This is a genomic window from Allobosea sp. (assembly GCF_051860145.1).
GTDB lineage: Bacteria > Pseudomonadota > Alphaproteobacteria > Rhizobiales > Beijerinckiaceae > Allobosea.
On record NZ_JBHYEM010000002.1, the window covers coordinates 285360 to 498819 of the forward strand.

217 protein-coding genes and 1 other RNA gene (1 of these 218 running past the window's edge) are annotated in these 213460 nt (G+C 67.3%); 92 read left to right on the forward strand and 126 right to left on the reverse strand.

Annotated elements, in window-relative coordinates:
- The 3 genes in view from ygfZ to ACTIF2_RS04575 are tightly spaced (at most 2 nt apart) and all read left to right on the forward strand, a layout consistent with a single transcriptional unit that may run on beyond the window.
- Window positions 1-727 carry the 3' portion of a CAF17-like 4Fe-4S cluster assembly/insertion protein YgfZ gene (ygfZ, locus tag ACTIF2_RS04565; protein ID WP_439495854.1) on the forward strand. The gene continues 158 nt to the left of window position 1, outside the view, so 727 of the gene's 885 nt are visible here — the last part of the coding sequence; the start codon falls outside the window, past its left edge; its stop codon occupies window positions 725-727.
- Entirely contained in the window at window positions 724-1347 is a 624-nt protein-coding gene (locus tag ACTIF2_RS04570) for a DNA-3-methyladenine glycosylase I (RefSeq protein ID WP_439495855.1), read from the forward strand. The genes ygfZ and ACTIF2_RS04570 overlap by 4 nt, the downstream gene beginning before the upstream one ends.
- 2 nt (window positions 1348-1349) lie before the next feature.
- Entirely contained in the window at window positions 1350-1949 is a 600-nt protein-coding gene (locus ACTIF2_RS04575; protein ID WP_439495856.1) for a YfbR-like 5'-deoxynucleotidase, read from the forward strand.
- Window positions 1950-2001: 52 nt separating this feature from the next.
- Here the strand turns inward: ACTIF2_RS04575 and ACTIF2_RS04580 are convergent, their stop codons facing one another.
- On the reverse strand, window positions 2002-2505 hold the full coding sequence (locus ACTIF2_RS04580) for a GNAT family N-acetyltransferase (protein ID WP_439495857.1): 504 nt from the start codon (window positions 2503-2505) through the stop codon (window positions 2002-2004).
- Between the two features lie 129 nt (window positions 2506-2634).
- On the opposite strand from ACTIF2_RS04580, the gene aceB reads away from it, so the two are divergent.
- Window positions 2635-4248, forward strand: a complete 1614-nt coding sequence (aceB, locus tag ACTIF2_RS04585; RefSeq protein WP_439495858.1) for a malate synthase A — start codon at window positions 2635-2637, stop codon at window positions 4246-4248.
- A 91-nt stretch (window positions 4249-4339) separates the two neighbouring features.
- On the opposite strand, the gene ACTIF2_RS04590 is transcribed toward aceB, so the two are convergent.
- Window positions 4340-4843 carry a DUF6678 family protein gene (locus tag ACTIF2_RS04590; RefSeq protein ID WP_439495859.1) on the reverse strand — a complete coding sequence of 168 codons (504 nt, stop codon included), beginning with the start codon at window positions 4841-4843 and terminating at the stop codon, window positions 4340-4342.
- Window positions 4844-5142: 299 nt separating this feature from the next.
- Between ACTIF2_RS04590 and ACTIF2_RS04595 the strand changes: the two genes are divergently transcribed.
- The gene (locus tag ACTIF2_RS04595) at window positions 5143-5706 is read left to right on the forward strand and encodes an NUDIX hydrolase (protein WP_439495860.1); all 564 of its coding nucleotides are present in this window, start codon (window positions 5143-5145) and stop codon (window positions 5704-5706) included.
- Window positions 5707-5873: 167 nt separating this feature from the next.
- The gene (locus tag ACTIF2_RS04600; protein ID WP_439495861.1) at window positions 5874-6773 is read left to right on the forward strand and encodes a hypothetical protein; all 900 of its coding nucleotides are present in this window, start codon (window positions 5874-5876) and stop codon (window positions 6771-6773) included.
- 118 nt (window positions 6774-6891) lie between these two features.
- On the opposite strand, the gene gpmI is transcribed toward ACTIF2_RS04600, so the two are convergent.
- Window positions 6892-8406, reverse strand: coding sequence for a 2,3-bisphosphoglycerate-independent phosphoglycerate mutase (gpmI, locus tag ACTIF2_RS04605; protein ID WP_439495862.1), 1515 nt, complete (start codon window positions 8404-8406; stop codon window positions 6892-6894).
- A 115-nt stretch (window positions 8407-8521) separates the two neighbouring features.
- Between gpmI and ACTIF2_RS04610 the strand changes: the two genes are divergently transcribed.
- Both ACTIF2_RS04610 and ACTIF2_RS04615 read left to right on the forward strand, forming a co-directional pair.
- Complete coding sequence (locus ACTIF2_RS04610; protein WP_439495863.1) at window positions 8522-9265, forward strand: haloacid dehalogenase type II; 744 nt, start codon at window positions 8522-8524, stop codon at window positions 9263-9265.
- 32 nt (window positions 9266-9297) lie between these two features.
- Window positions 9298-9984: a glutathione S-transferase family protein gene (locus ACTIF2_RS04615; RefSeq protein ID WP_439495864.1), complete on the forward strand. Its 687-nt coding sequence runs from the start codon at window positions 9298-9300 to the stop codon at window positions 9982-9984.
- Window positions 9985-10109: 125 nt separating this feature from the next.
- Here the strand turns inward: ACTIF2_RS04615 and ACTIF2_RS04620 are convergent, their stop codons facing one another.
- Window positions 10110-10709: a dioxygenase family protein gene (locus ACTIF2_RS04620; RefSeq protein WP_439495865.1), complete on the reverse strand. Its 600-nt coding sequence runs from the start codon at window positions 10707-10709 to the stop codon at window positions 10110-10112.
- Between the two features lie 176 nt (window positions 10710-10885).
- Here ACTIF2_RS04620 and ACTIF2_RS04625 point away from each other — a divergent pair, with 176 nt between their 5' ends.
- The gene (locus ACTIF2_RS04625; RefSeq protein WP_439495866.1) at window positions 10886-12559 is read left to right on the forward strand and encodes a formate--tetrahydrofolate ligase; all 1674 of its coding nucleotides are present in this window, start codon (window positions 10886-10888) and stop codon (window positions 12557-12559) included.
- A 195-nt stretch (window positions 12560-12754) separates the two neighbouring features.
- On the forward strand, window positions 12755-14473 hold the full coding sequence (locus tag ACTIF2_RS04630) for a sensor domain-containing diguanylate cyclase (RefSeq protein WP_439495867.1): 1719 nt from the start codon (window positions 12755-12757) through the stop codon (window positions 14471-14473).
- Here ACTIF2_RS04630 and ACTIF2_RS04635 read toward each other — a convergent pair whose 3' ends face one another.
- On the reverse strand, window positions 14474-15511 hold the full coding sequence (locus tag ACTIF2_RS04635; protein WP_439495868.1) for an L-idonate 5-dehydrogenase: 1038 nt from the start codon (window positions 15509-15511) through the stop codon (window positions 14474-14476).
- Between the two features lie 123 nt (window positions 15512-15634).
- Here ACTIF2_RS04635 and ACTIF2_RS04640 point away from each other — a divergent pair, with 123 nt between their 5' ends.
- A complete protein-coding gene (locus ACTIF2_RS04640; RefSeq protein WP_439495869.1) occupies window positions 15635-16402 on the forward strand; it encodes an SDR family oxidoreductase in 768 nt (255 codons plus the stop codon).
- A gap of 12 nt (window positions 16403-16414) precedes the next feature.
- Here ACTIF2_RS04640 and ACTIF2_RS04645 read toward each other — a convergent pair whose 3' ends face one another.
- The 18 genes from ACTIF2_RS04645 to ybgC all read right to left on the reverse strand — a co-directional run bounded on the left by ACTIF2_RS04645 (window position 16415) and on the right by ybgC (window position 34170).
- Window positions 16415-16822 carry a low affinity iron permease family protein gene (locus tag ACTIF2_RS04645; protein WP_439495870.1) on the reverse strand — a complete coding sequence of 136 codons (408 nt, stop codon included), beginning with the start codon at window positions 16820-16822 and terminating at the stop codon, window positions 16415-16417.
- A gap of 78 nt (window positions 16823-16900) precedes the next feature.
- Window positions 16901-17737 carry an S-formylglutathione hydrolase gene (gene fghA / locus ACTIF2_RS04650; protein WP_439495871.1) on the reverse strand — a complete coding sequence of 279 codons (837 nt, stop codon included), beginning with the start codon at window positions 17735-17737 and terminating at the stop codon, window positions 16901-16903.
- A 167-nt stretch (window positions 17738-17904) separates the two neighbouring features.
- Window positions 17905-19017 carry an S-(hydroxymethyl)glutathione dehydrogenase/class III alcohol dehydrogenase gene (locus tag ACTIF2_RS04655; protein WP_439495872.1) on the reverse strand — a complete coding sequence of 371 codons (1113 nt, stop codon included), beginning with the start codon at window positions 19015-19017 and terminating at the stop codon, window positions 17905-17907.
- 31 nt (window positions 19018-19048) lie between these two features.
- A complete protein-coding gene (locus ACTIF2_RS04660; RefSeq protein WP_439495873.1) occupies window positions 19049-19333 on the reverse strand; it encodes a metal/formaldehyde-sensitive transcriptional repressor in 285 nt (94 codons plus the stop codon).
- 84 nt (window positions 19334-19417) lie between these two features.
- Entirely contained in the window at window positions 19418-20314 is an 897-nt protein-coding gene (locus ACTIF2_RS04665; RefSeq protein ID WP_439495874.1) for a transporter, read from the reverse strand.
- Between the two features lie 328 nt (window positions 20315-20642).
- Window positions 20643-21527 carry an outer membrane protein gene (locus tag ACTIF2_RS04670; RefSeq protein ID WP_439495875.1) on the reverse strand — a complete coding sequence of 295 codons (885 nt, stop codon included), beginning with the start codon at window positions 21525-21527 and terminating at the stop codon, window positions 20643-20645.
- A gap of 222 nt (window positions 21528-21749) precedes the next feature.
- A complete protein-coding gene (gene glmM, locus ACTIF2_RS04675) occupies window positions 21750-23093 on the reverse strand; it encodes a phosphoglucosamine mutase (RefSeq protein ID WP_439495876.1) in 1344 nt (447 codons plus the stop codon).
- 344 nt (window positions 23094-23437) lie between these two features.
- Entirely contained in the window at window positions 23438-25363 is a 1926-nt protein-coding gene (gene ftsH / locus ACTIF2_RS04680; protein ID WP_439495877.1) for an ATP-dependent zinc metalloprotease FtsH, read from the reverse strand.
- Between the two features lie 110 nt (window positions 25364-25473).
- Window positions 25474-26529 (reverse strand): tRNA lysidine(34) synthetase TilS, encoded by a 1056-nt coding sequence (gene tilS / locus ACTIF2_RS04685; protein ID WP_439495878.1) that lies wholly within the window; start codon window positions 26527-26529, stop codon window positions 25474-25476.
- Window positions 26526-27458 carry a tol-pal system protein YbgF gene (gene ybgF / locus ACTIF2_RS04690; RefSeq protein WP_439495879.1) on the reverse strand — a complete coding sequence of 311 codons (933 nt, stop codon included), beginning with the start codon at window positions 27456-27458 and terminating at the stop codon, window positions 26526-26528. Before ybgF ends, tilS begins: the two co-directional genes overlap by 4 nt.
- A gap of 139 nt (window positions 27459-27597) precedes the next feature.
- A complete protein-coding gene (gene pal / locus ACTIF2_RS04695; RefSeq protein WP_439495880.1) occupies window positions 27598-28101 on the reverse strand; it encodes a peptidoglycan-associated lipoprotein Pal in 504 nt (167 codons plus the stop codon).
- Between the two features lie 182 nt (window positions 28102-28283).
- Window positions 28284-29594: a Tol-Pal system beta propeller repeat protein TolB gene (gene tolB, locus ACTIF2_RS04700; protein ID WP_439496069.1), complete on the reverse strand. Its 1311-nt coding sequence runs from the start codon at window positions 29592-29594 to the stop codon at window positions 28284-28286.
- A 53-nt stretch (window positions 29595-29647) separates the two neighbouring features.
- Window positions 29648-30796 carry a cell envelope integrity protein TolA gene (tolA, locus tag ACTIF2_RS04705; protein WP_439495881.1) on the reverse strand — a complete coding sequence of 383 codons (1149 nt, stop codon included), beginning with the start codon at window positions 30794-30796 and terminating at the stop codon, window positions 29648-29650.
- Between the two features lie 79 nt (window positions 30797-30875).
- Window positions 30876-31322, reverse strand: coding sequence for a protein TolR (gene tolR, locus ACTIF2_RS04710; RefSeq protein ID WP_439495882.1), 447 nt, complete (start codon window positions 31320-31322; stop codon window positions 30876-30878).
- Between the two features lie 11 nt (window positions 31323-31333).
- Window positions 31334-32044: a protein TolQ gene (gene tolQ / locus ACTIF2_RS04715; RefSeq protein ID WP_439495883.1), complete on the reverse strand. Its 711-nt coding sequence runs from the start codon at window positions 32042-32044 to the stop codon at window positions 31334-31336.
- 420 nt (window positions 32045-32464) lie between these two features.
- Window positions 32465-32938 carry a DUF2852 domain-containing protein gene (locus ACTIF2_RS04720; protein WP_439495884.1) on the reverse strand — a complete coding sequence of 158 codons (474 nt, stop codon included), beginning with the start codon at window positions 32936-32938 and terminating at the stop codon, window positions 32465-32467.
- A gap of 128 nt (window positions 32939-33066) precedes the next feature.
- Window positions 33067-33714, reverse strand: coding sequence for a TetR/AcrR family transcriptional regulator (locus ACTIF2_RS04725; RefSeq protein WP_439495885.1), 648 nt, complete (start codon window positions 33712-33714; stop codon window positions 33067-33069).
- 48 nt (window positions 33715-33762) lie between these two features.
- Window positions 33763-34170 carry a tol-pal system-associated acyl-CoA thioesterase gene (ybgC, locus tag ACTIF2_RS04730; protein ID WP_439495886.1) on the reverse strand — a complete coding sequence of 136 codons (408 nt, stop codon included), beginning with the start codon at window positions 34168-34170 and terminating at the stop codon, window positions 33763-33765.
- A 239-nt stretch (window positions 34171-34409) separates the two neighbouring features.
- Here ybgC and ACTIF2_RS04735 point away from each other — a divergent pair, with 239 nt between their 5' ends.
- Window positions 34410-34922 carry a hypothetical protein gene (locus ACTIF2_RS04735; RefSeq protein WP_439495887.1) on the forward strand — a complete coding sequence of 171 codons (513 nt, stop codon included), beginning with the start codon at window positions 34410-34412 and terminating at the stop codon, window positions 34920-34922.
- A gap of 3 nt (window positions 34923-34925) precedes the next feature.
- On the opposite strand, the gene ACTIF2_RS04740 is transcribed toward ACTIF2_RS04735, so the two are convergent.
- The 5 genes from ACTIF2_RS04740 to ruvC all read right to left on the reverse strand — a co-directional run bounded on the left by ACTIF2_RS04740 (window position 34926) and on the right by ruvC (window position 38297).
- Window positions 34926-35495 carry a DUF3828 domain-containing protein gene (locus ACTIF2_RS04740; RefSeq protein WP_439495888.1) on the reverse strand — a complete coding sequence of 190 codons (570 nt, stop codon included), beginning with the start codon at window positions 35493-35495 and terminating at the stop codon, window positions 34926-34928.
- Window positions 35496-35601: 106 nt separating this feature from the next.
- Entirely contained in the window at window positions 35602-36645 is a 1044-nt protein-coding gene (ruvB, locus tag ACTIF2_RS04745; protein WP_439495889.1) for a Holliday junction branch migration DNA helicase RuvB, read from the reverse strand.
- On the reverse strand, window positions 36642-37130 hold the full coding sequence (locus ACTIF2_RS04750; protein ID WP_439495890.1) for a GNAT family N-acetyltransferase: 489 nt from the start codon (window positions 37128-37130) through the stop codon (window positions 36642-36644). Before ACTIF2_RS04750 ends, ruvB begins: the two co-directional genes overlap by 4 nt.
- Window positions 37127-37744 carry a Holliday junction branch migration protein RuvA gene (gene ruvA, locus ACTIF2_RS04755; protein ID WP_439495891.1) on the reverse strand — a complete coding sequence of 206 codons (618 nt, stop codon included), beginning with the start codon at window positions 37742-37744 and terminating at the stop codon, window positions 37127-37129. Before ruvA ends, ACTIF2_RS04750 begins: the two co-directional genes overlap by 4 nt.
- A 37-nt stretch (window positions 37745-37781) precedes the next feature.
- Window positions 37782-38297, reverse strand: a complete 516-nt coding sequence (gene ruvC, locus ACTIF2_RS04760; protein ID WP_439495892.1) for a crossover junction endodeoxyribonuclease RuvC — start codon at window positions 38295-38297, stop codon at window positions 37782-37784.
- Window positions 38298-38441: 144 nt separating this feature from the next.
- Here ruvC and ACTIF2_RS04765 point away from each other — a divergent pair, with 144 nt between their 5' ends.
- On the forward strand, window positions 38442-39221 hold the full coding sequence (locus ACTIF2_RS04765) for a sulfite exporter TauE/SafE family protein (protein ID WP_439495893.1): 780 nt from the start codon (window positions 38442-38444) through the stop codon (window positions 39219-39221).
- A gap of 142 nt (window positions 39222-39363) precedes the next feature.
- Here the strand turns inward: ACTIF2_RS04765 and ACTIF2_RS04770 are convergent, their stop codons facing one another.
- On the reverse strand, window positions 39364-40110 hold the full coding sequence (locus ACTIF2_RS04770; RefSeq protein ID WP_439495894.1) for a YebC/PmpR family DNA-binding transcriptional regulator: 747 nt from the start codon (window positions 40108-40110) through the stop codon (window positions 39364-39366).
- A 225-nt stretch (window positions 40111-40335) separates the two neighbouring features.
- Between ACTIF2_RS04770 and ACTIF2_RS04775 the strand changes: the two genes are divergently transcribed.
- On the forward strand, window positions 40336-41700 hold the full coding sequence (locus ACTIF2_RS04775; RefSeq protein WP_439495895.1) for a methyl-accepting chemotaxis protein: 1365 nt from the start codon (window positions 40336-40338) through the stop codon (window positions 41698-41700).
- Window positions 41701-41712: 12 nt separating this feature from the next.
- On the opposite strand, the gene ACTIF2_RS04780 is transcribed toward ACTIF2_RS04775, so the two are convergent.
- The 7 genes from ACTIF2_RS04780 to ACTIF2_RS04810 form a co-directional block, all read right to left on the reverse strand.
- Entirely contained in the window at window positions 41713-42540 is an 828-nt protein-coding gene (locus tag ACTIF2_RS04780; protein ID WP_439495896.1) for a TIGR00282 family metallophosphoesterase, read from the reverse strand.
- Between the two features lie 58 nt (window positions 42541-42598).
- Complete coding sequence (locus ACTIF2_RS04785; protein ID WP_439495897.1) at window positions 42599-43177, reverse strand: 5-formyltetrahydrofolate cyclo-ligase; 579 nt, start codon at window positions 43175-43177, stop codon at window positions 42599-42601.
- Window positions 43178-43183: 6 nt separating this feature from the next.
- Window positions 43184-43338, reverse strand: a non-coding RNA gene (ssrS, locus tag ACTIF2_RS04790) — 6S RNA.
- Between the two features lie 145 nt (window positions 43339-43483).
- Window positions 43484-44554 (reverse strand): D-alanine--D-alanine ligase family protein, encoded by a 1071-nt coding sequence (locus ACTIF2_RS04795; RefSeq protein ID WP_439495898.1) that lies wholly within the window; start codon window positions 44552-44554, stop codon window positions 43484-43486.
- A 155-nt stretch (window positions 44555-44709) separates the two neighbouring features.
- The gene (locus ACTIF2_RS04800; protein ID WP_439495899.1) at window positions 44710-45288 is read right to left on the reverse strand and encodes a YcxB family protein; all 579 of its coding nucleotides are present in this window, start codon (window positions 45286-45288) and stop codon (window positions 44710-44712) included.
- A 1-nt stretch (window position 45289) separates the two neighbouring features.
- Window positions 45290-45658, reverse strand: coding sequence for a cell division protein ZapA (locus ACTIF2_RS04805; protein ID WP_439495900.1), 369 nt, complete (start codon window positions 45656-45658; stop codon window positions 45290-45292).
- 16 nt (window positions 45659-45674) lie between these two features.
- The gene (locus ACTIF2_RS04810) at window positions 45675-45947 is read right to left on the reverse strand and encodes a DUF4164 family protein (protein WP_439495901.1); all 273 of its coding nucleotides are present in this window, start codon (window positions 45945-45947) and stop codon (window positions 45675-45677) included.
- A gap of 298 nt (window positions 45948-46245) precedes the next feature.
- Between ACTIF2_RS04810 and tkt the strand changes: the two genes are divergently transcribed.
- The 7 genes from tkt to ACTIF2_RS04845 all read left to right on the forward strand — a co-directional run bounded on the left by tkt (window position 46246) and on the right by ACTIF2_RS04845 (window position 52920).
- Entirely contained in the window at window positions 46246-48243 is a 1998-nt protein-coding gene (gene tkt / locus ACTIF2_RS04815) for a transketolase (RefSeq protein WP_439495902.1), read from the forward strand.
- Between the two features lie 97 nt (window positions 48244-48340).
- Complete coding sequence (gap, locus tag ACTIF2_RS04820) at window positions 48341-49351, forward strand: type I glyceraldehyde-3-phosphate dehydrogenase (protein WP_439495903.1); 1011 nt, start codon at window positions 48341-48343, stop codon at window positions 49349-49351.
- Between the two features lie 64 nt (window positions 49352-49415).
- The gene (locus ACTIF2_RS04825; protein WP_439495904.1) at window positions 49416-49898 is read left to right on the forward strand and encodes a hypothetical protein; all 483 of its coding nucleotides are present in this window, start codon (window positions 49416-49418) and stop codon (window positions 49896-49898) included.
- The gene (locus ACTIF2_RS04830) at window positions 49895-51088 is read left to right on the forward strand and encodes a phosphoglycerate kinase (protein WP_439495905.1); all 1194 of its coding nucleotides are present in this window, start codon (window positions 49895-49897) and stop codon (window positions 51086-51088) included. Before ACTIF2_RS04825 ends, ACTIF2_RS04830 begins: the two co-directional genes overlap by 4 nt.
- 54 nt (window positions 51089-51142) lie before the next feature.
- The gene (locus tag ACTIF2_RS04835; protein ID WP_439495906.1) at window positions 51143-51367 is read left to right on the forward strand and encodes a hypothetical protein; all 225 of its coding nucleotides are present in this window, start codon (window positions 51143-51145) and stop codon (window positions 51365-51367) included.
- A 95-nt stretch (window positions 51368-51462) separates the two neighbouring features.
- A complete protein-coding gene (fba, locus tag ACTIF2_RS04840) occupies window positions 51463-52545 on the forward strand; it encodes a class II fructose-bisphosphate aldolase (RefSeq protein WP_439495907.1) in 1083 nt (360 codons plus the stop codon).
- A gap of 54 nt (window positions 52546-52599) precedes the next feature.
- Entirely contained in the window at window positions 52600-52920 is a 321-nt protein-coding gene (locus tag ACTIF2_RS04845) for a low molecular weight protein tyrosine phosphatase family protein (RefSeq protein WP_439495908.1), read from the forward strand.
- A gap of 157 nt (window positions 52921-53077) precedes the next feature.
- Here the strand turns inward: ACTIF2_RS04845 and ACTIF2_RS04850 are convergent, their stop codons facing one another.
- Window positions 53078-55087, reverse strand: a complete 2010-nt coding sequence (locus ACTIF2_RS04850; protein ID WP_439495909.1) for a PhoX family protein — start codon at window positions 55085-55087, stop codon at window positions 53078-53080.
- Between the two features lie 222 nt (window positions 55088-55309).
- Between ACTIF2_RS04850 and ACTIF2_RS04855 the strand changes: the two genes are divergently transcribed.
- The 7 genes from ACTIF2_RS04855 (at window position 55310) to ACTIF2_RS04885 (ending at window position 62309) form a co-directional block, all read left to right on the forward strand.
- Window positions 55310-56464, forward strand: coding sequence for a benzoate/H(+) symporter BenE family transporter (locus ACTIF2_RS04855; protein ID WP_439495910.1), 1155 nt, complete (start codon window positions 55310-55312; stop codon window positions 56462-56464).
- 2 nt (window positions 56465-56466) lie between these two features.
- Window positions 56467-57114: a thiamine phosphate synthase gene (locus tag ACTIF2_RS04860; protein ID WP_439495911.1), complete on the forward strand. Its 648-nt coding sequence runs from the start codon at window positions 56467-56469 to the stop codon at window positions 57112-57114.
- Complete coding sequence (locus tag ACTIF2_RS04865; RefSeq protein WP_439495912.1) at window positions 57111-58046, forward strand: tetratricopeptide repeat protein; 936 nt, start codon at window positions 57111-57113, stop codon at window positions 58044-58046. Before ACTIF2_RS04860 ends, ACTIF2_RS04865 begins: the two co-directional genes overlap by 4 nt.
- A gap of 78 nt (window positions 58047-58124) precedes the next feature.
- The gene (locus ACTIF2_RS04870; RefSeq protein ID WP_439495913.1) at window positions 58125-58913 is read left to right on the forward strand and encodes an inositol monophosphatase family protein; all 789 of its coding nucleotides are present in this window, start codon (window positions 58125-58127) and stop codon (window positions 58911-58913) included.
- A gap of 185 nt (window positions 58914-59098) precedes the next feature.
- Window positions 59099-60106 carry a flagellar motor protein MotA gene (locus ACTIF2_RS04875; protein ID WP_439495914.1) on the forward strand — a complete coding sequence of 336 codons (1008 nt, stop codon included), beginning with the start codon at window positions 59099-59101 and terminating at the stop codon, window positions 60104-60106.
- A 138-nt stretch (window positions 60107-60244) separates the two neighbouring features.
- Window positions 60245-61261, forward strand: coding sequence for a peptidoglycan -binding protein (locus ACTIF2_RS04880; RefSeq protein WP_439495915.1), 1017 nt, complete (start codon window positions 60245-60247; stop codon window positions 61259-61261).
- Between the two features lie 79 nt (window positions 61262-61340).
- Window positions 61341-62309 (forward strand): Ldh family oxidoreductase, encoded by a 969-nt coding sequence (locus tag ACTIF2_RS04885; protein WP_439495916.1) that lies wholly within the window; start codon window positions 61341-61343, stop codon window positions 62307-62309.
- Window positions 62310-62335: 26 nt separating this feature from the next.
- On the opposite strand, the gene ACTIF2_RS04890 is transcribed toward ACTIF2_RS04885, so the two are convergent.
- From ACTIF2_RS04890 to ACTIF2_RS04900, 3 genes are all read right to left on the reverse strand, one after another.
- Window positions 62336-63925, reverse strand: a complete 1590-nt coding sequence (locus ACTIF2_RS04890; RefSeq protein ID WP_439495917.1) for an EAL domain-containing protein — start codon at window positions 63923-63925, stop codon at window positions 62336-62338.
- A gap of 220 nt (window positions 63926-64145) precedes the next feature.
- Window positions 64146-64940 (reverse strand): bestrophin-like domain, encoded by a 795-nt coding sequence (locus tag ACTIF2_RS04895; RefSeq protein ID WP_439495918.1) that lies wholly within the window; start codon window positions 64938-64940, stop codon window positions 64146-64148.
- Window positions 64941-64959: 19 nt separating this feature from the next.
- Entirely contained in the window at window positions 64960-66756 is a 1797-nt protein-coding gene (locus tag ACTIF2_RS04900; protein ID WP_439495919.1) for an ABC transporter transmembrane domain-containing protein, read from the reverse strand.
- Between the two features lie 127 nt (window positions 66757-66883).
- Between ACTIF2_RS04900 and rpmE the strand changes: the two genes are divergently transcribed.
- On the forward strand, window positions 66884-67117 hold the full coding sequence (rpmE, locus tag ACTIF2_RS04905; RefSeq protein ID WP_439495920.1) for a 50S ribosomal protein L31: 234 nt from the start codon (window positions 66884-66886) through the stop codon (window positions 67115-67117).
- Between the two features lie 99 nt (window positions 67118-67216).
- Here rpmE and rcdA read toward each other — a convergent pair whose 3' ends face one another.
- Together rcdA and ACTIF2_RS04915 are read right to left on the reverse strand one after the other, a co-directional pair.
- On the reverse strand, window positions 67217-67747 hold the full coding sequence (gene rcdA / locus ACTIF2_RS04910; RefSeq protein ID WP_439495921.1) for a protease adaptor protein RcdA: 531 nt from the start codon (window positions 67745-67747) through the stop codon (window positions 67217-67219).
- Between the two features lie 373 nt (window positions 67748-68120).
- Window positions 68121-68321: a DUF1192 domain-containing protein gene (locus ACTIF2_RS04915; protein WP_439495922.1), complete on the reverse strand. Its 201-nt coding sequence runs from the start codon at window positions 68319-68321 to the stop codon at window positions 68121-68123.
- 138 nt (window positions 68322-68459) lie between these two features.
- Between ACTIF2_RS04915 and ACTIF2_RS04920 the strand changes: the two genes are divergently transcribed.
- The 3 genes from ACTIF2_RS04920 (at window position 68460) to ACTIF2_RS04930 (ending at window position 71291) form a co-directional block, all read left to right on the forward strand.
- A complete protein-coding gene (locus ACTIF2_RS04920) occupies window positions 68460-69458 on the forward strand; it encodes an NAD(P)H-quinone oxidoreductase (RefSeq protein WP_439495923.1) in 999 nt (332 codons plus the stop codon).
- Between the two features lie 198 nt (window positions 69459-69656).
- On the forward strand, window positions 69657-70367 hold the full coding sequence (locus ACTIF2_RS04925; RefSeq protein ID WP_439496070.1) for a DUF1013 domain-containing protein: 711 nt from the start codon (window positions 69657-69659) through the stop codon (window positions 70365-70367).
- A 39-nt stretch (window positions 70368-70406) separates the two neighbouring features.
- A complete protein-coding gene (locus tag ACTIF2_RS04930) occupies window positions 70407-71291 on the forward strand; it encodes an MBL fold metallo-hydrolase (RefSeq protein WP_439495924.1) in 885 nt (294 codons plus the stop codon).
- A 21-nt stretch (window positions 71292-71312) separates the two neighbouring features.
- On the opposite strand, the gene ACTIF2_RS04935 is transcribed toward ACTIF2_RS04930, so the two are convergent.
- The 3 genes from ACTIF2_RS04935 to ACTIF2_RS04945 form a co-directional block, all read right to left on the reverse strand.
- Complete coding sequence (locus ACTIF2_RS04935) at window positions 71313-73016, reverse strand: methyl-accepting chemotaxis protein (protein ID WP_439495925.1); 1704 nt, start codon at window positions 73014-73016, stop codon at window positions 71313-71315.
- Window positions 73017-73038: 22 nt separating this feature from the next.
- Window positions 73039-73338 carry a hypothetical protein gene (locus ACTIF2_RS04940; RefSeq protein ID WP_439495926.1) on the reverse strand — a complete coding sequence of 100 codons (300 nt, stop codon included), beginning with the start codon at window positions 73336-73338 and terminating at the stop codon, window positions 73039-73041.
- Between the two features lie 93 nt (window positions 73339-73431).
- Window positions 73432-75348: a propionyl-CoA synthetase gene (locus ACTIF2_RS04945; protein ID WP_439495927.1), complete on the reverse strand. Its 1917-nt coding sequence runs from the start codon at window positions 75346-75348 to the stop codon at window positions 73432-73434.
- Between the two features lie 183 nt (window positions 75349-75531).
- Here ACTIF2_RS04945 and ACTIF2_RS04950 point away from each other — a divergent pair, with 183 nt between their 5' ends.
- Complete coding sequence (locus ACTIF2_RS04950; RefSeq protein WP_439495928.1) at window positions 75532-76296, forward strand: sulfite exporter TauE/SafE family protein; 765 nt, start codon at window positions 75532-75534, stop codon at window positions 76294-76296.
- A gap of 142 nt (window positions 76297-76438) precedes the next feature.
- On the forward strand, window positions 76439-78067 hold the full coding sequence (locus tag ACTIF2_RS04955) for an acyl-CoA synthetase (protein ID WP_439495929.1): 1629 nt from the start codon (window positions 76439-76441) through the stop codon (window positions 78065-78067).
- A gap of 33 nt (window positions 78068-78100) precedes the next feature.
- On the opposite strand, the gene ACTIF2_RS04960 is transcribed toward ACTIF2_RS04955, so the two are convergent.
- Window positions 78101-78493 (reverse strand): VOC family protein, encoded by a 393-nt coding sequence (locus tag ACTIF2_RS04960; protein ID WP_439495930.1) that lies wholly within the window; start codon window positions 78491-78493, stop codon window positions 78101-78103.
- A gap of 148 nt (window positions 78494-78641) precedes the next feature.
- Window positions 78642-78830, reverse strand: a complete 189-nt coding sequence (locus ACTIF2_RS04965; protein ID WP_439495931.1) for a DUF465 domain-containing protein — start codon at window positions 78828-78830, stop codon at window positions 78642-78644.
- A gap of 230 nt (window positions 78831-79060) precedes the next feature.
- Between ACTIF2_RS04965 and ACTIF2_RS04970 the strand changes: the two genes are divergently transcribed.
- From ACTIF2_RS04970 to ACTIF2_RS04980, 3 genes are all read left to right on the forward strand, one after another.
- Entirely contained in the window at window positions 79061-79279 is a 219-nt protein-coding gene (locus ACTIF2_RS04970) for a YdcH family protein (RefSeq protein ID WP_439495932.1), read from the forward strand.
- 109 nt (window positions 79280-79388) lie between these two features.
- The gene (gene purE / locus ACTIF2_RS04975) at window positions 79389-79886 is read left to right on the forward strand and encodes a 5-(carboxyamino)imidazole ribonucleotide mutase (RefSeq protein ID WP_439495933.1); all 498 of its coding nucleotides are present in this window, start codon (window positions 79389-79391) and stop codon (window positions 79884-79886) included.
- Window positions 79883-80980, forward strand: coding sequence for a 5-(carboxyamino)imidazole ribonucleotide synthase (locus ACTIF2_RS04980; protein WP_439495934.1), 1098 nt, complete (start codon window positions 79883-79885; stop codon window positions 80978-80980). The genes purE and ACTIF2_RS04980 overlap by 4 nt, the downstream gene beginning before the upstream one ends.
- A gap of 12 nt (window positions 80981-80992) precedes the next feature.
- Here the strand turns inward: ACTIF2_RS04980 and ACTIF2_RS04985 are convergent, their stop codons facing one another.
- Window positions 80993-81424, reverse strand: coding sequence for a hypothetical protein (locus tag ACTIF2_RS04985; protein ID WP_439495935.1), 432 nt, complete (start codon window positions 81422-81424; stop codon window positions 80993-80995).
- 127 nt (window positions 81425-81551) lie between these two features.
- Between ACTIF2_RS04985 and rpsU the strand changes: the two genes are divergently transcribed.
- Window positions 81552-81785, forward strand: coding sequence for a 30S ribosomal protein S21 (rpsU, locus tag ACTIF2_RS04990; RefSeq protein ID WP_131853979.1), 234 nt, complete (start codon window positions 81552-81554; stop codon window positions 81783-81785).
- A 235-nt stretch (window positions 81786-82020) separates the two neighbouring features.
- Window positions 82021-82869, forward strand: a complete 849-nt coding sequence (locus ACTIF2_RS04995; protein WP_439495936.1) for a tetratricopeptide repeat protein — start codon at window positions 82021-82023, stop codon at window positions 82867-82869.
- Window positions 82870-82872: 3 nt separating this feature from the next.
- On the opposite strand, the gene ACTIF2_RS05000 is transcribed toward ACTIF2_RS04995, so the two are convergent.
- The 10 genes from ACTIF2_RS05000 to ACTIF2_RS05045 all read right to left on the reverse strand — a co-directional run bounded on the left by ACTIF2_RS05000 (window position 82873) and on the right by ACTIF2_RS05045 (window position 90802).
- Window positions 82873-83736 (reverse strand): alpha/beta hydrolase, encoded by an 864-nt coding sequence (locus ACTIF2_RS05000; RefSeq protein ID WP_439496071.1) that lies wholly within the window; start codon window positions 83734-83736, stop codon window positions 82873-82875.
- 91 nt (window positions 83737-83827) lie between these two features.
- Window positions 83828-85231 carry an NAD(P)(+) transhydrogenase (Re/Si-specific) subunit beta gene (locus ACTIF2_RS05005; protein WP_439495937.1) on the reverse strand — a complete coding sequence of 468 codons (1404 nt, stop codon included), beginning with the start codon at window positions 85229-85231 and terminating at the stop codon, window positions 83828-83830.
- Between the two features lie 4 nt (window positions 85232-85235).
- The gene (locus ACTIF2_RS05010) at window positions 85236-85670 is read right to left on the reverse strand and encodes an NAD(P) transhydrogenase subunit alpha part 2 (RefSeq protein WP_439495938.1); all 435 of its coding nucleotides are present in this window, start codon (window positions 85668-85670) and stop codon (window positions 85236-85238) included.
- Window positions 85663-86835, reverse strand: coding sequence for a Re/Si-specific NAD(P)(+) transhydrogenase subunit alpha (locus ACTIF2_RS05015; RefSeq protein WP_439495939.1), 1173 nt, complete (start codon window positions 86833-86835; stop codon window positions 85663-85665). The genes ACTIF2_RS05010 and ACTIF2_RS05015 overlap by 8 nt, the downstream gene beginning before the upstream one ends.
- Window positions 86836-86857: 22 nt before the next feature.
- A complete protein-coding gene (locus tag ACTIF2_RS05020) occupies window positions 86858-87145 on the reverse strand; it encodes an aa3-type cytochrome c oxidase subunit IV (protein ID WP_439495940.1) in 288 nt (95 codons plus the stop codon).
- A 168-nt stretch (window positions 87146-87313) separates the two neighbouring features.
- Window positions 87314-88681: an ABC1 kinase family protein gene (locus ACTIF2_RS05025; protein ID WP_439495941.1), complete on the reverse strand. Its 1368-nt coding sequence runs from the start codon at window positions 88679-88681 to the stop codon at window positions 87314-87316.
- Between the two features lie 97 nt (window positions 88682-88778).
- Complete coding sequence (locus ACTIF2_RS05030; RefSeq protein WP_439495942.1) at window positions 88779-89186, reverse strand: OsmC family protein; 408 nt, start codon at window positions 89184-89186, stop codon at window positions 88779-88781.
- A gap of 46 nt (window positions 89187-89232) precedes the next feature.
- A complete protein-coding gene (locus ACTIF2_RS05035; RefSeq protein ID WP_439495943.1) occupies window positions 89233-90126 on the reverse strand; it encodes a beta-keto acid cleavage family enzyme in 894 nt (297 codons plus the stop codon).
- A 17-nt stretch (window positions 90127-90143) separates the two neighbouring features.
- Entirely contained in the window at window positions 90144-90533 is a 390-nt protein-coding gene (locus tag ACTIF2_RS05040; RefSeq protein WP_439495944.1) for a type II toxin-antitoxin system death-on-curing family toxin, read from the reverse strand.
- A complete protein-coding gene (locus tag ACTIF2_RS05045) occupies window positions 90530-90802 on the reverse strand; it encodes an AbrB/MazE/SpoVT family DNA-binding domain-containing protein (RefSeq protein ID WP_439495945.1) in 273 nt (90 codons plus the stop codon). The genes ACTIF2_RS05040 and ACTIF2_RS05045 overlap by 4 nt, the downstream gene beginning before the upstream one ends.
- A 136-nt stretch (window positions 90803-90938) precedes the next feature.
- Here ACTIF2_RS05045 and ACTIF2_RS05050 point away from each other — a divergent pair, with 136 nt between their 5' ends.
- Both ACTIF2_RS05050 and ACTIF2_RS05055 read left to right on the forward strand, forming a co-directional pair.
- Complete coding sequence (locus ACTIF2_RS05050) at window positions 90939-91415, forward strand: MaoC/PaaZ C-terminal domain-containing protein (protein ID WP_439495946.1); 477 nt, start codon at window positions 90939-90941, stop codon at window positions 91413-91415.
- Window positions 91415-93046: an acyl-CoA synthetase gene (locus ACTIF2_RS05055; protein WP_439495947.1), complete on the forward strand. Its 1632-nt coding sequence runs from the start codon at window positions 91415-91417 to the stop codon at window positions 93044-93046. The genes ACTIF2_RS05050 and ACTIF2_RS05055 overlap by 1 nt, the downstream gene beginning before the upstream one ends.
- Window positions 93047-93061: 15 nt before the next feature.
- Here ACTIF2_RS05055 and ACTIF2_RS05060 read toward each other — a convergent pair whose 3' ends face one another.
- The 4 genes from ACTIF2_RS05060 to ACTIF2_RS05075 form a co-directional block, all read right to left on the reverse strand.
- Window positions 93062-94021: an alpha/beta fold hydrolase gene (locus tag ACTIF2_RS05060; RefSeq protein WP_439495948.1), complete on the reverse strand. Its 960-nt coding sequence runs from the start codon at window positions 94019-94021 to the stop codon at window positions 93062-93064.
- Window positions 94022-94129: 108 nt separating this feature from the next.
- Complete coding sequence (locus ACTIF2_RS05065; protein ID WP_439495949.1) at window positions 94130-94984, reverse strand: PCC domain-containing protein; 855 nt, start codon at window positions 94982-94984, stop codon at window positions 94130-94132.
- Window positions 94981-96624, reverse strand: a complete 1644-nt coding sequence (locus ACTIF2_RS05070; RefSeq protein WP_439495950.1) for an acyl-CoA synthetase — start codon at window positions 96622-96624, stop codon at window positions 94981-94983. The genes ACTIF2_RS05065 and ACTIF2_RS05070 overlap by 4 nt, the downstream gene beginning before the upstream one ends.
- Window positions 96621-97511 carry an IclR family transcriptional regulator gene (locus ACTIF2_RS05075; protein WP_439495951.1) on the reverse strand — a complete coding sequence of 297 codons (891 nt, stop codon included), beginning with the start codon at window positions 97509-97511 and terminating at the stop codon, window positions 96621-96623. The genes ACTIF2_RS05070 and ACTIF2_RS05075 overlap by 4 nt, the downstream gene beginning before the upstream one ends.
- A gap of 256 nt (window positions 97512-97767) precedes the next feature.
- Between ACTIF2_RS05075 and ACTIF2_RS05080 the strand changes: the two genes are divergently transcribed.
- The 3 genes from ACTIF2_RS05080 to ACTIF2_RS05090 all read left to right on the forward strand — a co-directional run bounded on the left by ACTIF2_RS05080 (window position 97768) and on the right by ACTIF2_RS05090 (window position 101688).
- On the forward strand, window positions 97768-99636 hold the full coding sequence (locus tag ACTIF2_RS05080) for a TRAP transporter large permease (RefSeq protein WP_439495952.1): 1869 nt from the start codon (window positions 97768-97770) through the stop codon (window positions 99634-99636).
- 99 nt (window positions 99637-99735) lie between these two features.
- Window positions 99736-100755, forward strand: coding sequence for a TRAP transporter substrate-binding protein (locus ACTIF2_RS05085; RefSeq protein ID WP_439495953.1), 1020 nt, complete (start codon window positions 99736-99738; stop codon window positions 100753-100755).
- Between the two features lie 129 nt (window positions 100756-100884).
- Window positions 100885-101688, forward strand: coding sequence for an SDR family NAD(P)-dependent oxidoreductase (locus ACTIF2_RS05090; protein ID WP_439495954.1), 804 nt, complete (start codon window positions 100885-100887; stop codon window positions 101686-101688).
- 3 nt (window positions 101689-101691) lie between these two features.
- Here the strand turns inward: ACTIF2_RS05090 and ACTIF2_RS05095 are convergent, their stop codons facing one another.
- From ACTIF2_RS05095 to ACTIF2_RS05130, 8 genes are all read right to left on the reverse strand, one after another.
- The gene (locus ACTIF2_RS05095) at window positions 101692-102978 is read right to left on the reverse strand and encodes a TRAP transporter large permease (protein ID WP_439495955.1); all 1287 of its coding nucleotides are present in this window, start codon (window positions 102976-102978) and stop codon (window positions 101692-101694) included.
- Entirely contained in the window at window positions 102975-103472 is a 498-nt protein-coding gene (locus ACTIF2_RS05100; protein WP_439495956.1) for a TRAP transporter small permease, read from the reverse strand. Before ACTIF2_RS05100 ends, ACTIF2_RS05095 begins: the two co-directional genes overlap by 4 nt.
- Before the next feature lie 160 nt (window positions 103473-103632).
- A complete protein-coding gene (locus ACTIF2_RS05105) occupies window positions 103633-104625 on the reverse strand; it encodes a sialic acid TRAP transporter substrate-binding protein SiaP (RefSeq protein ID WP_439495957.1) in 993 nt (330 codons plus the stop codon).
- A 226-nt stretch (window positions 104626-104851) separates the two neighbouring features.
- The gene (locus ACTIF2_RS05110) at window positions 104852-105529 is read right to left on the reverse strand and encodes a GntR family transcriptional regulator (RefSeq protein WP_439495958.1); all 678 of its coding nucleotides are present in this window, start codon (window positions 105527-105529) and stop codon (window positions 104852-104854) included.
- A 24-nt stretch (window positions 105530-105553) separates the two neighbouring features.
- Window positions 105554-106450: a dihydrodipicolinate synthase family protein gene (locus tag ACTIF2_RS05115; protein ID WP_439495959.1), complete on the reverse strand. Its 897-nt coding sequence runs from the start codon at window positions 106448-106450 to the stop codon at window positions 105554-105556.
- An 83-nt stretch (window positions 106451-106533) separates the two neighbouring features.
- A complete protein-coding gene (locus tag ACTIF2_RS05120; RefSeq protein ID WP_439495960.1) occupies window positions 106534-107352 on the reverse strand; it encodes a carbohydrate ABC transporter permease in 819 nt (272 codons plus the stop codon).
- Window positions 107352-108281, reverse strand: coding sequence for a carbohydrate ABC transporter permease (locus ACTIF2_RS05125; protein ID WP_439495961.1), 930 nt, complete (start codon window positions 108279-108281; stop codon window positions 107352-107354). Before ACTIF2_RS05125 ends, ACTIF2_RS05120 begins: the two co-directional genes overlap by 1 nt.
- A 137-nt stretch (window positions 108282-108418) precedes the next feature.
- Window positions 108419-109771, reverse strand: coding sequence for an ABC transporter substrate-binding protein (locus ACTIF2_RS05130; RefSeq protein ID WP_439495962.1), 1353 nt, complete (start codon window positions 109769-109771; stop codon window positions 108419-108421).
- Window positions 109772-109958: 187 nt separating this feature from the next.
- Here ACTIF2_RS05130 and ACTIF2_RS05135 point away from each other — a divergent pair, with 187 nt between their 5' ends.
- From ACTIF2_RS05135 to ACTIF2_RS05145, 3 genes are read left to right on the forward strand one after another with little or no spacing between them, the layout of a single operon-like run.
- Window positions 109959-110987 carry an aldo/keto reductase gene (locus tag ACTIF2_RS05135; protein WP_439495963.1) on the forward strand — a complete coding sequence of 343 codons (1029 nt, stop codon included), beginning with the start codon at window positions 109959-109961 and terminating at the stop codon, window positions 110985-110987.
- A 21-nt stretch (window positions 110988-111008) separates the two neighbouring features.
- Window positions 111009-111848, forward strand: a complete 840-nt coding sequence (locus ACTIF2_RS05140; RefSeq protein WP_439495964.1) for an amidohydrolase family protein — start codon at window positions 111009-111011, stop codon at window positions 111846-111848.
- Between the two features lies 1 nt (window position 111849).
- A complete protein-coding gene (locus tag ACTIF2_RS05145; RefSeq protein WP_439495965.1) occupies window positions 111850-112305 on the forward strand; it encodes an RbsD/FucU family protein in 456 nt (151 codons plus the stop codon).
- Window positions 112306-112313: 8 nt separating this feature from the next.
- On the opposite strand, the gene ACTIF2_RS05150 is transcribed toward ACTIF2_RS05145, so the two are convergent.
- Complete coding sequence (locus tag ACTIF2_RS05150; RefSeq protein WP_439495966.1) at window positions 112314-112760, reverse strand: PPC domain-containing DNA-binding protein; 447 nt, start codon at window positions 112758-112760, stop codon at window positions 112314-112316.
- 110 nt (window positions 112761-112870) lie between these two features.
- Between ACTIF2_RS05150 and ACTIF2_RS05155 the strand changes: the two genes are divergently transcribed.
- The gene (locus ACTIF2_RS05155; RefSeq protein WP_439495967.1) at window positions 112871-113269 is read left to right on the forward strand and encodes an OsmC family protein; all 399 of its coding nucleotides are present in this window, start codon (window positions 112871-112873) and stop codon (window positions 113267-113269) included.
- Here ACTIF2_RS05155 and ACTIF2_RS05160 read toward each other — a convergent pair whose 3' ends face one another.
- From ACTIF2_RS05160 to ACTIF2_RS05185, 6 genes are all read right to left on the reverse strand, one after another.
- Window positions 113270-114349, reverse strand: a complete 1080-nt coding sequence (locus ACTIF2_RS05160) for a hypothetical protein (protein ID WP_439495968.1) — start codon at window positions 114347-114349, stop codon at window positions 113270-113272.
- Between the two features lie 3 nt (window positions 114350-114352).
- On the reverse strand, window positions 114353-115882 hold the full coding sequence (locus ACTIF2_RS05165; RefSeq protein ID WP_439495969.1) for an AMP-binding protein: 1530 nt from the start codon (window positions 115880-115882) through the stop codon (window positions 114353-114355).
- A gap of 20 nt (window positions 115883-115902) precedes the next feature.
- Entirely contained in the window at window positions 115903-117657 is a 1755-nt protein-coding gene (locus ACTIF2_RS05170; RefSeq protein ID WP_439495970.1) for an ABC transporter permease subunit, read from the reverse strand.
- Window positions 117654-118724, reverse strand: coding sequence for an ABC transporter ATP-binding protein (locus tag ACTIF2_RS05175; RefSeq protein ID WP_439495971.1), 1071 nt, complete (start codon window positions 118722-118724; stop codon window positions 117654-117656). The genes ACTIF2_RS05170 and ACTIF2_RS05175 overlap by 4 nt, the downstream gene beginning before the upstream one ends.
- A 25-nt stretch (window positions 118725-118749) precedes the next feature.
- On the reverse strand, window positions 118750-119814 hold the full coding sequence (locus ACTIF2_RS05180; protein ID WP_439495972.1) for an ABC transporter substrate-binding protein: 1065 nt from the start codon (window positions 119812-119814) through the stop codon (window positions 118750-118752).
- 88 nt (window positions 119815-119902) lie between these two features.
- Window positions 119903-120676, reverse strand: coding sequence for an enoyl-CoA hydratase/isomerase family protein (locus ACTIF2_RS05185; RefSeq protein ID WP_439495973.1), 774 nt, complete (start codon window positions 120674-120676; stop codon window positions 119903-119905).
- Between the two features lie 123 nt (window positions 120677-120799).
- Here ACTIF2_RS05185 and ACTIF2_RS05190 point away from each other — a divergent pair, with 123 nt between their 5' ends.
- From ACTIF2_RS05190 to ACTIF2_RS05210, 5 genes are all read left to right on the forward strand, one after another.
- Complete coding sequence (locus tag ACTIF2_RS05190) at window positions 120800-121618, forward strand: IclR family transcriptional regulator (protein ID WP_439495974.1); 819 nt, start codon at window positions 120800-120802, stop codon at window positions 121616-121618.
- Window positions 121619-121704: 86 nt separating this feature from the next.
- Window positions 121705-122049, forward strand: a complete 345-nt coding sequence (locus ACTIF2_RS05195) for a (2Fe-2S)-binding protein (RefSeq protein ID WP_439495975.1) — start codon at window positions 121705-121707, stop codon at window positions 122047-122049.
- A 1-nt stretch (window position 122050) separates the two neighbouring features.
- Window positions 122051-123418, forward strand: coding sequence for an FAD/NAD(P)-dependent oxidoreductase (locus ACTIF2_RS05200; protein ID WP_439495976.1), 1368 nt, complete (start codon window positions 122051-122053; stop codon window positions 123416-123418).
- Entirely contained in the window at window positions 123415-124605 is a 1191-nt protein-coding gene (locus ACTIF2_RS05205) for an NAD(P)/FAD-dependent oxidoreductase (RefSeq protein WP_439495977.1), read from the forward strand. Before ACTIF2_RS05200 ends, ACTIF2_RS05205 begins: the two co-directional genes overlap by 4 nt.
- A 23-nt stretch (window positions 124606-124628) precedes the next feature.
- Window positions 124629-125597: an ornithine cyclodeaminase family protein gene (locus ACTIF2_RS05210; protein WP_439495978.1), complete on the forward strand. Its 969-nt coding sequence runs from the start codon at window positions 124629-124631 to the stop codon at window positions 125595-125597.
- 8 nt (window positions 125598-125605) lie between these two features.
- On the opposite strand, the gene ACTIF2_RS05215 is transcribed toward ACTIF2_RS05210, so the two are convergent.
- The 9 genes from ACTIF2_RS05215 to ACTIF2_RS05255 are packed head-to-tail and all read right to left on the reverse strand — an operon-like array spanning window position 125606 to window position 134566.
- Complete coding sequence (locus ACTIF2_RS05215) at window positions 125606-126022, reverse strand: Rieske (2Fe-2S) protein (protein ID WP_439495979.1); 417 nt, start codon at window positions 126020-126022, stop codon at window positions 125606-125608.
- Window positions 126022-127128, reverse strand: coding sequence for an amidohydrolase family protein (locus ACTIF2_RS05220; protein ID WP_439495980.1), 1107 nt, complete (start codon window positions 127126-127128; stop codon window positions 126022-126024). Before ACTIF2_RS05220 ends, ACTIF2_RS05215 begins: the two co-directional genes overlap by 1 nt.
- Window positions 127125-128195: an amidohydrolase family protein gene (locus ACTIF2_RS05225; protein ID WP_439495981.1), complete on the reverse strand. Its 1071-nt coding sequence runs from the start codon at window positions 128193-128195 to the stop codon at window positions 127125-127127. The genes ACTIF2_RS05220 and ACTIF2_RS05225 overlap by 4 nt, the downstream gene beginning before the upstream one ends.
- Entirely contained in the window at window positions 128192-129469 is a 1278-nt protein-coding gene (locus ACTIF2_RS05230) for an MGH1-like glycoside hydrolase domain-containing protein (protein ID WP_439495982.1), read from the reverse strand. The genes ACTIF2_RS05225 and ACTIF2_RS05230 overlap by 4 nt, the downstream gene beginning before the upstream one ends.
- Window positions 129466-130530: an ABC transporter ATP-binding protein gene (locus ACTIF2_RS05235; RefSeq protein ID WP_439495983.1), complete on the reverse strand. Its 1065-nt coding sequence runs from the start codon at window positions 130528-130530 to the stop codon at window positions 129466-129468. Before ACTIF2_RS05235 ends, ACTIF2_RS05230 begins: the two co-directional genes overlap by 4 nt.
- A gap of 7 nt (window positions 130531-130537) precedes the next feature.
- Window positions 130538-131356 carry a carbohydrate ABC transporter permease gene (locus tag ACTIF2_RS05240; protein ID WP_439495984.1) on the reverse strand — a complete coding sequence of 273 codons (819 nt, stop codon included), beginning with the start codon at window positions 131354-131356 and terminating at the stop codon, window positions 130538-130540.
- On the reverse strand, window positions 131353-132201 hold the full coding sequence (locus tag ACTIF2_RS05245; protein ID WP_439495985.1) for a carbohydrate ABC transporter permease: 849 nt from the start codon (window positions 132199-132201) through the stop codon (window positions 131353-131355). The genes ACTIF2_RS05240 and ACTIF2_RS05245 overlap by 4 nt, the downstream gene beginning before the upstream one ends.
- A gap of 18 nt (window positions 132202-132219) precedes the next feature.
- A complete protein-coding gene (locus ACTIF2_RS05250) occupies window positions 132220-133509 on the reverse strand; it encodes an ABC transporter substrate-binding protein (protein ID WP_439495986.1) in 1290 nt (429 codons plus the stop codon).
- A complete protein-coding gene (locus ACTIF2_RS05255; protein WP_439495987.1) occupies window positions 133487-134566 on the reverse strand; it encodes a substrate-binding domain-containing protein in 1080 nt (359 codons plus the stop codon). The genes ACTIF2_RS05250 and ACTIF2_RS05255 overlap by 23 nt, the downstream gene beginning before the upstream one ends.
- 175 nt (window positions 134567-134741) lie before the next feature.
- On the opposite strand from ACTIF2_RS05255, the gene ACTIF2_RS05260 reads away from it, so the two are divergent.
- The gene (locus tag ACTIF2_RS05260) at window positions 134742-135647 is read left to right on the forward strand and encodes an MBL fold metallo-hydrolase (protein WP_439495988.1); all 906 of its coding nucleotides are present in this window, start codon (window positions 134742-134744) and stop codon (window positions 135645-135647) included.
- Between the two features lie 12 nt (window positions 135648-135659).
- Here the strand turns inward: ACTIF2_RS05260 and ACTIF2_RS05265 are convergent, their stop codons facing one another.
- From ACTIF2_RS05265 to ACTIF2_RS05275, 3 genes are read right to left on the reverse strand one after another with little or no spacing between them, the layout of a single operon-like run.
- Complete coding sequence (locus ACTIF2_RS05265) at window positions 135660-136757, reverse strand: YeeE/YedE family protein (protein WP_439496072.1); 1098 nt, start codon at window positions 136755-136757, stop codon at window positions 135660-135662.
- A gap of 30 nt (window positions 136758-136787) precedes the next feature.
- Window positions 136788-137171 carry a metalloregulator ArsR/SmtB family transcription factor gene (locus ACTIF2_RS05270; RefSeq protein WP_439495989.1) on the reverse strand — a complete coding sequence of 128 codons (384 nt, stop codon included), beginning with the start codon at window positions 137169-137171 and terminating at the stop codon, window positions 136788-136790.
- Window positions 137168-137488, reverse strand: coding sequence for a hypothetical protein (locus tag ACTIF2_RS05275; RefSeq protein WP_439495990.1), 321 nt, complete (start codon window positions 137486-137488; stop codon window positions 137168-137170). The genes ACTIF2_RS05270 and ACTIF2_RS05275 overlap by 4 nt, the downstream gene beginning before the upstream one ends.
- 122 nt (window positions 137489-137610) lie before the next feature.
- On the opposite strand from ACTIF2_RS05275, the gene ACTIF2_RS05280 reads away from it, so the two are divergent.
- On the forward strand, window positions 137611-138378 hold the full coding sequence (locus ACTIF2_RS05280) for a cytochrome c biogenesis CcdA family protein (protein ID WP_439495991.1): 768 nt from the start codon (window positions 137611-137613) through the stop codon (window positions 138376-138378).
- A 12-nt stretch (window positions 138379-138390) separates the two neighbouring features.
- Window positions 138391-138954 (forward strand): thioredoxin family protein, encoded by a 564-nt coding sequence (locus ACTIF2_RS05285; protein WP_439495992.1) that lies wholly within the window; start codon window positions 138391-138393, stop codon window positions 138952-138954.
- 122 nt (window positions 138955-139076) lie between these two features.
- Here ACTIF2_RS05285 and soxX read toward each other — a convergent pair whose 3' ends face one another.
- Window positions 139077-139700, reverse strand: coding sequence for a sulfur oxidation c-type cytochrome SoxX (gene soxX / locus ACTIF2_RS05290; protein ID WP_439495993.1), 624 nt, complete (start codon window positions 139698-139700; stop codon window positions 139077-139079).
- 13 nt (window positions 139701-139713) lie between these two features.
- Entirely contained in the window at window positions 139714-140505 is a 792-nt protein-coding gene (gene soxA, locus ACTIF2_RS05295) for a sulfur oxidation c-type cytochrome SoxA (protein ID WP_439496073.1), read from the reverse strand.
- A gap of 216 nt (window positions 140506-140721) precedes the next feature.
- Between soxA and soxY the strand changes: the two genes are divergently transcribed.
- The 10 genes from soxY (at window position 140722) to ACTIF2_RS05345 (ending at window position 148659) form a co-directional block, all read left to right on the forward strand.
- Window positions 140722-141186, forward strand: a complete 465-nt coding sequence (gene soxY / locus ACTIF2_RS05300) for a thiosulfate oxidation carrier protein SoxY (RefSeq protein ID WP_439495994.1) — start codon at window positions 140722-140724, stop codon at window positions 141184-141186.
- A gap of 53 nt (window positions 141187-141239) precedes the next feature.
- A complete protein-coding gene (soxZ, locus tag ACTIF2_RS05305) occupies window positions 141240-141569 on the forward strand; it encodes a thiosulfate oxidation carrier complex protein SoxZ (protein WP_439495995.1) in 330 nt (109 codons plus the stop codon).
- Between the two features lie 101 nt (window positions 141570-141670).
- The gene (soxB, locus tag ACTIF2_RS05310; RefSeq protein ID WP_439495996.1) at window positions 141671-143368 is read left to right on the forward strand and encodes a thiosulfohydrolase SoxB; all 1698 of its coding nucleotides are present in this window, start codon (window positions 141671-141673) and stop codon (window positions 143366-143368) included.
- Between the two features lie 46 nt (window positions 143369-143414).
- Window positions 143415-144686, forward strand: a complete 1272-nt coding sequence (gene soxC, locus ACTIF2_RS05315) for a sulfite dehydrogenase (RefSeq protein ID WP_439495997.1) — start codon at window positions 143415-143417, stop codon at window positions 144684-144686.
- Window positions 144670-145494 (forward strand): c-type cytochrome, encoded by an 825-nt coding sequence (locus ACTIF2_RS05320; RefSeq protein ID WP_439495998.1) that lies wholly within the window; start codon window positions 144670-144672, stop codon window positions 145492-145494. Before soxC ends, ACTIF2_RS05320 begins: the two co-directional genes overlap by 17 nt.
- 44 nt (window positions 145495-145538) lie before the next feature.
- Window positions 145539-145841: a c-type cytochrome gene (locus ACTIF2_RS05325; protein ID WP_439495999.1), complete on the forward strand. Its 303-nt coding sequence runs from the start codon at window positions 145539-145541 to the stop codon at window positions 145839-145841.
- 35 nt (window positions 145842-145876) lie between these two features.
- The gene (locus ACTIF2_RS05330) at window positions 145877-146404 is read left to right on the forward strand and encodes a DsrE family protein (RefSeq protein ID WP_439496000.1); all 528 of its coding nucleotides are present in this window, start codon (window positions 145877-145879) and stop codon (window positions 146402-146404) included.
- Window positions 146405-146467: 63 nt separating this feature from the next.
- Window positions 146468-147745, forward strand: a complete 1278-nt coding sequence (locus tag ACTIF2_RS05335) for an NAD(P)/FAD-dependent oxidoreductase (RefSeq protein WP_439496001.1) — start codon at window positions 146468-146470, stop codon at window positions 147743-147745.
- Between the two features lie 98 nt (window positions 147746-147843).
- On the forward strand, window positions 147844-148233 hold the full coding sequence (locus tag ACTIF2_RS05340; protein ID WP_439496074.1) for a c-type cytochrome: 390 nt from the start codon (window positions 147844-147846) through the stop codon (window positions 148231-148233).
- A 132-nt stretch (window positions 148234-148365) separates the two neighbouring features.
- A complete protein-coding gene (locus ACTIF2_RS05345; RefSeq protein ID WP_439496002.1) occupies window positions 148366-148659 on the forward strand; it encodes an Rdx family protein in 294 nt (97 codons plus the stop codon).
- Between the two features lie 25 nt (window positions 148660-148684).
- Here ACTIF2_RS05345 and ACTIF2_RS05350 read toward each other — a convergent pair whose 3' ends face one another.
- The 6 genes from ACTIF2_RS05350 to ACTIF2_RS05375 are packed head-to-tail and all read right to left on the reverse strand — an operon-like array spanning window position 148685 to window position 153411.
- Window positions 148685-149413: a carboxymuconolactone decarboxylase family protein gene (locus ACTIF2_RS05350; RefSeq protein WP_439496003.1), complete on the reverse strand. Its 729-nt coding sequence runs from the start codon at window positions 149411-149413 to the stop codon at window positions 148685-148687.
- A gap of 24 nt (window positions 149414-149437) precedes the next feature.
- On the reverse strand, window positions 149438-150268 hold the full coding sequence (locus tag ACTIF2_RS05355; protein WP_439496004.1) for an ABC transporter permease: 831 nt from the start codon (window positions 150266-150268) through the stop codon (window positions 149438-149440).
- A 12-nt stretch (window positions 150269-150280) separates the two neighbouring features.
- A complete protein-coding gene (locus ACTIF2_RS05360; RefSeq protein ID WP_439496005.1) occupies window positions 150281-151066 on the reverse strand; it encodes an ABC transporter ATP-binding protein in 786 nt (261 codons plus the stop codon).
- Window positions 151066-152130 carry an ABC transporter substrate-binding protein gene (locus ACTIF2_RS05365; protein ID WP_439496006.1) on the reverse strand — a complete coding sequence of 355 codons (1065 nt, stop codon included), beginning with the start codon at window positions 152128-152130 and terminating at the stop codon, window positions 151066-151068. Before ACTIF2_RS05365 ends, ACTIF2_RS05360 begins: the two co-directional genes overlap by 1 nt.
- Window positions 152131-152182: 52 nt before the next feature.
- The gene (locus tag ACTIF2_RS05370; RefSeq protein ID WP_439496007.1) at window positions 152183-152653 is read right to left on the reverse strand and encodes a heme-binding protein; all 471 of its coding nucleotides are present in this window, start codon (window positions 152651-152653) and stop codon (window positions 152183-152185) included.
- Window positions 152654-152661: 8 nt separating this feature from the next.
- A complete protein-coding gene (locus tag ACTIF2_RS05375) occupies window positions 152662-153411 on the reverse strand; it encodes an SDR family NAD(P)-dependent oxidoreductase (protein ID WP_439496008.1) in 750 nt (249 codons plus the stop codon).
- 87 nt (window positions 153412-153498) lie between these two features.
- On the opposite strand from ACTIF2_RS05375, the gene ACTIF2_RS05380 reads away from it, so the two are divergent.
- Window positions 153499-155139 carry a GMC family oxidoreductase gene (locus tag ACTIF2_RS05380; protein WP_439496009.1) on the forward strand — a complete coding sequence of 547 codons (1641 nt, stop codon included), beginning with the start codon at window positions 153499-153501 and terminating at the stop codon, window positions 155137-155139.
- An 11-nt stretch (window positions 155140-155150) separates the two neighbouring features.
- On the opposite strand, the gene ACTIF2_RS05385 is transcribed toward ACTIF2_RS05380, so the two are convergent.
- Window positions 155151-155879, reverse strand: a complete 729-nt coding sequence (locus ACTIF2_RS05385) for a carboxymuconolactone decarboxylase family protein (RefSeq protein WP_439496010.1) — start codon at window positions 155877-155879, stop codon at window positions 155151-155153.
- A gap of 43 nt (window positions 155880-155922) precedes the next feature.
- On the opposite strand from ACTIF2_RS05385, the gene ACTIF2_RS05390 reads away from it, so the two are divergent.
- Both ACTIF2_RS05390 and ACTIF2_RS05395 read left to right on the forward strand, forming a co-directional pair.
- Window positions 155923-156681, forward strand: a complete 759-nt coding sequence (locus ACTIF2_RS05390) for an SDR family NAD(P)-dependent oxidoreductase (RefSeq protein WP_439496011.1) — start codon at window positions 155923-155925, stop codon at window positions 156679-156681.
- 120 nt (window positions 156682-156801) lie between these two features.
- The gene (locus ACTIF2_RS05395; RefSeq protein ID WP_439496012.1) at window positions 156802-157596 is read left to right on the forward strand and encodes a GntR family transcriptional regulator; all 795 of its coding nucleotides are present in this window, start codon (window positions 156802-156804) and stop codon (window positions 157594-157596) included.
- 15 nt (window positions 157597-157611) lie between these two features.
- On the opposite strand, the gene ACTIF2_RS05400 is transcribed toward ACTIF2_RS05395, so the two are convergent.
- The 12 genes from ACTIF2_RS05400 to ACTIF2_RS05455 form a co-directional block, all read right to left on the reverse strand.
- A complete protein-coding gene (locus tag ACTIF2_RS05400) occupies window positions 157612-159030 on the reverse strand; it encodes an FAD-binding oxidoreductase (RefSeq protein ID WP_439496013.1) in 1419 nt (472 codons plus the stop codon).
- 4 nt (window positions 159031-159034) lie between these two features.
- Window positions 159035-159799 (reverse strand): SDR family NAD(P)-dependent oxidoreductase, encoded by a 765-nt coding sequence (locus ACTIF2_RS05405; RefSeq protein ID WP_439496014.1) that lies wholly within the window; start codon window positions 159797-159799, stop codon window positions 159035-159037.
- Window positions 159796-161544, reverse strand: a complete 1749-nt coding sequence (locus tag ACTIF2_RS05410; protein WP_439496015.1) for an SMP-30/gluconolactonase/LRE family protein — start codon at window positions 161542-161544, stop codon at window positions 159796-159798. Before ACTIF2_RS05410 ends, ACTIF2_RS05405 begins: the two co-directional genes overlap by 4 nt.
- Complete coding sequence (locus ACTIF2_RS05415) at window positions 161484-162473, reverse strand: NAD-dependent epimerase/dehydratase family protein (RefSeq protein ID WP_439496016.1); 990 nt, start codon at window positions 162471-162473, stop codon at window positions 161484-161486. The genes ACTIF2_RS05410 and ACTIF2_RS05415 overlap by 61 nt, the downstream gene beginning before the upstream one ends.
- Window positions 162470-163588: an ABC transporter ATP-binding protein gene (locus ACTIF2_RS05420; protein WP_439496017.1), complete on the reverse strand. Its 1119-nt coding sequence runs from the start codon at window positions 163586-163588 to the stop codon at window positions 162470-162472. Before ACTIF2_RS05420 ends, ACTIF2_RS05415 begins: the two co-directional genes overlap by 4 nt.
- 16 nt (window positions 163589-163604) lie before the next feature.
- The gene (locus ACTIF2_RS05425) at window positions 163605-164435 is read right to left on the reverse strand and encodes a carbohydrate ABC transporter permease (protein WP_439496018.1); all 831 of its coding nucleotides are present in this window, start codon (window positions 164433-164435) and stop codon (window positions 163605-163607) included.
- 11 nt (window positions 164436-164446) lie between these two features.
- Window positions 164447-165355 carry a carbohydrate ABC transporter permease gene (locus ACTIF2_RS05430; protein ID WP_439496019.1) on the reverse strand — a complete coding sequence of 303 codons (909 nt, stop codon included), beginning with the start codon at window positions 165353-165355 and terminating at the stop codon, window positions 164447-164449.
- Window positions 165356-165544: 189 nt separating this feature from the next.
- Window positions 165545-166798, reverse strand: a complete 1254-nt coding sequence (locus ACTIF2_RS05435; protein WP_439496020.1) for an ABC transporter substrate-binding protein — start codon at window positions 166796-166798, stop codon at window positions 165545-165547.
- Window positions 166799-166859: 61 nt separating this feature from the next.
- Window positions 166860-168035, reverse strand: a complete 1176-nt coding sequence (locus ACTIF2_RS05440) for a mandelate racemase/muconate lactonizing enzyme family protein (RefSeq protein WP_439496021.1) — start codon at window positions 168033-168035, stop codon at window positions 166860-166862.
- Complete coding sequence (locus tag ACTIF2_RS05445; protein WP_439496022.1) at window positions 168032-168964, reverse strand: dihydrodipicolinate synthase family protein; 933 nt, start codon at window positions 168962-168964, stop codon at window positions 168032-168034. Before ACTIF2_RS05445 ends, ACTIF2_RS05440 begins: the two co-directional genes overlap by 4 nt.
- A gap of 187 nt (window positions 168965-169151) precedes the next feature.
- Window positions 169152-170849 (reverse strand): GMC family oxidoreductase, encoded by a 1698-nt coding sequence (locus tag ACTIF2_RS05450; protein WP_439496023.1) that lies wholly within the window; start codon window positions 170847-170849, stop codon window positions 169152-169154.
- A gap of 75 nt (window positions 170850-170924) precedes the next feature.
- Entirely contained in the window at window positions 170925-172127 is a 1203-nt protein-coding gene (locus ACTIF2_RS05455) for an enolase C-terminal domain-like protein (RefSeq protein WP_439496024.1), read from the reverse strand.
- An 86-nt stretch (window positions 172128-172213) separates the two neighbouring features.
- Between ACTIF2_RS05455 and ACTIF2_RS05460 the strand changes: the two genes are divergently transcribed.
- Genes ACTIF2_RS05460 through ACTIF2_RS05485 form a run of 6 tightly spaced genes read left to right on the forward strand, consistent with a single transcriptional unit; the run spans window position 172214 to window position 177586 of the window.
- On the forward strand, window positions 172214-172912 hold the full coding sequence (locus ACTIF2_RS05460; RefSeq protein ID WP_439496025.1) for a FadR/GntR family transcriptional regulator: 699 nt from the start codon (window positions 172214-172216) through the stop codon (window positions 172910-172912).
- Between the two features lie 52 nt (window positions 172913-172964).
- On the forward strand, window positions 172965-174266 hold the full coding sequence (locus tag ACTIF2_RS05465) for an ABC transporter substrate-binding protein (RefSeq protein WP_439496026.1): 1302 nt from the start codon (window positions 172965-172967) through the stop codon (window positions 174264-174266).
- A 16-nt stretch (window positions 174267-174282) separates the two neighbouring features.
- Window positions 174283-175212 (forward strand): carbohydrate ABC transporter permease, encoded by a 930-nt coding sequence (locus ACTIF2_RS05470; RefSeq protein ID WP_439496027.1) that lies wholly within the window; start codon window positions 174283-174285, stop codon window positions 175210-175212.
- Window positions 175209-176030: a carbohydrate ABC transporter permease gene (locus ACTIF2_RS05475; RefSeq protein ID WP_439496028.1), complete on the forward strand. Its 822-nt coding sequence runs from the start codon at window positions 175209-175211 to the stop codon at window positions 176028-176030. The genes ACTIF2_RS05470 and ACTIF2_RS05475 overlap by 4 nt, the downstream gene beginning before the upstream one ends.
- An 8-nt stretch (window positions 176031-176038) precedes the next feature.
- A complete protein-coding gene (locus ACTIF2_RS05480; RefSeq protein WP_439496029.1) occupies window positions 176039-177151 on the forward strand; it encodes an ABC transporter ATP-binding protein in 1113 nt (370 codons plus the stop codon).
- 3 nt (window positions 177152-177154) lie between these two features.
- Window positions 177155-177586 carry a GlcG/HbpS family heme-binding protein gene (locus tag ACTIF2_RS05485; RefSeq protein ID WP_439496030.1) on the forward strand — a complete coding sequence of 144 codons (432 nt, stop codon included), beginning with the start codon at window positions 177155-177157 and terminating at the stop codon, window positions 177584-177586.
- 11 nt (window positions 177587-177597) lie between these two features.
- Here the strand turns inward: ACTIF2_RS05485 and ACTIF2_RS05490 are convergent, their stop codons facing one another.
- From ACTIF2_RS05490 to ACTIF2_RS05520, 7 genes are all read right to left on the reverse strand, one after another.
- Complete coding sequence (locus ACTIF2_RS05490; RefSeq protein WP_439496031.1) at window positions 177598-179235, reverse strand: FAD-binding oxidoreductase; 1638 nt, start codon at window positions 179233-179235, stop codon at window positions 177598-177600.
- Between the two features lie 16 nt (window positions 179236-179251).
- The gene (locus ACTIF2_RS05495) at window positions 179252-180436 is read right to left on the reverse strand and encodes an SDR family oxidoreductase (protein WP_439496032.1); all 1185 of its coding nucleotides are present in this window, start codon (window positions 180434-180436) and stop codon (window positions 179252-179254) included.
- Between the two features lie 177 nt (window positions 180437-180613).
- Window positions 180614-181888, reverse strand: a complete 1275-nt coding sequence (locus ACTIF2_RS05500; RefSeq protein ID WP_439496033.1) for a glycosyltransferase family 4 protein — start codon at window positions 181886-181888, stop codon at window positions 180614-180616.
- Between the two features lie 19 nt (window positions 181889-181907).
- A complete protein-coding gene (locus tag ACTIF2_RS05505; protein ID WP_439496034.1) occupies window positions 181908-182399 on the reverse strand; it encodes a phosphatidylglycerophosphatase A family protein in 492 nt (163 codons plus the stop codon).
- On the reverse strand, window positions 182399-183490 hold the full coding sequence (locus tag ACTIF2_RS05510; RefSeq protein WP_439496035.1) for an inositol-3-phosphate synthase: 1092 nt from the start codon (window positions 183488-183490) through the stop codon (window positions 182399-182401). The genes ACTIF2_RS05505 and ACTIF2_RS05510 overlap by 1 nt, the downstream gene beginning before the upstream one ends.
- Window positions 183491-183571: 81 nt before the next feature.
- On the reverse strand, window positions 183572-184399 hold the full coding sequence (locus ACTIF2_RS05515; protein ID WP_439496036.1) for an ABC transporter permease: 828 nt from the start codon (window positions 184397-184399) through the stop codon (window positions 183572-183574).
- Window positions 184380-184583: a hypothetical protein gene (locus tag ACTIF2_RS05520; protein WP_439496037.1), complete on the reverse strand. Its 204-nt coding sequence runs from the start codon at window positions 184581-184583 to the stop codon at window positions 184380-184382. Before ACTIF2_RS05520 ends, ACTIF2_RS05515 begins: the two co-directional genes overlap by 20 nt.
- Window positions 184584-184865: 282 nt before the next feature.
- Here ACTIF2_RS05520 and cysD point away from each other — a divergent pair, with 282 nt between their 5' ends.
- Both cysD and cysN read left to right on the forward strand, forming a co-directional pair.
- Window positions 184866-185759, forward strand: a complete 894-nt coding sequence (gene cysD / locus ACTIF2_RS05525) for a sulfate adenylyltransferase subunit CysD (protein WP_439496038.1) — start codon at window positions 184866-184868, stop codon at window positions 185757-185759.
- Window positions 185759-187708, forward strand: a complete 1950-nt coding sequence (gene cysN, locus ACTIF2_RS05530; protein WP_439496039.1) for a sulfate adenylyltransferase subunit CysN — start codon at window positions 185759-185761, stop codon at window positions 187706-187708. Before cysD ends, cysN begins: the two co-directional genes overlap by 1 nt.
- A 9-nt stretch (window positions 187709-187717) precedes the next feature.
- Here the strand turns inward: cysN and ACTIF2_RS05535 are convergent, their stop codons facing one another.
- The gene (locus ACTIF2_RS05535; RefSeq protein ID WP_439496040.1) at window positions 187718-188536 is read right to left on the reverse strand and encodes an SDR family NAD(P)-dependent oxidoreductase; all 819 of its coding nucleotides are present in this window, start codon (window positions 188534-188536) and stop codon (window positions 187718-187720) included.
- The gene (locus tag ACTIF2_RS05540; protein ID WP_439496041.1) at window positions 188533-189228 is read right to left on the reverse strand and encodes a lysophospholipid acyltransferase family protein; all 696 of its coding nucleotides are present in this window, start codon (window positions 189226-189228) and stop codon (window positions 188533-188535) included. Before ACTIF2_RS05540 ends, ACTIF2_RS05535 begins: the two co-directional genes overlap by 4 nt.
- A gap of 309 nt (window positions 189229-189537) precedes the next feature.
- Here ACTIF2_RS05540 and ACTIF2_RS05545 point away from each other — a divergent pair, with 309 nt between their 5' ends.
- Both ACTIF2_RS05545 and ACTIF2_RS05550 read left to right on the forward strand, forming a co-directional pair.
- The gene (locus tag ACTIF2_RS05545; RefSeq protein ID WP_439496042.1) at window positions 189538-190254 is read left to right on the forward strand and encodes a CDP-alcohol phosphatidyltransferase family protein; all 717 of its coding nucleotides are present in this window, start codon (window positions 189538-189540) and stop codon (window positions 190252-190254) included.
- 150 nt (window positions 190255-190404) lie between these two features.
- The gene (locus tag ACTIF2_RS05550) at window positions 190405-192027 is read left to right on the forward strand and encodes an oleate hydratase (RefSeq protein WP_439496043.1); all 1623 of its coding nucleotides are present in this window, start codon (window positions 190405-190407) and stop codon (window positions 192025-192027) included.
- Here the strand turns inward: ACTIF2_RS05550 and ACTIF2_RS05555 are convergent.
- Window positions 192005-192811 carry a lysophospholipid acyltransferase family protein gene (locus ACTIF2_RS05555; protein ID WP_439496044.1) on the reverse strand — a complete coding sequence of 269 codons (807 nt, stop codon included), beginning with the start codon at window positions 192809-192811 and terminating at the stop codon, window positions 192005-192007. The genes ACTIF2_RS05550 and ACTIF2_RS05555 overlap by 23 nt on opposite strands.
- Window positions 192812-192949: 138 nt before the next feature.
- Between ACTIF2_RS05555 and ACTIF2_RS05560 the strand changes: the two genes are divergently transcribed.
- Genes ACTIF2_RS05560 through ACTIF2_RS05575 form a run of 4 tightly spaced genes read left to right on the forward strand, consistent with a single transcriptional unit; the run spans window position 192950 to window position 195322 of the window.
- Window positions 192950-193216 (forward strand): acyl carrier protein, encoded by a 267-nt coding sequence (locus tag ACTIF2_RS05560; protein WP_439496045.1) that lies wholly within the window; start codon window positions 192950-192952, stop codon window positions 193214-193216.
- The gene (locus tag ACTIF2_RS05565; protein ID WP_439496046.1) at window positions 193217-194431 is read left to right on the forward strand and encodes a beta-ketoacyl-[acyl-carrier-protein] synthase family protein; all 1215 of its coding nucleotides are present in this window, start codon (window positions 193217-193219) and stop codon (window positions 194429-194431) included. It abuts the gene before it with no gap.
- Between the two features lie 16 nt (window positions 194432-194447).
- Window positions 194448-194873: a hotdog family protein gene (locus tag ACTIF2_RS05570; RefSeq protein ID WP_439496047.1), complete on the forward strand. Its 426-nt coding sequence runs from the start codon at window positions 194448-194450 to the stop codon at window positions 194871-194873.
- Complete coding sequence (locus ACTIF2_RS05575) at window positions 194870-195322, forward strand: MaoC family dehydratase (protein WP_439496048.1); 453 nt, start codon at window positions 194870-194872, stop codon at window positions 195320-195322. Before ACTIF2_RS05570 ends, ACTIF2_RS05575 begins: the two co-directional genes overlap by 4 nt.
- Here ACTIF2_RS05575 and ACTIF2_RS05580 read toward each other — a convergent pair.
- Window positions 195285-195737 carry a hypothetical protein gene (locus tag ACTIF2_RS05580; RefSeq protein ID WP_439496049.1) on the reverse strand — a complete coding sequence of 151 codons (453 nt, stop codon included), beginning with the start codon at window positions 195735-195737 and terminating at the stop codon, window positions 195285-195287. The genes ACTIF2_RS05575 and ACTIF2_RS05580 overlap by 38 nt on opposite strands.
- Before the next feature lie 354 nt (window positions 195738-196091).
- On the opposite strand from ACTIF2_RS05580, the gene ACTIF2_RS05585 reads away from it, so the two are divergent.
- The 3 genes from ACTIF2_RS05585 to ACTIF2_RS05595 are packed head-to-tail and all read left to right on the forward strand — an operon-like array spanning window position 196092 to window position 198932.
- Window positions 196092-196859, forward strand: a complete 768-nt coding sequence (locus ACTIF2_RS05585) for a hypothetical protein (RefSeq protein ID WP_439496050.1) — start codon at window positions 196092-196094, stop codon at window positions 196857-196859.
- Window positions 196860-196874: 15 nt separating this feature from the next.
- Entirely contained in the window at window positions 196875-198290 is a 1416-nt protein-coding gene (locus tag ACTIF2_RS05590; protein WP_439496051.1) for a mannose-1-phosphate guanylyltransferase/mannose-6-phosphate isomerase, read from the forward strand.
- Between the two features lie 24 nt (window positions 198291-198314).
- On the forward strand, window positions 198315-198932 hold the full coding sequence (locus ACTIF2_RS05595) for a hypothetical protein (RefSeq protein ID WP_439496052.1): 618 nt from the start codon (window positions 198315-198317) through the stop codon (window positions 198930-198932).
- Here the strand turns inward: ACTIF2_RS05595 and ACTIF2_RS05600 are convergent.
- From ACTIF2_RS05600 to ACTIF2_RS05620, 5 genes are all read right to left on the reverse strand, one after another.
- On the reverse strand, window positions 198929-200551 hold the full coding sequence (locus ACTIF2_RS05600) for an ABC transporter ATP-binding protein (RefSeq protein WP_439496053.1): 1623 nt from the start codon (window positions 200549-200551) through the stop codon (window positions 198929-198931). The two genes, ACTIF2_RS05595 and ACTIF2_RS05600, sit on opposite strands and share 4 nt — an antisense overlap.
- Window positions 200548-201378 (reverse strand): ABC transporter permease, encoded by an 831-nt coding sequence (locus tag ACTIF2_RS05605; protein WP_439496054.1) that lies wholly within the window; start codon window positions 201376-201378, stop codon window positions 200548-200550. Before ACTIF2_RS05605 ends, ACTIF2_RS05600 begins: the two co-directional genes overlap by 4 nt.
- Before the next feature lie 2 nt (window positions 201379-201380).
- On the reverse strand, window positions 201381-202358 hold the full coding sequence (locus tag ACTIF2_RS05610) for an ABC transporter permease (RefSeq protein WP_439496055.1): 978 nt from the start codon (window positions 202356-202358) through the stop codon (window positions 201381-201383).
- A 40-nt stretch (window positions 202359-202398) separates the two neighbouring features.
- Window positions 202399-204003 carry an ABC transporter substrate-binding protein gene (locus ACTIF2_RS05615; protein ID WP_439496056.1) on the reverse strand — a complete coding sequence of 535 codons (1605 nt, stop codon included), beginning with the start codon at window positions 204001-204003 and terminating at the stop codon, window positions 202399-202401.
- Window positions 204004-204101: 98 nt separating this feature from the next.
- The gene (locus ACTIF2_RS05620) at window positions 204102-204953 is read right to left on the reverse strand and encodes a VOC family protein (protein ID WP_439496057.1); all 852 of its coding nucleotides are present in this window, start codon (window positions 204951-204953) and stop codon (window positions 204102-204104) included.
- A 316-nt stretch (window positions 204954-205269) separates the two neighbouring features.
- Between ACTIF2_RS05620 and ACTIF2_RS05625 the strand changes: the two genes are divergently transcribed.
- From ACTIF2_RS05625 to ACTIF2_RS05650, 6 genes are all read left to right on the forward strand, one after another.
- On the forward strand, window positions 205270-206598 hold the full coding sequence (locus ACTIF2_RS05625; RefSeq protein WP_439496058.1) for an NAD(P)/FAD-dependent oxidoreductase: 1329 nt from the start codon (window positions 205270-205272) through the stop codon (window positions 206596-206598).
- A 212-nt stretch (window positions 206599-206810) separates the two neighbouring features.
- Complete coding sequence (locus ACTIF2_RS05630; protein WP_439496059.1) at window positions 206811-208436, forward strand: amidohydrolase; 1626 nt, start codon at window positions 206811-206813, stop codon at window positions 208434-208436.
- Window positions 208437-208452: 16 nt separating this feature from the next.
- Window positions 208453-209397 carry an ABC transporter permease gene (locus tag ACTIF2_RS05635; protein ID WP_439496060.1) on the forward strand — a complete coding sequence of 315 codons (945 nt, stop codon included), beginning with the start codon at window positions 208453-208455 and terminating at the stop codon, window positions 209395-209397.
- Window positions 209390-210286, forward strand: coding sequence for an ABC transporter permease (locus ACTIF2_RS05640; RefSeq protein WP_439496061.1), 897 nt, complete (start codon window positions 209390-209392; stop codon window positions 210284-210286). The genes ACTIF2_RS05635 and ACTIF2_RS05640 overlap by 8 nt, the downstream gene beginning before the upstream one ends.
- A gap of 55 nt (window positions 210287-210341) precedes the next feature.
- Window positions 210342-211949 (forward strand): ABC transporter substrate-binding protein, encoded by a 1608-nt coding sequence (locus ACTIF2_RS05645; protein ID WP_439496062.1) that lies wholly within the window; start codon window positions 210342-210344, stop codon window positions 211947-211949.
- 201 nt (window positions 211950-212150) lie between these two features.
- The coding region (locus tag ACTIF2_RS05650) for an amidohydrolase family protein (protein ID WP_439496063.1) at window positions 212151-213460 on the forward strand (1310 nt) is incomplete at its 3' end.

Below are 213460 nucleotides of genomic sequence, written 5' to 3' on the forward strand. Positions count from 1 at the left end.
CGATTTTCTGGTAGCCGCCGTGCCGGAGGAGGAGCGTGGCGGCTTTCTCCTCGACGTGCCGCTCCTGCAGGTTCCCGATCTGATGAAACGGCTGAAGCTCTACAAGCTGCGCGCCAGGGTCGCGCTCGACGATCTCAGTGAGGTGGCCGCCGTCATCGCCTCATCCGGCGGTTTCTCGCTGCCGGACGAAGCCGGCCTCGTCTATGCCGACCCGCGCCTGCCGGCACTCGGCGAGCGCGCGGTCACCGACCGGGCCGATGTCGATTCCGTCGTGAGCGCCGAGCCCGACGCCTATCACGCCAGGCGCATCGCGCTCGGCATCCCCGATGGCGGCAAGGATTTCGCCTATGGCGACGCCTTCCCGCATGAGGCGCTGCTCGACCAGCTCGGCGGCGTCTCCTTCAAGAAGGGCTGCTATATCGGCCAGGAGGTCGTCTCGCGCATGCAGCATCGCGGCACCGCCCGCACCCGCGTCGTGCCCGTCGTCTTCAGCGAAGGCCTGATCCCCGAGATGGGCGTCGAGGCGACCGCCGGCGGCAAGGCGCTCGGCCGGATCGGCTCCTGCGCCAAGGGCCGCGGCCTCGCCTTGCTGCGGCTCGACCGCGTCGCCGATGCGCTGGCGGCCGGGCAGACGCTCGAAGGCGGCGGCCTCGCCTTCACCCTGGAGAAGCCGGGTTTTGTGCGCTTCCCCTTCCCCGGCGAGCCCGGTTTCGGAGCAGCCTCATGAGCGGGCGCGCCGCAGTCGAGGGACCGGACGGCAAGTTCCGCTGCGTCTGGCCGGGCACCGACCCGCTCTATCTCGCCTATCACGACACCGAATGGGGCGTGCCGGAATATGATTCGCGCGCGCTGTTCGAGAAGCTGCTGCTCGACGGCTTCCAGGCCGGGCTCTCCTGGATCACGATCCTGCGCAAGCGCGACGCCTTCCGCGCCGCCTTCGCCGGTTTCGAGCCGGAGAAGGTCGCCCGCTTCACCGAGGCCGATGTCGAGCGCCTGCTCGGCGACGCCGGCATCATCCGCCATCGCGGCAAGATCGAAGGCGCCATCAAGAGCGCGCAGGCCTATCTCGCGATCAGCGAGCGCGAGCCCTTCGCCGATTTTCTTTTCAAGCATTTCGACGGCCGCATCGTTCAGAACGCCTTCCGCACCCATGAGGAGGTGCCGACCGAAACCGCCGTCTCCAAGGCGATGTCGAAGGACCTGAAGGCGGCCGGCTTCACCTTTTGCGGCCCGACCATCGTCTACGCCTTCATGGAGGCCTGTGGGCTGGTCAACGATCACCTGACCGACTGCTTCCGCTGGCAGGAATGCGCCGCGCTGACGCGCGATCCGCGTCTCCCGGCCTGACCATGGCCAAGCCCCCCCTCGCCCCTCGCGCCTGGCAGCGCATGCTGTCCGGGCGCCGGCTCGATCTGCTCGATCCCTCGCCGCTCGACATCGAGATCGAGGACATCGCCCATGGCCTCGCCCGCGTCGCGCGCTGGAACGGCCAGACGCGAGGTGAGCATTCCTTCTCGGTGGCGCAGCACTGCCTGCTGGTCGAGGCGATCGCGGGCCATCTCAACCCGGACTGGTCGAAGCCGTGGCGGTTGATGGCGCTGCTGCACGACGCCCCGGAATACGTCATCGGCGACATGATCTCGCCCTTCAAGGTGGTGATGGGCGATGCCTACAAGAGCGTTGAGCTCAGGCTCCTCACCGCGATCCATCTGCGCTTCGGCCTGCCGGCAACGACGCCGGCCGTGCTCGCGCGCAAGACCAAGGAGGCCGACAAGGTCGCGGCCTTTTTCGAGGCGACCGAGCTCGCCGGCTTCGTCCGCGAGGAAGCGCTGATCTTCTTCGGGCGCCCGAAGCCGCTGCCGCGCGCGGTCATGGACTGGCTGAAGCCGCTCTCGACCGAAGCCGCGCAGGCGCGGTTCCTTGAGCGGTTCCAGGTGTTGGCGGCTTAGCGCGTCATTCTCGGGCGGAGCGAAGCGCAGACCCGAGCATGACGAGGCACCCTCAACCCGCCGCCCGCACCATGAAGCGCGCGTCGCCGCCATAGCTCGCAAGCTTCGCGTCCAGCCGCGGGTCGGCGACGACCGAAAAGCCCTGCCTGACCCAGAACCCGGTCGAGCCATTGACCGCGACCAGCGACAGGCTCGGCAGCCCGAGCCCCCGTGCGAGCCCGACAGCATCGGCGACCGCAAGCCTCGCCGCGCCGGTGCTCCGCGCCCGCGGCAGCAAGGCGAGATCGTGGATATAATAGGTCCCCGGCACCGCCGGCAGCGCACCGAGCGGCGCGTTCAGCGCCGGCGGCTCGTGCTCGCGCCAGGGATGGCTGACCAGATAGGCGCCGATCCCGCCAGCCATATCCAGCACCCGGCACCCCGCCCCGAAAAGCCGCAGCCGCTCGGCGAAGATTTCAGCCTCCTCCGGAAAATCCGGATGCACCGCGGCCGCGACCGCCATGACCGCGCCGAGATCGGCTCGCGTCATTCCCCGCCAATGCTGTGCGCCCGCCATGCTGCGCCTCCCATCTCGCCATTTATTCCAATCCGGCAAAAGTCATCAAGCATTCCTACGGCTACAGGCGAAAGCGATTTGCGCCGATACTCCCCGCCAGGTTTCACAGCGAATGCGAAGGAGAACGCCATGTCGCTTGCCGAGAGCCGCAGCACGCAGCTGCCCAAGGGCGTCGTCGTCAAGGGCGCGATGGGCGACCGTTTCGACGAGATCCTGAGCCATGACGCGCTCGCCTTCGTCGCCGACCTGCAGCGCCGCTTCAACGAGACGCGCAAGCGCCTGCTCGCCGTGCGCAAGGAGCGTCAGAAGCGCTTCGATGCCGGCGAGACCCCGGATTTCCTGGCCGAGACCAGGCATGTCCGCGAGGGCGACTGGACGGTGGCGCCGATCCCAGCCGACCTGCTCGATCGCCGCGTCGAAATCACCGGCCCGGTCGACCGCAAGATGATCATCAACGCGCTGAACTCCGGCGCCAAGGTCTTCATGGCCGATTTCGAGGACGCCTCCTCGCCGGTCTGGGCCAATATGGTCGAGGGCCAGATCAACCTGAAGGATCGCTGGGCGAACAGGATCGACTTCACCGAGCCGAGCACCGGCAAGGCCTACAAGCTCAAGGACAAGCCGGCCGTCCTGATCATCCGCCCGCGCGGCTGGCATCTGCCCGAGCGCCATATCGAGATCGACGGCGAGGTCGCCTCGGGCTCGCTGGTCGATTTCGGGCTCTATGTCTTCCACAACGCCAAACCGGCGCTGGCCCAGGGCTCGGGCCCCTATTTCTATTTGCCCAAGCTCGAGAGCCATCTCGAGGCGCGGCTCTGGAACGACGTCTTCGTCGCCGCCCAGAATGCGCTCGGCCTCAAGACCGGCACGATCAAGGCGACGGTGCTGATCGAGACCCTGCCGGCCGCCTTCGAGATGGACGAGATCCTGCACGAGCTGCGCGACCACATGGCCGGTCTGAACTGCGGCCGCTGGGACTACATCTTCTCCTTCATCAAGAAGCTCGCCCGCAACGAGGCCTATGTCCTGCCCGACCGTTCGCAGGTGGTGATGACCAAGGCCTTCCTGCGCGCCTATTCGCTGCTGCTGATCAAGACCTGCCACCGCCGCGGCGCCTTCGCCATGGGCGGCATGGCGGCGCAGATCCCGGTCAAGAACAACCCGGAGGCCAACGCCGCCGCCTTCGCCAAGGTCAAGGCCGACAAGGAGCGCGAGGCCGGCGACGGCCATGACGGCACCTGGGTCGCCCATCCTGACCTCGTCCCGGTGGCGATGGAGGTGTTCGACCGGCTGATGCCGCAGCAGAACCAGCTCGACAAGCTGCGCGAGGACGTCTCGGTCGGCCGCGAGCAGCTCCTGGAAGTCCATCAGGGTACCCGCACCGAGGAGGGTTTTCGCGAGAACATCCGCGTCGGCGTGCAATATCTCGAAGCCTGGCTGCGCGGCCGCGGCGCCGTGCCGATCTACAACATGATGGAGGACGCCGCGACCGCCGAGATCAGCCGCGCCCAGATCTGGCAATTCGTCCAATACGGCGTCGAGGTCGATGGCGGCACCAAGGTCGACGCCGACCTCTTCAAGCGCTGCCTCGCCGAGGAGATGGAGCGCGTGAAGGGCGAGGTCGGCCCCGAGAACTACGCCAAGGGCCGCTTCCCGGAAGCGATCGAGCTCTTCTCGAAACTCTCGCTCGCGCCGGAATTCGAGGAGTTCCTGACCGTACCGGCCTACGGCAAGCTCGCGTGAGGATCATGACCGGCGCCGGGAAACCGGCGCCGGTCGGCGAATGCTTTGAGGACCGACTGGAGAAGGGTCCGCTATGGGTGGGAAGCGGGCCTTACCGGCTATAGCCGATAACCCTTAGGCCACCGAGAAAGGCTACGAAATTGCAGTTGAGATGCAGGAGGACGGCTTCCGCTGCCGAGAGGTTCTGAGCAATCTCGCGAGCTGGGACATTGTTTGGCCGCGGGAAGCGAGCAACGGCGGGAATATCCAGCCACTCAATCGAGCGAAGCTCAATCGGGCCGAATTGGCTGTCTATCCAGGGTATAGGCGGCTGAAGGGAGCTAATCGAGGGGAAGACCATGACCTTCGGCTCGGACACATCGATAAACTTCACGATCATCTGCGCGAGACCGACACCGGCATCGTCCATAGCCGTGAAGAGCTTCCTCCACTTCGTGTCCGACATGTGAGCGTGAGAAAACTCACGCCGTGCCAATGACGATAGCCTGTCGAGATCAGCTCGGGAGTGCGTAGTCATACGCAACCGTGTCACGCTCAAGAAATGTCCGCAACGGGTCGGAAGCCGACACTTCGTGCCAGTCACCGCCGGGGACATCACTGGTGGGAAGCCGGCGCAACAGGAAATTGGCCGCTACAGCAGAGCGCTCAGCCCGCACCCCTCAAACCGCCCCGCACAGCCATCCCCAGAGCGCCGTCGCGGCCAGGGCGAATATCACGAAGGTCGCCTTGGCATCATGGGGCAGGTGTCGCATTCGGCCTCTCCTTTCTCGGAGGAGATGCATATCGGACGCCATGTAACAGGCGCATGACGAATGGCAGGCTAGAATATCAGCATGCCGGAATCGCAGAACGGGAAGCCCGCGGTCAATCCCTCCAAATCGGCTATGATAGGCCATGAGCAACTTTCTCGCCCGACTCGATGAAACCGTCTCGCGCTACCGCGCCGAAGTCGCGACCTCGCGCGAGCATCTCGCCCTGCTGCGCTGGCAAATCACTGAGCGCCACGCGCTCGACGACCGCGCGACCTTTCCCGGCCATGTCACGACCAGCGCCATCGTGCTCTCGCCCGATCACGCCCAGGTGCTGCTGATCGACCATGTCGTGATCGGCCGCTGGCTGCAGCCCGGCGGGCATTACGAGCCGGCCGAGTTCTTCCACCAGTCCGCGGCGCGGGAGGCGGTCGAGGAGACCGGCATCGCCGGGCTCGAGCTGCATCCCTGGCATCGCGGCGGCGATCTGCCCTTCGCCATCGACAGCCATGACGTCCCCGGCAAGCCGTCGCGCAACGAACCGGCCCATATCCACCACGACCTGCAATATCTCTTCCTCGCCGACCCGGCAGCGGCCCTGGTCGCGCAGGAGGATGAGGTTCATGCCGCCGCCTGGAAGCCGTTCTCGGCGCTGTTCGAGATCGCGCCGCTGGCCGCCGGGCGTCTCATTTCCGTTGTCTCGGTCTGAGCATTGTTGCCGCGGCGCAACATGTAACTTTATTACATTCTGAGCCACCCTTGCCCTCTCGCCTTCCCCAACGCGATGGCGGATCATTTCTGTCGACTCAGCACAAGATGCTATTGCAAACCATTTGCATCTAGGTGAGAGTGCATCGTCCAACCGGGAACCATTCGATGTCCTCCAAGCTCACCGCCGCCATCCTCGCCCTGAGCGCCGCTTCAGCGACCGCCTTCGCCGCCGACCTGCCCTCGCGCAAGGGCGCGCCGGCTGCGCCCGCGCCACTCTCCGCCTGCACCGAGAGCGAGGGCATCCCGACCGACGCCTTCGGCTTCACCACCGGCTCCGATGTCGGCGATCCTGGCTCCTTCGGTGCGAGCCTGACCTATGGCGGCGCCTTCGGCACGCGCGCCGGCCGGCTCAACAGCCATAGCGCTGTGCTGCAGGGCTCCTACGGCCTCGCCCCCTGCCTCGAGGTCGGCCCCTACCTGCTCGGCGGCTTCAGCAACGCCAGGATCGGCGGCGTCAGCGCCGACGAGCGCTCGCTCGGCGCCGGCGTCGAGATCAAGTACAAGCTGCTCGGCCGCGACCTGCACGGTATCGGCCTGACCGCCGTGATCGATCCGAGCTTCAACCGTGCCGATCCCGATGGAGCGGCGCGCTTCACCACCTATAATACGGGCCTGCGCCTCTTCGCCGACACGGCGCTCGCCCCCGGCAAGCTCTATGCCGCGCTCAATCTCTCGCAGGACCTGACCTGGACCGGGCCCGATCCCTATGGCCGTTCCTCGACCTTCTCGGTCGGCGGCGCGCTGGCCTGGCAGGTGCTGGAGGGCGTCTATCTCAGCGGCGAGGTCCGCCATATGCGCGCCTATGACACGCTCGGGTTCAGCAAGGAGGCTGGCCATGCCACCTTCGCCGGCCCCGGCATCTACTGGCAGGCGACCAAGGACCTGGCGATCTCGGCCGCCTACAACGTCCAGCTCGCCGGCAAGGCCAAGGGCGAGCCGGGCAATCTCGACCTGACCAATTTCAGCCAGCACCTGGTCAAGGTGAAGCTCGCCTACAGCTTCTGAGGCGAGCCTCTGCGCGTCATTCCCGGGCGAAGACCCGGGAATCTCAGGCCGGACGAAGCTCGCGTTTCCAAGATGCTCGGGTCTTCGCCCGAGCATGACGGCCGATGACAGCCGCGCCTCAGCGCAGCAACGACTGGCCGGTCATCTCCTCCGGCTGCTCCAGCCCCATCAGCGCCAGCAGCGTCGGCGCGACATCGGCGAGCCGGCCGTCGGCGAGCGCCTTCGCCTTGCCGCCGACCAGCATGACCGGCACCGGGAAGGTCGTATGCGCCGTATGCGGCTTGCCGGTCTGCGGATCGACCATCAGCTCGCTATTGCCGTGATCGGCGGTGACGAGGAGCGCGCCGCCCATTTGCTCGATCGCCTCGGCGATCCGCCCGAGCCCGGCATCGACGGTCTCGACCGCCTTGATCGCCGCCGCCTCGATGCCGGTATGGCCGACCATGTCGGGATTGGCGAAGTTGAGTATGACCAGGTCGTAGCGATCGGAGGTGACCGCCTCGACCGCCTTCTGCGTCAGCTCGGGTGCCGACATCTCGGGCTGCAGGTCGTAGGTCGCGACCTTGGGCGAGGGCACCATCACCCGGTCCTCGCCGGGATAGGGCCGCTCCTCGCCGCCATTGAAGAAATAGGTGACATGCGGGTATTTCTCGGTCTCGGCCATCCGCGCCTGCATCAGCCCGGCCTTGGCGACCATCTCGCCGAGGCCGTTGGCCAGGGTCTGCGGCGGGAACAGGGCCGGCATCAGCTTGTCGAGCTCGGCGCTGTAGGAGGTCATGCTGACGGCGCCGGCGAGCTTGGGCAGGCGCCGCCGCTCAAAACCCTTGAAATCCGGCTGCAGCACCGCCGACAGGATCTCTCGGATGCGGTCGGAGCGGAAATTGAAGCTGAGCAGCCCGTCGCCATCGACCATCCCGGCATAGCCGCCGATCACGGTGGGCACGATGAACTCGTCATTGACGCCCTCGGCATAGGCGGCCGCGATCGCCGCCTCGGCGGTCGCAAATCCCCGGCCCTGCCCCAGGACCATGGCGGCCCAGGCCTGCTCGACCCGTTCCCAGCGGTTGTCGCGGTCCATGGCGAAATAGCGGCCCGACAGGCTCGCGATCGCGGCCCCCTCGGGCAACGCCGCGGCGAACTCGCGAAGATAGCCGGCAGCCGATTGCGGCGGCGTGTCGCGTCCGTCGGTGAAGACATGGACGCGGACGGCGATGCCCTGCCCGGTCAGGATGCGGGCCAGAGCGAGCGCATGGTTCTGATGCGCATGCACGCCGCCCGGCGAGACCAGGCCGAGCAGATGGCAGGCGCCGCGGGTCTTCTTCAGCGCAGCGACCAGTCCGGTCGCCACCAGCGCGTCCGCGATCGAGCCGTCCGCGATGGCCTGGTTGATGCGCGGCAGGTCCTGCATCACCACGCGGCCGGCGCCGAGATTGAGATGGCCGACCTCGGAATTGCCCATCTGGCCCTCGGGCAGGCCGACATCGAGCCCGGAGGTCTTCAGGAAGGCATGCGGGCAGCTCGCCCAGAGCCTGTCGAAATGCGGCGTCTCGGCCAGGCGCACGGCGTTGTGCTTCGTGTCCTCGCGCCAGCCCCAGCCATCGAGGATCATCAGCATCACGGGGCGGTTCGACATGCGGCAACCTGTGGGCATCATGAAAAACAGCTTGTGCGGATATCACGCACCGCGCCCCGAATGCGAGTGCTAAGCTCAGCGCCACGCGGAAGCTGCGGCCAGCAAGGAGACGCTCATGGCGATCAAGGCCCTCGTGTTCGACGCCTATGGCACCCTGTTCGATGTCCAGTCGGTCGCCGGCGTCACGGATGCGGCCTTCCCCGGCCATGGCGAGGCGATCACCCAGATCTGGCGCCTGAAACAGCTCGAATATACCTGGCTCCGGGCGCTGATGGACCGTTACGAGGATTTCTGGACGGTGACCTGCGAGTCGCTGGACTTCACCCTGTCGACGCTCGGCCTCTCCGCCACGCCCGAGCTGATCGCCGAGATCGCCGCGGCCTATGACGCGCTCGCGCTCTATCCCGAGGCCCGGCAGGCGCTGGAAGAGCTCGCCCCGTTCCGTCTCGCCATCTTCTCCAATGGCAGCCCGGCGATGCTGAAGCGGCTCGTGGCTCATGCCCGGATCGACGAACTGCTCGAAACCGTGATCAGCGTCGACGAGATCGGCGTCTACAAGCCTGACCCGCGCGGCTATGGCCTGGTCGAGAAGCGGCTCGGCCTGTCGCGCGAGGAGATCCTCTTCGTCTCCTCGAATGGCTTCGACATCGCCGGCGCCAAGGCCTACGGCTTTCGCGTCGCGCGCATCGAGCGCGTACCGGCAAGGAGCCTGCGCATGGAGATCGACACCGCGGACCTGATCGGCCCCAGGACCATGTTCAAGGCCCTGCGCATGCAGCCCGAGCGGCTCGGGGAGACGGCTGACCTCACCGTCGCCGCCCTGACCGATCTCGCCGACTACGCCCTGGCCCATCGCTGAGGCGCGATCTCGCTTTCCACTGGAGACAATCGATGATCAAGCTCTACTACCATCCCTCGCCGAACCCGGCGAAGATCGCGCTCTTCCTCGAGGAGGCCGGCCTTTCCTACGAGATGGTGCCGGTCGACACCCGCCGCGGCGACCAGTTCAAGCCGGAATTCCTGGCGATCAACCCCAACGGCAAGACGCCGGCGCTCACCGATGGCGATGTCACAATCTTCGATTCCAGCGCGATCCTGCTCTATCTCGCCGAGAAGACCGGCCGGTTCCTGCCCGAGAACACGCCGAAGGCGCGCGGCGAGATGCTCTCCTGGCTGATGTTCGTCGCCACCGGCATCGGTCCCTATTGCGGACAAGCCGTGCATTTCACCCGTGCGGCGCCGGAGAAGCTGCCCTACGCGATCAACCGCTACACTTTCGAGGCCAAGCGCCACTGGGGCCTGATCGAAGCCCAGCTCGGCAAGCATCGCTACATGCTCGGCGACACCTATACGCTGATCGACATGGCGGTCTGGGGCTGGGCGACCCGCATCCCCTTCGCGCTCGGCGAGGAGGCCTTCGCGGCCATGCCCAACGTCAAGCGCCATCTCGACGAGATCTCCGCCCGTCCGGCGGCGCAGCGCGCCACGGCGCTGAAGGATAAATTCGCCTTCAAGACGGAAATGGACGAGGAGGCTCGCAAGATCCTGTTCCCGCAGAACGCCCATCTGGTGGCGTGACGTCTCGCGCGCCGGGCACCGAGTGCCGCTCCGTCATTGCGAGCGCAGCGAAGCAATCCAGGCTGGCACGCTCCCCTCTGGATTGCTTCGTCGCTGAGCTCCTCGCAATGACGATCGAGTCAGGCTCAGCCGGCAATCACGAAATCGAACCGGCCGAGACGTCCGCCTTCGGCGGCGCTGATCGCCATCAGCAGGGCGCGGTCGAAGATGCCGTCGCGCGTATTGCCCGGCTCGTCCGGAAAATAGAGCTGCGTCGTCAGCACCGGTCCGCGCCCGGCCCGAACCTTGACGTGGAAATGCCGGGTCCGGCCGGGATAGAGACCCGGCACGCGCGTCAGGAACTGGTAGCGCCCCTGCGCGTCGGTGAACTGATGGCCGCGGAAGCGGAAGCCTGAATTGTCATAGTCGCCGCCGACATTGGCATGCCAGAGATCGACCAGCGCGCCCGCGACCGGGCGGCATTGCGGCGTCAGGACGAAGCCGGAGAGCGCCAGCATCTCGCCCGCGCCATCGCCGCGCAGGTCGGGCTTCAGCGGCGAGGACGGCGTGAAATACGGCCCTTCGGTCTGGCGCCGCGTGACCGCGGCCTTGCCGTCGCAGGATGGTGTCAACGGCAGCGCGGCGCCCTGCCCCAGCGCTGGGACGGGCGGCGACAAGGCAGCGAAACCCGCAGCGGCAAGTCCGGCAGCGACGAGGTCACGACGGTTGAACTTGGTTTGCTGCATGTCGCACCTCATTGGCCAGGTACCGGAGATGGTCGGCCGCGCCAGTTGAAGGCCTGAGCCGCGTCAGAAATATGGACGCCGCGCGGCCGGGAGCATTGGCGAGCCCGGCGTTTCGCGGCACTGTGCGGCCGATTCCGCGCGCCGGCACCGGCCCCCGACGCGGCAAAGGAGACCGAATGCCGACCGATATCGAGATTGCCCGCGCGACCCGTCTCGCGCCGATCGCCGCCATCGCCGAGAAGGTCGGAATTCCGGAGGAAGCGCTCCATCCCTACGGCAAGTTCATCGCCAAGGTGGACAGTGTCGCCATCCCGGATTTCGAGGCGCGCCCGGATGGCCGCCTGATCCTCGTCACCGCGATCAGCCCGACCCCGGCCGGCGAAGGCAAGACCACGACCACGGTCGGCCTCGGCGACGGGCTCGCGCGTCTCGGCAAGCGCGCCATGATCGCCCTGCGCGAGCCCTCGCTCGGCCCCTGCTTCGGCATGAAGGGCGGCGCGGCCGGCGGCGGCTATGCCCAGGTCGTGCCGATGGAGCAGATCAACCTGCATTTCACCGGCGATTTCCACGCCATCACCAGCGCGCATAATCTGCTCGCCGCCCTGCTCGACAACCACATCCATTGGGGCAACACGCTCGATCTCGACGCGCGCAACATCGCGCTGCGCCGGGTCATGGACATGAACGACCGCGCCCTGCGGCAGCTCGTCTCTTCGCTCGGCGGCAACGGCAATGGCTATCCGCGCGAGGACGGGTTCGACATCACCGTCGCCTCGGAGGTGATGGCGATCTTCTGCCTCGCCAAGGACCATGCCGATCTCGAGGAACGGCTCGGCCGCATCGTCGTCGGCCGCAGCCGCGGCAAGCGCCCGGTCACCGCCGCCGAGCTGAAGGCGACGGGCGCGATGAGCGTCCTGCTCAAGGACGCGATCATGCCCAATCTGGTGCAATCGCTCGAGGGCACGCCGGCCTTCGTCCATGGTGGCCCCTTCGCCAATATCGCCCATGGCTGCAATTCGGTGATCGCGACCCGCGCTGCGCTCAAGCTCGCCGATTACGTCGTCACCGAAGCCGGCTTCGGCGCCGATCTCGGCGCGGAGAAGTTCTTCGACATCAAATGCCGCAAGGCCGGGCTGAAACCCGCCGTCGCGGTCGTCGTCGCCACCGTTCGTGCGCTGAAGATGCATGGTGGTGTGGCCAGGGACGCGCTCGGCCAGGAAGATCTGCACGCGCTTCAGGCCGGCCTCGCCAATCTCACCCGCCATGTCGAGAACATCCGCAAGTTCGGCGTGCCGCCGATCGTGGCGATCAACAACTTCACCAGCGACACCGCGGCCGAGCACGAGCTGATCCGCAATTTCTGCCGCAACCATCTCGGCGTCGAGGCGGTGATCTGCCGGCACTGGGCCGAGGGTGGCGCCGGCGCCGAGGAGCTGGCGCACAAGGTCGCCGAGCTCGCGGAAAGCGGCGAGGCCGATTTCGAGCCGCTCTATCCCGACGCCATGCCGCTGCGCGAGAAGCTCGAGACCATCGCCCGCGAGATCTACGGCGCCGTCGGCATCTCGCATGACGCCAGGGTGGCGGCACGCTTCGCCGAGCTGGAAGAGGCCGGGCACGGCCATCTGCCGGTCTGCGTGGCCAAGACGCAATATTCCTTCTCGGCCGACCCGACCAAGCGTGGCGCGCCCTCCGGCCATATCGTCCCGGTCCGCGAGCTGCGCCTGTCGGCCGGCGCCGGCTTCGTGGTCGCGATCTGCGGGGACATCATGACGATGCCGGGCCTGCCGCGGCAGCCGGCAGCCGAACGCATCCATATCGACGCACAAGGCCAGATCGAAGGCCTGTTCTGACAAAATAGAGGCAAGCTCAAAGCCCCGGAACGGATGATTTTCATCTTTGTCCGTGCAAGCATCACGACAGAATCAAGCTGAACCGGGATCGTCGCGCCATGGCATCCAGTTGCGTTCGGCGGACGGGTCGGGGTTCTGGTCGGGATGAAGGCAGTCACCGCTTGGCGGGTCTTTGCGTCAGGGCTGAGGGGCCGGGTGCTGCTGCTGACGCTCGCCGCGCTGCTGGCAGTCGCGATCCCCTCGACGGCCGCCTTCCTCTGGATCGTCAACGCGACCGTGGTGAAGCTCGGCACGCTCTTCGCCGAGAAGCAGATCCTGTTCGACCGCTATCGCGGCCTGGAATCGCTGATGCGCGAGGTCTCGCTGGCCGAGACCGTGGCGCGCTCGCCGGCGATCCTGGCCTGGGCGCAGGCTGAGGACGACCCGCAGAAAGCCGAGCGCGGTCTCGCCGAACTCGAGCACTATCGCCTTTCCTTCAAGGACAAGAGCTATTTCATCGTGCTCGACGGCTCGGGCAACTACTATTTCAACGACAAGGACAACACCTACGAGCACGCGCGCAAGCGCTATACGCTGTCGCCCGAGAACCCCCGCGACGGCTGGTATTACAAGACCGTCCCGCTCGGCTCAGGCTGCCACCTCAATGTCGACCATGACGACAACCTCGCGGTCACCAAGGTCTGGATCAACTGCATCATCACCTTCGATGGCAAGGTCCTGGGCGTCATTGGCACCGGCGTCGATCTCAGCCAGTTCATCCGCGAGGTCGTCGATATACCGCAGACCGGCGTCCAGAGCATCTTCGTCGACCGCAACGGCGCGGTGCAGGCCCATCGCGATCCGCGCCTGGTCGATTTCCACAGCCTGACCAAGGACCTCAAGGCCAAGAAGACGATCTTCAACCTCGTCGATGACGAGGCCGACCGGAGCGCGCTCGCCGCGATGATGACGCAGGTCGCCCGCAGCGAAGCTTTGGTGCAGTCGCGCTTCATGAGCGTCGACGGCCGCGAGACGCTCGTCGGCGTCGGCTATCTCGACAAGCTGGGCTGGTTCAACGTCACCCTGATGGATGTCGGCCAGATCATCGACCGGCGTCTCTTCGCGCCGATCGCGCTGCTGCTGGCAGGGATCCTGATCGCCGCCGCAGGCTTGATGACCTTCCTCTTCAAGCGCAGCGTGCTCGATCGCCTCGCGCGCATGGAAACCTCGGTCATGCGGGTCAGGGCCGGTTCGTTCGAGCCCTCCGACATCGACGCCAAAGCCGATGAGATCGGCCGGCTCTCGCGCGCGCTCGACGAGATGGCCCGGGCCGTCGGCGACAACACCAACCGCCTCGAGATCATGGTCCGGGAGCGCACTGAGACGCTGGAGCACCTCGCCCATCACGACCCGCTCACCTCGATCCTCAATCGCCGCGGCTTCGAGGAGGCCTTCACCCAGGAGCAGAACCGGGCCTTGCGGGCCGGGCGCCATTCCGCCCTGGCGCTGGTCGATCTCGACGACTTCAAGACGATCAATGACAGCCATGGCCACCAGGCCGGCGACCTCGTGATCGTGGAGGTGGTGCGCCGCATGTCGGAGGTGCTGCGCAACTACGACACCTGCGCCCGCTGGGGCGGCGACGAGTTCATCCTGCTCCTTGCGGAAACCGATCTCGCCGCGCTCTCTGCGATCGCGGCCAAGCTCGTCGCCGAGATCAGGTCAAAGCCGGTTCGCCTCGACGAGACGCGCGAGATCACTGTGACGGTCAGCATCGGCGCCTGTCTGGTCAATCCGCTGGAAAGCCTGTCCAGCGCCGCCGCGCATGCCGATGCAGCGCTCTATGCCGCCAAGCATGGCGGCCGCGACACCTTCGTGATCTACGACGCGGCGCGCCACGGCCAGGCCGGCCATCCGGCGCTGCGCCTCGGCTGATCAGCCGAAGGCGAGCTGCACCTTCATCGCCCGCGACTTGTCGCCGGCAAGCTCGAAGGCCTCGACCGCGCGCTCGACCGGGATCGAGGCGGTCAGCAGCGGCGAGAGATCGACGCTGCCGGAGCCGATCATCGCGACCGCCCAGTCGAACTCTTCATGGAAGCGGAACGAGCCGCGCAGGTCGAATTCCTTCGCGACCAGCACGTTCATCGGCAAGGTGAAATTCCCGCCGACGCCGATCTGCACGATGACGCCGCCGGGCCGCACGACATCGAAGGCGCCGGTCAGCGCATGCTGGTTGCCGGAGGCCTCGAACATCACGTCGAAGGCCCCCTTCTCGGCGCCGAACTCGGCCTTGAGCCGGTCGGGCTCCGCCATCACGTTGATCGCGGCCGTCGCGCCCATTTTCAGCGCCGTCGGCAACGGGCCGTCGACGACATCCGTCGCCACGATCTCTGCGGCGCCGGCCGCCTTCGCCGCGACGATGGTGAGCACGCCGATCGGCCCGGAGCCCGTCACCAGCACGCGCTTGCCGAGCAGCGGCCCGGCGCGCTTGACGGCATGCAGGCAGACCGAGAGCGGCTCGGCGAAGGCCGCCTGCGCGGCCGGCACATGCGAGGGCAGCTTGACGGCCTGTCGCTCCTCGACCACGAGCACCTCGCGGAACCCGCCCTGGACATGGGGGAAGCGCATGGCGCTGCCATAGAACAGCATGTCCGTGCAGTGCTGCTGCTGGCCCGCCTGGCAGTAGCGGCACTTGCCGCAGGCGCGGCTCGGATTGACGGCGACGCGGTCGCCCGCCTTCACCCGCGAGACCTCCGCGCCAACGGCATCGACCGTGCCGGCGATCTCATGGCCGAGGATCATCGGCTCGCGCACCCGGATCGTGCCGAAGCCGCCATGCTGGTAGTAATGCAGGTCGGAGCCGCAGATGCCACCGGCCTCGATGCGCACGCGCACATCGAGCGGGCCGAGCTCGGGAACCGCCCTCTCCTCGACCCTGAGGTCCTTGGCGGCATGGATGACGACGGCGCGCATGGCTGTTCTCCAGGAGCGGACCTTGCCGGATTCGGCCGATCTGCGATTGTCTAATCGATTGAAAGATGCTTACCCGCCCGATGCTGCCGGGCCAAATCGAATTTTGCGAACCGAGGATACGCCATGTCGCTGTCGCTGTTCAGCCTTGAAGGCAAGATCGCCCTCGTCACCGGCTCGGGCCAGGGCATCGGGCTGGCGATGGCCGAAGGCATGAGCGAAGCCGGCGCCCATGTCGTGCTCAACGGCCGCAACAAGGGCAAGCTCGAGGCGGCGCGCGCCGCGATCACCGGCGCCGGCCGCAAGGCCTCGGTCGCCGCCTTCGATGTCACCGACCAGGAGGCGGTCGAAGCCGGCATCGCCGCGATCGAGGCCGAGATCGGGCCGATCGACATCCTGATCAACAATGCCGGCACGCAGAAACGCGCGCCCTTCACCGAATTCCCGGTCGAGGACTGGCATTTCCTCGTCGCCACCAATCTCCATTCGGTGTTCTACGTCACCCAGGCGGTGACCAGGCGCATGGTCCCGCGCGGGCACGGCAAGGTCGTCAATATCGGCTCGGTGATGAGCGAGCTCGGCCGCCCGACCATCGTGCCCTATACGGCCACCAAGGGCGCGGTGAAGATGATGACGCGCGGTCTCGCCGCCGAGCTCGGCAAGCACAACATCCAGATCAACGCCATCGGCCCGGGCTATATCGTCACCGAGCTCAACCAGGTGCTGATCGCCGACGAGACCTTCTCGGGTTGGGTCAAGAGCCGCACGCCGGCCGGGCGCTGGGGCGAGACCAAGGAACTGGTCGGCGCCGCGATCTTCCTGTCCTCGGCCGCCTCGGATTTTGTGAACGGCCATCTGCTGATGGTCGATGGCGGCCTGACCTCCGTCGTCTGAACCCGGCGGGGCTCAGTCGCCATTCCCGTTCTTTTCGCGCGCGACCTTGGCGCGATCCTCGAACTCGGACCGCATCGCCTCGAGCTTCTCCTCGTCGAGCTCCTCGAGATCGAGCAGCTCCTCGCGCGCGCCTTCCAGACGCACGATCAGCTCGTCGAGCTTGATCTGCATCGCGGCGGTGTCGCGGTTCTGGCTGTTCTGGATGATGAAGACCATCAGGAAGGTGACGATGGTCGTGGAGGTGTTGATCACCAGCTGCCAGGTGTCGTTGAAGCCGAAGAACGGCCCCGACAGCGCCCAGACGACGATGATGGCCAGCGCGAAGAAGAAGGTCTGCGGCTTGCCGGCCCAATGCGCCGTGACCTGGGACAGGCGCGTGAAGAATGAGCGGCCCGGATTCGAACGGCCGATTGCAGACATGATGCGTCCCCCGGGGCTGAAGCTTCACGCTCAACAACCCTGGCTGGAACGTTCCGTTCCGTCCTCCAGGCGCCCCGCTCAACCCCTCAGCCGCTGCGCATGCCATGAGACATGCTGGGCCATGAAGGTCGAGACGAAGTTGTAGGAGTGGTCGTAGCCCTCGCGCATCGTCAGCTCGATCGGGATGCCCGCCTTCTCGCAGGCCGCCTGCAGCAGCCAGGGGCGCAGGCCTTCCTCCAGGAAGCTGTCGGCCGTGCCCTGGTCGACCAGGAGTTCCTTGAGCCGATGGCCGTCCTCGATCAGCGCCGTGCTGTCGTGGCTGCGCCAGGTGGCCTCGTCCGGCCCGAGATATTTTTCAAAAGCCGGGCGCGACCAGCCCGCCGTCGAGGGCTGGGTGATCGGCGCGAAGGCCGAGACCGAGCGGAAGCGCTCGGGGTTCTTCAGCGCCAGCGTGATCGCGCCATGCCCGCCCATCGAATGGCCGAAAATGCCCTGGCGGGTCATGTCGACCGGGAAGTTATGCGCGACGATCTCGGTGAGCTCATCGAGGATATAGCTCTCCATCCGGTAGTTGCGCGCGTAAGGCTCCTGGGTCGCGTCGAGATAGAAACCGGCGCCGGAGCCAAACTGCCAGTTGTCGGGCTCGTCCGGTATGCCCTCGCCGCGCGGCGAGGTATCCGGACAAACGATCGCGATGCCGTTGGCGGCGGCGGCGGCGCGATACTCACCCTTGTCCACCACGTTCTGATGCGTGCAGGTCAGCCCGGAAAGATACCAGAGCACCGGAACCGGCCCGTCCTCGATTTGCGGCGGCAGGAAGATCGCAAAACTCATCGGGCAGGAGCAAGCCGCGCTCTCATGCCGGAAGACCCGCTGCGAGCCGCCGAAGGCCTTCGAGTTGGAGAGGAGTTCCATTGGCTGCCTGCTTTCAGTTCCCGGATGCGACGTCATCCCGGGCGACCGAAGGGAAACCCGGGATCCATCGTGAACTACGGAGCATTACGATGGATCCCGGCGCTACGCTGCGCTTCGGCCGGGATGACGTGCAATCTGTGAGGCAAGTGGGGCCGGAAAACGGCCGATCAGTACACCACCACACTCCGGATCGACTTGCCTTCATGCATCAGGTCGAAGCCGTGGTTGATCTCGTCCAGGCTCAGCTTGTGCGTGATCAGGTCGTCGATGTTGATCTTCCCTTCCATGTACCAGTCAACGATCTTCGGCACGTCGGTGCGCCCGCGCGCCCCGCCGAAGGCCGTGCCCTTCCAGACCCGGCCGGTGACCAACTGGAACGGCCTTGTCGCGATCTCCTTGCCGGCCTCGGCGACGCCGATGATGATCGACTCGCCCCAGCCGCGATGGCAGCACTCCAGCGCCTGGCGCATCACATTGGTGTTGCCGGTGGCGTCGAAGGAGAAATCGGCACCGCCGCCGGTCAGATCGACGATCGCCTGCACCACCTTGTCGTTGCCGACCTCCTTCGGGTTGATGAAGTCGGTCATGCCGAACTTCTTCGCCATCTCCTGCTTGGCCGGATTGATGTCGACGCCGATGATCTTATCGGCGCCGACCATGCGGGCGCCCTGGATGACATTGAGGCCGATGCCGCCGAGCCCGAAGACCACGACGTTCGCGCCGGGCCAGACCTTGGCCGTGTAGATCACCGCGCCGATGCCGGTGGTTACGCCGCAGCCGATATAGCAGATCTTGTCGAAGGGCGCGTCCTCGCGGACCTTGGCGAGCGCGATCTCGGGCAGCACCGTGAAATTCGCGAAAGTCGAGCAGCCCATATAGTGGAAGACCTCGCCGCCGTCGCAGGAGAAGCGCGAGGTGCCGTCCGGCATCACGCCCTGCCCCTGCGTGGCGCGGATCGAGGTGCAGAGATTGGTCCGGCGCGACAGGCAGGACTTACAGCTGCGGCATTCCGGCGTGTAAAGCGGGATGACATGGTCGCCCGGCTTCAGCGTCGTCACTCCCGCGCCGACCTCGCGCACGATGCCGGCGCCCTCATGGCCGAGGATCGCCGGGAACTTGCCCTCGGAATCCAGGCCCGACAGCGTATAGGCGTCGGTATGGCAGATGCCGGTCGCCATCACCTCGACCAGCACCTCGCCGGCCTTCGGCCCGCCGATCTCGATCGTCTCGATGGTCAGCGGCTTGCCGGCCTCCCAGGCCACGGCGGCACGTGTCTTCATCGGGCGTTTCCTTCTGCTGGTATCGTGGGGATCATTTGAGATAGGTGCGGATCACGCGCATGATCCGCGCAATCTCGTCGGCATCATCCGGTTGCGGCGCGCCCGTCGGCGGGCCGGCCAGCATCGTCTCACGCAGGTGGCTTTCCAGCACTTCCGCCATCAGCCCGGTCGCGGCGCCACGCAGCGCCGAGAGCTGTTGCAGCAGTGCCCCACATTCCTCGCCGCGCTCCACCGCGAGGATCAGGGCATCGGCCTGGCCGCGAATGCGGCGCAGGCGCGTGACCGCGCGCTTCTTCTCTTCGGGAGTATGTGGCATCTGCCCCCTGATACTGGGGTGGAGTATTATTCTCCGATTTAGAGCGGCAAGGAGTCCGAAGTCAACATAACCGCTCGGAGGCGCCTAGAAACTCCAGCCGATATCGACTTGAACGAGATGGCGGCTGAAATTGGTCAGGTCGAGCGGGCCGCGGCGGCCACGCTCATGGCCTGTGACCTGGACATTGTAGGCGATGGACAGCGCCAGCCGCTCGGTCGCCTGCCAATAGAGGCCGGGCCCCACGAAGGTGGCGTGGCCGGCATGGTTGCCGAAGCCGAGTGAATTCTGCTGCCGCAGATGCCGGACCTCGCCACTGAGGTAGATGCCGTCGGCGAACTGCCAGGCCAGGGCCGCACCGACCGCGAAGGTCGAGGAGCGCGAGAAAGGCTCGGTCCCGTTCCAGATCATGTTGTGCGAGAGGTTGAGGGCAGCGTAGAGCGTCTCCGGAATCAGGACGCGGTCGGCGAGCACCTTGAAGCCGGTGTTGTAGCTGTCGAAGCGGCCGGTCTGCCTGTCGTCGTTGCGCTCGACACCGACATCCATGCCGAAAGTCAGGCCGAAACCGTGATGGCTGTGATTGAGCAGGCGGTAGCGCATTTCCAGGCCGGCGCCGTGGCTCCTGTCCTTGAGCCGCTCGCGGGCGATGACCGAGCGTGTCGTGCCGCCGAACAGCGAGGCGCCGATCTCGAGGCAAGGCAGGATTCCATAGGAACCGAGCAATGTGGCGCCGCGGTTGAGCGAGCGCCCCTCGCGAACACCAGCATTGCCACCCAGCGTCAGGCCAAGGCTGCCGCCGCCGAGATCGACGATGCCCGAGCTGTCGGTGAAGCCGAAGGCGTCAGTCGGCGCGTCATCTCCCCCATCACAGACCGAGGTGGCGCCAGGCCGCGGCACGGCCTCGGCCGCCGAGGCGGGAGCGCCCCAGCTCGGCGCGATCGCGGCGAGCACCAAGGCCGACCGGGCCAAGCGGCTAAGCATCATGCGGAAATCCCCCTTGCTGCCGTCAGCCAAGCAGGGAGCCGCTTAAGTGCCCATGAACAGATTGTGCTGTGCCGATCGATCTCTAACGGCGAACTTAACCTAAGGTAACTTAGGCCGGGCGCATTGAAGCGATCCGTTCGTTGCCGCGATTTCGAGCGGCAAGATTTCGAGCGGCAAGACGCGGCGCGGCGTCGCCGCGAAATAGTAGCGCTCGATGATCAGAGCGGGGCGCACCACCTTTGTGCTTACCCCTATACGGCACGGCTCAAACGAACGGCGCGGTCTTTCGACCGCGCCGTCAAAATCGTCGTCGAGGCTGGAAAACCGTTCAGTACTTGCGGATCACGTGCGGTGCCGGCGCATAGGCCACCGGCGCCCGCTCGACCGGGCCGCAGCAATCGGGATCGCCGAAGTTCCAGCGCATGCCGATCTTGAAATCGTGGCTCTCGATATCCTTGGCCTTGAGCGGCGCCTGGGCCTGGCCGGTGAAGGCGTTGACCAGGCGGCCGGACTGCGCATCGCCGAGATTGAGATAGCGATAGCCCGCCTCGAGCGTCAGGTTCTTGTTCACCTCGTAGCCAACGCCGGCCATGAGCGCCCAGGCGAGGCCCGTCTTGGAGCCGCTGCTGGCGGTACCCAGCGTCGACACCACCGGCCCGACCGGCTCGTTGACGAAGAGCACGCCCTGGTCGGTGACGCCGCTGATGCGGTTGCGCGCGACACCGATACCGGCGCCGAGATAAGGCGTCAGGCAGTTCCAGGTGCCGAGATCGACATAGGCGTTGAACAGCGCCACCATCGAGGACATGTTGCCCTTGTAGGTGTTGGTCTGGTTGCCGTTGATGAACGGATTGAAGACGATGTCGTTGACGCCGATCGAGGTGCTGCCGCGATATTCGCCGGTGACGTCGACACGGAACCAGTTGTTGAAGCGATAGCCGGCGCCGATGCCGCCGAAGAAGGCCTGTTCCTCGGTCTTGCCGAAGAACTTGCCGCCGAAGGCGGTGACGTCCGCCTGCTCGTATTTGTCGATGCTCTGCGAGCCGATGCCGACATCGCCGCGCAGATACCAGCCATGGCCGATCGTGCCCTTGAGGGCGATTGGCTCGGGAGGCGGCGGCGGCAGGCCCGGGCCGAGATCGGCGGCCGAGGCGATCGCGGGCATGCCGAAGGCCACGGCGCCCGCCAGCGCAAGAGTTTTCAGGCTGCCCATGGCAGTGTCCTTCGAGTTTGCACAGGGCGAAAACGCAGCCCGCGCGAGTTACCGACGGGAAGGACGGTGCCAGCAATTCCTTAAATGAGACTTAACCTTACCGCTTAACCACGAAATCCTGCGCAATCATGCGAATGCTCGCGCCGAATCGATCAGGCTGGCGATTGCGCGCCGGCTTTCGAGATGGTCCGTGTTCGGCAATGGCGGGTCGGGGGCCGCCGCTCAGGCCGCGGCCTTGGTCACGGCCTCGACAATGTCGTCGACCGCACGCATGACGAGATCGCGGTCGTCGCCCTCGGCCATGACCCGGATCACCGGCTCGGTGCCCGAGGGGCGGATCACCAGCCGTCCGCTTTCGCCCAGCATTTGCCTTGCCGCCTCGATCGCGTTCACGACCGGCTTCTCCTTGAGCGGCTGGCCCTGCTTGTAGCGCACGTTCTTGAGGATCTGCGGCAGCGGCTCGAAACAGTGGCAGACCTCCGAGACGGGCTTGTCCATGCGCTTCACCACGGCAAGCAGCTGCAACGCCGCGACCAGCCCGTCCCCGGTCGTCGCATAATCCGAGAGGATGATGTGGCCGGATTGCTCGCCGCCGAGATTGAAGCCGTTCGCCCGCATGTGCTCGAGCACGTAGCGGTCGCCCACGGCCGTGCGCGCCAGGCTCAGCCCGAGGCCGGCGAGATAGCGCTCCAACCCGAGATTGGACATTACGGTCGCCACGATGCCGGGCGCCGAAAGGCGGCCATCCTCCTGCCAGCTGCGCGCGATCACCGCCATGAGCTGGTCGCCATCGACGACCTGGCCCTGCTCGTCGACGATCAGGACCCGGTCGGCGTCGCCATCGAGCGCGATGCCGATATCGGCGCGCAGGTCGCGCACCTTCTGCGCGACCGCCTCGGGCCTGGTCGAGCCGACATCCTTGTTGATGTTGAAGCCGTCGGGCTCGACGCCGATCGTGATCACCTCGGCGCCGAGTTCCCAGAGCGCCTCCGGCGCGACCTTGTAGCCGGCGCCGTTGGCGCAATCGAGCACGATGCGCAGGCCTTCCAGGCTGATATTGCGCGGCAGGGTGCGCTTGGCGAACTCGATATAGCGGGCATGCGCGCTGTCGATGCGCTTGGCGCGCCCGAGCATCGGCGACGGCGAGAGATGCGCCGACAGGTTGGAATCGATCAGCTTCGAGATCGTCTCCTCGACCTCGTCGCTGAGCTTGTAGCCGTCCGGGCCGAACAGCTTGATGCCGTTGTCCTCGTAAGGGTTGTGCGAGGCCGAGATCATCACGCCGAGATCGGCGCGCATCGAGCGCGTCAGCATCGCGACAGCCGGCGTCGGCATCGGGCCGAGCTGCATCACGTCCATGCCGACCGAGGTGAAGCCGGCGATCAGCGCCGTCTCGATCATGTAGCCCGAGAGCCGGGTATCCTTGCCGATCACCACGCGGTGGCGATAATCGCCGCGGCGGAAGGCGATGCCGGTGGCCTGGCCGACCCGCAGCGCCAGATCGGGCGTGATCACGCCGTTGGCGCGGCCGCGGATGCCGTCGGTTCCGAAATGTTTGCGCGTCATGAGGTCAGATCCAGGAACGGGCAACTCACCCGCGAAAATCAAACGATTGAGAGCTTCTATAGCGGAAATGGGTTTCCGCCTTCTCACGTTTTGTGACGAATGCTTTCTTGATGGCGGCTGAAGGAAACTCGCCGCGCCCCTACTTCGATAAGAAAAAGGCGGCCGGTTGGCCGCCTTTTCAATTCGCTCCGAGCAGCGTCACTTGGAGACCGTTTGAGAATTCGCTGGCGTGAGTCGGCTGGCGTGATCGTCGAGAACCGGAGCGGAGTGGACTTGAGTCCGTGAGCACCGGAAGCGCAGACGGTCGCGTCAGGCGACCACGCCAGTAGAATTCGCGAGCGGTCTCAGGCCAGGGGCTGCGGCTCCAGGCCCGCATCCGGCTCGTCGCGCTTGCGGCCGCGGCCGGCGCTCGGCACGGCGGAGCCACGCGGCGCGGACGGCGTGTCGTCGAGGTCGCGCGACGGCCGCTTGCCGGCGATCAGGTCGCGGATCTCGTCGCCGGTCAGGGTCTCGAACTCGAGCAGCGCCTCGGCCACCTGGACGAACTCGTCATGATGGTCCTTGAGGATCTTCGTGGCGTCCAGATAGCCCTGATGGACCAGCTTGCGGACCTCGCTGTCGATTTTCTGGGCCGTCGCTTCCGAGACATTCTGCTGCCGGCCCATCGACATGCCGAGGAAGACCTCTTCCTGGTTGTCGCCATAGGCCACGAGGCCGAGCTCGTCGGAATAGCCCATCTGGGTGACCATGGCCTTGGCCATCTTGGTCGCCTGCTGGATGTCGCCGGTGGCGCCCGAGGTGATGTTCTCCTTGCCGAAGGTGATCTCCTCCGCGACGCGGCCGCCCATGGCGACGGCGAGCTGCGAGGTGAACTCCTTGAACTTCATCGAGTAGCGGTCGCCCTCCGGCAGGAACTTGACCATGCCGAGCGCACGGCCGCGCGGGATGATCGTCGCCTTGTGGACCGGGATGCCGGCGGGAACATAGAGCCCGACGATCGCATGACCGGCCTCGTGATAGGCGGTCAGCTTCTTCTCCTCCTCGGACATCGCCATGGATTTGCGCTCGGCGCCCATCATGACCTTGTCCTTGGCATCCTCGAACTCGGCATGGGTGACCATGCGCTTGCCGCGGCGGGCCGCGAGCAGGGCCGCCTCGTTGACGAGGTTCATCAGGTCGGCGCCGGAAAATCCTGGCGTGCCGCGGGCGAGAATCTTGAGATCGACATCCGGCGCCATCGGCACCTTGCGGACATGGACGCGCAGGATCTTCTCGCGGCCGGCGACGTCCGGATTGGGCACGACGATCTGGCGGTCGAAGCGGCCGGGACGCAGCAGCGCCGGATCGAGCACGTCGGGACGGTTCGTGGCGGCGATGATGATCACGCCCTCGTTGGCCTCGAACCCGTCCATCTCGACGAGGAGCTGGTTCAGGGTCTGCTCGCGCTCGTCATTGCCGCCGCCGAGGCCGGCGCCGCGATGGCGGCCGACAGCGTCGATCTCGTCGATGAAGATGATGCAGGGCGCATTCTTCTTGGCCTGCTCGAACATGTCGCGGACGCGGCTGGCGCCGACGCCGACGAACATCTCGACGAAGTCCGAACCCGAAATGGTGAAGAACGGCACGTTGGCCTCGCCGGCGACGGCGCGCGCCGTCAGCGTCTTGCCGGTGCCCGGAGGGCCGACCAGCAGCACGCCGCGCGGAATGCGGCCGCCGAGGCGCTGGAACTTCTGCGGATCGCGCAGGAACTCGACGATCTCCTGCAGGTCCTCCTTGGCCTCGTCGATGCCCGCGACATCCTCGAAGGTGACGCGGCCATGCGCCTCGGTCAGGAGCTTGGCCTTGGACTTGCCGAAGCCCATCGCCCGGCCCGCGCCGTTCTGCATCTGCCGGGACATGAAGATCCACAGGCCGATGAAGATGACGAAGGGCAGCGAATTGACGAGCAGCGCCATGAACCATGGCGTGCCTTCCGACGGAGCGCGGGCCGAAACCTGCACGCCCTTCTGCGCCAGCGTCTTCAGCAGCGCCGGATCGCCATAGGGCGCATAGGTCACGAAGGCGCGACCGTCCGAGAATGTGCCCGAAATCTCCTGGCCGGCGACCACGACGTTGGAAATCCGGCCGGCTTCCGACTCGTTGATGAGCTGGCTGTAGGGGATCTCGTTGGTGCTGGCGCGCTGGCTCGGGCTCTGGAACAGCGTGACGAGCGCCAGGACCAGCAGGAAGATCACCACCCAGAGGGCGAAATTGCGGAAATTCGGATTCATTCTCTGTCCGATCGGGCCGCCCGGTCCAACCGGAGAAGGCCAAGGGTTTCAGGCGTTAATCTAGGGGCGGCCAGGGCCGTTGCCAAGGGAACAGCGCAGGATAACCATGCTCATCGCGACGCAGGGTGAACGCCGCGCCTGCGCGCCGGCTCCGGCGCGAGCCTCAGGATGCCATCGACGCCGAGCGTCAGAACATATCCCGATAATGTCCGGGTCAAGGCCGCGCCACGGCGAACGGCCTCCAGCAAGGCGAAAACACAGGCCTCGAGTCGCTCGAGCCGCGGCAGGTCATCGCTCGCCGCGCCCGCGCGCTCCAGCGCCCGCGAGACGACGCGCAGGACGATCTCCTCGGGCTGCCCGGCGAGATCGCCGAAGCGCAGCCTGGTCGTGCCGGCACCCTCGCCGGCAAGCAGGATCGCAGGGAGCAGTTCGGCGGCCCTGTGCTCGATGGCCGCGTCAACGCGCGCCAGGCGCTCCGCCAGCGCGGCGAGGCGCTCGGCATCCAGCCCCTCCTCCGCCAGCGCCGGCATCAGCGCCCGCCAGCGCGCTCTGCCGAAACGCAGATCGGCATTGCTGGGATCGCTCGCGAAGGCCAGGCCGCGGGCCTTTGCCGTCGCGGTCAGCCGCGACTTCGGAACCGCGAGCAAGGGGCGCGCCAGCATGACGTCCCGCTTGCGCACCCGCGACCGCATCCCGGCAAGCCCGGTCGGACCGGAGCCACGCGCCATCCGCATCAGCATTGTCTCGGCCTGGTCGTCCAGCGTGTGCGCCGTCACCAATGTCGCGCCACCGAGTTTCAGCGCATGCGCCGCCAGGAGGTCATAGCGCGCCTCGCGCGCCTGCTTCTGGATGCCGGCGGCGGGCTTGGGGCCCAGCCAATGCAGGATCGCATGCGGGACGGCCAGGGCTGCGCAAAGCCGGGCGACGGCTTCGGCCTCGGCATGTGAGCCTTCCCGAAGGCCATGATCGACGATGGCGGCGTGCAGGGCAGGCCGGCCGGGCTGATGGGCCCAATCGGACAGCAAGGCCAGAAGCGCGATCGAATCCGGGCCGCCCGAGACGGCGACGAGGAGGCCCCGCTCCGCGGCCAGTCCGGCGAAGAGCGCATCTGCCTCGTCCGCCGAGACCGGCGCTGGCTCTGGAATGCTGACGGCTGGCGCGTTCAAGCGCAGCGGGCGCGGCGGCGCTCGCGCTCGACGCCCTGCCGGACGGCGTTCGAGGCCGAGGGGTAATCCTGGCCGAGCTTGGCGTAGGTGGCGCAGGCCTGATCGCGCGCGCCCAGGCCGTTCAGCGACATGCCGAGCTTGAGCATGCTGTCGGGCGCCTTGCCGGCGCGCGGGAAGTCGCGCGAGATCTTCAGGAACTGCTCGGCCGCCTCGCGATAGCGCTGGCGCTGGAAATAGCTCTCGCCCAGCCAGAAGGTCGCGTCGGCGGCGAGTCGGTCGCGCGGATAGCTTTGCAGGAACTGCCGGAAGCCCATTTCGGCCTGCTCGTATTCCTTGCGCAGGACATAGGCATAGGCGGTGTCATAGGCCTCGCGCGCGCTGGGTGCAGCGCCGGTCGCGGCGACGCTCGGCCCGCTGCGCGGACCGCCTGACGGCAAGGCGCCTTGCGGCACCTGCCGGCCGACGCCCTGAAGGTCGAGCGGCCCCTGGCCGCCGGAGAACTCGTCCTCGATGATGCCCTCGACGCCGCCGCCCAGGGAGCGTGGCGCGCCCGCGGCCCTGGGATCCGCGGAGGGGTCGAAGGCATCGCCTCGGCGCTGACGGCCGGGCTGCGTCTGAGGCTGGCCGCCACCCGCCGGCGGCAGGGCCGTCGTCCCGGGCGCGGCATTGCTAGGGCGCGGCGCGGTGCCGCCACCACCGCGTTCGTTCAGCCTGAAATCGACATCCTCCTGGAACTTGCGCAGCTGCTCGGTCAGCCTGCGGTTCTCGAACTGGAGCTGCTCGATCTGGCCGGACAGCTGCCGGACCTGATTCTCGAGGCGCCCCGTGCGAACGGTGAGCTCGGCCGCATCCTGCGCGGCCGCCGGCATCGCGGCGGTCGCGAGCAGGCCGACGGCGCAAGCCGCCAACAGCCACGAACGAAAAGACATAGTATAGCGAACCATCATTATAACCGACTTGCTCCCGGCATGAGGCGTTATCACACGCTGTCACCACGGCCAAAATATGAAAAGGCCGGCGCTTCCGTACGGAAAGCGCCGGCCTCGGCAGATTTCAGGAGCCGGAGCCTCAGACGCCGCCGGCGCCGTCGAGCACCGTCACGCCGCGGCGGTTCTGCGACCAGCACGAGATGTCGTTGCAGACCGCGACCGGGCGCTCCTTGCCATAGGAGACGACGCGCATGCGGTTGCCCTGGATGCCGCGCGAGGTCAGGTAGTCGCGCACGGTCTGGGCGCGCCGGGCGCTGAGCGAGAAATTGTACTCGCGGGTGCCGCGCTCGTCGGCATGGCCTTCGATCGTGAAGGTGTAGCGCGGATAGCGCGAGAGCCAGCCCGACTGCTTGTCGAGCGTCGCGACCGCGGTCTGGGTCAGATCGGTCGAATCCGTCTCGAAAAAGACGCGGTCGCCGACATTGACGACGAAATCCTGGGCGCTGCCTGGGGTCGCCGCGCCGCCGGCGCCGAAGCCGCCCTCGGCGGTCTGGTCCTTGGCGCAGGCGCCGAGCGCGAGCGTGGCTGCGATGGCGATGGCGAAACGCGCGGTGCGCGGGCTGGCGAGCGAAGCAAGCAGCATGTCTGTTCTCCGGGCGGGTCTAAAGGCGGGTCCGCAATCAGGAAGCGGTGAAACTCCGCCCCATCAATGATGTGTCAACCTAAACGAGACCTTGCCAAAACAAGGCGAAGTGGCGGCATTGCGGCGCATGGTTAACCAATTGCGACGAAAGGCAGCATTCCGGCCGGTGTTGCGCCGTTGCATCAGCGGCCGGTGGTCAGCAGGGGCGACCATGTCGGGTCCGAGGCGAAGGCCGGCGTCGGCACCGGCACCTCGACGCGCCCGGTGATGTCGACCATGTAAAGCTTGCCGCCCGATTGGCCGCCGGGATCCCGGAAGAACATGATGTACTGGCCGTTCGGCGCCCAGTTCGGCGCCTCGTTGTGGAATCCTTCGGTCAGGATGCGCTCGCCCGAGCCGTCCGGCCGCATCACGCCGATGGCGAAGCCGCCGCCGCCCTGCCGGGTGAAGGCAATCAGGTCGCCGCGCGGCGACCAGGACGGCTGCGAATAGGAGCCTTGCCCGAAGGAGATGCGCCTGCCTTCGCCGCCGCCCGCACCCATGACGTAGAGTTGCTGCGAGCCGCCCCGGTCACTCTCGAACGCCATCTGCGTCCCGTCGGGCGAAAAGGAGGGCGAGGTGTCGATCGCGGCCGTCGAGGTCAGCCGCGTCGTGGTGCGCGAGCCGATATCCATCGTGTAGAGATTGGCGTTGCCGCCCTGCTGCAGGCTGAGCGCGATCTTGGCGCCGTTCGGCGAGAAGCGCGGGCTCGAGGTCATGTCCGGGAAATTGCCGACGATCTGGCGCTGGCCGGTCTCGATGTTGAGCACATGGACGCGCGGCTGTTCGCCCGAGCGCTGCGCCATATAGGTGACTTCCTGCGCCACGGGAGAATAGCGCGGCGTCACCACCGAGACCTCGCCGCTGGTCAGGTAGCGCACATTGGCGCCGTCCTGGTCCATGATGGCGAGACGCTTGCGCCGATGCTCCTTCGGGCCGGATTCGTCGACGAAGACGACGCGGGTGTCGAAGAAGCCGCCGACGCCGGTGATCTTGGTATAGATCGCGTCCGAGATGATATGGCCGACGCGTCGGTTGTTGTTCGGGTCGGTGTAATATTGCTGGCCGTCGGTCTGCTCGCCGGTGACGACGTCCCAGAGACGGAACTCGGCCCGCAGTCGCCCGCCCTCGCGTGCGACGCGCCCGACCACCAGCCCCTGCACGCCGGCGGCCTTCCAGGCCTCGAATTGCGGGGCCGCGTCGAAAGGCGGGCTCCGGTCGGGAAACCGCGCCTTGTCGATCGGCAGGAAATAGCCCGAGCGCTTGAGATTGTTGGTGATGACGCCGGAGACCAGCACGCCGCCCTCGCCGGCAAAATCGGCGACCGCGATCGGCATCGGCTGGAACGTGCCCTTGCGCAGGTCGATCACCAGTTCGGCGCGCGCAGCGGCTGGAACCAGCAGCGGCAGGGCCAGTGCCGAACCGCCGAGTGTCAGGGCGCCGCGGCGCGTCAGGCCCGTACGGGCTCCAGCGGCGGCATCGATCTTGGGGGTGCGATGGATGAGGGTCACAATACGTCCCTTGCGTCGAAATTGACGACGACGTCGCGCCAGTCGTCATAATATGCGGCGAATTGCGCGGGAATGCGCAAAGGCGAGCAGCGTCGCGTCGCGGTGAGAGCCGAATCGGCCGCGACCCGGAAAAGCGGGTCGGACGAGGAGTTGATCACGCCGGGCTGGCCCGCCAGCGAACCGTCATTGTTCAGCTTCATGCGCACCGAGGGCACGACCGCGCCCTTCGCATTGGCGAGGCCGATCGGCACGTTCCAGCATTTCAGGAGCTGGTCCTGGATGATGCCGACGAGCTGGGCGCGCAGCGACGGGCTGAGCTTCTGGGCCGAGCCGCGCTCGGTGCCGAGCGAGGCGGTGCGGTTCACCTGAGGCGCGGACGCTCCCGAGGAGCGGGCGGGCTCCTTCGACTGCAGCAGCTTGGCGATGTCGTTGGCGTTGAAGTTCTTGGCGATCTCGGCCTCGCGCTTGGCCTTGGCCTCCGCTTCGGCCTTGGCCTTGGCGGCAGCGGCGACCTTGGCCTTGGCATCGGCTTCCGCCTTGGCCTTGGCGATGGCTTCGGCCTTTTCCTTCGCGGCCTGCTCTGCCTCGGCCTTGGCCTGCGCTTCCGCCTTGGCCTTGGCCTTCGCCGCGGCTTCGGCGCGCGCCTGCGCCTCGGCTTCGGACTTTTCCTTGGCCGCCGCCTTGGCCTCTTCCTCAGCCTGCTTCGCCTTGGAGGCGAGCTCGGCCTCCGCGGCCAGCCTGGCGAGCTCCTCGCGGCGCAGATCGGGCTTCGCCTCGGCCGGGGCCTGCGCGCTCTGCACGGGCTTGGCCGGCTCGGGCGGCTTCGGCTCGGGCGGCTGCAGCGCCGGCCGGGCCGGCGGCATCGGCGCCGAGGCGTTGTCGTCGGCCGTCTTCAACTCGGCGGGCCGCGTCGGCGGCGCCGGCGTGTCCTGCTTCTCCTCGCCCTCTTCCTTGCGCTCGACGACCTCGGACTGGCGCTCGGCCCGCTGGACCGGCTGCTCCTGCACCTTCTCGGCCTTGCGCTCGCCGCGCGTGACCTGGTTCAGGGCGCTCGGATCGACGATCTCGACGGCGATGGCCTCCTCGTTCTCCGGCAGGGGCGTAGGCGACGAAAACGCCAGCAGCCCCGCGACGAGAAACGTCACGTGGCCCAGCGCTGATACCGCCATTCCCGGTTCGGAGGTGGAAAGCTTCACGCCTCGATGCCCTTGCCTACCAATCGCTTCAGCGCGTGGCCGGCTCTGTCACGAGCGCGACACGCTTGAAGCCCGCCGAGGTGATGGTCGACATCACCGAGGCGACCCGGCCGTAATCGACCTGCCGGTCGCCACGCACATAGATGCGCTCGTCGAAGCCCTGCTTGGCGATATTGTGCAGTTTCGTCACCAGATCCGGCTCCAGCGTCGCCTGATCCTGCAGGAAGATCTGGCCCTTGCCGTCGATCGCGATCGTGATCGGCTTCTGGTCGACATTGATCGGCTTGGCGCCGGTCTGCGGCAGGTCGATCGGCACGCCGGTCGCGATCAGTGGCGCCGCGACCATGAAGATGATCAGCAACACCAGCATGACGTCGATGAACGGCGTCATGTTGATCTCGGCGATCGCGCCGTGACGGCGGCCGCGGCGACCCCGTCGTCCGCCGGATTTGCCGGCTGCTGCGGACATGCCCATGCCTCAGCTCCTCACGCCGCCAGCCGTTCGTCGATCTGCCGCGACAGGATCGCGGAGAACTCGTCGGCGAAGGCCTCGAGCCGGTTCTGCGCCCTGGCGACCTCGGCCTGCAGCTTGTTGTAGGCCATCAGCGCCGGAATCGCGGCGAACAGGCCGATCGCGGTGGCGAACAGTGCCTCGGCGATGCCGGGCGCAACCACGGCGAGCGAGGAATTCTTGGAGACCGCGATCGCGGTGAAGGAATGCATGATGCCCCAGACCGTGCCGAACAGGCCGATGAAGGGCGCGGCCGAGGCGATCGTCGAGAGCACCAGCAGCTTCGATTCGAGGCGCTCGGTCTCGCGCTGGATGGTGACGTCGAGCACCTTGTCGATGCGCTGCGACAGGCTGGCGACGGAGCGCCCGCCATTCTCGAAGGAGCGCTTCCACTCGCGCATCGCCGCGACGAAGACCGCGGCCATGTCGGCGACCGGCCGGCTCGCGAGGTCGCGATAGAGCTCCTCGAGCGAACGTCCCGACCAGAACACCTCCTCGAAGGCGTCCATGTCGCGCCGGGTGCGGCGGTAGAGCAAAGTCTTGTCGATGATGATCGCCCAGCACCAGATCGACGCGGCGATCAGGCCCATCATCACCAGTTTGACGACGATGTGCGCGTTCCAGAACAGCGTCCAGAACGACATATCGATCTGCGGCGCGACCTGCGCGACCTCGGCGGGGTTCATCCTGTCATCCTTCCGTCAGCCGGTCAGCGCGAACCTGGCGCTGCTGATCCATTCTCCCGCCGGCCAAACCGATGACCGCGGCCACGAATACCTCGCGCCACCATCGTTTTCGCGATCTGGGGAACATGCCGTTCCTGTCAATTGCTTTTGAATCCGGCGAAAGATGGGCGCATCCGGGGTTTTCTGCATCAACGACTCTTGCGCAATGAGTTAAGCACCCAGCAAGGTTAATGCGCGGTTGACGCTGTTTTACCGGCGGAATCGGGGCGATCGCTTCCAGGCCGCTTCAGTCTTATCGCTGCGTCCCGGACCCACCACGGCGCGCTTCGGCCGGCGGATGTGACCTTCCGGCAACATCCGCAAATGCAAACAGCCCGCCTCTTGCGAGGCGGGCTGCGATCGATTCGACTGATAGGATGGTCAGGCGCTGGGCGCGGGCTCCCCGCCATCCCGGCGCTGGGACATGAACTGGTCGAACTCGGCCTTGTCCTTGGCCATGCGCAGCTTGCCCAGGAAGTCCTGGAACTCGCGCTGCTCCTCTTCCAGCCGGCGCAGCGTCTCAGTGCGATACTCGTCGAAGGCGTGGTTGCCGCTCGACGGTCCACGGCCCCAGCCGCCACCGGAACCCCAGGGCTGGCCGCCGCCCATCCGCTCGCGCAGGCGTTCCATCTTGGACTGCAGCCGGGTCATCCGGTGCTCGTAGCGCTCATGTCCACAACCATGTCCCATACGTCCACTCCCGAACAGAAAGACCAGGGTCGCCAGACCCAGCGGCCACCAGACGATGAAGCCGAGCACCGCGAAGGCGAGCCAGGCCCCTTTTCCGTATTCATCAAGCTTGGCAACGATCGGCATCGATCCCTCTCGAAACTGAATGGCAATGACGACGATCATTGCCGGCCAACCCTCGGCCGGCTTATGCCGACCGTGTGAATGTAAATCACATTTACATATCTGGCCGTGCCTGCCAATCCTTTCAAGACGGCGGCCGCAAATTTTCTCCGCAAATTTCCGCCCAGGCCTCAGCCGGCCTTGTCGTGCGGCAGTCCCAGGCCCTTGAGATAGATCAGCATCCCGGCCTCGAGCAGATCCGCCGCCGACATCGGCAAGCTGCGCCGGCCGCCATCGGCCCGGCCGAACAGCGCCGCGACGCCATGCGACATCGCCCAGATATGCAGCGCCATCATCAGGGCCGGCGGGCGCTTCGATTGCGGCAGATCGGCGATCAGCGTCTCGGCGGCGTGGCGCAGCGACTGGAAAGAGCGGTCGGCAGCCGCGCGCAATTCCGGGCTCGCATCGAGCGGCACCCCGGCCTCGAACATCGCCGAATAGAAGGCGGGCTCGTCATGGGCGAAGGCGAGATAGGCCCGGCCCAGTCGATGGAACGCCGTCTCGGCATCCGGCTTGCCGCTGTCCCAGGCCTTGGCCAGCGCCGCCTCGAAGGCGGCGAAGCCGCGGGCCGCGACATCGGCCAGGAGCTCGTCGCGGTCGCGGTAATGCCGGTAGGGCGCGGCCGGGCTGACGCCGGCCATGCGGGCCGCCTCGGCGAAGGTGAAGCCGTTCGGCCCCTTCTCGCCGATCAGGCCGAGCGCGGCGCGCACCAGGGCTTCCTTGAGGTTGCCATGGTGGTAGCCGCGCGGCTGCCCGGGATTGTCGCGTTTCCAGCTCATGTTAAGGCCCCTAACATGGGCATGGATCAGCGTCGATGCCAGCGCGGTTCAGACGATCTCCAGCCCGAGTCGCCGACGCAGCGTGTCGGGGATGCGGCGCGCCCGGCCGCCGCCGACGCAGGCGACCATGACCGCCGCCGTGATCAGCACCTCCTCGCCGCGCAGCACGCGCTGGGCGATGTCCATGGTCGCGCCGCGCGCCGCGGTCGCCACGGTCTCGACCGTCAGCATGTCGTCCATCACCGCGGGCTTCAGGAAATCGATCGTCATGCGGCGCACCGCGAAGCCGAGCGCCGCATCACCGTCGAACAGCTCGCGCTGCTCGATGCCGAGCGCCCGAATCAATTCGGTGCGGCCGCGCTCCATGAAGCGCAGATAGGAGGCGTGATAGACCACGCCGGAAAAATCGGTGTCTTCGTAATAGACGCGGACGGGCAAATGATGGGCGGCGCTCATGACGCTCTTTCGCTGCGATCGTTCCGCGTCCTTTAGCCTTGTCCGGCCGGAGGGAACAACCGCAGCGTCGTGCCCGGGCCGGACTACACGCCGCCCATGCCGACCGCTTTTATCTCGACAATGGTCCCGCCCGGCTTTGCCGATGACCAAATGCCGCGCAGTCGCAAAGGCCGCGCAGGGGAACGAAGCCCGGCCCGGCCGGTTGCCCTTTCGACGTTCAACGCTGGAAGGAGATTCTCATGGCGCAATCGAACAAAGCCCTTGACCGGTTGCTCGACACCGCCGAGCGCGACCTCGTCGCCGCGACCCGGGGCGAGGCGCTGGGCAAGGCGAGCGACAGCGCGTTGCGCGACCTCGCCGCCAAGCTGCGCGAGCGGCGTGACCGGGCCCGCGGCATCGCCCGTCAGCAGAAGCGCGAGATGCGCGGCAAGGCGGCTCCGCAAGGCGCCAAGCCGGCCTCGGACAATCTCGGCACCAAGGCGAAGGGCGATGCGCTGACCGCCGCGCTGAAGCGGGTCGGTGCGGAGCGGACGCGCCGGGAGGAAAAGCAGCGCGCCCCAAGCCAGCGCTCGCTCGCGCGAAAGGCGCTGGCGCTGAAGCAGCGCGAGACGGCGCAAACGAAGCCGCCCAGGAGCCGGACCGCGAAGGAGGGCATGGCCAATGTGCCGACGGAGAGAGGCGGCAAGTCCGGCGCGCTCGACCATGCCGGCGCGCGGCCGGCGATGCAGCGCGCGAAATTCGCGCGTCGCTGAGGCTCAGCGCTGGCAGGGCTTCTTCATGAAGGAACCGCATTCATAGGGCTGCGACAGCGCCTCCCGGACCGCGTAGTCCTTGCCCTCGACACGGTTGACGATGTCGTCGATCCGCCAGCTTCCGCCCTCCTCGACCATGCGGAAGCGCACGCTCACCCGCTGCCTGAAGCTCAGGAAGCTGGCGGTCACCAGCGCCCGGCCCGCGGCCGGCGCCTCCGTCACCACGACGCGCAGGCTTTTCACCTCACCGTCCTGGCCACTGATGAACGGATCGGCGCCGAGATGGCCGATCTCGCCGCTCTCGTCCTGATAGAGGTCGTCGCGCGCGAACAGCGCGGCGAGGTCCTTGCTCATCAGCCTGTCGCGATGCGGCGGCTGCCAGGGCGGCGGCGCGGCCTTGGGGCCCGTGCTCGCGAGGCTGCGGATCGTGGCGGCATAGGCGGCCTTGACCGTCGCATCCGGGCCGGCTTCCGCCGCCTGCAACACGCCCGCTGAAAACACCAGCCATCCTGCCGCCGCCAACAGGGTCGGCGCATCCCGCCAGATCGATCGGGCCCAGATGGTGATTCGCATGCTCGCATCCCCGTCAGCGCGGAGAACCCGCTGCGGCATGAAAGACATGAACAGCTCTCGCCCGCATCCTCCGAATGCAGGAGGCCTCAGATCGGGTTTGCCCGCTTCACTCCTCGTCCTCGTCCGCGAACAGCCCGAACTGCGAGCTGTCCCGGCTCGGTTCCGGCATGCCGAGATGGCGGAAGGCGTGCGGCGTCAGCAGGCGGCCGCGCGGCGTGCGCTGGATGAAGCCCTGCTGCAGCAGGAAGGGCTCGATGATCTCCTCGATCGCATCGCGCGGTTCCGACAGCGAGGCGGCGATCGTCTCGATCCCGACCGGCCCGCCGCCGAAATTGATCGCCACCGTGGTGAGATAACGCCGGTCCATCTGGTCGAGGCCGATCGCGTCGACATCGAGCAGGCCGAGGGCCTTGTCGGCGACGGCACGCGTCACCTGCGGGTCGCCATCGACGATGGCGAAGTCGCGCACCCGCCGCAGCAGGCGCCCGGCGATGCGCGGCGTCCCCCGCGACCGGCGCGCGATCTCGTTGGCGCCGTCCTCGGACATGGCGACGCCGAGCACCCGCGCCCCGCGCGCGACGATGCCCTGCAGCTCCTCGACCGTGTAGAATTGCAGCCGGATCGGAATGCCGAACCGGTCGCGCAGCGGCGTGGTCAGCAGCCCGGCCCGCGTCGTCGCGCCGACCAGCGTGAACTTGGGCAGGTCGATCTTGACCGAGCGCGCCGCCGGCCCCTCGCCGATGATCAGGTCGAGCTGGTAATCCTCCATCGCCGGGTAGAGGATCTCCTCCACCGCCGGGTTGAGCCGGTGGATCTCGTCGATGAAGAGCACGTCGCGCTCCTCGAGATTGGTGAGCTGCGCCGCCAGGTCGCCGGCCTTGGCGATGACCGGCCCCGAGGTCGAGCGGAAATTGACGCCGAGCTCGCGCGCCACGATCTGCGCCAGCGTCGTCTTGCCCAAGCCCGGAGGCCCGACGAAGAGGACATGGTCGAGCGCATCGCCGCGGGTGCGGGCCGCATTGATGAAGACCTGCAGATTGGCGCGCGCCGCCGCCTGGCCGGTGAAATCGGCGAGCGAAAGCGGCCGCAGCGAGGTCTCGCTGTCGTCGTCGCGGCGTTCGCCGGTCACGAGACGGCGCGGCTCACTCACAATGCGATCTCCAGTTCGAGCGCGTCGCGCACGGGGATGTCCTGATAGCCCGTCTTGATGATGGTCGGGACCACGGAGCGATAGGCGTCGATGGCCTCGACATAAAGCCCCGAAAAGCGGAAGCCGCATTTCTGATAGAAGCCGAGCCCCGGCATGTTGTCGTTGGTCAGCATGGCCCGCAGCCTGACCGCGCCTTTCGCCCTGGCCGCCGACTTGACCGCTTCGAGCAGCTCTATGGCCGCGCCCTGGCCCGGCCTCAGCGCATGCAGCGCGCAGAGCAGCGCCGTGTCGCCGCGCATCGTCCAGCTCGCCAGCGCCACGGTCTCGCCGCTTGCCGTGTACAAGCCGAGCGCGTCGATCTCGGCGCAGTCATAGGTGTGGATTCCGATCATCATCCTGTGCGAGCCCCAGGCCCGCATCATCACCGCCAGCAGCTCGGATTTATCCTCGACCTCGCGCAGGATGAGTTCATCCACCACCTTCACTTCGCCAGCTCCTTCAGCCCCAGCTTGATGAGCTGCGCCGTGCCGGCCCCCTCTCCCGCCTCCCTCGCCGCTGCTGCCACGGCCGCCACGGCCTGCGCCTGGGGATAGCCGAGATTGCTCAGCGCCGAGACCGCGTCCGCCACCGGCTGCGGCAGCTTGCGGTCCTCCAGCGCGCCGGCGAGCTGCGCCACGCCGGGGTCGATATGGCCGAAGGCCGGCGCCTTGTCCTTGAGCTCGGCGCAGAGCCGCTGCGCCAGCTTGGGCCCGACGCCGGGCGCACGCGCTACCGCCGCCTTGTCGTTGGTCGCGATCGCGGTGGCCAGCGCGCCGGGCTCCAGCGTCGACAGGATGGCGAGCGCCACCTTGGCGCCGACGCCCTGCACCACCTGCATCAGCCGGAACCAGTCGCGCTCATTGTCGGAGAGGAAGCCGTAGAGCCGGATCGCATCCTCGCGGACATGGGTCTCGATCGCGAGCGCCGCCGCCTCGCCGGGCTTCGGCAGCCGCTGCAAGGTCCGCGCCGAGCATTGCACGACATAGCCGACGCCCTGCACGTCGAGGATGACATGATCCTCGCCATAGGAATCGATCAGCCCTTTGAGCTTGCCGATCATCGTCCTCGCCGCCCCGTCATGCCCAACCCGTAGCCGGTCACGAGACCGCCCGCATCTGCGCCGCCAGCGTCCTGATGCCGCGGTGCTGCGCGTGGCAGATCGCGACCGCCAGCGCATCTGCCGCGTCGGCACTCTTCGCCTCCGCCTTCGGCAGCAGCACCCGGATCATCGCCTGCACCTGCTTCTTGTCGGCATGGCCGACGCCGACCACCGTCTTCTTGACCAGGTTGGCGGCATATTCGCCGACGCTGAGGCCAGCGATCGCCGGCACCACCAGCGCGATGCCGCGCGCCTGGCCGAGCTTCAGCGCCGATTGCGGATCGCGGTTGACGAAGGTCTCCTCGACCGCCGCCTCGTCCGGCGCGAAGGACGCGATCACCCCGGCGATGCCCTCGTGCAACTGCATCAGCCGCTCGGCCAGCGGGCGCTTCTCGTCGCTCTCGATGCAGCCGCAGGCGACGAAGGAGAGCTTCGTGCCCTCGCTGACGACGATGCCCCAGCCGGTCTTCCTCAAACCGGGATCGAGACCGAGGATGCGAATCGGGATGGTCATGGTTTGTACCCTAACCTGTGGGCAGGATTTGTCCTCATCGCCCGACCGATGTCCCCCGCTCATCGATGCCATCACAACAACGGGGGTTGATCGCATTGCGTCTTTCCCGTTGGTGAGGAGATTATTCTCCGCCCGACTGGTTCGATGGCCGACATCCTCGCCCTGCTCTTCCCCGGCCTGACTGCATCAAGCATCGCCACGCTGCTCGGCGCCACCCTGCTCGGCGGGCTGGTGCGCGGCTTCACCGGCTTCGGCTTCGCCATGGTCTTCATGCCACTGGCGAGCCTGGTGCTCGGCCCGGTCGCGGCGCTCGGGCTGATCTGGGTGATCGACCTGCCCTTCGCGCTGCCGATCGCCGCCCGCTCGGCCAAGCGCGCCGAGTGGAGCGAAGTCATCCCCCTGCTGATTGCGGCCACAGTGACCCTGCCGCTCGGGCTCTGGCTGCTGACCTGGCTCGAACCGAGGACCATGCGCTGGATCGTCGCCCTGCTCGTCCTGGCCGCCGTCAGCCTGATGGCCTCGGGCTGGCGCTATCACGGCAAGCCCGGCCTGCCGCTCTCGCTCGGCGTCGGCGCGCTCTCGGGCCTGTTCAACGGGCTCTCCAGCATCGGCGGCATGCCGCTGGCGGTGTTCTGGCTCGGGGCCCAGCGCAACGATCGGCACAAGGCCCGCGCCAACCTGCAGACCTATTTCGGCTTGTCGACGGTCGTCAGCGGCACATTGCTCTGGCTGAAGAGCATCATCACCGCGGCCTCGCTCATGATGGCGCTGCCGCTTTTCGCGATCTACGGGGCTGGCCTCTGGGTCGGCACCCACGCCTTCCGGATCGCCTCCGAGCAGACCTTCCGCCGGATCGCCTATCTGGTGATTTTCCTCAGCGCCCTGATCAGCCTGCCGCTCTGGGATGGGTTGCTGGGGAGATAAGCCGTCATACCCGGGCGGAGCGCAGCGCAGGCCCGAGAATCTCGCAAACGCCAAGGCTCCCACCGTCCGGAGATGCTCGGGTCAAGCCCGAGCATGACGGCGGACACACCGCCACGCTCCGCCCGGGAATGACGCTTGAAACTCAGGCGCTCAGCTTCGCCATCACCTCGTCGGCGATCTCGAAATTGGCGAAGACGTTCTGCACGTCGTCGTCATTGTCGAGCGCCTCCATCAGCCGCATCATCGAGGCGGCCTTGTCCTCGTCGAGGGGCGCGGTCGTGGTCGGGCGCCAGACCGGCTTGGCCGAGGCCGGCGCGCCGAGCGCGGCCTCCAGCGCCTTCGAGACTTCGTTGAGCGAATCGAAGGCGCACAGGATGACATGGCCGTTCTCGTCGCTGATCACGTCGTCGGCGCCGGCCTCGATCGCCGCCTCCATCACCGTGTCGGCATCGCCGGCCTCCGGCGGATAGCTGACCTCGCCGACCCGGTTGAACATGAACGAGACCGAGTTGCTCTCGCCCATCGCGCCGCCGGACTTGGTGAAATAGGAGCGTACGGCAGACGCGGTGCGGTTGCGGTTGTCGGTCAGCGCCTCGACGATGACGGCGGCTCCGCCCGGGCCGTAGCCCTCGTAGCGAACCTCGTCATAATTCTCGCCCTCACCGCCGATCGCCTTCTTGATCGCCCGCTCGATATTGTCCTTCGGCATGTTTTCCGCGCGCGCCGCGAGCACCGCCATGCGCAGGCGCGGATTCATGTTCGGGTCGGGCATGCCCATCTTGGCGGCGACGGTGATTTCGCGGGCCAGTTTCGAGAACAGCTTGGAGCGCACCGCGTCCTGCTTGCCCTTGCGGTGCATGATGTTCTTGAACTGGGAATGCCCGGCCATGGGTTTCAGCCTCTATTGCCGCTGTCGACAGGTTTCCGGCGGGCTGGAACCATCCCGGCCGGTGAAGCGGCCTTATAGGCGCGCCCTTTGCCGGCAGGCAAGCCGCGGACAACCGCGCGCCGCCGTCCGCCTGTTAAGCCATTCTTTGCCGAAACGCTTCAGATTGTGCCGACCGAGACCGCGCTGATCGCCTGCCCTTCCGAATTCCGTTTCCCGTTGAGTTCCATGACGACCGTGTCCCCTATAGGCATCGCGCAGCAGGACGTGCGCTTTCGCGCGTTTCAGATTGGCCCCGCCGACCTTGCGCTGTTGCACCGGCTTTCGGACTTCGCCAGCACCCGGCTGCCGGCGCTGCTCGAGGAGCTGCATGGCGAGTTCGACGCCTGGCCCGAGACCGGCCGGGCCTTGCGCACCCCCGAGGTCCACGAATTGCGGCTGGCCCACTGGGTCAGGCTCGCCTCGGGACAGATCGATGACGGCTTCGTCGAATCCGCGCATCGCCTGGCCGCCGCCTTCTATCGCCATGGCGTCCCGGTCTATGCAGTCGCGATCTGCCACGCCATCGTCTCCAACCAGATCGGCAAGGAACTCGGGCTCGACCGCGCCGGCCTGCAGAAGCTCAACGGCTTCTGGCAGCGCAAGCGCTTCATGCGCAGCATCGCGATGCGCGCCGCCCTGAACAAGGCGGTCCAGTTCGACCTCGAGCTGCTGCTGGAAACCTATGCCGATGTACAGCGCCAGAACCGGGCGCGCCGGAGCAAGGAGCTCGAGGCCTTCGAGGTCACTGTGCGCGGTGTCGTCGAGACCGTGAGCACCGGCGCCGACAAGGTCGAGATCATGGCCCGCGCCGTGAGCGGCGTGGTCCAGGACACGGGCACCCAGGCGGTCGTCGCCGCCCAGGCATCGGACGAGGCTTCGCTCAACGTGCAGCATGTCGCCAGTGCCACCGAGGAGCTCTCGATCTCGCTCAACGACGTGTCCTCCGAGATTTCACGCGCGGCAAACATGGCCCATGACGCCAATGCCGCGGCGCTCAAGACCGACATCATCGTCAAGAGCCTGGCCCATTCGGCCGAGACGATCGGCTCCGTGGTCGAGATGATCAAGACGATCGCGGCGCAGACCAACATGCTCGCGCTCAACGCCACGATCGAGGCCGCGCGCGCCGGCGAGAGCGGGCGCGGCTTTGCCGTCGTCGCCAACGAGGTCAAACAGCTTTCGGCGCGGACCGCGCAAGCGACCGACGAGATCGCCGCCCAGGTCCCGGCGATGCAGGCGGCGACCCGCGAGGCGGTTTCGGCGATCGAGAGCATCGTCGCCTTCGTCACCCAGATGGACCGGACGACGGTGATGATCGCCGGCTCGATCGACGAGCAGCGCGCCGCGACGCAGGAGATCGCCCGCAGCGTCAATCTCGCCGCGCTCGGCACCCAGGAAGTCGCTCAGGCTGTCAGCGGCGTCAGCGACATGGCGCAGACGGCCGGCAGCAATGTCGCCGACGTCCTCAGCGTCGCGGAAGCGCTGGCGAAACAGGCCGCCTCGCTGACCACGGCCTTCGCCAGTCTGGCGAAGCAGAGCCGCGCCGCCTGACCCGCAGGCCGCTCAGCCGCGCTCCCAGGCCTCCGGCAGCGCCTCGCTGAGATGCGGCCCGACCCTGACCGCCCAGACCGCGCTGGCGAGCCCGGTCGCGTCGTCGATCTCGACCGCGACGCCCGACAGCGTGCCGGGCCCGGTCGCCGGCTCCAGCCGCGCGCCCGGCGTCTTCTGCAGGAAGCGCCGCACCGGCTCCTCGCGATGCATGCCGAGGATCGAATCGTAGTCGCCGCACATGCCGGCATCGGACTGATAGGCCGTGCCGCCGGGCAGGATGCGGGTGTCCGAGGTCGGCGCATGGGTATGGGTGCCGACGACGAGGCTGGCGCGGCCGTCGAGGAAATAGGCCATCGCCTGCTTCTCGCTCGTCGCCTCGGCATGGACGTCGACGATCACCGCATCGGCAACCTCGCCGAGCGGGCAGGCCGAAAGCTCGCGCTCGACCGCGCCGAAGGGATCGTCGAGCGGGTCCATGAAGAGCCGGCCCATGACGTTGACGACAAGCACCCGCGCCCCGTTACGCGCCTCGATCACGGCCGCGCCGCGGCCGGGCGTGCCGGTTGGATAATTGGCGGGCCGGATCATACGCGGCTGGCGTTCGATGAAGACCAGCGCCTCGCGCTGGTCCCAGGAATGGTTGCCGAGCGTGACGACATCGGCGCCGGCCGCGATCAGCTCGTCGCAGATCGTCTCGGTGATGCCGAAGCCGCCCGCCGAATTCTCGCCGTTGATCACGACGCAATCGAGCTTCCAACGCTCGCGCAGGCCCGGCAGCTTTTCCTGCACCGCGACACGCCCGGGGCGGCCGACGACATCGCCGAGAAAGAGGAAACGCATGGCAAGGACCTGATGGGCGGGCTGCAAACGCCTTCACTGGCCCGAACCCGGCGATGAATCAACCGCAGCGGATCGTCTCGCGCTCGGTCACGATCCAGTCGAGCCTGCGATCATGCGGCTCGTCGGGCACTTCGGCGATCTCCTGTGCGCCATAGCCGATGCCCACCGAGACCACCGGGCCGAGCTCGCTCAGCGCCCGGTCGTAATAGCCCTTGCCATAGCCGATGCGATAGCCGCGCCGGTCGAAGGCCGCGAGCGGCACGATCAGCAGCCTCGGCTTCACCCCGGGCTGCTGCAGCTCGGGAACCAGCGTGCCGAAGCCGCCGGGCACGATCGGCTCCCACGGCGCCCAGCGCCGGAACAGCATGGCGCCGCGGACGATCGCGGGCAGGCAGAGCGGGATGCCGCGAGCGTGCAGGGCCTCCAGGATCGGCCGCGGATCGGCCTCCGAGCGCATCGGCCAATAGGCCGAGACCGGGCCGGGACCGTCGAGCGCCGGCAGCGCCAGCGCGCGTGTGACGATCGCCTGGTCCCATTCCAGCCGCTCGTCGAGGTCGAGGCCGTCGCGGCGCTCCAGCGCCTGCGCTCGCAGCTCGCTCTTGATGCGGGAGGCGGCGGTCGAAAGATCAGGTTTCATGAAGAGTGCGGAGCCACCATGGCCGTGGAATTTTCGATCCCGGGACACCTACTGAGTAGGTGGGCGCCATATGTCCGGGTCCAGGGACCCGGTCAGGGACAGCTCCCGAGGAGATCGTATGGGCCCGGGAATACATATTCTCACGCACCGGGCAGCCCCGCCAGAGCTATGTAAGACGGGCGCCGACAAAGCGCCAGTGGGATTGCGACCACCCCGTCATTGCGAGGAGCGTAGCGACGAAGCAATCCAGGGGCCTCAAGCAATCCCTCTGGATTGCTTCGCTGCGCTCGCAATGACGGGGGCGACTCACACCCCCGTTCCCCGCGCCAGCCCGTGCCGGATCACCCTGTCGATCAGGTCGGGATAGGCGATCCCGCTCGCCGCCAGCGCCTTCGGATACATGCTGATATCGGTGAAGCCGGGGATCGTGTTGACCTCGTTCACCACCGCGCTCATGTCCGGGCGCAGGAAGAAATCGACGCGCGCCATGCCGTCGCAGCCCAGCGCCTGGAAGGCCTGTTTCGCCAGCGCCCTGATCCTGTCCGCCACCTCGTCCGGCAGATCGGCGGGCACGACGACCTCGGCGCCGGTTTCGTCGAGATATTTGGCCTCATAGGTATAGAAGCCGTGGCTCGCCGCCGTGACGATCTCGCCGGGGACGGAAACGATGGTCTCGCCATCGGCCTGTTCGAGCACACTGCACTCGATCTCGCGCCCGGCGATAAACTCCTCAACCAGCAGCTTGCGGTCGTATTTAAAGCCCTCGGTCAGTGCGGCGGCGAATTCCTCGGCCGTCGTCGCCTTGCTGACGCCGACCGAGGAACCCTGCCGGGCCGGCTTGACGAAAAGCGGCAGGCCGAGCGCCGCGCTAGCCGCCTCGAACGACGGGGCATCTCCATGCCGCACGGTGATCGAGCGCGCGACCAGGAGCCCGGCCTCGCGCAGGAGCCGCTTGGCGATGTCCTTGTCGATCGCCGTCGCCGAGCCGAGGATGCCGCAGCCCGCCAGCGGCACGCCCGCCACCTGAGCCAACCCCTGGATCGAACCGTCCTCGCCATTCAGCCCGTGCAGGACGGGGAACAGGACGTCGATCGCCTTCAGCTCTTCCGGCGCGCCGCCCTGCGTCAGGCTGAGCAGCCGGCCGCGGCCGCCTGGCAGGAGGCAGATCTCTGCGCCGGTCTCGGGGATCGGATCGGGCAGGACGCCGTTCTGCAGCTCGAGCAGGTGCCACTGCCCGCTCTTGCTGATCAGGATCGGCACGACATCGTATTTCGCCTTGTCGATCGCCTTCACCACATTGCCGGCGGAGAGGAGGGAGACCTCATGCTCGGCGGACTGCCCGCCGAGGAGAATGGCGACGCGGAGTCGGTCGGTCATCGCTGTGCTTTCTGTATGGGCCTGTTGCGGCAGGCCCCGCATTGGGGCGCATCTCCGCTAAGAAACGGTTTACCTTGCCGGGGTGCCATGCCCTACGGCAGAATCGGGTTGAGCCCAACTGAGAAGGGGAAGGCGAACCTGTCGCTTGTCCCCTTTCATCCCTTCACGCCGATGGCGCATTCGCGCAGATCAGCTACTTGCTCGGGCGACAGCACGCGCTTCGGCAGCATCTGGAACAGGCGCGGCGCTTGATAGAACAGCAGCGTCTCGTCGTTCTCCGCCCGCTTGAGATAATGGTCCCAGGGCGTCAGCCACTCGCCGGCCTCGCTCGTCACCTTGAGGCCCGCCTGGGACCAGGAAAACGTGAGGGGCTGCTGCAACGATTTCTGCTGCCGATAGGTCTTGCGCGCCGAGCGCGGCGCGAGCACGAAATATGACAGGAGAGGCAGCGCCAGCAGCCCGATCGCGGCTCCGTAGAAGACGGTGGCGAGCCACCGATACGACCCGTCGCCGGCATATTCGGAGCGAAAGAATAGCCCGTAAAGCAGCAGCATCCCGGCGACGGCGATGATCCCGACGCCGCCCTTGTAGGACTTCAGCACGTACAGCTTGTTCGCGGCCGCATAGTCCTCAGCCGTCAGGGTGAAGCTCACCGCGCGGTTCATTTCAGCCGGCATCCAAGCCCCCGACAGTCTCCGAGACGGCCGCGGCTGGAGCGCGGCCAGGCGCAGCATGTCACCCCGCCGGGCTCGGAATCAAACTGCGGGCCACGCTCTCGATCCGCTCGGCCGCGGCGACCAGCGCCTCCGCCGCCCGCTCCTCGACCTCGCCGAGGCGCTGGTCGGCCGAGCCGGCATCGCCCTTGATCGCTGCGAGCGTGGTCTCCAGCGTCGCGACCCGTTGCTTCAGCTCGGAGACCTCGTCGGCCACCATCAGCGCGGCCATGACATGCAATCGCATGTCGCCGATCTCGCCGAAGGCCTGGCGCATCTCGTCGATTTTGCCGTCATAGAGGCTGGCGAGACCTTCCAGATGGGCTTCCTCGCCCTCTCCGCATGCCATCCGATAGGCCTTGCCGGCGATCGTGACATTCACCTGCGGCATTGTACGCCCCTTGTCATCATGCCCGCGCCTGGGACCGGGCGATCACTTCGCCGACTGCGCCCATGGCCTTCTCGAGTCGGCTGTCGACATCGTTGGCAGCACTCTCCACCTGGCCGACGCGGGCGATCGCTCCGTCGAGCTCGGCAGCGAGCCGCGCCCTGTCATCCTGCATCAGCGTCAGCTCGGTTTCGAGATTGGCGTGTCCGCGCTCCGCCTCGATGCGCCGCCTCGCCGAAGCCTCCAGTTGCGCAAGTGCACCGTCGAGGCGCGCCAGCGCATTGTCCAGCATCAAGCTCGCCACCGTCGTCCTCCTCTTAACATCGAAGCCGGCTCTGCGATTCGCGAGCCTAGAGCATGTGCCGGAAAAGTGGGAACGGGTTTTCTGGCGAACGCGGCGGCTCCGCCATCCGGGGCCGCACGATCAGCCATCTGATCGGCCAAGTGAATTGACTCGGGGAGAGCGGGCATCCTATCGAGCACCGGCACGAAACGGTGCCCCGAAAAGCCCATCGGGCCGTCGTCGGCCTGCCGCACGGACAGGCTCGGCCACGGCCGCACATCTTCCGCACGCCGGAGCCCAGGACGCCATGACCACGATCGACCGCGCCCAGCACGACAAGCTCGCCAACGCCATTCGCGCCCTGGCGATGGACGGGGTCGAGCAGGCCAAGTCCGGCCATCCCGGCCTGCCGATGGGCGCTGCCGACGTCGCGACCGTGCTGTTCACGCGCATCATGACCTATGACGCGGCCGAACCGCGCTGGCCCGACCGCGACCGCTTCGTGCTCTCGGCCGGGCACGGCTCGATGCTGCTCTACGCCCTGCTCTATCTCACCGGCACGCCCGGCATGGCCCTCGACGACCTGAAGAAGTTCCGCCAGCTCGAATCGAAGACGCCCGGGCACCCTGAGAATTTCATGACGCTCGGCGTCGAGACCACGACGGGCCCGCTCGGCCAGGGCCTCGCAACCTCGGTCGGCATGGCGATGGCGGAGCGCATGCTCGCCGCCGAATTCGGCAAGAAGGTCGTCGATCACCACACCTATGTCCTCGCCTCCGACGGCGACCTGATGGAGGGCATCAGCCAGGAGGCGATCGCGCTCGCCGGCCATCAGAAGCTCAACAAGCTGATCGTGTTCTGGGACGATAACGGCATCTCGATCGACGGCCCGCTCTCGATCTCCGATTCGGTCGACCAGGTCGCGCGCTTCAAGGCCTGCGGCTGGCGCTCGGAGCGCGTCGACGGCCATGATCCCGACGCGATCGAGGCCGCGATCCGCCGCGCCCAGAAGTCGAGCAAGCCGACCATGATCGCCTGCAAGACGGTGATCGGTTTCGGCGCGCCGAAGAAGGCCGGCACCTCCAAGGCCCATGGCGAGCCGCTCGGCACTGAGGAGCTCGCCGCCGCCAAGAAGGCGCTCGGCATCACCGGCGGCGCCTTCGAGATCGCTCCCGACCTGCTCAAGGTTTGGCGCGGCTTCGGCGCCGCAGGCAGCGCCGCGCGCAAGGAGTGGCAGGGCCGCTATGATGCGCTCTCGTCGCGCAAGCGCGCCGAATTCGAGCGCCGCCTCGCCCACACCGTCCCGGCCAAGCTCGACAAGGCGATCGTCGCGCACAAGAAGGCGCTCGCCGCCAATCCGGTCACCGTCGCGACCCGCAAGGCCTCCGAGCTCGCGCTCGACGTCATCGTCCCGGTGATGCCCGAGCTGGTCTCGGGCTCCGCCGACCTGACGCCCTCGAACAACACCAAGGCCAAGGGCCTCGACGATTTCACGCCGAAGACGCCGAAGGGCCGCTATGTCCGCTACGGCATCCGCGAGCACGGCATGGCCGCCGCGATGAACGGCATCACCTTGCATGGCGGCTTCCGCACCGCCGGCGGCACCTTCCTGGTCTTCGCCGACTATGCTCGCCCCTCGATGCGGCTCGCCGCCCTGATGGGCCTGCCGGTGGTCTATGTCATGACCCATGACTCGATCGGTCTCGGCGAGGACGGCCCGACCCATCAGCCCGTCGAGCAGATCGCCAGCCTGCGCGCCATGCCGAACATGCGCGTGCTGCGCCCGGCCGACGCGATCGAAACGGCGGAAGCCTGGCAGATCGCGCTGGAGCGCACGGACGGCCCGACCGTGCTCGCGCTCTCGCGCCAGAATCTCGCGCCGCTGCGCACCGACGGCACCGCCACCAACCGTTCGGCCAAGGGCGCCTATGAATTGCTGCCGGCCGAAGGCGGCAAGGCCCAGGTCTCGCTCTTCGCCTCGGGCTCCGAGCTCGAGATCGCGGTCGCGGCCCGCAAGCAACTGGCCGAGAAGGGCGTGCGTGCTCGCGTCGTCTCCGTGCCCTCGCTCGAACTGCTGCTCGCCCAGGACGAGGCGACGCAGGACAAGATCATCGGCGACGCGCCGATCAGGATCGCCGTCGAGGCGGCGGTGCGCTTCGGCTGGGACGCGGTGATCGGCCATGACGGCCTCTTCGTCGGCATGGCCTCCTTCGGCGCCAGCGGCCCCTATAAGGACGTCTACAAGCATTTCGGCATTACGCCCGACGCAGTGGTCGAAGCCGCTATGAAGCGTCATAACGCCTGAGATTCACGCGGCGCACTTGCGTTCGGCCCTAGTTTGGTCGATTTGCCCGCGTGAAAGAGGGTAGCAACGCCGAAACCCGGCGAAGGAGAGGATTGAGATGACGGTCAAGGTGGCGATCAACGGCTTCGGCCGCATCGGGCGCAACGTCCTGCGTGCGATCATCGAGTCGAAGCGCAAGGATATCGAGGTCGTGGCGATCAACGATCTCGGCCCGGTCGAGACCAATGCCCATCTCTTCCGCTTCGACTCCGTCCATGGCCGCTTCCCCGGCACCGTGACGGTCTCCGGCGACACGATCGATGTCGGCCGCGGCCCGATCAAGGTCACCGCCGTGCGCGATCCCAAGGATCTGCCGCACAAGGCGCTCGGCGTCGACATCGCGCTGGAATGCACCGGCATCTTCACCACCCGCGAGAAGGCCGCGGCCCATCTCGCCGCCGGCGCCAAGCGCGTCCTCGTCTCGGCCCCCTGCGACGGCGCCGACCTGACGGTGGTGTTCGGCGTCAACGACGGCGCCCTGACCAAGGACCATCTCGTCGTCTCGAACGCCTCCTGCACCACGAACTGCCTCGCCCCGGTCGTCCGGGTGCTGCAGGACGCGGTCGGCATCGACAAGGGCTTCATGACCACGATCCATGCCTATACCGGCGACCAGCCGACGCTCGACACCATGCACAAGGATCTCTACCGGGGCCGCGCCGCGGCGCTCTCGATGATCCCGACCTCGACCGGCGCCGCCAAGGCGATCGGCCTCGTCATTCCCGAGCTCAAGGGCCGTCTCGACGGCACCTCGATCCGCGTGCCGACGCCCAACGTCTCGGTTGTTGATTTCAAGTTCATCTCGAAGCGCAAGACCACGGTCGAGAAGATCAACGAGGCGATCCTGAAGGCCAGCAAGCGCGGGCCGCTGAAGGGCATCCTCGCGGTCACCGACCAGCCCAACGTCTCGATGGACTTCAACCACGACCCGGCCTCCTCGACCTTCGCACTCGATCAGACCAAGGTCATGGACGACAAGTTCGTCCGCGTCCTGTCCTGGTACGACAACGAGTGGGGCTTCTCGAACCGCATGAGCGACACCGCTGTCGCCATGGCGAAGCTCATCTGACCTCTCAGCCCGAGGGGCTGCGCCGTCGCGCGGCCCCGATCCTCCTGGAATGAACGGAAAGCACATGAGCAAGATCGAGCCGACCGTCACCGCGCCCGCCAAGCCAGCCGAGCCGGCCGCCGTCGAGCCGGTGACGACGCAGTCGCCCCCGCCCGTGTTCAGCCAGGCCTCGCCGGTTCCGGTCTCGGTCCCCGTTTCGGCAAGCGAGGTTGCGCCGGTCACGGAGCCCCGCAAGCTCGACCAGCTCTCCCGCATCGAGGAGAAGGCCGCGCGGATCGAGGAGAAATTCGCCCGCTACGAGGCCATCCTGACCCGCGCCGAAGCCTCGCTCGAGCGCAGCGCCCAGAAGGTCGAGACCGCCACCGGCGCAATGGACTTCGCCGGCATCCGCCAGGAGGTCACGGCCCTGCGCTACCGCGTCGATTCGACGCCGCGCGCCGGCACGCTCTTCGTGACCGCGATCGTCACGGCGCTCCTGACCGTGCTGCTCACCGTCCTCGTCCTGAAATTCGGCGTCCCCGGCCTGGTCCCGAGCCTGCTGCCGTGACAGCCTTCCGGACGCTCGACGACGCCGATCTCGCCGGCAAGCGCGTGCTTGTCCGCGTCGATCTCAACGTGCCGATGGAAGACGGCAAGGTCACCGACACGACCCGGATCGACCGCATCCTGCCGACCATCCGCGAGATTGCGCAGAAGGGCGGCAAGGCCATCCTACTCGCGCATTTCGGACGGCCGAAGGGGCGCGACGCCAAGGACAGCCTGAAGCAGGTCGTCCCCGCGCTCGCCCACGCGCTCGGCCAGCCGGTGACCTTCGTCGAGGACTGCATCGGCGATGACGTCGCCAAGGCCGTCGCTGCCGCGAAGAACGGCGAGGTCCTGCTGCTCGAGAACACCCGCTTCCATGCTGGCGACGAGAAGAACGACGCGGCTTTCGTCCGGGCGCTCGCCGCCAATGGCGACCTTTTCGTCAACGACGCCTTCTCGGCCGCCCACCGCGCCCATGCCTCGACCGAAGGGCTGGCGCATGCCCTGCCCGCCTATGCCGGCCGCACCATGCAGGCCGAGCTCGAGGCGCTCTCTGCCGGTCTCGACAACCCCGCCCGGCCGGTGATGGCGATCGTCGGCGGCGCCAAGGTCTCGACCAAGCTCGAGCTGCTCGGCAATCTGGTGAGACAAGTCGATGTCCTCGTCATCGGCGGCGGCATGGCCAACACCTTCCTGGCGGCGCGCGGCATCGATGTCGGCAAGTCGCTTTGCGAGCATGATCTCGCCGCCACCGCCCGCGAGATCGAGGCGAAGGCGAAGGAAGCCGGCTGCGAGATCATGCTGCCGGTCGATGCGCTGGTGGCGCGCGAGTTCAGGGCCAATCCCGGCCACCGCGTCGTGCCGATCGGCGAGGTCGAGGCGGGCGAGATGATTCTCGACGCCGGCCCGCTCAGCGTCGCCGAGGTCGTGCTCAAGCTCGACACCGTCAGGACACTGGTCTGGAACGGCCCCTTCGGCGCCTTCGAGCTCAAGCCCTTCGACACCGCCACGGTGACGGTCGCCAAGGCGGCGGCCGAGCGCGTCAAGGCCGGCAGGCTGGTCGCGGTCGCCGGCGGCGGCGACACCGTCGCGGCGATGAACCATGCCGGCGTCGCCGATGACCTGACCTATGTCTCGACGGCGGGTGGCGCCTTCCTCGAATGGATGGAGGGCAAGCCGTTGCCGGGCGTCGAGGCGCTGCGGCAGGGCTGACGGACCAGCCTGGACTGCCCTTGCGGCAGCCCATGTTTATGCTATGTTCTCACCATGAGCGAGAACGCGCAGATAGCGATGTTCGAGATCCTGAAGAAGATTCAGGCGCAGCTTGCCGATCACGACAAGCGTTTCGACACGCTGGAGGACCTCGTCCGCAAGCAGCGCCGCGACACGGCCGGCCTCCTCGTCATGGCCAAGGCCGTGACCGGCGATTTCGCCGAGCAGGTCGCCGCGATCGAGGAGCGCGTGCGCGTGCTGGAAGCGCGCGGCCGCTGATCCGTTTTCACGCCGTCGGCCGCTTTCGCTTTGCGAAATCGCGCCCGTCGCACTAAATCCTTCCAGACACCTTGCAACGCACCGGGAGGACCGAAGTGGCCCGTATCACGCTCCGCCAATTGCTCGACCACGCCGCCGAGAACGACTATGGCGTGCCCGCCTTCAACATCAACAACATGGAGCAGGCGCTCGCGATCATGGAGGCGGCTGCGGCCACGGATTCCCCGGTCATCATCCAGGCCTCGCGCGGCGCGCGCAGCTACGCCAACGACGTCATGCTCAAGCACATGATGGACGCGGTGACCGAGATCCACCCGCAGATCCCGGTCTGCGTCCATCTCGACCACGGCAACGAGCCCGCGACCTGCATGACCGCGATCCAGGCCGGCTTCACCTCGGTGATGATGGACGGCTCGCTCAAGGCCGACGGCAAGACCCCGGGCGACTGGGACTACAATGTCGGCGTCACCAAGACCGTCACCGACATGGCCCATCTCGGCGGCATCTCGGTGGAGGGCGAGCTTGGCGTGCTCGGCTCGCTGGAGAGCGGCGAAGGCGAGAAGGAGGACGGTCACGGCTTCGAGGGCAAGCTCAGCCACGACCAGCTCCTGACCAATCCCGACGAGGCTGTGAAATTCGTCGCCGAGACCAAGGTCGATGCGCTCGCCATCGCCATGGGCACCTCGCACGGCGCCTACAAGTTCACCCGCAAGCCCGACGGCGCGATCCTCGCCATGCATGTCATCGAGGAGATCCACAAGAAGCTGCCGAACATGCATCTCGTCATGCACGGCTCCTCCTCGGTGCCGCAGGACCTGCAGGACATCATCAACCAGTATGGCGGCAAGATGCCCCAGACCTGGGGCGTGCCGGTCGAGGAGATCCAGCGCGGCATCAAGCACGGTGTGCGCAAGATCAATATCGACACCGACAACCGCATGGCGATGACCGGCCAGATCCGCAAGATCCTCTCCGAGAACCCCGGCGAGTTCGACCCGCGCAAATATCTGAAGCCGGCCATGGAAGCGATGACCAAGCTCTGCCGGCAGCGCCTGGAAGAGTTCAACACCGCCGGCCAAGCCTCGAAGATCAAGCGCGTGCTCACCACCGCCGAGATGGCCAAGCGCTATGCCAAGGGCGAGCTCGACCCGACCTTCGGCGCGAAGAAGGCGGCCTGAGCAGGACATGCCGTCCCGGTGCTTCGATCATTGCAACCGGGACGGCACCTACTCATGAAGCGGGTATTGTTCGTCTGCAGTCAAAATCGTTTGCGCAGCCCAACGGCTGAACAGATCTTCTCAGCGCGGCCTGATCTTGAAGTGATGTCGGCTGGAACCAATCATGATGCTGAAACGCCTCTGACTGCCGAGATCGTGGCCTGGGCCGACCTGATCTTCGTGATGGAGAAGGAACACCGCAACAAGCTGCAGCGTCGCTTCAAGCGGCAGCTGAAGGCCCGGCTGGTCTGCCTCGACATTCCGGACGATTACGAATTCATGGACCCAGTGCTCGTGCGGCTGCTCGAAAACAAGGTTGGCCGGTTTTTGCCTTGATGGCCAAGCGCTACGCAAAGGGCGAGCTCGACCCGAGCTTCGGCGCCAAGAAGGCGGCGTAAGGCGCCTTTCTTGTCCCGGTAAGCCGCGAGGGACCCCTCTCCTTACAGGAGAAGGTCCCCGCGCTCTGGCGTCCGACAATGAGGGTGAAAGAGCGTCACACCCCGATCTTCCCGCCACCCTTCTTCGTGATCGCCACCACGGACGGCCGTACCGGCATGTCCGGCTTGAAGTCCGGCCAGCGGGTCGAGAGGTCCTCGTAGTGGGAGCGGCGGCCGAATGCCGGCCAGTCCGGGCCGTCATCGCCGGGATGCTGGACGGCGACGAAGGCGGTGGTGTCGTCGGGCGTGAAGCAGGGGCCGCAGAGCTCGGCGCCATGCGGCACGCGGTAGAACAGCCTGGAGGTGCGGCGCGCCTCACCGTCCGTATCGACCGCCCAGAGCCCGTCGGTGCGGCCGGTTTCCTCGATATTGTTGCCGTCGGTCGCGACCCAGAGGCGGCCGGCGGAATCGACGACGGCGTTGTCGGGCATGCCGAACCAGCCGTTCTTCGTCGTGTCGGTCGAGAAGCTCGCGCCGACAGCGGCGACGGACGGATCGCCGCATTTCAGCAGGATCTCCCAGCGTCCCTTCGTCGCCGTGTGGTCGCCGCCATCCTCGATGATCTCGATGATATGGCCGAAGGCGTTCTTGGCCCGCGGATTGGCGGCATCAACCTGCTCGTCCTTGCGGCTCGTGTTGTTGGTCAGCATCACATAGACCTTGCCGGTCTGCGGGTTGGGCGTGATGTCCTCGGGGCGGTCCATCTTGGTCGCACCCAGCAGATCGCCGGCGCGGCGGGTCTCGATCAGCACGTCGGCCTGGCTCTCGAAGCCGTTGGCGGCGGTCAGCGGCCCCTGGCCGAAGACGAGCGGCAGCCATTCGACGCTGCCATCGGCCGAGAATTTCGCGACATGGAGCGTGCCGGAATCGAGCAGATCGAGGTTAGCAGCGCGATTGGCCGGGTCGAAGCGACCTTCGGTCACGAACTTGTAGACATAGTCGAAGCGCTCGTCGTCGCCGAGATAGGCGACGACGCGGCCGTCCCTGGCGACGATGTTGTCGGCGCCTTCATGCTTGCAGCGGCCGAGTGCGGTGCGCTTCTTCGGGACCGAGTTCGGATCGAGCGGATCGACCTCGACCACCCAGCCGAAGCGGTTGGCCTCGTTCGGCTCGCGGCCGAGGTCGAAGCGCTCCTCGAAGCGGCCCCAGGCATAAGGCGAGGACGGCACCGCCAGGCGCTTGTAATTCGCCTCCTCGCGGTGGCCCTCCGGCAGCTTGCCGGAGAAATAGCCGTGAAAATTCTCCTCGCCGGAGACGAAGGTGCCCCAGGGCGTCAGCGCGCCCGAGCAGTTGTTGAGCGTGCCGAGCACCTTGCGGCCGCTCGGGTCGACCTTGGTCTTGACGCGGTCATGGCCGGCGACCGGGCCGGAGAGCTGCATCTCGGTCGCGACCGTGATGCGCCGGTTGTACCTGGAATCCTTCACCAGCTCCCATTTGCCGTCGACGCGCCGTATCTCGGCGACGGTCGCGCCATGCGCCATGGCCTCGACGGCGTAGCGCTCGGGCGTGGCGTTCTTCATCACCGGCTTGCCGTCCTTCATCTCGACGACGCCGGGGAACATCAGGTGAGGATTGGTGTATTCGTGATTGACGAAGAGCAGGCCGTGGGCCGACGGATCGGCAGCGCCCGGCATCGGGGTGTAGCCGACGAAGTCGTTATTATAGCCGAACTGCTTCGCCTGGGCCTCCGGCGTCTGCCTGGCGGGGTCGAAGGCCGGCGCGTCAGTGGTGATCGGATCGCCCCAGCGCAGCAGCACCTGCGCATCGTAGCCCTCGGCGACATGATGATCGGCATCGACGCCGATCTCGACCTCCTTGAAGGCGAAGGCCGAGCCGTTGCCTTTGGCCTGCGCCCTGGCCTGCTCGGCGGTCGCCAGCGCCGCAGTGCCGACCGTCGCCGAGATCGCGGACACCGCGAGCGCGCCCTTGAGCAGGCCGCGGCGCGAGAAGCGCTGGCCGATCAACTCGCCCATGGTCGGGTTGTCGCTCGGGTTCTGCGGCGGCGCATCGCCCGCCTCGAGCATGCTCGCGCCGAAGGGTGTTTCGAAATCGTCGTCGGCGCTCATGCCCATCGTCCTCGCCAGTCTTGCTCGATCGCTTGCATGCAAGCTTCACATTCGACCAAGTCGAGAGATAGGCCCGCGGCTTGACAGGTCCGTGACAGGCGTCCTCGACATGCAGCGCCGTCGCTCCCGGCCTTTCGAGCCCTGGTCTTTTCTGGTTGAAGGAAAAGCTCATTTCGGCCGCGCTCCCCGGTGCGGCTTTCCGCCACCGCTGCAGAGCGCCCGATGTCGATCGTCTTTTCCGCGCTGGTCGCGGCCTTTGTGGGCTTTGCCGCCTCGGTCGCCGTCGTGCTCGCCGCCGCGCAGGCCATTGGCGCGACGCAAGGACAGACGGTGTCCTGGATCGTCGGGCTGGCGATCGCCAAGGGTCTGGCCAGCATCGTCCTGTCCTGGCGCCACCGCATGCCGATCATCTGCGCCTGGTCGACGCCGGGCGCCGCCCTGATCGCCGCGGCCAGCGGCTTCGACCTCGCGGCCGCGATCGGCGGCTTTCTCGCCGCTGCGGCGCTGATGATGCTGACCGCGACCTTCCGGCCGCTCGGCGCGCTGATCGAGCGCATTCCGATGGGCATCGCCTCCGCCATGCTCGCCGGCGTGATCTTCCGCTTCGTCGTGGCGGTCTTCGACGAGATGAAGCTGCAGCCCGTCCTCGTTTTGACCCTTCTCGCGGTCTTCCTCGTCGCGCGGCTGATCAACCCCTTCCTCGGCGTCATCGCCGCGCTCGTCGCCGGCCTGGCGCTCGCCTTCGGCACCGGGATGGCGAGCCTCCCTGCCGGAAACGTCGCGCTGACCGATCTCGTCCTGACCTGGCCGCGCTTCGACCTGACGGCGATCATCGGCATCGGCATTCCGCTCTACCTCGTCACCATGGCGGCGCAGAATCTGCCCGGCTTCGCCGTGCTGCGCGCCGCCGGCTACAATCCGCCGACGGCATCCTGCCTGTTCGTCACCGGGTTGACCTCCTTCCTCGCCGCTCCGCTCGGCGCGCATATGGTCAACATGGCGGCGATCAGCGCCTCGATCTGCACCGGGGCCGACACCCATCCCGACCCCAAGCAGCGCTGGAAGGCCGGCATCGTCTACGGCCTGTTCTGGCTCGCGATCGCCGCTACCGCGGGCCTCCTGCTCGCGCTCATCATCGCCATGCCCAAGGCGCTGATCGTCGCCGTCGCGGGCCTGGGCCTCGTCGGCTCGCTGACCGGCGCGCTGGGCCAGTCCATGGCCAAGGATTCCGAGCGCTTCGCCGCCGTCATCACCTTCGCGGTCGCGGCGTCCAGCCTCTCCCTCTTCGGCGTCGGCTCGGCCTTCTGGAGCCTGGTCGCCGGGCTTGCGGTCTTGACATTGGACGCTCTCGCAGGCCGTTTGCGCGCAAGATCATGACCATGACCGCTTCACAGACCCGCCTGATGCTCGTCACGCCGCCCGTGTCGGATGCCGAAGCCATCGCCTTCCGCCTGATGCAGGCCTTCGCCGGCGGTGACGTCGCCGCCGTGCTGCTGCGCCTCGCCGCGGGCGACGACCGCAGCCGGATCGAGCGCGTCAAGCGCCTCTGCGGGCCGGTGCAGTCCAACAGCGTCGCGCTGGTGGTCGAGGGATCGGCGCTGATCGCCTCGCGCGGCGGCGCCGACGGCGTGCATCTGACCGAAGGCCCCGTGGCGATCCGCGAGGCCCGTTCCAGCCTGCGCGACGAGCGCATCATCGGCGCCGGCGGCCTGCGCGCACGCCATGACGCCATGGATGTCGGCGAGGCCGGCGTCGACTATGTCATGTTCGGCGAGCCCCGGCCCGACGGCTCGATGCCACCCTTGCCGGCGGTGATCGAGCGCGCCGCCTGGTGGGCCGAGATCTTCGAGACGCCTTGCGTCGCCTATGCGCCGGACGCCGCCTCCCTGCCCGCCCTCGTCGAGACCGGCGCCGAATTCGTCGCGCTCGGCGAATGGGCTTTCGCCGAAGACCAGGACATCCGCGCCCTGGTCGAGGGCGCCAATGTCGCGATCGCCGCCTTCGCGGCGCGGAAGGCCGGGCGATGAAGCGCCTGCGGCGCGCCCTCATGCTCGCCGGGCTCGCCTCGAGCCTGGCCTGCGGCGTGCACGCGGCCGAGACGGACCAGGCCTATGGCGCCTATCAGGCCGGCCATTACCGCCGCGCGCAGGAAGAGGCGCTGAAGCGGGTCGAGGCGAACAGCAACGATGCGGCCGCCATGACCCTGCTCGGCGAGATCTATCGCCAGGGTCTCGGCGTCGCGCCCGATCAGAAGGCCGCGACCGAATGGTACGAGCGCGCGGCCGAGCGGGGCGACATCAACGCGGTCTATGCGCTCGCCATCGCGCTGCTCGACGACGGCAACCCGAAGCACGACGCGACCCGGGCCGGCGTCCTGCTCGAGCGCGCCGCGGCCGCCGGCCATCCCGCCGCGAACTACAATCTCGCGATCACGCTGCTGGCGACCGGGCGCAGCACCGATGCCCAGCGCGCCGTCGCCTGTATCGAGCTCGCCGCCAAGGCCGGCCTCGGCGATGCGCAATATGCGCTCGGCTCCCTGTACAAGCAGGGCCGCGGCGTCGACCAGGACAACGCCAAGGCGGCGGAATGGATGGCGAAGGCCGTCGAGAGCGGCACGATCGCCGCCGAGATCGAATACGCCATCATGCTGTTCAACGGCGACGGCGTCACCAAGGACGAGGTCGCCGCAGCCAGGCTCTTCCTGCGCGCCGCCAACAAGGGCAACGCCATCGCCCAGAACCGGCTGGCGCGGCTCTATCAGGCCGGGCGCGGCATCGCCCCGGACAAGGCCGAGGCGGCCGCCTGGCATCTCGCGGCCCGCGCGCAGGGGCTCGACGACCCGGTGCTCGACCGGCTGGTCGACGGCCTGACGCCGGAGCAGCTGAACCGCGCAGCGCGGCTCGCCGCCCAGCGGATCGAAGGCACGGCCTTGACTACGCCGAGCCAGCCGAGCAAGTGACGGCTTGAATTCCAGGGCCGGCGCGCTGACGTTGCCGGCCTTACCGGCCGCGCGGAAACCGCGCGCATGAGGTTTTGAATGATCCGCTCCCCCCTGATGACCGTGATGACCGACGCCGTGATGAAGGCGTCCCGCTCGCTCAAGCGCGATTTCGGCGAGATCGAGAACCTGCAGGTTCTGGCCAAAGGCCCGGGCGATTTCGTCTCGAAGGCCGATCACAAGGCCGAGGAGATCCTGCGCGCCGCGCTGGAGAAGGCCCGGCCCGGCTACGGCTTCATCATGGAGGAGAGCGGCGTCGTCCACGGCACCGACGAAAGCAACCGCTGGCATATCGACCCGCTCGACGGCACCCATAACTTCCTGCGCGGCATCCCGCACTGGAACATCTCGGTCGCGCTCGAACGCGACAACCAGTTCATTGCCGGCGTGATCTACGATGCGGCCAAGGATGAGATCTTCGTCGCCGAGAAGGGCAAGGGCGCCTATGTCAACAACCGCCGCATGCGGGTCTCGGGCCGGCGCGAGCCAGCCGAGATGCTGATCGGCATGGGCGTGCCGCATATCGGCAAGGGCGGCCACCCGCTCTTCCTGCGCGAGCTCGGCGCGGTGATGCCGCGCTTCGCCAATGTCCGGCGCATGGGCTCGGCCGCGCTCGACATCGCCTATGTCGCGGCCGGGCGCATGGACGCCTATTGGGAACGCGGCCTCCACACCTGGGATTTCGCTGCCGGCGCCGTGATGATCCGCGAGGCGGGCGGCACCTTCGGCACGCTCGACGGCAAGCAGCCGACCAGCGCCAGCGACGTCATTTGCGGCAACGAGGTAGGCGAGCAGGCGTTGCGCGCCGCGCTCAAGACGGCCGGCTAATCCTATATCGCTGATCTTTCACGCTTGATCATGGCGCAAGGGGAGGCGACAGTCCCTGCGCGGCGACAAGGATCGTGATCGCGAACGGCCACGCCGGCCTTTCGCCCGATCATGCTCCACTGTTGAAGAGGCGGCTGTCGGCCCGATCGGGGCCGGGCCGGCTCCAGGCGAACGGAAGACGGGGCATGACGACAGAGGACACCGCGACCGAAACGGTCGCGACGGCGCGGGACGGAACCCATTTTTCACGGCCGCTGCGTTACGCCATCCGCGCGATCCTGTTCCTGGCCCTGATCGGCTTCCTGGGCTTCATCCTCCAGCAGGGGCTGGTCACCGCCTTCATGACCAATCCGGGCCTGAACGGCCTGATCCTCGGCGCGCTGCTCGTCGGCATTCTGATCGCGCTGCGCGAGCTCTGGCGCGTCGACAGCGAGGCCCGCGCCGCGACCGAGCTTGCCAGCGCCCCCGCGCGCGCCAGCGTCGAGCGCGGCCAGGTCATCGCGCCGCTCGGCACCGTGCTGCCCGCGCTGGAGACCCGCACGCTGGCGCCGGCGCAGGCGGCCTCGGTGCTCGAATCGATCGCGGTCAGGCTCGATGACGGCCGAGAGGTGCTGCGCTATCTCGCCGGGCTCCTCGTCTTCCTCGGCCTGCTCGGCACCTTCTGGGGCCTGCTCGAAACCGTGAGCTCGGTCGGCAACGTCATCCGCTCGCTGCGCACCGGCGCGGAAGCGGGCGTGCTCTTCGACGAGCTCAAGGCCGGCCTCGCCGCACCGCTGGCCGGCATGGGCCTGTCCTTCTCGTCCTCGCTCTTCGGCATCGCCGGCTCGCTGATCCTCGGCTTCCTGGAATTGCAGGTCGGCCAGGCGCAGCGCCGCTTCCGCAACGAGCTCGAAAGCTGGCTCGGAACGCGCAGCGCCACGGTCGCGCTTTCTGGACCCGTCTCCGGCGTCGGTCTGGTCGACGGGCTCGGCGAGAAACTGGACACGCTCAGCGCCGCGCTCGCCGACGGCCCCAATAACCGCGCCGCCACCCAGGCGATCTCGAACCTCGCCGAGGGCGTGCAGGGGCTGGTCCAGCACATGCGCACCGAGCAGCAGCTGATCCGCGACTGGGTCGAGGCCCAGGCCGCCCGCGAGAAGGATCTGAAGCGTTTGATCGAGCGCCTGACCGCCAACAGCGTCGCCGAGCCATGATCGCGCCACGGAGCCCTGCTGATGTCGTATGAGCCACTGCAGAAAGTCGCGCCGTCATCCCGGGCGACCGCAGGGAGACCCGGGATCCATGCCGGAGCGCTCCCGTTGAAATTCGAGCACTGAGGAGCGCGGCGCGCCATGGCCCTGTCCCGCACCTACCGCCGCGAGCAGCTGAATTTCTGGCCCGGCTTCGTCGATGCGCTCTCGACGATGCTGATCGGCATCGTCTTCCTGCTCTCGGTCTTCGTGCTCGGCCAGTTCTTCCTGTCGCAGGAGCTGACCGGCAAGGACAGCGCGCTCGAACGCCTCAACCGCCAGATTTCCGAGCTGACCGACCTGCTGGCGCTGGAGCGCAGCTCGAACCGGCAGGCGCAGGAGAACCTGACCCTGCTGCAATCGACGCTGACGCGCGAGCAGAGCGAGCGCGGCCGCCTCCAGGGCGCGCTCGAGGCCCAGGCCGGCAACGGCCCGGCGCAGCTGACGGAGGCCCAGAAGGCGCTCGAGCAGGAGAAGCAGCTCTCCGCCCGCGCCCAGGCGACGGTCGATCAGGTCAACCAGCAGATCATGGCGATGCGCCGGCAGCTCGCCGCGCTCGAGGAGGCGCTGGCCGCCTCGGAGGCCAAGGACAAGGACTCGCAGACCCGCATCGCCGATCTCGGCTCGCGCCTCAACGTCGCGCTGGCCCAGCGCGTGCAGGAGCTGGCGCGCTATCGCTCCGACTTCTTCGGCCGTTTGCGGCAGGTGCTCGGCGCCAGGCCCGATATCAGGGTCGTCGGCGACCGCTTCGTCTTCCAGTCGGAGGTCTTCTTCGATGCCGGCCAGGCCGTGCTCAAGCCGGAAGGCCAGGGCGAGCTCGACAAGCTCGCCACCATCCTCGGCGATCTCGGCCGCGAGATGCCGCCGGACATCCCCTGGATCCTGCGCGTCGACGGCCATACCGACGCCCGCCCGATCAAGACGGCGCAGTTCCCCTCCAACTGGAACCTCTCGACGGCGCGCGCCGTGGCGGTGGTCGAGTATCTGGTCTCGCGCGGCCTGCCGGCCGACCGCATCGCCGCGACCGGCTTCGGCGAGTTCCAGCCGCTCGACGTCGCCACCAATGACGAGGCCTATCGCCGCAACCGCAGGATCGAGTTCAAGATCACCGAGCGGTGAGGGCCGGACTCACCTTGCGGATATCGCCGCCTGTTCTCGCCCGCACGGGCCGCAGCTTTTTCAACCGAGTGAGAGACCCGTGCGATTTGAGATAAGCGACGCGCGAGCGATGGCGCGACGGACATTGATCGCCGTTGGGGCCAATGATGCGGTCGCGACGTCCTTGGCGGACGCGACGATCGCTGCCGAATTGCATGGGCGTCATTCGGTCGGTTTCGCGCATCTTCTGGATTATCTGGCGAGCATCCGGGCTGGGCGGATACTGGGCTCGGCTGAGCCCGATATCAGCTTTCCGGCAGCCGCGGTCATCCGGATCGACGCCGGGGGTGGCATTGCCCAGCTCGGCTTCGATCGCGCATTCGGCGAGTTGCAAGCGCGCGCCGGCATCTACGGCATCGCGCTCTTGTCGCAGTCGAACAGCTACAGCGCCGGGGAGTTGGGCTACTACACGCGTCGCCTTGCCGAAGCCGGGTTGGTCGCGCTGGCCGCTACCAACGGATCCGCCCATGTAGCCGCCGGCGAAAGCCGCGATGCGGTCTACGGCACCAATCCGCTCTCCTTTGCCGCCCCCGTGGAAAACGGCCCGCCGCTGCTCATCGACCAGGCGTCGAGCGCGACCGCATTCGTCAATGTCAGGCGGGCGGCGGAAATGGGCGAGCCGCTTCCCGATGGCTGGGCGATCGATTTGGAAGGCCGGCCCACCACCGATCCACGCGAGGCGCTCAAGGGCGCGCTTCTGGCATTCGGCGGCGACCGCGGCGCCAATATCGCGCTGATGGTAGAAACTCTTGCGGCAGGGGTGACCGGCGCGAACTGGTCCGTCGATGCGCCGTCCTTCACGGAAGGCAATCGCTCGCCTGGCGCCGGCCTCTTGGTCATTGCCCTGAAGCCCGAGATCCTGGCTCCGGACTTTTCGGCCCGCTTGGCCTCGCATATGCAGCGCCTGTCGGCCAAGGGCGTCCATATTCCCGGAAGAAGGCCGCGCAGTGCTGAGATAGAGCTGCCTGGTTGGCTCGTGGAAGCGATCGAACGATACGATCAATCTTGAATTTCCGCGGATCGTCCTGACGCCGCTCAAGCCGCCGCCCGCTGGATCACGTCCGGCCCGGAGCCGTAGCGCTCCTTGCGCTGCCGATGGAAGACCGCGAATTCCGCGGCCGGCAGCGGCTTGGCGAAGAACCAGCCCTGCGCGAAATGAACACCGTGGGCGCGGAGATAATCGAGCTGTTCCCGCGTTTCGACGCCCTCCGCGACGATGAACAGGTTCAGGGTCTTCGCCATCTCGATGATATGCGAGGTCACCGAGCTGGTCGCGGTGTTGCGGCCGATCGTGTCGATGAAGGACTTGTCGATCTTGAGCGCGTCCAGCGGCAGGCCCTGGAGATATTGCAGGCTCGAATAGCCGGTCCCGAAATCGTCGATCGCGACCGAATGGCCCAGGCGGCGCGCCTTCGCGATCGTCTCCCGGGCGGGGTCGATATCGATGAAGCCGCGCTCGGTCGCTTCCAGCCAGATCTGCTGCGGACGGATGTCCGTAGGCGCGAGCGCGCCCTGGATGACATCCAGGATGCGGCCCGTCTTGATGTCCTCGGCGCAGAGATTGATCGCGATATGCAAGGAGCGGTCGGCGACCAAAAGAGCGCCGAGGTCGGCGATCACCGCGGCGACGACCTGGTCGGTGATCGGAATGATCAGTCCGCTCTCCTCCGCCAGCGGGATGAAGAGGTCCGGCCGGACCAGCGAGCCGTCGGGGCGGCGCCAGCGCACGAGCGCTTCCGCGCCGACGCAGATGCCGGTCTCGAGATCGATGATCGGCTGGTAATGGACGACGAACTCGCGCTTGCGCACCGCGATCGTCAGTTCGCCCAGCGGCGAGAGCCGCCTGCGCGACAGCCAGATCACGATGCCGACGATCAGCGCCGCGATGAAGGCGCCGACCGGCAGGAGCAGCATCCGCTGGCGCTGCAGGCTCGGCTGGATCTGGTCGCGCGGCTGGGTCGCGACCGCGATCCAGCCGTCCGCCCGCGCCGCCGCGAACAGATGCGTCGCGTCCATGCCGATGCGTGGACGGGCGAGCAGCGATCGCAGGAGCTCCGGGTCGGGGCCGTTCAGCGCACCGACCAGCACGCCCGTGTCGCTGGCGATCGCGAGCTGCATCCCGGAAGGCGCAAGCACATCGACCAGCTGCGCCGGATCGAGCAGGACATTGTGATCGCGGTATTGCAGCGCCAGCCGCGCATTGGCGCCGCTCACCCGCGGCCGCACGCCGACATCGACCATGATGCCGTCGCGCGTGACATAGTCGCCGGGGGTGAGCGCGATCCGTTCCTCGGTCCGTCCCCAGGAGGTGCAGGCCAGCTGCCCGCCGCTGAAATAGCCCATCTCGTCGATGGCACGGGTATTGACCGTCAGCTTCCGCATCAGGGCGACATGCTCGTCCGAGCAGGGCGTCGGCGTGGCGCTGGCGATGGCGTGCAGCGCCGCGCTCGCCTCGGCGAAGGCGCTGTTCGCGCGAGCGATCACCTGCCTGGCGACCTGTTCCAGCCGCGCCTGCTCGGTCTGCTCGGCGAGCGTCCGCGAGATCTGCAGCATCGCGGCGAGCGGAACCGCCGCGCCGATGATCGCCAGCAGCGATGCGATGATGATGACGTGGAGCCGCTTCACGCCTGTGCCTTCGCGAGTGGCAAGCGCATCGTCCGGTGGATGCGCATTGCTGGTCCTGGAGCCGTCCGCAGACGCTGCATCACAGGGCGGAACCAATTCCTTATCGAAACACGGCGATATCGGCGCGGCGCTTCACCGCAATGAGGAAAGCGTTTCGATCTTTCGACGAAATTGACGGATTCGGGCGAGCCCTGCCCGGGGAGCAATGCCGGAACTCACGCTACCGGCTCATCGTCGCCAGGGCGCTACGCATCGAGTCGCTGGGAATGCCGAACACGCCGCCATAGGGCCATTCCAGGTCGAAGATCACGAACATCACGCTCGAGATCGAGATGACGCCGATCGCCAGGACCACCGCCGCCAGGAGCTTGCGGGGCACCTGCAGCCCGAAGGAGACGAAGACCAGCATCAGCCAGAAGATCACGATGTTGAGGAAGAGCCGTGTCAGCGAACCATGCGCATCCTCGATCACGGCCCAGCGATGCTGCTGGAAGTCGGAGAAGACGGCGCGGCAATCGGCCGCCAGGTTGCGCCGCATGCTGTCCTGCGGATCGAGCCCGTTGATCTCGCGGCCGATCTCGCGGATCAGCGCGCTCAAGGTCGCGCTCTCGCCCTGGCGCGCCATGCCCGTCATGTCCGGATAGGAGACGCCGGCCGGCTTCTCTTCGTCGGGCCAGGTGCTGGCGATCACGGCGGCCGTGTAGCTGCGCAGTTTCTCGCGTGCCCGTTCCGCACCCTCGCCATATTCGCGCAGGCACTGGTCGAGCCGGGCGAGCTGCCCGGCATCGGCGTTGCGGTCGCGATAGGCCGTGTCGAACGCGGCCTTGCCGCTCGACAATTGCAGGCTGAGCACCAGGGCCGCGAAGGTGACGAGCAGGCTCGTGACCAGCCGCAGCGCCTCCATGTTGCGCTCGGTGAGGTGTTCCTCCGGCAGCCAGCCGCGCAGCAATACGCCGAACACGGCGCTGGCGCTGAGCAGCGCGCAGAAGACGAAGGCAGAGAGCAGCTCCGGCATCCGCGCCCCTCGTTATGCCTCAGGCCGCCTCCAGCCCGAACTGCAGCGCCGCCAATCGCGCATAGAGCCCACCGCGCGCCTTGAGCTCGGCATGGCTACCTTCCTCGACCACCCTGCCCTCGTCCAGCACCAGGATGCGGTCGGCCGAGAGGATGGTGGCGAGGCGGTGGGCGACGACCAGCGTCGTGCGGCCCAGCATCAGTCGGTCGAGCGCATCCTGCACGGCGCGCTCGCTCTCGGAATCGAGCGCCGAGGTCGCCTCGTCGAGCAGGAGGATCGGCGCGTCCTTCAGCACGGCGCGCGCGATCGCCAGGCGCTGGCGCTGGCCGCCGGAGAGCGTCACGCCGCGCTCGCCGACCACGGTGTCGTAGCCTTGCGGCAGGCTGCGGATGAAACCGTCGGCGGCGGCGAGCCGGGCCGCCTCCTCGACCTCGGCCAGGCTGGCGCCCGGCCGGCCATAGGCGATGTTGTCGCGGATCGAGACGCCGAACACGCTCGGCTCCTGCGGCACCAGCGCGAAGCGCCGGCGCCAGACCTCCGGATCGGCCTCGGTCCCGGCGACGCCGTCGACCGTGACCCGCCCGGAGGCCGGATCGTAAAAGCGCAGGGCGAGTTGCAGCACGGTGCTCTTGCCGGCGCCCGAAGGTCCGACCAGCGCGACACGCTCCCCCGGCCGGATGCTGAAGGAGAGGTCGTGCAGTGCCGAGGCGGTGCGCCCCGGATAGGCGAAGGAGACATGCGCGAAGGCGAGCTCGCCGAGCGAAGGTTCGGGCATCGCTTTCGGATGCGGCGGGGCGGCGATGGCCGGCTTCGTCGCCAGGATCTCGCCGAGGCGCCCGGCCGCGCCGGCTGCGGCCGAGATCTCGCCATAGACCTCGGAGAGCTGCCCGAGCGAGCTCGCCGCCAGCACCGCATAGAGCACGAACTGCGACAGCCGCCCGCCGGTCATCCGCCCGGCGAAGACTTCGGTCGCCCCGACCCAGAGCACGCAGACCACGCTGGCGCTGACCAGGAAGATCGCGACGCCCGAGAGCCAGGCGCGCGAGCCGCTCGCCGCGCGCGAGGCGGCATAGGCGTCGTTCGACGCGTCCTCGAAAGCCCGCGCCGTCTGCCGCTCGGCGCCGAAGGACTGCATCGTGCGGATCGCCCCCACGGCCTCCGAGGCATAGGCGGAGGCGTCCGCGAGCCGGTCCTGCGCCGCCCGCGCGCGCCGTCGCACCGACCGGCCCGACAGCACCAGCGGCAGCACGATCAGCGGGATCGCGGCGATGACGATGGCCGAGAGCTGCGGGCTGGTGACGACCATCAGCGCCAGCGCGCCGAGGAACATGATGCCGTTGCGCAACGCGATCGAGGCGGTCGAGCCGAAGGTCGATTTGATCTGCGTCGTGTCGGCGGTGAGCCGCGAGACCAGGTCTCCCGCCCGGCTCGAATCGAAGAAGGCCGGCTCCAGCCGCGTCAGATGCGTGAAGACGTCGCTGCGCAGGTCGGAGACGATGCGCTCGCCCACGGTCATGACCAGGTAGAATCGCGCCGAGCTCGCCAGCGCCAGCACCGCGACGACGCCGATCAGCAGGATGAAATAGCTGTTGGCGAGCTGCTGGTCGCCGCCCGAAAACCCGACATCGATGACGCGCCGGACCGCCAGCGGCAGCACCAGCGTCGCGGCCGACGCGACGATGAGCGCCAGGATGGCGAGCGAGATCCGCCCCTTCTGGGCCAGCGCATAGGGCCAGAACGAGGACAAGGAACGGAAATCGGGCCGCTGGTTTTTCTGGTTCTCGGTGTCGTCGGCCACGCTTACCTGCCCTGTCATGCTTGCGCTGTCGCCTCGCCTGCGATATGTGCACGCGACTTCACGACAGGCTCATACGAATTGTTCGACGGGCCGGCCAGCTATGCCTGGTTATCGACCGTGCCCGCTTACGATTGAGGATTTCGCCATGAAGACCGGCATCCATCCCGACTACCACACCATCAAGGTCGTCATGACCGATGGCACCGAATACTTCACGCGTTCGACGCTCGGCAAGGAGGGCGACACCCTCAATCTCGACATCGACCCGAAGACGCACCCGGCCTGGACCGGCGGCTCGCAGCAGCTGCTCGACCGTGGCGGCCGCGTCTCGCGCTTCAATTCGCGCTTTGGCGCGCTGAGCTCGCTCGGCAAGAAGTAATCGGGCGGCGATCCGCAGCGATCGCCGGATCCTTCACAGACAAAAAGCCCGGCCATCACGGCCGGGCTTTTTCGCGTTCGGGCGGCGATTGGTCGCGGATCAGCGCAGCAGGCCGAGCCGCGCCTGCAGGATCTCGATCTGGCTCTGGACCGGGTTGGCCGCCAGTTCCGGCGTGCGCTCGCCCGCCATCAGGCCCTCGAGATGACGGATGCGGTCCTGCAGGCGGATCGAATGGGCGACGAGATCCCGCAGCGCCTGCGGCAGGCGCTGGGCCTCCTCCTGCGCCGGAGACAGCAGCGGTTCGGCGATCTTGACCTTGTTCTTTTCGGTGCGAGCCTGCTCGGCCGTCATCTCGCCCTCGGCGACCGCGCGCTGCACCAGGAGCCAGGACGCGATCTGCATCAGCCGCGTCGTCAGCCGCATGCTCTCCGTCGCATAGGTCAGCGCGACCTCGCGCGGCAGCGCGGCGGATTCGGCGCGGCCGTCGCCGTCGAGATAGCTCGCCGTCTGCTCGACCAGCCCCATGCCTTCGCGGAACAGCAGCATGAACGCATCCGACTTGACGAAGCCGCGCGCGAAGGAGAGCGCCCCGTCGTCCTGTTCCGGCTTCAGCAGCGTCATATCGTTCATGGCGGCGTCTCCAATCGGCACAATGCGTGTGCGTTCGGGACGCGACACGGGTTCGATGCCGTCATGGCCGCAAGGATAGCGCCGTCGCCGCGGCGAGACTGTGGTAAGGTGTGATTAACCTTAACGGCCGCGACCAGACCAAAAAAGAGCCGCCTCGAAGGCGGCTCGAAGGTCAACAGGGAGGCGTCAAACAGAGTGGGCAGGAGCCACTCGACATCCAGACAAACTGGACGATCCGATTCATACTTTGGAATCGTTAAGGGGTCGTTAACGCGCGCCGTCTCGCTCGCGATTTTGCGCAAAAGATCGGCATTGGCCCGCAGATCGGCGGGCTCTTCGTGATGAACGGTCGAAGACGGCTGGCGGCTGCGCCTCAGCCGCTCTTGCGGAAGAAGGCGTCCGCCGCCGAGCGGGACGCGTCCTTGCGCGCCCGGATCTCCATGAGCCGCGCGATCTCGCTCTTGAGCGCCTCGACACGCTGGTCGATCTCCGCCAGCGACAGCATCGAGAGATCCTGACCGATCAGGTGAATCGGCTGCGGCGCGGGGCGGTCATCCTCTGGAAACACCGACATGGCTGCCTCATTTTCGAAACCCGACGACGGGAAGACTAGCCGTCTCACGGCCGCAAGGCCACTATCCCGGCCGGATGGGCGCCATGAAGCCCTGTCGCGCGCCGAGCGGCGCTCATCGAAAAAGGACCGCGAGCCACCATGCCAGCACTGCCAGAAACCATGACCGCGATCGGCTTCGAGGCTCCGGGCGGCCCCGACGTGCTGCAGGCGACGACCCGGCCGGTGCCGAAGCCCGGACCGGGTGAGATTCTGGTGGCCGTAGCGGCTGCCGGCATCAACCGGCCCGACGTCCTGCAGCGCCTCGGCGGCTACGCGCCGCCGCCTGGCGCCTCGGACATTCCCGGCCTCGAGATCGCGGGCACGGTCGTGGCGCTGGGCGACGGGGCACGGCGCTTTGCGCTCGGCGACCAAGTCTGCGGGCTCGTCGCCGGCGGCGGCTATGCCCAATATGCCGTCGTGCACGAGAGCAATGCCCTGCCGGTTCCCGCCGGGCTGTCGCTGCTCGAGGCCGCCGCGATCCCCGAGACCTATTTCACCGTCTGGACCAACGTCTTCCAGCGCGGCGCCCTGAAGTCCGGCGAGAGCTTCATGGTCCATGGCGGCACGTCCGGCATCGGCACCACGGCGATCCAGCTCGCCAGGGCCTTCGGCGCGATGGTGATCGCAACCGCCGGCTCGGCCGAGAAATGCGCCGCCTGCCGCGAGCTCGGCGCCGAGCATGCGATCAACTATCGCGAGCAGGATTTCGTCGCCGTGGCGAAGCAGGCGACCGGCGGGCGCGGCGTCGACCTGATCCTCGACATGGTCGGCGGCGACTATATCGGTCGCAACTACGAGGCCGCGGCCGAAAGCGGCCGCATCGTCCAGATCGCCTTCCTGAACGGCCCCAAGGCCGAGGTCGATTTCCGCCGGCTGATGATGAAGCGGCTGACCCATACCGGCTCGACCTTGCGCCCGCGCACCATCACTGAGAAGGCCGCGATCGCCGCCGAGCTGGAGGCCAGGGTCTGGCCGCTGCTGGCGCAGGGGCGCTGCAAGCCGGTGATCCACCAGACCTTTCCCCTCGCCCGGGCCGCCGAGGCCCATCGCCTGATGGAGAGCAACACCCATATCGGCAAGATCGTGCTGACGGTGTAGAAGGATTAGACGCTTTTCCTTGGACAGCCACCACGGCTTTGCCTATAACGCGCGCCATCCTGCTCATCGCTGATGATTTGGATGGCCGGCCGGGGAGGCCGGTCGGCGCATGAGAGCTATTGTCCGCGACGCTGTTCCGGCCTTGACGGCCGACCTTCGAGATCCAGGAGATATCCCGTGTCACAGTCCCCCCCGCTGATGCCGAAGGCCACCGCGGTCTGGCTGGTCGAGAACACGTCCCTGACCTTCGAGCAGATCGCCGAGTTCTGCAAACTCCACCCGCTCGAGGTGCGCGGCATCGCCGATGGCGAGGTCGCGGCCGGCATCAAGGGTCTTGACCCGATCACCTCCGGCCAGCTCACCCGCGAGGAGCTCGAGCGCGCCGCCAAGGACCCGAACCACCATCTCAGGCTCGCCGAACGCAAGGTGAAGGTGCCGGAGATCAAGCGCACCAAGGGCCCGCGCTACACCCCGGTCTCGAAGCGCCAGGACCGCCCGAACGCGATCCTCTGGCTGCTGCGCAACCATCCCGAGCTTAAGGACGCCCAGATCATCCGGCTGATCGGCACGACCAAGTCGACCATCGCCCAGATCCGCGACCGCACCCATTGGAACGCCCAGACCCTGACCCCGATCGACCCGGTCAGCCTCGGCCTGAGCTCGCAGATCGATCTCGATTTCGAGGTGGCGCGCGCCGCCAAGGACCGCCCGGCCGCCCTGGCCGAGGCCGGCTCGACCCTGCTTCCCGCCGAGGAGACGACGGCCCCCGAGGCAGCCCCGAGCGGCCAGCCCTTCGCCGACATGAGCAAGCCGAAGCGCGAGGAGGAAGCGGCGATCGACGTCGATTCGGTCTTCGCCAAGCTGAAGCAGCTCAAGCGTCCGGCCGACGAGGATGGCGACGAGGACTGAGCCGGCTCTGCCCGGCGCCATCCGAGCGGGAGCGCGGCCGTGACACCGGGTCTAGCCTTCACCTTCCTCGGGACCGGCGCCCCGCCGGTCAGCCTCCGCCGCGCCGGCCCGTCCCATCTCGTCGAGGCGGCCGGCCGCAAGGTCCTGATCGATTGCGGCTCGGGCGTCAGCCAGCGCCTCGTCGCGGCTGGACATCGCGGCGCCGATATCGACCTGCTCATCGTCACCCATGAGCATTCCGACCACCTGGTCGATTTCTACCAGCTCGTGGTCTCGTCCTGGCATCAGGGCCGCGCCCGCCCCTGGCGCGTCATGGCGCCGGCGCCGGCGCTCGCCAACATGCGGGCGCAATACGAGGCCTTCGCCCGCGAGCGCGCCTTGCGCATCGCCTTCGAGAAGCGCCCGGACGCGACCGGCCTCGACGTCCAGTTCGAGGAGCTGCGCGAGGGCGTCGTCGCCGGCCTCGGAGAGCTGGCGATCGACGCGTTCCTGGTCGACCACAAACCGGTCGAGCCGGCCTTCGGGCTCGCTATCGCGCTGGCGGGGAGCCGTATCGTCTTTTCGGGCGACACCCGGCTGACGCCCTCGCTCGAGCGGGCGGCGAAAGGCTGCGACCTGCTGGTCTGCGAGGTCTTCATCGACAGCCAGATGCCGATCGTCGCCGGTGTCCGCTCGGCGCAGACGGTCGCGGCGGTGCAGGCCTATCACATGACGCCCGCCGTGGTGGCGCAGCTCGCGGCCCGGACCGGCGCCAGGGCGCTGGCCCTGACCCATCTGGTGCCGCCGGCGGCCGATACCGCGGCGCTCGCCCGCGAGATCAGAGCGGCGGGCTATGCCGGCCCGCTCATCGTCGGCGAGGACCTGATGCGGCTGGACTGGCCCGAACGGCTGCTGAGCTGGAACGGCGCGACGCTGGCCTTCTGAAACCGCCCGCGCCGCCTCCGGTCAGGCCGCGCGGCGCACCGGCGCCTGCGCCGCTTCGCCGATCTCGCTGCCGATCCTGAACCGCGCCGTCAGCTGTTCCAGCGTCTTTGCGGTCTCGGCCATGCCGTCGCCGGCCGCCGCCGTGCGTGCCGCCGCCTGGGCGTTGTCCTGCGTCAGGGCGTCCATCTGCTGCAGCGCCCGCTCGACATCGCCGATGCCCTGCGACTGCTCGCGCGCCGCCTCGCTGATATCGGCGAAGACCTGCGCGACCGCGTCCGCATCGCCGGAGATCGCGTTCAGGCTGGCGCCTGCCTCGCGCACGAACTTCACGCCCTCGTCGACATGGAGCTTGGTGTCACCGATCAGCGCGCGCACGTCGCGGGCCGCATCGGCTGATTGCTGGGCCAGGCGCCGAACCTCGGTCGCGACGACGGCGAAACCGCGCCCGCCCTCGCCGGCTCTCGCAGCCTCGACCGAGGCGTTGAGCGCCAGCAGATTCGTCTGGAACGACAGCCCGTCCATGACGCCGACGATATCCGCGATCTTCTTCGCCTGCTCGTCGACGCGGTCGATCGCCTCGACGGCGCGGGCGGCAATCGCGACGCCGGCATCGGCATTTTCGGCGGTGGCGCGAGCCTTTTGGGCCGCGCCCGAGACCATCTCCGCGGTCTGGCGGACCGTGGCGGCGATCTCCTCGACCGTCGCCGAGGTTTCCTCCAGCGACGCGGCCTGGCTCTCGCTCCGGCCGGACAAATCCCGTGTCGCGGACAGGATGTCGTCCGCCGCCCGATGCGTGGCCGCCGCGCTTTGCGCCACGGCTGTGAGCGCCTGTCCCAGCGTCTCGGTCGAGCGGTTGAAATTGGCGGCGACGCCGGCCAGCCGACCCTCGAAGCCGGTCGCCATGCGGGCGGTCAGGTCGCCCTCGGCAAGGGCGGAAAGGGCTCGGTCGGTCTCATTCAGGAAGCCCTCGCAGGTGCTCGCGAGCTCGTCGATGCCCTGAACCAGCGAGGCCAGACGACCGAGTTCCAGGGCCTCCGGTGCGCGGACCGAGAAATCGCCGCGCCGGGCCGCCTCGACGACGGTCTCGACCGCAGCCAGCAGCTGATCCTCGACCAGGACGCGCCGCTCGTCGGATTGCGCGGCGTCGCGGCGGACCTCGCTTTCGCGGGCCTCGTTCGCCAGCGCCGCATCCGTCGCTGAATCCGCGATGCGCAGTGCCGATTCAAGGCGCAGCGCCAGCCAGACCAGCGCGCCCGCCTCGGCCAGCAAAATCAGCGCATGCACCACCACGCGCGAGAACTCGGCCCCATCCGGAAACACCGCGAGGGGATAGACCATGTTGAGGAGGAGATGGTGCACCGCCACGACCGCCGTCGCCGTCAGGATCGCGCGCCAGCAGCACCAGGCCGTGGTGATCGCCAGCCCGGCGAAGAACGCCATATGCATGTCGATCTGATAGCGGGTGCCTTCGCAGGCGAAGACCAGCAGTGCGACCTGGCCGCAAAGGACGACCGTCGACGTGATGCGAGTGGAAAGCCCGGTCCGGTCCCAGGACCAGGACAGCGCGCCGGCTCCGGCGAGCAGCGCCGATACGATGCCGATCGCTATCACCGCCGGATGGCCCGCGAACCAGGCCGTGATGGCGACCAGCGGCACCAGCGCCCATTGCCCGAGCATGAGCGGTGTCGTGAAGGCACTGCGGATCGCGTCAAGGCTGCGGCTCATCGGCTGGTCCTCGCACGGTGTTTCATGACGGCTGGGATTGCGGCAGGCAGCCGCCGCGGCCGGCGCCGTCGATGACGAGCATGGCGCCCGCGCCGTAGAGGCGCGCGGCGAAGCCGGGCTCATCCGAACGTGCAACGAGGCCGAATTCGCCGAACCGCGCCAGGATCGCGCCCTCGGCGAGCGTCACCGCTTCGGCCGCGCCTGCGCTGCTCGCGGCGAGCACGATGACGGAGGCCCGATCACGCGGCGCCAGGACCAGGACGACCGGCGCCAGCAGGGCGCCGAGCACGAGAGCGACCGATCTGCCGACAGGCCTGGCCATAGGGGGTTTCCATGACGCGCATATGCACTCATGGATCGTGACATTTATTGGTAAATTCAATGTAAAGTTGCGAATTCGGATGGCGCCCTGCCTTCAGGGTAGCCCCCTCGCCTTCAGCGCGACGCCGATCTCGTCGAGCACGGCCGGATCGTCGATCGTCGCCGGCATCGCATACTCCTCCCCGTCGGCGATCTTCTTCATTGTCGCGCGCAGGATCTTGCCGGACCGCGTCTTCGGCAGCCGCGCCACGGTCACGGCGAGCTTGAACGCCGCGACAGGGCCGATCTTCTCGCGCACCAGGGCGACCAGCTCCTTCTCGACCTCAGCCGGACCTTGCGTGACACCCGATTTGAGCACGACGAAGCCGCAGGGCTGCTCGCCCTTGAGCGCATCCTTGATGCCGACCACGGCGCATTCCGCCACGGCCGGATGCGAGGCCAGCACCTCCTCCATGCCGCCGGTCGAGAGCCGGTGGCCAGCGACATTGATGATGTCGTCGGTGCGACCCATGATGAAGACATAGCCGTCCGCGTCGATGAAGCCGGCATCCGAGGTGGTGTAGTAGCCGGGAAAGGCCGTGAGATAGGCCTCGCGGAAGCGCGCATCATCCTGCCACAGCGTCGGCAAGCAGCCCGGCGGCAGCGGCAGCTTGAGCACGATCGCGCCCATCGTCCCGGCCGGCACCGGCTTGCCGGCCTCGTCCAGGCATTGCACGTCATAGCCCGGCATCGGCACGGTCGGCGAGCCGTGCTTGACCGGCAGCAGGCCAAGCCCGACGGGATCGCCGACGATGCAGGAGCCCGTCTCGGTCTGCCACCAATGGTCGATGACCGGGACCTTCAGGACCGCCTCCGCCCATTTCAGCGTGTCGGGATCGGCCCGCTCGCCGGCGAGGAAGAGCGTGCGGAAATGCGAAAGGTCGTGGGCAGCCAGGTGCTTCGCCTGCGGATCCTCCTTGCGGATCGCGCGGAAGGCGGTCGGCGCGGTGAACATCGCCACCGCCTTGTGCTCGGCGATGACGCGCCAGAAGGCGCCGGGATCGGGCGTGCCGACCGGCTTGCCCTCGTAGAGCACCGAGGTCGCTCCATGCAGCAGCGGCCCGTAGACGATGTAGGAATGGCCGACGACCCAGCCGACATCCGAGGCGGTGAAGAAGACCTCGCCCGGCTTCACGCCATAGAGGTTCTCCATCGTCCATTTCAGCGCGACCATATGGCCGCCATTGTCGCGCACGACGCCCTTCGGCCGCCCCGTCGTGCCCGAGGTGTAGAGCACGTAGAGCGGGTCGGTCGCGGCGACCTCGGCGCAATCGGCCTTGCGGCCCGCAGCTTTTGCTGCCGCGACCAGCGCCCGCCAGTTCCGGTCGCGCGAGACCTGCATCGAGGCGTCGGCCTGCGGCCGCTGCAGCACGAGGCAGGTCTCCGGCTTGTGCGCGGCGAGCGCGATCGCCCCGTCGAGCAGCGGCTTGTACTCGACCACTCGCGCCGGCTCGATGCCGCAGGAGGCGGTCAGGATGACCTTTGGCTTGGCGTCGTCGATGCGCGTCGCCAGCTCCTTGGCCGCGAAGCCGCCGAACACCACCGAGTGCACCGCGCCGATCCGCGCGCAGGCGAGCATGGCGAAGGCCGCCTCCGGGATCATCGGCATGTAGATGATGACGCGGTCGCCCTTGCCGACGCCGAGATCATCGAGCACGGCGGCGAGCGTCGCGACCTCGTCCAGCACTTGCGCGTAGGTGAAGACCGACTTCGTGCTCGTGACCGGGCTGTCATGGATCAGCGCCGGCTGGTCGCCGCGCCCGTCGCGAACATGGCGGTCGAGCGCGTTGAAGCAGGTATTGCAGGAGGCGTCGGGGAACCAGCTTCCATAGGCGCCGGCCTGAGCGTCGAAGATAGTCTGCGGCGGCTTGATCCATTCGATCTCGCGCGCCGCCTCGGCCCAGAACGCGGCCGGGTCCGCCTGCCAGCGCGCATAGGTCTCGCGATAGCGGCTTGCATGCGGGGTATTCATCGGGCGCGTTCCTCTTGAGCGGATTCTGGCCTAGACCCGGCGGGCCGGGGTCGGCTGATTTTGCGCGGGATCGTGCGCACTCTCCCGCACTCGCGCAAGCACGACGCCGTCAGACTTTCGCTACTGCCCAAGATCTCCTCCGGATTCCCTCCCCGCTCTTCGGATCGCAAGCACGAACCGGCGATGACCTTCGACCCCGCCTATCTCACCGCGATGGTGTCGGCCGTCATCCTGATGGGGCTGTCCAAGGGCGGCTTCGCGGGGCTCGGCCTGCTCTCGCTGCCGCTGATGGCGCTCGTCGTCTCGCCGGTCCAGGCCGCGGCGATCATGCTGCCCATCCTGATCGTGCAGGATGTCGTCTCGGTCTGGGCCTATCGCCGCGAGTTCGACCGGCGCAACCTCGCCATGCTGCTGCCGGGCGCCGCTCTCGGCATCCTCGCCGGCTATCTCCTGGCCGCGTGGGTCTCCGATGCCGCGGTCGGGCTCGCCGTCGGCCTGATCTCGATCGGCTTCGCCGCGCGGCGCCTGCTCGGCACAGGCAAGGCGCCGCCGCCGGTCAAGCGCGCCGAATTCCTGCCGGGCACCTTCTGGGGCGCAATCTGCGGCTTTACCAGCATGGTCGCCCATGCCGGCGGCCCACCCTTCCAGATCTATGTGATGCCGCAGCGCCTGCCGCCGCAAATCTTCGTCGGCACCGGCGCGATCTTCTTCGCGATCCTCAACCTGGCCAAGGTCGCGCCCTATATCGCGCTCGGCCAGTTCACCACGCAGAATCTGAGCGCCTCGGCCGCGCTGTTTCCGGTCGCGATCCTCTCGACCATCGTCGGCGTCCGGCTCGTCCGCCGCGTTCCCGCCGAGCGCTTCTATACGATCATCTACTGGCTGCTGATCGCGGTCGGCCTCAAGCTCGTCGTCGAGGGGCTGGCCGCCTTGCGCCTGTTCGCCTGAGCGGTTGGCGCAGGGTGGCCACCTGCGCCATCCCGCGGCAAGCCTCGCCCTGCCGATTGCGCCGCCTCGGAAAAAGGGCTGGATTACCGTCAGGCCCGCGAGCCGCTAATCCAGCGGCGACGCGACGGCAGAAGGCGCCCCGATGAAGACCACGCCCTACGACACCGATCTCGACCGCAACCCGGCCAATTTCCAGCCGCTCACGCCGCTGACCTTCCTCGAGCGCGCCGCCGCCGTCTTCCCGGATCACACCGCGATCATCCACGGCCCCTTGCGCCGCAGCTATGCCGAATTCTACGCCCGTTCGCGCCGCCTCGCCTCGGCGCTGGCCAGGCACGGCGTCGGCAGGGGCGACACGGTCGCGGCGATGCTGCCCAACACGCCGGCCATGCTCGAATGCCATTACGGCGTGCCGATGACCGGCGGCGTGCTCAACACGCTGAACACGCGGCTCGACGCCGCCATCATCGCCTTCTCGCTCGACCATGGCGAAGCCAAGGTCCTGATCGCCGACCGCGAATTCTCGAAGACGGTCAAGGCAGCGCTCGAACTCTGCAAGGTCAAGCCGCTCGTCATCGACTATGACGACCCGGTCTATGACGGGCCGGGCGAGCGGCTAGGCAGCCTCGAATACGAGGATTTCCTGGTCACGGGCGACCAGGACTTCGCCTGGGCGATGCCGGACGACGAATGGGACGCGATCACGCTCAACTATACCTCCGGCACCACCGGCGACCCCAAGGGCGTCGTCTATCATCATCGCGGCGCCAGCCTGCTCGCGACCTCGAACGTCGTCACCTGCGGCATGGCCAAGCATCCGGTCTATCTCTGGACGCTGCCGATGTTCCACTGCAACGGCTGGTGCTTTCCCTGGTCTATCTCGATCCTGGCCGGCACCCATGTCTGCCTGCGCCAGGTCCGCGCCAAGGCGATGTATGACGCGCTCGCCGACCACGGCGTCACGCATCTCTGCGGCGCACCGATCGTGATGTCGACGCTGCTGAACGCTCCCCTGGAGGAGCGGCGCGACTTCAGCCAGAAGGTTTCGTTCTTCACCGCCGCCGCCCCGCCGCCCGAGGCCGTGCTCGGCGCGATGAAACAGGCCGGCTTCGAAGTGACGCATCTCTACGGCCTGACCGAGACCTACGGCCCCTCCGTCGTCAATGACTGGCAGCGCGACTGGGACGCCTTAGGCGGCCCGGAACAGGCGGCGCTGAAGGCCCGCCAGGGCGTGCGCTACCCGGCCCTGGAGGGGCTCGACGTGCTCGATCCCGAGACCATGGAGCCCGTGCCGCGCGACGGCACGAGCCTGGGCGAGGTGATGTTCCGCGGCAATGTCGTGATGAAGGGCTATCTCAAGAACCCGAAGGCGACCAAGGCGGCCTTCGCCGGCGGCTGGTTCCATTCCGGCGATCTCGGCGTGCGCTATGCCGACGGCTATATCCAGCTCAAGGACCGCTCCAAGGACATCATCATCTCCGGCGGCGAGAACATCTCCTCGATCGAGGTCGAGGACGCGCTCTACAAGCACCCCGCGGTGCAGGCCGCCGCCGTCGTCGCCAGGCCCGACGAGAAATGGGGCGAGAGCCCTTGCGCCTTCGTCGAGCTCAAGCCCGGCCAGAGCGCGACCGAGGCCGAGATCATCGCCTTCTGCCGGGGGCTCCTGGCCTCGTTCAAATGCCCCAAAACCGTGATCTTCGCCGAGATTCCAAAGACCTCGACCGGCAAGATCCAGAAATTCAAGCTGCGCGAGATGGCAAGAGGGCTGTGAGCGAACGGAGCCGGCGCCGCCGACCGGCGTGGCTCAGTATTCGGCGTAGATCTCGATGATGTTGCCCTCGGGATCGCGAAAGAACAGGGTCCTGTGGCGCCAGTCGGGCAGGTCGGTCGGGCCCCTGAGGATCGGCACGCCCCGAGCAAGCAATTCCGCATGACAGGCGTCGACCGCGGGCGGCGCGACCCGGAAGGCGAGCTGTACCGCCGCCGACCCGGGCACGGAGGCCCCATCGTCGCAGACGCTCCACCGCCCGCGGGGCCGCAGCGTCAGAAGCGCGGTGCCAATGCGAAAACTGACCCAGTTCTCGCGGTCGGTCTCGATCGGAAACCGCATGACGTCGCGGTAGAACGCGCGCGTCTCGTCCAGTTTGCTGCACAACAGGACCGTGTAGTCGAGATTGCTGATACCACCCAGGCTCACTGCAACGCTCCTCGATCCGTCCTGCGGCTGTCGCCGGCTGGTCCATTGTAGGAAAGCGCCGATGGGCGCGGCCAGAACAAAGGCCGGTCCCGCGAGGGACCGGCCTGGTCGCAATTCCAAACTGCGGGAGCAGCTCCCGCAACGCAACTCAATGCAGGGTCGGCTTCGGCATCGTCATTCTGACGCGCTCGATCTCTTCCTTCAGCAGCAGCTTCTTTCGCTTCAACTCGACGACGCTCAGTGTATCCGAGGAGGGGGCCGCCGCCGCTTGGGCGATGGCTTCCTCGAGCTGACGATGCTTGCGCTCGAGTTCGGCGAGATGGGTCTGCAGCGACATCTGGATTCTCCTGATGAGCAGTTGACAAGGAAAGTCTGACACAGAGCCGGCTTCAAGTCTCGGGGGCAGTCATGCACCGCACCATGAGATTCTGTGATCGTGACCGACTCCTTTCCCGAGCGGCGCGAATATGATGCACCGTCTCTGCGGTCACCGGCCTCGGCACACTTGCCGGGCCGCCTGCGCCTGAGCATAGTCGCCCCTGATCGCGGCGATGATGAGACGGCTTCATGGGATTCGAGCTGAGCCCTGAGGAGATCGAGGCCTTCACGGCCGAGCTCGCCCGCCTGCGTGAAGAGCACCGCGACCTCGACAGCGCGATCGACGCGCTGGAACGGATGGGCGCCGTCAACCAGATCCAGGTCCAGCGCCTGAAGAAGCGCAAGCTCTATCTCAAGGACCGCATCTCGCAGATCGAGGATGCGCTGACGCCCGATATCATCGCCTGAGGCGGGAAACATCGCAGGACACGGGGTTTTCCCTGATTCGGCGCTTGCCTGCCGCCCTCCCCGCGGTTTAAGTCGCGCGCTTCCTCCCCCGCATGGGAAGCGAGCTTTCATGGCCGAGACCAGCCCTCCCGTCGCCATCATCATGGGCAGCCAGTCCGACTGGGCGACAATGCGTCACGCCGCCGAGACGCTGGATGCGCTCGGCGTCGCCCACGAGGCCCGGATCGTCTCGGCCCACCGCACGCCGGAACGCATGGTCGTCTTTGCCAAGGAGGCCAAGGCGCATGGCTTCAAGGTCATCATCGCCGGCGCCGGCGGCGCCGCCCACCTTCCCGGCATGACCGCCTCGATGACGCCGCTGCCGGTCTTCGGCGTGCCGATCGAGTCGAAGGCGCTCTCCGGTCAGGACAGCCTGCTCTCGATCGTCCAGATGCCGGCCGGCATCCCCGTCGGCACGCTGGCGATCGGCAAGGCGGGCGCGATCAACGCCGCCCTCCTCGCCGCGGCGGTGCTCGCGCTGGAGGACGACGCGCTCGCCGAGCGGCTGGACGATTTCCGCCATCACCAGACCGAGGCGGTCGCCGAATATCCCAAGGACGAGGCATGAGCACGCCCGACCCGCGTGGCCTCGGACCCGGCGCCATGCTCGGCATCCTCGGCGGGGGCCAGCTCGCCCGCATGATGGCGCTCGCCGCCGCCGATCTCGGCATCCGCACCCATGTCTTCGCGCCGGATGCCGACAGCCCCGCCTTCGACATCGCCGCGCGGCACACGATCGGCGCCTATGAGGACGAGGCGGCGCTGGCGAGCTTCGCCGATGCGGTCGATCTCGTGACCTATGAATTCGAGAACGTGCCGCACGCGACGGCGGCCTTCCTCGCCGCCCGCACGCCGCTGCATCCGGGCGCGCGTGCGCTGGCGCTGACGCAGGACCGCTTGAGCGAAAAGAGCTTCGTCGCCGGGCTCGGCCTCGCCGTCGCGCCCTTTCGCGCCGTCGATTCGCTCGCCGATCTCGAGCGCGCAGTCGCCGAGCTCGGTCGCCCCAGCGTCCTGAAGACGCGGCGCTTCGGCTATGACGGCAAGGGCCAGGTCAAGATCGCGCCGGATACCGACCTGGCGGAGGCCTACGAGGCCATCGGCCATTTTCCCGCGATCCTGGAAGGCTTCGTCGCGTTCTCTCGCGAGGTCTCGGTCGTCGCGGCCCGCAATGCCGACAGCGCCTTCGCCGCCTTCGACGTCTGCGAGAACGAGCATCGCGACCATATCCTCGCCTTCACCCATGTCCCCGCCCGCCTTGGCGCGGCGACAGCCGCCGCAGCGATCGAGGCTGCCCGCAAGATCGGCGAGGCGCTCGGCTATATCGGCGTCTTCGCGGTCGAGATGTTCGTCGTCGGCGAGGGTGAGCGCGAAGAGGTGATCGTCAACGAGATTGCCCCGCGCGTCCATAATTCAGGGCACTGGACCAGCGAAGGCGCGGAGACCTCGCAGTTCCATCAGCATGTGCGCGCCGTCTGCGGCCTGCCGCTCGGCTCGACGACGCGCCGCGGCATCGTCGAGATGGAGAATCTCATTGGCGAGGCGGCCCTGCGCTGGCGCGAGATCCTCGCCGAGCCCGGCGCGCATCTTCACCTCTACGGCAAGCGCGACGCACGCCCCGGCCGCAAGATGGGCCATGTCACGCGGCTGAAGGCGGAGCGCTAACCCGGACCGTTCTCAGCGGACGCGATCGAGCTTCTCTCCACGTTCGCGCCAGAACGCCCTGAGAGGACCCGGCACGATGCCGAAGCGGTGGTAGAGCCAGAGCGCGAGGTCGCCGGGCCCGGCTTTGCCCGCCTCGCGATAGGGCGCGATCAGGCGCGTCAGCACGGTCTTGCGGTGCTTTTGCCTGGCCTGCGGCCGCAGCCCGGAATGAGGCGTCTGCATCACGAGCTGGACCAGCCGGTCGAGCACCGCTCCCTCCGCCTGCGCCGCAAGCCGCGTCAGCTCGATCTCGAGTTCCGCCTGCTTCGCCTCGGCCAGCATCGCGCCCCTGGAATAGGCCTGCTCGACCCGCTCCCAGACCGGCTGCGCGAGATCGCCCGCCGCGAGCATGATGCGGCGCTCGGTTTCGGAATCGAGCGGACCATCACCGGCGGCGTTTGGCATATGTTTTCCCCCGCTTGCGGCGTGGACAGCCGAAGCGATTTCTGTTATCGGCACAACCCTTCCGACGAGCTGTCAGAGTTCGCCGGACCCGACTTCTTAGACCAACCCGCTAAAGACGGACACTCACGTGCAGGTTCTCGTTCGCGACAATAACGTCGACCAGGCTCTTCGCGCCCTCAAGAAGAAAATGCAGCGCGAAGGCATCTTCCGCGAGATGAAGCTTCGCGGCCATTACGAGAAGCCTTCCGAGAAGAAGGCGCGCGAGAAGGCCGAGGCCGTCCGCCGCGCCCGCAAGCTGATCCGCAAGAAGCTCCAGCGCGAAGGCCTCCTGCCCGCGCCGGTCAAGCCCAAGCGCCCCTGAGAGCTTGCGTCATCGGGCCGGCGGCGGCCCGCGAGCAAGCATGGTGAACACCCGAACCGCGCCTGGAGCCCTCTCCGGGCGCTGTTGCTTTTTCGGCGGCGTTAACCAAAGCTTGGCAGGATTCAGGCGTTCTCCCAGCGAGAGCGCTGTCGGCGGGGGAGCGCAACCAGATCGTCGGGGTGCCGAAGGGCGCACTGGCAGACGAGGCACGAAACCGGGACCGATGAGGCAAAGCATGTATCGAGGCAAGAGCTGGCTGATCGCGGCCGGCATCGCCGTTGCGCTGGCAGGGTGCGACACCGTTTCCAATATGGGCGGCCAGCGCGGCGTGGCCGAAATGGACACCGAATCGGCGGCCAATGCGAGCGTGAACATCGGTTCGCTCAGCGAGGTCATCAAGCGCAATCCCAATGACCCGCAGGCCTACAACACCCGCGGTGCGGCCTATGCCCGCACCGGCCAGTTCTCGGACGCGATCTCGGATTTCACCAAGGCGATCCAGATCGACCCCAACCTGGCCTCGGCCTATACGAATCGCGCCCTCGCTCTGCGCCAGAGCGGCCGCAACGACGCCGCGCTCGCCGATTTCAACCGCGCCACGACGGCGAGCCCGAACTACTCGCCAGCCTATATCGGGCGCGCCAATCTGCTGCGCCAGCAGGGCAACAGCCAGCAGGCTCTGGCCGACCTCAACACCGCCATTCGCCTGAACCCCGAATCCGCCGAGGCCTTCCATGCGCGCGGCCTCGTCTATCAGCGGGAAGGCCAGCACCAGCACGCCGTGACCGATTTCGATTCGGTGATCGACCGCAATCCCTATACCGCGCCGCCCTATATCGCGCGGGGCCAGAGCCTGAATGCGCTCGGCCGCTATGATTCGGCGCTGGAGGATTTCACCGCCGCCCTGAATGTCGACAACCGCAATGCCGAGGCCTGGGCCGGCCGGGGCTTCGCCAACGAGAAGCTCGGCAAGCGGACCGAAGCCAACGAGAACTATCAGCGCGCGCTGAGCCTCGACCGCAACAACGAGACCGCCCGCTCCGGCCAGGCACGCCTCGGCGGCGGTGGCAGCGGGTTCTTCTGAGGATCAGGGACGGCCGACGCCCTGCCCGACGACGCGGCTCTCCGCTCCCGTGAGCGAGCCGCTCGCGACATCGGCCAGGAAGCGCCGGATCTCCGGCACCGAACCGAGCCTCGGCAGGTTCTCGTGGCCGCCGCCGGGAAAGCGGACGAAGCGCTTGGGCGGATTGGCGAGCTCATAGAGCGCCTGCCCTTGCGAGAACGGGATGACCGTGTCGCGTTCGCCATGCAGCACGAGCAGCGGCGTGCGCACCTGTCCGATCACCAGGTCCGAGCGGAACTGATCCTTCATCAGCAGCGCGATCGGCACGAACGGATAGACGAGCTGCGCCACCGACGCGGTCGAGAGATAGGGCGCCTCCAGGATCACGGCCTGCAGCGGGCGCGTGGTGGCCAGCTTGAGCGCGACACCGGTTCCCAGCGATTCCCCGTATCCGACGAGGCGCCCGGGCCCGAAACGCGCCGCGGCGGCAGCGTAGGCGGCCTCGGCATCCCGCGTCAGCCCCTCTTCCGAAGGCGACCCGGTCGAGCCGCCATAGCCGCGATAATTCACGGCGAAGAGCCCCGTGCCATCCTCAGTCAGGGCGCGGAAACGCGCCTGCCGGATCGGCCGCGCGAAGTTCCCCGCGTTGCCGTGGAAGAACAGCAGCACCGGCTTGCCCTCGCGCGGCGGCACCACCCAGGCGACCAGCCGCTCGCCATCGGCGGTGGTCAGCGTCGTCTCCTCGAGGCCGGGCAGGTTGGCACTGGTGATCTCGGCGCGGGCCGGATTGCGTGGATACATCAGGTCGCGCTGCATCACGTAGAGCAGCCCGAGCACGGCGAGATAGGCGCATAGGGCGCTGCCGATGACGATCTTCACGAACCGCATCACGGCGGCTGCTCCCTGGTGCGGCGCTCGATCGCCGAAACGAAAAGGGCCGGCATCAAGCCGGCCCTTCGCGACATCATGGTGACGAAGGTTAGTGCGCCATCGCCTTGACGATGTCGTCGGTGACCTTCTTGGCGTCGCCGAACAGCATCATCGTGTTGGGCATGAAGAACAGCTCGTTCTCGACGCCGGCATAGCCCGAGCCCATGCCGCGCTTGATGAAGAGCACGGTCTTGGCCTTCTCCACATCGAGGATCGGCATGCCGAAGATCGGCGATTGCGGATCGGTCTTGGCGGCCGGGTTGGTGACGTCATTGGCGCCGATGACGAAGGCGACATCGGCCTGGCCGAATTCCGAGTTGATGTCCTCGAGCTCGAAGACCTCGTCATAGGGCACATTGGCCTCGGCCAGCAGCACGTTCATGTGGCCCGGCATGCGGCCGGCGACCGGATGGATCGCGTATTTGACCTCGACGCCTTCCTTCTTGAGCATGTCGGCCATCTCGCGCAGCGCATGCTGCGCCTGGGCCACCGCCATGCCGTAGCCCGGCACGATGATGACCTTGCCGGCGTTCTTCATGATGTAGGCGGCATCGTCCGCCGAGCCCTGCTTGACCGGCCGCGCCTCGGCCGTGCCCGCGGCCGCACCCGCCGTCTCGCCGCCGAAGCCGCCGAGAATGACCGAGATGAAGCTCCGGTTCATGCCCTTGCACATGATGTAGGACAGGATCGCGCCGGACGAGCCGACCAACGCGCCGGTGATGATCAGCGCCATGTTGCCGAGCGTGAAGCCGATGCCCGCCGCCGCCCAGCCCGAATAGGAGTTGAGCATCGAGACCACGACCGGCATGTCGGCGCCGCCGATCGGCACGATCAGCAGCACGCCGAGCGCGAAGGAGACCAGCACGATCAGCCAGAAGACGACATGGCTCTCGCTCTTCAGGAAGATCAGCAGCAGCACGACGAGCGCGATGCCGAGCCCGATATTGATGCCGTGGCGCTGCGGCAGCATGATCGGCTTGCCGCTCATGCGCCCGTCGAGCTTGAGGAAGGCGATGATCGAGCCGGTGAAGGTGATCGCGCCGATGGCGCAGCCCAGCGCCATCTCGAACAGGCTCGCGCCCTTGATCGAGCCGACGCGGCCGAGGCCGAACGCTTCCGGCGCATAGAGCGCGGCGGCCGCGACCAGCACCGCCGCCAGGCCCACCAGCGAGTGGAAGAAGGCGACGAGCTGCGGCATCTGCGTCATCTGCACGCGCCTGGCCATGACGGCGCCGATGCCGCCGCCGACCGCGATGCCCGCGATCACCAGGAACCAGCCCGAGAAGCCCGCCGGCGGGAAGAAGACCACCGTCGTCAGGATGGCGATCGCCATGCCGATCATGCCGTAGCGGTTGCCCTGCCGCGACGTCGTCGGATGCGACAGGCCGCGCAGCGCCAGGATGAACAGGACGCCGGCGACCAGGTAGAGGATGGCTGAGAGATTGGCGGCCATGCGCTCAGCCCTTCTTCTTGTACATCGACAGCATCCGCTCGGTGACGAGGAAGCCGCCGAAAATGTTCACCGAGGCCAGCACCAATGCGATGAAGCCGAAGATCTTGGCCCAGAGCGGACCATCCCCCATCGCGGGCGCCGCCTGCACGCCGACGGCCAGAAGAGCGCCGACGACGATGACCGAGGAGATCGCGTTGGTGACCGACATCAGCGGCGTGTGCAGCGCCGGCGTCACCGACCAGACCACGTAATAGCCGACGAAGACGGCGAGCGCGAAGATCGCCAGCCGGTAGACGGTCGGGTCGACGCCGCCGGTCGCGACGCTGGCGGCGACCGCCGCCTGCTCGGCATAGCGCTCGGCGAGCTCGGCCGCCTGTTTCGCCAGCACTGCTGCCGAGCGCGCCTGCTCGAGGGCCTGTTCGGGTGTCGGATTAGCCATTCTGGACACTCCCCTCGGTGGCGGGCGCGGGCTTGGCCGCGAAATTCGGATGGATGACGGCGCCATCCCTGGTCAGGGCGGTCGCCTTGACCAGCTCGTCGTCCCAGTTCACCGCGAGCTTCTTCTCGGCCTTGTCGATCAAGGTCTCGACGAAGGCGAAGAGGTTCTTGGCGTAGAGCTGGGACGAGGTCGCAGGCAGCCGTCCCGGCACGTTGAGATGGCCGATGATCTTGACGCCGTTCGGCGTGACCGCGACCTCGCCCGGCTTGGCGAGCTCGCAATTGCCGCCGCGCTCGACCGCGAGATCGACGATCACCGAGCCGGGCTTCATGCTCTCGACCATCGCGGCCGAGATCAGCTTCGGCGCCGGGCGGCCCGGGATCAGGGCGGTCGTGATGACGATATCCTGCTTGGCGATATGGCCGGCGGTCAGCTCGGCCTGCTTCGCCTGGTATTCCTTCGACATTTCCTTGGCGTAACCGCCCGCGGTCTGCGCCTGCTTGAATTCCTCGTCCTCGACGGCGAGGAATTTTGCGCCGAGCGACTCGACCTGCTCCTTGGTGGCGGGCCGCACGTCGGTCGCGGTGACGATGGCGCCGAGACGGCGCGCGGTCGCGATCGCCTGCAGGCCGGCGACGCCGACGCCCATGATGAAGATGCGCGCCGCCGGAACCGTGCCCGCCGCGGTCATCATCATCGGCAGCGCCCGGCCATATTCGGCCGCGCCGTCGATCACCGCCCGGTAGCCGGCGAGATTGGCCTGCGAGGACAGCACGTCCATCACCTGCGCACGGGTGATGCGCGGCATGAACTCCATGGCGAAGGCGGCGACCTTGGCCTTGGCGAGGCCTTCGAGAGCGGCCTCGTTGCCATAGGGGTCCATGGTGCCGATCACGAGCGCGCCCGCAGGCAGGCTGGCGAGTTCGGCCTCGGCCGGACGGCGCACCTTCAGCACGATGGCGGCGCCCTTCAGCGCCTCCTTGGCGTTCTTCGCAATGCTCGCGCCGGCAGCCTCGTAATCGGCATCGGTGATGCCGGAGGCGAGCCCCGCGCCTTTCTCCACGACGATGTCGGCCCCGAGGCCAATGAACTTGCGGACGGTTTCCGGCGTCACGGCGACGCGGGTTTCCGCCCCTTGCGTTTCGGCTGGGACAGCAATGCGCATGGCAGGCGGGGCCTTTCCGGCTTTACATGAGGAGGAGCGCGAGCAGCATCAGCACCAGCGGCACCGCCGGGGCCTTCCAGGAGAGCGAGGGAGCCGCGATCCCGACCACCGACCCGACCAGCGTCAGGAGCGTCCCGACCAGCGCCGTGCCCCAGGCATGCTTGGTGCCGCCGACGGCGAGCGCCGCCACGATCGCGAGGCAGGCCACGGTGCCGACTTCAGCGAAATGGAGGAAGCCGCGATAGGTGCGCTCGTGCTCGGCATAATCCATGTCGGGAGTTTCGGCGGCGCTGTGTCCGTGGTCGGCCATGAAGAGGGCTCCGGCTTGAAAAGGTCCTGTTGCCCTGTAGCGCACCAGCGAAGGGTCTGGCAACGCGGCAACGCGCCACGAACGCCTGTTTCATGGGCAATCTCGGGCTTGACGATCCAGGCTTCCGGAAAGTTGCGAACGTAGCGGAAACCGCCATCGCGCTTCCGCTCAGCGAGCCGGGGCGAGTCCGGCCCGGTTCAGCGCATCCGCCTGGGATGAAGCGACCTGCTCGACCGCGAAATTCTCGATCTCGCGCTCGAAGAGCTGGTGGAAATTCAGCTCCGCGTCGAGATGCAGGAAGACGCCGCCGAGGCCGATGGCCGCGCGATCCATGAAGACGAATTCGCGCGGCACCGTCACCGGCCCGCGCTTCTTCAGCGCCTGATGGACCTGAAAGGCCTGCTTGCGGCCATATTCGGCCGGGCTGACGCCTTCGGCGATGCGCCGCGTTCGGTCCTCCAGCAGCGGCCCGTAGATGAAGCGGGCCCAGATGTTCAGCGTGTCGACGAGATCCTTGGTCAGCCCCTGGAAACCCCAGGTCTCATAGGCGTGGACGACGCGCGCCTGATCGTTCTCGAGCAGGCCGCGATAGAGATCGACGACACCGCCGACGAAGGAGGGCGGGAAGATGCGGATGCAGCCATAGTCGAGCAGGTTGATGCCGGCCGGCATGTCGCCCTCGGAGAACACGGTATAGTTCCCGAGATGCGGGTCGCCATGGATGACGCCGTGATGGCTGAAGGGCCGCCACCAGGCCTTGAACATCGCCGTCGAGATCCGGTCGCGGGCCTCCTGCCCGTCCTGCTTGTGGTCGAGGATCCTGTCGCCTTCGAGCCAGTGCATGGTCAGCAGGCGCCTGGTCGACAGCGAGGCTTCGAGCGCCGGCACGCGCACCTCCGGCGTCTGCGCCAGCATCTCCCGGTAGAGCGCGATATGCTTCGCCTCGCGAAGGTAATCGAGCTCCTCGCGCACCCGCGCGCCGATCTCCTTGGCGATCTCGGTCGTGTCGATCACCGGGTCCATGCGCCGGTGCAGTGCGAACAGGATGTCGAGCTGGGAAATATCGGCTTCGACCGCCGATTCCATGTCGGGATATTGCAGCTTGCAGGCGAGCTGCACGCCAGCCAGCGTCGTGGCGCGATGCACCTGTCCGAGCGAGGCCGCCGCCGCCGGCTTGAGGTCGAACTCGCCGAAGCGCTCGCGCCATTGCGGGCCGAGCTCCGCCATCATCCGGCGCTTGACGAAGGCCGCGCCCATCGGCGGCGCCTGCGACTGCAGCTTCTGCAGCTCGGCTGCATATTCCGGCGGCACGACATCGGGGATGGTGGCGACGAGCTGCGCCACCTTCATGATCGGCCCCTTCAGGCCGCCCAGCGCCTTGGCCAATGCCTCGGCATTGCTGGCATTGCGCCCGTCGAGCCCGAACAGGCGCGTTCCGGCGATCCGCGCGGCGACCCCGCCGACATTGGCCCCGACGCGGGCATAGCGCGCCGCGCGGGCGGAGAAACGATTGGCTTCGCTGTCGCGTTCGGACATGGGGCTCACGGGCTTGGCGGCTGGATCATGCTCAGCATGTAGGGTCCGATCGGGCCGAGCGCCAATGCGCGAAATGCCTCGCCCTGCACCCGCTCGTTCAGGAAGCCGCCGCGATCGTCACCGGAATGCCCTTGCGCAGCGAGTTGCTGACCATGCAGCTCGCCTTGGCCCGCTCGATCAGGGCCGCCGGGTCGGTACCGTCCTCGAGCTCGCAGGCGACGGCCATGGCCGCTTCCGTCGTCAGCAACGGCTGGCCGGCGAGCTCGACCGTGACCGAGACCGCGAGCGATCGGATGGCGACGCCCATCTCCTGCGCGACATAGCGCAGATCGTTGCAGAAGCAGCCGCCGAGCGCGAGCGCCAGCATTTGCGCGCCGTTGAAGCCGAGCCCCATGCCGCCCGCCTTGCCCTCCGGCCGGTCGACGATGATCGTGTGCCCGCCGGCCCAGCCCATGGCGGCCTGCGTGCCCTCGACATTGCGCAGCTCGACGGTGACCGATGCCATGGCGTGAACTCCTGCTGGACACTTGGGAAAACGACAGGCCTGGACGCTAGCGCCGGGCGGCCTCGATTGCGGCGAGCCCGGATCTTACCTCGGCCGCGCTTGCCGCCCGGCCGCCTGCCGCCTCGACGCGGGCGACCGCCTCCGTGATCAGTTCGGCATTGCCGCGGGTGTCACCGAAAGGCGCATCCTCCAACCCAGCGCGGACATGGATGCCGCGCGCGACCGCATGCGGGATCAACCCGCCGAGCTCGACGCCGAGACCGGCGATCATCACCGGAGCGCCGGGCGCATCCTCGGCGAGCAGGGAGAGATGTGCGTCGAGCGCATAGGGCTTCGGCGGAAAGCCCCAGGCGAAGGCGTCGGAGAACATCAGCCGATAGATCGGCGTCGGCATGCCGGGATAGGCCCTGGCGAGCGCCGCTCCGAGCCGCGTGAAGCCGGGCTCATAGATCGCATAGCTCGGATGCACCTTGTGGCGCTGCGCCACCGCCATGCCCTCGCGGATATGCTCACCCGGATTCTGGTAGATGAAGCCCGCCTCTCCGTCCGGAATGCCGGCGAAGGTCGTCCAGTTGCAGGAGCCGGGATCGAGCACGCCCCATTCGGCGAGGCCGCGCTTCGCCAGTTCCTCCAGATGCCAGTACCGGCCGGAGCCGACGATGTCGCCGGCATAGCCCGAGCCGACGATCGGGATGGTCGGATAGACGATAGCGTCGACCTTCGCCCGAATGCCCTCGATCGCCTGCGCATAAAGCTCCCAGTCGTCGCGCTGGCGGCCAGTCACAACGTCATAGACATGCAGATGCACGATCGCCGCACCCGCCTCGACCGCCGCGATGCCGTCGGCGACGATCTCGGGAATGCTGATCGGAATGCCGGGCTGGCGCTCCCGGCCCCATGGCCCATTGATCGCGGCTTCGATCCAGATCGGCGTTTTCACGGAACGTCATCCTCGGGTCAGGTGTCTTTGAGCCAGTTGTCGCGGATCCAGCGGGTGAGGCCTTCCTCCTCGATCTCGCCTGCGGCGAGAGCGAGGATGGCGGCTGTCGCCTGCGGTTCGGGCGGCGCGAACCAGATGTCGTTGAGCCGCAGAAAGGTGATCATCGCGAGGAACGCGACACGCTTGTTTCCATCGATAAAAGGATGGTTCTTAGCGATGCCGAAAGCATAGCAGGCCGCCAGAACCGCAAGATCCTCTTCGCCATAGGCAAAACGATTCAGCGGCCGAGCCAGGGCGGATTCGAGCAAACCCACATCTCGAATCCCGTCAGGGCCGCCAAACCGGGCCAATTGCTCCGAATGAATATCCTGGACGATCTCAAGGCTGAGCCAAAGCGGTTCAGTCACTTGGCCAGAGCCCGCATCGTGTTGGCATAATCACGCATGGCCTTGCGTGCGATATTCATCGCCTTCTCATGCAAGGCGTCGTGACGCGAAAGCTTGAGACCGCCTTCGGTCTGTTCGACGACATGCAGCGTGTCGCCTTCCTCCAGCCGTACCCGCGCCAGCAGCTCCTTCGGCAGGATGATGCCCACCGAATTGCCGATCTTGCGGATCTGCAGCACGGTCGAGGTGTCGACCGGCTCGCCCTTGGTCGTCTTGCTCGGCTTGTTCATCGGACATCTCCCGCGTTGTACAATCCGTATAACATGAATCACCCGCTACGTCAGCTGGGCGCCCATCGGCGCAACGCCGCCGTGAGCAAATCCTCTCTCCCGCGCGCTTGCCAGCCATCATCGTCGGCGCGCTAGTATGCGCGAAAGCCGGGAGGAGGCGATGGGGCTCTATTTCGAGGATTTCGACCTCTCCGGGAGCATCACGACCCGTGGCCGCACTGTCGGCGAGGGCGACATCACCCTGTTTGCCGGGCTGTCCGGCGACTTCAACCCGCTGCATGTCGATGCCGAATACTGCGCCGATACGTCCTTTGGCGAGCGCATCGCCCACGGCCCGCTGACGCTCGCCATGGCGATCGGCCTGATGTCGCAGCAGAACCTGATCGACAGCACGACCATGGGCCTGCTCGACCTGCATTGGAGTTTCACGGGACCCGTGAAGATCGGCGATACCGTCCATGCGGTCGTGACCCCGGTCGAGAAAGTGCCGAGCCGCAAGCCCGATCGCGGTGTCCTGACCCTGCGCCTCGACGTCCACAACCAGCGCGGCGAGCACATCCAGACCGGCCATCTCAAGCTGCTGATGAAGCGCCGCGCCGGGGAGCAGGGCTGATGCTCGAACGCCGCAGCACCTATCGCGACACCGTCGATCGCTTTCGCTGGCAGATCCCCGAGCGCTTCAATATCGGCGTCGCCACCTGCGACCGCCATGCCGACGGCTCCGGCAAGCCGGCCCTGATCTACGAGGAACAGGACGGCCGCGTCGCGACGACCAGCTTCGACCAGTTGAAGCGCCGCACCAACCAGCTCGCCAACATGCTGCGCGCCCATGGCATCAGGCTCGGCGAGCGCGTCGGCATCCTGCTGCCGCAGCGGCCCGAGACCGCGATGGCCCACCTCGCGATCTACAAGATGGGCGCGATCGCGCTACCGCTCTTCACCCAGTTCGGCCCCGACGCGCTTGAGCACCGATTGCAACATAGCGGCGCCAGCGCCCTGATCACGGACGGCGAGAACATCGCCAAGATCGAGGCGATCCGCGATCTCCTGCCCGAGTTGCGGCGCATCTTCCTGATCGATGGCACCGGCCATCTCGATTTCGCGGGCGAGCTCGAGAAGGCCAGCGACAGCTTCTCTCCCGTCGAGACCTTGGCCGACGACCCGGCGCTGATCATCTACACCTCCGGCACGACCGGAAAGCCGAAGGGCGCGCTGCATGCCCACCGCGTCCTGCTCGGCCATCTGCCGGGCGTGCAATTGCCGCAGGAGTTCTTCCCGCAGGCCGGCGACCTGTTCTGGACGCCGGCCGACTGGGCCTGGGCCGGCGGGCTGCTCGACGTGCTGCTGCCCAGCCTCTATTTCGGCATCCCCGTCCTGGCCTCCCGCGCGCGAAAATTCGATCCCGAGGCCGCCTTCGACCTGATGGCGCGACACAGGGTCCGCAACGCCTTCATCCCGCCAACGGCGCTCAAGCTGATGCGCCAGGTGCAGAACCCAGGGGCGCGCTTCGCCTATGCCATGCGCTCGATCGGCACCGGCGGCGAGACGCTCGGCGCCGACATGCTGGCCTGGAGCCGCGAGACCTTCGGCTTCGAGGTCAACGAGTTCTACGGCCAGACCGAGGCGAACCTGATCGTCTCGAACTGCGCCAGCCTGTTCCCGGTCAGGCCGGGCTCGATGGGCCGCACCGTGCCGGGCCACCGCGTCGCGGTGATCTCGCCCGGCGGCGAAGTGCTGCCGGCCGGCGAGCCGGGCCTGATCGCGGTCGCGCGGCCCGATCCGGTGATGATGCTGGAATATTGGCGCCAGCCCGAGGCGACGGCGGCCAAGTTCGTCGGCGACTGGCTCGTCACCGGCGATACCGGCGCCCGCGACGAGGATGGCTATTTCTGGTTCCACGGCCGCGACGACGACATCATATCGAGCGGCTCCTACCGGATCGGCCCCGGCGATATCGAGGACTGCATCATCCGCCACCCGGCCGTGCTGATGGTCGCGGTCGTAGGCAGCCCCGATCCGGTGCGGACCGAGGTGGTCAAGGCCTTCGTCCTGCCCAAGCCCGACAGGCAGCCCTCGGACGCGCTCGCTGCCGAGATCCAGGACTTCGTCAAGGCCAGGCTCGCTGCCTACCAATATCCGCGCGAGATCGAGTTCGTCACCGAGCTACCGATGACCGCGACCGGCAAGATCCGGCGCAAGGATCTGCGGGACGTGGAGATTGAGCGGAAGCGGGGCGGCCGGTAGCCAGCTTCCGGCGGATCAAAGCCACGCCTTCATCAGGAAGGCCGCCGCCGCCTCGAACAGCCCGGCGCGTGCATGCTCCAGATGCATCAGATGGGTGCCGGCGGGAATGACGACGTCGCGAACCTCCTCCGAGTCGAGCCGCTGCCGCAGCCAGTCCGCATCGGCGTCGGTGCAGAGGCTGTCCCAGGCGCCGCGAACGATCAGGGTCGGCGCGCTGACGTCGGCCGGCTCGTAGCCGAGCTCGCCCGACCATGCCGCCAGGATATCGGCACGCGGCCCGGCGGGAATCCTGACCGCCGCGGGCCGGCTGGCGGCGGCTCCCGGGTCGCTGGCAAGATAGGCCGGCCCCCAGCTGCTTAGCTCGGGCTCGATCAGCACCGGAGCATGGTCTTCCGGCACATCCTCGACGAAACGGGCGAGCTGTTCGGCGACCGTGACCAGGCGCCAGGCGCCGACGCTCTCCGGCGCGGCCAGGCCCGGCATCTGCCGCCGGCAGATCGGCCCGAACAGCACGAGCCGCTTGATCCGCTCGGGCCTCAGCGAGGCGTAACGTCCCGCGACGATGCTCCCCCAGGAATGCGCGATGAGCGAGACACGCCGTTGCCCCGTCGCGCGCAGCACATGCTCGATCACGCGCGCGAGCTGAGCGGTCGCCTCCGCAGCGCGACCGGACGGCGGGAAGCTGCTGGCCCCGCCAGTGAAGCTCGCCGGGCGATCCGAACCGCCATAGCCCGCGAAATCGAAGCTCCAAACGTCGAAGCCACGCTCCTGCAGATCGTCCATCCAGGAATGGCCCCCGAAGCGGTAAGCGACCGACAGCGCAGACGGAAAGGTCGCGCCATGCACGTAGATGACGCTCGGGCCCTGCCCCGCCGCGTGGCGGACGAGCAGGGCAGGCTCGCCCGGCCCACCGGTGAGCCGTGTCACCGCGCCCGCCGCAGCCGCGGGCACGCTCTCCATCACCGTCGCGTTCATCCTGGTCGTCCTCCTCACTGCGGAGGAGGGAGACTGCCTCGCCGAAGAGGCGCCATCACCCTGAAACGCTTCGGTCCCGGCCGAACGGTCCCCGGTATCCGGTTCGGCCTAGAAGGCTTCGAGCACCAGCTCGAAGGTCATCAGCACCGGGTTGTCGCCGCGCTGCAACCGGCCCTGTGCCATGGCGCCGGTGAAATCGACGAGCGCGACATCGATCTCGGCGGCAAGCTGCCCATCTGCAGGCTCGATCACGCCCGACTGGATCGCGACCTCGGTCGCGAAATTCTCGACGATCCGGCCGTCACCGAAACGCGCGCCGATCGTGCTGCCGACACCGCCATGGATGACCGCGCGCCTGATGCCGCGCTCGGCGCAGAACTCTTCGAGGGCAGTTGCGAAATCGACATTGGGCCGCACGCGCAGGGCGAAGTAGCGCCCCTCGCGCGAAGCACCGGAGAATGCCGCCGCGACGGGACCGAACAGCTTGAAATTGGTCTCGGGATCATGCGCCGCCGCGAAAGCCGCCCCGTCGAGCCCGAGCGCGGACACGCTGATCGGCTCGGCCAGGATGGTCTCGTCCGGCAGAATATGCCCGCCATTCACCCGGCCATCGGCTTCGGTCCAGAGCGCATGGCAGTGGAAGAAGGGCGCGCCGTCACGTGAGCCGAAGGTCATGGCCCCGGTCTCGATCCGGCTCACCCCGGCCGGACGAAAGATCTCGCTGTAGAACGCGGCATGGTCCGGCGTCTGCGACAGCGCCGGCATCACATAGGCGAAGGGGCCGAGCGCCAGTCCGTCCACCGTGACGACGCCGCTGCTGAAGCCCGCTTCCGCCAAACCGCGTCGCACGGCTTCCAGAAGCGGCAGCCCCGTCGCCAGCGCCATCTCGAAGCGCCGCCCATGCGCCTCCACCCACTGGATGCGCTCGGCCGGGCCGGAGCCGGGCTGCTCGATCCGCCTCATGAGGCGTTGCTCCGCAGCCAGTCGAGCTCGCCGCGCGCCTCCAGCTCATCCTTCACCAGCCGTTTCGGCACCTTGCCGTAACCGGATTTCGGCAGCGCCTCCCAGAAGAAGAAGCGTTTTGGCAGCTTGTAGCGCGCGATCTTCTCCGAAAGCATGGCCGCGAGCTCGGCCTCGCTCACGCTCTCGCCCGGCCTCGCGACGCAGACGGCGACGCCGATCTCGCCCCAGACCGGATCGGGCACGCCGACCACGGCGACCTCGGCTATGGCCGGATGCGTCAGGATCTTCTCCTCGATCTCGCGCGGATAGATGTTCGAGCCGCCGGAGATGTACATGTCGGAGGCGCGGCCGGTGATGTAGAGGAAGCCCTCGTCGTCCATATGGCCGAGATCGCCGGTGCGGAACCAGCCATCGCGGAAGGATTTCGCATTGGCCTCGGGGTTGTCGTAATAGCCCGCGAAGACGGCCGGGCCGATAACGCAGATCTCGCCCTGCTCGCCGGAGGCAAGCTCCCGGCCTTCGTCGTCCTGGATCTGGACCTGCATGCCGGTGCGCTCGAAGCCGCAGGTGCCGATCCGCGCATGTGGGCCGTCCTGCGGGTCATGCAGCGCAGGCGGCAGCACCGTGATGTTGCCGGTGACCTCGCCGAGCCCGAAATACTGCACGATCACCGGGCCGAGCTTGGCGAGCGCCGCCTTCTGGTCCTCGCGATACATCGGCGCCCCGGCATAGATGACATGGCGCAGCGAGGAGTGATCGTGGGCGTCGACCGCCGGATGCTCGACCAGCATCTTCAGGATCGTCGGCACGGTGAAGATGTTGGTGATCCGGTGCTTCGCGATCAGCCGGTAGGCCTCGTCGACATCGAAGCGCTCGGTCGGCAGCAGGATCGTCGGCGCGCCCCGCGCCGAAACCACGAGCTGATGCACGCCCGCGCCATGCGAGAGCGGCGCGACCACGAGCGAGGCGTCCTGTTCCGTCGTGCCCGGCAGCAGGTCGCAGAGATGGTTGGTGACGACGAAGCCCATCTGGCCATGGGTCAGCACGGCCGCCTTGGAACGCCCGGTCGTGCCCGAGGTGAAGAAGAACCAGCAGGGATCGTCATGCTCGACGGCGGCGTTGGCGACCTGCGCTCCGCCATGAGCGGCGATCGTCTCGTCGACCTCAGCCTCGCCGAAGGCGCCCGGCCCGATACGCCAGGTGAAGGCGGGAGCCGGGCTCGCGGCGGCGACGGCCGCGGCATGATCCGGAAAATCGCCATGGCAGAGGAAGGCCTTGGCGCCCGAGGCCGTCGCGAGATAGGCGACCTCGTCCGGCAGCAGCCGGAAATTGGTCGGCACCCAGACGGCTCCGAGCCGGAAGGCCGCGAACATCGAGACGAACATCGTCTCGCAATTCTTGGAATGAACCAGGATCCGGTCGCCCCGTCCGATGCCGCGCTCCGCCAGCGCGGCGGCAAGCGCCGAGACCTGCGCGTCGATCTCGGCCCAGCTCCATTGCCGCTCGCCCTGGATGAAGCCGGGCTTGCCGGCAAAGCGGCGGGCATTCTGGCTGACGATATGGGCGAGGTTCATCACGCGCCGGGTCATCGGCGCGACCCCGCCGCGCGGCGCGGCCTGGCTTGGGGCGGTTTCGATCACGTCAGGGCGCTCCTCGATGTTGTGACGGCGCGCGCCCGCTGCGGGGCCTCGCCGGAATGTGCTTTCGAAACGAACATCTCGCCGAGCAGGCGCTCCATGCGGGCAGCCTCGACCGAGAGATACCGCGCCAGCTCGAGCTGGCGCGCGGGCATCATCCGGCTGTCGATCGCAGCCAGGCTGAGCGCGCCGGCGACACGGCCGTCGGGATAGCGGAAGGCGACACCGACGCCCCAGGAACTGGCGACCAGCCGACCTGGATTGAGCGAGAAGCCGCGCTCGCGAGCGAGCGCCAGATCGGCGCGGACCCCGTCGGGCGGGAAGCCCGAATACTGCGCGAGCAGAGACTTCTCGTTGGCCGCCATGATGCGCTCGACCTCGTCGTCGGGCAGCGCCGCCAGCATGGCGAGCGAACCGGCACCGACGCCGAGCGGATGCTGCTGCCCGGCCTGGAGCGCATGAGTCCGAACCGGATAGGTCCCCTCCTCCCGGTGCAGGCAGACGGCGTAATTGTCCCGCCGGACCGAGAGGAAGCTCGTATCCATGGTGATCTCGGACAGCCGGCGCAAGCTCTCCATCGCAAGCTCGAGCAGGCCATGCCGGCGCGCCGCCAGGACACCCAGCACGAAAGCCTCCTGGCCCAGGCAATAATGCCGGGTGGTCGCCTCCTGCTCGACCAGCCCGGCCCGGATCAGGGCCAGAAGCAGGCGCCGCGCCGTCGGCTTGTTGAGCCCGCTTTCCACGACGATTTCGCTCAGGGGCAGGCCGCCCGCGGGCTCGCGGCCGATCAGGGCCAGCAAGCGCAGGGCCCGGTCGACGCTTTGCGAGCCGGAAAAATCGCCTGCCGATGCGATGCGCTGTTCCATCCCGTAGCCTCGGCGCAAGTCCATGATGTGGACCTGCTTATTATTTGCGGGAAGCCTAGTTCTCCGCTTCCGAGATTGCAACGTGGGGGCGCTTGTGTATTCTGGCGCCCGTCCGGATGAAGTTTCATCCATAGTATGGACCGCGCCCGGCCCTGAGAGCCAGATAACAGCGGCGCGCGGGAGGAGATCGATGATGCCACGAGTTTCCGGCTGGCCGGGCACGGCCCCTATGGCCGATACCGGTGTTCCGACGCCCGAACGGGCCTGAGAGCGGCCGGACATGTCCCAGCTCAGCGAGAGCCTCGTCCCCTCCGAGAACCCGGTCGATATCGAGCCTGCGCAGGCCGGCTCGGCCATCATGCGGCCGATCGAGATGGTCAGCGCCGCGCTGCTTCTCCTGATCGTCGCCCTGCTGCTGCTCGGCGTCACCTCGCGCTACGTCTTCTCGCTGCCGGTCGTCTGGATCGACGAGGCCGCCTCGATCTCCTTCCTCTGGCTCGCCATGCTCGGCTCGGCCATCGCGATCGACCGCAACGAGCATCTCAAGCTGACGCTCTTCGTCGGCATGATGCCGGCGCGCATGCGCGAATTCGTGCACGCCCTGGCGCTGGTCGTCGTCGCAGCCTTCCTCGTGGCGATGATCTATCCCGCCATCGACTACACGATCGAGGAATCCTACGTCACCTCGGCCGCACTCAACATCCCCAATAGCTGGCGCGTCTCGGCGATCGCCTTCGGCATCGCTGCGATGTTCCTGCTGACCCTGCGCCATGCCGTGCGGACCTCGCGCCTGTCCGATCTGATCCTCGCCGTTGCCGTCGTCGCTGCGCTGGCGGCGACCTGCTGGGCCATGACGCCGGTCTTCAAGGGCCTCGGCTACGCCAATATCCTGATCTTCCTCGTCGTCACGGTCGCGCTCTGCCTGGTTGCCGGCGTGCCCATCGCCTTCTGCTTCGGCCTCGGCACGCTCGCCTTCCTCGCCTTCAGCACCAGCGTCCCGATGATCGTGATGATCGGCCGGATGGACGAGGGCATGTCGAGCATCATCCTGCTCTCGGTGCCGATCTTCGTCCTGCTCGGCTGCATTCTCGACGCCACCGGCATGGGCAAGGCGATCGTCGATTTCCTCGCCTCGATGCTCGGCCATGTCCGCGCCGGCATGTCCTATGTGCTGCTCGGTTCGCTCTTCCTGGTTTCCGGCATCTCGGGCTCGAAGGTCTCCGACATGGCGACGGTGGCGCCCGCCCTCTTCCCCGAGATGAAGCGGCGCGGCTACCAGCCCAAGGAGCTCATCGCCCTGCTCGCCACCGGCGCCGCCATGGCCGACACGGTGCCGCCGAGCATCGTCCTGATCGTGCTCGGCTCGGTCGCCGGCGTCTCGATCGCCGGGCTGTTCAATGCCGGCTTCGGCATCGCCATGGTGCTGCTCGTCGCGCTCGCGCTGCTGGCGCGCTGGAAGGCGATCGGCGAGGACATGAAGGGCGTCCGCCGGGCGCCGCTCAAGGTGATCGGCCGCACGGCGCTGATCGCCGGGCCGGCGCTGGTCCTGCCCTTCCTGATCCGCGGCGCGGTTGGCGGCGGCATCGCCACCGCGACCGAGGTCTCGACCATCGCGGTGCTCTACGCCTTCATCATCGGCATCGTGCTCTATGGCGGCATCGGCTGGCGCAAATGCTACGCGATGCTGGTCGAGACGGCGGCGCTCTCGGGCGCGATCCTGATGATCCTCGGCACCGCGCTCGCCATGGCCTGGGCCTTGACCCAGACCGGCTTCGCCCGCGACCTCGCGACGTTCATGGCCGGATTGCCGGGCGGCTGGCTGACCTTCATGGCCGTCACCATCGTCGTCTTCATGGTGCTGGGCTGCGTGCTGGAAGGCCTGCCCGCGATCGTGCTGATGGCGCCGCTGATGTTCCCGATCGCCAAGAATCTCGGCATCAACGACGTGCATTATTCGATGGTGGTGGTCACCGCGATGAATATCGGCCTGATGACCCCGCCGATCGGCATCGGCTTCTACATCGCCTGCAAGATCGGCAACGTCTCGCCCGACGAGGCGATGGGCGCGATCTGGCCCTATCTCGTCGCGCTGCTGGTCGGCCTCGTCGTCATCGCGGTCGTGCCCGGTCTCTCGACCTGGGTGCTGTGACCGTAGGGCAAGGCCGCACAGCGTTTCCGGAGATTGTCCGCCGTCGCCAGAACCTTCTAACTCGCTGCAACAAACCAGAAACCGCCAGGAGAAACGCCCATGACCATTTCACGCCGCATTCTGCTGCAGGGCACCGCCGCAGCCGCCACGATCGGTTCCTTCCATATCGGCCGGGCCGAGGCGCAGACCGCCGAGTTCACCTATAAATACGCCAACAACCTGCCCATCTCGCACCCGATGAACACTCGCGCCAACGAGGCGGTGGAGAAGATCAAGCAGGAGACGAAGGGTCGCGTCGTCATCCAGATCTTCCCGAACAACCAGCTCGGCTCCGACACCGACATGCTGAGCCAGGTCCGCTCCGGCGGCGTCGAGTTCTTCACGCTCTCGCCGCTGATCCTCTCGACGCTGGTGCCGAACGCCTCGGTCAGCGGCATCGGCTTCGCCTTCCCGAACTACGACTCCGTCTGGAGGGCGATGGACGGCGAGCTCGGCGCCTATGTCCGCGGCCAGATCGGCAAGGCCAACCTCGTCGTCATGGACAAGATCTGGGACAACGGCTTCCGCCAGATGACGAGCTCGAAGGGCCCGATCGCGAGCCCGGACGACCTCAAGGGCTTCAAGATCCGCGTGCCGGTCTCCCCGCTCTGGACCTCGATGTTCACGGCCTTCCAGTCGGCTCCCGCCAGCATCAACTTCGCCGAGGTCTATACCGCCCTGCAGACCAAGGTTGTCGACGGCCAGGAGAACCCGCTCGCCATCATCTCGACCGCCAAGCTCTACGAGGTCCAGAAATACCTCTCGGTCACCAACCATATGTGGGACGGCTTCTGGTTCCTGGCGAGCCGCCGCGCCTGGGAGAAGCTGCCCGAGGACCTGCGCAAGATCGTCTCCAAGAACCTCGACGACGCCGCCATGCTCGAGCGCGCCGACGTCGCCAAGCTCAATGCCGGGCTGAAGGACGAGCTCGTCGGCAAGGGCATGGCCTATAACGAGGCCAAGGCCGAGCCCTTCCGCGAAGCGCTGCGCAAGGCCGGCTTCTACGCCGAGTGGAAGAAGAAATACGGCGACGAGGCCTGGGCCATCCTCGAGAAGGCCGTCGGCGGCAGCCTGAGCTGAGGCGTCGGGCAAACCGCCTGACCGTCATTGCGAGCGAAGCGAAGCAATCCAGGGCACCAGTCCCTCTGGATTGCTTCGTCGCTCCGCTCCTCGCAATGACGCGAGCCGCTTGAACAAGGGAATTGCGCCATGGCCGACAGGCTGAAAGGCAAGATCGCGATCGTCTTCGGCGCGGGCTCGTCCGGCCCGGGCTGGGGCAACGGCAAGGCCGCCGCCGTCGCCTATGCCCGCGAGGGCGCGAGCGTCGCCTGCATCGACCTCGTTCTCGCCGCCGCCGAGGAGACCGCGGCCATCATCGCCGGCGAAGGCGGCGCGGCGCTCGCGATCGCGGCGGACGTCACCAGCCAGGCCTCCGTCGAGGCTGCCGCCAGCGCCGCCGTCGAGCGCTTCGGTCGCATCGACATCCTGCACAACAATGTCGGGTTCACCCATATGGGCGGACCGGTCGAATTGAGCGAGGAGCAGTTCAAGGCGGCGATCGATCTCAATCTCGGCCCGGTCTACCGCACCTCCAAGGCCGTCATCCCGCATATGCTGAAGGGTGGCGGCGGCGCGATCGTCAACATCTCCTCGCTCGCCGCGATCCGCTGGACCGGCTATCCCTATTTCGCTTACTACGCCACCAAGGCGGCCGTGAACCAGGCGACCATGGCGCTCGCCATGCAATATGCGAGGCAAGGCATCCGCGCCAACTGCATCATGCCCGGCATGATGGACACGCCGCTGATCTACAAGCAGATCTCCGGACAATATGGCTCGGTCGACGAGATGGTCGCCGCCCGCAACGCCGCCGTGCCGATGGGCAAGATGGGCACCGCCTGGGACATCGCGGCAGCCGCGGTCTTCCTCGCCTCGGACGAGGCGAAATTCATCACCGGGGTCTGCCTGCCCGTCGATGGCGGCCAGAGCTGCGCCGTCGGCGAGTTCCGCTGAGTTCTATTTCCCCATCACCAGGTTGGGCAGCCAGGTCGTCAGCGGCGGCCAGAGCGTGATCGCCACCAGCACTGCCAGCAGCGGCACGAGCCAGGGTACGATCGCGCGCGACATCGCCTCGAACGAGATCTTCGCGATCTTCGAGGTGACGAAGAGCACGACGCCGACCGGCGGCGTGATCGTGCCGATCATCAGGTTCAGCACGAAGATCAGCCCGAACTGGATCGGGTCGATGCCGAACTGCGCCGCCGCCGGCGTCAGGATCGGGATCAGGATCAGCATCGCGGCCAGCGCTTCCATGAAGCAGCCGACGAAGAGCAGCAGCAGGTTGACGATCAGCAGGAAGACCAGCGGATTGCCGGCGAGGTCGACCAGCATCGGTCCGACCGTTTGCGGAATCCGCGAGATCGACAGGCACCAGCCGAGCGCCGCCGCCGCCATCACCAGCGCCAGGACGACGCCGGTGGTCTCGACCGTGCTGACCACGATCTCCGGCAGCTCCTTCAGGTCGAAGCTGCGATAGACGAAGAGGCCGAGCAGCAGCGCATAGGCCGTCGCCACCGCCGCGGCTTCCGTCGGCGTGAAGATGCCGGCCATCATGCCGCCGAACAGGATCACTGGCGTCATCAGCGCCCAATGCGCTTCCTTGTAGGCGACCCAGAGCTGGCGCATGCCGGGGAACGGGTGACGCGGCAGGTCGCGCTTCTTGGCGACATAGACCACCATCGCCATCAGGGCGCCCGCCATCAGCAGGCCGGGAATGATGCCGGCCAGGAACAGCCCGCCGATCGAGACATCGGCGGAGACGCCATAGATCACCATCGGCAGCGAGGGCGGGATGATCGGCCCGATCGTCGCCGAGGCCGCTGTGATCGCGGCGGCCGTCTCCGGGTCGTAGCCCTCGTCCCGCATCGCCTTGATCTCGAGCGTGCCGACGCCGCCGGCATCGGCCACCGCCGAGCCCGACATGCCGGCGAAGATCACGCTGGCGAGGATGTTGGCGTGGCAGAGCCCGCCGCGCAGCCAGCCGACGCAGGCCGTGGCGAAGGCGAAGATCCGGTCGGTGATGCCGGCCGAATTCATGATGTTGCCCATCAGGATGAAGAGCGGCGCCGCCAGCAGCGGAAAGGAGTTGGCCGATTGCGCGATCTTCTGCGGCACGATGCCGAGCGGGAAGCCGCCGAAAAAGGCGAAGGCGATGGCGGCGAGCCCCATCGAGACGAAGAGCGGCACGCCGATCAGGAGCGACGCGAACCAGACCGGCAGGATCTGCAGCATCAGGGTGCTCATAGCGGCTGCGCTCCCGGCTCGGCGGCGACGATCTTGCGCCCGGCCAGGACCTCGCCGATCTCGGCCAGCGCCTGCAGGATGAGCGCGACGCCCGCGAGCGGCATCACGACATAGAGCGCCGCGCTCGTGATCGGCAGCGCGATCGATTCGACGTCCCAGGTCCGCTCGATCAGCCCGAAAGAATAGTGCGTCAGGATGGCGGCGAAGAGGATGATCGAGCCTTGCGTCGCGATCTCGAGCACGCGCTGCGCCGCGCCGGGCAGCCGCTCGGCGATAATCGTGATCCGGATATGCGAGCGCCGCCGCGCCGCGATGATCCAGCCGACGAAGCCGGTCCAGACCAGCAGGTACTGGGCGAGCTCGTCGGTCCAGGCCAGCGGCGCGTTGAGCTGGCGCGAGAGCACGCCGAGCAGCACGGCGACGAGCAGCGCCAGCAACAGCCCGACGGCGGCGGCGCGGACGAGGCGATCGGACAGGGCGATGAGGGATTTCACAGGAGAGCCGACCTCAGTCTTGATGCCGTTCGAACGGAAAGCGGGCCGTCATGCTCGCCCTTGTGGCGAGCATCCACGTCTTCAACACCACAGGTGACGCGCGAAGACGTGGATGGCCGGGACAAGCCCGACCATGACGAGTGACGTCGAATGCACCCGCTCACAGCGCCATCAGCGCGTCCCAGGTGCCCTTGCCCCATTTGCTCTCGAACTGCTTCGGCAGGCTCGCGAGGACCGGCTTGCTGAAGCTCTCCAGATCAGGCTCGGTGACGCTCATTCCGGCCGCCTTCAGGGTCGCGACCAGACTGCCCTCCTGGTTCGCCAGCTCGGCGTCCTGCCAGGTCACCCCATTGGCGATGGCGGCCTCGACGATCGTCCGGTCGGCCTCCTTCAGCCCCTTCCAGAACTCCTCGTTGATGACGATCAGGCGCGGCGTGATGATGTGGCCGGTCAGGATCAGGTGCTTCTGCACCTCCTGCAGCTTGGCGCTGTGGATCGTCGGCAGCGGGTTCTCCTGGCCGTCGACCGCGCCCTGGCTCAACGCCAGGTAGAGCTCGTTGAAGTTGACCGGCGTCGCCTTGGCGCCCCAGGCCTCGACCATGGCGCGGAAGGTGTCGACCGGCGGCACCCGCAGCTTGAGGCCGGCGACATCGGCGGCGCTCTTCACCGCCTTGGCGCCCGTGGTGAGGTGGCGCTTGCCGTAATAGGTCACCGCGGCCATGCGCAGGCCGCGCTTCTTGACCAGGTCGGCATTCATCTGCGCGAAGACCGGTGCCTTGCCGACCTTGGCCATATGGGCCGGGTCGCGCCAGAGATAGGGCGCCTCGATCACCGAGAGCTGCGGCAGGAAGGAGCCGAGCGCCGCAGCGCCGTCCGTGGTCATGGTCAGCGCGCCGGAGGCGACCGATTCCATCATGTCCTTGCCGGAGCCGAGCTGGCCGGCCGGGAAGGACTGGATGTCGACGCGCCCGCCGGTCTTCTCCTTCACCTCCTTGGCGATGCGCTCGACCATCTGCACCTGCGGATGCGTGGTCGGCAGCATCTCGCCCCAGCGCAGCACGGTCGCCTGCGCGCGAAGAACGGTCGGCATGGCTATCGCGGCACCCGCTGCAGCGGAGCCGGCAAGGAAATCGCGTTTCGTGAGCTTCGTCATTGGTTCGTCTCCTCCCGATTGCGACGCTGGCGCCTTTCCCCAGCCCTCATCCTGAGGAGCGATCCGAAGGATCGCGTCTCTAAGGATGCTCCAGCCTGAGGCGGCCGGAGCCATCTGGACCATCCTTCGAGACGCCGCTTCGCGGCTCCTCAGGATGAGGGCTGGAGATTGGTCGCCTTTGTCCTCTCCCTAGCGATGGCCGTTTTTCGGCCTTGTCGTTGCGTGGTCAGTAGTGCAGCGCCCGATTCCTGGCGTTGCCGATATGCTCGCTCATCGCGGCGGCGGCCGCCTCGGGGTCGCGAGACTCGATCGCCGCGATGATCTTGAGATGGTCCTGCATCACCGGCACGATGATGCTGTTGTGGATGCGCGTTTCGTATTGGCGGATCAGCCTGATCTTCAGCCAGGTGACGCGGAAGGCCTGGCTGACGATGTCATTGTCGAGATGGTCGATGATCGCCTCGTGCATCAGCCGGTCGACATCCTCGGCCTCCTCGATCAGCGCCTGCCCCTCCTCGCCGGCCTCGGCGCGGCGCACGATCGCCACGTGCCGCTCGCGTTGCTCGGCGATCTCGGCGTCGGAGGCGTTGCGGGCATAGGCCGCCGTCGCCTCCTTTTCGAGGAAGAGGCGGAACTGGAAGGCGTTGCGGATCAGGTTGAGGTCGACATGGGCGACCTGCATGCCGCGTTGCGGCACGGTCTTGATCAGCCCCTCCGCCTCCAGTCGCGGGATCAGCTCGCGGATGGCGCCGAGCGGAAAGCCGGTCATGGCGACGAGCTCGCGCTGGGTCACGAACTGGCCCGGCTTGATCTCGCGCGCCAGCAGCCGCTCGGTGAAGCTGGCATAGGCCTTCTCCCGCAGCTTCAGCGGCTCGCCTTCGCGCTCCTGATCGCCCTCGCTCATGCGCTCCCGTTTCCCTGCCGCCGCTCAGGCCGCTTTGGCCCGCGTGATCGTGTCGAAAGCGGCGAAGAGCCGCTGGCGCTGCGCCTCGTTCAAAGCCTCCAGCGGCGGCCGCATCGCGCCATAGCCGGGGTCGCCATGGAGATGGCCGACCAGCGCCTTGACCGCTGGCAGCACCGGATAGCTGCAGATCTCGTCGACCAGCGTATTCACCGCCGGGCTCTCCGTGCCGTCATAGACCATCGGCCGGAGCAGACCGGGCACCAGGTTGGCGACGCCGCAGATCGTGCCCTGTGCACCCGCCCGCACCGCCTTGGCGAGCTGACGCTCGTCCCCGACCAGGATGGCGAGCTCGCCATGCGCCTTCAGCAGCGCCTCGGTATTGGCGTAGCTGCCCGAGGAATCCTTGACGCCGATGACGATGCCCGGGAAGGCCCGCTTCAGCCGCTCGACCAGGCCGACGCTGATGTCCACCGCGGTCACGGACGGGATGTGGTAGAGGATCGTGTTGCGCGCTGCCGCACCGAGCTTCTCGAAGAATTGCGAGAACCAGGCATAGAGCCCCTCGTCGCTGACGCCCTTGAAGTAGAAGGGCGGCGCGACCAGCAGCCCCTTGGCGCCGATGCCGAGCGCGACCTTGGCCTGCTCGAGCGAGTCATGCAGCGAGGCGGCGGCGATGCCGGCATAGATCCGGCTGGCGGGCTCGATGCCGGCTCCCGCCAGTGCCCCCAGCATCGCGGTACGCGCCGGCAGGCCGAGTGCGGCCCCCTCGCCCGTCGTCCCGAACAGCGTGACCGAGTCGCAGCCCTCGGCGAGCACGTGGCGCGCATGCGCAACCAGGCGGGGCAGATCGACATCGCCTCCCTCCCGCATCGGTGTCGTGATGGCGCAGGAAAGTCCGAAGCGATTTTGGGTGGTGGCCATGGAAGCGGTCTTTCCGGAGGGATTTGCGTCTGACATGTTAGTATGTGCGTAGCTGCGTCGCAAGGCCGTGACGACCCGAGGGCTCAACCATCCTTGAGCCCTCCGGCGGACAGCCCGGCGACGATCTGGCGCTGGGCGAGGACGGTGAGGAGGAGGACGGGGAGGGTAACGAGAAGCGCGGCGGCGGCGAGCGGCCCCCAGGAGATCTGCTCGAAGGTTAGCGAGTTGTAGACGGCCGAGGGCAGCGTCCGGCTCGCCTTGCCGCCGAGCACGACCGAGAAGATGAAATTGTTCCAGGAGAAGATGAAGGCGAGGATGCCGCCGACCACGATGCCGGGCCTCGCCAGCGGCAGTGCGACGTGGCGGAAGGCCTGCCAGGTGGTGGCGCCGTCGATCCGCGCCGCATCCTCCAGCTCCATCGGCACGTTCTCGAAATAGCCGATCATGATCCAGACGATGATCGGGATGGTGATGACCAGATGCGTGATCACCAGCGCGGTGATCGAGCCGACGAGCCCGGTCATCTGGAACAGCAGGAAGAGCGGGATCAGGTAGGACAGCGCCGGCGTCATGCGCGCGATCAGGATCAGGATCGCGAATTTCGTCGCCTTGCCGCGCGCGATGCCGTAGCCGGCCGGCACGCCGACGGCGAGGCCGATCAGGACGGCGCCGCCGGTGACCAGGATCGAGTTCCAGAGATAGAGCGCGAAATTGTTCTTCTCGAACACGTCGAGATAGTTCGCGAACGTCGGCGGGCTCGGGATGAAGACCGGCGGGAAGGCGGTGTTGTCGAGCTCGTTCTTGAACGAGAGCGACAGCATCCAGAGGAAGACCAGCACGGCCGGCGAGACCAGCACGAAGACAGAGGCGTAGAAGCCGAGCTTGGTGGCGAGGCGCTTCATCACGCGTTCCACTTCGACTTCTGGCGCGCGTAGAGCAGCAGCAGCGAGAGCATGATGATGATCACGAAGAAGATCACCACGACCGCCGAGGCATAGCCGATCTTGTAGAACTGGAAGGCCTGCAGATAGAGGAAGATGTTGAGCGTCTCGGACGCCGTGCCAGGCCCGCCCTGGGTGATCACGAAGATCGTGTCGAAGGCTTTCAGCGCATCGATGGTGCGGATCACGATCGCCACCATGATGAAGGGCCAGACCAGCGGCAGCGTAATGTGGCGGAACATGTGCCAGGCATTGGCGCCATCGATCAGGGCCGACTCGTAAGGCTCGCGCGGCAGCCCGGCCAGGCCGCCGAGCACGATCAGCATGACCAGCGGCGTCCAGTGCCAGACCTCGACCAGGATCAATGTCGGGATGACGGTGTTCGGGTCATAGACCCAGGGCTGCGGGCCGATGCCGACGAGCGAGAGCAGGTAGTTGAGCACGCCGAGCTGGGGGTGGAACATCATCGTCCAGACCAGCGCGACCGCGACCGGCGTCGCCATCATCGGCATCACGAAGATCGTCCGCAGCAGGCCGCGGAACGGAAACTCGCGATGGAAGACCAGCGCCGCCGCGGTTCCGAACACGATCGGCAGCACCACCGCCAGGATCGTGAAATAGGCGGTGTGCCCCATCGATTCGATGAAGCGCGCATCCCGGAACAGCTCGGCGAAATTCTGCGTGCCGACGAATTCCGGCCCGCCGCCGATCTTCCAGTCATGTGCCGACATGTAGAGCGTGAACAGCCACGGAAAGACGATCACGGTCAGAATGACCAGCACGGCCGGCAGGGAGAACAGCCAGTAGCGCGGCGTGAAATCAGCCGAGTCCGCGGCAGGGACTTGAGCCGGGCTCTTGAGGCCGGTGGCTGGCAGGGTGGTGCTGGTCATGTGTTACCCGGAAACTCACCCGTCATGCTCGCCCTTGTGGCGAGCATCCACGTCTTGAAACCGCTGTGCCCGAAGGAAGACGTGGATGGTCGGGACAAGCCCGACCATGACGGCTCCGGCGGCCAATCGGTTGTCGCTCAGCCCTGCTCGCTCTTGGCGAGCACCGGCGCGAAGGCCTCGGTCGCCTTCTTCAACTCGCTCGCCACATCGGCGCCGCCGATCGCATTGGTCAGCGCCACGCCGAAGACGTCGCGGAACTCGGTCACCGGCACGATTTGCGGCAGGCCGGCGCGCGCGATCTTGGCCGAGGCCAGCAGGCAATCGAAATACTGCTTGCCGAATTTCGAAGACGAGATCGTCTCCTGGTCGAGATAGGCCGAGGAGCGCCCGGGCGCGCCGGCGCCGGCCTTCAGCATGGCGATCTGGTTGGCCTTGTTGGTCATGAACTGCAGATAGAACCAGGCGGCCTGCTTCTTCTGCGAGCCGCGCGAGATGCCCATGCCGTCGGCGAACATGCCGGCATGATGGGCCTTCGGCCCGGGCGGGGTGACGCCATAGCCGACCTTGCCGACGATGCGCGACTTCGAGGGGTCCTCCAGCGGCGTGGCGAAGCCGATGCCGTCGAGCCACATCGCGGCCCTCCCCTGCATGAAGGTGGTCTGGCATTCGTTCCAGTTGAAGCCGACCTGGCCGACCGGACCGGTATCCTTGTTGAGCTTGCGGTAGAGCTCGGCCGCCCAGATCGCCTCGGGCGTGTCGGTCAGCAGCTTGCCTTCCGGCGAAACCGTCTCGATGCCCTGGCCGAGCGCCAGGCTGGTCCAGACCGGGACATTGGCGTTCTTCAGGCCGCGCGAGACGAAGCCGGCGATGCCCTTGGCCGGATCGTGCAGCTTGGCGGCGACGGTGGCGATCTCCTCCATCGTCTTGGGATAGGCGACGCCCTTCGCGTCGAAGAGCTCCTTGTTGTAGTAGATCATCCAGTAGTCGACGAAGAACGGGATCGTATCGAGCGATCCGTCGGCCTGCCGGGCATAAGCCACCGGGCCGGCGCCGAAATCCTCGAAATTGAAATCGGGCGCGGTCAGCGAGGCGTCCTTGATATAGGGCGTCAGATCCTCGAACCACTTGCCCTTCGCCGCCATCCGCTTCTGCACATGCAGCGAGATGCCGCTGACGTCGAAGCTCGGCTTGCCCGAGGCGAACTCGATCACCGCCTTCTGGCGCTGCTGCTGCTCCGGAACCTGCTCGGCCGAGACCTTGATGCCGGTGAGCTCGGTGAACTCCTTCTCGGCCGCCTGCATCAGGTCGGAGCGCGGGTTCTTGACGAGCAGCACGTCGATCGTCGTGCCGGAGAAGCGCTTCCAGTTGAAGGCGGCCTGCGCCCGCGCCTCGCGCATGACTATCGGCGAGGCGATCGCGCCTGCGGCGCCGAGCGCCGCCGCACCGCGCAGAAGCGCACGCCGGCTCGGCTTCAGAATGCTGTCCGTCATGATTGTCCTCCCTGTGGACACGACCACGGCCCCTTCAGGAGCCTGTTGCTTTGTCGGCCGCGGCCGGCCGCGAAAAACGCTGGCCGCCTGCTCAATTCGGCCGTAACGCTAATCCGCTTTCAGGCCGGTTGCAAGCTGACATGTTGGCGTGCACATAGTCAGCGCAGCCTATTCGGGATCGCCATCCATGCCCCTCGCCAGCCTGCCCATCCGAACGCGAAATCTCGGCCGCCTGTCGTTGCAGGTGCCGGTCCTGGGCTTCGGCGGCGCACCGCTCGGGGACCTCTACGGACTGCTCGACGAGGCTCAGGCCATCGCGACGATCGAGGCTGCGGTCGCCGGCGGCGCCAGCCTGATCGACACCTCCCCGCTCTATGGCCATGGCCTGTCGGAGCACCGCATCGGCGCTGCGCTCCGCCGGATCGGACGTGACCGCGTGCTGCTCTCGACCAAGGTCGGCCGGGTCGCCGAGCCCTTCGCCGGGCGCGGCGACGGCTCCGGCTATCGCGGCGGCCTACCGCACGGGATGCGCTTCGACTATTCCTATGACGGTGCCATGCGCTCGCTGGAGCAATCGGCGCTCAGGCTGGGCACCGACCGGCTCGACATCGTCCTGATCCATGACGTCGATATCTGGACCCATGGGACGGAACAGATCGAGGCCCGTTTCGCTGAGGCAATGGACGGCGCCTATCGCGCTCTGGAAGAGTTGCGCGCGGCCGGCGCGGTCAACGCGATTGGCGTCGGCGTCAACGAAGCCGAGATGTGCGAGCGCTTCGCCCGCGCCGGCGATTTCGACACGATGCTGCTGGCGGGCCGCTATTCACTGCTGGAGCAACCGGCGCTCGCCTCCTTCATGCCGCTGGCCTTGCAGAAAGGTATCGGCCTGATGCTCGGCGGCGTCTTCAATTCCGGCATCCTGGCGACCGGTCCGGTCCCCGGCGCCAAGTACAATTACAAGCCGGCTCCGCCGGAGATCCTCGCCCGCGTCGCCGCGATCGAGGCGGTCTGCCGGCGCCATGATGTGCCGTTGCGGCGGGCCGCTCTCCAGTTCCCGCTTGGCCATCCGGCGGTCTCCAGCCTGGTCATGGGCGCGGTCTCGCCCGCCGAGGTCGCCGACCAGCTCGCCGAAATCTCAGCGCCCGTCCCCGCCGCCCTCTGGACAGAACTCAAGCGCGAGGGCCTGCTGGGCACAGAAGTGCCCCTGCCGGAGTAGGCGGTCACGGCGGAGAAGGTCATGCGGATCGACGCCCATCAGCATTTCTGGACGCTCGCGCGCGGCGATTATGGCTGGCTGACGCCGGAACTCGCGCCGATCTACCGCGATTTCGGCCCGGGCGATCTCGCGCCGCTGCTTGCGCGCCACGGCATCGACCGCACCATCCTGGTCCAGGCCGCGCCGACCGAAGCCGAAACCGGCTTCCTGCTCGACATCGCCGCACGGACGCCGAGCGTCGCCGGCGTCGTCGGCTGGTGCGATTTCGAGGCGGCCGCTGCGCCCGAGGCCATTGCGCGCCTGAGCGGCAATCCGCTGCTCGTCGGGCTGCGGCCGATGGTGCATGACGTCGCCGACGAGAGCTGGCTGGCCCGGCCCGCTCTGGCGCCGGCTTTCGAGGCGATGGTCGGCCATGATCTCGTCTTCGACGCGCTGCTGCGGCCGCAGCATATCGCCGCCTTGCTGACGATGCTCGCGCGCCATCCGACGCTCGCCATCGTCGTCGACCACGCCGCCAAGCCGGACCTGGCCAGCGGCGAGATCGCGAACTGGCGCCGTGGCATGAGCGCGGTCGCGGCGCATCCGCAGGTCTTCTGCAAGCTCTCCGGCCTCGTCACCGAGGCGGGCGAAGACTGGAAGGTCGAGACCTTGCGCCCCGTCATCGCGCATCTTCTCGCCGTCTTCGGCCCGGACCGGCTGATCTGGGGCAGCGACTGGCCCGTGGTGACCTTGCGCGTCAGCTATTCGCGCTGGTTCGAGACCGCAACGGACCTGCTGGCCGATCTCACGGCAGCCGAACGCGATGCCGTCATGGGCGGCAATGCCCGCCGGCTCTATCTCTCGCACAGGGGACGAAACTGACATGCTGAAGGGTCTCGACCCGGTGTTGAGCGCCGATCTGCTCTGGGTGCTGGCGGCCATGGGCCATGGCGACGATCTGGCGCTGGTCGACGCCAACCATCCGGCGCAGACCATCGCGGCCGGCACGACCAGCGGCCGGTTGATCAGATTGCCCGGCCTGAGCATGGCCCGCGCCGCCCGCGCCATCCTCTCCGTGCTGCCGCTCGACGATTTCGAGCCGGGGCCGGTGCGCCGGATGGAGGTCGTCGGCAACCCGGACGAGATTCCGGCCGTCCAGGCCGAGATGCAGGCCGAGATCGATTTCGCGGCCGGCCGCTCGACACCCTGCCTCGGCATCGAGCGCTTCGCCTTCTACGAGGCCGCCAAGGCCAGCTTCGCCGTCATCCAGGTCGGCGATCCGCGGCCCTATGGCTGCTTCCTGCTGCGCAAGGGCGTCATCGCCGGCGAACCCGGCTGAAGCGGCGCCTAGAGCTGCAGGATATTCGCCTTGATGCCGGGATCGACGATGCGCTCAAGCCGCGTCTCGTGCCGGATGATCGTGATCTCCAGCGAGCCGGTTCCCACAGTGAGCCCGAGCAGATGCCCGCCGACCCCGATGAAATCGGCGCCTGCAACGACGCCATGGGCATGGATCGAGGGCTTGCCGTTCTGCCAGGCGATGGTGCCGGTCATGCTGGCCAGCTCGACATTGCGGAAACTCTTCGGATCGAAGGCTTTCTTGCCGAAATCATAGAAGCCGAAGGTGACCTCGCTCAGGAAGCCCATGCCGACGAAGCTGGCGCTCGGAATGGCCTCGCGCTCGGCAAGCGTCGCGATCTCGGCGAGCACGTCGGCTCCCTCGCGCAGCACCATCAGGTGGCCGGTCGGAGTCCGGATCGCCTTGAGGCCATGCCTTGCCGCATCGTTCGACATTCGCCTTCCTCCCTGTTCTTCTATCTTGCACCATAGCCTTTGCCCGCCAGGCGCTGGCAAGGCCGGCGGGGTTCGATCGCCCCTCTTCAACCCCCTCGAAGGATGCTGCCATGGCTCGCGCGACAGCCCATATCGGAACGACGAATTTCGCGACGACCATCAAGGTCGATGACCGGATTCTGATCTCCGACGAACCGGCGGCCTTGGGCGGGCGCGATGCCGGTCCCGCCCCCTATGACCTGCTCCTGGCCAGCCTCGGCGCCTGCACCGCGATCACCTTGCGGATGTATGCCGAGCGCAAGCAATGGGACCTGCAGGCGGTCGACATCGCCCTGCATCACGCCAAGGTCGAGAAGCGCTCGCGGATCGAACGGGTGATCACCCTCACCGGCGACCTGTCCCCGGAGCAGAGGGCGCGCCTCGCCGAGATCGCCGAACGGACGCCGGTCACCCTCACCCTGAAGGAAGGCGCCGATATCGCGACATCGCTGAGCGATGACGCTGCCTGATCAGGCCGTCGTCGACAGGCGCGTCCGCAACTCCAGCATGGCGCGGCAAACATCCTCGATCTCGCGCATCTGGAAGCCTTCGGCCAGTTCGGCGGAATGGGCGCGCAAGCCGTCATGCAGCTTGCCGGTATAGCGGACCCGCCCATCGCGCTCGGCGACGAGGCCATCGCGCGCCTCGAAGACGCCGTTCCAGGCGATCGCTTCGGCCTCGGACAGGCCTTTCGGCAGGTCGAGGACCAGCCGGCGCCCGGCAAGCGACACCGGGTAACCACCCGGTAATCCGCCCGGACCCGGCACATGCCCGGTCCAGCCCCCGTCTTGCGCCATCGCCAGCAGCATCGGCACGCCGCTGGCGCCGGAAATGTCGATGACCGGCTCGGGCGTCAGCTTCACCGAGGCGAAGGTCGCGAAGACGTCGCCGATCTCGGCCTCGTCGAGCCAGACGCGGGGCGCCGGCCCGGAGCGTGACGCGGCCGGTCGCCGCCAGGCCCCGAGATTCTGGTAATGCGCCAGCACCTTGAGCCGCTTGCCGTCCGGCACCGCGCCCGAACCGGCAAAGACATTCGACAGGATCGCGACATTGCCCATGCCGCAGGCGACCTCATGGCCCAGCGCCGCGATCATGCCGTTGACGACGTCGGGGAAGCAGCAATTGACCAGCGCGGTCTCGTGGCTGAGCCCCGTGATCGCCTCCGCCACCCGCTTGGTGATCAGCGCCTGGAACACCGCCGTCGCGCTCAAGCCCCCTTCTGCGACGAGCCGTGTCCAGGCATTGCCGGTCTGCGCGATCACCGAGGAGGTCTGGATCGAGGCAGCCTGCACGGTCACCTTCGGCCGCGTCGCCTCGATCAGTGTAGTCGCCGCGCCCTCCGTGAGCAGGTCGATCTCATGGCTCTCGAACCGCGCCGGCCTGCCGAAGATCGAGGCGCGGGCATTCGCCGCGACCTTGAGCCAGTCGAGGCGCTCGCGATTGCGGCCGGCGATCACGACCTTGACCGGCCGCTGCGCCGTCGCCGCGATGTCGAACAGGATGCGCGCGGCGAAGCTGCCGGTGCCGGAGAGCAGGATGTCGCATGTCATGGCTTACTGCCTCTGCTGGGCGGCGCGGTCGAAGCAGTCGTCGCGGCGCGGCGAGAGCTTGTGCTTCATGATGCGCTGGCTCGCGGTGCGCTCGAACTCGTCGACGAGCGCGATGTAGCGCGGGTTCTGATAGGGCGCGAGGCGCTCGCCGAGCCAGGTCGAGAGCGCAGCGGGATCGACGATAGCGCCCTCGCGCGGCTTGACGAAGAGCTTGATCTCTTGCTCGCCGATCTCGGCGGCGACGCCGATCATCGCGCAATCCTCGACCGCCTCGTGCTCGGCCGCGACATGCTCGACCTCCCAGGCCGAGACGTTCTCGCCGCGGCAGCGCACGCTGTCGGTCATGCGGCCATGGAAGATCAGGTTGCCGGCGGCATCGAAGGAGCCGAGGTCGCCGGTATGGAGCGCCCCATTGCGCAAAGCTTTTGTCGTCGCCTCCGGATTGTCGAGATAGCCGGGAAAGATCGCGCCCGGCTTGCTGCTGCGCACCACGATCTCGCCGCGCTCACCCTGGGGCACCGGCTGGCCTGCGCCGTCGAGCAGCTCGACGGTGAACCACGGCATCGGCTTGCCGACGGCGCCGACGACGCCGCTGTCGTTGCAGGTGGTGATGCTGGAGGCTTCCGTCATGCCGTAGCATTCGCGGATCTCGACGCCGAAGCGGGCCTGGAACTGCGGCCAGATGTCGGTCGGGCAGCCGCCGCCCCAGGCGATCCGCACGCCATGCGCGCGGTCGAGCTCGCTTGGCGGCTGTTTCAGCAGGATCTGCAGGATGCCGCCGAGATAGTGGATATGGGTCGCGCCCTCCTCCCGCACCTGTTGCCAGAAACGGCTCGCGCTGAAGCGGTCGACCATCGCCAGCACGACGTCGCGGATCATCGGCAGCGGCAGGAGCTGCGCCCCGCCGATATGGTAGAGCGGCTCCCAGACGAAGAGCACGTCGCCGGCCTTCGTCGCGGAAACCAGCCCGACGCCCTCGGCCGCCAGCCGCAGCATGCGGTGCGAAACGATGACGCCCTTCGGCCGGCCGGTCGTGCCGGAGGTGTACATGATCGCGAAGGGCGCGTCGGCCGGCGGCGCGGCCTCGTCGAAATCCCGACCGGAGCCGAGCACGGCCTCGAGCCCGCCGCCCGGTTCATGGACGAGGATCGCCGGCGCCTCCGTGCCGTCGAGCGCCTCGCGCACCAGCGGCGCAAGCTCGGCATCGACCACCACGAGCCGCGGCTTCGAATGGCTCAGCAGATAGCGCAGCCCTTCGCCGCGCTGCTGCGCATTGACCGGCACCCAGGCGATCCCCGCCTTGGCGAGGCCGAAGACGACACCGAGCGTGGCGACGCTGTTGCGCATCATCACCGCGACCGTCGCGCCGGCCTCGATGCCGCTCGCCCGCAAATAGGCGGCGAAGGCCGAGGCCTCGCCGTCGATCCGGCCATAGCTCACGGGATCGCCGTTGAAGCGGGCATAGGTCCTGCCGGGGTCGCTTGCTGCGCGCTCGCGCAGCAAGCCGACAAAGCCATGATCGTCGAAGGCCATTCAGATCTCTCGGGTCGCGGTCAGGAGGCGCGGCGGAAACGCTCCGCCAGCAGCAACAGGCAGGTCACCACGACGAAGACCACGACGGAGACCGCGGCAAGCGTCGGATTGAGTTGCAGGATCATGTCGTCCCACATCTGCTTGGGCAGGGTCGTCTTGATGCCGCCGCTGACGAAGATCGCGATCGTCAGCTCGTCGAAGGAGGTGATGAAGGCGAAGAGGAAGGCCGCGATCAGCCCGCCCTTGACCAGCGGGATGGTGACGAAGGCCAGCGTCCGGACCCGGTTGGCGCCGAGCGTCGCCGCCGCCTGGTCGAGCCGTTGATCGTAGGTCTTCAGGATCGCCGCCACCGTGACCATGGTGAAGGGGATCGCCAGCACCGTATGGCCGATGATCAGGCCGAGATCGGTCGCGACGAGGCCGAGCCGCGCGAACAGGTAGAACATGCCGACCGCGATGACGATGCGCGGCACGATCATCGGCGCCAGGAAGAAGGCGAAGATCAGCCCGCCCCAGCGCGTGCGGCTATGGGCCAGCGCCAGCGCCGCGAAGCCGCCGATGCAGGTCGCGAGGAAGGCCGTCGCCGCCGCCACCAGGAAGGAGCGGATCGTCGCCGAGATCCAGAGCGGCGAGGCGAAATAGCTCTCGAACCAGCGCAGGCTGTATCCCGGCGGCGGGAATTCGAGGAACTGCGACGAGGTGAAGCCGAGCGGGATCACCAGCAGCGTCGGCAGCACCAGGAAGGCGATGACGATCCAGGCGAAGACCGGCAGCGCCAGCGCGTTCCCGCGCTTGCCGACGACGCGCCGGCTGAGATCGGCAATGCGGCTGCTCACGATGGCGAGCCCGTTCAGCACTGCAAGCCCGGCATCGCGGATGCGTCCCCTGCCCTCCTGTGCCGAGCCGCCGGAGATGGTCGAGATCCCGAAGAGCCGGTCATAGATCCAGCAGGCGATCAGCGCCGTCGCCAGCATCATCGCCGCGAGTGCCCCGGCGAAGGCCCAGTTCAGCAGCTCCTGCACCTGCGTGATGATGAGCTGCGCCAGCATCGTCTCGCGCCGCCCGCCGAGGAAGGCCGGCACGATGAAGAAGCCCAGCGACGAGATGAAGACCAGCAGGCCGGCGGCGGTCACGCCGGGCAGCGAGAGCTTGAAATAGACCTGCCAGAAGGCGCGGCTCGGCGAGGCGCCGAGCGTCTGCGCCGCCTGGACCAGGCGCCGGTCGATGCCGAGCATCACCGGCAGCATCGTCATCACCGCCAGCGGCACCATGGCATGGACCATGCCGACCATGACCCCGAACTCGTTGTGCAGCAGGTCGAGCGGCTGGTCGCTCAGGCCGGAGCCGGTCAGCAGGTTGTTGATCACGCCACTGCGGCCGAGCACGATCATCCAGGCGAAGGTCTTGACGAGATAGCTCGTCCAGAACGGCACCATGACGAAGAGCAGCATGCGGCCGCGGAAGATCTCGGGCATCCGCGCCAGCCAATAGGCCAGCGGGTAGCCGATCACGAGCGACCACAGCGCCGTGTTGCCGGCGATCTTGAAGGTGATGCCGAGGACGCGGAGATAGACATCCGTGTTGGCGATGCGCTGGAAGGCGGCGAGGCTGAACGCGCCGGTCTCGGGATGGCGGACGCTAAGCGACAGGAGCTGGGCGACCGGATAGGCGAAGAACACCGCGAGGAAGAGCAGCCCCGGCACGGCGAGCCAGAGCGGGTTCGGCCGCGTGAGCCAAGTCGGCAGGGCGCTGGAGCGGGCGGCGACGGCGCTCATGGCACCAAAACCGCCTTGTCCCTGTCCCAGCCGATCGCGATGGTTTCGCCGAGCGACGGCACCGCGTCGCCGGAGGGCAGGCGCAAGGTCATCAGCTCGCTCTCGCCGATCGCCGCGATGATCCGCGTCTCCGAGCCGGCATAGACGATCTCGCGGATCCGGCCCTCGACGCGGTTCTCGGCGCCAGGCCCGATGCGCAGGTTCTCCGGCCGGACCACGAGCGCGCCACTCTCGCCGTCGCAGGCGCAATCGCGCGGCAGCATGAAGCGGCCGAATTTCGTCTCGAGGCAGCGCGAGCCGTTCACGCCGCTGAACTCGCCGCGCAGGATGTTGGAGATGCCGATGAAATCGGCGGCGAAGGCGGTGCGCGGCCGCTCATAGATCGCCTGCGGCGTGCCGAGCTGCTCGATCTTCGCATGGTTCATCAGGCAGATCCGGTCGGACAGCGCCAGCGCCTCCTCCTGGTCATGCGTGACATAGATGATCGTCGACCCGCTCTCGCGATGCAGCCGCTTGATTTCGATCTGCATATGCTCGCGCAGCTTCTTGTCGAGCGCTCCCAGCGGCTCGTCCATCAGGATGATCGAGGGCTGGTAGACGAAGCAGCGCGCCAGTGCGACGCGCTGCTGCTGGCCGCCGGAGAGCTCGCGCGGAAAGCGCTCGGCCAGGTGCCCGAGATGGACCATCTCGAGCGTCTCGGCGACGCGCCTGCCGATCTCGGCGCTCGGCCGGCCCCGCATCTTCAGCGGGAAGGCGATGTTCTCCGCCACTGTGAGATGCGGGAACAGCGCATAATGCTGGAACACCAGCCCGATATCGCGCTGGTGCACCGGCGTGCCCGACTGGTCGCACCCGTCGATGACGACGCGGCCCTCCGTCAGTTCGACCAATCCGCAGATCAGCTGCAGCAGGGTCGTCTTGCCCGAGCCCGAAGGCCCGAGCAGCGTCAGGAACTCGCCCTCCTGGACGGAGAGCTGCGTCGGCTCGAGCGCCGTGGTCGCGCCATAGCGCTTGCACAGCCCCTCGACCATGAGCTTCGGCGGCGCCGTGCCGCTGGAACCAGGCATTGTCACCACCGAAACGACACCCGGCTCAGCTCAGGAGCCAGCTGTTGAAGCGCTCGGTGACGGCCGAGCGGTTGGCGCTCCACCAGTCCTCGTTGGCGATCGCCATCTGCTTCAGGTTCTCCGGCGAGGTCGGCAGGGCCTTGGCCCGCTCGGCCGGAACGGTCTTGTAGGCGTCGAGATTGGTTGGGCCGTAGGCCAGCACCTCGGTGAACAGCGCCTGCTGCTCGGGATTGGAGCAGAACTTGATGAACTGCCGCGCCGCCTCGGCCTTCGGATTGCCCTTCGGGATCGCCCAGCCCTCGATCGAGTAGAGACCCTGGTTCCAGACGATCTTGGCCGGCGTGCCGCCGTCGATCGCCGCCTGGAAGCGCGCATTCCAGCCCGAGATCATGTCGACCTCGCCGCTCTGGATCAGCTGGGTCGACTGCGCCCCGCCGGTCCACCAGACCGCGATATGCGGCTTGATCTTGTCGAGCACCTTGAAGGCCCGGTCGACATCGAGCGGATAGAGCTTGTCGAGCGCCACGCCATCGGCGAGCAGCGCCTGTTCCAGCGAGTCGATCGGGTTCTTGCGCAGCGAGCGCCGGCCCGGGAATTTCTCGACATTGAAGAAATCGGTCCAGCTCGCCGGCGCCGCCTTCAGCTTGTCGGTGCGATAGGCGAGGACCGTCGAATAGACGTCGGTGCCCATCCAGAACTGCGAGATCGCCTCCGGCATCAGCTTGGGGACGTCGGCATGGGCGAAGCCGATCGGCTCCAGCAGGTTCTGCTTGGCCAGGATGTCGCGCGCCGAGAGCGTCAGCGTGCAGACGTCCCAGGTATAGGACTTGGTCTCGACGATCGCCTTGAACTGCGCGGTCGGCTCGGCCTCGCGGGCGACGTTGACGACCTTGTTGCCGGTCGCCTTCTCGAAGGGGTCGTAGAAGGCCTTGCGCCAGGCCGGGCCGAAGGGCCCGCCGGGGTCGGCGATCGTGAGCTGCGTCGCAGCCGCCGCGCGCCCGATGATGGCTGGCGCGAACAGGCCCGTCGCTGCCGCAGCGCCCGAGAGCTGCAGCAGCCTGCGACGGTTGAACTCCGAAATCCTGGTCATGATCCTCTCCCTTGACGCGGTTTTCCGCGATCCCCTGGTTGAACGGTTTGCGCCCCGTCCGGACGTCTTGATCAGGCGCTCGTGTTGATCACGCGCTCTTGCGCGCCGCGCGCTTCGCGAGGAACTCCTCCATCATCCGGGCCGGCTCGCCGGTGGCATAGGCCTCGCGCTGGTTGCGCACGCCCGCCTTGAGGCAATCGCGGAAGCCGGCCTCGGTCACCTCGCGGAAGCGGGCGCGGTTCAGCCGCATCGCGACCGGCGGCTTGCCGGCGAGCTCTTCCGCCAGCGCCAGCGCCGCCGACATGACCTCGCCCTGCGGCACCAGCCGGTTGATCACGCCGATGCGGAAGCACTCCTCGGCATCCATCATGCGGCCGGTCAGGGTCAGGTCGATGGTGCGGCCGAGCCCGATCAGCTCGCGCATGATCCAGGGGCCGGTGGTCGAGGCGATGCCGGAATTGATCTCAGGCTGGCCCATGGTGACGCCCGGATGGCCGATGCGCAGATCGCAAAGCAACGCGACCTGGAAGGCCGAGCCGGCGGCGACGCCGTTCAGCGCCGCGATGATCGGCTTGGAGAGCGAACGGAGGCGGTCATAGAGCCGCTCCCATTCGCCGATCCAGAGCTCGGCCCGGTCGGGATCGAAGGTCTTGGTCTCGTTCAGGTCCTGCCCGGCCCCGAAGGCGCGCTCGCCGGAACCGGTCAGGATGACGGCGCGAACCGCGTCGTTGGCCTCCAGCTCATCGAGCGCCTCGACCAGCCGGGCGCGCATCGCGGCGTTCCAGGCATTGAGCAGCGCCGGGCGGTTGAGGGTCAGGATGCCGACCTTGCCGCGCACCTCGCTCAAGACGAATTCCTTCATGCCGCTCGCTCCATCCGATTAAAGTTTATCGACATACGATAAATTCTATTAGATGATTGAACGCGACCGCCCCCTTGTCAACCGGATTCGCCACAGCCATTGATCCGGCCAGGAGTGCCCAGCATGTCGATGTCCGAGACGGAAAAGCCCGCAGCCGCCAAGGCAGGCGCGGCGATGCGCGAGAAAAGCGCCGACCCGCTGATGGTGATGTCGGTGGAAAAGGCCTTTCGCGTGCTCTCGGCCTTCGACCGCCAGCACCAGACCATGAGCCTGTCCCAGGTCGCCTCCGTCACGGAGATGGACCTGAGCTCGGCGCAGCGCTTCACGCACACGCTGACCAGGCTGGGTTTCCTGAAGAAGGACCGCGAGACCAAGCGTTTCGAGCTGAGCTCGAAGACGCTCGACCTCGGCTACCATTTCCTGCGCGGCAACCGGCTCGTCGACAAGGCGATGCCCTACCTGATGCATCTCAGCAAGGAGACCGAGGAAACGGTCAACCTGACCATGCCGGAAGGCACGGAGATCATCTTCGTCTCGCGCTTCCTCAGCCGGCATGTGCTGAACACCGACGTCATCGTCGGCACGCGGATGCCGGCCTATTGCACGGCGCCGGGCATCGCCATGCTGTCCCGCATGCCTGAAGCCGAGGCGACGGCGATCATCGACCGCTCCGAGCTCACCGCCCATACGCCCTCGACGACCTGGAAGCGCGCCGACCTCCTCGCCAAGATCCGCCAGGCGGCGAAGCAGGGCTACGCCACCGCCTTCGAGGAATTCTACCATGGCGACGCCTCGATCGCGGCCGCGATCCTCGATCATCGCGGCCGGCCGGAAGGGGCGGTGAACGTCGCGGTCTCCTGTTCGCGCTATGGCCGCGACGAGGTCGTCTCGCGCTTCTCGTCGCTCGTCATCGCCGCCGCCCACGCGATCTCGCGGGTCTGATCACCCTCGGTTCTCCGCCTTGACAGCGCCCGATGGTATCTTACTATAATCCACTAGTATTTATCGCATATCGATAAGTAGAAGCGATGGCCGAACCGTCCATGAGCGGCAAGGGTGGGGACCACAGCGGCATGACTCAAGCCGGGCAATTCGTCCGCGCGATCGGGCGCAATGGCCCTGCGATCAGGCTCACCCTCGACGGCAGCGAGATCTCCGCGACCGAAGGCGACAGCGTGCTCGCAGCCCTGCTCACCGCCCGCCCCTTTCTGCGCCGCCTCGAATTCGGCGGCGAGCCGCGCGCCGGCTTCTGCCTGATGGGCGCCTGCCAGGATTGCTGGGTCTGGACCGAAGGCGGCGGCCGCCTGCGCGCCTGCACCACGCCGGCCGCCGCCGGAATGGCGCTGCTGACAGCCGCTCCGGCGCTGCGCTGACATGGCCGCAATCGTCATCGTCGGCGCCGGCCCCGCCGGTATCAACGCCGCCGAGCTGCTGCTGGCGGGAGGCCATCGCCCGATCCTCCTCGACGAGGGCCGGCAGGCCGGCGGCCAGGGCTATCGCCGGCCCTCGCCCGGCCTCGCGCTCGACATGGCGACGCTGATGGGCAGCGAGGCCGCAAAATACGCCGCGCTCCACGCCCGGTTCGAGGCGCTGCGCACGGCAGTCGACTATCGGCCCGGCACGCTGGCCTGGGGCATCGACGGCAAGACGCTTCACCTGGTTCGCGACGGCGTCGCCACGATGCTATCCTTCGACATGCTGGTCCTCGCGACCGGGGCGATGGACCGGATCGCGCCCCTGCCCGGCTGGACGCTGCCCGGCGTCTTCACGCTCGGCGGCGCGCAGGTCGCGCTCAAGGACCAGGGCTGCTTCATCGGCCGCCGCGTCGCCTTCCTGGGCTCCTCGCCGCTGCTCGCGCTCGCCGCCAGCCAATATCGCAAGCTCGGCGCCGAGATCGCCGTCATCGCCGACACCACGCCGTTTTCGCGCAAGCTCGCGGCCCTGCCCGCGCTGATGAACGCGCCGCGCACGCTGCTGCGGGGGCTCGCCTATCTCGGCGACGCGATGCGGGCCGGCGTGCCGGTCCTGCATGGCGTGACGCCGCTCGCCATCGAGGGCCATCGTCATGTCGAGACGCTGGTGCTGCGCGACCGCTCCGGCCGCGAGCGCCGCTTCGCCTGCGACGCCGTCGCGCTCGGCTACGGACTGAAGCCCGAGACCCAGCTCGCCGAGCTCGCCGGCGCGCAGCTCAGCTATGACGAGCGCTTCCGCCTGTGGCTGCCGCAGACGGACGCCTATGGCCGCGCCGCACCCGGCCTCTATCTCGCCGGCGATGGCGCTGCGATCGGCGGCGCCGATGCTGCCGAGGCGAGCGGCGCGCTTGCCGCCCATGCCGTCCTCGCCGATCTCGGTCAGGCCCGCCCGCTGGCCGAAACCCGGGCGCGGCATCGTCGCGTGACCCGCCTGCGCAATTTCCAGGCCGGCCTCGCCCGCGCCTTTGCCTGGCCCGTCGAACAGATTCGCGCCTTGCCGGACGACGTCATCCTGTGCCGCTGCGAGAATGTCAGCATCGGCGAGATCAGGCAGGCCATGGCGCAAGCGCTGGGGCCGATCGAGGTCAACCGCGTCAAGGCGATGACCCGCTGCGGCATGGGTCGCTGCCAGGGCCGGGTCTGCGGCCCGGCTTTGCAGGAAATCGTCGCCGGCGAGCGCGCCCTGGTCGGCGCGGCCGCCGGGCGACTGCGCGGCCAGGCACCGGTCAAGCCGATCGCGCTCGCATCGGCCGTGGGCGAGGCGCCATGACCCGGCACGCGGTCGATGTCGCGATCATTGGCGGCGGGCTGATCGGCGCCTGGACCGCCTATTTCCTCGCCAAACGCAACCAGCGCGTCGCACTGATCGAGAAGGGCGTAGTCGGCGCGCAGTCGAGCGGCACCAATTTCGGCAATCTGCGCCTTCAGGGCCGCTTTCCCGGCCAATATCCCTTGTCGCTGCGCTCTCAGGCGCTCTGGGAGGATATCGCGACGCTGATCGGCGAGCGCTGCGAGTTCGAGCAGACCGGCCATCTCTATCTCGCCTTCGACGAGAAGGAACACGAGAAGCTCGAAGCCTATGCGGCGGTCTCGGAATCCCATGGCCTCGCGATCGAGCATCTCGGCCCGGCCGATTTGCGCCGGCGCTGGCCCTGGCTCGGCGATGGGGTCGTCGGCGCGACCTATTCTGCCCGCGACGCCACCGCCAATCCGCGCCTGGTCACGCCCGCCGTCGCCCGCGCCGCCAAGGCGCTCGGCGTCACGGTCGTCGAGAACTGCCGTGTCACCGAGGTCGCAAGGACCGGCGATGCCTTTGCCCTGAGGACCGATACCGGCGTCGCGATCGACGCAGGCCATGTCGTCAACGCCGCCGGCGCCTGGGCGGTGGCGATCGCCGAGCAGTTCGGCGAGAGCGCGCCGCTGTTTCCGGCCGGCCCGCCGCAATTCGTCACTGAGCCTTTTCCCTATCTGATCGAGCCCTCGATCCAGACCATCGACGGCTCGGTGATCATGCGCCAGATCCCGCGCGGCAACGTCATCCTCGCCGGCTATCCGCGCAGCGCCGCCGATCCCGTCGCCAATCGCGCCCCGGTGCCCCCAGTCAAGACGCTCGCAGCGATGCGGGCGCTGGCCAAAGTCGCGCCCGTGCTGGCGAGCTGCCATGTCATTCGCGTCTGGTCCGGCATCGAGGGTTACTTGCCCGACATGATCCCGGTGATCGGTCCGAGCCGGACCACGCCTGGCCTCTTCCACGCCTTCGGCTTCTGCGGCCATGGCTTCCAGATCGGTCCCGGCGTCGGGCTCTGCCTCAGCGAAATGATCCTCGACGGCGCCACGCCCACCCCGCTCGAGCCCTTCTCGATCGCGCGTTTCGACAAGCCGGTCGAAGCCGACGAGAAATTCCGGCGCGAGTTCGATTCCGTTCAGCCGGCCGCCCCGCTACAACAGCCGCGCTAAATCTCTGACGCGAGCCCGCCACGATGCCCGACACCATCCTCTATCTCGGCGAGGCCGACATCGCCGGGCTCGGGCTCGACCCGGCGCTCGCGCGGGCCGCCATCCGCACGATCTTCCAGGCGCACCACCAGGGCCGGACCCTGAGCAAGCCGAAACTCGCGCTCGAGATCGGCCCCGGCCATGTCTTCCAGTCGCTTTGCGCCGCCTCCCCCGCGATCGGCATGGCAGCGACGAAATGGCTCGGCATGGCGCCGACCGGCGACGGCGTGCCGGGCATCCACGCCATGATCGCGCTCAACGATTTCACCTCCGGAAAGCTTCTGGCGGTGATGGACGGCAATCTCGTCACCGCGATCCGCACCGCGGCGATGTCGGCCGCGGCGGGTGAATTCCTGGCGCGGCGCGACAGCGGCACGATCGGCTTCATCGGCTGCGGCTTGCAGGCCCGCGCCCATCTCGCCGCCTTCAAGTCGCTGCTCCCCGGGCTGAATCGGGTCCGCGCCCATGGCCGCAGCCGCCGCACCACCGACCTCTTCCTCACCCATGCGCGTCAGGAGGGTTTTGCGGCGGATGCCTATGACGACCCGTCCGACGTCGTTCGTGCGAGCGATGTCGTCGTCACCAGCGTGCCGATGCAGCCCGGCTTCGAGCCGTTCCTCGATCCGGCCTGGCTCCGGCCCGGCGCTTTCGTCACGGCCGTCGATGTCGCGCGAAGCTGGCGGCCGGACAGTTTGCGGCAGCTCGACATCGTCGCGACCGATGACCACCAGCAGCAGGCCGAGAATCCACCGCTCGCCACCAATCTCGGTCCGCTCGGCAGCTTCGACGCCGATCTCACGGAGCTTGCCGGAGGTGCGAAGCTGGGGCGCCAGAACACCGGGCAGCGCGCCATGTTCATCTTCCGCGGCTTCGCGCTGGCCGATCTCGCCGTAGCCGCGAGCGTCTACGAGGCAGCTCGCTCTAAGGGGGCCGGCCAGACGCTCGCGCGCTGACGGATCGCTCACGCCTCGACGACGAGATAATCCTCCTCGACCGTGACCGGCACGGTCTCGGCGACATAGGGGCCGTCGAACAGGTCAGCGCCCTGCCTGACCTCGACGGGATAGCTCCTGACGCGAATCCGGTCCGGCTCGCAGCGTGATTTGCCGGTGCGGATATCGAATTCCCAGCCGTGCCAGGGGCAGCGCAGGATCTCGCCGCGCCGCGAATAGCGATAGCTGCCCGGCTCGTCGCCGGCCTCGACCAGCCCGGTGGTGCGGCCGGCGCAGAGATCGCCGCCCTGATGCGGGCAGCGGTTGAACAGGCCGAAGAACTCGCCGCCGAGATTGAAGATCACGATCTTGCGGCCGTTCACCTCGGTGACAAGGCGCTCGCCGGGGGAAAGCTCGCTCGCCGGCGCGACGACATGCTTGGCCATCACGCGATTCCGTAGAGCCTCTTGGCGTTGTCGAGGAACAGCGCCTTCTGGACCGCCTCATCGAGCTTCACCGGCACGCTCCAGAGCGGATCGTCGAAATCCCAATGCGGATAATCGGTGGCGAAGAGCAGGCGATCGGGACCGATCCAGTCGACGATGTCACGGAAATGCTTGCGCTTCTCCGGCTCCTCCATCGGCTGCGTCGTCAGCCAGACATGCTCGCGGATATAGTCCGACGGCTTGCGCGTGAGATGCGGCGTTTCGCTCCGCATCCGCGCCCAGTGCTTGTCGAGCCGCCAGGACAGCGAGGGCAGCCAGGCCAGGCCCGCCTCGATCAGCACCATGCGGGTCTTCGGGAAGCGTTCGAACACGCCCTCGATCACCATGCTGGTCAGCAACGCCTGGCAGCATTGCGAATGCCCGACCATCTCCTCGATGTAATAGGACGGCCAGCCGCCGCCGGTGACCGGATAGCCGCCATAGCCGAAAGCGTGGATTCCGATCGGCAGGCCGGCGCGCTGCGCGGCCTCGTAGATCGGCCAGTAGCGCCGCTGCCCGAGCGGCTCGGCGGTGCGGCTGAGCAGGAGCACCTGCCGGAAATCGTCATGCCCGGCCCAATGGTCGATCTCTGCGGCCGCAGCCGCCGCATCCTCGTAGGGCACCACGATCGAGGCCTTGAGGCGCTTGTCCTTGCTGGTCCATTCCGCGACCTGCCATTCGTTCAGCGCGCGCGCCAGTGCCGCGCTGTAGTCGAGATTCTGCGCCGCGCCGGCGGCCGGCGCTATCACGGTCATGATGCCGAGCTCGACCCGGTTGGCGTCGAGATGCTGCTTCTGCATGAAGGACAGATCGCTGCCGGGCCGGCCCTCCGGCGGCCAGGAATCGAGCCTGGCCGCATCGGGCTGGCCCTTCGGATAGGCCGGCCCGCTTTGATAGCCATGGCGCGGCAGCATCCCATAGGTCTGCGCATGTTCCTGCCAGCGTTTCGGCAGATAGGGCAGGATGTCGGAGGGCTTGGCCAGGCAGGGATGAATGTCGCAATCGGCGATCACCGGACGGACGATCGCCTGATCGGGCTTCGGGCGCGTCGGAAGCTCAAGGTTCATGACAGGTCCTCCCTGATCCTCGCATAGGTCGCCAGCGGATTGTCGATCAGCATCCTGCGAATGAGGCTGTCCGGCAATTCGGGCGGAAGCGCGTCGTCGCCCTCGAACTGCCAGTGCGGATAGTCGCTGGAGAACAGCAGCAATTCGTCGGAGCCCATATGGTCGATGACGCGCATCAGGTCGTCGGTCCCGACCGGCGCATCGACGGGCTGCAGCGTCAGCCTGACCTGTTCGCGCACGATATCGATCGGCGGCCGGTCGACCCAAGGAATCTCCATGCGCAGGCCGCGCCAGTATTTGTTCAGCCGCCAGAGATAGGCCGGCAGCCAGGTGAAGCCGGATTCGATCAGGACCACCTTGAGCGCCGGAAAGCGGTTGAACACGCCCTCGCAGACCAGGCTGGTGAGCTGGGTCTGGAATCCCTGCGCCTGGTTGACGTAATCCTCGGTGAGATAGGACGGCCAGCCCACCGGCGTCACCGGGTGGCGATAGGTGCTGCCGGCATGGATGCCGACCGGCAGGCCGTGCTTCTCGGCCGCCGCATAGATCGGCCAATGGCTGCGGCGCCCGAGCGGCGTGTCGCTGAGGCAGGGCAGCAGCACCTGGACGAAGCGCCGGTCGGCAGCACAGCGCTCGATTTCGGCGACGGCGAATTCCGGGCTCTGGAGCGGCACCACGATCGAGGCGCGGAAGCGCGGATCGCGGTCGAGCCATTCCTTCGCGAGCCAATCGTTGACGGCGCGCGCGAAGGCCGCCCCCATATCCTCGCTGAACAGGGTCTGCACCGCGTAGAGACAGTTCAGGATCGCGGCCCGGCTGCCGAAGCCGTCGAGCGCCTGCCGCCTGACCTGCTCGATATCGCTGCCGGCCTTGCCGTTTGGCACGCGCCAGTCCGGCCGCGAGGTCAGCGGCGCCCGCAGCGGATAGCTGGTCGATTCCAGATCATGCACGCCGCGCTGGCTGGCGGCGTCGCGCCAATGCTCGTCGAGATAGGGCAGCAGCGCCGCAAGCCCCGGCACCGCCGAATGGATGTCGCAATCGATCGCGCCCATGGTCGGCCGGGTCATCGCGTCGCCTCTTTGCTCGACAGCATCAGGTCGATCGCGGCGGTCCAGGAGAAGGTCGTCCCGCCGATGCCGCGCCGCGTCACCGGGTCGAAATATTCGCTCCAGCCGGCGTCGCCGATCAGATCGCGTGTCGCATCGTCGATCGCGGCGGCCATCACGGCGTTGCCCGCGAGGCGGAAGCCCTCGGCGATCATCCAGTTGACGACCACCCAGACCGGGCCGCGCCAATAGCGCAGCGGCTCAAAGGCGGGGTGCTCCGGATCGGTCGAGGGCACCAGCGCATGACCCTGGCCGCGCCAGCGCGCGAGATGCGCCGCCAACGCCGCTTCGTGCTCGGCAAGCCCGGCGAAGAGCGGCAGGAAGCCGGCCGAGGTCCGCACCGCGATGGGCTCTTCCGCCGTCAGGTCGCGCGAGAGGTAGAAGGCGCTCGGCGCGTGCCACAGACCGGAGATCGCGCGCTCCTTGCGCTCGATCCGCTCCGCGATGGTCGCGACGTCCGCGGGCGAGCCGAAACGTTGGGCCAATGCCAAGAGATCGCGCTCCGCCCGCAGCAGGATCGCGTTGGTGCCGATATCCGCCACCTTGAAGGGCGAGAGCGCCAGCATGCGCTCGGGCTTCCAGCCGGCATCCCGGAAGAGATCGACCAGATGGATGAAGCGCTGATATTCGGCGCCACGCGGCCGGAAGGCGGCGTCGACATGGGTCGTGTCGCGCCGCCGGATCGGGGTCGCGGTCTCGGTCGGCACCCGCTCGAGCGCCGCGTCCCAGGCTGGGCTGTTATCCATCCCGGTTTCCCAGGGATGGAGCGTCGCCACGAGGCCCGTCCGACCGGGATCGCGGGCCTGCTCCCACCAGCGATGATTAGCGAGGAGGCGCGGATAGAGCGCGGCGGCGCGCGCCTGCGACTCGTCGCCCTCCGTCGCGTCGAGGACACGCCGCACGGCGGTCGCCAGGACCGGCGGCTGGGTTATGCCGGAGGTCGGCGGGTCCTGCTGCGTGCCCCAGACGTCCGGGCCCGGGAAATAATCGTCCGAGGGGGCATGGAAGACGATTTGCGGGATCAGCCCGTTATCCCATTGCCCTTCCAGCAGCCGCTCGATCTCGCGCCAGGCTCGGTCCGTATCGAAGGTCGCCCAGCCCATCGCGACGAAGGCCGAATCCCAGTTCCACTGGAAGGGATAGAGCCGGTCGGTCGGCACGGTGTAGCCGCCACGATCGTTGAGAGCGAGGATCCGGCGGGCCTTCGCCACGCGTTCCGTCAGATGGGCCGTCATGGGCGCGCCTCCAGCGCGATGCCTTCGTCATTCATCCAGCTCATCCGCTCCCGATCGGGGCGCAGGTGAAGCACCGTTCCGGGCTTGAGCAGGGCACTTGTAGTGCCGGCCGGCACCATGGCCCGCATCGACTGGCCCGCGACGGTTCCCGTGAGCAGCACATGCGGGCCGAGCAGCTCGGCGACACGCAATTCGAACGGCAGCCCCTGCGCCGCATCCTGCGTCATCGTCAGGTCCTCGGCGCGCAGGCCGAGCAGGACCTCGGAGGGTGCACCGGCCGGCGCATCGAGGCGCAACCCGCCGATCGTCACTGTCCCGTCCTCCACCAGCAGGCGCAGGAAATTCATTGGTGGGCTGCCGACGAAGCCGCCGACGAACCGGGTCTTCGGCCGGTCGTAGATGTCCGACGGCGAGCCGACCTGGACGACCTGGCCGGCCTGCATCACCGCGATGCGGTCGGCCAGCCCCATCGCCTCGGTCTGGTCATGCGTCACATAGATCGTGGTCGTGCCCGCCGCCTCCAGCACCGCCTTGAGCTCGGCGCGCATCTCCAGCCGCAGCAGGGCGTCGAGATTGGACAGCGGCTCGTCCATCAGGAGCACGGCCGGCTCGACCGCGAGCGCGCGGGCGACGGCGACGCGCTGGCGCTGCCCGCCCGAGAGCTGGGCCGGATAGCGCTTGAGCAGGGCCTCGATATGCAGCAGCGCCGCCGCCTGCTCGACCTGCGCCGTGACGCGCTCCTTCGACGCTCCCGCCATGCGCAGGCCGAAGGCGACATTCTCGAACACGGTGAGATGCGGAAAGACCGCGTAGTTCTGGAAGACCATGGCGAGCCCGCGCTTGCGCGGCGGCAGGTCGGAGACGTCGCGCTCGCCGATGCGCACCCGCCCGGCGCTCTGGGTTTCCAGTCCGGCGATGATGCGCAGCAGGGTGGTCTTGCCGCAGCCCGACGGGCCGAGCAGCGCCAGGAACTCGCCGTCGGCGACGGTGAGCCGCACCTCGGCCAGCGCCTGCACCTCGCCGAAGCGCTTGGTGATGCCGTCGATTTCGATCGTCGCCATACTGACTCTAGCGGTTGCCGATGCCCCACATCGCGAAGAGGCGACGGCGGACAAGGAAGATGAACAGCACGGAGGGCACGATCAGGATCAGCCCGCCGGCGAATTGCAGATGCAGCGGCGATTCCGACAGCACCGAGAGCAGATAGGCCGTCAGCGTCCGTTGCCGGACCGTGAGGACGGAGGCCGCGAAGACCTCGTTCCAGGACAGCACAAAGGCGAAGATCGAGGCCGCCGCGATGCCCGGAAAGGCGAGCGGCAGCACCACCTTGAAGAAGCCGGTGAAACGCGAGCAGCCGAAGACCCAGGCCGCCTCCTCCAATTCCGGCGGGATCGCCTGGAACAGGCTGGCGCAGACCAGCACCGCGAACGGCGTCGCCAGCACGGCATGGACGAGGGCGACGCCGAAGGGCGTGTCGTAGACGCCGAGCCGGATGAAGGTGACCGCGAGCGGCAGGGCCAGGATCGCCACCGGAAAGGCCCGCGTCATCAGGATCATGATGCGGTAGGCGCCCGAGCCCCGGAAGCGGAAGCGGGCGAGCGCGTAGCCGGCCGGGATGCCCATCAGCAGCGCCATCGCCATGCACATCGCCGCCGCCTTGATGCTCGTCCAGGTCGCGCGCCAGACGCCGTCGATGGCGAGGAAGGTCCGCAGCGTCTCCAGCGAGATGTCGAAGGGCAGGATCGGCTTAGGCCATTGCGAGACGACGTCGCGGCCGCCCAGCGCGCCGAGCGCCAGCAGGTAGATCGGCACCAGCGTCCAGGCGCAGAGCACGGCAAGCCCGGCGAGGAACAGCCAGCGGTCGAGGCGGGAGGTGCGAGGGCTCATCCGCGCTGCTCCGCCGGGACGTTGAGGGCGACAAGATAAACGATCGTCGCCGCGATCGAGATCGCCATGACGAGCACGGCATAGGCGGCGGCGACCCCGTAATCCTGGCTGAAATACTGCCAGTTGAAGGCTTCGCTCACCAGGACCGGGAAGTTCCGCCCGCCGAGCGCCAGCGCCATCGCGAACATCTCGAAGGCGAGCACGGTGCGCAGGATCAGCGCGGTCTGCAGGCTCGGCCGCAGCAGCGGCAGCGTGACGCGAACGAAGCGCTGCCAGGGCGTCGCGCCAAAAACCTCGGCCGCCTCCTCGTACTCCTTCGGCAGCAATTGCACGCCGGCGAGCAGGATGACGAAGACGATCGCGGTCGCCCGCCAGATCTCGGCGACGACGATGGCGAAGAGCAGCGCGAGCGGCGTCTCGTAGGTCAGCCAGGCCTGCGGGCTCGCAATCAGGCCGAGCTTGAACAGGATGGTGTTGAACCAACCCTGGTCGGTCAGGATCGCGAGCCAGACGAGGCCGGCCGCGAGATCGGAAATCCCGAGCGGGATCGACCAGATCCAGACCAGGATGTCGCGGCCGCGCCGGACCTTGCGCAGCATCATCGTCATGCCGAGCGCCAGCGCGACCTGCAGCGGCACCGCGATCAGCACCACCATGAAGGTGTTCCTGACCGCGTCCGAGAAGTTGAGGTCGTCGGCCATGCGCCCGAAATTGCCGAGCGTCCAGGCGCCGTTCTGCTGGAAGGCGAGCATGGCGGTCTGCCCCAGCGGGATCAGGAACAGACCCGTGAGGAAGATCACCGAGGGCGCGATCAGCAGATAGGGCAGAGCGTTGGACCGGCGCATCGGCGTTCGACTCGGAGCTCAGTTGATCGGGCACGGACCTTCGCTGGGCTTGTCGGGAAGCCAGCACGGCGCCTTGGTCTCGGTGATGATCCGGCGCAGCGCCTCGACCTGCCGGTCGAGCGCGGCCTTGGGATCCTCGCCGCGCAGCACGATGCGCTGGAACGTGTCGACATAGACCTTGTCGAACTCGCCGCCGCGCTGGTCGAGACCGACCGGCAGCAGGCTGACCAGCGCGTTCTTGGCGCTCGTCATCTTCTGAACCGCGTCGAGCTCGAGCTTCAGGCCGGGATCGAGATCGGCCGGCAGGTCGACCTTGGCAACCGGGAAGAAGGCGACGGCTTTGGCCGTCTTCACTTGAACATCCGGCCGCGTCAGATAGGCGATCAGCTTCTTCGCCTCCTCCGCTTGCGGCGCGCCCTTGGCGATGGCGAGCCCGGCGACGACCGGCATGTAGCCGAGGCCCTTCGGGCCGGACGGTGCCGGGAAGGCGACGAACTCGTCGGGCTTGCGCGACAGCGCATCGATCAGGCGCGCGACATGGTCGAAGGCGATCCAGACGTCGCCGGAGAGCAGCGGCTCCTGCATGAAGCCGTAATTGGTCGAGTTCGGATTGACCGTCTTCCAGAGCTCGCGGAACTTGGTCCACATCGCCACCGCCTCGGGCGAGCGGAAGGTGGTCACCACCCCGCCGGTATAGGACGGGTAGAGATAGCCTTCGAAGAAGCGGTGCATCAGCCCGGTCGGCCCGGCCGGGAAGCCGAGCATGCGCTTGCCGGTCTTGGCCTGGATATTTGCGCCCCATTGCGCGAGCTGGTCATAGGTCAGCGCGTTGATGTCGGCCCCTTCCGGCAGGAAGGGCAGGGCCTGCTTGTTGGCGGCCATGATATAGGTCGCCTGCATCCAGGGGATGAACATCTGGTTCTTGGTGCCGAGCTTGCCGGCCTCGAGCATGCCCGGGTTGATCTGCCGATCGCCCAGCGTCGCCACCAGGTCGTCGAGCGGCAGCAGCGAGCCGGTTCCGACCAGCGGCTGGAGCTCGCCATGGAGCGCCCCGATCAGGCTGGAGACGTGTTTGCCGCCCTCCTGCTCGGCCCGGATATGCACGCCGAGCTGCGGCGGCTGCTCGGTCACGAACTCGGCCCCGCCAGGGAACTCCTTCAGGATCTCGCTGCGCATCTTCTGCGCCGATTCGATCGGGCGAAGCTGCGTCGACAGAAACACCACCTCGGCCCGCGCCGGCGCGCCGAGGCCGAGCACAAGGCCAAGGGCCGCGAGCGCGCCTGCCTTAAGAGCGGATATCCTTCTCATCGCTAACCTCCCGTTTGCGCCGGCTCTTGCTCTGGCCGTTCTGGACATCGAATTCCGGTGTGGGGCCGTCCGAAGCGCGCGCCACCAGCGCCGCGCGGCGAACTTCCGCCATGTCTTGGGGCGTAGCGCCGCCGAGCTGCGCCAGCATCATCTCGACCATTCTAGCGACGGCGGCATCGACCCCGGGGTCGAAGGTCGTCAATGGCGGCGCGACATAGGTCGCGACCGGCAGGTTGTCATAGCCGATCACCGACATGTCGCTGCCGGCCTTGAGCCCGGCATGGGCGAGCGCATGCAGCGCGCCGACCGCGAGCCTGTCCGTGGCGCAGAGCACCGCCGTCGGCCGCATTGGCCGCTGCAGCAGCGACTGCATTAGCCGAAAGCCGTTCTCCTCGCTCGCCTCGCCTTCCAGCGCGGCATCGATGGCGAGCCCGGCATCGCGCATGGCGTCGCGCCAGCCCGCCTCGCGATGGGCGGCGAAATTGTAGCGGGCAGGCGCGTTGATGAAGGCGATGCGCTCATGGCCGAAGCCGATCAGCCGCTCGGTCGCCTCGCGAAAAGCCGCCGCGCCGTCGACATCGACATAGGCGTGCGGGCGGCTCTCCTCGGTGCGGCCATGCACCACGAAGGGCAGGCCATGGTCGATGAGGAAGCCGATGCGCTCATCCTGGCGGCGCGTGCGCGCCACGATCAGCCCATCGACCCGTCGGTTGGTGACGAGCTGCCGGTAAAGTGCCAGCTCCTCGGCGCCGGCTCGCGCGCAGCAGACGATCAGGTCGAGCCCCGCCTGGGCCAGGCGCGGACCGAGCGCGCCGATCATCTTGAGGAAGAAGGGGTCGTCGAGCTGGCCCGGACCGGTCGGCAGCACGATGCCGATCGCATCGCTCAAGCCGCTGCGCAGACGCCGCGCCGAGGAATTCGGCCGATAGCCGATCCGCTCGGCCTCTGCGAGCACGCGCCGGCGCGTCGGCTCGGCCACGTCCGAGAAGCCGCCCAGAGCCCGCGACACGGTGGTCACGGAGAGATTGAGGGTCTTTGCCAGTTTGGCAAGGGACATGAAGCTTGTCCTAATCCGTGCTTCATCGGCTATTCCGAAACGTTTCGGATGTCAATTACACCAGTATTTCGTCTGATCTCCATGCCCTTGGCCTGACTGCGCAAATGGCAAGACAACCGGTCCCGGCCTCTGCTAGTGTCACATTCATTCATAGGAATATGTGAGGGATTCGAGAATGAACCGCCGTACCTTCACGTTTGGCGCCGCTGGCGCCCTGGCCTCGTCTTTTTGCGGCCCGGCGCGCGCGCAGGTGATGGCGCGCACGCAGCTCGGCGACGCCGAGATCCTGGTCCTCAGCGATGGCGGCTTCCAGCTGCCGCTCTCGATGATCGCGCGCGACACGCCGCTGCCGCAGATCGAGGCGTTGACCGGCGGCAAGGGCCCGGCGCAGACCGTCCTCAACGTCACCTGCCTGAAGCGCGGCAAGGAGACGATCCTGTTCGATTGCGGCGCCGGCGCGAATTTCCTCGCCGGCAGCGGCAAGCTGGCGGCGAGCCTGGACGCCGCCGGCATCGCGCCCGACAGCGTGACCCATGTTCTGTTCACGCATCTGCACCCGGACCATCTCTGGGGCGCGCTCGACGAGTTCGACAGTCCGGCCTTCCCCAACGCGGCATGGCTCGCCGCCAGGGACGAGGTCGCGTTCTGGACCGATGCGAAGGTCTATGAGCGCCTGCCCGAGGACCGCCACGCCTTCGCCGCAGGAGCCCAGCGCATCCTGAAAGGCCTCCAGGACGGGTTGAAGACCTTCGCCGCGGGGGAGGAGGTCCTGCCGGGGATCGCAGCCGTCGCGACGCCCGGCCATACCCCGGGGCATGTCTCCTTCGAGCTCAGGCAAGGCAGCGACAGGCTGTTCGTCCTCGGCGATGCCGCGACCCATCCCGTCGCGTCCTTCGCGCACCCGGAGTGGAAGCCGGCATCCGACCATGACGCCGATCGCGCGGTGCTGAGCCGCAAGACGGCGCTCGGCCGCGCCGCGGACGAGAAGCTGCGGGTCATCGGCTATCATTTGCCCGGCGGCGGCATCGGCACCGTCGAACGCACGAGCAACGCCTTCCGCTTCGTGCCGGCGGGCGCCTGAGTCGACGGGAGATCAGCCTCCGGCGCGGCCTCGGCCTAAGCGCTCGGCCAGCATCTCGCGCAGCGTTCCTTCGACGAGGAAGGCGATGCCGATCCGCGCGCCGAGCATCATGCCGGCGATCGCGAGCGGCCAGGACAAGGCCATCAGCGAGCCTGCCGTGACGCCCTGCCCGATCGTGCAGCCGCCGGCGAGAATGCCGCCAAAACCCATCAGCGCGCCGCCGGTGAGGTGCCGGCGCATCTCATGGTGGTCGTCAAACGCCTCCCAGCGGAACTCGCGGTCATAGAGCGCCGAGGCGAAGGCCCCGAGCGTCACGCCGAAGATCGTGCCGACGCCGAAATCGAGGAAGCCGATGGGGCTCGTCAGCACGGCGTAGAGCGCCCGCCCGATCGGCGAGACGAAGGTCAGGCTTTGCGGCCGCGGGATCATGCTGAACTCGTCGATCGCGACGCCGGTCGCCCACCAGCCGGCGACGACACCGAGTCCCAGTGTCAGCCCGGCCAGCAGCAGCCGGGGCGAGCGCCGCAGCCGCCTGTCGGCCAGTACCGCGAGCATCAGGATGACCGCCGCGACGAGCACGATCGCGAGACGCCAGTCGCCGAAGCCGAACCAGGAGAGCAACGAAGGCAGGTCACCCTGCACGCCTCCGGGCATCGGCAGGGCCTGGGCTTCCAGCACGTCGATGCGGAACGAGGCGAGCATGCCGCGGAGCGTCGCGTAGGCGACGGCGCCGAACACCATCATCACGATCAGGCTGCGCAGGTCGCCGCTGCCGAGCCTGACCAGGCAGCCGAAGCCGCAGGTGCCGACCAACGCCATGCCGATCCCGAAGATCGTGCTGCCGAGCGCGATCGAGAGCCAGGGCAGCGCCGCCGGCACATAGGTGGAGAGCTGCGGCGAGAGCCAGCCGAGCACGACCAGGAGCTGCGTCCCGACCAGCGCCACCGCGAGCGCCAGCCCGAAGATGCGCAGCCGGCGCGTATCGCCGCCCATCCAGGCATCCTCGATCGCGCCGAAGGAGCAAAGACGCGCGCGCCGGGCGGTGAAGCCGCAGGCTGCGCCAATGAAGACACCGATCAGTGTGACGGCCCAGGCCGGCAGCGGCTCCATCGCAATCAGCGCCACGGCATGGCAGGGCGGTCAGCCATGCCGGTTGTCGGGATTCTCGGGCCGATTGCAGAAAATGTCGTAGATCACCGAGATGACCTGGCGGACATCGTCATTGGCGAGGCTGTAATAGATCGCCTTGCCGTCGCGCCGCGTGGTCACCAGCTGGTCGAGCCTGAGCCGCGCCAATTGCTGCGAGACCATGGGCTGGCGCAGAGAGAGGATGTTCTCGAGCTCGGTGACGGTGCGTTCGCGCTCGGCCAGCAGGCAGAGCAGCAGCAGCCGGTTCTCATGCGAGAGGGCTTTCAGGAAATCGCTGGCCTTGCGGGCCTTGCGCATCAGCTGGTCGAGCTCGGCCGAGAATTCGGCGCCGTCGCGCAGCTCGGCCTCGAGGGCCTTGGAGACAATCGCGCTCATGGTCTTTCCATTGTCGCGGGCTGGCCGCTGGTTCGATGGACGGGGCTGTCCATGCCAGCAAGCATCTTGCCGAGCAAACCCCAGAATGCATCCTCGCCGATATAGCCGGTGATCCGGCCGATCTCGCGCCCATCATCCATCAGGACGAAGGTCGGCGTAAAGCGAACGGGTGCAGCGAGCCCAGGCTCATCAGCGCGGGTGGTCCCGAGATCGACGCGCCTCAAGGGCGCGGCCTTGCCCTCTGGCGTTTTGGCATAGACAGGCGCGACCTCCCGGTCCCAGCGGGCGCACCAGATGCAGCCTTCGCGCTCGAACATCACCAATTCGGCCGCGCGCAGCGGCAGGCTCGCCAGGGCGAGGACTGCCAGCGCTGCGAGCCCGGCATGGCGGCCCGACCATTTCGCGATTGCTTTCACTGGCCAAACATAGTCGTATTCATATGTTTAAACAATTGGCGGGCCGAGCCTTGTTCGACATCTCGATCGCAGGGGCTTTCGCAGCCGGGCTGCTCTCCTTCCTCAGTCCCTGCGTGCTGCCCTTGGTGCCGCCCTATCTCTGCTTCCTCGCCGGCGTCGGAATCGGCGAACTCTCCGGTTCGGACGGCCGCTTGAGCACGGAGCAGAGCCGCCGCATCGTCGCCATGGCGGCCGTCTTCGTGCTCGGCTTCGCCACGGTCTTCGTCGCCCTCGGCGCCACGGCCTCGACCATCGGCGCCTGGATCACGGCCCATTTCGACAAGCTTGCCATCGTCGCGGGCGCGATCATCCTGGTCATGGGGCTGCATTTCCTCGGCTGGCTGCGCATCCCCTTCCTCTACCGGGAGGCCCGCTTCCAGACCTCCGGCCGGCCCGCCGGCCTTTTCGGCGCCTATCTCGTCGGCCTCGCCTTCGCCTTCGGCTGGACGCCCTGCGTCGGCCCGGTTCTGGCGACGGTGCTGATGGTCGCCGGCGCGGAGGGCTCGGCCTCGCGCGGCGCGCTGCTGCTCGCATCCTATGCGCTCGGCATCGGCCTGCCCTTCCTGCTGGCGGCGGTCTTCGCCGGCCCCTTCCTGAGCTGGCTTTCCCGGTTTCGCCGGCACATGGGCGTCATCGAGAAGGCGATGGGCGCAGGCCTTGTCGTCACCGGCCTGCTGTTCATCACAGGCATGATGCCGGCGCTGGCCGGCTGGCTGCTGCAGACTATGCCGGTTCTCGGCACGATCGGCTGAACGGAGAGACCCATGCTCGACCGGCGCGCACTGATCGCCTCCGCCCTCGCCGCTCCCTTCGCGGTGCCGGCGCTCGCCGCCGCGAAGCTGGGCGAAGACGGGCTCTATCAGCTCGACTGGTATCTCGAGAGCTTCCTCGACCTCACCGAGGATGTCGAGACCGCGACGCGCAACGGCAAGCGGCTCGCCGTGATGTGGGGACTGAAGGGCTGCCCGGCCTGCCGCCGCATGCATGAGGTGCATCTCGCCGACCCGGCGATCGAGAGCTACATCAAGGCGAATTTCGAAGTGCTGCACCTCAACCATATCGGCGCCCGCGAGGTCACCGATTTCGACGGGCGCAAGCTCGGCGAGAAGGCGCTCGGCGAAGCCTATGGCGTGCGCTTCACGCCGACGATCCAGTTCATGCCGGAAAGCGCCGCGGGACTGGCGCAGCGCAAGCCGCAAGCCCGCGAGGTCGCCCGCATGCCCGGCCTGCTCGAGCCGCGCGAGTTCCTCGCCATGTTCCGCTATGTGCGCGAGAAGGGCTACGAGGCCACGCCGTTTCCGGACTGGCTGAAGAAGCAGGGGGCGTGAGAGGGGCAGGCAGGTCCCTCGCCAACCGTCATTGCGAGCGCAGCGAAGCAATCCAGGGGTTTCGCTCTACATCCCCTGGATTGCTTCGTCGCTTACGCTCCTCGCAATGACGAAGAGGTGCCCTACTTGTTCACCGGCGATTCCGGGTCGAACAGATAGGCCATCACGTCCTTGATCTGCTGCTCGTCGAGCACCTTGTTGACGCCGAAGCGCGGCATGTTCGAGCAGGGCACGACGGCCATCGAGTTGTAGATCTTGGTATAGGCTTCCTTGATGCTCTCGGGATCGTATTTGCGATCCTTGCCATAGGCCGCCAGGCTCGGCCCGAGCGTGCCGTAGCTGACTTCCTTCGGGTCGAGCTGGTGGCAGGCGAAGCAGTTGCCGCCCGATACGGTTCCCGGCGGATCGGAGAACTGCCCGCCGCGGCCGTTATTGGCGACCTTGAAGCCCTCTTTCCAGCTGCCCAAGAACTTGCCGTCGGCCGGATAGCTGACGCGGGCAAGCTCGCGCTTGAGGATCGCGTCGGCATCGGCGGACGAGACCTGGTTGCGATGCAGGTTGCACATCGCCAGCGATTCGTCCGGCGTGATGCGGGCCTGCCATTCCGGCGAGGCCTTGCCGAAGGTCGATTTGACATAGGCCTCGATCACCGCCTGGCTCGGCTTGGCGGGCTTGTCCTGTGCGAGGGCCTGCGCGCAAAGCGCAACCGAGCCGAGGAGGAGGAAGGCGAAAGCTGACTTGATCATCGGTTCCGTCCTCTCAGCGCTTGATCGAAGGCACGTTGAGCTCACCGCCCGCTGCCTGCTTGTTCAGGAACAGCGTGAGCGCAGTCAGGCTGTCGGAGCCGAAATCCGGCACCGGCCAGCGCTGCTGGCGATAGCAGTCCCAGAGCCGGTGCTGCATCGTCCGGAGCGCGCTCTGCGAGACCCGGTAGGTCGGCCAGGAAGCCATCGTCGCCTGTGCCGTCTCGCCCTTGACCGAGAGGTTCGGCAGGCCCTGTAGGCGGATGCGCTTGCCCTCCTCGGCATGGCAGGTGGCGCAGGAGAAATCCATGACGCCGCCGCGGCGGAAGAACAGCTCCTCGCCGACAGCCGCCATCTCGATCTCCTTGGCGTGCTTGAGCTGCGGCTCGAGCTTCATGCCGTTCGACTTGTTGGCGACGAAGGCGGTCAGGTCCTCGAGGTCCGAGGCGCGTCCCGGCCCCGAGAAGCGCCGCGTCAGCACGTCCTTGGTGTCGAGCCCCTGGACCTTGTCCATGCACCAGAGCAGGCGCTGCTCCAGGTCCATGACCTTGTCGGCATCGGTGAAATAGCGCGGCAGCCTTGCATAGGCGCCTTCGAGCTTGCCCGGCCCTTCGCCGAGATCGCAGCCCTCCAGCGAGACGTTCTTCGTGCCGCGCGCTTCGGCCCAGAGCTGTTCGCCGCGGTCGACTGCGAGATAGCCCGGGTTCGAGAACGGGTCCGAGAGCATCTGGCGATAGCGCTCGATCTCCTTCTCGCTGTCGTCCTGCGGCGGCGCTTGCGCGGTGAGATGCCCGGCCGCGAGCGTCATGGCCGCGGCGAGCACCGCCGCGCCGATCACAGAGAACTTCATGCCCTGCCCTTTCGTTTCCCCAGCGAGCCGCTTCGTGCGACTTTCGGTTCCGGCTTCCTCGCTTGGAAAGCCTTTACATTCACAAAAAACAATATCACGATATGTCGAAATGATGTGCGACGGACGGTCGCGTCGTCAAGAGCAAACCAGAATAATTCCAGGGAGGATGCCGGAATGGATTTTCAGCATGTGGGGCTGTCGCGGCGTAGCGCCCTGAAGGCCGGCGCCTTCGCCGCCATGGCGAGCCTGCTCGGCGCCAAACTCGCGCTCGCGGACGAGAAATCCGTCGCGGCCGAGCTGAAGAAGCTCTACGGCGACAAGGCCTTCGCCGAGGGCAAGATCAAGCTCGACGTGCCCGAGATCGCCGAGAACGGCCTCGTCGTCCCGATCAATATCGAAGTCGAGAGCCCGATGACGGACGCCGACTACGTCAAGGCCGTGCATGTCTATGCCGACGGCAACCCGCTGCCGGGCATCGTCAGCTACGGCTTCACCCCGGCCTGCGGCAAGGCTTCGGCCGCCACCCGCATGCGCCTCGCCCAGACCCAGAACATCGTCTGCGTCGCCGAGATGTCGAACGGCACGCTGCACATGGCCAAGGCCAATGTGAAGGTCACGATCGGCGGCTGCGGCGGCTGACACGGTCGCGCCCAGAATCGCGACGACGACAAGATCAAGGTGAGGAAACACCCATGAGCACCAAACCGACCCCGCGGGTCCGCGTTCCGGCCAAGGCCGCCGCCGGCGAGATGATCGAGATCAAGACGCTGATCTCGCACGAGATGGAATCGGGCCAGCGCAAGGACGCGAAGGGCGAGACCATCCCGCGCAAGATCCTCAACAAGTTCAGCGCGAGCTTCAACGGCAAGCCGGTCTTCTCCGCCGACTGGCACCCGGCGATCTCGGCGAATCCCTACCAGTCCTTCTTCTTCAAGGCGACGGAATCGGGCGAGTTCACCTTCACCTGGAAGGATGACGACGGCTCCGAATACACCGCCAAGAACAAGCTGACGGTCGGCTGAACAGCGCTGGCCGCGCACCGGCCAGCGACACGCAATCGAAGCAATCAGGCGGGGTCCCGGCTCCGTGCGGGGGCGGCTGCGTGCCGCCCTAGGGATGGATCATGATCTCACGGCGTGATTTTCTGCAGGCGACCTCGGCGGCGGCGGCGCTCGTAGCCTCCTCCGGCCTCGGCCCGCTCGGGCGCGTAGCCGCGCAGCAGCGGCTGAGCCAGGCCGACATCCTGCGCTTCGAGCCGCTCGGCACCGTGACGCTGCTCTATGTCACCGATATCCACGCCCAGCTCGTGCCGCTGCATTTCCGCGAGCCCTCGGTCAATCTCGGCGTCGGCGAGGCCAAGGGCCAGCCGCCGCACCTGACCGACGCCGAGTTTCGTAAGCATTTCAGGATCGCGACCGGCTCGGCCGACGCCTTCGCGCTGACCTCCGACGATTTCACGACGCTCGCGCGCCAATACGGCAGGATGGGTGGGCTCGACCGTATCGCGACCCTGGTCAAGGCGGTCCGGGCCGAGCGCGGCGACGACAAGGTGCTGCTGCTCGACGGCGGCGACACCTGGCAGGGCAGCTGGAGCGCGCTCCAGACCAAGGGTCAGGACATGGTCGACGTCATGTCGGCGCTGAAGACCGACGCGATGGTCGGCCACTGGGAATTCACGCTCGGCGCCGAGCGCGTCAAGGAGATCGCAGAGAGCGCGTCCTTCGCCTTCCTCGCCCAGAACATTCGCGACAAGGAGTGGAACGAGCCGGTCTTCCCGCCGCGCAAGCTCTTCGAGAAGGGCGGCGTCAAGGTCGCGGTGATCGGCCAGGCGCTGCCCCGCACCGCCGTCGCCAATCCGCGCTGGATGTTCCCCGACTGGGAGTTCGGCATCCGCGAGGAGGAGATCCAGAAGCAGGTCGAGGAGGCACGTGCCGAGGGCGCCGCCATCGTCGTCCTGCTCTCGCATGACGGCTTCGACGTCGACAAGAAGCTGGCCTCGCGGGTCAAGGGCCTCGACGTCATCCTGACCGCCCACACCCATGACGCCATGCCCGGCATCGTCCGCGTCGGTGAGACGGCACTCGTCGCCTCGGGCTCGCATGGCAAGTTCCTGTCGCGGCTCGATATCGCGGTGAAGGACGGCAAGGTCGCCGATATCCGCTTCAAGCTGATGCCGGTCTTCGCCGACGCGATCGCGCCCGACGCCGAGATGGCGGCGCTCGTGACCAAGCTGCGCGCGCCCTATGCCGCAGAGCTTGCGAAGGAGATCGGCCGCACGGACTCCCTGCTCTACCGGCGCGGCAATTTCAACGGCACCTTCGACGACCTGATCTGCGACGCGATGCTCGAGCAGCGCGATGCCGAGATCGCGCTTTCGCCCGGTTTCCGCTGGGGCGGGACGCTGCTGCCGGGCGAGCCGATCACCTGGGAGGCGATCACCAACGCCACCGCGATCACCTATCCCAACTGCTATCGCAACGAGATGACCGGCGCCCAGCTCAAGGACATCCTCGAGGATGTCGCCGACAACATCTTCCACCCCGACCCCTATTTCCAGGGCGGCGGCGACATGGTCCGCATCGGCGGCATGGGCTACGCCATCGATATCGGCAAGCCGATGGGCAGCCGCATCTCCGGGCTGACGCACCTGAAGTCCGGCAAGCCGATCGACGCCTCCCGCAAATATGTCGTCGCCGGCTGGGCCAGCGTCAACGAGGGCACGCAAGGACCGCCGATCTGGGGCGTGGTCCGCGACCATGTCGCGCAAGCCAAGACCATCGCGATCAAGCCGAACGACGCCGTCAAGGTGACGGGCGCCTGACCTAGGCTGCCTGAACACCGCTCCCAATCAAGAGGAATTCGCCCGCATGACCTCCCCCCGCAACCGCGAAAGCCTGAGCCGGCGCCGCTTCCTCAGTGCGGCCGGAATGGCTGGCGCGGGGCTGGCCGCCTCGGCCGCCGGCGCCCGCGCGGAAGCACCCGACCCGCTGATCACCGAGGTTCAGGACTGGAGCCGCTATCTCGGCGAAGGCGTCGACAAGCGCCCCTATGGCACGCCGTCGCGCCACGAGAAGCATGTCATCCGCCGCGACGTCTCCTGGCTGACGGCCTCGCCGGAATCCTCGGTCAATTTCACGCCGCTGCACGAGCTCGACGGCATCATCACTCCGTCCGGTCTCTGCTTCGAGCGCCACCATGGCGGCATCGCCGATATCGAGCCGGCCCAGCACCGGCTGATGATCCACGGCCTGGTCGACAAGCCGCTGGTCTTCACCATGGAAGACATCAGGCGCATGCCGCGGCAGAACCGCGTCTATTTCCTCGAATGCGCGGCGAATTCCGGCATGGAGTGGCGCGGCGCCCAGCTCAACGGCTGCCAGTTCACCCACGGCATGGTCCATAACGTCATGTATACGGGCGTGCCGCTGAAGGCACTGCTCGAGGAGGCCGGGCTGAAGCCCAATGCCAAGTGGCTGATGCTGGAGGGTGCCGATTCCTCCGGCATGAATCGCTCGCTGCCGCTGGAGAAGGCGCTCGGTGACGTGCTGATCGCCTTCGCCATGAACGGCGAAGCGTTGCGCCCCGAGCAGGGCTATCCGCTGCGCGCCGTCATCCCGGGCTGGGAGGGCAACCTCTGGGTCAAGTGGCTGCGGCGCATCGAGGTCGGCGACCAGCCCTGGATGGCACGCGAGGAGACCTCGAAATACACCGATCTGCTGGCTGATGGCCGCTCGCGGCGCTTCACCTTCATCATGGATGCCAAATCGGTGGTGACGAACCCCTCACCGCAGGCGCCGCTGAAGCACAAGGGCCGCAACGTGCTCTCCGGCCTCGCCTGGTCTGGCCGCGGCACCATCAGGCGCGTCGACGTCACGCTCGACGGCGGCAGGAACTGGCAGAGCGCCCGCATCGACGGGCCGGTCCTCGATAAGTCCCTGACCCGCTTCTATGTCGATTTCGACTGGGACGGGCAGGAGCTGCTGATCCAGTCGCGCGCCATGGATTCGACCGGCTATGTCCAGCCGACCAAGGGCGAGCTGCGCAAGGTGCGCGGCGTCAATTCCATCTACCACAATAACGGCATTCAGACCTGGCATGTCCGTGCGAACGGGGAGACCGAGAATGTCGAAATCGGTTGAGACGTACACGTCATTGCGAGGAGCGGAAGCGACGAAGCAATCCAGGGGCCGTGGCTCGCAGCGGCTGGATCGCTTCGCTTCGCTCGCGATGACGGCACGGGTCGCGCTCCCGGCTCTCGCAGCCGCTCTCGCGATCATCTGCGCCGGGCCGCTGATCGCGCAGCCGCAGAAGCAGGCACCGGCCAAGCCGCAGCAGCAGGCGGCCGCGCCCGCCGGCCACGCCAAGCTCGGCCTCGGCCGCCAGGCCCTGCCTGAGGAGATCAAGGCCTGGGACATCGATGTGCGGCCCGACGGCATGGGCCTGCCGCCCGGCAAGGGCACGGTGAAACAGGGCGACGAGCTCTTCCAGGCGCAATGCGCGAGCTGCCATGGCGAGTTCGGCCAGGGCAACGGCCGCTGGCCGGTGCTGGCGGGCGGCCAGGGCAGCCTGACCGCCGACCGGCCGGAGAAGACGATCGGCTCGTTCTGGCCGGATCTCTCGACGGTCTACGACTACATCCGCCGGGCCATGCCCTATGGCAACGCCCAGTCGCTGTCGCCGGACGACACCTACGCGCTCACGGCCTATCTGCTCTACCTTAACGACATCGTGAAGGACGAGGAATTCGAGCTTTCTGATAAGAATTTCTCCAGCGTCAAACTGCCGAACGCCGCGGCCTTCTACGACGACGACCGCGAATCCACGGAAAAGGCCTTCTGGGGCAAGGAGCCCTGCATGAAGAACTGCAAGAGCGAGGTGAAGATCACCGGACGCGCGACCGTGCTCGACGTGACGCCCGACTCCAAGACGGCGCCGAAGGTCGATTGATGGCTCGAGGCCGCGCCATCTCGGGCCGCCGGTCGCGGATGGCGATGGTTGCCCTGGCCGGCCTCGCGCTGGCGGGCTCGACGCTTGGCGCGCATGCGGTCGGCGACCGGGCGCTGGGCGAGCACCTCGCCTCGGAATGCACGGCCTGCCACCAGCTCAGCGGGCGCGTGACGGGTGGGATTCCGGCCATCGTCGGTGTCCCGCCGGACCAATTCGTCGCGCTGATGGGCTCCTACAAGGACCAGCAGCGCGAGAACCCGGTGATGCGCGCCATCGCCGGGCGCTTCACGCAAGACGAGATCGAGGCGCTCGCTGCCTATTTCGGCAGCCTGCGACCAAGCCCATAGACCGCGAAGGCGGCGAGGAATGCAGGGAGGCCTTGATGCCGCAGCCATCTGACGAGACCACCCGTCGCGCCATGCTCCTGACGGCGGCCGCCGGCCTTGCTGCCGCCGCCTCGACACCCGCCCTCGCCGGCCCGCGCGAGCTCAAGCTCGCGGACCTGCAGAAGGAGGCCGATGTCGCCTGCCTCTATCATTGCGATTTCGGCGATCCGCAGCGTTTCACACAGATGCTGACCAACATCTCGAACCACTATTCGGCCTATGGCGCCGATCCGTTCGCCCTGCAGCTCGCCGTCGTCGCACACGGGCCCGGCGTCAAGTTCTTCCTGGACAGCTTCACAGGCACGAGTTGGCAGGGCGAGACGATGGAGCCGAAGCTCCATGAGAGGATCGAGGACGTCGCCAAGAACGGCCTCAAGATCCATCTCTGCGAGATCACCTTCAGCCGCCTGAAGATCGACAAGGCCAGGGCACGCAGCGCCGAGTTCATCAGCTTCGTGCCGTCGGGCGTGGCCGCCGTCGCGGCGCTGCAGGCCAAGGGCTTTGGCTACATCAAGGTCGGATAGGCCCCAGCGAGGCCTGCCGGCATCATTCGCACCGGTTCCAACGACAACAAGGGGGAGAGAGACATGCTGATCGATCGCCGCTCACTGGTTCTATCCAGTCTGACGCTGGCCGGTGCCGCCACCCTTGGCGCCCCCGCCGTCCTCAGCCAAGCCAAGCCGCGCGTCGTCGTCGTCGGAGGCGGCGCAGGCGGCGCGACGGCCGCCCGCTACATCGCCAAGGACTCCAACGGCGCGATCGCCGTGACTCTGGTCGAGGAGAACGAGCGCTACCAGACCTGCTTCCATTCCAACCTCTATGTCGGCGGTTTCAAGAGCTATGACGAGATCGTCCATGGCTATGACGCGCTGGTGAAGAACCACGGCATCACGCTCGCCCGTGCCCGCGCCACCGCGATCGACCGCGACAAGAAGGAGGTCGTGCTCTCCACCGGCGAGCGCCTGCCCTATGACCGGCTCGTGCTCTCGCCCGGCATCGACCTCAAATACGATTCCGTGCCGGGCTGGTCGAAGGAGGTCGAGGAGGCGATGCCGCATGGCTGGAAGCCCGGCCGGCAGACCCAGCTGATCAAGGAGCGACTCGACCAGGTCCCCGATGGCGGCCTGATCGTGATGATCGCCCCGCCGAACCCCTATCGCTGCCCGCCCGGCCCCTATGAACGCGCCTCGATGTTCGCCCATGCGCTGATGAAGGCCGGCAAGAAACAGGCGAAGATCGTCATCCTCGACCCGAAGGACAGCTTCTCCAAGCAGGGCCTGTTCCAGCCCGACTGGGAGAAGCGCTACGGCACGATGATCGAGTGGCTGGGGCCGAAGGTGCATGACGGCATCAAGTCGGTCGACCCCAAGACCAATTCGGTCGTCACCGGCTTCGAGACCTACAGGAACTGCGCCTTCGTCAATGTCATCCCGGCCCAGATGGCCGGGGCGATCGCGCGCGAGGCTGGACTCGCACCGGCCGGTGGCTACTGCACCATCGATCCCGCCACGATGAAGTCGGCCGCCGACCCCAACATCTTCGTGCTCGGCGACGCCTGCATCGCCGGCGAGATGCCGAAATCGGCCTTCTCGGCCAATAGCCACGCCAAGGTCGCGGCAATGGTCATCCGCGGCGAATTGACCGATGCCCGCACCTTCCCGGCGCGCTATGTCAACACCTGCTGGAGCCTGGTCGACACCGACGACGCGATCAAGGTCGGCGGCCGCTACGAACCCAAGGACGGCAAGATCGCGGCCACCGAGACCTTCATCTCGCAGCCGGGCGAAAGCGACGAGGTCCGCAAGCAGACCCAGGCCGAGAACATCGGCTGGTATGCCGGCATCACCGCCGACATGTTCACATGATCGTTCACACGGTTGGCGGAATCTCCGGTTAGAAGCATTCTGATTTCAGACTGGCCGCCGATCTCGCGCGGCGGCATTAAGACGACGAAGGAAACATGATGAAAGCCATCGCCTGCGCCACGCTCCTGACCACCGCCGTCATGTTCGGGCATTCGGCCCAAGCCCAGGACGTCGCGGCCGGCGAGCGCTCCTTCAACAAGTGCCGGGCCTGCCATCAGCTCGGCGAGACGGCCAAGAACGGCGTCGGGCCGGTCCTGAACGGCCTCTTTGGCCGTCACTCCGGCTCCATCGAGGGCTACAGCTACTCCAACGCCAACAAGAACTCCGGCATCACCTGGGACGACGCCGTCTTCGCCGAATACATCAAGGACCCGCGCGCCAAGATCCCCGGCACCAAGATGGTCTTCGCCGGCATCAAGAATGAGAAGGAAATTGCCGACCTGACCGCATACCTCAAGCAGTTCGGCAAGGACGGCAAGAAGATGTGAGGCGGGTCGCTCAAGCGGCCCAGCCTCGCGCGGCTTGTTCCGGCAACGTTATTTTGGCAAGACCCCTGCGAGTGCCCTGCGGCGATCCCGTCGCAGGGCAGAATTTCCTGCTCGCGTGACGAGGTCGCAGCCATGTCGGATCACAAGCCGCCTTGCATCGCCATCACCTACTGCACCCAGTGCAACTGGCTTCTGCGCTCGGCCTGGATGGCGCAGGAGCTGCTCTCGACCTTCGGCGCCGATCTCGGCGAGGTCGCGCTTCGCCCCGGCACGGGCGGCATCTTCCAGATCCATTATGACGGCGCCCTGATCTGGGACCGCAAGGACGAAGGCGGCTTTCCGGACGTGAAGGCGCTGAAGCAGCGCGTCAGGGACCGGCTCGATCCCAGCCGCGACCTCGGCCATCTCGACAAGAGCTACGCCTGAGCCGTCAGGCCGCCTGGGCCACGTCTCAGGATGTCTCGAAGCTGTGCCCGCCCTGGCGCGGGGTCTCGGCCCAGATCCGGTAGCGCGGCGAGGGCGTGACGCGGCCGCTCGCCATCAGGTCCGTCCAGACGCCGCAGGCGTCGAGGAAATGGTTCACCCCGACCGGCCACATGATCAGGCTCAGCGCCTCGACCAGCGCATCTTCCGCAACGCCGCGCCGGTAGATCGCCTCGATATGGGCAGCCAGCCCCCATGGCCGGCCGAGCGTCGCGTGCAGCGCCGCCATCGCCAGATGGCACAATCCGCCGGGCAATAGCTTCTCGTCCAGCAGCGCGTCGAAGGCCGCGCTGTAGGCTTCGTTGCCCGCGAGCTCCGGGAACGGCCCGCTCCAATGGGAATCCATGAAGGCATAGGCCTGCGAGCCCATGGCAAACGCAGAGAGACGCGTGATCTGCCGGGCCTGGGCCTGCGTTCCGCCGGCGGCGAAGAACAGCTCGACATGATGCGTGCCGATCGCTTCCTTCGCCGCGATCAGGACGGCGAGCCAGACGGTCTCGCGCTCGAAGGCGCTCAGATGCCGATCAGTCTGGGTCAGCGCCGCATACATGCGGAAATAGGCGTCCTGGAGATCCGGCGCGCCAAGCGCCATGGCGCCGTGATGCGGCAGCAGGAAGCCGCGCTTGCGGCGCAGCGCCTCGATGCGCTCGCGCAGGTCCCGGAGCTCGGCTTCGTCGTCGGAACGGATTTCGGTCATGCGGCGTCCTGATCCATCCTCGTCTCAGCCGCGCCAGCGCAGCAGCCAGCCTTCCACCCGCTTCAGGATGCTGTTGATCACCGCGCCAACGACCGCCAGCACCAGGATGCCGGCAAAGACCGAATTGGTGTCGAACAGGCCGGTCGCCTGGGCGATGATGAAGCCGATGCCGCGGTTCGACGACATGAACTCGCCGATCACCGTGCCGACCAGGGCGTAAGGCACCGAAACCTTGAGGCCGGTGATCACCCAGGCCGTGGCGGAGGGGATGATCACGGTCCGCATCACCGCCCATTGCGACGCGCCCATGATCTGCGTGGCATGGATATAGAGCGGATTGACCTCGCGCACCCCCGAATAGGTGTTGAGGAAGACCACGAAGAAGACGATCGAGGCCGAGACGGCGATCTTCGATTCGATGCCGATCCCGAACCAGATGATGAAGAGCGGCGCCAGAGCCAGCTTCGGGATGCTGTAGAGCGCCGTGATATAGGGATCCATGACCTCGGCGAGGAAAGCGAATTTGCCGAACAGCAGGCCGAGCGCGAAGCCGATCGCCGAGCCTATGACGAAGCCGATGGCGGTGGCGTAGAGCGTGATCGAGAGATGGTGGAAGAGCTCGCCGTTCAGCAGCCAGGTATAGAGCTTGCCGAACACCAGCGATGGCGACGAGACGAAGAACGGGTCGATCAGCCGCCCCGAGGCCCATTGCCAGAAGGCCAGGAAGACGACGCCGAAGGCCACCTGCGAGACGATCACCATGACCTTGCGCCGGCGCAGCCCCGTCTCGAAATCCCTGACCGCCTGCGAAGCCGGCGCCCGTCCGCCCATCACGGCGCTTTCATCGATTTGCATGGTCATCCCCGATCACAGGTCTTCGCCCTTGGCGATCTCGGGGGAGAGTTCGCGCCAGAGATTGTCATAGGCCGCCTCGAAAGCCGGCAGGAAGCGAACCTTGAAGACGTCCCTGGGATAGGGAATCGGGATGTCCTCGACATATTTGATCCGGCCGGGGCGGCCGGAGAAGACGATCACCCGCGAGGCGAGCGCGATCGCCTCGGCCAGGTCGTGCGTGACGAAGACGATGGTCTTCTTCTGCTCCTGCCAGATGCGCAGCAATTGCTGCTGCATGACGAGCTTGAGCTGCGCATCGAGAGCCCCGAAGGGCTCGTCCATCAGGAGCGTTTCGGGCCCGTAGGCGAGCATCTGCGCCAGCGCAACGCGCTTGCGCATGCCACCCGACAACTCCTTCGGAAAGGCCTTGCCGAAGCCTTTCAGGTCGACGAGCTCGAGCATCTCCTCGACGCGCTTGCGCCGCTCGGCCATCGCGACGCCGCGATATTCGAGCGGCAGCCCGATATTCTGCTCGACGGTGCGCCAGGGCAGGACGCTGTCGGCTTGGGTCAGGTAGCCGACATTGCGGTTGATGGCGGTGACGCGCTGCCCGTTATGCACGATCGCGCCCGAGGTCATCGGAATGATGCCCGCGATCATGTTGAGCAGCGTCGATTTTCCGCAGCCGGACGGGCCGACGAAGGCGACGAACTCGCCCTCCTCGATGGTGAGCGAGACGCGATCGAGCGCGACGACCTCGCGGCCGCGCCCGATATAGCGCTTGTCGACGCCCTCGACGCTGATGGCGGCAGCGACCATCACAGCCCCTTCAGCGCCGCTTCGGCCAGCGAAGGGTCGACGACGTTTTCGAAGGTGAGCGAGGTGGGCAGCGCCTCGGCGCCCATCTTGCTGTTCACCGTGTTGATGAACTGGATATTGCGGTCGAACAGCTCCCGCTTCGGCGTCGGGTCGCCGAAATAGATCGCGCCGTTATTGGCGAAGGCGGTCTCGAAGATCGCCGGGTCGAGGCCTTCGAACCAGACCTTGGCCCAGGCCTTGAACTTCTCCGGCTCCTTGTTGATCGAGCGCAGCGAGAGGGCGATGCCGCGGCAATAGCGCACGAGCGCGTCGCGCTTGCTGGCGATCGTGGCCTCGCCCGCCGAGGCGACGATGTACTGGACCTCGGCCATGGCCGGCGGCGGGTTGAGCGCCATTTGGAACAGATAGTCGCAGTTCTGGCGCTGCACCGCCATGTCGGCCGTCGGAGAGGACAGGCAGAACCCCTCGATGACGTTCTTCTCGAGGGCGGCGAGAACGCCCGGGCCGCCACCCTGGATCGGCACGAGCTGGAAATCGCGGTTGGGATCGAGGCCGCCGAGCGAGGCGAGATAGCGGAACAGCGCGTCGGGCGCGGCGCCGGGGCCGGTCGTGCCCAGCTTCAGGCCCTTGAGCGCGGCGATCTTCTTCTCGATCGGCGACTTCTCGTCGACGCCGAGCTTGGTGAGAATGTCCTTCTTCAGCAGGACATGGCTGGCATAGCGGTTCACCGTCGCCACGATCACGCGGATCTGCAGGTTCTGGCCGCGCGCGCGCAGCGCCTCGCCCGGATCACCCAGCACGATGTCGACCCCGCCGCCTTGGAGCGCAGCGATATTGGTGCCGCGGTTCGAGGCGTTCGAGTTCACCTTGACGCCGGCCTCCGTGAAGAAGCCGCCCGCCGTGGCGTAGTCCTCGGCCGCCCAGAGCCAGGACTTCGATGTCGAGCGCAAGGTCGTCAGCTCCGGCACCGCGCTCTGCGCATGGACGAGATTCGGCGTGAAGGTCGCTGCCGTCAGGGCCCCGGCGGCCTTGAGGGCGCTACGACGAGAAATGCTCCGTTCCATTGTCTGATCCCCTTTTCTTTTCGAGTCGTGGCAAGAAATGTCTTGGCGAGAACTATGGCTGCGCCGCCTCCACCACCTCGGCCGCGGCCGCGATGATTAGCGCGTGGTCGTCCTCATGCGGCAGGCCCGAGATCGCGACTGCGCCGACGACCTGGCCATGGGCCAGGAGCGGCACGCCGCCGCCCATGTCGATCACCTCCGCCGGATCGGCCCAGCTCACATCGGCCAAGGTGCGCCCGGTGCCGCGCAGATGGTGGAACCACCACAGCGAGCTGTGCCCGCAATTGAACACGGTGTTGAGCTTGCGATCGAGGAAGCGCTCATTGTCGCCATTCGTGCCGTCCTGCGCCAGCATCGCGACGGTCCGCCGCCCCAACACGATCTTGACGCAGATCGGAGCCGGCGCACGCTTCAGCAGCACCAGCGCGAGATCGTGCAGGGTCCGGCCGTCGAGCGGCAGCCTGGCGAGCAACCGCTCGTCGTTTTCGATCAGGGCCTTGGCGCTGATGTGGTGAGCCGTCATCCCGGTTCCTAAGCTGCGAGCACGATCCCGCCAGTGACGTTCAGGATGGTCCCGGTCATGTAGGCCGCATCGGGCCCGCACAGGAACCGCACCGGCCCGGCGACGTCATGCGCGGTTCCGATCCGGCGCAACGGGATGGCGCCGAGATCGGGCTTGGAGAACGAGGAGGTCATTTCTGTCGCGATGACGCCCGGCGCCACGGCGTTGCAGAGAATGCCATGGGGCCCGCCATTGCGGGCGATATGGCGGGTCATCGCCGCGACCGCGCCCTTGGATGCGGAATATTCCGTGCCGACGATGACGCCACCCTGATAGAAGGCCATCGAGCTCACCAGCACGATGCGCCCATAGTTCCGCGAGACCATGTGGTCCCAGGCGGCGGCGATGCAGCTCTGCACCCCGTTGATATTGACGTCGATGACCCGGTCCCACTGGGCCCAGTCGCCGGCGACCTCGCCGGGCGGGCAGATGCCAGCATTGCAGACCAGGATATCGAGGCGCCCCTGCGCTTCGACGATCGAGCGCACCGCCGTTGCGCAGCCTTCGCGGTCGGTGACGTCGAGGGCGAGCCCATGCGCCGCGCCGCCGACTTTCGCGATCTCTGAAACCACCTCGTCCGTCGGCAGCAGGTCGGCGGCGTAGACGGTGGCGCCGGACTCGGCCAGCGCAAGCGCGATGGCGGCGCCGATGCCTCTCGCTCCGCCGGTCACGAGGGCGACCTGCCCCGTCAGATCCTGCGCAGCGGTGCCCGCTCGCATCCGTCACTCCCCGTCCGCTCAGGTGTCACGACCGGCGCTTCTGCGCCGCTTCCCCTAGTGTTCCTCTTGTTATAAACAAATAACAAGATGAGTGTCAAAGGCGGGCTGGGAGGCGCGGGCTTGGAATACGAGTTCATCATCGTGGGCGCGGGTTCGGCCGGCTGTGTGCTGGCCAATCGCCTTTCGGCCGCCGGCCGCCGCGTCCTGCTGCTCGAGGCCGGCGGGCGTGACTGGAATCCGCTCTTCCGCGTCCCGCTGATGACCGGCGTCCTGCTGCGGAACCGCTATGCGAACTGGTTCTACAAGACCGAGCCCGAGCCCAACCTCGCCAATCGCAGCCTGTTCTGGCCACGCGGCAAGGTGCTTGGCGGCTCGTCCGCCATCAACGGCATGGTCTATACCCGCGGCACCAGGCTCGACTACGACACATGGGCGCAGGCCGGCCTGCCGGACTGGTCGTTCGACAAGGTCCTGCCGGCCTTCAAGCGCTCGGAATCCTATCAGGGCGGCGCCAGCGAATTCCATGGCGGCGACGGTCCCTTGCCGATCTCGCGGCCGAACACGCCCAATCCGTTGTTCGATACGTTCGTCGCCGCCGGCCAGGAAGCCGGACTGCCATTCAACCCCGATTTCAACGGCCCCCGCCAGGAAGGTGTCGGCCGCTATGACTTCACCACCCGCAACGGCGAGCGCTGGAGCGCGGCGCGCGCCTTTCTCGACCCCGCGCGGGCGCGGCCGAACCTGACGATCCAGCCGCGCGCGCATGTGCTGCGCGTCGTCGTCGAGGGCGGCCGCGCAGTCGGGGTCGAGGCGCTGGTCGGGCGCGAGCGCCGCATCTACCGCGCCACATGCGAGGTCATCCTCTCCAGCGGCGCGGTCAATTCCCCCGTCACGCTGATGCATTCCGGCATCGGCGATCCCGACCTCCTTACGCGCCACGGCATCCCGGTGCTGCATGAGCTCAAGGGCGTCGGCCGCAACCTGCAGGACCATTTGCTCGCCCGCGTCGAGCATGCCTGTCTCGCGCCGGTCACGCTTTACGGCACGCTGCGCGGCGACAAGGCGGCGCTGGCGCTGCTTCAGGCCCTGTTCTTCAAGACCGGCCCGGCCTCGTCCTTTCCGCTCGAGGCCGGCGCATTCCTGAAATCGGACCCGGCGCTCGACGAGCCCGACCTGCAATCGCATTTCCTGCCCGGCCTCTCGACGGCGGCGCTGCGACTGCCCTTCATCAAGCGCGCCACCACCGCTCATGACGGCCACGGCTTCTTCGCCAATGTCTACCAGCTGCGGCCGCACAGCACCGGCGAGATCTCGATCCGCTCGAACGACCCGCTCGCCGCGCCGGTCATCCGGCCGAACTACCTGTCCGACCCCACCGATTTGCGTGTCCTGCGCGAGGGCGTGAAGGCGCTGCGCCGCATCTTCGCGCAACCGGCCTTCGACGCCTATCGCGGCCCCGAACTGTCACCCGGCCCCTCGGTGAACAGCGACGCCGAGATCGAGGCCTGGCTGCGGACGGTTGCCGACACGGTCTTCCACCCGGTCGGGAGCTGCAGGATGGGCGAGGACGAGATGGCGGTCGTCGATCAGCATCTGCGCGTTCGCGGCATGACCGGCCTCAGGGTCGTCGACGCCTCGATCATGCCGCGCATGCCCAGTTCCAACACCCACGCGCCGACGATGATGATCGCCGAGCGCGCGGCCGACTTCATCCTCGGTACGTCGTGAGGGCGCCCCTCTCAGCGCTTCTGCGCGGCGGCCGCCTCGTCGAAGCCGCCCTGCCCCGACATCGCCGCCCAGGTCCGGAACGGCTCGGAGGCCTCGACCTTGCCGGCCGCAATCAGCTCCCGCCAGACCCGCGCCGCCTCGACGAAATGCGGCACGCTGCCGGGGAACATCGCCAGCGACAGCGCCTCGGCGAGGTCGAGCTCGGCGGCGCCGTCCTCATAGGCGGCGACGATCTGCAGCGCGAGCGCATCCCAGTTCGCCTTGCAGGCATGGGTCGCCGCAGCCGCCATGTGCACGAGGCGCATCGGCACGTCCTGCGCGACCAGCCGCAAGGCCGCGAGATAGCTCGCCTTCGGCTGGCAGGCCGGCAGATGCGGCAGCCAGTGCCTGTCGACGAAGCGATAGGCCTCGAAGCCGAGCGCCAGCGCGGTCAGCGTCAGGATCACCTCGACCTCGGCATCGCTTCCGCCGGCCGCCCTGAACTTGGCGATATGATGCGTCGCGATCGCTTCGTCGGTGGCGATCAGGATGGCGAGCCAGACGAATTCGCGGTCGTGATGGCTCAGCGTCCGGTCGGTCAGCGCGATCGCGGTATAGGCCGCGTCATAGGCGTCGAGCAGGGCCGGCGCGCTGATCGCCATCAGGCCATGATGCGGCAAGAGATAGCCGCGCTTGGCGCGGACGGCGGACAGGCGTTCGGACAAGGCGGCGCTGTCGGACATGGCAGTGCTGGCGGACATGGGCTGAACTCTCCTTCAGGCAGATCGAAAGGGGCAAGCGGATATGACAAGTAATACAAGTCTGGCCGGTCGTCGCCTGCTGATCTCGGGGGCAGGTTCGGGCATCGGGCGCGCCTTCCTGCAGATGGCGCTCAGCGACGGCGCGACCTGCGTCGCGCTGGTCCGCGACGAGGCGGAACGGGCGCGGCTGCTTGGCGACGGAACAGCGGCCGGGCTTTCTGCCGACGACGTGCTGGCCGCCGACCTGAGCGACACGGATCAGTCCGTCCGTGTCGCAGGTACGGCGATCGAGCGGCTTGGAGCGATCGACGGGTTCGTCTCCAGCGCCGGCATCTTCGAGCATCGGGCAGGCCTCGAAACCGAGGACGAGGACTGGCGGCGGACGCTCGACATCAATCTCACCGCCGGCTTCATCCTGGCGCGCGAATGCGGCCGGGCGATGCAGGGCGGCGGCGCCATCGTCTTCGTCTCGAGCCAGATCGGCATCATCGGCCATGCCAGGGCCGCGGCCTATGCCGCGTCGAAGGCCGGGCTGAACGGCCTCGCCAAGGCGCTGGCTCTCGAACTCGCGCCGCGCGCGATCCGCGTCAATGCCGTGGCGCCGGGCCCGATCGCGACGCCGATGACGCAGGTGGCACGCGAGGATCCGGGACGGTCGGAACGCATGCTCGCCTCGATCCCGCTCGGCCGCTTCGGCGAGCCGGGCGAGGTGGCGGCCGCGATCCGCTTCCTGATCTCGCCGGCCGCGTCCTTCATCACGGGCCAGATCCTGTGCGTCGACGGCGGCGTCACGGCCTCATGAGTGGCGCCTCCGATCTTGTCATGCTGACATGACAAGATCGGCGGGCAACCTTAGACTATCTGCCAGTTTGGCGTGCACACGGGCGCAGTAGAGATGCTGGGACAATCGGGAAACACGCTGATGGCGAGCCGACTCATCGACAACAGGCAGGAGATCGCAGCGCCCCTGCATCACCAGCTTTATGTCGTCCTGCGGCAGCAGATCATGGACGGGGATTTCAAGACCGGCGAGGCGATGCCCTCCGAGCACAAGCTCGAGGAGATCTTCAGCGTCTCGCGAATCACCGTCCGGCGCGCGCTCGACCGGCTCGCCTCGGAAGGCCTGATCGTGCGCCGCCACGGCAAGGGCACCTTCGCCCAGCCGGTGATCACGCCGCCGCCGATCCACACCAACCTGCGCGGCATGCTCGAGAACCTGCTGGCCATGGGCCTCAAGACCCAGGTCGAGCTGCTCGCCTTCGACTATGTTCCCGCCTCCGCCGACGTCGCCGCGCGGCTGGAGCTCGAGCCGGGCGTGACGGTGCAGCGCGTCGTGCGCGTGCGCAGCTACGAGGCGACGCCGTTCTCCTTCCTGACCACCCATGTGCCGGAAGCGATCGGCCGGACCTATGCCGAGGCCGACCTCCTCGAAAGACCGCTGCTCTCGCTCCTGGAGAAGGCCGGCGTCAGGGTCGCGGAGGCCGATCAGAACATCACCGCCAAGCTGGCCGACACCAACACCGCGCCGCGGCTCGGCGTCGAGTTCGGCGCGGCGCTGCTCTGCATCAAGCGCGTCGTGCGCGACCAGAACCAGCGCCCCGTCGAGTTCCTGGAGGCGCTCTACCGGCCGGACATCTACGAGTACCAGATGAAGATGACGCGCAACGGCAAGCGGCCGGGCTTCATCTGGTCCGACGAGATCGGCATCGCCCGCTGAGCCTGTGAGTGCGGCTCAATCGTCGCCAAGCACGGCGCCAGGATTGAGGATGCCGAGCGGGTCGAAAGCGTGCTTCACCGCGCGCATCAACTCCAGCGCCTCGGGCTGCGCGGCGCGGCGCAACGCGCCGACGAAGGAGCGGCCGATGCCGTGCTCCGCGGTGATGCTGCCGCCGAGGCGGGCGGCGATCTCGAAGACGGCCGCGTTCACCCGTTCGGCCGTCTCGGCATAAGACGCCGCATCCGGGAAGAAGGCCTTCGGAAACAGAAGGTTGGCGTGGATATTGCCGTCGCCGACATGGCCGACGAAGAGCGGGCGCGCGGCCGGAAACCGCGCCGCCGCGACAGCGCCCACGCCGGCGATGAAGGCGGGTACGTCAGCCGTCGCCACGCTCGTGTCATGCGGCACGCTCTGGCCGGCGAGCCGGTTCGCCTCGGCGACGGCGAAGCGCAGATGCCAGATCGCCTGGGCCTGAGCGCCGCTATGGGCGACGACCGCGTCCGAGAGCAGGTCCCGCTCCAGCGCCGTGGCAAGGCAGGCCGTCAACGTCGCTTCGATTGGCGCTTCTGGATCGCTGTCGGCAAGCTCGATGAAGACATACCAAGGATGGCGCCCGCCGAGCGGAAGGGCCGTGCCCGCGACCAGTTCGAGCGTCAGGCCCAGCTCGGTGTCGCACATCAGCTCGAAGCTCGAGATGCGCTCTCCGGCCACCTCCCGCAGCGCGGCCAGAAGCGCGATCGCCGCGTTCGGGCTGGCGAGGCCGCAGAGCGCGGTGGCGCTTGCCCGGGGCTGCGGAAACAGCCGGAAGGTCGCGGCCGTGATCACGGCGAGCGTGCCCTCCGAACCGATCAGCAGGTCGCGCAGCGCATAGCCGGCATTGTCCTTGCGCAGCGGCTTCGAGCCGTGGATCACGGCTCCGTCGGCGCGCACATAGTCGAGGCCGAGCACCAGATCGCGCACCGTGCCGTAGCGGATCACGTTGATGCCGCCGGCATTGGTGGCAACGATGCCGCCGACCTGGCAGGAGCCTTCGCTGCCCAGGCTGAGCGGAAACAGCCGGCCGGCCTCGGCGGCAGCCTGCTGGACATGCGCGAGGACGCAGCCCGCCTCGGCCGTCAATGTGTCGCCGGCCCTGTCGAGCGAGCGGATCCGGTTGAGCCGGCCGAGCGAGAGCACGACGGCATCGCCGCTCGCATCGGGCGTCGCGCCGCCCGACAAGCCGGTATTACCGCCCTGCGGCACGACCGGCGTCCGCGTCGCCGAGGCCCAGCGCAGGATCGCGGAAACGTCCTCGACGCTGCGGGGACGCAGCACGGCCTGCGCCTGTCCCTGGCGGCGCCCGCGCCAGTCCCTGAGGAACGGCGCCATGGCCTCGGGTTCGACGAGCACGCAGGAAGGATCGAGCGAGGCTTCGAGGGCGGCGAGCGCTGACATGGTTTCAGACCGTACCGGCATCGACGATGAAATTCTGCCCCGTGCACATGCGCGACACGTCGGAGGCGAGGAACAGCACCATGGCCGCGATATCCTCCGACATGATCTCGCCCTTGATCGCCTGCGCCTGCTGGGCGGCCGCCCATTTCTCCGGCGTGATCCACAGCCGGCGCTGGCGCTCGGTCACGACCCAGCCGGGCGTGACGCAATTGACGCGGATGCCCTCCGCCCCCAGCTCGCGTGCGAGCGAGCGCGTGAAGCCGAGCACCGCCGATTTCGCCGTGGCATAGGCGATCAGGCCGGGCGCTCCCTTCATCCAGGAGGTCGAGCTCAGGTTGATCAGCGAACCGCCGCCGAGCCCACGCATGTCCGGCGCCAGCGCCTGGGCGACGAACATCAGCGGGCGCAGGTTCACGGCGAAGCGATCGTCCCAATAGTCCGGCGTCACATCGTCGAAACCATGCCGCTCGTCATGGCCGGCATTGTTGACGCCGATCGCGAAAGGGCCGCAGACCGCACACGCCGCCGCGATCGCAGCCTGGGTCGCGGCGATGTCACGCAGGTCGACGGGATGGAAGGAGACCTCTGCGCCCTCCCCGATCAGCCGCGCCGCCAGCGCCTCGCCGCGCTCCCGGTCGAGATCGAGAAAGGCGACCTTCGCCTTCTGGCGGGCGAGGGCCTCGACGATCGCCTTGCCGATGCCGTCCGCTCCGCCGGTGACGAGCGCGGACCTGCCGGCGAGATCGGGATAGATCGCCTCTGGCCTCACGCGCCGAACTCCGAGACCGGAAGCCCCGGAACGTCGACGGGGAGCGTGAACAGGCCGCCGGAGAACGGCGCCTCGGCCAGCACCCGCGACGGCAGCCTGATCCGCGCCGAGGTGATGAACAGCGTCTTCAGGCCGTCGCCGCCAAAGGCGATGCTGGTCGGGCGCGGCACGGGAAGGCTGACCTCGCGCACCAGCCTGCCGTCCGGCGCGTAGCGATGCAGGCACCAGCCGTCCCAGACCGCGCACCAGACGAAACCCGCGCTGTCGACCGCGAGCCCGTCGGGCCGTCCGAGTGCCGGGTCGATCTCGGCAAAGACGCGGCGCCGGTCGAGAAGGCCCGAGCCCATGTCGAAATCATAGGCGTAGATCCGCCCGGGCGCGGAATCGGCGAAATAGAAGGTCCGCCCGTCCGGGCTCCAGTCGAGACCGTTGGCGACGGTCAGCCCGGTCTCGCGCCGCTGCCAGCTCAGATCGGGCGCGACGGCATAGAGCGAGCCGCTGGTCCGGCTGGCGTCGAGCCGCATCGTGCCGGCCCAGAGGCGCCCCTGCCGGTCGCATTTGCCGTCGTTGAAGCGGTTGTCGGGGATGTCGGCCTCCGGGTCGGCGAGCGGCTGCAAGGCACCGCTGGCGAAATCGAAGGCCTCCAGCCCGGCCTGCGTCAGCGCGACGAGCCCGCCGGTCCGGCGCGGCATCACGGCGCTGACGAGGCGGGGCAGGACAACCTCCTCGTTGCTGCGCGTCACCGGATCGAAGCGGTTCACCGACGGCGCGAGGATATCGACCCAGTAGAGCCGCTTTTCCCGCGCCGACCAGAACGGGCCCTCCGCCAGATGCGCGCCCCAGGGCAGCACGCATTCGACCTCAGGATCGACGGCGCGCCCGGAGCGGGTGCTGGGCGTGATGTTCATCGGCGTCGCTCCGACATTGCCGGAAATCTGGCGGGCGGCGGCCATGAGATCGCGCCCGGTGACATGCAGCCTGTCGCTGGTCAGCCGCGAGCTCGGCCCGAACACGCCGATCGCCGCGACGGCGCGGCCGGTATGGTCGAAGATCGGCGCGGCGACCGAGGAGACGCCCGCGACATGCTCCTCGAGCGAGACGGCGTAGCCGCGCGCCCGGGCGAGCGCGAGATCGGCGAGAAGCGCATCCTCCTGCGTGAACGTGCTGCCGGTGAAGCCGTCGAGCCCGATCCGGTCGAAGATCGCGCGCTGCTCGTGCGGTGGAGCGAAGGCGAGCAGGGTCTTGCCGCCGGCCGTGCAGTGCAACGGGGCACGCCGGCCGATCTCAATGCGGAAGCCGAAGGGACCGCCACGGCTGCGCTGGTCGATATAGAGCACCTCGTCATTGTCGATGGCGCAGAGCGCGGCGGTCTCGCGCGTCTCCTCGGCGAGGCGCTCGAGCACCGGGGCGGCGGCCCCGCGCAGATCGAAGGATTCCCAGACCCGGTGCGCCAGCTCGAACAGGCGGTGCCCGAGCCGGTAGGTGCTGTCGCTCTCCTCGTGCCGGATCAGGCGGAACAGCACCAGCGTGTTGAGCATGCGCGCCAGCGTGCCCTTGGGCAGGCCGGTCGCGGCCTGCAGATCCTTGAAGCGCGGCGGGCTCGCCGCCTCGCCGATCACGTCGAGCAGGTAGAGGCCCTTGGCGAGGGCCGCGGCGCCAGTGGGGACGTCGCGCTCGTCCGGGGTCAGGACGCGCGTTTCGCCCGCGCCTGCACCGCCTCGTCGATCATGCGGTCGAACGTCCATCGCGGCTCATATCCCAGTTCGCGCCGAATCTTGGCGTTGGACGTCTCGTAGAAGACGCCGCCGCCCGGCAGGTCGATGGTCTTCAGGGGAAGTTTCGTCAACTCGGCCATGCGTGGCAGCGCGGCGGCGAAATCGACGGGCTCGGTGGCGCCGAGATTGTAGCTCCGCCCGGCCGCCCCCTCATGGTCGAGCGCGAGCAGGATGCCCTCGACCATGTCGCGGGTGTCGGTGATGTGCATCCGGAAGGGCCGGCCCGCCTCGTTGCGCGACAGCACCAGCGCCTCGCCGCCATCATCGGCCTGCCTGAGCACCTCGACGGCGGCGGCGTTGCCGAAGCCTTCCTGCTGCCGGATCTTCGGGCGCAGGAAGAAGCGCGGGCCGGAGAAGAAGCTCGCCGGATCGAGCAGCTCGGCGGCGTCCTGCGTATGCGAGAAGCGCAGGATGGTCGCCGGCATGCCGGCGCTGCGCTCGAAGAAGCGGACGAGCTCCTCGCCCAGAAGCTTGGTCACGCCATAGGTCGAGCGCGGCTTCAGCGGATGGTCTTCGTCGAGCGGGAGGTAGTCGGGGACGTTCTCGGGATAGACCTCGCCCGACGAGGCGAAGACGAAGCGGCGCGGCTTCACCCGCGCCGCCTCCTCGAGCAGGACACGCGTGCCCTCGACATTGGCGCGGAAGAGCTTGTCGCCATCGGCCGGCAGCCAGGACATGAAGGCGCCGAGATGCAGGACGGCGCCGGCGTCCCGCACGGCCTCCGCCGCTGCCGCACGATCGTCGAACCCGCCGAGCACCTCGCGATAGGCCGGGTGCTCGATCCCGGACGCGCGCAGGTCGAAGCCGGTGACCTTTCGCCCTGATTCGAGCAGGCGGCGGGCGGTTTTCGAGCCGACGCGGCCGGCGCTGCCGGTGACGAGGATGGTGTCAGCGCTCACCGGATCGCCTCCTGCGTGACGGCGTCGAAGACATGCAGCCTGGCCGGATCGAAGGAGAGCGTCAGCCGCTCGCCGGGCGGCCGCCCGTCGGGATTGATCAGCCGCGCGATCAGCGAATGCCTGCGCCCGTCATCATCGCCGGCATTCTGCGTCTCGACCCGGTTCTCGGGCGGCAGGTCGACATAGACATATTGCTCGCTGCCGAGGCTCTCGACGAGGCGCGGCTGGACCTCGAAGGACACCGCACCCGGGCCCGAGGCAATGTGCTCCGGCCGCAGGCCGACCACGACATCCTTGCCGGCAAGCGCGGACGCGTTCACCGGCAGCCTGACATCCTGGCCGAAAAGGCGGACCTGCGCGCCAGCGGCCGACTGCGCCACCGGCGATTGCAGGAAGTTCATTCCCGGCGAGCCGATGAAGCCGGCGACGAAGAGATTGGCCGGCTCGCGGAACATCGTGTCGGGATGGGCGATCTGCTGGATCTCGCCATCCTTCATGATGACGATGCGGTCGGCCATCGTCATCGCCTCGGTCTGGTCATGCGTGACATAGATCGTGGTGACGCCGAGGCGCTTGTGCAGGGCGCTGATCTCGGCGCGGGTATGGACGCGCAGCTTGGCGTCGAGATTGGAGAGCGGCTCGTCCATCAGGAAGGCCTGCGGCTCGCGCACGATCGCCCGGCCGAGCGCGACGCGCTGGCGCTGGCCGCCCGACAGCGCGCGCGGGCGCCGGTCGAGCAAATGGTCGATGCCGAGGATCTTCGCGGCTTCCGTGACGCGCTTGTCGATCTCGGCCGCGTCGGTGCCGCGCATCTTCAGGCCGAAGCCCATGTTCCTGGCGACCGTGAGATGCGGATAGAGCGCGTAGTTCTGGAAGACCATGGCGATGTCGCGGTCGCCCGGCGCAAGGTCGGTGACGTCGCGCGCGCCGATCGTGACCTTGCCGGAGGAGGCTTCCTCGAGCCCGGCCAGGATCTTCAGCATGGTCGACTTGCCGCAGCCGGACGGGCCGACCAGCACGACGAACTCGCCGTCGGCGATGTCGAGGGAAAAGTCCTTGAGGACGGTGAGCCCGCCATAGGATTTGGTGACGTGCTCGATGCGGATTCCGGCCATGCGTGGGTCCTGTTGCTTATTTCTCGGCGCCGGCCGTCAGGCCACCGACCAGATAGCGTTCGAGGAAGAGGTAGATCAGCAGGATCGGCAGCGCGACGAGGATGGAGGCGGCCGAGATCTCGCTCCAGTTGCTGACATATTCGCCCTTCATCGTCGTGATGCCGAGATTGGCGGTCCAGTTGCCCTGGGCGTTGGTCAGGAAGGTGCGTGCATAGGCGTAGTCCGACCAGGACAGCACGAAACCGTAGAGCGCGGTCGCCGCCAGGCCCGGCGCCGAGACGGGCAGGATCACCCTGACCATGGCGCCGAGCGGCGAGCAGCCATCGACCATCGCCGCCTGCTCCAGCTCGCGCGGGATCGTGTCGAAATAGCCCTTCAGCATCCAGGTGGTGAAGGGGATGATCAGCGTCGCGTGGGCAAGGATGATCGACCACAGGCTGCCGATCAGTTCGAGATTGCGGAAGATGCCGAAGAGCGGGATGACCAGCAGCGTCGCCGGCAGCATCTTGGCGGTCAGAATGAAGAGCCCCAGCGACTGGCCGCCGCGCACCCTAAAGCGCGACAGGCTGTAGCCGGCCAGCACCGAGACGACCATGGAAAGGGTCACGGCCCCGATCGCCGCCAATGCCGAATTGCCGAGCCAGAGCAGGATCGGCCGCTCGGCCATGATCTGCCCGAACACGCCCCAGCGCGGCTGGTCCGGCCAGAATTTCGGCGGCAGCTGGCGCAGTTGGTCCGGTTCGGAGAGCGCGGTGACCACGAGCCAGTAGATCGGGAAGACCAGCATCGCGCAGGTCAGGATCACCAGGGCATAGAGCAGGAGGCTGTGGCGCGGGCTGCGTCTCATCGGCATCCTCCTCAGATATTGTCCGGCGCGCGGCCGATCATCAGCCGGCTCGCGATGACGCAAACGATCAGGGTGATGACGCCGATGGCAGAGGCATAGCCCATGCGGAAGAAGCCGAAGGCCTGCTCATAGGTCATGATCGAGAGGCTCTGCGTCGCCTTCAGCGGCCCGCCGCCAGTCAGAACGTAGATGATCGAGAAGTCGCGGAAGACCCAGAGCATCACCAGGACCAGCGTCACGCCGAGCACCGGCATCAGCGAGGGAATCGTGATGTGCAGCAGCCGCTGCCAGGCGCTGGCGCCATCGACGCGGGCGGCGTTGTAGAAATCCTCGGGGATCGACTGCAGCCCCGCCAGCATCATGATCGAGACGAAGGGATAGCCCTTCCAGACCATGGTGACGCAGACCACGACGAAGGCCGCCGTCGGCGACGAGAACCAGTTGATCGTGGTGTCGACGAGCCCGAGCTTGATGAAGATCCAGTTCATCAGGCCGAAGGAGGAATCGAACAGCCAGGCGAAGATCACCACGGCGATCACCTCCGGCACCGCCCAGGGTAAGGCGACGAGAAGCCGGGCCAGCGCCTGCCCCTTGAAGCGGTTATTGACCAGCAGCGCCGTCGCCATGCCGAGCAGGAAGCAGAAGAAGCTGACGATGGTGACGAGCTTGAAGGTGACCCAGCAGGCGTTCCAGAAATCCTCCGACGCGAAGAGGCGGGCATAGTTCGCGGTGGTGAAGGGCCGGCGCGGCTGGTCGAGCCGGGCGATATTGACGTTCTGGAACGAGAGATCGACCGAGACGAAAAGCGGGTAGACGATGATCAGCCCGATCAGCAGCACCGCCGGCGCGAGCAGCAGATAGCCGAGCCAGTGCCGCCTGCTCGGGCGCGCGAGATCGAGGCTGAAGGCTGATCGGGGCATGGTCCAAAACTCTCCTACCGGGCGCCGCGGCTGCGACCTGCCCCCTCTCCCCTTGCGGGAGAGGGTTGGGGTGAGGGGTCTCGCGACGCTGCCGGTTCGACAGGTCGATACCCGCTGACGGGCAAGGTAGCGCGACCCCTCATCCGCCCCTTCGGGGCACCTTCTCCCGCAAGGGGAGAAGGAAGGGCGCTACTGCTTCTGCAGCGCCTCGGCCTTTTGCTGCATGGTCGCGGCGACGACCTTGGGGTCGAGGTCCTGGATGATCATGCGCTGCGATTCCTCCATGACCATCTTGGCGAACTCGTTGAAGACGAGCTCCAGGCCCTTGGGGATACGGTCAACCTTGGCATCGGCGGCAGCCTTCGTCGCCTTCACCAGCAGGTCGAAATGCGGCGTGTCCTTGGTCGCGGCCGAGGTGTCGGCGCGCGGGCTCGGCGGCGGCGAGGCGCCAAGCGTCGCATAGCTCGACTGGAACTTGTCCGAGGTCGCGATCTGGATGAAGTCCCAGACCAGCTTCTTGTTCTCCTTCGAGATCTCGGACGCGATGCCGAGCACGTTCGACGAACCGCCGACCGGCGGGTTGAACGGCACCATGGCGAGCTTGATCTGGTCCTTGGCCTTGCCCTTCTGGATGATCGGGTACAGCCAGGGGCCGTCGCTCTTCATCGCGATCCGGCCGTCTGCGAACATCTGGCGGACCTCGCCGGCCGCGAGGTCGCGCGGCGTCAGGCTGTCCTTGACGATCGTCTTCCAGCGCGACAGGCCTTCGACCATTTGCGGCGTGTTGATCGTCACCTTGCCGGCATCATTGGTCCAGCGGCCGCCGGCGTCGAGCGTGTAGTTCATCATCTCGCTCATGTACTGGCCGCCGCCGCCCTTGGTCTCGTGGCCGGTACCGAACTGGTCGACGATGCCATCGCCGTTGATGTCCTTGGTCAGCTTGCGCGCCGCGGCGAGGAATTCCGCGTAGTTCTTCGGGACTTCGAGCCCCTCTTTCTTCAGCAGATCCTCGTTGTAAGCGAAGATGTAGCCGAAATAGAGCATCATGGTGCAGACGGTCTGCTTGTTCCAGACGCAGGTGTCCTGCCCGGCCCAGCCCTTCATGTCGAGCTTGGCGTCCTTGATGTAGCCGTCCAGCGGCTCCAGCCAGCCATTATCCGCGAATTTCTGGAACTCGAAGGAGGCGAGATGGACGATGTCGGGCGGCTTCCCGCCGGCAAACAGCGTCGTCATCGTGTCGGCATAGGCGCCGCGCTCTACCTTGGTCCATTCGATCTTGATGCCGGGATGGGTGGCCTCGAACTCCTTGATCACCGAGCCCCACCAGTCGCCGACGCCGCGCTCGTCCTTCTGCCAGGAGACGAATTTCAGCACCTTGCCCTGGGCAAGGGCCACGCCGGAGCCGAACGTCGCCGCCAATGCGAAGGCGGCGGCCGCCGCCATGCGGGTCAATCTCCTGGAAGAGATGCTCTTGGAAGACATGGTCTTTCCTCCCTTTTCGCTTTTATGATTGGTGTTTCTGCAGCAGGCCGAGCGCCTCCTCCGACGGCTCGACACCGAGGCCCGGCCCGCTCGGCAGGCAATAGGCTCCGTCACGACAATCCATGTCGCCGACGAGCAGCCGGCGGTTGGGCTCGAAGATCGAGTGCTGGAACTCGTGGCATTCCACCGCGGCGAGCGCCGAGCTCGCATGCAGGCTCGCCGCCAGGAACAGGCCGATGCCGATCGTGGCATGCGGGATCACCCGCAGATGATGGATCTGCGCATAGAGCCCGATACGCATGAACTCCGTCACGCCCTTGTGGCCCATCTCGGGCTGGACGATGGCGCAGGCCCGGCGTGCCACGCGTGGCACGAGATCGTAGACCGTGCGCCATTCCTCGCCCGCCGCGACAGGCGTCGAAACGCGCGCGGCGACATGGGCGAGCCCGTCGAGATCCTCCGGCTTGACCGGCGCTTCGGCGAACCAGAGCCCGTGCGGCTCCATCGCCTTGATCGCCACAACGGCCTCCTCGCCGGTATGGACCCAATGCATGTCGCAAGCGATACGGGCACCGGGCCCGAGCCGCTCGCGCAAGGTCGCGATCTCGGCGACATTGCCGTCATCGGCGACCGGTGCCGCAAACTTGAAGCTGTCGAAGCCCTTTGCCTGCCATTCGGCCGCGAAATCGGCGCGCTCAGCGCGGGTCTTCTTCGGCAGGCCCGAGACATAGGCCGGCAGGGCCTCATGCCGCTGGCCGCCGAGCAGCTTGACCAGCGGCAGGTTCGCCAGTTTCCCGCACAGGTCCCACAGCGCGATGTCGATCGCCGCCAGCGCGTCGAGATAGAAGCCGCCGATATAGCCGCGAACCCGCATCAAATCGTAGAGATCGTCATGGATCACGCAGACGTCGTGCGGGTCGCGTCCGACGACGAAGGGCGCGAGCAGATCGTCGATGATCGCCATGGCGGCGCCCGGCGCGACGATGCCATAGGTCTCGCCCCAGCCGACCGCGCCGCCCGTCGTCTCGATCCGCACCACGACCGTGCGGTCCACGGTGGGATAGACGGTCCGGTTTCCCTTGCGCACGATATAGCCGCGCTCGTTGACGCTCTCGCCCGGCCGCAGCGCGCCGAGATAGGGCGTCTCGCGCGGAATGGTGATCGAGAAGACCTCGACCCTGGCGACCCGTTCGCTCATCCGCGCGCTCCGGCGGCGAGCGCCCGCGGCGGCGCCGTTTCGCGCATCAGATCGGCGCTCGCATCGAGCCAGGCATCGATCTCGGCGATGTCGTGGTCGTCCATCGGCGGCACCTTCGCGCGCACCATCCGGTTGTCGAGAATACCACGCCGCGACAGGACATGCTTGGTGAAGGCCATGCGGAAATTCGCCTGGATGACCAGCAGCGGCAGCGTGCGCATGTAGAGCTCGCGCGCCTTCCCGACATCGCCGGCACGGTAGGCCCGGTCCATGGCGACATGCACATCCGCCAGCTCGACCGCCGGCATCGCGCCGCAGGCGCCGCGATTATACTCGTCGATGAAATAGCGCGCCCCGCCGCCGCCGATGACGCCCTTGAGATGGGCCGGCTTGCCGGCGACGAGCGCCGAGATCGCCAGCCCGGAGGGCAGCGTCTCTTCCTTGACATAGGTGACCGCCGGATTGCCGCGCACGATCTCCAGAATGGTGTCGGGCTTCAGGCCGGAGCCGCGCGGAGCCGGCGCGTTCTGCAGCACGATTTCGAGGCCGGGCACCGCCGCCGCGATCTCGCGATAGAAGGCCGACACCGCTTCGGTGGTCGTGCCGACGCTCTTCGGCGCCTGGATCATCACGGTCGCGACGCCGTTGGCGAGGGCTTCGCGGCAATGCGTGATGGCCTCGACGGCGCTCGGCGCGCTCGCACCGGCGACGATCGGCACCCGGCCGCCGACCCGTCCGACGACGAGCTTCAGCAGCGTCGCACGCTCGCTGGCGGAGAGCTCGTCGACCTCGCTGGCGAAGCCCGGAAACACCACGCCGTCGACGCCGGCGCCGAGCGCGAAATCGGTCACCCGCGCCATCGCCGCCCTATCGATCTCGCCCGCCGCCGTGAACGGCGTCGGCAGCACTGGAAGAATGCCTTGCAGCACGTCTCGCTCCCTATCGATCCATATAATGGATCAATTGTTATCTAATATGGACCATAATTCGTAGGATGCATTGGCGTCAAGCCGCAGCATGGCGAGCAGCGCCGGCCGCAGGACCGCGCTCTGGAAAAGGTCGGCGATATCGCGTTGAGCGGCGAGCCGGCGGCGTTCCGCCGGCCTCGCGCCTGCGCTAGGCGCGGCGATCGAGGATCGCGTCGGCCATCTTCTCGGCCAGCATGATGGTCGGCAGATTGGTGTTGGCGCGCGGCACGCTCGGCATGATCGAGGCATCGACGACACTGAGCCCGGGCACGCCATGGACCCGTGCGGTGGCGGGATCGACGACGGCAAGCCGGTCCTCGGCCGGGCCCATCCGGCAGGTGCCCGAAGCGTGCCAGCCGCCGATCGTGTGCTTGCGCACGGTGTGATCGAGCAAGTCCTCGTCGGCGAGGACTGCGGCCAGCCTGCTGCCGGGAGCGAGCAGGCGCCCGATGATCTGGCGGCGCAACCCCGCCGGGCCGTCCATGCCGAGCGCCGGAGCCATTGTGAGAAGCCAGTTGCGCCAGTTGATCGCGCCGACCATCGCCGCCATCGCGCCATGGGTCGAGGCGAAGGGATCGAGCGCGGCCTTCTGCATCTCCGGCGTCGCGAAGGCGGTCGCCATGAAACGGAAGGCCGCCTTCATGCGCCGGAAGTCGCGCTCGTCCGAAAGGAGCTGGAAGGCCACTTCCGGGTAAGCCGACGCCTCTGGAGATGTCAGCCGAACCCAGCCCTGCGAATAAGGCTTGTTGATCCAGCTGAACAGCGAGCCGATCCGCCGGCCGATCGGATGCCAGGCCGATTTGGCGACGACGACCGTGAACATGTCGTTTGCCGGGCTGCCAGCCTCGCTCGAAGTGTAGCGCAGCGCCATCTGTACATGCCGCCGCGGCGTCTCGCCCATGCGGGCGCCCGGCCTGATCCAGGCCGACATCGAGATCGCCGGATGCTCCTGGAGATTGGCGCCGACGCCGGGCAGATCGCGAACCACCGCGATGCCGAGACCCTTGAGGTCGTTTGCCGGGCCGATGCCGGCGCGCAGGAGCATCGCCGGCGATTGCAGCGCGCCGGCCGCAATGACGATCTCGCGCCCGCGCAGCACCTCGCCCGCGAACTCGACCCCGACCGCCCGGCCATCCTCGATCACGATCCGCGACACGGCCGCGTTCGCCCGGATGGTCAGGTTCGGTCGCGCCCGGACGGCGGCGTCGAGATAGCCCATCGCCGCCGAACTGCGCTGATGCCGGTTGGTCGAGAGCGCCATCGGGAACCAGCCATCGTCGAAACAGGCATTCTGATCGCCGATATTGCGATAGCCGAGCCGCTCGAAGGCATCGGAAGCGGCCCTGGTAAAACCGGGCCAAAGGTCGGGAAAGACCCTGCTGATCTTGATCGGCCCGTCGGCGCCATGCAGCGGCCCGTCATGGTCGAGATCGGATTCGAGCTTGCGGAAATAGGGCAGGACGCCGTCCCAGTCCCAGCCGGCGGCGCCAAGCGTGGCCCATTCGTCGTAGTCGTCGGGCGTGCCGCGGTTGCCGAGTTCGCCATTGATGCTCGACCCGCCGCCCATCACCCTGGCCTGGCCATAGTTCTTCAACGCCGGCCGCCGCGGATCGTTATGCGAGAGCGGCTCGAAATAGACCTTGAGTCCCTGCCATTGATAGGCCGGGTTGAAGGAGGCCCGGTAGGGATAGACGTCCTTGATCTCGTCCGGCTCCTGGCCGGGCAGATGGTCCTGTCCCGCCTCCAGCAGAAGCACGCGGTTCGCGCTGCGTGCCGACAACCGGCTCGCCAGCACGGAACCGGCAGAGCCGCCGCCGACGATGATGAAATCCCATACGGGTGCCATGCCGTAATCCCCGAGCGATGTTCCTGAGAACGGAAGAAGCCGCCGCCTTCGCGCTATTTCTCGAGCATGAAGACGCTATTTTTCCAGCGTGAAGACTTGGAGCGCCTTGCGGTTGCGGCTGATGAAATCCCAGTCATAGGCGACGCCGAGGCCGGGATCGGTCGGCACCGGGAAGCAGCCATCGGCGCCGATCGCATCGAGCTCGTCGCTATAGCCCGAGCCGAAGACCGGCGGCACGGGATTGCGCACGCCGGGCGCCACCAGCGAGAGCTCGTACCAGTTGCTGTTGCGCATCGCGGCCATGCAATGGCGCTGCGCCGGCCCGGCCGCATGGATCTCGCAATCCAGCCCGAAGGCCTCGGAGAGATGGGCGATCTTCATCGCGCCGGTGATGCCCATGTCGTAATCGGGATCGGTGCGGGTGAAATCGGTGGCGCGCTCCGTGATCCAGGGCGCCTTCGCCTCCAGGCCCCGGACATGCTCGGTGAGCAGCAGCGGCGTCTTGACATGTTCCTTGAGCTGGCGCGCGGCATGGGGCGACCAGCCGGCATCCATGAACGGGTCCTCGTACCAATAATAGCCGCCCTCGTCGCAGGCCTTGCCGACATGGATGGCGTCGGCGAAGGTCTTGAGCTCGCTCGCCGCGTCGTACATCAGCGTCATCCGGCCGCCGACCTGCCTGGCGCAATGCAGCAGGTTCTCGGCCTCCTCGCGGGCGTCGCCCTCGCCCCAGCCATGGATCTTGAAGCCGCGATAGCCCAGCGCGAGGCATTGCTCGGCGAAATCGCCATAGGCCTCCTTGCTGTCGAGGATGCCGTGCCGGCCACCGTTCAGCGTGCTGGCATAGACCGGCAGCCGCTCGCGATAACCGCCGAGCATGCGCCAGACCGGCTTGCCTGCGGACTTGCCCGCCAGATCCCAGAGCGCGATGTCGAGCGCCGAATGGCCGACAGCCATGAAATGCCGGTGCAGGCGCTTGAGCTTGTTGTAGATCGCCTCGCGCGCCTCGGCGTCCTCGCCGAGCAGATGCGGCACGAGCCCGCGCACCTGCCCGACCATCACGCCGTTCTTGCCGCTATGGACGCTGCAATACTCGCCGCGCTCGCCATCGACGGTCTCGATGACGACGGCGAAGGCCGAGAGCTCGCTCTTCGCGCCCTTCATCACGCAGCGGTTGCCGCTCGCGTCGACGCCGAGATTGTCCACCGTATAGCCGAACTCGTGCAGCTCGACCCGCGCGATCCGGCTTCCAGGCCGCGTTCCCGTCCCACCCGCCATGTTCCGGCTCCTCCGCGATCAATTCGCTTGCCAACGCAAAGTTGTCTGACTACTATTTAATTAGTCCTATAACTTGGAGCGCGTCAATGGACAGCGCAAACGATCAGGAAAGCAGGGCGGATGCCGCCTACCGGCACCTCCTCGCCTATATCGAGCGCGAGGATCTCGGCGAGGGCGCGCGCCTGCCGTCGGAGAGCGAGTTCGTCGATCGTCTCGGCCTGTCACGGACCAGCATCCGCGAGGCGCTGGCGCGGCTGCGCGCCGAAGGTCGCGCGGTTTCGCGCCGCGGCTCGGGCAGCTTCGTGTCCGCGGGCGTCTCGGCCGAGATGGTGCGGCTCTCGGCGATCGACTCGGTGCAGGACCTGATCGACTGGCACGAGTTCCGCGTCGCGCTGGAGAGCGAAGTCGCGGCCCTGTCGGCGGAAAGGCGGCGTGAGGAGGATCTTGCGGAGATGCGCCGGGCTCAGGATGCCTTGCTCGGCAAGCTCGCGACGGGGCAGGCGGAGGCGGAGGATGCGGCCTTCCACCGTGCCATCGCGATCGGCGCCCGCAATCCAAAACTGCTCGACGCCGTCGGTGCGCTTGCCGCCCATATCTTCCGCTGGAGCAAGTTCACCGGCGAGCGCGGCATCCTCACATTGACCGAGCGGCGCGAGATCATCGCCGTCGAGCATGGCGAGATCATCGCCGCAATCGCCGAGCAGCGGCCCGATCTCGCGCGCGCCGCCGTGCGCCGGCATCTCCTCAACGGGCGGGCCCGCGTGCTGAGCTCGCTGAAGCTCTGACGATCAAGGCAGTATGACAACTTAACAAGAAATCAGCCAGGGAGGGTGACCCATGACGAAGGATCTCGGCAGGTATTTCGATCGCAGGCAGGCGCTGACGGGCGCGCTCGCGGCGGGTGTCGCGATGCCGTTCATCAGCCGCACCGGCCTTGCCCAGTCCGCCGATTCGATCCGGATCTGGACCTTCATGAGCGCGGAGGGCCAGTCGCCGCGCGAGAAGGTCTTCAAGGCGCTGATCGACGAGTTCCAAGCCAAGCACAAGACGCGCGTCGTGGTCGAGGCCCAGCCCTTCCAGGAACTCGAGACCAAGTTCGTCGCGGCAGTGGCGCAGCGCCGCGCGCCCGACCTCGTCTGGCTGCGCGACACCTTCCTCAGCCTGGTGGTCGACCGCAACGGGCTCGCCGACCTCGACCAGGAGCTGACGCCGCAATTCCGGCAGCAGGCCCTGCCCGACATGTTCGACGTCTTCACCCGGAAATCCGTCTTCAACGGCAAGCGTGTCTCGCTGCCGCTCTGGCCCTCGCCGGCGCAGATCATCTTCTATCGCAAGGACGCCCTGCGCGAGATCGGCCTCAGCGAACCGCCGCTCGAATGGGGCGGCTTCGTCGAGGCCGCGGCCAAGCTCAGCAAGGGCAACCGCATCGGCTTCGGCCTGCCGACCAGCGACAACAGCGTCTCGGCCTTCATCAACATCATGTCGGGTTTCGGGCCGGAGATCTTCGATCCGGCCACCGGCAAGCTCGACCTCACCGGGCCGCAGGCTGTCGAGACTGCCCAGACGGTGCGCAAGCTGGTCGCGGGCGGGGCCGTCTCGAAGACGCTGCTCAACGCCATGGGCGACGATATCCAGGACCAGTTCGCCGCCGGCCGCTTCGCCATGGCCCAGGCCTTCGCGCCGCGCTTCCAGCAATATCAGAAGATCGCCGCCGCCTATGATCCCAAGGAGCTGGCTCCTTGCGCCTGGCCGTCCTTTGAAGGGCGCCCGCCGGCCGTCCTGCTCGGCCCGTACTGGACCGTCGGCCTCGCCGCCACCTCGCAGAACAAACCCGCAGCCGTCGCCTTCCTGGAGACGCTCTACAGCCCCGAGGCCTCGATGAAATGGGCCAAGGAGGCGAGCCTGATCCCGGACCGGCGCTCGGTGATGTCCGATCCCTGGTTCCAGACGCCGGCGGCCGCGGTCACCGCGGAGTTCTTCAAGCTGCTCTCCGGCAAGGGCGCCTTCGTCTTCCCGCAGCGCGTGCCGGACATCACCAAGATCTTCACGGTGCTCAACACCTCGCTGCAGGAGATCATCGGGACGGACGAGGCGGTTCCTGCCGTCCTGGCGCGCGCCAAGTCCACGCTCGGCTGGTGAGCAGGACCATCAAGCCATGACCGAAATGACGGCAAGCACGCAGCGCATCCCGCTGCGTTCGGTGGAGGACGCGGCGCGGGCGACGCGCCGCGTCGGGACGGCGCTCGTCGGCCCGGCTGTCGCCGTGATCGTCGCCATCAACATCCTGCCGGCACTGTTCGGCTTCTATTCGAGCCTGCGGAAGATCTTCTTCTTCGGCGACGAGGGCTATGTCGGCCTCGCCAATTTCAGCGCGCTCTTCGCCGATCCGCTGACCTGGCAGGCGATCGGCCGCTCGCTCGTCTTCACCTTCGGCGCGCTCGGCCTCGCGGTGCCACTGGCGCTGCTCGCGGCGCTCGCCGTGCGCGAACTCGGCGCGCGCGGGCGCATCCTGCTGACCCTGCTGCTCGTGCCCTGGGCGATGAGCCCGATCGTCGTCGCGCTATTGTGGAAATGGATCCTGCTGCCCTCGCCCGGCGGGCTCTTCGCCAGCCTGCTCGCGCTCTTCGGCGCCGCGCCGGTCAATCTGCTCTCCGACCCGGTCTATGCGATGCCGACCGTGATCGCGGTCGCGGTCTGGCGGACCTTCGCCTTCGCCGCGATCATCCTGACCGCCGGGCTCGGGCAGATCCCCAAGGATCTTTACCGCGCCGCCTCCGTCGATGGGCTCACCGTGCTCGAGCGCTTCCAGCGCATCACCTTGCCGCTGCTCGCGCCCTCGATCCTGATCGTGCTGTCGATGCTGACGATCAGCTATTTCAACGAGGTCCAGGTCATCATCGGCCTGACCTCCGGCGGCCCGATCCGCTCGACCACGACGCTCGGCTACCAGCTCTACCTCACCGGCTTCGTCGAGCTGGATCAGGGGCGCGGCAACGCCATCGCCGTCATCATGTTCCTGATCAATCTCGTGCTGATCGTCGGCTATGTCAGGCTGCTCGGCGGCAAGTCCGGAGGCGCGGCATGAAAACGCCTGGCCGCATCTTGCTGCTCGCCGCCTGCGCTGTGGCGGCCGTCATCGTGCTCGGTCCGATCTTCTGGGCGCTCTCGACCTCGCTGAAATCGAACAGCCACATCTTCGCGGTACCGCCGCGCTGGATCCCGGACGAGCCGTCGCTGGAGCATTTCCGCCGGCTGCTCGCCGAAGGCGTCCACTGGAGCTTCCTCAACAGCGCGCTCTATTCGGTGAGCGCCGTGGCAGCCGCGGTCGCGATCGGCGCCGTCGCCGGCTACGCGCTGGTGCGCTATCCGATCCCCGGCAAGAAGCTGCTCCTCGTCCTGTTCATGGGCGTGATGGCGATCCCGAGCTACGCGCTGCTGCTCCCGACCCAGATCGTCTTCGTCAATCTCGGCCTGTTCGACACCAGGCTGGCTTTGCCGATCCTCTATGCCGCGCATGTCATCCCCTTCGCGGTCTGGATGACGCGGGCGCATTTCGCGGCGATGCCGCGCGAGCTGGAACAGGCCGCGCTGGTCGATGGCTATTCAAGGTTCGAGGCGGTCTGGAAGGTCATCCTGCCCGGCGCGCGCCCGGCTTTGATCGCGGCGGCCGCCTTCGGCTTCCTCTATTCCTGGAACGACTACATCACCGCGACGACCATGATCGAATCGCCCGATCTGCGGACCCTGCCGGTCGCGCTGATCTTCTTCCAGGGCTTCCATGGCCGCGATTGGGGGGCGCTGATGGCCGGCGTCGTCATCGCCACGCTGCCGCCCGTCACGTTGTTCCTCGTCTATCGCCGCTACCTGATCGGCGGCTTCGCCGAAGGCTCGGTCAAAGGGTGACCCTTTCCATGCTCAGCCCCACCCCGCCGCAGACAGGCTCCAGCGCCCGCTCGGTGAAGTTCATCGATGTCGCCAAGCGTTTCGGGCCCGTCACCGCGGTCGCCGACGTCAATCTCGACATCGCGCCCGGCCAGTTCGTCACGCTGCTCGGGCCGTCCGGCTGCGGCAAGTCGACGACGCTCGGCATGATCGCCGGGCTCGAATTGCCGAGCCAGGGGCAGATCCTGATCGGCGGGCGCGACGTCACGACGGTGGCGCCGGCGGATCGCGACATCGCCATGGTGTTCCAGTCCTATGCGCTCTACCCGCATCTGACGATCTTCGAGAACATCGCCTTCCCGCTACGCGCCCGGCGGCGGCGGACGAGCGAGGCGGAGGTCTCGCGCAAGGTCCGCGACGCTGCGACCATGCTGGGGCTCGACGCCCTGCTCGAACGCTTGCCGCGCGAGATCTCCGGCGGGCAGCGCCAGCGCGTCGCGCTCGGCCGCGCCATGGTGCGCACGCCGACCGTCTATCTCCTCGACGAACCGCTCTCCAATCTCGACCAGCAATTGCGGGTGCAGATGCGCTCCGAGCTGAAGGACCTGCACCAGCGCCTCGGCGCGACCATGCTCTACGTCACGCATGACCAGGGCGAGGCCATGACCTTGTCCGATGTCATCGCGGTGATGTCGGCCGGGCGCATCGAGCAGGTCGGGCCGCCCAGGGAACTCTATGACCGGCCGGCCAACCTCTTCGTCGCCCGCTTCCTTGGCGAGCCCGGCATGAACATCTTCGCAGGCGACAGGGCCGACGGCCGGCTGCGCTCGCCCGGCGTGGCGATCGCGCTGCCGCCGGACCTGCCGGCGGGCGCGGCCGGCCTTTGCGCCGGCATCCGCCCCGAAGACCTCGTCGTCAGCACGGAGAAGGACGCGGAACTGACAGGCACGGTGCGCACCGTCGAATTCCTCGGCTCGCGCAGCCTGATGCGCGCGGATATCGGCGAGACGCTCGTCACCGCCTTCCTGCCGCCCGACCTGCAATGCGAGCCGGGCCAGTCGATCGGCCTTTCGCCATCGAGCCCGTCCCGCGTCAGGTGGTTCGATGCCGGCAGCGGCGCCGCCATCGCGCAGCCGGGCTGAGCGATGCGGCATATCCCCAGCATCGATCTGGCCGAGGCACGTGCGGCCGCTGATCTCGCCTTGCAGGAAGCGCGCCGGCGCGGCTACGCCGTTACGGTCTGCATCGCCGATGCGACGGGCACCCCGCTCGTCGTCCTGCGCGACGACGGGGCGCGGATGACGAGCCTCGAGATGGCCTGCAACAAGGCCTGGACCACGGTCGCGCATCAGCGCGCGACGCAGGAGCTCGCGGCGGTGATCCAGCCCGGCCAGCCCGGCTTCGGCGCCAATACCCAGCTCGGCGGGCGGCTGTCGGCGCTACCCGGCGGCTACCCCGTCCTGATCGAGGGCGATGTCGCGGGCGGCATCGGCGTCAGCGGCGGCGATGCCGTGACCGATATCGCCGCAGCCGAGGCCGGTCTGGCCACGTTAGGCCGCCGAGCCGAAGTCGCGTAACCGCGCCCGGCTCAGCCGAGCAGCTTTCCGGGATTGAGGATCGACTTGGGATCGAGCTCGCGCTTGAGCGCCGACAGCGCCCGCAGACCCGTCGGCGAAATCTCGACCTCCAGCCAGGGCTTGTGCTCGACGCCGACCGCGTGGTGATGCGTCAGGGTGGCGCCGTTCTGCATGAAGACGTCGGTGATCAGGTTCTTGTAGGAATAATACTGCTCTCGTTCCGAGCCGGCCTGCTGCGCCGCCGCGTAGGTGAAATAGAGGCAGGCGCCGGTCTCGTAGCTATGCGAGATATGGCAACCGATGAAGCCCGCGCCCCGGTCTTCCGCAAACCTGGCGTTCACCGCGGCGATCGTCTTGTCATAGAGCGGGACGACATCCGCCCAGGTTGTCGCCGTCTCGGCGACGTCGCACATCACGCCGCGATCCATGACGTAGTCGCGCAGATAGGGGATGTTGTATTTGTCCTTCGACCAGGTGTCGCCGATGCTGTTGCCGAGCGAGAAACCGCCGAATTTCTTCAGGATCGGCAGCGTCGCGGAGCGTTCCTGCCGGACCTGCTCCGCCGAACCTTCGAAGCCGACGACCATGATGCAGGGCGCGCTGTAGCCGCGGCGTTTCAGATGCCGCTTGACCAGTGACTGGACGAAGCCGGCCAGGCCCTTGGCCGGCGCCTTCATATGGGCGGCGAGTTCGGTCTCGTTGCTGTCCTGCAGCCTGATCATGCTCGGCACATGCCCGGCCCGCCAGCAGGCATGGATGGCGGCGACGCCCTCCGGGAAGCTGCGGAAGAGGAAGCCGCGATAGTCCTTGTGCGGCGGCACCGGATGCACCCCCATCGTCGCTTCGGTGATCACGCCGAGAACACCCTCGGAACCGCACATCATGCGGTTGAGGTCCGGCCCCGCCGAGGAGGCAGGAACCGGGCGCGTCTCGATCGTGCCGCGCGGCGTCACCATCCTCATGCTGAGGACCATGTCCTCGATCCGGCCATAGGCGTCAGACTGCATTCCGGCGGAGCGGGTCGCGAGCCAGCCGCCCAAGGTCGAGAACTCGAAGGAATCGGGGAAATGCCCGAGCGAGAAGCCCTTGGCCTGCAAGGCGGCCTCGAGCTCCGGCCCGCGCATCCCGGCCTGGATGACCGCGACCTGCGAATGCGGATCGACGCTGACGAGCCGGTTCATGTCGCGCATGTCGAGCGTCACGATCATCCGGGTCTCGGAGGCGAGCGGATCGATGCCGCCGACGATATTCGTCCCGCCGCCGAACGGGATGAGACAGACATCATGCTCATGCGCCAGCGCGACGAGGCGCTCCACCTCATCATGCGAGGCCGGATAGACCACCATGTCGGTCGCGCGCGGAAGCGCGCCGGCGCGCGCCGCCAGCAGGTTGGGATAGCTCTTGCCGAAGCAGCGATGGAGCCTTGCGTCGTCGTCGCTCGTGTAGCGCGCGGCCGCAAAGCCCTGCTCCAGCGCCTCGCAGAAAGCGGCGTTCACCACCGGGCGCGGAATGACGAGCCGGTCGCGCGCCACCGGCGGCCTGAGCCGTGTCTCGGGAAGCGCGAGACGGCGGCGGATCCATGGCCACAGCTCCGGCTTGTCCTCCATCGGGAAGGATTTTTCGGCGTCGCCCCACCCCCACCACTTCATCGCAGACCCTCCGCCATCATGCGGGAATCCGGACGGGCATCGGCGCTGGGGCATGGGCGGCCGCGCCGATGCCCCAGTCCTTCGCCTCGGCATAGGCGAGCAGGCGCGCGAGATAGGCCTCGTCGATCTCGGGCGCGGCCACGTACTCATCGGCGAGTTCACGCCTCAAGCCGTCGTCGCCGAACCGCGCCTCGCCCGTCGTATAGGGCAGATAGGACAGCAGCACCTTTTCGATATTGTGGTGCAAGCGCGACAGGACGGGCGGCATCGCCGCAGCGAGACGCTCCTTCTCGACAGTGCTCTGCACGATGCGCACGCCCTCGATCCTGAGCAGACGCAGCGACGTCTCGAGCATGTCGCGCACCCGCGGCGGCTCGGGATGCACGACATGGAAGGTCGCGTTCCGGGACGGCTTGCCGAGCAGGCGCACGACCGTCTGCGCCGCCCAGTCCAGCGGCACGAGATTGAGCGTCGCCTCGTCCCTGATCTGGACCGCGACGGGCAGCGCGACCGTGTCGAACCCGCTGATCCGGATGCCGTCCGGAAGCCTGTCCCGCCCGCGCCGCCGCATGCTGGCTGCGGCGAGGGCGAATGGCTTCAGATAGGTGTAATAGGCGTCGAACGCCGGAATGCTGCCATCCTGGCAACCGATCAGGATGCTCGGGCGATGGACCGTAAAGGAGCGCCCCGCAGCCTGCGCCGCCCAGGCCCTGACCAGCGTCTCGCCAAGATATTTGGAATGCTCATAGGCATTGCGCCAGCTTTGGCCGGCATCGAGATCCTCCTCGGCGAAGCGCTCGGAATCGCCGGCCACATAGGCAGTCGAGACATGGCGGAACTCGCTGACGCCAAGGGCCTCCGCCAATACGAGGATATTCCGGACGCCTTCGACATTCGTCGCCTGGGCCGCGCGGCTGTCGCGAAACTCGATACTGGCCGCGCAATGCAGGATCGTATCGATCCGGCCCCGCCACGTGGAGATGACGTCGGTGGATAGCCCGCAAAGAGGCTCGCGGAGATCGCCGCGCCAGACGGCGACATCGACGCGCGCGCCGATGATGGCGGCCACCCGCGCCTGGACATGGGCCTGATCGCGCCCTCTCACCAGGCAGACGACGCTGTGCCCCTGCCCAAGAAGCCGCTTGAGCAATTGTGAGCCAAGTGTGCCGCAGGCGCCGGTGAGCAAGATGGTACGGTTCATTCACTCATCCGGCGATCGGCGCGCTTCGTCATTGGGGATATACAGATTTGGATCACGGCTTCAACTTGCGCGTAAAGAATATCGGCGAACTGCGCAAGTCGCATGCCTTCGCCTCTCCGAAGGTTGCAGCCGAACCAATATTGAGGCTGTTCTGCCTGCAGCCGGTAGTCCTGGACCTCACAATGTCGCCAGGAAAGCATCCAGCCCGGCAAAGTAATCGTCCCAACTCCGCGGCGAGAATTGTGCGGCGAGCGTCCTGCTCTCGCGCCAATAGGCATCGTCGAAGGCCAGTCGCTCGATCTCGTTCTTCCAACCCAAGCCGTCGAGCGGGTGATGGAAGGCGCCGCAACCCTGGGTCACTTCGCGAAACACCGGAATATCGCTGGCGACGACCGGCGTGCCGAGCGCCAGCGCCTCGATCAGCGGCAACCCGAAACCCTCCATGAAGGACGGCATCAGCAAGCCCCGCGCATGCGCGACCAGACGGTTGAGCGTCGGCGAGGAGAGATTGGAGACTTCCAGCACATGGCCGCGCAAGGCGTCGCAGCGCTCCAGCAGGTCGATCACCTGCTCGTTCTCCCAGCCGCGCTTGCCGACGATGAGCAGCTTGGGCACGGGTTTTCCGCCGAGCGCCATCTCCCGCCAGATCTGCAGCAGGAGCAGATGGTTCTTGCGCGGCTCGATGGTGCTGCAAATGACGAAATAGGGTGCGGCGTCGAGCAGGTCGACGGGCTCCTCGCGGCGCCGGAATTCCGGCCCGGGCGGGAAGGCCGCGACATGGATCTGGATATCCTTGCGCCCCGCCTCGGCCGCCAGCAGGGCGAAGCGCTCGCGGACGGCGCTGCTGGAGACGATGACCGCCTTCGCGCGCCGCAGGATCGTGGCGAAGGCCTTTCGGATGCGCAGGTCGTGGCGGGGCCAGAAATATTCGGGGTAGTCGATCGGCAGCAGGTCATGGACCACGAAGACCGGCTTGATGTCGGGCCTCGCATCGAGCCAGTTGAAGAGCTGCGGCTTGTGCAGGCTGGCGAAGGCGACGTTGAGATAGACCGCCCCCTCCGGAACCCGCAGGCGCCGATCATTCCGCGCCCAGACTTCCAGGCTCTTGCTCGACAGGCCGGCATGGCGGATCGGCGGCCGCGCCGAGGTGAGCCGCCTCAGGCTCGGCTGGCGGCCTTGCAGCCACTCGCTGATCGCCATGAAATCGGCGTCGGGCCCTTGCGGATCGCCCTCGTGCCAGCGCCCGAGCACGGCATCGATATGACGGCGCACCGCGACCGGCGCGTGCAGGCGCGGTCCCAGCAGTCCGAGTCGGACCCCCGCCGCCAATACGCCCGGCTGATGCGCGAGATGCTGACCATAGGCCATGTCGATCCGCCCGATGCCCGTCGGCGTGGCCGTGAACAGCCTGGCGGCATAGTTGCTGATGTCATAGGCGATGTGCGGGCGCATGCCGGGCGAGTTCGATCTGTCAGAAGAGTGCGAAGGTGATCAGCCCCGCTGCAAGGCCGGCACAGAGATCATCCGCCATGACCCCGACACCCGGCGGATTCAGGTGCTCGAGCCGGTTGATCGGCCAGGGCTTCCAGATATCGAAAAGGCGGAACAGCGCGACCGCGACGAAGGGCGCCCATGGCGACGCATTGCCGGCTAGCCACAACGCCAGCAGGGCGCCGGCGACCTCGTCGACCACGATGATCTGGGGGTCCTGCTCGCCCGTCGATCTCGCGACGGCGGCGGAACTCGCAATGCCGATCACGACCAGCCCAGCAACGGCTAGCCCGTAGAGACGCGCATCGACCGAGAACAGCAGCCAATCCACCGGCAGCATCGTCAGGGCCGCCAATGTCCCCGGGCCCGGCCTGAGCAGGCCGATTCCGAACCAGGTCGCGAGCCAGAACGACCAGTCCCGGCGCAGCTCGCCGGTCGCGACTTTCGCCTGATAGGGCCGCCCCGCCCCCATCAGCCGACGACCTCGTCCTGCCCGGCGATGAATTGCTGGGTGAGCACGCGGCTCGCCTCGTCGGTGAACTGCTTCGGCGGAGACTTCATGAAATAGGCGGAGGGCCCGATCACCGCCCCGGCCAGGCCGCGGTCCATGGCGAGCTTGGCGCAGCGGATCGCATCGATCACGACGCCCGCCGAATTGGGCGAATCCCAGACCTCGAGCTTGAGCTCAAGATTGAGCGGCAGCCCGCCGAAGGACGTCCCCTCCAGCCGGATATGCGCCCATTTGCGATCGGTGAGCCAGGGCACGAAATCGCTCGGGCCGACATGGATGTCGTCCGGCGGCAACGGGGTTTCGAGCAGCCCCGTCACCGCGCGGGTCTTCGAGAGCTTCTTGGATTCCAGCCGCTCGCGCTCCAGCATGTTGCGGAAATCGGAGTTGCCGCCGAAATTGAGCTGGTAGGTCCTGTCCAGCCGCACGCCGCGCTCCTGGAACAGGTTGGCCAGCACCCGGTGAACGATCGTCGCTCCGACCTGGCTCTTGATGTCGTCGCCGATCAGCGGCAGGCCGCGCTCCTCGAACCGGCGGCGCCAGTCCGGATTGGAGGCGATGAAGACCGGAATGCAATTGACATAGGCGCAGCCGGCCTGGAGCGCGCATTCGGCGTAGAATTCGCTCGCGAGCTGCGACCCGACCGGCAGATAGGAAACCAGGACATCCGTGCCGGATTCCGCCAGCGTCCTGGCGACGTCGACGACGCGCGCATCCGATTCGACGATCTCATCGCTCATGTAGCGGCCGATGCCGTCCATCGTCGGGCCGCGCTGGACGATCACTCCGCTTGGAGCCACCTCGGCGAAGCGCTGCCCATTGTTCGGCTGGGCGAAGATCGCTTCCGCGACGTCGCGGCCGACCTTGTCGGCATTGACGTCGAAGGCGCTGGAGATTTCGACATCGCCGATACGGTAGCCGCCGAGATCGACATTCATCACGCCCGGAACCGGTTCGTTGCCGGTGGTATCCCGGTAGTACGCCAGGCCCTGCACGAGGGACGCGGCGCAGTTGCCGACGCCGACGATGCCGACACGAACTTTCTTCTCAGCCAAGACAGCCGCCCCCGCTCACACCCCTGATGATCGCTCGCCGCCCGTTTCGGGACATCCGGCGACCAGCCGCCCTGAAACGCATCAACTATGCACGCGATCGCGCACCTTCTCGATCAGCCACAGGCCGAGGCCGGTCACCCCCAGGGCCCAGGCGGCGCCGTACCCCAACGAATAGTGCGTCACGGTCGATGGGCCGAAAAAGCCACCGCGAAAGGCCTCGTAAGCATGCACCATGGGCATATAAAGGATCACCTTTTGCCCTTTTGCCGAGAACCATTCGACCATGAAGAACGCGCCGGACAGCGGCACGAGCAGATACTGGATCGGCTGCATGAACCGCTCGAAGATTTCCGAATACTCGCTCGCCGCCGCCAGCATACAGCCGAAGCCGAAGCCGAGCCCCGCCATCAGCAGCCAGCCCGCCAGCATCAACGAGAAATCATAGATTGGCCCAAGCACGCCGAAGGCAAAGAGCACGCCATAGACGATCAGCAGAGCGGCGGTCGTTCCCAGAAATTCCAGCGCCAGGCGTGAAATGACCGCATCGAGATAGGTCACGTTCCGATGGTAGAGAAGATTTCGGCTGGACCGGAGGATGAAGACGGCCGGCATCGTCATGTGCCGCCACAGCGTCAGCGGCAGATAGCCCGTGAACACGATGGCGACGACCTGAAGGCCATGCTCGAAAGGCGGCTTCAGGATCGACCACATCAGCATCACGCCGGAGCAGAGCAGCATCGGTTCGAGGATGACCCAGACGAAGCCGAGATTCTCGCGGCCATAGCGCGTGACCAGGAAGCGGATGACGAGCGCGTTCATGGTGCGCGCCTGCACGGCGAGCGAGGCGCGCAGCGACGGCGCCCGCGTCGGCCTCAGCACCGCGCTGTCCTCAGTGGCGCTCGATGGCATGTTCGCGGACCCCCTGCGATAGCAGCCAGCCGACAAAGAAAAGCAGCAAGGTCGCGCAGAACGTGACGATGACATTGCGCAGCCGTCTCGGCTCCGCCGAGTAATCCGCCGCCCGCGGCTCGACGATGCGTTCGAGATAGAGCTGCTGCCGCCGCGCTTCAGCGTCAATTTGTAGCAACTCCAAGGGCGCTACATCTCCGCAAATCGATGCTCGGAGAGATGGCCCGACACTAAACAGAACGAAACGCTTGGTTTGCACGACCATAGGCAATTCGCCGCCCGGCGCCGCAGTCGCATCGATTGCTCGGGCGAGGAAATGAAGCGGCTAGCCCCAAGCGCTCCTTCACAAAATCATTCTCCCGATAGTGTCGCGGCAAGCCAATTTTTTCTTGCCGCGAGCGAAACGGTGATCCACAAGCCAAGCAATGGCCTGTATGACCCGTGCCCCTTAGATTATCGCGCCCAGATGCTTCATCTTAGACAGCTAGAAGCCGAATCCATTCACATCATTCGGGAAGTTGCCGCCGAATTCCATAATCCGGTGATGCTCTATTCGATTGGCAAGGATTCGGGCGTACTGGCCCATCTCGCGCGCAAGGCGTTCTGGCCGTCGAAGCCACCCTTCCCGCTGCTCCATGTCGACACGACCTGGAAGTTCCGCGAGATGATCGCCTTCAGGGACAAGTTCGTCGCGGCGCTCGGGCTCGACCTCCTCGTCCACATCAACGAGGAGGGCCTGGCGCAGGGCATCAACCCGATCGATTCCGGCTCCTCCCTCCACACCCAGGTCATGAAGACCGAGGCGCTGAAGCAGGCCCTCGAGCAATACGGTTTCGACGCGGCCTTCGGCGGCGCGCGGCGCGACGAAGAGAAAAGCCGCGCCAAGGAGCGGATATTTTCGCTCCGCAATGAACGCCATGGCTGGGACCCGCGCAACCAGCGCCCCGAGCTCTGGCAGCTCTTCAACACGCGCCTGCGCCAGGGCGAGACGATGCGGGTCTTCCCGCTCTCGAACTGGACCGAGCTCGATATCTGGCGTTACACCCTGGCCGAGCGCATCCCGGTCGTGCCGCTCTATCTCGCACGCGAGCGCCCCGTGGTGCGGCGCGCGGGCACCTGGATCATGGTCGATGACGAGCGCTTCCGGCTGGAGCCGGGCGAACGTCCTGAAATGCGCTCGATCCGGTTTCGTTCGCTCGGCTGCTATCCGCTCAGCGGCGCGATCGAATCGCAGGCCGCGACACTCGAGGATGTCATTGCCGAGATGAGCGGCACGACGACCTCGGAGCGGCAGGGACGGCTGATCGACAGCGACGAGAGCGCCTCGATGGAGCGCAAGAAGCGCGAGGGCTATTTCTGATGGCCAATCCTGCCCTGGCCCAGGCCTATGCCGCCGCCTTCACGGAGGCCGACCAGACGCCGGAGCCGGTGCGGCCGGCGCCCGTTCCGGTCGAGCGCGCCGAGACCTTGCGCTTCCTGACCTGCGGCTCGGTCGATGACGGGAAATCGACGCTGATCGGGCGCCTGCTCTACGACGCAAGGCAGATCTATGACGACCAGCTCGCCGCCCTGCAGCGGGATTCGAGCCGCTTCGGCACGACCGGCGACGAGATCGACTTCGCGCTGCTGACCGACGGGCTGGAGGCCGAGCGCAGCCAGGGCATCACCATCGACGTCGCCTACCGATTCTTCAGCACCGGTCGCCGCTCCTTCATCGTCGCCGACACGCCCGGCCACGAGCAATACACCCGCAACATGGCGACCGGCGCCTCGACCGCCGACCTCGCCATCATCCTGATCGATGCCCGCAAGGGCATCCTGCCGCAGACGCGCCGGCACGCCTTCATCTGCTCGCTGCTCGGCATCCACAGCGTGGTGCTCGCGGTCAACAAGATCGACCTGATGCCCGACAAGGAGGCGACGTTCCGTGCGATCGCGCAGGAATTCGCCGCCTTCTCGGAGCATCTCGGCTTTGCCGTCACCGCGATCCCGATCTCGGCGCGCTATGGCGACAATGTCGGCTCGCGCAGCACGAGCATGCCCTGGTATGACGGCCCGACTTTGGTCGAGCATCTCGAGACGGTCCAGCCGCCGCCTCCGTCGGAAACGAGCAGCTTCCGCTTCCCAGTCCAGTGGGTGAACCGGCCCGATGCCGATTTCAGGGGCTATTCCGGCACCATTCGCGGCGGCCAGATCGAGCTCGGCGACCCGGTGATGGAAGCGGTCTCCGGCCGCACCACCCGCATCGAACAGATCATCGGCGCCGATGGCGAACGCTCGGCTGCCCAGGCCGGAGAGGTCGTCACCCTGGTCCTGGCCGACCAGATCGACCTGAGCCGCGGCGACGTCCTGTGTTGCCCCGGCGACCAGATCTCGGTCGCCGACCAGTTCTCCGCCCACCTGATCTGGATGGCGGACCAGCCCCTGCTGGCCGGGCGCGAATATCTCCTGAAGATCGGCACCAGGACGGTCCCCGCGACGGTGACCGCCATTCGCCACACGGTCGATATCGAGCATTTCAACAAGCTCGCCTCGACCCAGGTCCGGCACAACGAGATCGCGTTCTGCAATTTCTCCACGAGCTTCCCGATCGCCTTCGACGCCTACAGGCACAACCGGCAGACCGGCGGCTTCATCCTGATAGACCGCGTCAGCAACGCGACGGTCGGCGCGGGCATGATCGAGGTCGCGCTGCGGCGCGCCTCGAACCTGCATCTGCAGAAGGTGACGATCGACAGCGCCGCGCGCGCCGGGCTGCTGGGCCAGAAGCCGGCCGTGCTCTGGTTCACCGGCCTGTCCGGCGCCGGCAAGTCGACGATCGCGGACCTGGTTGAGCGCAGGCTGCACGCCGCCGGACAGCTCACCTATCTGCTCGACGGCGACAATATCCGGCACGGCCTCAACCGCGATCTCGGCTTCACCGAGGCCGACCGCGTCGAGAACATCCGCCGCGTCGGCGAATTGTCCAAGCTGATGACCGATGCCGGTCTCGTCGTGCTCTGCTGCTTCATTTCGCCCTTCGCGCGCGAGCGGCAAATGGTGCGCGAGCTGCTCGGCGAGACGGCCTTCCTCGAGGTCTTCGTCGAGACCTCGCTCAAGACCTGCATCTCGCGCGATCCGAAGGGCCTCTACGCCAAGGCGCAACGCGGCGAGATCCGGAATTTCACCGGCTTCGACTCGCCCTATGAAGAGCCTGCCAACCCCGAGATCCGGCTGAAGACGGAGGGCAAGAGCCCCGAGGAACTGGCGGATCTGGTCATCGAGCAGATGGCGAGGCACGGCCTGCTCCGGCAGCGAAGCGGACGATAGGGCCGGACTCTAACGCCGCCCGTCGCCGCCACTGAGGCCGCGCAGGCCGTTGATCCGCAGCATCAGCCGCGCCGCCAGCCGGTGCGGCACGAGACGCAGGCAGGCGATGAAGAAGCGGTTCATGCGCCCCGGAATGACCAGCGTCTCGCCGCGCATCATGCCTGCATAGCCGGCCCGGGCGACCTCGGCCGGATCCATGCCGCGACTGTCGCCGCGCGCCGCCAGCCCGGCCCGCTCGCGAAAAGCCGTGCGGGTCGAACCCGGCGCCAGCAGCGTCACGCTGACGCCGCTGCCGCGCAACTCTTCGGCGAGCCCGGCAGAATAGCTGGACATGAACGCCTTGCTGGCGCCGTAGACGGTCTGGAACGGGACCGGGATGAAGGAATAGACCGAGGCGACATTCATGATCCGGCCATGGCCGCGCTGGAGCATCGGGCCGAGCGCCCATTGCGTGAGCGTGAGGACGGAGCCGATCTGAAGTTCAACCAGGCGCAGGACATCCTCGAGCGGAAGCTCGGCCAAGCTGCCATGCAGCGTCGCGCCGGCATTGTTGATCAGGAGTCCGATCGGACGATCGAGCGCCGACACGTCGGCGATCAGGGCCGCGGTGCCGCCTTCCGACGCCAGGTCGCCGGTGACGACGTCGACGGTGATCGCGTGGGACTCACGGAGTTGCCGGGCCAGCGAGCTGAGCGCCTCGCGGTCGCGACCATGCAGGACGAGACCGTGCCCGGCGCGCGCCAGCTCCTGGGCAAGGGCCCGGCCGATGCCCGAGGACGCGCCGGTCACCAGCGCGGTCTGCGCATGCCGGGAAATCATCTGCGTCATCCCGGCCTCCTGCCCGCTCCGGCAAAGAAGCACGTCTCCAATGCCGCGATCGTCTCGCCGACGCGCGCCACGAGCTCGCGGCGCCCGGTCCGGCCCGGCATCTCCGCCGGCACCTCCACGAGCTGCATCGAAACGTGGAAAACGGAGCCGCGCGGCGGGAAATCCGAATAGCTCGCCTGCCGGTCGCTGCGAACATGCAGGCACAGCACCCGGCAATGCGGATTGGCGGCGACGATATGCGCGATGCCGGAGGTCAGCCGCTCCGGCTCGAACCGGCCCGAGCGGCTGCGCCGGCCTTCCGGGAAGATGGTCACGACCTCGCCGCCGGCGATCAGGTCGCTGCAGGTCCGGATCATCGCATGCTTGTGGCGGGCATCGCCCCGCCGGTCGATGAACAGGCATTTCGACAGGCCCCCGATGCTGCGATAGAGCCAGTGCCGGCCGAACACGTCCTGCGCCGGAAGATTCCACGACAGCCGTGAACTGTTGCGCCGGTACCAGAGCGGCGAGCCGAGGGCGCGCAGGATGATCACGGAATCGATGAAGGTCAGGTGATTGGCGCAGATCAGGATCGGTCCGGGCGTCGCGGCGATGCGCGCGAATTCATCCCGCGAACGCTGCAGCTCCGCGATCCGGTAGCCGCCGGCCAGCCGCATCAGCGCCGCGCCGAGGCCATGCATCGGAAGCAGCATGAGATGGCCGAGCCGGCGCCGTCTCGCGATCAGGCTCGCCTGCGCGGCGCCGACCGGGCTCCTCCGGCGCTGCGGGGCGCTCGCTCGTGAGGGCTCGGACCCGCCTTCGGCGCCCAAACGCCGCGCCGGCTCCTCCCCGGCTGTTCGACCGTCGTCGCAATCCATTTCTTGCGCTCATAAAGAGGTGTTCGAGGCCGATCAAGCCTCGGTTACCTTGGGTAAAAATCTTGCAGGCTTGACGTTATGCTGCCGATGTGTTGACCCCGGTCAACAGAATTCCGCAAGTGAAGAATACCGGCGAGACTGATCATGGAATTTTTGCGACAGGTATTGCAGATCGACGATCTCGATGCCCGTTTCCTTGTGGTCTACTATCCGCTCATCGCCGCGTTGATCCTTCTCTGCCTGCTCTACAGGCGTCCCGCCAAAACCCCTGCTCCGCTGAAGCAGCCGCCGAGCAGAAAGGGACTGCTCGACCGCCTCGCCGCCGCGGCGATCACGCCGAATCAGATCACCTGCATCGGCCTCGTGCTGGTCACCGCCAACTGCGCCCTGTATGTCTGGCACCGCAATCCCTTCCTGCTCGGCAGCGGACTGATGTTCGCCTATCTGTTCGATGCGCTGGATGGCGTCGTCGCCCGCCGGCAGGGCCGCGTCACCCGCTTCGGCGGCTATCTCGACGCGGTGATCGACCGCTACCAGGAACTCGTGACCTTCGTCGCCATCGGTTATGTCAACGACAACTGGCCGCTGGTCTTCTTCGCCGCGACCGGCTCGATGCTGACGAGCTACAACAAGGCTCGCGCCGCCATGGAGACGGAGATCGACAACAAGGCCTGGCCGGATCTTCTCGAGCGGCCGCAGCGCCTCTGGATCCTCTGCGTCGCCTTGCTCGGCACCTATTCCCTGCCATGGCTCCTGAGCGGCATCCTCATCCTGCTCGGCGCCCTGACGCATTTCACGGCGCTGCAGCGCTTCGTCCGGGCCAAGCGCATGCTGCAGGCCGAGGATGGCGTCCTGCGTTAGGCCGTGACGGACGGGGTTGCATCGGGGAGTTCGCAGCCCAGGGTGGTGGGACCGGGCCAAACGTGGCACGTTTCGAGGACGGGTGGGTAACAGTTCGCGCGGCCGGAAGCGGGGAGCGGCGGCGCGAGCGCGCGAAACGGGAAGCCCAACATGAACGCCAGCACGTCCCCTGCCGAAGGTCACGACGCCCGATCGGCTTCATCGGGCCGGAAAGCCTATTTGATTGGCAGCGGCATCGCGTCCCTTGCCGCGGCCGCCTACCTCATCAAGGAGGGAGGCTTTGCGGGCGGCGACATCACCATCTTCGAAGAGTCCGAGCGCTATGGCGGCAGCCTCGACGCCAGGGGCGATCCTGAGGACGGCTATTCCATGCGCGGCGGCCGCATGTTCGAAGAAAAATTCAACTGCACCTACGATCTCCTCTCCTTCATCCCCTCGATCAGCGACCCGGCCAAATCGGCCAAGCAGGAGCTGATGGAGTTCCACCAGGAGTTCTTCTGGAACGACAAGGCGCGCCTCGTGGCCGAGGGGGCGATCGTCGACGTGGCGAATCTGGGCTTCAGCGAGACGGATCGGCTGAACCTCGTCGAACTCTGCGCGACGCCGGAAGCCCTGCTCGGGGTGAAGACGATCGAGCAATGGTTCAGGCCCGACTTCTTCAAGAGCAATTTCTGGTTCATCTGGTGCACGACCTTCGCGTTCGAGCCCTGGCACAGCGCGGTGGAGTTCAAGCGTTACTGCCTACGCTTCACCCACCTGTTCTCGACCATCGACACCATGGCCGGGATCTATCGCACGCAATTCAACCAGTATGACGCGATGGTGAGGCCGATCATCCGCTGGCTGACCGACCACGGGGTCAAACTCGTGATGGGCACCGAGGTGACCGATATCGATGTGGCGATCGAGGGCGGCGAGAAGACCGCCACGCGCCTCCATTATTCGCAAGGCGGCGAAAGCCACGTCCTGCCACTGCGTCCCGACGATCTGGTTTTCGTCACCAATGGCAGCATGACGGCGGACACCTCCTACGGCTCCAACACCGCCGCGCCCGTCCTGCGGACCGAAAAGTCCGGCGGTTCATGGAAGCTCTGGGAGAAGCTGGCGGCGAAGAGCGAGGATTTCGGGCGTCCCGCGGCATTCTGCTCCGACATCGACAAGTCGAAATGGGAATCCTTCACCGTCACCGCCCGGGATTCGACCTTCTTCGATCTTCTGGAGGCCTTTTCGGGCAGCCTGGCCGGAAAAGGCGGCCTCGTCACCGTGAAGGATTCGAACTGGCTGCTCACCGTCGTGCTGAACCATCAGCCGCACTACTACGAGCAACCGAAGGATGTCTGGGTCTGGTGGGGCTATGGCCTGTTTCCCGATCGCCCCGGCAACTTCGTGCACAAGCCGATGGCCGACTGCACGGGCGAAGAAATCCTCACCGAGCTGCTGTCCCATTTGAGGTTCACCGAGAAGGCGCCGCATATCCTGCGCACATCCAGGGTCATCACCGCGATGATGCCCTACATCACCAGCCAGTTCATGCCCCGGACCGGCAAGGACAGGCCGAAGGTGATTCCGGAGGGTTCACGGAACCTGGCCTTCATCGGCCAGTATTGCGAAGTCCCGGACGACGTGGTGTTCACCGTCGAATATTCGGTTCGCTCCGCACAGATGGCCGTGTTCGGTCTGCTGGGTTTGGCCAGGCCCGTCTCACCCTTCTACAAGGGCCAGCACGATCCCAGGGTGCTGTTCGACGCCCTCAAGATGTTGCATCGGAAATAGGATCGCTCGCGTCCTCGGCACATTTGCCGGCACCGGGATCCGCTGCGGGGAAGGCCCTGGCCGCCAGCTCGCGCGATGCCGTTTCGATGCGCAGCGAGACCGCGTCGAAAAGCTGGTTTCGCGGCAGCCCGGGCGGGATCGCCGGCAGGATCTCGACCTTGATCGTTCCGGGATACCGGATCAGCCGCGGCCGCCAGAAGCAGCCTGAATTGAGCGCGATCGGCACGCAAGGCACCCCCAGCGCCTGGTAGAGCGCGGTGAAGCCGCGCTCGTAGCGGAAGCCGAAGCCGGCATCGGGCGGCCGGCGCGTCCCCTCGGGGAAGACCAGCAGCGATTGCCCGGCCGCCACCCGCTCTCTCGCCCTCGCCGAGAGCCGCAGGAAGCTCTCGGCACTGCGCTTGCGCGCCACGGCGATGTGCTGCAGGCGCCAGACGATCCAGCCGACGATCGGCGTCAGCAGCAGCTCGCGCTTGACGATGGCGGCGGGCCCGCCGAGCAGCATCGGCAGCACCACGCTGTCCCAGGCCGATTGGTGCTTGCTGGCGTAGAGCACGGGCCCCTGCGGTGCAGGCTCGGCCCGGATCACCTCGTAGCGCACGCCGCAAATCACCTTCAGCAGCCAAAGACTCGTCCGCAGATAGGAGTGGAACACCGCGCGCACGATTCGTCGCGGCAAGACGATGAAGGGCAGAAGCGGACTATAGAGTGCGCCGAGCACGACCAGAGCGAAGAAACAGAGATAGGAGCGCAGGATGACACTCGGCGTCGGCGGTGGAAGTATCATTGAAACGCTTTGCCCCCCCGATGGGCGATCTGCTTTCAGTTGCGGCACTATGCCGGCTCGCAAATAGCGCAACGCCTCGACACAGTCTTCCGCATATGCTTATAGCAGCCCTGTTTCAGCCGAGTGCGCTACAAAATCATGACGACCGAATCGAAACCCGCCCCCGAGATCGTGGAGCGGCTGCTTGATCTTGTGGCCAAGGAAGGCATGGTCGACCGCGACAAGGTCAAGCTCGATGCTGAACTTGACACGCTCGGCGTCAAATCAGCCGACGTGGTGATGATCCTCGTCGCCATCGAAGACGAGTTCGGCACCTATATCGCGATCGATTCCGAACTCTCCGAGGTGAAGACTGTCGGGGAACTGGTGAGCCTGGTCGCCGCCCGCATCGCTGCGACGGCCTAAGTGCCGGCGGCCCGGGATGTCGTCATCACCGGCATGGGCTGCGTCACCGCGCTCGGCCGTGGCGTCCCCCGGCTTTGGGACGCCTGCCTGTCCGGCACGAGCGGCGTGAAGCCGATCGCCCTCGCGCATTCGCCGCGCCAGCGCATCCATGCCGCCGCTCATGATCCCGAATTCGACGCCAGCGATCTCGTCAGTCCCGACCTGGCGCGCCAGATCGACCGGTTCTCGGCCCTGGCGCTCGTGGCGGCGCACGAGGCCATCGGGCAGGCCGGGCTTTCGCATGAGCCGCCGCTCGGCGAGCGCACCGCCGTGATCATCGGCTCCGGAATCGGGGGCGCTGCGAGCGTCGATAGCGGCGCCTACGGCTTCTATGTCAGCCAGGCGCGCCCCGACCCGCTGAGCGTCGCCAAGATGATGCCCAACGCGGCCGCCTCCCATGTCAGCATGCGCTTCGGAGCGACGGGCCCCTGTTTCTGCGTGGCGAGCGCTTGCGCCTCGGCCGCCCAGGCCATTGGCCTCGGCCTGCAGCTCATTCGCTCGGGCGCCGTCGATATCGCCATTGTCGGCGGCAGCGAGGCCCTGCTCACCCCGGCCGGTTTCCACGCATGGGAAGCCCTGCGTGTGATGACGCCGACGCTCTGCCGCCCCTTTGCGGCGGACAGGAACGGCATGGTGCTCGGCGAAGGGGCCGGCATCCTCGTACTGGAATCCGCTGCGTCGGCCCAGCGGAGGAAGGCCCCGGCGCTGGCGACGCTCGCGGGCTACGGCACCAGCAGCGATGCCGGCGACCTGCTGCGCCCGGACCCGCTCGGGGGCGCGCGGGCGATGCGGCTCGCCCTCGCTGATGCGGGCCTGCAGCCCCACGACATCCAGCACGTCAACGCTCACGGCACCGGCACGATCGCCAACGACTTTGCCGAGGGCCAGGCGCTGGCCGCGGTCTTCGGCGAGGACCTGCCGGCGATCGCCGTGACCTCGACGAAACCGGTGCACGGTCACGCGCTCGGCGCGGGCGGCGCCCTCGAATTGATCGTCGCGATCATGTCCTTGGCCGACCAGACCGTCGTGCCGACCCTGAACCACACCATGACGGATGCGAGGATACCGCTCGATATCGTCACGGCGCGGCGCCCCGCGCCGCTGAAGGCGGTGATGTCGAACTCGCTGGCCTTCGGCGGGATCAACGCCTCGCTCATCGTCAGCCTGGCGCATTAGGCTCCGGGGACATCGCATGGCGAACGACGACACGACCCTGGTACCGCAAGCGGACGTTCCCCTCGCCACGGTCGGGCCGATCGCGGTCTGCGCCAGCCGCGAGGAGGTCGACGAATGGTGCGCGACGCTCGACCTGCCGCCCGCCGGCGAGGCCTTGCCCTTCACCTATCCCATTCGCTGGCTGACGCATGGTAGCGTCCGCGCGGCGCTGGTCTCGGCCCTGGCCGGGCGCATTCCGGTCCATCAGGCCCAGAGCTTCCACTACCGGCGCAGCCTGCTGATCGACGAGACGCTGACCCTCCGCGTCTCGATCTTCGACCGGGGCGGCGCGCGACGGCAATTGCATCTCCGCGGCTCCGTCTTCGCCGAAGACGGAGCCTGCGTCCTGGAGATGCGAAGCGAGATCGCCACCATCGGCAAGCTGGAGGCCGCGCCGGCATGAGCCAGGCCTTTTCGCAAGGCGAGCTCTTGCCGGAGCGCCTCGTCGCGGCGAAGACCGCAGCGCATGTGCGCGACTACGCGCGCCTTTCAGGAGACGACAACCCGCTCCACCTCGACGACGGGATCGCGATCGCCGCCGGGCTGCCCGGCCGCCCTCTCCACGGGATGATGCTGATGGCGTGGGTCGAGCCCCTGGTCGCGGCCTGGCGCCCCGACGTCTTCATCGCGGAGGCCGAACTGCGCTTCATGCGGCCCGCTTTGGTCGAGCAGCCGCTCCGGCTCTCCGGCAAGGTCGCGAAAGTGACCTCTCCCTCCGGTGACGAGGCGACCGTCCGGGTTCTCTTTCGCGACCTGTCCGGGGCGGTTCTCGCCCTCGGCCACACCAGATTGGTCCGGCCCCCTCCAGCCTCGGCTAGCGCGGCCGCGTCCCCCTTTGCCGGATCTCGTTGAAGGCGATCACCACCGCGAAGCAGACGACGCCCAGGATGAGCGTGAAGGCGGCGCCGCCGAAGGTCATGGCCGGGCCGAATGCCAGGACATGGCGATAGCCGGTGTAGAGACCGAGTATCAGCGAGGCCACGACGAGAAGCGGCAGGCCTCCCGGCAGGCGCAGCAGGCGGAACCGCGGATTGCGGCGCCAGACGGGCTCGACGAAGACGCCGAACGGCAAGGTCGCGGCGTTGATGACGAGACAGACCAGGCCCGCGATCGCCAGAAACACCAGCGCAAGAACAATGGTGACCGCGTAAAACCAGCGGTCGATCCGCACCGGCGCCGCAACTCCGAAGATGGAATAGGCCCCCGTGAACACGCGCGCGTGCCAAGCACTGGCAACTCGCACGCGGCTCGCGTCGCTGGAATACATCGTCGAATCGCTTTTGTCGAAAACATGGCAGAATTGGGATTGTCGTAACGGCGGCTCTTCGTTATTGCAATAAAGATCGAAGCATTTTTCTAACCATGCCGATGCTTCGAAGCATATCCAGGCTCTCAAAACTGGTTAGTTGGATAGGCGTTCCGGCGGTGGTTCTGGATTGAGTTGTCTGGAATGACGTCTACCGGCCTTGACCGCGCCCTGGTTTCGCAACGCCGCCTGACTTATCTGCGAGCCAAAAGTCTATTTGGACGTTTCCGCCGGCTTCCGCCGCATCATTTGCTGCGTGATTTCGCACGCGTCATGCGACTTCACGCCGGGCGTGGCCGGACACGCCAAGTTACGTTGCGCGATGAGCGGATCGTCATCACTCTCTCGACGATCCCCGAGCGTCTGCCGGGCATCGTTCCCGTCCTGCGCAGCCTGCTCGACCAGAGCTGCCCGGCCGACCGGATCATCCTGGCGCTTCCCGAGACGTCGCGTCGAAGCGGACTGCCCTACCCTGCTCCCAAGGGACTTCCAAAGGGCATCGACATCCTGCGCTGCGAGGATATCGGGCCAGCGACCAAGCTGCTGCCGACGCTGAAGGCCGAGCCCGATTCCGTCATCATCACCGTCGATGACGACGTCATCTATCCGTTCAATTTCGTCGAGACCCTGCTCGCCGCCCATCGCCGGCGCCCCGCTGCCGTCGTCGGGCTGCGCGGCTGGCAGGTCCAGGCCGGCAAGGATTCGCGCGAGACCCGCCATGCCTTTTCCTGCGCCATCGCGCGCGATCAGCGCGTCGATGTCCTGCTCGGATCCTGGGGCTATCTGCTGCCCCCGCATGTACTCGACCAGGACGTCCACGAGATCGAACTGGCGCCGGAGCGGGCCCTATGGGTCGACGATGTCTGGATCGCGGGGCACCTGGCCAAGCGCGGCATCGAGCGCTGGGTCGTCAAGGGCGACAGCCTGCCGATCGAGACGCCGCTCTCGCTGAAGGCGTCGCTGAACCGCGGCGTCAACAATTGCGGCCGGAACGAGCGCATGGCCGTCGAAATGTTCGGCAACTGGTGGACCGGCCCGGGATTGCGGCCTGCCGGCACGGAGCCGAAGGCCTCATCCGAATAGCGTGAGTGAAGAGCTTTGACATCGACCGGTCTGATCGTTCCCGTCATCATTTGCGGCGGCGCGGGCTCGCGCCTCTGGCCGGCCTCGCGCGAATCCTTTCCGAAGCAGTTCATCGCGCTGCTCGGCGAGCAGTCGATGTTCCAGAAGACGCTGGCGCGCGTCACCGGCCCGCTCTTTGCGGCCCCGCTCGTCGTCACGCATGAGGATTTCCGCTTCCTCGTCGCCAGCCAGATGATGCAGCTGGGCATCGAGGGCCATATCCTGCTCGAGCCGGCCCGCCGCGATTCCGGCCCCGCCATCGCCGCCGCGGCCGCCTTCGTCGAGGCGCATCATCCGGGCGCGAGCATGATGGTGCTGCCCTCCGACCACCTGGTGATGGACGAGACCGCCTTCTGCGCCGCCGTGAGCCGGGGCAGCGTCGCCGCGCAGGATGGCCGGATCGTCACCTTCGGCATGATCCCCGACCATCCGGCGACCGGCTACGGCTATATCGAGGCCGGGCCGGACAGCCATCCCGGCGTCAAGACAGTGACCCGCTTCGTCGAGAAGCCCGATGCAGAGACGGCGGCGCGCTATATCAAGGACAGCCATCTCTGGAATAGCGGCATGTTCCTGTTCCGCAGCGACGCCTTCCTGGCGGAGCTCGCCGGTTTCGAGCCGGAGATCGTCCAGGCCGCCTCGGCTGCAGTCGCGGGCGCGAAGGAGGATCTCGGCTTCTCGCGGCTGGACGCAAAAGCCTTCGCCGGGGCGCCGAAGAAATCGATCGACTATGCGCTGATGGAGAAGACGGCGCTCGCCAGCGTGGTGCCCGCCGCCTTCGGCTGGTCGGATGTCGGCAACTGGTCCAGCGTCTGGGAGGCATCCGGGCAGGACGACAGGGGCAATGCCAGCCATGGCGCCGTCGAGCTCGTCGACAGCCGCAACAGCTATGCCCAGACCAGCGGGCCGATGACGGTGCTGGTCGGCATGGAGGATGTCGTCGTGGTGGTCGAGGACGACGCCGTCCTGGTCGCCCAGCGCGGCAAGGCCGAAGCGGTCAAGGGTGCCTTCGAGGCGCTGAAGGCGCGCCATCATCCCAGCGTCGTCTCATCCCGCCGCGTCTATCGGCCCTGGGGCTATTACCAGACGCTCGATCTCGGCACGCGCTTCCAGGTCAAGCGCATCCTCGTCGATCCGGGACAGAAGCTCTCGCTGCAGAGCCATCGCCACCGCGCCGAGCATTGGGTCGTCGTCCAGGGCACGGCCGAGGTCACGCGCGACGCGGAAATCGTGCTGCTGCGCGAGAACGAATCGATCTATCTGCCGCTCGGCTGCGTCCACCGCCTCGTCAATCCCGGCAAGATCCCGCTCGAGATCATCGAGGTCCAGTCCGGCAGCTATCTGGGCGAGGACGACATTATCCGCTACGAGGACATCTACGCGCGCGTCTGAGCGACCATGCGCGTGGAGGAGGCGATGCCCGACCGCGCCAGCGCAACCCTGCGGCTGTTCCTGAACATTTGCGCGGCGCTCTGTCTCGCCGCGATCATGGCCACGCCCCTCTCGGCGCAGACGAAGATCGTCGACCATCTCGGCGTTCCCGGACCGATCCGGTTCGACGGCACGGATTTTGAGCTGGCCTGGAGCACGCGAACCGGGGCTGGATACGTCAAGCAGGAATATCTGCCGAAGGGCCAGTCGCCCCAGACCTATACCCGCATGGTGATGGTCGAGGCACTGGCCGGCAATACGACCCCTCTCGACGCCGCTTCCGCCCAGATGAAGAGCCTGAACCAGCGCAAGGCGAACGACCCGCTCGTCAATATGAGCGTCATCAAGAACGACAAGACCGGCGAGGTCCTTCTCGATTTCATCGTCAGTGCGAAGAACGAGCGTGGCGAAACCATCGTCGAATGGAACGCCTATCGCTATGCCGGCCGCGGACGCGCGGGGCTGCTGCTATTCGCGATCAGCCATCGCGCCTATGGCAGCCAGGATGCGCGCGCCTTCCTCGCCGAGCTGAAGCAGAAGCGCCCGGCGCAGATCGACAGCCTCGCCAAAGCGTCGCTGCCGGACATCAGGCCGGTTCGCTAGGCCGTCAGAGCCTCGCGCTTCAGGCCGAACTCCCGCCCGGGGATCGAGGACAGCAGCGCGCGCGTATAGGCGTGCTGCGGATTGCCAAAGACCGAGCCGATCGGGCCGGCCTCGACCACCTCTCCGCTTTTCATGACCGCGACCAGATCGCAGACCTGGGCCGCGACGCGCAGGTCATGCGTGATGAAGACGATCGAGAGGCCGAGGCGCTGGCGCAGCTCGGCAAGCAGCTTCAGCACCTGCGCCTGCACCGAGACGTCAAGCGCCGAGACCGGCTCGTCGGCGACGAGGACGTCCGGCTCCAGCGCCAGTGCCCGGGCAAGGCCGATCCGCTGGCGCTGGCCGCCGGAGAATTCGTGCGGGTAGCGGTCGGTCGAGGCCGGATCGAGCCCGACCAGCGTGAACAGCTCCCTGGCACGGGCCAGGGCCTGCGCGCGCGGCATGCCGTGGACGACCAGGCCCTGCGCCACAAGTTCGCCCGCCTTGCGGCGCGGGTTGAGCGAGGCGAAGGGATCCTGGAACACCATCTGGATATGGCGCGTTTCGGCCCGCATCTCCTCGCGCGTCAGGCATGCCAGGTCGCGGCCGTTCAGCCGGATCTCGCCGCTTTCCGGGTCGATCAGGCGCACGAGGCAGCGCGCCAGCGTCGATTTCCCCGAGCCCGATTCACCGACGATACCGAGCGTGCCGCCCTTGGGCAGCACCAGCGACACGTCCTTGACCGCATGGGTGACGCGCTGCCCGCGCCCGAGGAAGCCGCCGGTCCGGTAGGTCTTCGAGACGTGGTCGATGGTCAGGATCGGCTCGGGCGAAAGCGGCCGCGGCGGCGGCGCCTTGAGCGGCGGCACCGCTGCGATCAGCTGCCGCGTATAGGCATGCTGGGGATGTTCGAGCACGTCGCTCGCGGCGCCCGCCTCGACGACGCGGCCCTGGCTCATCACGGCCACGCGGTCGGCGATCTCGGCCACCACCCCGAAATCATGGGTGATGAACAGCACCGCCGTGCCCTTGCGCTTCTGCAGGTCGCGAATGAGTTCGAGGATCTGCGCCTGCGTCGTCACGTCGAGCGCGGTCGTCGGCTCGTCGGCGATCAGCACCTTCGGATCGAGCGCCAGCGCCATGGCGATCATGGCGCGCTGGCGCTGGCCGCCGGAGAGCTCGTGCGGATAGGCTTTCGCCGCCAGCGCCGGCTCGGGAATGCGCACCTCTTCGAGCAGGCCGAGCACGCGCGCTTTGACCTCGTCGGCGGGCAGCTCGGCATGGATCTCGAACATCTCGCCGATCTGGTCGCCGATCGTGCGCAGCGGGTTGAGCGCCGTCATCGGCTCCTGGAAGATCATGGCGATGCCGGCGCCGCGCACCTTGCGCATCTCCGCTTCGCTGATCGCGGCGAGGTCGCGCCCCTCGAACAGCACGCGGCCGCCATCGATCGCGACGCCGCCCGGCAGAAGCCGCATGATCGCATTGGCGGTCATCGACTTGCCCGAGCCGGATTCGCCGACGATGCACAGGATCTCGTTGGCGGCGACCGAGAGCGTCACCTCCTTCATCGCGTGCGAGCGGTCGGCGCCAGGCGGCAGCCGCACGCTCACGCCGTCGAGGGTCAGGATCGCGCTCATCGGCCCCTCAGCCTCGGATTGAGGGCGTCGTTGAGCCCCTGCCCGACCAGCGAGACGGCGAGCACCGTGATCAGGATCGCGATTCCGGGAATGGCCGAGACATACCATTGAACGCGAAGGACATCGCGGCCGACGCCGATCAGGTTGCCCCAGGACGCGACATTGGGGTCGGAGAGCTTGAGGAAGGCGAGCGCGCTCTCGAGCAGGATCGCGATCGCCATCACGACGCTGGCATAGACGATGACCGGCGGCAGCGCGTTGGGCAGGATCTCGCCGAAGATCAGCTTGACGTCCTTCATGCCCAGCGTGCGCCCGGCCTGGACGAACTCACGGCTGCGCAGCGACAGGAACTCGGCGCGTGTCAGCCGGGCCGAGGCCGGCCATGAGACGATGCCGATGGCGACCGTGACCGTGGTGATGGTCGAGCCGAAGACCGCGACGAGCACGAGCAGCAGCAGGAAGTTCGGCAAGGTCTGGAACGCCTCGGTGACCCGCATCAGGGCGGTGTCGACCGCGCCGCCGTAATAGCCGGCGAAGGCGCCAATGGTGATGCCGATCAGGATCGAGATCGCCGTCGCGACCAGCCCGATCAGCAACGAGATCCGCGCGCCATGGAAGATTTGCGCGGCGATGTCGCGGCCGGAATTGTCGGTGCCGAGCAGGAAGCGCGGATTGCTGAACGGCCAGATCAGCGGCCGCCCGGCCAGCGCCAGCGGATCGCGCGGATAGAGCCAGTCGGCCGTCAGCGCCATCGCCAGCACGAGCAGCAGCAGGACGAGGCCGATGATCGCCGGCGGGCTGCGGAAATAGAGCTTCAGAACCTGCATGCTCAGGTTCCCGTCGTGATGCGCGGGTCGAGCCGCGCATAGAGCAGGTCGACCACGAAATTGACCGTGATCACCAGCAGGGCCGAGACGAAGACGATGCCGAGCAAGGTGTTGAGATCGCGCTGGACGACCGATTCATAGGCGAGCCGGCCGAGCCCCGGCAGCGAGAACACGCTCTCCACCACGACCGAGCCGCCGAGCATCGTGCCGGCCTGCAGGCCGATCAGCGTCACCATCGGCAGGAGCGCGTTGCGCAGCACATGGCGCACGACGACGCGCGTCTCGTCCATGCCCTTGGCGCGGGCGGTGCGGACGAAATCGAGATTGAGCACTTCAAGCATCGAGCCGCGCATGATCCGCAAGTAGATCGCCAGATAGAACAGGCCGAGCGTCAATGTCGGCAGCACCAGATGCTGCGCGATGTCGAGCGTGCGGCGGAACCCCGAATAGGCGACCGTAATGTCCTCGAACCCGCCGGCGGGCAGCCATTGCAGATAGATCGAGAAGACGACGATCGCCATCAGCCCGAACCAGAAGGTCGGCATGGCGTAGAAGATCAGCCCGAGCGTCGAGATCAGGGTGTCGGGCCATCTGTTGACGCCGCGTGCCGCGACCACGCCGAGGATCAGCCCGAAGAAGAATGCGAAGGACAGTGAGGCCGTCATCAGCAGCACGGTCGCCGGCAGCCGCTCGGCGATCACGGTCGCGACCGGCTTGCCATAGATCGCTGAGAAGCCGAGATCGAGCCTGACCAGCCGCCACAGATAATTGCCGAGCTGGGCCCAGACCGAGAGGTCGAGCCCGTAGAACTCGCGCAATTGCCGGGCGGTCTCGGCATCGCCGCCGCCCATTTGCGCCATCATCGCGTCGACCGTGTCGCCGGGCGCGAATTGCAGCAGCAGGAACACGCCGATCAGGATCAGGATCAGCGTCGGGATCGAGGCGGCGAGCCGCCGCCCCGCAAGAGCTAGGACGCGCATGGGAATGGGCCGAATGGAACTGCAGCGGCGGGCGTGAGTCTCACTCCGCCAGCCAGAGATCGTGCCATGAGCTCGAGCCCCAGCGCGGCGTGTTGGAATGGTTGCGGGCCTTGGCGCTGATCGCGGTCAGGAAGATCTGCTCGATCGGCGTCCAGATCGGCAGCTCTGTGTTGGCGCGGCGCACGAACTCGCCATAGAGCGCCTTGCGCTTGGCCGGGTCGACCTCGGTCGCCGCGTCGTCGATGATCTTGTCGATCGTCGGATCGGTCCAGTCCCATTGATTGGTCCATGGCGCGCCCTTCGGTTGGCCCGAACGATACCACACCGTCGTCGAGACGGCCGGATCGTTGCGATACTGGTGCCAACCGGTGGCGAGGTCGAAGGCATGGTCGTCATAGACCTGCTTCAGGAAGCCGCCGCCATCATTGCGCACGATCTCGACACGGATGCCGACATTGGCGAGCGACTGCTGGATGAAGGTGGCGAAGAGCGAGATGTCCTCGCCCCAGGGCGCCGGCAGCAAGCGTAGCGAGAAGCGCGTGCCGCCCGCACCGGCCTTGAAGCCGGCCTCGTCGAGCAGCTTGGCGGAAAGCGCCTTGTCGAACGGATATTGCGGGCCGTTGTCGGCCGGATAGAAATCCGTCGAGACGGAAGGGACCGGGCCGGTGCCGACCTTGGCGAAGTCGCCGAGGAAGTTCTCGATGAAGAACGGGATGTCCAGCGCATGCGCGATCGCGCGCCGGACGCGGATATCGGCGAGCTCCTTGCGGCGGAAATTGAACTCCACCGTGTTGGTGCGGGCATTGCCCTCGTTGCCCTTGGTCGAGACGATGAAGCGCGGATCCTTGCCGAGGCGCGCCGAGTCCGAGATCGTCAGGCCCGAGAACGGGCTGTAATGGATCTGCCCCGCCTCCATCTGCGCCGCGGCGGCGGCGCGGTCGGTGACGACGCGCCAGACGATGCGGTCGAGATAGGGCGCGTTCGGCCGCCAGTAATTCTCGTTGCGCTCGGCGATGACGTGCTGGCCGCGCTCATAGGTCACGAACTTGAACGGGCCGGTGCCGATCGGCGCGAGATTGATCGGGTTCTGGCGGATGTCGCCCTTGCCCTCGTAGAGATGGCGCGGCGAGACATAGCCGAGATCCGGCAGTGCCCGCAGCAGCAGGTTCAGCGGCATCGGGCGCTCATAGCGGAAGACCGCGGTGAGCGGGTCGGGCGTGTCGACGGCGGTGAGGAAGAGCTGCAGCGTCGTGCCGTAGTTCAGGATCTTCTTCCACATCTCCATCGTCGTGAACTGCACGTCGGCGGAGGTGAAGGGCTTGCCGTCATGCCAGGTCACGCCCTGGCGCAGCTTGAAGGTGATGGTCTTGCCGTCGGGCGAGGCCTCCCAGCTTTCGGCGAGCACGCCGACCGGCTGGCCATTGGCGTCGAGGTCGACGAGCTGCTCCTGGATCTTGCCGCCGATGATGTAGACGCCGGTCGAGGCCTGGAGGCTGGGATTGAGCTGGCGCTGCTCGGCCCCGTAATGGACCGTGAAGACGCCGCCCTTGCGCGGCGTCTTCTGGGCGAAGGAGCGCATCGGGAACAGCACGCTGGAGGCGATGGCGGCGCTCGTCATCAGCGCGGCGCGGCGGGTCATGTCCATGGACGATCTCCTTGATCCGGCCTGCATGGCCGGCACGATGTGGTCGTAGCAACGCCCCGTCAAATCGACGGGGCCGATCGCGAAACGGGGGCGCCGCGCTATTGCGGCAGGAAACTCACGATCACGCCGTTGCCGGCGCTCGCCGGAGCGCTGACGGCCTCGCCATGCGTGACGGCGACCGGGCCAAGCGCCGCGGCCGCGCCCTCGATATCCGAGCTCGCCAGCACGACGGCGGCGGCCCCGCCGGTCGCGGCGCCGTCGCGCACGGCGGCGGGATAGCGCGCGGCAAAGCCGGCTTCGTCATAGAACAGAAAATCGGCGCGCTTGCCGCCCGAGGGCACGAGCCAGCCATCCTCCTGCTGCTTCGCCGGCTCGTCGATCAGCCGGCCGAGATGCTCGGCCGCCGCCTTCGGATCGGCCGCCAGCACTTCGACGCGGATGATGCGGCTCGCGCCATTGGCATGCGTTTGCAACTCGGGAATCCAGACCGTGTCGCGGGTCAGATGCTGGCAGGCGAAGATGCGCAAGCCCCCGGGGCTCTCGTCGAGCGGCCAGCGGAAGACGTTGAACCTGGCTTCGCCCGTACCGCCGTTCGGCAGCTCGACCGGGCGGCCGAAATGCACCGGACCCAGCGCCGCGAGCCCACGGCTCTTGAGCTCCTCCGCGCCGGCGGCGGCATCGTCGGTGGTGAAGGCGGCGCGTTCGAGCCCCTCGCGGTTCTTGAGATAGTCGCGGGTCGGCTTGTTCTGCTCGGTCTCGGTCAGCACGCCGAGCAGCTCGAGATAATCCTCGCCGAACATGATCGTGTAGTTGCCGGTGCCGAGGATCGGCGAATGCGTGCCGCGCGGCGAGACGGTGAAGCCGAGGCTCTGCCATTGCCGGGCCGAGGCGTCCAGGTCGCGGACGGTGACGACCACATGGTCGAGGCCGAGAATATGCTTGAGCGGCATGACGCCCCCTTGTGACAAGAACCCGATACCTGTGAGTTCATCCGAATGGAGAGCGGGGCGCAACGGCCTCGTCGTGACGATTCCGGCATCCCACGCTGCACCGCACACATAGCGTCGGGAGAATAGTCATTTCAATAGCTTGGGAATGGACGCGCGAATTTGGAAGATTATGCTCGAGTTATCTTCAACTTATAGAAAATCCTTCTTCATCGGCATATCCAGCCGAACAAGCCTACTTGCGACCGGAGCGTCCTGGCGGCAAGGATGGCGCGCAGACCGCTGACAGGACCGTTGGCAACCTTCCGAAAGACCGCTGATGACCACCTCGCCCTCCGTCACCTGGCCGCCCTCGCTCTGGGCCGCGACAGCCCGGCCCGGCCCGGAACTCGCAGCGCTCGCGGGCGAGATCAGCGCCGATGTCGTGGTGATCGGCGCCGGCTTCACCGGCCTGTCGACGGCGATCCATTTGCGCGAGGCCGGCGTCGAGGTCGTGGTGCTGGAAGCGGCCGAGCCCGGCTGGGGCGCTTCGGGGCGCAATAACGGGCAGGTCATCCCGACGCTGGCCGGGCACGATCCCTCCGCCATGGTGAAACGTCATGGCGAGGCTGGCGAACGGTTCAACGCGGTGCTGCGCGACAGCGCCCAGTATCTCTTCGACCTCGTCCGCAAATACGACATCCCGGCAGAGGCCGAGCAGGCCGGCTGGGTCCAGCCGGTGCATTCGCCGGGCCGGTTCAAGCTCGCCGAGAAGCGGGTGAAGGAGTGGTCGGCGATCGGCGCGCCGGTCGAGCTTCTCGACCGTGAAGCCACCGCCGGGATGCTCGGCTCGGACGCCTGGTTCGGCGGCTTCTGGAACCGCACCGGCGGCCATATCAACCCGCTGGCGCTGACCCGTGGCCTCGCCGAGGTCGCCCTAAGACTCGGCGCCGTCATTCATGCCCGCTCGCCGGCGACCTCCATGACCCACGCGAACGGCCGCTGGACCGTGAAGACGCCGAAAGGCGCGGTCACGGCGCGCGCCCTGGTGCTCGCCACCAACGCCTATACCGGCGAGTTCGAGCGCGACCTCGCCCCGGAGATCGCGAGCGAGGTCATTCCGGTCCTGTCCTGGCAAATGGCGACGACGCCGATCAGCGACAATGTCGCCAGGACCATCATCCCGGACCGGCAGGCCATGTCCGACACCCATCGCGAGCTCTATTTCGCTCGCTGGGACGCGCGCAGCCGGCTGGTCACCGGCGGGGCCGCAATCTTCCCGGGCGAGGGCGGCGCCAATCTCCGCCCGCAGGTCGCCGCGCGGCTGAAGCGTCTCTGGCCGCAGATCGGCGACGTGACGTTCGACTATGTCTGGTCCGGTTATGTCGGCATGACGCCGGACAAGCTGACTCGGCCACAGGTCCCGGGCTTCCCCCGCATCCACCGGCTGGGGCCGGACGGCTTCGCCTGGGTCGGCTGCAACGGCCGGGCGGTGGCGCTCTCGATCTCGCTCGGACGCGAGCTCGCCCGTGCGACGCAAGGCGCGCCGATCGAGACGCTCGGCCTGCCGCTGTCGGAGCCGAAGCCGCAGCCCTTCCGCGATGTCGTGCGCAGGATCGCGCCCTTCGCCCTCCCGCTCTATCGCCGACTCGACGCGGCCGAGATCTGAATGCGAAGCCGTCTGCAGAACACGCCTAAATTTACGACTTTCGTCTAAGATTCTGCAGAATTGGCCGCGGTTTCAGAACATGATTGCGCGAGGAGCGCGACCTGCCCGCTTGTGCGGCGGCGCGGGCGGTCCCATGCCCGTTTTGCATGCAAACCGGCATTGAAGGAGCCGGCGACCGCATGCCATGCTTTTGTCCCGGGAGGAACAAAAGCATGGCCGTGCTGCCGAAAGCCGACATCGTCCTGACCAACGGTCCGGTCTATCTCGGTCTCAAGGAAGGCTATGCCGGCGCCATCGCGCTCTGGTCCGGAAAGGTTCTGGCGACCGGGACGCCCGCCGAGATCGAGCCGCTGATCGGGCCTGCCACCAAGGTCATCGACCTTAAGGGCCGCATGGCGACGCCTGGCCTCTACGAGGCGCATCTGCATTTGCTGCCGCTCGGCCTGGCGATGATGGAGCTCGATATCCGGCCGCGATACGTGCGCACGCTGGACGACCTGCTCGACATGATCGCCAGGCGCGCCGCCGAGGTGAAGCCGGGCCAGTGGATCCTGGCGCGCGGCTATGACCATTTCGAGCTGGACGTGAAGCGGCATCCGCACCGCACCGAGCTTGACCGCGCCGCGCCCGACAACCCGGTTTATATCGTGCGCGCCTGCGGCCATCTCTCCGTCGCCAATTCGCTGGCGCTCAAGCTCGCCGGCATCGATGAGACGACGCCGGTGCCGGCGGGCGGCGCGATCGAGCAGGTCAATGGCTCGTTGACCGGGCTGATGGCCGAGAACGGCCGCGATCCGATCAAGAAGATCCTTCCCGATCCGACCGACGAGGAGCTCGTCGCCGCGATCGAGCGCGCCGGGCGCTATTGCAACTCCTTCGGCATCACCAGCGTCATGGACGCCGCCGTCGGCATGCGCTCGCATTATCGCGAGGTCGCGGCCTACCGGACGGCGCAGCGCAGCGGCCAGCTGCCGGTGCGCACCAATATGTGCCTACTCGGCGGCCATAACGGCATCGTCGAGGACTGCTTCGAGGATGGACTGGTCACCGGCGCCGGCGACGACTGGCTCAGCGTCGGGCCGGTCAAGATCTTCACCGACGGCTCGGCCGGCGGGCGCACCGCGGCGATGAGCGAGCCCTATCTCGGCGAGCCGGAGACCAGTGGCATCTTCTGCCTGACCGATTCAGAGATGGACGCGCTGACGCTGGACTATCACGCCAAGGGCTACCAGCTCGCCGTCCACGCGATCGGCGACGCCGCGATCGAGCAGACGCTGAACGCCATGGAAAAGGCGCTCCAGGCCCATCCCGATCCGGACCGCCGCCACCGCATCGAGCATTGCGGCTTCAACACGCCCGAGCAGATCGCGCGCATGGTCAGGCTCGGCATCGAGCCCGTGCCGCAGCCGGTCTTCCACTATGATTTCGGCGATCTCTATTTGTCCGTCATGGAGCCCGAGCGCGTCCATCCGGCCTATCCGATGCGCGACTGGATCGCGGCCGGGCTGAAGCCCGCCGCCTCCTCGGATGCGCCGGTCTGCGACGTGAACATCTGGCCGAACATCTACACGATGCTGACCCGCAAGACCTCGCGCGGCACGGTGATCGGCGCCGACCAGGCAATGACCATCGACGAGGTCATCGCCGCCTATACCGATTTCGGCGCCTATGTGAACCGCTGCGAGACCGGGCGCGGCCGGCTTCTGCCCGGCATGGCGGCCGATGTCGCGATCTATTCCCGCGACCTGTCGAAAGCGACGCCGGAACAGCTCTTGCACGAGACGCGCTGCGACCTGACCATCCTCGACGGCAAGGTCGTCTACGAGGCGGATGCATGATGGAAGCCGCGATCCGATGCTGAACCATGTCGCCTCGCGCCTCGCGCTTTCGGTGCCGGTCCTGTTCGGCGTCCTGCTCTTCGGCTTCCTGCTGCTCCAGCTCGTCCCGGCCGACCCTGCCGCGATCATCGCCGGGCCGACGGCAAGCCCGGAGCTCATCGCCCAGATCCGCACCGATATGGGGCTCGACCGGCCGATCTTCGTGCAGTTCGCCTATTACATGGCGCGCGTGCTGCAAGGCGATCTCGGCGTCTCGCTGATCTCCAACACGCGGGTCACGGACGAGCTCGCCGAGGCGATCGGCCCGACGGTCGAGCTGATGCTCGCCTGCCTCATCTGGGCGATTCCGGTCGGCATCGCGCTCGGCACCATCGCCGCCGTCAATCGCGGCCGCTTCCTCGATCGGCTGGTGATCGCGATCTCGGTCGCCGGCGTCTCGACCCCGGTCTTCTTCATCGGCCTGATCCTGATGCAGTATATCGGCTACCAGTGGGAGCTGCTGCCCTTCATCGGCCGCGGCGGCCCGCTCTGGAGCGCCTCCGGCCTCGCCTCGATCGCGCTGCCGGCCCTGACGCTCGGCCTGATCTTCATCGGCCCGATCGCACGCATGACGCGCACCGCGGCGCTCGAGGTCCTCAATGCCGACCATGTCCGCACCGCCCGCGCCAAGGGGCTGGCGGAACGCACGGTGATCATCCGCCATGTCCTGCGCAACGCGCTGATCCCCGTGGTGACGCTGATCGGCCTGCAGGCCGGCTATCTGCTCGGCGGCGCTGTCGTCACCGAGACGATCTATTCTTGGCCCGGCGTCGGGCGGCTCGCGGTCGGCGCGATCCTCGCCAGCGATTTTCCGCTGGCCCAGGGCGCTATCCTCGTCCTCGCCATCGCCTTCCTCGTCATCAACCTGATCGTCGACATGCTCTATGCCGCGCTCGACCCGAGGGTGCAGAAGCATGGCTGATGTCGGCATCGCCCCGGTATCCGCTCCCGCACGGCGCCGCGCCGGCTCGCCGATCTGGCGGCGCATCCTCAAGGACCGCCTCGCCTTCGCCGCCGCCCTCATTCTCGCCTTGATGGCGCTGGCCGCGTTGTTTGCGCCCTGGCTTGCGCCCTTCGACCCCTACGAGACGACGCGCCGCCCCTTCATCCCGCCATTCTGGAGCGAAGGCTCGCTGCCGCAATACTGGCTCGGCACCGACGGCCAGGGCCGCGACATGCTCTCGCGCCTGCTCTACGGCACGCGGCTGACGCTGGTGATGGGGCTCGCCTCCGTCATCATCGGCGGCGGCATCGGCGCCGTGTTCGGCCTGCTCTCGGCCTATTACCGGCGCATCGACCCCTATGTCATGCGCTTCGCCGACATCCTGCTCTCCTTCCCGGCGATCCTGCTCGGACTGGCGCTCGCCGCCGTCGTCGGGCCGGGACTCACCGCCATCGTCATCGCGCTCTCGATCGCGACGATTCCCGACGTCGCACGCATCACCCGCAGCGCCGCCGTCGTCGTCATGGGCCAGGACTACATGGAGGCCGGCCGCGCCGTCGGCCTGCCCGACCGCACGCTGATCTGGCGCTATCTCGCGCTGAACTGCCTGTCCTCGGTCTTCGTCTTCATGACGCTGCGCTTCGGCCAGATCATCCTGATCGGCGCCGCGCTCTCCTTCCTCGGCCTCGGCGTGCGCCCGCCCGAGGCCGAGCTCGGCATGATGGCCTCGCTCGGCCGCGACGCGCTGTTCTTCGCGCCGCATATCTCGCTGCTGCCGAGCCTCGCCATCATCTTCATCGTGCTCTGCGCCAACGTGCTCGGCGACGCCCTGCGCGACGTGCTCGATCCACGCCTGAGAAACACCTGAGGCGAGACACCATCACGCAAGACCGATTCCGTTCAACGAAAAGGGGAGAGTGACAGTGAACCTGACCAGACAGATCCTGGCTAAAACGGCCGTCGCCGGCATGCTCGCCGTCGCCGCCTTCGCCGGCCCGGCTTCGGCCCAGGGCTCGAATGCCAGCATCACCATCGTGCGTGAGGTCGACAGCGACCGCTACGACCCGCACCGCTCGACGGCGCGCGCCGCCTCCGAAGTGCTCTTCATGATGGCCGACACGCTGGTCTCGCTCGACCACGACATGTCGACGATCAAGCCCGGCATCGCCAAGAGCTGGACGATCTCGCCCGACGGCAAGACCTATACGTTCAAGCTGCGCGACGACGTTTCCTTTTGCGACGGCAAGAAGCTGACGGCGCAGGACGTGGTCTATTCGATCAAGCGCTGGATCGACCCGGCCACCCGCTCGCCGGTCGCCTGGCGTGCCGGCAAGATCGAGGACGTCGTCGCCACCGACGACACCACCGTCGAATACAAGCTCAAGGCGCCCTTCTCCGAACTGCTCTACCAGCTCACCCAGAGCTTCGCCGTCATCATCGACAAGGCCAATGTCGAGGCGCTCGGCGCCGATTTCGGCGTCAAGGGCTTCAACGGCACCGGCCCCTATTGCTGGGGCGACTGGAAGCCGCGCAACGAGTTCCGGCTGAAGCGCCACGCCGCCTATAAATGGGGTCCGCCGATCTACGAGAACACCGGCCCGGCCCATATCGAAGAGATCGTCTGGCGCATCGTGCCGGAGGAGAACACCCGCCTCGCCGCCGCGATGACCGGCCAGACCCAGGTCACGCAATATGTGCCCTATTCGGGCATGGCGCAGCTGCGCGCCAACAAGAACATGAAACTGGTCGAGTCGAAGGAGGCCTTCTGGACCTATTTCGTCGGCTTCAAGGTCGACAAGGAGGGCGTCAACGACCCGGCCGTGCGCAAGGCCATGGTGATGGCCGTCGACCAGAAGGCGATCGCCGATAATCTCTATTTCGGCGAGGTCGAGCCCGCCTATAGCTACATCTCGACCGAGGCGCTCGACTGGGACAAGGCGCTGACGCCGAACCTGATCAAGACCAACGTCACTGAAGCCAACAAGCTCCTCGACGCCGCCGGCTGGGTGAAGGGTTCCGACGGCTTCCGCGCCAAGGACGGCAAGAAGCTCTCGCCCATCGTCTACGGCTTCACCGGCTCGACCTGGCAGAAGCTGATGGAGGCGATCCAGGGCGACCTGCGCAAGGTCGGCGTCGACCTGCGCATCCAGCTCTTCGACGCCACCATCGCCTGGGGCAAGATGGCGACCCAGGAATTCGACATGTTCGGGATGAGCTTTCCCTACATCTCCGCCGGCGACGCGCTGAACCTGTATTTCCCGTCCACCAACGCGCCGACCCCGAACCGGATGAACTGGAAGGACCCGCAGACCGACGAGCTGCTCACCAAGGGTATCACCGCGCTCAACGACGGCGACCGCGCCGCCGCCTATGGCGAGGTGCTGAAGAAGGTGCACGAGGCCGCCGTCTGGCTGCCGCTCTATCACGAGCCGATGAAGATCGCGGCTTCCGCCAAGCTCGCCCCCTTCAAGGCCCACAACATCTATGGCTGCGGCCTCTACAAGGGCCTCGACCTGAAATTCGTGCGGTAAGGCGCGGGAAACGCCACCAGAACCCCCTTTCCCCCTGCGGGAGAGGGTTGGGGTGAGGGGTCGCGCCGCCGTCTCCGCGCTCCGACCCCGTTATCCGGAGAGGGCACGACGACCCCTCATCCGTCTCGGCTTCGCCGAGCCACCTTCTCCCGCAAGGGGAGAAGGGCAAACCCGACGCCTCGCACCACACCGGAGCCTGCCATGCCCGTCACCGTCATTCGCAACGCAAGCTGGATCGTCGCCTATGACGCCAAGGCGAAGGGCCATGTCTATTTGCGCGACGGCGACGTCGCCTATGACGGCGACCGCATCGTCCATGTCGGCGGCGGCTATCGCGGCAAGGCCGATGTCACCGTCGACGGTCGCGGCAGGATGGTCATGCCCGGCTTCGTCAACATCCACTCGCACCCCTCCTCCGAGGCGATGGCGAAGGGCTGGAACGACGAGCTCGGCAGCGCCAAGATGTATGGCACCGCGCTCTACGAGTTCATGCCGCTCTTCCGCTGCGACGCGAAGGGCATCAGGTCCTGCGCGCAGGTGACCTATTCCGAGCTGCTGATGTCCGGCGTCACCACGCTGGTCGACATGTCGGTGGCCTGGGACGGCTGGCTCGAGACCTTCAAGGCCTCGGGCCTGCGAGCAGTCTTCTCGCCGATGTACCGCTCGGCGCGCTGGTACACAGACAATGGCCATCTCGCGAAATACGAATGGGACGCCAAGGCCGGCGAGGCTGCGATGGCGGCGGCGATGAAGCTGCTCGACACGGTCGCAGCCGACGATTCAGGCCGGCTCTCCGGCATGGTCTCGCCCTCGCAGATCGACACCTGCACGCCCGAGCTGATCCAGGCCAGCCTCGCCGAGGCCGAGGCGCGCAAGCTGCCGATGCAGATCCACGCCGCCCAGAGCGTCGTCGAGTTCCACGAGATCACCCGCCGCCACGGCATGACGCCGGTCGAATGGCTGGAATCGCTCGATGTGCTCGGGCCTTTCTCGATCATCGGCCACGGCATCTTCCTCGACCACCACTCCTCGGTGAAATGGCCGGCGACCGACGATCTCGGCTGCCTCGTCGAGACCGGCACGAATGTCGCCCATTGCCCGATCGTGTTCCAGCGCCGCGGCATCGCGATGCAGAGCTTCGGCCAATATGTCGCCGCCGGCGTCAATGTCGGCATCGGCACCGACACCTATCCCCACCACATGCTGGAAGAGTTGCGCGCCGTCTGCATCGGCTCGCGCATGATGGCGGAGGACGTGTTCGACCTGCGCACCTCGGACGCCTTCAACGCCGCGACGCTGGGCAGCGCCAAGGCGCTCGGCCGCGACGACATCGGCCGCCTCGCCAAGGGCGCCAAGGCCGACATCGTGCTGGTCGACGTCACCCACCCGATGATGCGCCCGCTGCGCGATCCGATCCGCAGCCTGATCTATGCCGCGGGCGAGCGCGCCGTTACGACCGTCATCGTCGACGGCGTCACGGTCGTCGCCAACGGCAAGGTCCTGACCATGGA

Bases quoted from the DNA above. Each gene is read 5' to 3' on its own strand.
- ACTIF2_RS05610 (WP_439496055.1), bottom strand. From the start codon at position 202,358: ATGCGCGTCCTAGCTCTTGCGGGGCGGCGGCTCGCCGCCTCGATCCCG.
- ACTIF2_RS05340 (WP_439496074.1), top strand. From the start codon at position 147,844: ATGAAAGCCATCGCCTGCGCCACGCTCCTGACCACCGCCGTCATGTTC.
- ACTIF2_RS05045 (WP_439495945.1), bottom strand. From the start codon at position 90,802: ATGAACAAGCCGAGCAAGACGACCAAGGGCGAGCCGGTCGACACCTCG.
- ACTIF2_RS05235 (WP_439495983.1), bottom strand. From the start codon at position 130,530: ATGGCGACGATCGAAATCGACGGCATCACCAAGCGCTTCGGCGAGGTG.
- ACTIF2_RS05160 (WP_439495968.1), bottom strand. From the start codon at position 114,349: ATGACATGCGACATCCTGCTCTCCGGCACCGGCAGCTTCGCCGCGCGC.
- ACTIF2_RS05475 (WP_439496028.1), top strand. From the start codon at position 175,209: ATGAAAACGCCTGGCCGCATCTTGCTGCTCGCCGCCTGCGCTGTGGCG.
- ACTIF2_RS05385 (WP_439496010.1), bottom strand. From the start codon at position 155,879: ATGTCCGCCAGCACTGCCATGTCCGACAGCGCCGCCTTGTCCGAACGC.
- ACTIF2_RS05015 (WP_439495939.1), bottom strand. From the start codon at position 86,835: ATGCGCATTGCTGTCCCAGCCGAAACGCAAGGGGCGGAAACCCGCGTC.
- ACTIF2_RS05570 (WP_439496047.1), top strand. From the start codon at position 194,448: ATGGCGAACGACGACACGACCCTGGTACCGCAAGCGGACGTTCCCCTC.
- ACTIF2_RS05125 (WP_439495961.1), bottom strand. From the start codon at position 108,281: ATGACCAGCACCACCCTGCCAGCCACCGGCCTCAAGAGCCCGGCTCAA.
- ACTIF2_RS05370 (WP_439496007.1), bottom strand. From the start codon at position 152,653: ATGACGGCTCACCACATCAGCGCCAAGGCCCTGATCGAAAACGACGAG.
- ACTIF2_RS05480 (WP_439496029.1), top strand. From the start codon at position 176,039: ATGCTCAGCCCCACCCCGCCGCAGACAGGCTCCAGCGCCCGCTCGGTG.
- purE (WP_439495933.1), top strand. From the start codon at position 79,389: ATGGCCGAGACCAGCCCTCCCGTCGCCATCATCATGGGCAGCCAGTCC.
- soxB (WP_439495996.1), top strand. From the start codon at position 141,671: ATGATCTCACGGCGTGATTTTCTGCAGGCGACCTCGGCGGCGGCGGCG.
- ACTIF2_RS04865 (WP_439495912.1), top strand. From the start codon at position 57,111: ATGAAGCGCCTGCGGCGCGCCCTCATGCTCGCCGGGCTCGCCTCGAGC.
- ACTIF2_RS05165 (WP_439495969.1), bottom strand. From the start codon at position 115,882: ATGGCCTTCGACGATCATGGCTTTGTCGGCTTGCTGCGCGAGCGCGCA.
- ACTIF2_RS05435 (WP_439496020.1), bottom strand. From the start codon at position 166,798: ATGGCGGCGGCCGCCGCCTTCGCATTGGCGGCGACGTTCGGCTCCGGC.
- ACTIF2_RS05620 (WP_439496057.1), bottom strand. From the start codon at position 204,953: ATGCCGCTCAAGCATATTCTCGGCCTCGACCATGTGGTCGTCACCGTC.
- ACTIF2_RS04805 (WP_439495900.1), bottom strand. From the start codon at position 45,658: ATGCCGCAGGTGAATGTCACGATCGCCGGCAAGGCCTATCGGATGGCA.
- soxC (WP_439495997.1), top strand. From the start codon at position 143,415: ATGACCTCCCCCCGCAACCGCGAAAGCCTGAGCCGGCGCCGCTTCCTC.
- ACTIF2_RS05065 (WP_439495949.1), bottom strand. From the start codon at position 94,984: ATGAGGCGGATCGAGCAGCCCGGCTCCGGCCCGGCCGAGCGCATCCAG.
- ACTIF2_RS05085 (WP_439495953.1), top strand. From the start codon at position 99,736: ATGACCATTTCACGCCGCATTCTGCTGCAGGGCACCGCCGCAGCCGCC.
- ACTIF2_RS05320 (WP_439495998.1), top strand. From the start codon at position 144,670: ATGTCGAAATCGGTTGAGACGTACACGTCATTGCGAGGAGCGGAAGCG.
- ACTIF2_RS04860 (WP_439495911.1), top strand. From the start codon at position 56,467: ATGACCGCTTCACAGACCCGCCTGATGCTCGTCACGCCGCCCGTGTCG.
- ACTIF2_RS05575 (WP_439496048.1), top strand. From the start codon at position 194,870: ATGAGCCAGGCCTTTTCGCAAGGCGAGCTCTTGCCGGAGCGCCTCGTC.
- ACTIF2_RS05500 (WP_439496033.1), bottom strand. From the start codon at position 181,888: ATGCGCCCGCACATCGCCTATGACATCAGCAACTATGCCGCCAGGCTG.
- ACTIF2_RS05200 (WP_439495976.1), top strand. From the start codon at position 122,051: ATGGCCGCAATCGTCATCGTCGGCGCCGGCCCCGCCGGTATCAACGCC.
- ACTIF2_RS05110 (WP_439495958.1), bottom strand. From the start codon at position 105,529: ATGAGCGAGGGCGATCAGGAGCGCGAAGGCGAGCCGCTGAAGCTGCGG.
- rpmE (WP_439495920.1), top strand. From the start codon at position 66,884: ATGAAGACCGGCATCCATCCCGACTACCACACCATCAAGGTCGTCATG.
- soxA (WP_439496073.1), bottom strand. From the start codon at position 140,505: ATGACGCTCGCGGCCGGGCATCTCACCGCGCAAGCGCCGCCGCAGGAC.
- ACTIF2_RS05205 (WP_439495977.1), top strand. From the start codon at position 123,415: ATGACCCGGCACGCGGTCGATGTCGCGATCATTGGCGGCGGGCTGATC.
- ACTIF2_RS05210 (WP_439495978.1), top strand. From the start codon at position 124,629: ATGCCCGACACCATCCTCTATCTCGGCGAGGCCGACATCGCCGGGCTC.
- ACTIF2_RS05505 (WP_439496034.1), bottom strand. From the start codon at position 182,399: ATGGGGGCGGGGCGGCCCTATCAGGCGAAAGTCGCGACCGGCGAGCTG.
- soxY (WP_439495994.1), top strand. From the start codon at position 140,722: ATGGATTTTCAGCATGTGGGGCTGTCGCGGCGTAGCGCCCTGAAGGCC.
- ACTIF2_RS05555 (WP_439496044.1), bottom strand. From the start codon at position 192,811: ATGATACTTCCACCGCCGACGCCGAGTGTCATCCTGCGCTCCTATCTC.
- ACTIF2_RS05010 (WP_439495938.1), bottom strand. From the start codon at position 85,670: ATGGCTAATCCGACACCCGAACAGGCCCTCGAGCAGGCGCGCTCGGCA.
- ACTIF2_RS04810 (WP_439495901.1), bottom strand. From the start codon at position 45,947: ATGCTGGACAATGCGCTGGCGCGCCTCGACGGTGCACTTGCGCAACTG.
- ACTIF2_RS04880 (WP_439495915.1), top strand. From the start codon at position 60,245: ATGGCCCTGTCCCGCACCTACCGCCGCGAGCAGCTGAATTTCTGGCCC.
- cysN (WP_439496039.1), top strand. From the start codon at position 185,759: ATGGCCAATCCTGCCCTGGCCCAGGCCTATGCCGCCGCCTTCACGGAG.
- ACTIF2_RS05630 (WP_439496059.1), top strand. From the start codon at position 206,811: ATGGCCGTGCTGCCGAAAGCCGACATCGTCCTGACCAACGGTCCGGTC.
- ACTIF2_RS04870 (WP_439495913.1), top strand. From the start codon at position 58,125: ATGATCCGCTCCCCCCTGATGACCGTGATGACCGACGCCGTGATGAAG.
- ACTIF2_RS05640 (WP_439496061.1), top strand. From the start codon at position 209,390: ATGGCTGATGTCGGCATCGCCCCGGTATCCGCTCCCGCACGGCGCCGC.
- ACTIF2_RS05330 (WP_439496000.1), top strand. From the start codon at position 145,877: ATGCCGCAGCCATCTGACGAGACCACCCGTCGCGCCATGCTCCTGACG.
- ACTIF2_RS05285 (WP_439495992.1), top strand. From the start codon at position 138,391: ATGCTCGACCGGCGCGCACTGATCGCCTCCGCCCTCGCCGCTCCCTTC.
- ACTIF2_RS05075 (WP_439495951.1), bottom strand. From the start codon at position 97,511: ATGGACTTGCGCCGAGGCTACGGGATGGAACAGCGCATCGCATCGGCA.
- ACTIF2_RS04665 (WP_439495874.1), bottom strand. From the start codon at position 20,314: ATGATGCTTAGCCGCTTGGCCCGGTCGGCCTTGGTGCTCGCCGCGATC.
- ACTIF2_RS05120 (WP_439495960.1), bottom strand. From the start codon at position 107,352: ATGAAGCGCCTCGCCACCAAGCTCGGCTTCTACGCCTCTGTCTTCGTG.
- ACTIF2_RS04670 (WP_439495875.1), bottom strand. From the start codon at position 21,527: ATGGGCAGCCTGAAAACTCTTGCGCTGGCGGGCGCCGTGGCCTTCGGC.
- ACTIF2_RS04735 (WP_439495887.1), top strand. From the start codon at position 34,410: ATGGCGCAATCGAACAAAGCCCTTGACCGGTTGCTCGACACCGCCGAG.
- soxZ (WP_439495995.1), top strand. From the start codon at position 141,240: ATGAGCACCAAACCGACCCCGCGGGTCCGCGTTCCGGCCAAGGCCGCC.
- ACTIF2_RS04660 (WP_439495873.1), bottom strand. From the start codon at position 19,333: ATGCCACATACTCCCGAAGAGAAGAAGCGCGCGGTCACGCGCCTGCGC.
- ACTIF2_RS04780 (WP_439495896.1), bottom strand. From the start codon at position 42,540: ATGCGTTTCCTCTTTCTCGGCGATGTCGTCGGCCGCCCCGGGCGTGTC.
- ACTIF2_RS04855 (WP_439495910.1), top strand. From the start codon at position 55,310: ATGTCGATCGTCTTTTCCGCGCTGGTCGCGGCCTTTGTGGGCTTTGCC.
- ACTIF2_RS05145 (WP_439495965.1), top strand. From the start codon at position 111,850: ATGCTGAAGGGTCTCGACCCGGTGTTGAGCGCCGATCTGCTCTGGGTG.
- ACTIF2_RS05080 (WP_439495952.1), top strand. From the start codon at position 97,768: ATGTCCCAGCTCAGCGAGAGCCTCGTCCCCTCCGAGAACCCGGTCGAT.
- ruvC (WP_439495892.1), bottom strand. From the start codon at position 38,297: ATGACCATCCCGATTCGCATCCTCGGTCTCGATCCCGGTTTGAGGAAG.
- ACTIF2_RS04640 (WP_439495869.1), top strand. From the start codon at position 15,635: ATGTCGCTGTCGCTGTTCAGCCTTGAAGGCAAGATCGCCCTCGTCACC.
- ACTIF2_RS05470 (WP_439496027.1), top strand. From the start codon at position 174,283: ATGACCGAAATGACGGCAAGCACGCAGCGCATCCCGCTGCGTTCGGTG.
- ACTIF2_RS04875 (WP_439495914.1), top strand. From the start codon at position 59,099: ATGACGACAGAGGACACCGCGACCGAAACGGTCGCGACGGCGCGGGAC.
- ACTIF2_RS05595 (WP_439496052.1), top strand. From the start codon at position 198,315: ATGCCCGACCGCGCCAGCGCAACCCTGCGGCTGTTCCTGAACATTTGC.
- ACTIF2_RS05055 (WP_439495947.1), top strand. From the start codon at position 91,415: ATGCTCGAACGCCGCAGCACCTATCGCGACACCGTCGATCGCTTTCGC.
- ACTIF2_RS05580 (WP_439496049.1), bottom strand. From the start codon at position 195,737: ATGTATTCCAGCGACGCGAGCCGCGTGCGAGTTGCCAGTGCTTGGCAC.
- ACTIF2_RS05265 (WP_439496072.1), bottom strand. From the start codon at position 136,757: ATGGAGCCGCTGCCGGCCTGGGCCGTCACACTGATCGGTGTCTTCATT.
- ACTIF2_RS04595 (WP_439495860.1), top strand. From the start codon at position 5,143: ATGAGCAACTTTCTCGCCCGACTCGATGAAACCGTCTCGCGCTACCGC.
- ACTIF2_RS04965 (WP_439495931.1), bottom strand. From the start codon at position 78,830: ATGTCGCTGCAGACCCATCTCGCCGAACTCGAGCGCAAGCATCGTCAG.
- ACTIF2_RS05345 (WP_439496002.1), top strand. From the start codon at position 148,366: ATGTCGGATCACAAGCCGCCTTGCATCGCCATCACCTACTGCACCCAG.
- ACTIF2_RS05515 (WP_439496036.1), bottom strand. From the start codon at position 184,399: ATGCCATCGAGCGCCACTGAGGACAGCGCGGTGCTGAGGCCGACGCGG.
- ACTIF2_RS05410 (WP_439496015.1), bottom strand. From the start codon at position 161,544: ATGGACGTTCGACCGCATGATCGACGAGGCGGTGCAGGCGCGGGCGAA.
- ACTIF2_RS05540 (WP_439496041.1), bottom strand. From the start codon at position 189,228: ATGCTGCTTCCGATGCATGGCCTCGGCGCGGCGCTGATGCGGCTGGCC.
- ACTIF2_RS04925 (WP_439496070.1), top strand. From the start codon at position 69,657: ATGCCGAAGGCCACCGCGGTCTGGCTGGTCGAGAACACGTCCCTGACC.
- ACTIF2_RS04795 (WP_439495898.1), bottom strand. From the start codon at position 44,554: ATGACCGACCGACTCCGCGTCGCCATTCTCCTCGGCGGGCAGTCCGCC.
- ACTIF2_RS05240 (WP_439495984.1), bottom strand. From the start codon at position 131,356: ATGAGCCCTCGCACCTCCCGCCTCGACCGCTGGCTGTTCCTCGCCGGG.
- ACTIF2_RS04970 (WP_439495932.1), top strand. From the start codon at position 79,061: ATGGGATTCGAGCTGAGCCCTGAGGAGATCGAGGCCTTCACGGCCGAG.
- rcdA (WP_439495921.1), bottom strand. From the start codon at position 67,747: ATGAACGATATGACGCTGCTGAAGCCGGAACAGGACGACGGGGCGCTC.
- pal (WP_439495880.1), bottom strand. From the start codon at position 28,101: ATGCTGCTTGCTTCGCTCGCCAGCCCGCGCACCGCGCGTTTCGCCATC.
- ACTIF2_RS05635 (WP_439496060.1), top strand. From the start codon at position 208,453: ATGCTGAACCATGTCGCCTCGCGCCTCGCGCTTTCGGTGCCGGTCCTG.
- ACTIF2_RS05020 (WP_439495940.1), bottom strand. From the start codon at position 87,145: ATGGCCGACCACGGACACAGCGCCGCCGAAACTCCCGACATGGATTAT.
- ybgF (WP_439495879.1), bottom strand. From the start codon at position 27,458: ATGTCTTTTCGTTCGTGGCTGTTGGCGGCTTGCGCCGTCGGCCTGCTC.
- ACTIF2_RS05140 (WP_439495964.1), top strand. From the start codon at position 111,009: ATGCGGATCGACGCCCATCAGCATTTCTGGACGCTCGCGCGCGGCGAT.
- ACTIF2_RS05375 (WP_439496008.1), bottom strand. From the start codon at position 153,411: ATGCGAGCGGGCACCGCTGCGCAGGATCTGACGGGGCAGGTCGCCCTC.
- ACTIF2_RS04580 (WP_439495857.1), bottom strand. From the start codon at position 2,505: ATGGCGGGCGCACAGCATTGGCGGGGAATGACGCGAGCCGATCTCGGC.
- ACTIF2_RS04895 (WP_439495918.1), bottom strand. From the start codon at position 64,940: ATGCCGGAGCTGCTCTCTGCCTTCGTCTTCTGCGCGCTGCTCAGCGCC.
- ACTIF2_RS05400 (WP_439496013.1), bottom strand. From the start codon at position 159,030: ATGTCAGCGCTCGCCGCCCTCGAAGCCTCGCTCGATCCTTCCTGCGTG.
- ACTIF2_RS04600 (WP_439495861.1), top strand. From the start codon at position 5,874: ATGTCCTCCAAGCTCACCGCCGCCATCCTCGCCCTGAGCGCCGCTTCA.
- ACTIF2_RS04920 (WP_439495923.1), top strand. From the start codon at position 68,460: ATGCCAGCACTGCCAGAAACCATGACCGCGATCGGCTTCGAGGCTCCG.
- ACTIF2_RS05495 (WP_439496032.1), bottom strand. From the start codon at position 180,436: ATGAACCGTACCATCTTGCTCACCGGCGCCTGCGGCACACTTGGCTCA.
- ACTIF2_RS05225 (WP_439495981.1), bottom strand. From the start codon at position 128,195: ATGACCCGGCCGACCATGGGCGCGATCGATTGCGACATCCATTCGGCG.
- ACTIF2_RS05350 (WP_439496003.1), bottom strand. From the start codon at position 149,413: ATGACCGAAATCCGTTCCGACGACGAAGCCGAGCTCCGGGACCTGCGC.
- ACTIF2_RS04900 (WP_439495919.1), bottom strand. From the start codon at position 66,756: ATGACAGGGCAGGTAAGCGTGGCCGACGACACCGAGAACCAGAAAAAC.
- ACTIF2_RS04645 (WP_439495870.1), bottom strand. From the start codon at position 16,822: ATGTCTGCAATCGGCCGTTCGAATCCGGGCCGCTCATTCTTCACGCGC.
- ACTIF2_RS05600 (WP_439496053.1), bottom strand. From the start codon at position 200,551: ATGAGCGCGATCCTGACCCTCGACGGCGTGAGCGTGCGGCTGCCGCCT.
- ACTIF2_RS05605 (WP_439496054.1), bottom strand. From the start codon at position 201,378: ATGCAGGTTCTGAAGCTCTATTTCCGCAGCCCGCCGGCGATCATCGGC.
- ftsH (WP_439495877.1), bottom strand. From the start codon at position 25,363: ATGAATCCGAATTTCCGCAATTTCGCCCTCTGGGTGGTGATCTTCCTG.
- ACTIF2_RS04915 (WP_439495922.1), bottom strand. From the start codon at position 68,321: ATGTCGGTGTTTCCAGAGGATGACCGCCCCGCGCCGCAGCCGATTCAC.
- gpmI (WP_439495862.1), bottom strand. From the start codon at position 8,406: ATGTCGAACCGCCCCGTGATGCTGATGATCCTCGATGGCTGGGGCTGG.
- ACTIF2_RS05395 (WP_439496012.1), top strand. From the start codon at position 156,802: ATGGCGAGCCGACTCATCGACAACAGGCAGGAGATCGCAGCGCCCCTG.
- ACTIF2_RS05090 (WP_439495954.1), top strand. From the start codon at position 100,885: ATGGCCGACAGGCTGAAAGGCAAGATCGCGATCGTCTTCGGCGCGGGC.
- ybgC (WP_439495886.1), bottom strand. From the start codon at position 34,170: ATGAGCGCCGCCCATCATTTGCCCGTCCGCGTCTATTACGAAGACACC.
- ACTIF2_RS05425 (WP_439496018.1), bottom strand. From the start codon at position 164,435: ATGAGACGCAGCCCGCGCCACAGCCTCCTGCTCTATGCCCTGGTGATC.
- ACTIF2_RS05490 (WP_439496031.1), bottom strand. From the start codon at position 179,235: ATGAAGTGGTGGGGGTGGGGCGACGCCGAAAAATCCTTCCCGATGGAG.
- ACTIF2_RS05380 (WP_439496009.1), top strand. From the start codon at position 153,499: ATGAGTGTCAAAGGCGGGCTGGGAGGCGCGGGCTTGGAATACGAGTTC.
- ACTIF2_RS04775 (WP_439495895.1), top strand. From the start codon at position 40,336: ATGACGACCGTGTCCCCTATAGGCATCGCGCAGCAGGACGTGCGCTTT.
- fghA (WP_439495871.1), bottom strand. From the start codon at position 17,737: ATGGAACTCCTCTCCAACTCGAAGGCCTTCGGCGGCTCGCAGCGGGTC.
- ACTIF2_RS05245 (WP_439495985.1), bottom strand. From the start codon at position 132,201: ATGCGCCGGTCCAACGCTCTGCCCTATCTGCTGATCGCGCCCTCGGTG.
- ACTIF2_RS05155 (WP_439495967.1), top strand. From the start codon at position 112,871: ATGGCTCGCGCGACAGCCCATATCGGAACGACGAATTTCGCGACGACC.
- ACTIF2_RS04625 (WP_439495866.1), top strand. From the start codon at position 10,886: ATGCCGACCGATATCGAGATTGCCCGCGCGACCCGTCTCGCGCCGATC.
- ACTIF2_RS05280 (WP_439495991.1), top strand. From the start codon at position 137,611: ATGTTTAAACAATTGGCGGGCCGAGCCTTGTTCGACATCTCGATCGCA.
- ACTIF2_RS04835 (WP_439495906.1), top strand. From the start codon at position 51,143: ATGAGCGAGAACGCGCAGATAGCGATGTTCGAGATCCTGAAGAAGATT.
- ACTIF2_RS05440 (WP_439496021.1), bottom strand. From the start codon at position 168,035: ATGAGCGAACGGGTCGCCAGGGTCGAGGTCTTCTCGATCACCATTCCG.
- ACTIF2_RS04575 (WP_439495856.1), top strand. From the start codon at position 1,350: ATGGCCAAGCCCCCCCTCGCCCCTCGCGCCTGGCAGCGCATGCTGTCC.
- ACTIF2_RS04740 (WP_439495888.1), bottom strand. From the start codon at position 35,495: ATGCGAATCACCATCTGGGCCCGATCGATCTGGCGGGATGCGCCGACC.
- ACTIF2_RS04980 (WP_439495934.1), top strand. From the start codon at position 79,883: ATGAGCACGCCCGACCCGCGTGGCCTCGGACCCGGCGCCATGCTCGGC.
- ACTIF2_RS05115 (WP_439495959.1), bottom strand. From the start codon at position 106,450: ATGGCCACCACCCAAAATCGCTTCGGACTTTCCTGCGCCATCACGACA.
- ACTIF2_RS05215 (WP_439495979.1), bottom strand. From the start codon at position 126,022: ATGGCCAAGCATGTCGTCGCGCCGGCGAGCGAGCTTTCCCCCGGCGAG.
- ACTIF2_RS05185 (WP_439495973.1), bottom strand. From the start codon at position 120,676: ATGAAGGAATTCGTCTTGAGCGAGGTGCGCGGCAAGGTCGGCATCCTG.
- ACTIF2_RS05270 (WP_439495989.1), bottom strand. From the start codon at position 137,171: ATGAGCGCGATTGTCTCCAAGGCCCTCGAGGCCGAGCTGCGCGACGGC.
- ACTIF2_RS05420 (WP_439496017.1), bottom strand. From the start codon at position 163,588: ATGGCCGGAATCCGCATCGAGCACGTCACCAAATCCTATGGCGGGCTC.
- ACTIF2_RS05615 (WP_439496056.1), bottom strand. From the start codon at position 204,003: ATGGACATGACCCGCCGCGCCGCGCTGATGACGAGCGCCGCCATCGCC.
- ACTIF2_RS04655 (WP_439495872.1), bottom strand. From the start codon at position 19,017: ATGAAGACACGTGCCGCCGTGGCCTGGGAGGCCGGCAAGCCGCTGACC.
- ACTIF2_RS04950 (WP_439495928.1), top strand. From the start codon at position 75,532: ATGACCTTCGACCCCGCCTATCTCACCGCGATGGTGTCGGCCGTCATC.
- ACTIF2_RS04570 (WP_439495855.1), top strand. From the start codon at position 724: ATGAGCGGGCGCGCCGCAGTCGAGGGACCGGACGGCAAGTTCCGCTGC.
- ACTIF2_RS04785 (WP_439495897.1), bottom strand. From the start codon at position 43,177: ATGAAACCTGATCTTTCGACCGCCGCCTCCCGCATCAAGAGCGAGCTG.
- soxX (WP_439495993.1), bottom strand. From the start codon at position 139,700: ATGATCAAGTCAGCTTTCGCCTTCCTCCTCCTCGGCTCGGTTGCGCTT.
- ACTIF2_RS04725 (WP_439495885.1), bottom strand. From the start codon at position 33,714: ATGAGCTGGAAACGCGACAATCCCGGGCAGCCGCGCGGCTACCACCAT.
- ACTIF2_RS05260 (WP_439495988.1), top strand. From the start codon at position 134,742: ATGAACCGCCGTACCTTCACGTTTGGCGCCGCTGGCGCCCTGGCCTCG.
- ACTIF2_RS05105 (WP_439495957.1), bottom strand. From the start codon at position 104,625: ATGACGAAGCTCACGAAACGCGATTTCCTTGCCGGCTCCGCTGCAGCG.
- ACTIF2_RS04765 (WP_439495893.1), top strand. From the start codon at position 38,442: ATGGCCGACATCCTCGCCCTGCTCTTCCCCGGCCTGACTGCATCAAGC.
- ACTIF2_RS05030 (WP_439495942.1), bottom strand. From the start codon at position 89,186: ATGGCATCGGTCACCGTCGAGCTGCGCAATGTCGAGGGCACGCAGGCC.
- cysD (WP_439496038.1), top strand. From the start codon at position 184,866: ATGCTTCATCTTAGACAGCTAGAAGCCGAATCCATTCACATCATTCGG.
- tolQ (WP_439495883.1), bottom strand. From the start codon at position 32,044: ATGAACCCCGCCGAGGTCGCGCAGGTCGCGCCGCAGATCGATATGTCG.
- ACTIF2_RS05625 (WP_439496058.1), top strand. From the start codon at position 205,270: ATGACCACCTCGCCCTCCGTCACCTGGCCGCCCTCGCTCTGGGCCGCG.
- gap (WP_439495903.1), top strand. From the start codon at position 48,341: ATGACGGTCAAGGTGGCGATCAACGGCTTCGGCCGCATCGGGCGCAAC.
- ACTIF2_RS04985 (WP_439495935.1), bottom strand. From the start codon at position 81,424: ATGCCAAACGCCGCCGGTGATGGTCCGCTCGATTCCGAAACCGAGCGC.
- ACTIF2_RS05195 (WP_439495975.1), top strand. From the start codon at position 121,705: ATGGCCGAACCGTCCATGAGCGGCAAGGGTGGGGACCACAGCGGCATG.
- ACTIF2_RS05175 (WP_439495971.1), bottom strand. From the start codon at position 118,724: ATGCCTGGTTCCAGCGGCACGGCGCCGCCGAAGCTCATGGTCGAGGGG.
- ACTIF2_RS05050 (WP_439495946.1), top strand. From the start codon at position 90,939: ATGCGCGAAAGCCGGGAGGAGGCGATGGGGCTCTATTTCGAGGATTTC.
- ACTIF2_RS05390 (WP_439496011.1), top strand. From the start codon at position 155,923: ATGACAAGTAATACAAGTCTGGCCGGTCGTCGCCTGCTGATCTCGGGG.
- ACTIF2_RS05550 (WP_439496043.1), top strand. From the start codon at position 190,405: ATGAACGCCAGCACGTCCCCTGCCGAAGGTCACGACGCCCGATCGGCT.
- ACTIF2_RS04995 (WP_439495936.1), top strand. From the start codon at position 82,021: ATGTATCGAGGCAAGAGCTGGCTGATCGCGGCCGGCATCGCCGTTGCG.
- ACTIF2_RS05230 (WP_439495982.1), bottom strand. From the start codon at position 129,469: ATGACGGCCCATCTGACGGAACGCGTGGCGAAGGCCCGCCGGATCCTC.
- ACTIF2_RS05095 (WP_439495955.1), bottom strand. From the start codon at position 102,978: ATGAGCACCCTGATGCTGCAGATCCTGCCGGTCTGGTTCGCGTCGCTC.
- ACTIF2_RS05365 (WP_439496006.1), bottom strand. From the start codon at position 152,130: ATGGAACGGAGCATTTCTCGTCGTAGCGCCCTCAAGGCCGCCGGGGCC.
- ACTIF2_RS05450 (WP_439496023.1), bottom strand. From the start codon at position 170,849: ATGGCACCCGTATGGGATTTCATCATCGTCGGCGGCGGCTCTGCCGGT.
- ACTIF2_RS05460 (WP_439496025.1), top strand. From the start codon at position 172,214: ATGGACAGCGCAAACGATCAGGAAAGCAGGGCGGATGCCGCCTACCGG.
- ACTIF2_RS05360 (WP_439496005.1), bottom strand. From the start codon at position 151,066: ATGGTCGCTGCCGCCATCAGCGTCGAGGGCGTCGACAAGCGCTATATC.
- ACTIF2_RS05560 (WP_439496045.1), top strand. From the start codon at position 192,950: ATGACGACCGAATCGAAACCCGCCCCCGAGATCGTGGAGCGGCTGCTT.
- ACTIF2_RS04955 (WP_439495929.1), top strand. From the start codon at position 76,439: ATGAAGACCACGCCCTACGACACCGATCTCGACCGCAACCCGGCCAAT.
- ACTIF2_RS05455 (WP_439496024.1), bottom strand. From the start codon at position 172,127: ATGGCGGGTGGGACGGGAACGCGGCCTGGAAGCCGGATCGCGCGGGTC.
- ACTIF2_RS04720 (WP_439495884.1), bottom strand. From the start codon at position 32,938: ATGATCGTCGTCATTGCCATTCAGTTTCGAGAGGGATCGATGCCGATC.
- ACTIF2_RS05465 (WP_439496026.1), top strand. From the start codon at position 172,965: ATGACGAAGGATCTCGGCAGGTATTTCGATCGCAGGCAGGCGCTGACG.
- ACTIF2_RS05355 (WP_439496004.1), bottom strand. From the start codon at position 150,268: ATGCAAATCGATGAAAGCGCCGTGATGGGCGGACGGGCGCCGGCTTCG.
- ACTIF2_RS05170 (WP_439495970.1), bottom strand. From the start codon at position 117,657: ATGAGCGCCGTCGCCGCCCGCTCCAGCGCCCTGCCGACTTGGCTCACG.
- ACTIF2_RS04770 (WP_439495894.1), bottom strand. From the start codon at position 40,110: ATGGCCGGGCATTCCCAGTTCAAGAACATCATGCACCGCAAGGGCAAG.
- ruvA (WP_439495891.1), bottom strand. From the start codon at position 37,744: ATGATCGGCAAGCTCAAAGGGCTGATCGATTCCTATGGCGAGGATCAT.
- ACTIF2_RS05545 (WP_439496042.1), top strand. From the start codon at position 189,538: ATGGAATTTTTGCGACAGGTATTGCAGATCGACGATCTCGATGCCCGT.
- ACTIF2_RS05000 (WP_439496071.1), bottom strand. From the start codon at position 83,736: ATGCGGTTCGTGAAGATCGTCATCGGCAGCGCCCTATGCGCCTATCTC.
- ACTIF2_RS05275 (WP_439495990.1), bottom strand. From the start codon at position 137,488: ATGTTCGAGCGCGAAGGCTGCATCTGGTGCGCCCGCTGGGACCGGGAG.
- tolR (WP_439495882.1), bottom strand. From the start codon at position 31,322: ATGGGCATGTCCGCAGCAGCCGGCAAATCCGGCGGACGACGGGGTCGC.
- ACTIF2_RS04610 (WP_439495863.1), top strand. From the start codon at position 8,522: ATGGCGATCAAGGCCCTCGTGTTCGACGCCTATGGCACCCTGTTCGAT.
- ACTIF2_RS04635 (WP_439495868.1), bottom strand. From the start codon at position 15,511: ATGCGCGCCGTCGTCATCCATGCCGCCAAGGACCTCAGGGTCGAGGAG.
- ACTIF2_RS05325 (WP_439495999.1), top strand. From the start codon at position 145,539: ATGGTTGCCCTGGCCGGCCTCGCGCTGGCGGGCTCGACGCTTGGCGCG.
- ACTIF2_RS05255 (WP_439495987.1), bottom strand. From the start codon at position 134,566: ATGTCCCTTGCCAAACTGGCAAAGACCCTCAATCTCTCCGTGACCACC.
- ACTIF2_RS04945 (WP_439495927.1), bottom strand. From the start codon at position 75,348: ATGAATACCCCGCATGCAAGCCGCTATCGCGAGACCTATGCGCGCTGG.
- ACTIF2_RS04620 (WP_439495865.1), bottom strand. From the start codon at position 10,709: ATGCAGCAAACCAAGTTCAACCGTCGTGACCTCGTCGCTGCCGGACTT.
- ACTIF2_RS04845 (WP_439495908.1), top strand. From the start codon at position 52,600: ATGAAGCGGGTATTGTTCGTCTGCAGTCAAAATCGTTTGCGCAGCCCA.
- ACTIF2_RS04590 (WP_439495859.1), bottom strand. From the start codon at position 4,843: ATGTCCCCGGCGGTGACTGGCACGAAGTGTCGGCTTCCGACCCGTTGC.
- ACTIF2_RS04825 (WP_439495904.1), top strand. From the start codon at position 49,416: ATGAGCAAGATCGAGCCGACCGTCACCGCGCCCGCCAAGCCAGCCGAG.
- ACTIF2_RS05060 (WP_439495948.1), bottom strand. From the start codon at position 94,021: ATGAACGCGACGGTGATGGAGAGCGTGCCCGCGGCTGCGGCGGGCGCG.
- ACTIF2_RS05335 (WP_439496001.1), top strand. From the start codon at position 146,468: ATGCTGATCGATCGCCGCTCACTGGTTCTATCCAGTCTGACGCTGGCC.
- ACTIF2_RS04615 (WP_439495864.1), top strand. From the start codon at position 9,298: ATGATCAAGCTCTACTACCATCCCTCGCCGAACCCGGCGAAGATCGCG.
- ACTIF2_RS05485 (WP_439496030.1), top strand. From the start codon at position 177,155: ATGCGGCATATCCCCAGCATCGATCTGGCCGAGGCACGTGCGGCCGCT.
- ACTIF2_RS05005 (WP_439495937.1), bottom strand. From the start codon at position 85,231: ATGGCCGCCAATCTCTCAGCCATCCTCTACCTGGTCGCCGGCGTCCTG.
- ACTIF2_RS05150 (WP_439495966.1), bottom strand. From the start codon at position 112,760: ATGTCGAACGATGCGGCAAGGCATGGCCTCAAGGCGATCCGGACTCCG.
- ACTIF2_RS05025 (WP_439495941.1), bottom strand. From the start codon at position 88,681: ATGTCCGAACGCGACAGCGAAGCCAATCGTTTCTCCGCCCGCGCGGCG.
- glmM (WP_439495876.1), bottom strand. From the start codon at position 23,093: ATGACGCGCAAACATTTCGGAACCGACGGCATCCGCGGCCGCGCCAAC.
- ACTIF2_RS05535 (WP_439496040.1), bottom strand. From the start codon at position 188,536: ATGACGCAGATGATTTCCCGGCATGCGCAGACCGCGCTGGTGACCGGC.
- ACTIF2_RS04940 (WP_439495926.1), bottom strand. From the start codon at position 73,338: ATGGCCAGGCCTGTCGGCAGATCGGTCGCTCTCGTGCTCGGCGCCCTG.
- aceB (WP_439495858.1), top strand. From the start codon at position 2,635: ATGTCGCTTGCCGAGAGCCGCAGCACGCAGCTGCCCAAGGGCGTCGTC.
- tkt (WP_439495902.1), top strand. From the start codon at position 46,246: ATGACCACGATCGACCGCGCCCAGCACGACAAGCTCGCCAACGCCATT.
- ACTIF2_RS05180 (WP_439495972.1), bottom strand. From the start codon at position 119,814: ATGACCAGGATTTCGGAGTTCAACCGTCGCAGGCTGCTGCAGCTCTCG.
- ACTIF2_RS04850 (WP_439495909.1), bottom strand. From the start codon at position 55,087: ATGAGCGCCGACGACGATTTCGAAACACCCTTCGGCGCGAGCATGCTC.
- ACTIF2_RS05250 (WP_439495986.1), bottom strand. From the start codon at position 133,509: ATGAGAAGGATATCCGCTCTTAAGGCAGGCGCGCTCGCGGCCCTTGGC.
- ACTIF2_RS05190 (WP_439495974.1), top strand. From the start codon at position 120,800: ATGTCGATGTCCGAGACGGAAAAGCCCGCAGCCGCCAAGGCAGGCGCG.
- ACTIF2_RS05220 (WP_439495980.1), bottom strand. From the start codon at position 127,128: ATGAACCTTGAGCTTCCGACGCGCCCGAAGCCCGATCAGGCGATCGTC.
- ACTIF2_RS04800 (WP_439495899.1), bottom strand. From the start codon at position 45,288: ATGCTGCGCCTGGCCGCGCTCCAGCCGCGGCCGTCTCGGAGACTGTCG.
- ACTIF2_RS05430 (WP_439496019.1), bottom strand. From the start codon at position 165,355: ATGCCCCGATCAGCCTTCAGCCTCGATCTCGCGCGCCCGAGCAGGCGG.
- ACTIF2_RS04935 (WP_439495925.1), bottom strand. From the start codon at position 73,016: ATGAGCCGCAGCCTTGACGCGATCCGCAGTGCCTTCACGACACCGCTC.
- ACTIF2_RS05135 (WP_439495963.1), top strand. From the start codon at position 109,959: ATGCCCCTCGCCAGCCTGCCCATCCGAACGCGAAATCTCGGCCGCCTG.
- ACTIF2_RS05130 (WP_439495962.1), bottom strand. From the start codon at position 109,771: ATGACGGACAGCATTCTGAAGCCGAGCCGGCGTGCGCTTCTGCGCGGT.